Origin of the sequence: Chitinophaga sp. W3I9 (assembly GCF_050434025.1) — a bacterium.
Lineage (GTDB): Bacteria > Bacteroidota > Bacteroidia > Chitinophagales > Chitinophagaceae > Chitinophaga.
The window spans coordinates 7,461,228-7,691,913 of the sequence record NZ_JBNPWC010000001.1 but is presented as its reverse complement, the minus strand read 5'-3'; the positions used below and the strand labels follow the sequence as shown (position 1 = coordinate 7,691,913).

Genomic DNA, 230,686 nt, shown 5'->3' with positions numbered 1-230,686 from the left:
ACCGGTCAGGTATACTTTTGACTCAGTAGTAGTTTTGGTAGCAATATTTATTTGCGCCATCGCACCAATACCTACACCGATCCAATTGTTGAGGTTATACCGGAAATGTAACGGCACCAGTTGCAGCGACTGCCGCGTGGTGGTGGTGAGTTCATTCCTGCCCCTGATCAGGTACACCTGGCCGTTTACGGTGGTATCCCGTTTATCGCGTATGATGGTTGTTCCGGAAGATTCCTTTTCCAGCAGGCCGGCAAAGGCTTCCACCTGGAAGTAAGGACGGTCGGGTGCAAAAGGCGCCAATACGGCGCCGAGTTGTAGCGGCCCTTTCAGCGTATAGTCGCCGCTGTTAGGAGAAAACGTATAACCGGCAATAATCCCGGGAGAAAATCCTTTGATAAACCTGGCAGTGGCGCGGTTGGTATAAATGGGCTCGTTTTTATCAAAGATGATGGCCGCGCTGCTGCTGAAAGGAATCTTTTTGGGTTTCTTTTTGAACAGGATGGAATACCGCACAAATCCTTTGGTGGAATCAGGATCGGTAACACCTTCCTGCTGGAGGCCGGGGAGATAAATATTTCTGAAAACAAAATAGATGCTGTCTTTTGTCCGCACGGTATCCATACAGCTTTGCGACTGATAGGCGGAGTCGCAGGCGATGCAAGCAGGGCTTACTTCTTTTAGCTGTATAGTTTCTGTATTCAGTTGCCGTGGCACGGCGATGCCGATGGCCACTCTTTTTGCGGGCCCTTTGCCGGTATTCTGAAATTGAATTTTATAGGTCAGTTCTTTTTTCTTTCCCATAAAACGATAGTTGATCCGGTGTTTCCGCAGTTGCAGCCGGTTGGGGTCGTGGGAATTTACCACGGCCATTTCCAGCTCATATACTTCCGGTTGCGCCAACGCGTTGTCGGGCACCATCATGGCGGTCATGGTAACGGTTGCATTGGTGTCCTGCACCATTTCCGGCAGCGTGTGCATGTTGAGGAAAAGGAATTGTTCTGCGGTTTTGCCGGCATTGCTGAAGTGCAATACGGTATGACTGCTATATGCGCCCTGCATGGCCTGTAACATGGCTTTGGCAGCGGCGTTGTTCACTGCGGGTAAGCCGGCATGGGGGCCACGGGCCAGTGCTACGTCGGGTTCAATACCGGGCGTTTCCAGTTGAGCCAGCAAGGATTGCAGGGAGCTGCTGTCTTCCCCGTGGTAGCTTCTTTTTTCTGTAAGATCAAATGCCGCATGCCCAAACTGTTTCTCGTTATAAAACAGCAGGATGGTGCCGCTGCCCGCATCGCCGGCCATATTCCGGTAGCCAATAAGCGCCATGAAGTCCTCGCCAGGTTTGGGGTTCCGGTTTATCTTCATCTCTATATTCCCATTTCCGTGAAAGAAACGGGAAGCCCAGGCGCTGTTCTTTACAGGCTTCTTCACCTTTATGGGCCTGGGTTTGGTGGGCGGCGCCTTACCATCGTCGTAGTTATTGGTGGCGTATAGGCGTACCTGGTAGGTGCCGGTATCTTTGTAGTGCAGTTCCGGCGTTGGACTAAAACTGAAGGTGCCATCTCCCAGTTCCCAGAAATATGTATAGAAAGATGCGGGGGCGCCGGCTATCTGGCGCAGTGGGCGCAGCTTTGCAACGAGGTGCATACTGTCGTCGGTACCTTGTACTTCAATTTCCGGAGGAAGGGTATCCTGCGGAAATGATGGAGGTACAGGGGATTGCGCCATCACAACGCTTTGAAAGAAAAGTAATAGTGCTGCCAGGAGAGCTGTAGGTTGCATATAACATAAATATAAATAAATATTATATAAAAGCAGCAATAAGCCAACCGGGGGATTGACTTATTGCCTTCAGATTTGGAGTACTTGTAAACGGATAACAGGCCGGTTATTTGGAATTCATGCTGTTAATTAACGACAACAACGTAGCGGCATCCACAGCCTGCAGATCAAAGCTTACGGTGGAATAGTTATCGCTGCCTGCCGGTGTGCCGATGGTAACTGTTTTCTGTTCTGCATACAGCTGGCCATTTACGGCGCTGATAGCGAGGAAGGTGCCTTCCAGTCCTACGGGGATAGAGGTCTGGTAGCTATGGAAGCCTTCTTTACCAGCGGGAGGCGTCATAATAACGTTGTAGAATTTTACCAGTGTATTATAGTTTTTGGGTTTGAAGAACAGCATGCTGGGTTGTTCGCCGCCGTAGCTGCTGCCTGTTTCATTGTTAAAGTGATTAGTGAAATAAGCCATCACCGTGGTTTTGGGATTAGGCATATTAGCCAGTCCATCGCAGTTAACCCATCGGATAAGGCTGTCGAGCCGGAAGTTCATGGAGCCATTGGATGAATTGAACAGTGCATAACTGCTCTGGATCTGGTTCCATAACACGCCCCTCGAAATAGTGTGCTCGGTGGTAATGGTCACGGGCTGGTTGATGTAGTTAAAGCCGTGCTGGGTAACAGATACGGTGGTGTCGCCGTTCCACATCGGCACTTCTTTCATGCCATTCAGTACGTTATCTGCCGGTCTGGCGGGTACCTGTACCATGATGCCTTTGCCGGTATCATTCTTCGGTCGCAGGCCAAGGTCCTGATTGTTCTGGACGGCTCTCACAAAAAATTCTCCAAATGATACCAGCATCTTCCCATCGGCAGTAACAGTGGCTTTGTCCGACAGGATCATACTGCTCACATCCCTGATCTCTTTGATACTGATATCTACTGCGCCCGTAACAGGTGCCCCGCCGGCAGTAATAAAAACGTTGGGAGGAATATTGAATTTTGTTCCCTGGCTGGTAGTGATAACGCCGCCCGCTGCTGCATTTATGCTGAAGTGTTCAAATGGTCGGGCGTGACCGTCCAGGAATTCGGCCAGCATTTTAGCGTCCTGGCCTTTTTCCGGGCCGGGTATTTCCTGGCTGTTATTCTTTTTACAGGAAGAAATAGCCAGTGCGGCAGCTACCAGGCAGGTGATCGACGTTAAGGTAATCGCTTTCATAAAAGATATTTTTGTTGAGTAATGTTTTTGCTTGTTTGATAGTAGATCAACAGCCCTTTTATTTTGTTACCCCCTTTCCGGAATATTTTTTTAGAAAGATGTACTTTTAGTCAGCGCATGTTCCTGTCAACCCATGCGAATCACTTCCAGATGAGTATTCACCCCGACCAGCGATACCTTGAAGGTCTGCTCCAGAACGATACGTTGCTGGTGCAGGAGATTTATCAGCGTTTTGCGGGAAAGATCAAACACCATATCCTGCAACATCAGGGTACGGAAGATGATGCTGCCGATATTTTCCAGGAGTCCATTATAGATGTATACCACCAGGCAAAGTACAAACAGCTGCAGCTTACCTGTCCCTTTGAACCGTTCTTTTTATTGATCTGTAAAAGGAAATGGCTGAATGAACTAAAAAAAAGAGGCCGTCAGCCGGTAACAAAAAGACTGGATGATTTATATGATGTGGGAGAAGATGTATTTGCCGCGGCCGAACAGGTGGTAAAAGAGGAAGCCCGGATAGGCATCTACCTGGAACAGTTTGAACGGTTGGGGGAGAAGTGCCGGGAAATTCTCCGGCAATCGCTGACCGGTGAAGCCCAGGAAAAAATTGCAGCGGCCATGGGGGTTTCCTATGGTTATCTGCGGAAGAAAAAATCGGAGTGCATGGCTACATTGTTATCCTATATTCAGGCTCAGAAAATTTAGTGTATGGCTGCTTATAACCAGGAAGATATTATCCGTTACGTAGAAGGCGACATGCAGCCGGAAGAACTGCTGCAATTTGAAGCGGCCCTCCGGGAAGATGCTGCTTTGTCCGCATCGGTACAGCAATACCGCGAGGTCATTGCTGCCTTGTCGGACCGCTTAAAGCCTGATCCGGGGCTTCAGCAGTTGAAAACCACCCTGGAGGCACAACGCGCTGAACATTTCCGGCGTACAGGGAAAGTGGTGGGCTTTAAAAAGTACCTGGTCACAATCGGTATGGCCGCAGCGGTGCTGGGCGGGATCTTCTTATTCCGCTTTTATTCCCGCGATACCGGTTACATGGATACCTATGGCAATATTGAAATGCAGGTAGCCGCGGAGCGGGGAAATAGTGAGGATACACTGTTACAGTCAGCTGCATTATATTTTAACGAGAAGGCCTACACGAAGGTGATCCCTTTACTGGACAGCTATCTCAAAACAGATAGTAGCAGTCAAACCGCCCTTTATTACCGGGGAATAGCCCTTATCCAAACGGGTGCGGTGCAAACAGGTATGAAAGACCTGGTGAAAGTATACGAAGGGGAATCAGTATTTAAATATGATGCTGTGTTTTATATTGCCCTGTATCACGCACAGGCGCAGCATAAAAAAGAGGCACTGACCTGGTTAAATAAAATCCCGGCCGATGCCTCTGCTGCAGCGAAAGCTGCTGCGCTGGAGAAAGAATTGAAATAACGCGGATTTTGTCTTTCTCGCTGATTATACTGATTAGTTTGATTTTTACTTTTGGATTTTATAAAGGATTAAGGGAGATAGAAGCGGATATATTCGCTCTTATCTCCCTTAATTATTAAATCAGAAAAAATCCAAAAGTAAAAATCAAACTAATCAGTATAATCAGCGTAATCAGCGAGAAAGACAAAATTCGCGTATGATCAGTATTTATCGTCATTGATCTCCAGCCAGTAACCATCCGGGTCACGGAGGTAGATCTGCTGTACGCCATCCACTCTTTTGTTGATAGCACCGGCTTTGCCTGGCCAGTCTTCAAAAGGAATCTGGTGCTTTTTCAATACTTCCACGAAAGCCTGCATATCAGGCACGCTGAAGCAAAGGTGCGTGTTTTTGTCGTGCGCAGTGGCTTTGGCTGCGCCGGAAATAACGTGTACATGGCTGTTCTCACCCACTTTGAACCAGCTGTGTCTTCCATCTTTAAAGGGCTCTTCCATTGGTTCCAGCCCAATAATATCCCAGTAAAATTCCGTGCTTATTTTCAGATCTACTACGTACAACGCCATGTGGTTCAGCGATGGATACTTCTTTGCTTGTCCGCTCATGTGAATAGAAATACCGGTAAGCGCCAGAAAGAGGAGGCCGCCGGATAATAAAAACTTTTTCATACAAACAAGATAATGAGCACAAATGAAAAGTGCAAGAGCGGATGTTGTCTTTCTCGCTGATTACGCTGATTTACTTTTTTTGATTTTTTAAAAGATTTTGGGAGATATCAGCGATATACCCGCTGATATCTCCCAAAATCTTTTAAAATCCAAATAAAATCCAAAAGTAGAAATCAAATTAATCAGTAAAATCAGCGTAATCCTGAGAAAGACAACATCCGCTTAATTCGCTGCTTTGAATGCCACCGATTCAATAACCACGTCCAGTTTTTTCAGTGCAGGCATATCGGAGCGGAGTATTTTGTCGCCGGTGACCTGGTCGTATTGCTTGGGATCGCCGGTGTTATTGGCTTTCAGTATAACGATCACGCTTTTGCCTTCCAGGGCGCCGCCGTTCCAGCTGGATACCATTCCGCCGTTGGTCCATTCAAATGCGTTCAGCTTAAAGGGGCGGCCATTTACCTTGATGAGTTTATCCAATGGGTCGCCGGCTTTGATGCCGTAAGGCGATTTCCATTTGGAGGGGTAGTGCGAAAAGGTAAGGATGTTGCCATTTTCGCCGTCAAACTGTACTTCCAGTTCATTGTCGGTATCAGGATAGATCAGGTAAGCCTCGCCTTCTTTTTCGCCGGAGAGGTTGATGGCATCATGCTGGGTAACGTTATTGACGCCGTACATTTCCACCAGTTGTTCCGGGGTGCGTACCTGGAACAGGGGGCGTACTTCCCAGTTACGTGTATCCGCTGCCGGTGCAGAGGTGGTAGCTTCCGCATTACCAGTTGCCGTGGTGGCGGTGCTTTCATTGCCGCTGCTGGTGCTGGCCGGGGCGGTGGCTGCTGCCTGGTTGGCTGCTGCCACTTCCGCAATGGTAGCAGGTGGCTTTTTACCGGTTACCGGGCCTGTATAGGTGGCCAGGAAATCCGTTTTATCTTCCATGAGCGCTTTCACTTCGCCCTTATATTTGTTGGCGGTGTAGGTGGCAATGGGGAATACGCTGTTGGTTTGAAGTCCCATACTGCGCAGGTTGGTAATAAACCGTTGCCGGTTACAGTCGCTGTACTGGTAAAGGTATTTCAGCGCGGCATCGAAAGCTACCGGGTCTTTTTTCAGGTCAAAAACAGTAGAGTCGATATCCAGGCCGGCATTACCACTGCGGGTGAGCTGTTCAGCGATGTACCCGGTGATGGAATCATGCGGCAGCTGGTAGTGAGCGGCCACCCGGGCGGAGAAATCGTCTACGATATTTTGACTGAGTTTCGTTTGCGCGGTGAGTGTCACCGGAACGAGAAGGGCAACCAATATGAAAAACCTTTTCATGTGAGCTGTATTGAGAATCTTTAAAACTAACAACGTTAACTGGTTTGAGATCACTAATTTATGTAATCTTTGCCACAGCAGTTACCATTACCGCAATAATAGCGGGAATTAGTAAAACGTATGGATACTGAAATATAGTATTTTTAGAGGCAGGGGACGCCAAAGAAATGCCGTTACGGCGCGTTTATGGTGGAGATGGTACACTGTCGCGGGTTTTAATAAACGCCCCGTAATGCTTTTTTATATCCGCATAGATGTCGTAATCGGAAGCGTTTTTAATAAATGAATATTCCGGGCGGTAGTACCGCATAAAAAGCTGGAGGCTGTCGCCATCGAGCCGGGTCACTTTATTCACCATCGAGGGGGTGTATACACTGTTTACATACATCTCCTGTTCTTTATCCAGCAACATATGTTTGAAGGCGATCTTCTTTTTATTCTTCTTAAACTGCGTAACCCGGTATAGTTTGTTGATATCAACGGCGGTGATCTTGTAAACTTCGAACCATTTGGGCCGGCGGAAGGTCATCTCTCTGCTGTATTCTTCCCGGAAGGCAGCAGAATCTTTAAAAAAATTATACCGGACAATATTCACTGTTTTCAGTTGTACCGGTGGTTTCGTGGTGGTATCGGCAGTTTTGGCCTGTGCAAAACTGCGGGTCGCGGCAAAGCATAATATAATTATCCAGGTGGTTACTACGGGCTTCATCGGCAGTTAAAATACTTTCTTCTGTTGAAAGAAAAAATTAAATAAACATATCTTCGGCACAGAAAATATTCTGATGAAGTATCAACCGCTTTTATTGAAATGCTTGTTGCTGGCATTGCTGATTGGTTTCCTGGCGTCGTGTGATCAAAGCAAAAAACAAAAGTTCAGCGTGGAAGATGTACCGGATCCCAAAAAATCCGGTGGGGGGTATGTAAGTAATCCCGACCAGCTGATTTCAGCAGCTGCCGTGAATGAGCTGAATGAAAAGTTATCCACTCTGGATAACGCTGGTAAGGCGCAGGTGGCGGTGGTCATACTGCACAGTATCGGCGACAATGAAACGCGCGACTTTGCCCATAAACTGTTTAATTACTGGAAAATAGGAGATAAGGAAAAAAATAACGGGCTGCTGATCCTGATGGTGGAAGATGCCCGTAAACTGGAATTTGAAACGGGGTATGGCCTTGAGGCAGATATGCCGGATATTATCTGTTTTCGTATCCAGCAGGAATATATGATCCCGCGCATCAAAGAGCACAACTATGATGCAGCCTTTACGGACGGTATTAAGTCAGTGGCCTCCCTGTTTGATAACGGCAACTATGCATACAATATGCTGCCGGATCTGCCCCGGGCTGATTCCTCCCTGATGGCTGCCGATACCATAGTTATTGCCGGAGATGAGGCCACCATGCCGGCCACCGTGCCGGCGACAGATGGCGACGTAATAGACGTAGCTCCCCAATCATTTGCCAGTACAGATCAGGCCACCAATTCCGCTTCCAATGACTATACCGGCGATTTCTCGTTTACTGCCATTATCTTCTGGTTATTCGCCTCGGCGGCAATGATGCATGTTTTCTTCGGGAAAAAAGCAAAGCGGAGGGACGATGATCCGGATGCGGAGCCATTGGCCATAACGGCTGTTCCCAATGAATTCCTGCGTCCACGCTGGATTGGCCTGATCATTATTCACGCTATCGCTTTCTATACCATTTTTTATATCGCTACAAAGCGGCACACAGATGTAGGCTTTCTGAAAGTATTCCTGGTCTACTACCTGGTGTGGCTGGTGTTTATGCATGCAGCGGTGTTGCTGATCATGCTCCGTTCTGCAGTGATGCTGAGAAATGATGACCGCCACCTGAAATGGCTGCGGTTGGAGGTATTGAGGAGGGATCTGCGGATTGCCGGTTACGTGTTCCCACTGCCCTATTTATGGCTGTATATGATGTGGCTGAAGTCCCGGCTCAATCATCTGCGGAACGATGTGTATGATTGCCCGCAATGCACACATGCGATGCATAAACTGGATGAAGCAGATGATAACACCTACCTGGAAAAGGGGCAGGTGGTGGAGGAAGAACTGGATTCGGTTGACTATGACGTATGGCGCTGCGATACCTGCAATACCCAAACAGTACTGAATTACACGAATATGCGCTCCGCGCTGGCAGATTGCCCATCTTGCAAACATAAAACCTATAAGTGTAAGAAAACGGTGACGAAAAAGCGCGCAACCACTTCCTCCGAAGGGTGGGGTATCAAGGAATATGCCTGTGCATTTTGTGCTTATGCACATGACTACCAGTTTGTTATTCCAAAGATATCCAAATCATCATCATCTTCTTCTTCCGGAAGCTCTTCGTCATCGTCCTCTTCTTCCAGCTGGGGTGGCGGGTCTTCGGGCGGTGGCGGAGCAAGCAGCAGCTGGTAAATCCTTTCTCCCGGAATAAAAAAGAGCCGGTGTAAAACCGGCTCTCCTGTTAAACTGAATAACTATGTTGTTTTAATTATCGGCATTCATTTTACCAACCACTTTATATCCTGCGATAGAATTATCGCTGTTCAGAACTGACTGGTAATACATGCCGTCTGGTGATAAGTAATACTGCTGACCATTGATGTTCACGGAGCGGCTGTTATCCGGCAGCTGTGAAACCATATCTGTACCACTGTTGCCTGCGCCGTTATCGGGATTGTTATTTCCCTGGTCATCATTAATGGTCACTGTTTTATCGCCTATTTTACCATTTTTGCCAACTACTACATAACGTCTGCCGTTATCCGTCATGGACTCCTGGTAATAGGTGCCATTCAGTTCGTAATAGGTATTTCCGTCTACCTGTATTTCTTCTGCGCCTTCCGGCAGGTCCGGTACTGCTGCGCCGACGGGAGCTTCCACTACTTTATAGCCTTTGGTATCGCCGGTCGACTGGTAATAGGTTCCTCCGTAATAGTACATTGGACCAAAGGAGGCGCCCAGGGAGAAGTAACCGAAAGGCAGTGAGGAAACATATAATCCCAATGGCGGGAAGAACGGATTGTAGTAAGGTCTGTACCAGGGACGTCCGTAATATATGCGTCCGCGGTAAACCGGGCCACGATAACCGTGATAATAGCCTCTGTTTACCGGGGCCACTACCCGTGGAGAATACATGCGGGGGGACGCGTATACCCTGCCGCTACCGCCTGACCGGAATCCTCCGCCACCGCCATGATAACCTCCACCGCGGCCACCGCCCTGACCTGAGCTAACACGTTGCGCATAGGCGTTGCTTACTGTAAATGTGCCCAACAGGCCAACCAGCACAAACAGTATATAAAGTCTGTTTTTCATTTTTTTTAACATTTGGTAATCGTCTCTTCAGTTCTCTTTCGCTGTCATTTATTAGACGGTAAAGGGGGCTTGAAGTTTAACTGCAATACCATATAATGCAAAAATGCGGCCGGTTTGCTGAAATGCGGCTGTTTACTGGGTGCTGGTAGTATTAATAGCCGCCATAAAGCGTTTGGCGAGATTTCCTATCTCCGCTGATTTTACCACCTGGTTTATCCACTGGGCAGGCAGCTGGTCAAACCCGTAGTGGAGGCCCGCCGCCGCACCGGCCACTGCGCCGGTGGTATCTGTATCTCCTCCCAGGTTTACAGCAGTGAGCACGCAGCTTTGGTAATCCTGCGTAGTGAGCAGGCACCAGAGGGCGCTTTCCAGGGTATGTATTACGTAACCGGAGCTAAGGATCTGTTGTTCAGGGATAGCGGCTATATTTTGCTGTAATACACGCTCATAAAGCTTTATTTCCGCCGGGTTAAAGGGCTGGGTGCCCAGGTAGGCGTTTACACTCCGCTGCATCTGCAAATAAGCCTCCCGGAGATCTTTCAGGGAAAGCAGCGCCCGGAGAAATTCCACGTAGATAAAACAGCCCAGTACCGAGCGGAAATGCTGGTGCGTAATGCCAGACACTTCCCGGATAACCTGGTAACGCGTATGGATATCATTTTCGTTGGTGAGGAACAGGGCAAGCGGCATCATGCGCATTAAAGATCCGTTGCCGTTTTCAAATTCCTCAAATCCACCGCTTACCAGGGGCGACGTGCCGGTACTTACCCTCAGCAGCGCCCGGCGGGTAGTATGACCAATATCAAATACCTCGTTATGCGCGCCCCAGTAACCTTCCGATGACCAGCGCACAAACGACTGCGCCATGTTTTGAAGGTTGTAACCGGTTATCAGGCTTTCCGCTGTGCAGAAAGTGAGGGAGGAATCATCTGAAAATGTGCCGGGAGGCTGATTCCAGCATCCATATCCCGTGAGGGTGGTAATGGGATTTTCTGAGAGATAACTACGCGTTTTGAATTCTACCGGTACGCCCAATGCATCGCCGATAGCGATACCGTAAAAAGCGCCTGTAATTTCTTGTTGCATGGGATAGAATAACTAACGTTAAGGTACATATGAAATTATAGCAATGAATATACGGTTGATTTGTTAATTCTGACCATCAGAATATGATATTTATACAACAAATTTTTTGATCTCCGGTATTCATTTTATTCAGCATTTTTTTGTTCCATTCAGGATTGTTCATTGTAATAATGGCTGCAAAACCTGTTTTCCGGGAATGGTAACTCCCTACCTTTGCTTTATCACGATGAACATATCGCTGAAAAGAATTACCGAAAATCTGTTTTTTAGCTTGTCTGGAGCATTTATATAACCTTGTTGTCACAGTTAACCCGGTTACAATACAAAGGTTATTCAACCATTATTAGCAGCGCCAAATAGCTGGCTATTCCTTGTATTTATTTATTGAAAACGAAAATTAACCCACATGCAATCTTTTTTGTTCAACCGGCATTTTCAAACATGCACATTTCTTGGACATTACCACTATCAGTTATTTTTTTTTGTGTTGAATTAGCAGAACAGCTGTTGCTTTCGGTACGCCAGGTCCTGATCAGGGTTCAGGAAGATCAGGCATAGGAAAATGGTGATGTATTACCGGCATTGATATGCGGTAACTGGTCAGACCTGGTTTTACCGGATAGCTGTCACGGGAGCGGCATGTACACTTGCAGCTAAAAGTATTCATTGTTTGTTCCCGGCTACAGTTAACCAATCAAATCCTATTCACATGGGGTGATAGTACATACAAGAACGGACCGTTTTTCCAGGCAGTCCGGTTTTTTTAACATTGAGATGAACATTTAGTTGAAGTCTTTGCGACGCATGTTAAACGGGGCCGCTTATTCAGGTAGTCCCCTGTTTTTCAATCCCATAAAAATTTTATATGAAAAGATTATTGGAGTGCAACATACACGATGGAAGCTTTATGCCCTGGACCGTTTTTCTAAACGGTCCCCATTACCGGAATCACCAATATGAAGGCGCATACCCTGCATATTGTTTAAATATAAAGCCATACGTTAAACCGATCAGTGTAGAAACGAGATCATTTATGCTGCGATTGATTCGGAAAACCGGGGGACTGTTTTTCCAGGCGGTCCCCATCTTTGAAAACCAGGCTGGCAACAGTCTTCCTGATACAACGCTTTTTCATAGGTTCAATTTGATTTGGGAAAGGAAGGGACCATCTTTCCAGATGGTCCTGATTTCTTCCTCCGGATCATCCTGACGAAATTCATTCAACAATGGATCGGACATACTAAAAAACAGGGGCTGTTTTTCCAGGCGGCCCCATCTCCTGACCAACACATGGTAACGCAGCGGCAGTGCCGCGCTTACTGCAACATAGCTCATTTTTGAGGTGGACGTAAATTGATATCGGGGCTGTTTATCAAAACAGCCCACTATTTTAAACCGGATTTATGTGAAAAATGAAAGTTTTGGTGATAACTTCGTTACCTGCACTTTCACAGAAAGCGCTTGTTGAAAACATCGTAAACCCGGAAACGCATGCAATATCACCTCCTCGGAAAATCAGGCCTCGCCGTCAGTGAAATCGGATTCGGCTGCATGTCGCTCGGAAATGATGATGCCGCTAACGCAAGCCTTCTTCATCACGCCTGCGACCAGGGAATCAATTTCTTTGATACCGCCGACCTCTATGAACACGGGCAAAATGAAATCACCATAGGCAAAGCACTGCAGGACAGAAGATCATCTGTAATCATCGCCACCAAAGTAGGGAACCAGTGGAAAGAAGATGGCAGCGGATGGGACTGGAATCCCCGCAAAGCATACATCATGGCGGCTGTAGAAGCAAGTTTACAACGGCTGAAAACAGATTATATCGACCTGTATCAGCTACATGGCGGCACTATTGCCGATCCCATAGATGAAACAATTGAGGCCTTTGAAACCCTGCAACAGCAAGGGAAAATAAGGTATTATGGCATCTCTTCCATCCGCCCCAATGTGATCCGCGAGTATGTACAGCGGTCGGGTATGGTAAGTGTAATGATGCAATACAGCCTGCTGGACCGGCGTCCGGAAGAAACGGCGTTCCCTTTATTGCTGGAAAACAACATCGGTGTGCTGGCAAGGGGAAGTGTGGCAAAAGGCCTGCTGGTAAATAAACCCGCGGCGCCTTACCTCAACTATACTGCGGAAGAAGTGAGCGCTGCCGCCGCTGCGGTAAAAACGTTCAGCACAGCTTCCCGGGATGCTGCGCAAACGGCGCTGCGGTTTGTATTGCAGCAGCCGGCGGTTTCCAGCGCTGTGGTAGGCATACGCACCACCGCACAACTGGAAGATGCACTGCGCGCTGTGAAATCCGCAGCACTGCTGCCGGATGAAATAAAAAAACTGCAACAGGCAGTAACCATAAACACGTATGATCAGCACCGGTAGCAATTTGCGCTGCTCCCTGCCTTCATGCTGCTTACATTATATTGTACCCCATCTAAGCCGCTGTTATGCAAAAACTGAAAGTAGGAATGTTATTGTTTCCTGAGTTAACCGTCCTCGATTTTACAGGACCTTACGATGTATTTGTGAAGGCGCCCTGTTTTGAAGTGATCGTTATCGGGGAAACCACTGGTATTATCCAGGCAGAAGGCGGCTTGTTGCTGCAGCCACAGGTAGCGCTGGCGGATTGTCCGCAACTGGATATTATTTTTGTTCCCGGTGGGAGAGGAATCAATGGGTTACTCACCAACGCCGTAGTGCTGAAGTTTCTGCAGGATCAGGCGGTAAAGGCAAAGTATATCACATCTGTTTGTACAGGTGCATTGGTGCTGGCCGCAGCAGGATTGCTCGATGGATTCAAGGCTACTACTCACTGGCGTTCGCTGGAATTGTTACGGATGTTCGGTGTGGAAACGGTAGAAGAAAGAGTAGTGAGAGACCGGAGCCGCATTACCGGCGGGGGCGTAACCGCAGGCATCGATTTCGGATTGGTGCTGACAGCACTTATAGCCGGAGATGAAGTGGCTAAAATTATACAGCTGCAACTGGAATATAATCCCGCGCCGCCATTCAGGGCAGGATCGCCACATACCGCGGGATTGCCGGTGCTGCAAAAAGCGAAAGAACTCAGCGCGCAGATGCTGGATGCCAGGAAGAAAATTATCCGGCAACTACTGCTGGATCGCGCTCCCTCCTCAGCAGGGCCCTCCTGATGCTACGTACTTCGCGCAGGCTGATCATCCGGTTTTGTTCAGGATCCCATACCTTCAGCCGGAAACAGGCGCACACATCCCGGAAGCCCAGGCTGGTGGTTTTAACAGACTGCATGGCAGGTATCTTTTGCATTACTTCCGGTAAACGGTAAAAGGGAATACGTGCATTCAGGTGATGAATATGATGATAGCCAATATTGCCGGTAAACCATTTCATTACAGGATTCATTACCATATAGCTGGAAGACAACAGTGCGGCCTTATCATAACACCATTCCTTGTTTACATTGAACGTAACGCCCGGAAAATTATGCTGCGCATAAAAAAGATAGGCGCCCAGTCCGCATGCAATGGTAAACGGAATCAAGATAAACAACAACCAGCTTTGCCAGCCCAGGAAGTAAATCACAGCCGCGCTACCACCGATATGAATGATCAGCGCCAGTAAAGAATCCAGGTGTTTACGCGGACTGCTTAAAAAAGACTGTACACACATGCCGATCATAAACATCGACAGGTAACCGGCTGCAATTGTTATCGGGTGGCGGCTGAACAGGTAAGTTCTCCTCTCTGCCGGTGTTATGGATTCAAATTTCTTACGGGTAATAATAGGGTAGGAGCCAATGCTGGCGCTGAACAACTTCGAATTATGTTTATGGTGGTAATCGTGCGAACGCTTCCAGATACTGGAAGGCGCCAGCACATATACCCCGAAAGTAACCATGATTGCTTCCGCTAACCAGGATTTATGCAGAATAGCATGATGCTGATGATCATGATAAATAACAAACATCCTTACGATCAGTAATCCGGAAAGAATACTGGCCATTATTTTAAGTACCAGGTCAGGCAATACCAGGGTGCCTGTTAAGGCCAGCATCAACAGTAGTAATGTTGATATTGTATAGAGCCAGCTTTTGGCTCTCTCTTCGCGCGCATATGGCTTGGTAGCCAGTATCAGTTGTTTCCCTTCCAGCATAATTGTCGTAGGATGATCTATCTTAAGTTGTTGTTTGTAAAATGATTAAATAACGGCAGGGCGTTTGTGTTTCCACCTTTTGTGCGACCAAAGCCACGTTGCTGGCTGGGAAACAATATCCTCCTCCAGTTTACGGGTATGTGCGGAGGTAATGGCGCCGTCTTTTTCTTCAGCCGGCGTGGCGGTCAGTAATTCAGCCGACACGGTGTAGTAGCCTCTCTTTTCGCGTTGCACGGTTACATACACTACCGGGTAATTCATTTTCTGTGCTATTTTTTCAGTGCCCTTGAAAACAGGCGTATCCTGGTGAAGGAAGTTGAGCCATTGCGCTGTTTTCGGCTGTGGGGCCTGGTCAGCAATAAAAGCAGTGGCATTTACTTCTCCACGGTTTTGCACCATGTCGCGGAAGGTGTCCTGCATGGCAATCAGCTTGGTGCCAAAGCGGGTACGCATGCGGTACATGAGACCGTTAAAATGTTTGTTGGCCAGTGGGTGATAGATAACATAAAGCTGCTGGCGGCACAGTATGCTAAACGTATTTCCTGCCCATTCCCAGTTTCCTTTGTGCCCCATTACAAGTACCGCACTTTTTTTCTCTGCTTCGAGCTGGTTAAAAAGCTCCACTGTAGCCGGTGTAAAGCTGCAGTGTTTCACCATCGCTGTTTTGCTGATGGTAAGCGTTTTAAACGTTTCCAGGAAAAGATCACAGAGGTAATGATAGAAATCTTTGCATATACGTTGGATCTCTGCGTCACTCTTTTCTGGAAAAGAATTCCGCAAATTCTGAAGAACCACCTTTTTACGGTAGCCCATCACGTAATATAACAACACATATACTGCGTCAGAAACCAGGTAAAGCACACGGAATGGCAGTAGCGATAACGCGTAGATCAGTGGTAACAGTAAGTAGTAGGCAATAGCAGACAATGTGGCACAGGTTTTTGATACTTCGAAAAGTATTATTGAAAATGTAAATGTATACCTTAAAGAACACTTTTCATAGTATCCGTAAAAAAAACGATGCATTGGTTCATTTAGTATCTTTATCAGGTAGTGTTGTCTAAACTTTAACAGTTCCAGATGAAGACCATAGCCCGATTTGCGAGATACGGCTGCCTGCTGGCAGCGATTGGCGGCCTTTCTTATTGCGCCCGTAACCCATATGCCGCCACCAATAAGGTTTACCGGCAGGAAGCTAAAACCTACGCGAAGGTGTTGCGTGAGCAGCCCGGAGCGCTGAATGGCGCCGGCGGCGCAGAAGCCCCCTCCTGGGTAGGCACGGTGAACTTCAATATGAGGAAACCCAGTCTTGTTATCATACATCATACCGCTCAGAATTCATGTGAACAAACACTGAAAACGTTTACCCTGCAAAGAACCCAGGTAAGCGCCCATTATGTGATATGCCGTAATGGAGCCATCCATCATATGCTGAACGATTATCTCCGCGCCTGGCACGGAGGCGTCGCCAAATGGGGCAACCTCACGGATATCAATTCTTCTTCCATCGGTATAGAGCTGGACAACAACGGCAAGGAACCTTTCGATTCCGCCCAGATCCGCAGCCTGTTAGTGTTACTGGACACCCTTCAGCACCGCTACAATATCCCCGCAGCCAACTTCATCGGCCATGGCGACATCGCCCCCGGCAGAAAAGTAGACCCCAGCGCCTGGTTCCCCTGGCATCAACTGGCCGATAAAGGCTTTGGTCTCTGGTATAAAGACACCAGCAATACCATCGTGCCCCAAACATTCGACCCGTTGCTCTCGCTTCGCATCATCGGGTACGATGTGAAAGACTCCACCCGCCGCCATCATGGCCTTTAAACGCCACTTTATACCGGAAGACAGCCTCCCGGGTCTTGATGACGCCGGCCGGAAAATAATGTTCAACCTGCAGCAGCAATACCAGTGATCTGTTAGAAAGACACCCAACTTTACTTTTACCCCTATGTTTCTGCAAAGATTATTTTGTGGAGTGGGATAAATATCATATTTTAATAATGAGTTAAAAAGAGATATAAACCAAAATCAGCAATCAAGAGACCCATTTTCCCGGACTTGTTATTATACCTAATCTCCATGTTATACTAATCTTTCTTGTTATGAAACGTTCTTTTAAATTCCCGTTACTGCTGGCAGCAGCCAGCATCGCATTGCTGTGCTGGCCCCGTGAACAGGCCACCGCACAAACAGACCATCCCGCAAAAGATTCTTCCTGCCTGGTGAAAACAGATGTCAGCTACGATTTTGCAGATAATATGCACAAAAAAGTAAACGACATCATAGAAGATAAACTTGCCGGTGGTATCGAAGAAAGCGGCAGGGTCACCTGGGAAAATTCTCCCGACGCCCCGGAATATTACCAGGTAGTACTGCGCAAAACAAAGGTGACCATCAAATATAAAGGCACCATTTGCGAAGACAGGATGATCTGGCAGAATATTGAAGACTGTAAGTCTGAGCTCAAAAAGCTGCTCGGGGCGAAGTAAATGACATTTTCAAAAGAATTTACCGGGAAATGCCTTCCCGGTAAATTCCCGCGAAGCTGGTTACCTGTAAACCAAATGCAGGATTACCCAAAACTGGTGTAAGCCAAAACAGGACTATCTCACCTGTGTTATAAACCGGCCTCAGGAAGAGATAGTGTATTGGGAGTGCATGGGGAGTGCATTAATAGTGCATTAATAGTGCATGAGGAGTGCATGGGAAGTGTATAGATAGTCCATAGCATACGCATATTTCAGGCATGGCTGAAGCATCCGTGAAGTAACACTGGCATTATCTCCATGTATCCGTTACCTGCTCATTTCAGTGATAAACTCTCTGACCGGAATCGCCCCGCGGTTACCGCCATCCCATACGCACAATGCCCGCCCAACAGCTCTTCCCTGCTAAATATTTAGCAGCATCCTCCCGCTGTTTTCACAGCCCATATAGTCTATAAATTTTGTAGATTAGTAATTGTACCTTACTTTTGCCCCCGATATCACCAACTGATTATACACCAAAAAATAAATGCCAAAATCTGAACGGTGTAACCATATCCGCAAAGATCTGAGTCAACTTATAAATCAAGTACAAAGCATGAATTACGTAAAAAGGCTGTTATGCCTGCTGCCCGGTTTACTGTGGCTGCAGCAGAGCATTGCCCAGGAAATCAGGGTAAACGGGGTAGTCACATCCCGTTCGGATGCACAGAACATACCCGGCGCAATTGTTCAGGTGAAGGGAACCGGTCGCGGTACACAAACCGATCCGGACGGAAAGTATTCGATCAGTGCGCAGGTGAATGATACGCTGCAATTTTCCTCACTAGGCTTTGAAACAACGTTTGCCGTTGTAGGAAACAATAAAGTGATCAACATCTCCCTGGAAAACAGTAACAGGAAACTGGAAGAAGTAGTAGTGACCGCCCTGGGCATTTCCCGCGAAAAGAAATCACTCGGCTACGCTGTGCAGGAATTAAAATCAAAAGACATTTCTGAAGCAAAGGAAACCAACCTGGTAAACGCATTGTCCGGAAAGATAGCAGGCGTACAGGTTACCAACAGCCAGGGTAACCTCGGCTCTTCCCGCATCGTGATTCGTGGCGAAACCTCCATTGCAGGTTATAACCAGCCACTGTTTGTACTGGATGGCGTGCCGGTAGACAACAGCCAGCTCGGTATTGGCACAGGCCGCGATTTTGCCAATGCCATTTCGGATATCAACCCTGATGACATTGCCTCCATCAGCGTTCTGAAAGGCCCCAATGCGGCGGCATTGTACGGATCGCGCGCTTCCAGCGGCGTAATCGTCATCAAAACAAAAACAGGAAAAGATACCAAAGGAGGCATGGGCGTGACCGTAAATTCCGGCGCCACCTTTGAAAAACTCCTCATCCTGCCCGACTTTCAGAACTCCTACGGACAAGGTACCGGCGGACAATTCTCCTATAAAGACGGTAAAGGCGGCGGCATTAACGACGGCGTTGATGAAAGCTGGGGGCCGAAAATGGACGGACGCCTCATCCCGCAGTTCTTCTCCAATGGCGAAGCAGTACCGTTTGTAGCACATCCCGATAACGTAAGAGATTTCTATGTTACCGGGTATACATTGAATAACGGTTTATCTGTAGGCGGCACCAACGAAAAACTGGATTACCGGTTCTCTTATAACAATACCAAACAAGGCGGCATTTTACCAAATACCGGTATTACCCGTAATACCTTCACCGCCAGTAATACTTTCCGTATTACACCAAAACTCACCCTCAGTACCTATGCCAATTACGTGCGCAGCGCTGCCGATAATCTTCCCGGTGTAGATGGCCGGCGCGGTAACAGCGTTACCCTCCAGTTCATCTGGTTTGGCCGCCAGGTAGATGTGAGCAAACTGAAAAACTACAAAAATGCAGATGGTACCGATTACAACTGGAACCACAGTTACTACAGCAACCCTTACTGGATCCAGAACGAGAATACAGTAGGCATGCTGCGCAACCGTTTCCTCGGTAACGCCCGTCTGTCGTACCAGATCCAGGATTGGCTCACCGCCAGCTTCCGCATTGGTACCGACTACTACCAGGACAGACGCAAATATAAAATTGCTTACTACACCAATGGTACGCCATTCGGTTCTTATACAGAAGATGCCTACGCAGTTAGCGAAACCAATGGCGAGTTTACATTAAACGCCAAGAAAAAACTAAACAGCGATTTTGATATCGATGTGTTGGCCGGCGCCAACCTCCGCTCTAATCAGCTGGAACAAAACTACCAGCAGGCGCCACGCCTGGCAGTGAAAGATGTATACACACTGAACAACTCCCGCGATCCGCTCGTCTCTACCAGCCTGCTCAACAGGCAGAAAGTGTACAGCGGATTCGCAGCAGCGCAGGTAGGTTACCGCAATTATGCGTTCGTGAATTTAACCGCGCGTAACGACTGGTCATCCACACTCCCAAGAGGCAGCAACTCTTATTTTTATCCTTCTGTAAATGCCAGCCTGGTGCTGTCTGAAGCGCTGCATATCCAGGGCGAGGCACTCTCCCTGCTGAAACTGCGCGGCGGATGGGCACAGGTAGGAAAGGACACCGATCCTTACCAGGAAATCAATACCTATCCATTCAACCAGCCGTTTGGCTCACTGCCGTTACTCACCGTGTCGGATAAGTACCTGAATAAAGACCTGAAACCGGAAATCACCACTTCAACAGAAGTAGGGGTGGAAGCCGGATTTATCGATAACCGCGTACGGCTGGATGTTACGTACTACAGCTCCCACAGCCGCAACCAGATCCTGCTGGCGGATGTGAGCTCAACTACCGGCTATCTGAAGAAACTGCTCAATACAGGCGAACTCAGTAACCATGGTGTGGAAGTAATGCTGGGACTAACGCCCATCACTACACGCTCCGGGTTTCGCTGGGATGCGAACATCAATTATGCCCGTAATGTGAGTAAAGTAATAGAACTGGATGCAGATGGATATCTCACCAACTATGTACTCGGCAGCTCCGGTAATATCCAGGTACTTGCCAGCAAAGGCCAGCGCTATGGCGCTCTTTATGGCACTGCCTATAAAAGAGACAGCGAGAACAGGATCCTGGTTAATGCAGATGGTACCCCGGCTGTAGATCCGAGTAAAAAAATATTAGGCTACTACACACCAAAATGGACAGGTAGCATCAACAATAATTTCTCCTTCAAAGGGTTTAACCTGAGCTTCCTGATAGACACCAAACAAGGCGGTTCCATCTGGTCCGGTACCAATGCCACCGGTATGAGTACCGGTGTACTGGCAGCAACCATGCCAGGTCGCGACCAGGAACATGGCGGGTTGCCTTACTATAATGATGGCTCTAAAAATGTTCAGCTGCCGGATCATAACGCCACCGCACCTGGCGGCTTTACCGTGAAACACGACGGGATCATCTTCGACGGCTACACAGCAGACGGTAAGAAGAATACCGCTATCCTGCCCGCACAAAACTATTACAAGGCCGTATACAGCAGCAACCTGAATGAAAGCGCTGTATATGACGCGTCCTTTGTTAAACTGCGTGAAATAAAAGTAGGATATACTTTACCGGTTTCCCTGGTGAAGAAATGGGGACTACAGGCGGTGAATGTGGCGCTGGTAGGACGGAATCTCGGGTACCTGCACAAGAACACACCGAACATAGATCCCGAAACAGCCTTTAATACCGGTAACGGGCAGGGACTGGAAACGCTGCAGATACCTACTACCCGCAGCTTTGGCTTTAACCTGAATGTTTCATTTTAATGATTGATTGATTATGAAAAAGTTGTTGATACCTTTTTGCTTAATATTCGCTGCTGCATGGCTGGCTGGTTGCCAGAAAGACCTGGAGCGCACCAACATAAATCCGAACGAACCTACCGTTGTACAGCCCGACTACCTGCTGAGCAACGGCATTAAATCCAACGTGGATACCTACTGGGGCAGTGATGCCACCATGGAAACATCCCTGCTGTACATCCAGTACTGGGCTAAGATCCAGTATCCCGACCCGGATCGTTATATCCCCGCATCTACCAATATCCAAACGGTGTGGAACAATTTTTATGCACAGGGAATCGCTGATTTTACCAAGCTGGCAGAGTTGGGCGACACGTTGCACAATCCTAATTATAAAGCAGTAGGCATTATCATGCGTTCCTGGATCTTCCAGGTGTTGACGGACCTGTACGGGGATATTCCTTACACACAGGCAGGCAATATCGATAAGTACCTTACACCGGTGTACGACAGTCAGCGCGTAGTATACAGGGGGCTTCTGGCTGAACTGAAAAATGCTGCGAACACTATTTCCCCATCAGACAATCCTATCCTCGGCGACTCTTTACTGGCCGGGAATATGAATGGCTGGAAAAAATTTGCCAACGGGCTGCGTTCGCGCATTGCCTTACGCCTGGCCGATCGTGATCCTGCTGCCGCTAAAGCGGTGTTCGCAGAACTGGCGGCAGAAGGCAACTTTTTCCTCACCGCCGGCGACCGTGAAGTGAAACTGAATTACCTTACTTCTCCCAACCAGAACCCGGTTGGTAAAAACAGGGAAACGAGAAACGATTACCGCATCAGTAAAACAGTGGTCGATAAACTGAAAGCACTGAACGACCCACGGTTAAGCATATACGCAGCACTGCCAGCTGATACCAATGCATATATCGGCGTTACCAATGGATTGTCTGCCGACTCGGCCTCACGGTTGGGTTTCAGCAGGACTTCCGATGTGGGAGCCGCTTTTACCGCTACACAGGCGCCTGCCTATGTGTTTACCTATGCAGAGCAATTGTTTATCCTGGCAGAAGCAGCGCAGCGTAACCTGATCAGCGGCAACGCCGCCGATTTGTATGCACAGGCTATCCGCGCATCCTTCAAACAGTACGGTATTACCGGCGGTCAGGTAGACGCTTACCTCGCACAACCGGCCGTAGCGTACGACGCCAGTAATTTTAAGAAATCAATAGGAGAGCAGAAGTGGCTGGCCTTATTCAGTGAAGGCCTGGAGGCTTTTGCAGAATGGAGGAGACTGGATTATCCACAGTTGAAGCCCGCTTATACCGGCGCGCTGCAGGGTAAAATGCCGCTGCGTTTAACGTATCCTTCAAGTGAGCAGGCGTTGAACGGCGCCAACTACAAAGCAGCTGTTGCCCGCCAGGGTGCGGATCTGCTGACGACGAAGGTTTGGTTTGACATGTACTAAAAGAAGTAAAAAAAAGGACGGATTTACAGTAAGTTGTTACCTGCAAATCCGTCCTTTTTTTATTTTTTATTATTCGCGCGGTAGCGCATGATTTCTATACCTGCTTCTATCACCGGTCCGATCCCGTGAAAATCGTTCAGTTCTGTAGGACGGTTATAGTAAAAAGACAGGTCCGCCGACGTGTTTGTGCCGATGCACACATCTTTCAGTTGTCCATCTTCCTGAATTTTCTCCTTTACCAATCCTTCCCAACCCCTTTCTGCTATGGAGATATAGCGTTTATCGAGCCAGCCTTCATTTACCCCGCGTGCAATGGAATATACAAACATCGCGGTGCAGGAAGTTTCTGTATAGGAATCGGTACGGTCCAGTACCTGGTGAAACAGGCCGCTGGCCGACTGATATTTTGCAACGCCCAGGATTTGACGGGTAACATCTGCAATTACTTCATTCCTGCCGGGGTGATTGGCGGGCAGGTCGTTCAGCAGCTGTACTTTTGCCAGCATGATCCAGCCGTTGGCACGGCCCCAGTGAGCAACGCCCTGTCTTTTCAGATCTTCGTAATAATAGTGCACATACAATTCATTCCGTTCATCCCAGAGGTAATGCGAAAAATGTTTTACCTGGGCTACGGCATCATCAAAATAAGCGTTGTTGCCGGTGAGCTTACCCATACGTGCGAGGAAGGGAACGCTCATGTACAGGTCATCTCCCCAGAGCGTCCACTTATAAGGCGTTGGCCGGCATAAGGTGCCGTCTGCCAGCCTTTCCTGTACCTTGCTGATATGGTTGGCTGCTTTATCGATATAGGCCCTGTAATCGCTTCTTTTTACTTTTTGGTAGACGTCTAACAGGCTGGCCCCCATGGCGCCGCAGTCATCCAGCACGCGGGTGTTGATTAGCTGGTTGAACGGAAAACTTTTGTACTTCACACCTTTTTTGCTGAGCGCTTCAAAATAGGCGTAGTTGTCGAACGCAAAGGCTACATGCCGCTGCGCGAAGGCAGTATATTTTTCGTCTTTCAGGTAATTGCCGAGGTCCGTCATAGCGATATTCAATACACCGTTTGGATAATGCCATTCGCTCAGGTGGTCGGATATCCTGGCTGTTGTGCCGGCTGGTATTTCCTTGCTGGTGTTCCAGGTTTGGTTGTTATCATCTTTAAACTGGAAGGCTGCGTGTGCCACAGCATAGTCGGCTACTTTTTTTACAACTGCTGCGTCGGCGGAATTATCCTGCGACAGCGCGGCTAACGGGAGGGTTATGCCCAGGAGTAAGACAAGGGTTTGCTTTTTCATATGTGGAAATTGTATGTACAATATAGCCCGCATTTATCATTATTGCAAACGATTGCATAAAAATAACTTGGTTCTTAATATAATTTATTTTAATTATGTGTTTCAAAGTAACCAGTTTAAATTTTATCGGGATCATGCGGAATATACGGCATCGGCTGAACGAAGAAAGAAAGCGCGTGTTCAGTATCGTCATATTGCTGTCGTTAACAGCCTGTCAGCAGCACAAAACAGAAGAAATGGACATTGCCGTAGCGGCGCCTTCGGAAAACATCCGGCCACTTACGGAAGAGGAAGACTCCCTGCAGGAAATCCGGCGGAACATTGCCTGGGAGCAGATAGAGGTTTTCCTCTTTGCCAAAGCGCTCATCAATAACAAAGTGCCGTTATTTACCAGCAGGCAGCGCCTGGAAGCAGCCATAGGTGCGGCCGACAGCATCATCTCTGCAAATGGGGAAGATATCTGCGGGTCGCAGTTTGCGGAGGATTTTGATTTTTTCTATAAAGATGGATCTACTTTTGAACACTGTAAAGATTCACTGGCCTGTGAAGAATTTGTTTTTACAGATAGTAACTCACTTACTTCCGGTAAAATTACACTTACCCGCAATACTACCTGGGAAGAAGTAAAACAGTTGTATCCCAATGCAGTATTGCAGGCGGAAAACGAAGGTAAAAGAGATATGATCATCCTGCGCGATTCCTACAGCAAAGACAGCGAAAGCAGTGTGCAGTTATATTTTGAAGATGGCCGCCTGGTGAGGATCGTTAATTTTATTCCTTGTTGAGTTACATCACGGGTGTTTTGCCTCCGTCTACAGCAGTACTGGTACCCGTAATGTAGGCAGCCGCAGGCGATGCCAGGAACGCTGCCAGCGCCGCTATTTCATGGGCTTCTCCAAAGCGCTGCATGGGGATTTCTTTCAGCCATTCTGCTTCTATTACTTCCGGAGATACATTGCGGGCAGCAGCGCTGCTCTTAAACAATCCTTCCAGCCGAGCGGTGGAAGTGGAGCCGGGTAATACATTGTTCACCGTAATGCCATGCGGCGCCAGTTCTGTAGCAAGGGTTTTTGACCACGCCGCCACTGCCCAGCGGGTAGTATTGGACACGCCTAAATTTTTTATAGGTGTTTTTACAGAAGTGGAAATGATATTGATGATCCGGCCGAAACCCGCGCTGATCATGCCAGGCACAAATATTTGCGCCAACGCCTGGTTGCACAGCAGGTGTTGTGAAAAGGCTGCGGTAAAAGCGGCCGCACTGGCTTCTAAAATAGGACCATCCGCCGGACCGCCGGTGTTGTTAATCAGTATATGCACCGGACCACGTGCAGCAACTTTTTCTGCTGCTGCCGTTACCTGCGCCACATCTGAAAAATCGGCGATGGCATAACTATGTTGTTGCCCGCCGGAGGTACTCAGTGTTGGCAGTACCGTTTTCAACCTGTCTTCATTCCTGGCCAATAAAATACACGTAGCGCCTAATAAAGCCAGTTCCTTTGCGGTGGCCAGTCCTATTCCCTGTGAGCTACCGCACACCAGCGCTGTTCTTCCTTTGAGTGAGAGATCCATCCGTGATAATTTTATGTACAATTTAGCGAAAATGTCTGACGCGTATAAAAGCGAAGGGAAGGCCATGCGACCTTCCCTTTGCTTTTATAATTCAGTAAGATAATATGGTTATACGCGGACGTAGAGCTTCTTTTTGTCGAGAATAAATCCTACCAGCCAGCAGGTGAGCATGAATGCCAGTGAAAACAGCAGCGATCCGAATTTGCCCGGCGACAATGGCTGGAAGATGGTGTCGTTGATCCATTTGTAGAGCGACACGCCATTGACCATAAAGAAATAGAACAGGATGGCCATTACTTCCGACAGCAGGTAGAGGAACAACGGATTTTTACCGAACACGGTAAAGAAGCCGGTGCCTTTAGTGAAGCCGAGGATATCTATCACAAAAATGAGGAGTGATAACAGCAACAGGTCGATTCCGATGGTGAGCAATACATAGGAGCTGGTCCACAATTTTTTATTGATAGGGAATACCGTGTTCCAGGCATATGCCAGCAGCAGGAATAATACGCCGGCGCCCACCATGCGGAGCAGGCCGGGTTTTGTTCTGCCCTGTTGCTGTACAAACAGGCCGGTGTAATAACCTGCCACCACGTTTACTACAGCCGGAATGGTGCTGAGGATGCCTTCCGGATCAAAGGCAATGCCTTCGCCATGATACATGTGGTTATCTCCTAAAATAAGTTTATCGAGCAGGATGCCGGCATTGCCACCCATGCTGTATTGTTCGCCGGGAGTACCGAAGTACCACATAACGGCCCAGTATCCCAGGAGGAATATGGCACTCACAGCCCATACCACTTTTTTAGAGCAGTAGTGGATCAGGAGGGAGGCAATACAGTAGCACAAGGCGATACGTTGCAGCACGCCCAGTATACGGGTATGACTAAATGGCTTGAATTGAAGTCCGTTATCGGTATGGTCTACAAACGGGAACCAGTACATCAGGTACCCGAGGAGGAAAATGATCAGGGTGCGTTTGAAAATTTTTCCCAGCACCGCTGAATTTCCCAGTTGAACATATTTCTTCATGCTGAAGCTCATGGCATTGCCCACAGCAAAAAGAAAAGAAGGAAATACCATATCGGTGGGGGTCCAGCCATGCCAGGCAGCATGGTCAAGTGGCCAGTAAGTCCCACCAGTGCCGCCTGTGTTCACTATGATCATGAAACAAACGGTCAGCCCGCGGAATACGTCCAGCGGTAAAAAGCGTTGAGAGCTTTGTGTCATTTCCCTTTAATTGTATTGGTTGATAAGATGGTAAGGATAGAAAAAGCGTTGAGCTGCCTACAATATATACATCTAATTTTCAAAATCCAAATATGAATTCGTTCCGGGAAAACAAATTGAGACATATCGGCTAACGTGAGACACGTATAATCACTATTTTGGTGACTCCACTAAAAAAGTTACGTTATGAATTACAGATTTATTGCGTTGTGCGTGGCCGTGCTTGTTCAGATGAGCTGTAAGCAGCCCGAAAAAGGTTTGTGGTCAAAGGAAAGGGCCAATACCTGGTATGCAGGTAAAGACTGGATCAGGGGAAGTGATTTCATTCCCAGTACGGCTATCAACCAGCTGGAAATGTGGCAGGCCGCTACTTTTGATACTGCTACCATTAACCGGGAACTGGGTTATGCAGAAGGAATAGGCATGAACACCATGCGGGTGTACCTGCATCACGTGCCCTGGGTGGTTGACTCAGCGGGGTTTAAGCAAAGGATCAATACCTACCTCGATATTGCTGACAGGCATCATATCTCTACCTTGTTCGTATTCTTCGACGATTGCTGGGACAGTACCTACCAGGCGGGGCCGCAGCGGGCGCCAAGGCCAGGCATCCATAATTCCGGCTGGGTGCAGGATCCGGGATTAGCCATTCATCAACGTCCTGCGCTGGTGGATACGTTGGAGAGATATGTGAAAGATATCCTGACTTCCTTCTCTGATGATAAACGTATCCAATTATGGGACCTGTATAATGAACCCGGTAACTCCGGCCATGGCAACAGGAGTTTGCCCCTGCTGGAAAAAGTATTTGCCTGGGGCAGGGAAGTAAATCCTTCGCAGCCTTTGTCCGCGGGGATATGGGACTGGAAGCTGAAGGACCTCTCCAACTTCCAGGAAACACATTCCGATGTAATTACCTACCATAACTACTCTCCACCGGAAGAGCATCAGCGGGATATTGATACCCTGCGCCGCCTGGGAAGGCCGCTTATTTGTACCGAATATATGGCCCGTACGCGCAGCAGCCGTTTTGATAATATTATGCCGTTGCTGAAAAAAGAAAATATCGGCGCCATTAACTGGGGACTGGTAGCGGGTAAAACCAATACCAAATATGCCTGGAGTACGCCTATGCCGGATGGTGGCGAGCCGCCTACCTGGTTTCATGATATTTTCCGGCCGGATGGCACGCCTTACAGCGAAGAAGAAGTGAAAGTGATCCGTGGGCTAACCGGTAAGTAATGGTGGTTGCCGGTTTCCCGATACAGGCAGCCGGCAGCTATGCTATTTTGAAAACCCTCTCCCCAGTACTTCATGTACTTCGTGTATCACCACAAAGGCCTCCGGGTCGGTTTCGTGCACCAGTGATTTAAGGCGCATCAGCTCCTGTTTGCCGATCACTACATACAACACCTCTTTAGGCGCGCCGGTATAGGCGCCATGGCCGTGCAATACGGTGGCGCCGCGTTTCATTTCGCCGGTGATCTTAGCCGCAATAGCTTCGGTGCGTGCGGAGATAATGGTGATGGCGCGTTTGGTGTTAAGACCGTCCACGATATAATCTACTGTTCTGGCGCCAATGTATACGGCAATAAAAGTGTACATGGTTTTTTCTATGCCTATAATAAAGGAAGAAGCCATGATCACCACGACGTCAAAAATGAGCATGGCGTTACCCAGTGTCCAGCCGAAATACTTATTAAATAACCGGGCTACAATAGCTGATCCGCCGGTGGTGCCGCCGGAAAGGAATACCAGTCCGATGCCTATACCTACCAGCAACCCTGCGAAGATAGCCGCCAACAAAGGATTGGTGGTAACCGGGGCGAGTTTGTTTTCCGTGAGATACAGGAACAACGAGCAAAACAGGATGCCAAGTATGGTATATACCATGCTCCTTTTATCCAGGAGCCGGTAACCGGTTACAATCAGGATGGCATTGATGATGAAGTTGGTAATGCCCGGCGACCATCCCCAATAGTAGTAAGTTACAATGGTAATACCGATGACGCCTCCCTCAGATAATTTGTTGGGAATGGCCAGGTAGTTAATGCCTGCTGCAAAGATGAAGGCACCTGCTATAATGAGTAATATGTTTTTCACATGCTCTTTCATGCCGCAAAAATACGCTTTTGTCGCACTTGGATACTGGCCCGCTTCTCCAGCCACGAACAAAAAATCACAAAAAAAATTGTGCAATTATTTGGAATTAATAAAACTCGATGTATATTTGTCTACCAAATCAGTAGACTAATAAAATCTACCACCACAGGGAAGTATCAGGCAAACGCTTCCGGCATCCTTTGACCACCAGCAAGGTGTTGCTGCCATCATTTATTGAAAATGTGTAAATAAAAATACACTATGAAAAGGCACACGCTAACTAGTGGAATGCGTTACCACACGCAAAATACCGTGGTAAATATCACCTGTCCCCGTTACATTCAAATAGCAGGCTGTTATTGCAGCCGCTGTTGAAAGAAAATCTTGCGTTCTGTAAGCTGTAAATAGAATGCCTGGTCAGGCTTGCGGGAAAGGTGGGCTGCAAATTTATTGGTGGTAAATTTATCAGCAACGTACCTCCCCGCATCCTCCTGGCATTTATCAACTGAAATCTTAAACCAGTCTCTCTCATTTTATTTAACATGAAAACAAACATCAACTGTTCAGTCCTGATGCCGTTACCCGGCAGCCCGGCAATAACAGCTGTATATGATAGTATAACGTATACGGATACACGATTTTAATAGTGTATTGGTAACGGAATAGAATTGGGTTACTATCCATTGAAATTAAACGATCAACTTCAGTTCAAAAGGGGCGTTGTCTCAAACAATACTGGTGGGTTTTGTCGGCAACTGCCCCAGGGACTGAAGCATTATCGGATCATTTAGGACTGCTTCCAAACCAACTGTTATAAAGATATTATCCGGAAGCAGCCGGGCAAAATACGTGATAACGTATAAGCCTATACTTTTTTCGGAAAGCCTAATTAAAATGAAGGAACCACTTGTTTTCAGGTAAGGTCCCCAGTGCCAGCAAGTCCCGACACGTGTCGGGACTTCTATTTTAATACTACCTGTATCTTACGCTATTATATATACCCCGCCCCGTTACCCATCTCCCTGAAAATATATTTTCAAAAACCTTATGGAAAATATTTTACTGCAACATCTAATTAGAAACATATTTACCATGGACTCAGCTAAAATCCCGGGGAATGATTTCCTCGACATTCTCTTCTATGGAAGGAACAAAGATTATGGGGCCTATGAATTACGCAGTCGTTACGACAGGCGTGTTCGCAACGCAGTAATGGGCACCGCTTCTATTATGCTGGTAATGATCGGCGGCTACGTGTTGAACAACACGCTGATGGCCGCAGAAAATGTACACCGGCCTGTATTGGCAGAGAAAAAAATTGAATTACAGGCATTGGAAATGCCACCGGAACCCCCGGTTACCATTCCTCCACCCCCGGTAACCTCCGCACCGCCGCCATTGGCTGCTTCTATCAGGGTAACTACACCGGTGATTGTTAACACAGATGTTCCGCCGGATGAAATGCCTCCGAAAAATGCCGATATGGACGGCCAGGTTATAGGATTTAAAACTACGGAAGGAGTAGAAGGAGGGATGGACATTGACCTGGGTGCAAGTGGCAACGGCGGCGGTTCCGGTGTAGTAAAGGCTCCTCCGGCGGCCAATCCAGATGTTCCAGTTGCATTCGTGGAAATCATGCCTGAATTTCCCGGCGGTGAAGCTGCATTAGCGAAATACCTGGGTAACAATATCCGGTATCCGCACATCGCCCAGGAGAATGAAATACAAGGTACCGTATTTATCCAGTTCGTGGTAAACCGCGACGGCACTATTTCACAGGTGAAAACAGTAGGCGCAGCGAAAGGCGGGGGCCTGGAAGAAGAAGCGGTCCGTGTGATCAGTAAAATGCCCAAGTGGAAACCCGGCAAACAGAATGGACAGTATGTGGCGGTATATTTTAACCTCCCGGTCAGCTTCCGGTTAAGCGGCAACTAGTTTCACCTTTCCTCATTTTTTTCAATAAACACTTTATTAATAACCCGGAAAAGTGCTGTCATCGTTTGACGGCGTGACTTCCTATATTATTATCTCTTTAATTCTTACAATTCCTGTTTATCCGGCTTACATCCATTTAACCTGCGCATTCTGATTCCTGATACCAATCCCGGCCCGCATATAGCGGCCGGGATTGCCTTTTAATCCTCTCGCTTCTTATTAGATAATATTCAAACATTATCACTTTATATCAAACAAAAATCAAAAATCTAAGAAATTAACATAATAATTATTAATTTAACAGCCGCTTAGTCTTCTTCTTTAGCACTATAAACGGATAATTAGTATGGAAGCGCCGGTAAATAATTCGCTGCAACAGTTCAAAAACCTCGTTGGGACCAAGTTTCAGCTGTATAATAGCCTCTTCACCTCTTTGCCTTTCCACCGGGTGGAAAAGACAGGCATCTTCCTGTCCCTGTTCCTGCTTCATTGTGAAGAAGGATACGCCAAAGGCAACAGCCCCCAGGAAATAATGGACTCCTTCTTTTCCCAGTATACCACCTATACGGAAGAAAAACAGCGGACGGACCTCTTGTTCCGCTTTGTGCAATACGCTGAAAGACAGGTAGTACTGTTTGATGCACTGGAAGATGCTGCGTTCCGGAATATCCGCGACCTCCAGGGCGCCGGTACCCTGCGCCACCTGCAGTCGGAAGTGATCCAGGAACAAGCCCAGGATAAACTCAGGGATAAACTGAAGGATTTTTCGGTGAGACTGGTGCTGACGGCGCATCCGACACAATTTTACCCCAGCGAGGTGCTGGGCATTATCAACGACCTGTCGAAAGCCCTCATCGACGAAAACACCAGCCAGGTAAATATGTACCTGCAACAGCTGGGAAAAACACCGTTCTTCAAAAAAGAAAAACCCACCCCGTATGATGAAGCCATCAGCCTGGTGTGGTTCCTCGAAAATATATTTTACCAGTCGGCCGGCCGCATCCTGTCGTCTATCCGGGCGCAGTTCCCGGGCGCCATCAGCAGCGATAACTCCGTGATCCGCATGGGCTTCTGGCCCGGTGGCGACCGTGACGGGAACCCGTTTGTGAAAGCGCCTACCACCGTGGAAGTAGCTGCCGCCCTGCGCGCGTCTATCATGAAATGTTACTTCCGGGAAGTACGCAACCTGCGCCGCCGCCTTACCTTTAAAGGCGTGGAAAATGTAGTAGCCGCACTGGAATCAAAATTATCCCGCAACCTCTTTATTCCCGGGCATAAAGCGGATATCAGCCGCCAGGAAATACTGGACACGTTGTCGGATATACGAAATACCATTATCGCTGATCTGAACGGGCTGTTTGTACATCTCGTAGATAACCTGATCAGCAAAGTGGAAATATTCGGGTTGTTCTTTGCTTCCCTGGATATCCGCCAGGACAGCTCCATTCATGAAGCCGTACTGGAAGCCGTAGCTGCCAGAACAACCGCGCTGCCGGATAATTATACTTCCCTGGGAGATAAAGAAAAGATCAGCCTGTTACTGAATATAAAAGAAGCCGCAGATCCTAAAGCGCTGGAAAATCCCCTGCACCAGGATACGCTCGAAACCATTGCTGCCATTAAGGAAATACAGGCTGCCAATGGAGAAGAAGGCTGCAACCGTTATATTATCAGTCACAGTACCAGTGTACTCAACGTAATGGAAGTATACGGGCTATTCCTGCTGAGCGGTTGGAAAAAAGAAGAGATGACGGTAGATATTGTGCCGCTGTTTGAAACCATCGATGACCTGCGCCATGCAGGACAGGTGATGAAAGAGCTGTATGAAAACGCCGACTACCGCGAGCATCTGCGTCGTCGCCAGTGCAAACAAACGATTATGCTCGGCTTCTCGGATGGCACCAAAGATGGTGGCTATCTCATGGCCAACTGGAGCATCTATAAAGCCAAAGAAGAACTCACTACTATCTCCAAAGAATACGGTATCAACGTAGTGTTCTTTGACGGCAGGGGAGGTCCTCCGGCCCGTGGCGGTGGAAAAACGCACCAGTTCTATGCTTCAATGGGCAGGAACATTGCCAATAAAGAAATACAGCAAACCATTCAGGGGCAAACCATCAGCTCCAATTTCGGCACCGTGGATGCAGCACAGTTCAATATGGAACAGCTGATACATGCCGGCATCAGCAATGAGCTGTTTTCTTCCCGGGAAGTAACGCTGAGTAAATCAGAAGAAGATTTGCTGCAGCTACTGGCGGACGAAGGATATAAATCTTACAATACATTAAAAACACATCCTCATTTCCTGGCTTATCTCGATCACGCCAGCCCGCTGCGTTACTATGCGGAGGCGAATATCGGCAGCCGTCCCAGCAAACGTAATGCTTCTGCTAAACTCAATCTTAATGACTTGAGAGCAGTGCCTTATGTAGGTGCCTGGAGCCAGCTGAAACAGAATGTGCCCGGCTATTACGGCGTGGGCAGTGCGCTGGAACAGCTGGAAAAGCAAGGTAAATGGGAAGAGGTCCAGGCATTATATGTGCACTCCCTGTTTTTCAGGACCCTGCTCGATAACTGTGTAATGGCGATGAAGAAGAGTTACTTCCCGCTCACTGCTTACCTGGCCAAGCATCCGCAATACGGCGAAGTATGGCAGATGATCTATAATGAATTTGAGCTGACGAAGAAATACCTGCTGTTACTCACCAATGAATCCGAACTGATGGCCGGCAGCCCGATCGATCTGCTGTCTATCCAAATGCGGGAAAGAATTGTGCTGCCTTTGCTTACTACCCAGCAGTATGCGCTTACGCGCATCCGGGAGCTGGACGCACATCCCGACAACGGACATGGCAGGGAAACCTACGAAAAGCTCATCATGCGTTGCTCTTTTGGTATTATCAATGCTGGCAGAAACTCAGCCTAAAAATTATTCATCATCCGGTTACGGAGTTATGTGGAAATAGTGGCGGTGAACAACATCAGCGGCTGTCTCCATATAACTCCGTAATTCGTAATTTGTATTTCGTAATTCTTCCCTACTTTTACACCTCCTTAAGTAACTTCTCTATATATGGCAAACAGCTTATATGACTTTGGAATGATCGGTCTCGGCGTGATGGGTAGAAACCTGTTACTCAACATGGCAGATCATGGCTTTTCCGTTATCGGCTTTGATAAAGACGCTGCCAAGAACAGCGCACTGGAAGCAGCCGCTACCCCCGGTACTACCGTTAAAGGTGTTGCAGAGCTGGCCACTATGGTACAGTTGCTGGAACGTCCCCGCAAATTAATGATGTTGGTACCCGCCGGTCAACCGGTAGATGACGTGATAGCATCCCTGTTGCCGCTGCTGGAGCAGGGCGACGTAGTAATAGATGGTGGCAACTCCCACTATACGGACACTTTACGCCGTGTGAAACAACTCCGCGAAAAGGGTATCCATTTTATGGGTATCGGCGTTTCCGGTGGTGAGCAGGGCGCGCGTAGCGGTCCAAGCATTATGCCCGGTGGCGACCTCGACGCCTATGCAAAGGTACAACCCATGCTGGAGGCGATTTCCGCCAAAGTAAAAGGGACGCCTTGTGTGGCTTACCTGGGTAAAGAAGGCGCCGGCCATTATGTGAAAATGGTACACAATGGTATTGAATATGCCATCATGCAACTGATCAGTGAAAGCTATACCCTGTTGCAAAAGGGCGCTGGCCTTAGCAATGATCAATTGCACGAAGTATTCAAAAGCTGGAACCAGGGCGCTTTACAATCATTCCTGGTAGAAATTACCGCGGATATCTTCCTGCAGAACGACGATAAATCTGACAAACGCCTGGTAGACGTGATCTCCGATAAGGCTGGCTCCAAGGGAACCGGTAAATGGACTTCACAGGATGCAATGGAATTGCCGGTGGCCGTTCCGGTTATTGATACCGCCGTGGCGATGCGTACCCTTTCCGGTTACAAAGAGCAGCGCCTGGAAGCTGAAGCGATCTATAAAGCACCTGAAAATACCATTCATGCCGACGCTGAAATGTGGATCAAACAGGTACACGATGCCCTCTACTTTGCCACCATCCTGAGCTATGCACAGGGATTGGCTATGCTGAGAGAAGCTTCCGGTGATCTGAAAATGGAGATCCCGTTACCGGAAGTGGTGAAAGTATGGAGAGGTGGTTGTATCATCCGTTCTTCCCTGCTGGAAATATTTACACAAGCTTACCAGAAAAATGCTGACCTGGCCAACATCCTGTTGGATGAAGGCGTAGCGTATCTCGTACAATCGGTAGAAAGCAACACCCGCAGCGTAATTGCGCAGGCCGCCTCCGCAGGTATTCCTGTAGGCGGATTCATGTCTGCTTTGTCTTATTTCGATGCGTTCCGTACCGGCCGTATGGCTACCAACCTGATTCAGGCACAGCGCGACTATTTCGGCGCGCACACCTACCAGCGTATTGATATGCCAGGTACTTTCCACACAGAGTGGCAGCAACACTAAAAAATGTTCATCTTTAATTAAACATATGCAGATCCATAAACGCCCGCCTGCATCCATCCTGTTCATATTCGGAGGCAGTGGCGATTTAAACTACCGGAAACTAACGCCTGCGTTATATAATCTCTTTTTAGATGAGTGGATGCCTGAGCAATTTGCCATTGCAGGCTTAGGCCGCAGCCCATACAGCAACGAAGACTATAACAAACACCTGCTGGAAGGGATCAGTAAGTTTTCCCGTCGGAAGGGCGAGCAGAATGGTCACTGGAAAGATTTCAGTAATCATGTTACTTACCTGCAGATGGATGCAGAAGATCCTGCATCTTACAGCAAGATCACCGATTTTGTAACGCAGAAGGAAGAAGAGTGGGGCGTACATCCTACCGTTATCTTTTACCTGGCCGTAGCGCCACAGCTGGTGCCGAACATAGCCACCCGTTTGGGTGAGCTGAATCTTTGCTCCGATAAACACTGCACCCGCATTGTAGTAGAAAAACCATTCGGGCATGACCTGCAAAGCGCGCATGAACTGAATGAACTGCTGGCAAAGAAATTTACAGAAGAGCAGATCTATCGTATCGATCACTATCTCGGTAAAGAAACCATTCAGAATATCCTGGCTTTCCGCTTCGCAAACGCATTGTTTGAACCGGTGTGGAACCGCAATTACATCGACAATATCCAGATCACTGCTGCTGAAAGCGTGGGACTGGAAGGTCGTGGCGGTTACTACGAAAGGGCAGGCGCATTGCGCGATATGGTGCAGAACCATATCCTGCAGATCATGTGTATCCTGGCCATGGAAGCGCCGGTATCTTTTGATGCCAATGAAGTGCGAAACAAGAAGGTGGATGTACTCAACGCGATCCGCCGTATCACACCGGGTAAAGTGCATGAACATGCCGTACGCGGACAGTATTCTGCCGGCTGGATGAAAGGCAACAAAGTAGCCGGCTACCGCGAGGAAAAAGGTGTGGATCCCAAATCTAATATTGATACTTATGCAGCCGTTAAATTTTATATCGACAACTGGCGCTGGCAGGGCGTTCCGATCTATGTGCGGACCGGTAAATATCTCCACCAGAAAGCTACCAATATCATCATCACCTTTAAGGAAGCACCTCCTTATTCCTTCCCGATAGAAGCTGCGCAAACATGGCGCCCTAACAGGCTCACCATCAGCATTCAACCGGAAATGGATATACGGATCCGCTTCCAGGCAAAACGTCCCGGTCAAACCATGACGCTGGACCCGGTAGACATGACCTTTAACTACGATGCTGCCAATGGCGAGCATGCACCGGAAGCATATGAAACGCTGCTGCTGGATGTAATGGAAGGAGATGCTACCCTGTTCATGCGCGGCGACCAGGTAGATGCCGCCTGGAAAGTGATCATGCCCATCCTGGAAACATGGGAAAACCGCACGCCGCAGGACTTCCCGAACTATGCACCCGATTCATGGGGCCCCGATGATGCAGATGCACTCGTTGCCCGCGACGGTCATACCTGGATTAATTTACCTACTAAATAATAATTACGGACCATTTGTGAAAATGGTCCGTAACTTTTTTGTCTTATGGAACTACATATCGCAAAAGATCCTGCCCAGCTGAGTGAAAATGTAGCTGCATGGATCAGCAACTACATACTGGAAGTATTGCAAACACAGGAACGGTTTACATTTGTACTGTCCGGCGGTAATACGCCAAAGCAGCTATACAGCCTGCTGGCGAAAGCTCCTTACAACATGGTGATACCCTGGGAGAAAATACATTTTTTCTGGGGAGATGAAAGAGATGTGCCTTTTGAAGATGAACGCAATAATGCCCGCATGGCATTTGAATCATTACTGGATAAAGTAAGTGTAAACCCCGATAATATCCATGTAATGCGTACCGATATCGGCCCGGAAGAATCGGCTGCCGAATATGAAAAGATCCTGAAATCGTATTTCGGAAAAGATGATACCACGTTCGACCTGGTGCTGCTGGGCATGGGAGACGATGGACACACGCTGTCGCTGTTCCCCGGATTACCCATTGTGCACGAAAAGAAAGCCTGGGTAAAATCATTTTTCCTGGAAGCACAGGACATGTACCGTATTACCTTAACTGCACCGGTGGTGAATAAGGCTGCCTGTGTATTGTTTCTCACCACCGGCGCCAATAAAGCCATTACGCTGAAAAGTGTGATTGAAGGCACTTTCGATGCGGAGAAATATCCTTCCCAGCTCATCAGGCCGGAAGAAGGCGAGCTGCATTGGTTTGTGGACGAAGCCGCTGCCGGCGCAATGGAAATTTAACAAAACATAAAGCAATTGCGGTAAAGGCCCGGGCGGATTAAGAGATCCCTCCGGGCCTTCTGCTTTCTGCTTTCAGCTATTTTCTGTAGCTTGTGTATTGTAACAACGATGAGATTATGTTTGATAAGCCCATATTCGACGCACACCTGCATATCATTGATCACCGGTTCCCTTTGCAGCCAAACGAAGGCTTTTTGCCGTCGGAATTTTCAGTAGCCGACTACCAGCAACAGGTAGCGCCGCTGAACGTAGGTGGCGGCGCAGTGGTTTCCGGCTCTTTCCAGGGATTTGATCAGGGATACCTGCTGGAAGCATTGAAACAGCTGGGCCCCGGTTATGTAGGCGTAACGCAGATACCTGCCGGTACCAGCGACGAAGAAATTATAGCCCTGCATGAAGCGGGTGTACGCGCCGTAAGATTTAATGTGCAGCGCGGTGGTTCTGAGAGTGTGAAACACCTCGAACGGCTGGCATTACGTGTGTATGAACTCGTGAAATGGCATGTGGAGCTGTATGTGGATTCCCGGCAACTGCCCGGATTATCCACTACGTTGCATAAACTGCCTGCCGTGGTTATTGATCACCTGGGTTTATCAAAAGCCGGGTTCAAATATTTATTGCCATTGGTAGAAAAAGGAGCGAGGGTAAAAGCAACGGGTTTCAGTCGTTGTGATTTTGATGTGTTAACCGCCATGCGCCAGATTACAGCTATTAATGCCAGTGCTTTATTATTCGGCACCGATTTGCCTTCTACACGGGCGCCACGGCCATTTGCCGCCTCCGATCTGCAACTGATCCTCCAGAATTTCCCGGCAGATATTGCCGCTAAAATATGCAGGGAAAACGCCCTCGCACTTTACCAGCCGCGGATTTTGTCTGGCTCAGGATTATGATGATGTTGGGGATTATATTTTTAAAAATATTTTGAGAGATAAAAAGATTCCGGCTTTTATTCCACAGGGAATAAAAGCTGGAATCTTTTTATACTATATCCACGTATCAATTCCCACGGTTTCCATTTCTTTTTTCAGATGTTCGGGCATTAGTCCGTTTAACAATGTACCCGGAGCTGCACTTGGATATATGTCTTCAAAAGTTTTTACCTGGTTCATAAATACCCGGCGGAAAATATGCCGCCTGGTAATATGATGCGGATCTTTTAAACCTGCTGCCCCAGCGAGTTCTATGGCGCTTTCAATGGTATCGCGGTGATAGTTGGCTACGCGGTGTTTCTTGTCGTCTACCACCAGGCCGGCAGATAACCATTTGTCCTGTGTAGCCACGCCGGTAGGGCATTTATTGGTGTTGCATACCAACGCCTGAATACATCCAAGCGCCATCATCATGGCACGGGCACTGTTGCAGGTATCGGCGCCCAGGGCCATGGCCCGCAGCATGTGATAGCCGGTGAGTATTTTGCCGGAGGCAATGATCTTCATATGATGACGGATATTGAATCCGGTAAGGGTATCGTGTACGAAGGAAAGTCCATCCATCAGCGGCATGCCCACCGAGTTGGAAAATTCCGGTGGCGCGGCACCTGTACCGCCTTCACCACCATCTACAGTAATGAAATCGGGATAGATATCGGTTTCTATCATGGCCTTGCAGATGGCGTAGAATTCCCGTTGCTGGCCGATGCACAGTTTGAATCCAACCGGTTTACCCTTGCTGAGATCACGCAGGCGCTGGATAAACAGCATCATTTCGCGCGGACTGTTAAATGCTTTATGGTAAGGGGGAGAAAATACGGTGGTATGTGGTTTCACGTGACGGATGGCTGCAATTTCGGGCGTGTTTTTAGCAGCCGGTAATATACCACCATGGCCCGGTTTGGCGCCCTGCGAAATTTTCAGTTCTATCATTTTGACTTGTGACAGTGCACTTTTTTCTGCAAACAAACTATCGGAGAAATTGCCGTCATCGTCGCGGCAACCGAAATAGCCGGTACCTATTTGCCATATGATATCGCCACCTTGTTTGAGATGTGCTTCGCTGATACCTCCTTCGCCGGTGTTATGCGCAAAGTTCCCTATTTTGGCGCCGCCATTTAAAGCCTGTACAGCGTTGTTACTGAGCGACCCATAGCTCATGGCGCTTACATTGAGGATGCTGCCGGAATAAGGCTGTTTACAGTCTTTCCCGCCAAAGATTACACGCGGGTCCTTCTCCAGGTGATCAAAATTTTGCGGCTGAATAGAATGGGCCATCCATTCATATCCTTCCGCGTATACATTAAACTGGGTACCAAATGGCTGGGAGTCCAGTTCCCGCTTGGCGCGCTGGTAAATAGTAGAGCGGTCTACCCGGTTAATCGGGCTGCCATCAATATCGCTTTCCACAAAATACTGGTAAATTTTTGGCCGTAATGCCTCCATCCAGTAACGCATCCGCCCCACTACCGGGTAATTGCGGATGATGGCGTGTTTGGTTTGCAACAAGTCAAGGACACCCATCACAATAATGGGCAATACCAGCACCAGTAACCAGAAAACCCACGGGAAAAATAAACCCAAAACAACGATAACACCTAAACTAACACCTGAAAATCCAATAAATGCTTTGACCATAGACTGTAATTTTTGATTTTTTGATGCTCCTAACCACAGGAGATTGCCGAATACTTCCTTAGCTATTGTTCTTATAAATCTACTTAACGTATAGCAGATAAATTTGTTAAATCTTCGCGAAGGTTGTCTTTCTCAGGATTACGCTGATTATATTGATTTTGGGGATTTGTTTTTTTGATTTTATAAAGGATTTTGGGAGACAGCAGAGGAGATATGCGTTTTAGGATTTAATTTTCTTATATTTTTTAAAAAAGGTAAGGAACGACAAAAGCAAAATATCCGCTGCTGTCTTCCCAAATCTTTTTAAAATCAAAAACAAAATCAAAAAAAACAAAATCCCCAAAATCAATATAATCAGCGTAATCCTGAGAAAGACAACCTTCGCTAAAATCCGCGCAGTTTTTAAATTTATTTATTATCTTTCAAAATAAGCCAATCTTCAATCAATCCACCAAATGAAAAGATACATTCATCCTGGTAAGTTGGTAGCAACTTTCCTGTTCTTATTTAGTACTGTAGCAGATGTCCGGGCGCAACAAGCCACGCCCTATGATGCTGCCCGGCTGAAAACCAGCTGGGAAGTGGTAGAAAACCATTACCAGGGCCGCGACAATTTCCAGTCGGCCTTCACCTTTGTGAATACGGCCGGTAAGCCGTTTCCTGCCAAAGGATGGCAGTTGTATTTCAATTTTATCAGGATGGTTGCTCCCGGGGAATTACCGGGGCATGTGAAAGTGGAGCATATTAACGGTGACCTGTACCGGTTTACACCGGCGGATGGTTTTACCGGTATCGCTCCCGGCGACTCCCTGAAACTCGCTATTACCGGCGATGCCTGGGCGGTGAATTTTACAGATGCACCTACCGGGTTGTACCTGGTATGGGACGAACAGCCGGAAAAAGGCTTCTCAATCAAGGATTATAGTATCCGCCCTTCTACTACCGCAAAGCAATTGATGCGTTATCCCGGTGATAAAACTGCCGTAGTAACGCCAACGGATATATTTAAACAGAATGCTGCAGTAAAGGATATTCCCGTATCACAGCTGCCGCTGGTGTTCCCTACGCCGAAGTCTTACACTGCCACCGGTAAAGGTCTGGTGCTGGATGCATTCCCGGAAGTAAAAGCCGATCCGCAGTTGTCTGCCAGCGCGGCAATGCTGGATGCAGAGTTGCTAACGTTGCTGGGTAAACGAAAAAAAGGAACGGCAGTTATCAGCCTGGTTTATGACACTGCTGTCACCGCTCCGGAAGGTTACCGTTTGAAAGTGGCGCCGGAAGGAATTACCATTACTGCCGGCACTGAAGCAGGCGCCTTCTATGCTATCCAATCTTTAAAAACACTGGTTCCGCCAACGGCGTTTGCCGGCAATCAGAAAACCATTACCATACCGGGTGTGGAGGTTACAGATGAGCCACGCTTTGGTTACCGCGCTTTTATGATAGATGTGGCCCGTAACTTTCATAACAAGCGCGATATGCTACGCATCATCGACCTGATGGCGCTGTATAAATTAAACGTGTTGCACTTTCATTTCAGCGATGATGAAGGCTGGCGCCTGGAAATCCCTTCCCTGCCGGAACTTACTTCCGTAGGCGCTAAGCGCGGCCATAGCAGCGACTGGAAAAATATGCTGCCGCCGTCTTATGGCTCCGGTCCGGATACCACCAACACTGCAGGTAGTGGTTATTTCTCACGCAACGATTTTATAGAAATCCTCCGCTATGCAACGGCAAGGCATATACGTGTTTTGCCTGAAATAGAAAGCCCCGGCCATGCCCGCGCTGCGGTGAAAGCAATGGAATCCCGCTACTACCGCCTGAAAGCGGCTGGTCGTGATAAGGAAGCCAATGAATACCTGCTGACCGATTTGCAGGATAAATCTGAATACCACTCTGTTCAGTATTGGAACGACAACGTGATGAACGTAGCGCTGCCTTCTACTTACCACTTCCTCGATAAAGTGGTGGAAGAAATCCAGTCGATGTATAAAGAAGCCGGCGCTCCGCTGGAATCAGTGCATATGGGCGGCGATGAAGTGCCAGGCGGCGTATTTGAAAAATCGCCTGCCTGTATCGCGTTGATGCAGCAGGATAAATCACTGAAAGATGTAAATGATCTCTGGTATTATTACTACCGCAAGGTGAATGACCTGCTGAAGGCCCGTAGCTTATCTGTAGCAGGATGGGAGGAAGCCGGGATGCGTAAAACAACGGTCGGTGGCGAATCACAGAGCATCCCTAATCCCGATTTTGTAAACGATCATTTCCAGCTGAATGTATGGAACAACGTGATCGGCGGCGGACAGGAAGATTTATCCTATCGCCTGGCAAATGCCGGGTATAAAGTCATCCTGTCTGGTGTAAGCAATTTTTATTTTGATATGGCTTACATGAAATCTTTTGATGAACCCGGATTTTACTGGGGTGGATTTGTAGACGTGGATAAGCCGTTTTATTTTATTCCGTTCGACTACTACAAGAACTCAAAAGTAGATGGCAGGGGCAACCCGGTTACACCGGAGTTGTTTGTAGGTAAGGACCGGTTAACAGGTTTTGGTGCTTCCAATATCCCAGGTATCCAGGGATTGCTGTGGAGTGAAACGGTAACCAGCTCTGACCGTATGGAATATATGATGTTGCCAAAACTACTTGGGCTTGCAGAACGTGCGTGGGCGCAGGATCCGGAGTGGGCTACCGAAAAGGATTCCGCTAAAGCCGATGCATTGTATGCACAGGCATGGAGTGTATTCAGCAATGTAATGGGTAAGCGTGAAATGCCGCGCCTGGATTATTATGAAGGGGGCTTCAACTGGCGTATCCCAACCGCAGGAGCGAAAGTGGAAAATGGCGTGCTGAGCACAAACATCCAGATGCCAGGTTTAGTGATCCGGTATACTACTAACGGCGACGAGCCTACGTTGAAGAGCCCGGTGTATACTACTCCTGTGGCAGCAGGCGGTAAAACGGTGAAGCTGAAAGTATTCAGCCCTAAAGGCCGCAGCAGCAGGACCACCACCGTAAAAGTGCCGGTAGCCGATACGCAGATGAAGAATAATAAATTATAATTTTCCGGAAGAAAGAAAGACGGTGAGCAACGGGATCTTCCTGTTGCTCACCGTTTTCATTTACGGGTTATTGTCCGGAAATCATCTTTCAAAAAAGATAAAAAAATATTCCTTATCCCCGTGAGAGCAGTTAAATCCGCTGCATTTACCCTTCATCCATTTTCTTGCTTCTCCTTTTGCAATTTTTGTATTTTGTTCGTTAAACCCATATCAACCTGATGTTTCGCATTATTCCACTTATTATTAGCTGTTGTATTGTTGGATTCTCTGTGTGTGCACAAAAGAAAAATGATGCTTATCAATTGCAGATCCGCAAAGCGGTGTCGCCTGTTAAGATAGATGGTGTAGCAGATGAAGCAGCGTGGCTGGAGGCGGATATTGCCACCGGTTTTCACATGGTGCTGCCAATGGATACCAGTGCAGCCCGGTTGCGTACAGATGTGCGGATGACCTACGACGACAAGAACCTTTACCTCATAGTAGAGAACTACACGACAGGCGACGGGCCTTATATGGTGGAATCATTGAGACGCGATTTTGCTTTTCTGAAGAATGATAACTTCCTTTTATTCATGGACCCGTTTGATGATCAGACCAACGGCTTTTCATTCGGCGCCAATGCAGCCGGTGCGCAATGGGACGGTTTGATGTATGATGGCGGAAAGGTGGACCTGAGCTGGGATAATAAGTGGACATCGGTAGTAAAGAACTACCCGGATAAATGGGTTTTTGAAGCAGCGATACCGTTTAAAACCATCCGGTATAAAAAAGGAATTACCCGGTGGGGTATTAACTTCAGTAGGAACGATCTGAAAACAACAGAGAAATCGGCATGGGCGCCGGTGCCACGGCAGTTTCCCACTGCTTCGCTGGCGTATACAGGCAACCTGGTATGGGATGCTGCTCCACCTGCTGCGGGCGCAAATGTGTCGCTGATTCCTTACCTGCTGGGAGGCATGTTAAAGGATTATGATAAGGCTACTCCCACCAAATACCGGCGGGATGCAGGTTTAGATGCCAAAGTAGCGGTTACTTCCTCGCTGAACCTCGACCTCACAGTGAACCCGGATTTCTCGCAGGTAGATGTGGATAAACAGGTGACCAACCTGGATCGTTTTGAATTGTTTTACCCGGAGAAGCGGCAGTTCTTTCTCGAAAACGGAGACCAGTTTTCAAATTTTGGGTATTCCACGATCCGTCCTTTTTTCTCGAGGCGTATTGGTCTTGGTGGCGTGCCAATCCGTTTTGGCGCCAGGCTGAGTGGCAAACTGAATAAAGACTGGCGCTTAGGAGTAATGAATATGCAAACCGGGAAGCAGGAGGAAACCGGGTTGCCGGCCCAAAACTTTACGGTGGCGGCTTTACAGCGCCGGGTGTTTTCCCGCTCCAACCTGGGTTTTATTTTTATCAATAAGGAGTCGGTAAACTATGATCCGGCTAAAGTAACGGATAAGCCAATTTACAACCGGTATAACCGGAACATGGGGCTGGAGTATAACCTGGCTTCCTCCAACAATTTCTGGACGGGAAAGGCCATGTTGCTGAAGTCGTATACGCCCAATAAAACCGGTCATGATGTGGCGCATGCCGCTAATCTGCAGTATACCAGCAAGCAATGGAACATTGGGTGGCAGCATGAGTATGTGGGACGTAATTACAATGCGGAGGTGGGATATGTGCCCCGCCAAGGATATATAAAAGTGGCGCCGCAGGTTACCCGCCTGTTCTTTCCCTTATCGGGTGCGGTGTTGAGTCATGGGCCACAGGTAACCAGTACCTGGTTTTTTGACGAAGCGCATATGCGCCGTACTGATAACGAAACCATGCTAAACTATGGCATTGTGTTCCGGAAGCGAAACACGCTCAATATCTGGGCGTCCAACACTTATATCAAACTGCTGCAGCCTTTTGACCCTACCAATACCGGTAAAGATAGCCTGGTGAACGGGAGTCAGCATAACTGGAATACTGTGGGCGCTGATTACGTGTCAAAGCCACAGAGTTTGTTTACCTATTCGTTATCGGCCCGCTATGGAGGTTATTATGCAGATGGCAGCCGGTTAATGACCAATACGGAACTGGGATATCGTTTCCAGCCGTATGTGAGCATTGCATTAAGCGCTAACTATAACCATATCAACCTGCCAAAGCCCTGGGGCAATAATTCTTTCTGGCTGGTAGGCCCGCGGTTGGATGTAACAATGACAAACACCCTTTTCTTTACCGGGTTTATGCAATACAATGGCCAGCAGAAGAATATGAACCTGAATACCCGCTTCCAATGGCGCTACCGGCCTGCATCCGATCTTTTTATAGTGTATACCGACAATTATCTCCCGGAGCCATTTTATGTGAGAAACCGTGCTTTGGTGCTGAAGCTGGTGTATTGGTTTAATCTCTAAAAATCCGTTTTCGTATTAACAGTTAAGATTCGATTAACACTTTACCGTTTTATACCCGTTATCATTGCACCACAAGTTTGGCGTAATAGAACGGGTATGCCCGTTAAGATATATATAAAATTTTCATTTACTATCGTTGTGAATATTATCTCCCTGTAGTTTTTACTACGGGGATTTTCACCATTTAAAATCTAATTATGAACCGTCCTCCTATGATGATGCAGCTGCTGCGTATCAGCTGTATTTTTTTGATGCTGGCAGGAACAGCTGCAGCACAACAATCCGCCGCGGTGATTACGGGCAGGGTAGTGGACCATCCTGTGCAAAAGGTGTCGTTATCTTACTGGTATGATCCGGGAATTTCCCCGGCAGTTACGCAGGATACTTTGCTAAAATCTGATTCTTTTTATTTCCGTATATCCGTTCCGGCAGGAAGGGTAATATTTTTTTATGCAGATGCGGGTAGTGGATATAATTTTTATGGGATGATCCGCGGCGGGGATAGCCTGCAGATGGTGATGCAGGGCGACAGCATCCGGTTTGGCGGCAGTAGTGCAGTGTTGAACAGGGCTGTTTATACTGCTAAGCGGGAGCAGTCTGTAGTGCAGCTTCCTGTATTGCCTGATGCGTTCCGGCTGGCAGCGGCATGGCGGCAGCGGTTGCAGGCGGCAGGCAAGGTACTGGCGGTTTACCGCGACAGCATAAGTGCTGCCACGTGGGCGCTGGTAAGATCGCATGTATTAGCGGAAGCCGCATCGGGGCTGGTGAGTACTGTGTGGAAAGTGGCCGCAGCACCGGATAGTACGCTGGAAGAAAGACAAGTGCTTTTTTATAAGGATAATATACTGCCTGCATTACCGCAGATTATTCCTTCAGATACAACGGTGACGTCTATACGTTATTTGAATTATCTGTTGCAAAAAGCGGAAGCAGATTATTTTATTCAGCATCGTTATGAATGTAATAACAGGGCGATCTATGAATGGCTTAAAACGCATTACAGTGGCCGGTTACGCGACAGGTTGCTGGCGCATTCGCTGATGTTGGGTTTTGCTGCCGGCAATTCGCCGGAAGAACAGGAATGGTGTGTGCGTGACTACCTGGAGCTGGTGCAGGATGACGCATGTAAGCAGGCCATCGCAAAGCTTTACGGTCGCTCGAGGAAGGGTATTAGCAGAGGTGTGACGGCACCGGTATTCAGTTTTCCCGATGCGCAGGGAAACCTGGTGAGCCTACGGCAATTCAGCGGAAAGGTAGTATTGCTGCATTTCTACAGTGGGAAAGATCCGCTGCTGCCTGCACTTACAGAAATAAAAAATTGCTTTGATGATAGCGTTACGTTTGTGAACATCTGCTGCGATGGCAATGCTGTAAGGGGTTTGCCGGGATGGATATGGCAGCTGGATGAACAGCACCGCGACGTACTTACGCAATACAACATCAGTAAATATCCTTCGTTTATCATTGTTGGAAAGAATGGAAAAGTATATGCTATAAAGCCTCCGGATCCCGCAGTAGACCGCGGTACAGCGCTTACCAACATTATCTATGAAGCATTATTGCAGTGAGTTTTTTTCAGGGTAATAGCCAATAAAACCAAGGTAGCAACGTTTAGTAAAAGTACGCAGCTTATCCGCATCAGCGCCATTGTTCCGCAGCTAAAATTTCGAAAACCCATTTAAACCAGATTGTTAATATTTACGTTTAAATATATATATGATAATGCTGGTTTAATAAAGACACAAATCGTATATTCAGTAAATAACCGTTAAGACCCCTCTATGCCACATGCCAAAGCGTTATTTTGACAGACTACAGACCATTGATTACCTCATTAGGATCAAAGGGACCGGTAAGCCCGCTCAGTTAGCCAAGCGGCTTCGTATTTCCGAAAGAACACTCTATGAATTCCTCAAAATGATGAAGGAGTTAGGTGCTCCCATTGAGTACGACCGGTACAAAGAAAGTTACTTCTACTCAGAAAAAGGCGGCTTCAACGTCAGGTTCTCAAAAAACCTGATCGCCGTGAGTACGATGTTTCTTTTATGCTTCCTTATTTGGTGAACATGGTCCGCGCACTGACCAGTTAACCGGCCTCCCTGTTAGCTCTCCCTGCGCCCGCGCTGCCCTTTCAGGGCCTTAGATCTGTTGCACAGCTGTAAGGCAGCTGTTCCAGGATCTTTTATGTAATCTTCCTTAACTGGTGGACAGGGAAAGTATTGTCTTTCTGGACAGTAGCTTGATCTGTCCACCTTCTTTTTCCAAAATCCTTAACATTCGATTAACTGTTGCTACCCGGAATAGCTTCAATTTTACGACTGAAATTATTGTCAGCTTTTTAATGAGAATTTACTGTGAAGAATAGTTTTTTCATAACGCGGTTTAGATTAGATTTTAGATTATACGCGGGTTTCTGTTCAGTCACCTGCCCTACTTAAATCCTCTCTTTCCGTGGCAACTGACTGGAGTAAATTTACGTACCCATATTTGAACAAATCAGCTCTATGGTACTAAACTGTATTATTTTGGGTAATAACCCGGAGGGATTTGAAGAGCTGGAGAATTATTTGTCTGCTATTCCCTATGTTTACCTGGCTGGCAGAAGCCAAACGATGGCGGAAGCACGTTTTTGGCTGGAAACACAAACCATTCATGTACTGATAGCAGGAGAATATGATGATCCGCTTTCCCTTCCAATGACCATAACAGGCATATTGCCCGTTTTAATGATGACGTATAACGATACGCCACCCGGAGGATTCGATTTCCTCCCGGCAGCACTCCTGCAACTGCCCTTTACTGCCGAAACGTTAAATAATGTGTTCTCTAAAATTTATAAGACCATAGAAATGGACGCAATTACCAGCCCCACCAAATATTCAGCGGATTATTTCACGCTGAAAACACAGCACAGTTTTGAGAAAGTATTTTATGATGATCTGCAATATGTAGAAGTAATGGATGATCATATCATGCTTCATCTCCGCGATCAGAAAATGGTGACCACCGAAAAACTCGACTGGATCATTTCACAGCTGCCGGCAAACGCTTTTATGCGGGTACATCACTGGTTCGTGATAGGATTCCGCCATATAACAGCACTGGCAGACGATCATGTAATGATTGGGGACGCCAGGATTACCTTGACAAAAGAAGTAAGAAAGGAACTGGCTAAAAGATACCAGCTGCCTATGGAGTAGCGCCTGTATGCAGCGCCGCCAGTATCTTACCCGCCACGCCGCCCGCATCTTCATCATAAGCATGCCCGCCGGGCAGGATCATTTTTTCATACCGGACATTCAGGGCTGACAGGTTGAAGTCTTTTTCCTCTGCACCAAATACCAATAGCAAAGGTTTGTTGGTAATTTTGTTGATCTCCCCAGGAACACTCATTCCCTTATTGCCGGATCTGCCCAGCATATCAGAAAGATGCACTTCGAGATCGGTATAAAGAGACGGCGACAAAAATACCAGGTGCTTTACTTGTGCCGCCGCTTCCGGTGGTAAACCGGTGTAAATGAACGGCAGCACATCTGCCCCCAGCGAATATCCGACCAGCACTACCCCGTGGTTCCCGCCCCACTGCGACTGATAATACGTAATCAATGATGCTATATCCTTTGCCGCCTGCTGTGGCGATTTTTTACTCCAGAAATATTTTAATGCATTCAATGCTACTACCGGGTAGTTCTGCTGATGAAATGATTCAATTACATTTGCGGAAAATTTCTTCATGCCACCGTCACCGGTTATATACACAATCAATGGTGCAGTATTGCCTGCGGGAGGCGCTTTAATAACCACCGGCAGGTTATTAATCCCGCTTTGTGCGTTTGACGGAAACGTTGTGAAAAAAAGACAAAAGCTGAGCAGCATGGCTGCATGGAATAACTTACTCATATACCAGATTAACGCCTCCTGTAAAACAAAATCCGTTCCGCTATTGTTCGCCGGCCTCAGGGCTGCATTACTTTACTGAGGGCAGAAGGTAATTGTATCAAATCGAAATCATGTCCATATACCAGGTATTTGTTAGTCCATTCGGTGGCATATTTTTCTTTAAACTCACGCAACCCCTGGTAGTGACGGAAAAACCGCAGCTTCTCGTATGCATACTTCACCATTTTTTCCGCAGTATTTTCCGGTTGGATAATGCCGGACATCGGTACCATTCCCAGGTTCAGGTAGTGCAGCTCTTTTTGCTGCGCATCCTGGATCAGTGCAATGATCAGCGCATCCATCACTCCGCCCGGCGCGTCGGCACGTTTGCGGATCAGGTCATAAGTGCATTCCCCGGGGGCATAGTCAGGAATAATATTGAGGAACGCCGCTACTTTCCCTTCTGCATCGGTTACGGTAATGATATCCTGGTTACGGATCACGTCTTCATCAAATAAGCCCTGCGAAAAAGTGAGTTCCTTTACTTCATACTGGTGAAGCCATTCATCGCTCACCGCTTTTAAATCCTGCAGCATAGCAGTCGTTTGAGGCGCGGCATGGAAGGTAGTTACATAACCTTTATTGGCGAGGCTGTTCAAACCGTTACGCAGTGATTTTTTGTCTTTGCCGCTCAGCGTGAAGTCCCTGATATCCATAATCGCTTCCTGGCCTATCAGCATTTTTTTCTTTTTAAGATGACTGAAATAGTAGGTACTATCTTCATCCACCCGGTAGAAAGCAGGCCGGAGGCCCATCTTACGGCATTGTTGTTCAAATTCTTCCAAAACCAGCAGCTTATTATCTTCGCTGCACACCGGTTCTTCCAGTACAATAGCAAAGCTGCCCGCTACCCGGTAAGCGATAAAGCCTTCATATTGCTCAGACATAAACAACAGTTTGTCCTGGCCTATTTTGAAATAATCCATCGGGGAGTCGCCGTACTGGCTCAGGTAAAACCGTGCTTTCTCCAGGCTGGTATTCGTTTGCTGGGTAACATGCAGGTAAGGCCGTATAATAGTATAAAACAGGAAGGCCCATGCACTTACGCCTAATACACGGATCGCCGACATAAACTCTTTCCCGAACCGGGTAACGGGTTGCAGTCCGTCATCTTCCAGCAACATAAAACAATGGAAAGCATGGCGGATAGATTGCTGCCAGGTAAAATCGATCCCGAAATGTCTTACATCTAAAAAATAAAAACCAACGGTACCAAAAATGAGGACGACAAACAGTGTAGCCAATGCCGTTACCACGCCGATATTTACCAGCTGGGGATTACTTTTTACCCGGTATTGCCGCGAAGTGATAAGTAATATCACACTGGTAACCAGCGCCAGTGAAGCTTCTTCATAATCCAGCGCCTTTCCGATATGACCAAATACCGACAACAGAGAAACTGCCAGCGCCACAATCCACGCGCTGCGCAGGCCCCGGAACAAAAAGGTGGCCGTTACCAGCAACACCAGGCCCAGGAACACCACCAGTAAGTTAGTAGCGTGAATAGACGTTCCGGGAATATAAGCCCGCAGCAAATGAATACGGTTAGCCAGGGGAGGAGTAAGCACCGAAAAGATGTTCACCATACCCAACAGGAAGATCAGGATAGGTGGGAGTAGTCGTAATACCAATTCCCTGCCTTTCAGGGCAAAGGCGATCATGCCCGCAACCAACGGCAGCCAGAACTCAAACAGCCGGAATAATAAAGTGATTTCCAGTGCCTCCAGTGTACTGAATCCATAATTGCTGAGGATATAAGCTAGCGATAGTTCGATGGCGCCCAATCCGCGGAGAAAAGGGGAAATAATTAAGAAAATAGTGGCTACAATATAGCCTACGCAGGCGGCTTCCAGCGACGGGGTAACACCCACTGCCAGCATGCTCAGGTAAAGATGTCCTATGCCCGCTATTTCTATCAGCGCCGAGGCGAGTACCGTATTCATGAAAGAGGGTACCGACAATTGAAAGGTAAATATTTCATCTGCCTGCCGGGCTGCTCCCGGAAAGTATTTCACCAGCCACTGGTAGGCTTTGCCTTTCAATTGCATGGAACGTACCAGCCATACTACGCCGAGCAGCAGCACACAAATGGCGATGAGTCCCCACAAAGCATCTTTCATGGTGGCTGCATGAAACATCGCATAAGCAACAACCGGAATACCCACCAGGAAAACAGACAGGATGCCTACAAATCCATAGATGCCGGAGGCCTGGTGGATTTGTTGCTTATGCAAGCCGGTGCGGCGTAAGCTCTGTGGCAGATAGGCCAGTGAACTGATACCGCCTGCGGGAAGAAATACGGATAAAAGATTGCGCTTCAGGAATAATTCGGTACTCCGGCCTGCATCCAGTTTGGCGCCTACCGCTCGGAAACTGAATACATACATGCCTGCCTGTAATAAAATATAGGCGATAGTTACTACTACTCCCAGCACCACCCAACCTCTCTGGGCCTTTTCAATAGCAGGGATCAGGGAGTATAATTCATGACGCTGTGACCGGAAGAAATAAATGGCCAGTAATATGAATAACACGGCCAGTAGCTCTTTGAGGTGGAGCTTACGTAAAAACGCTGCAGTAAAAAATTTCTTTTTCAAAGGTTCGTGGGTTTCGTTAGGTCTGTTGTTCGCAATGACCACAAAGGTATACCAACTTTTAAACGAATCTTTTAGGCTACGGGGAGTTTAAGGCTATTTTAATCTGCCAGGTGTTGGGGTTGTTGCAGGATATAAAGCAACTCCCGGCTGTTTTGCCGGGAGTTGCGGTTGTATGAATTGTTGAGTGTTGTTTTAGTGTTCCTCCAGGTTATAGGGAACCACCAGTACGGGAATGCGGGAATGGCGGATTATATATTCCGCATTGCTGCCCAGCAGCATATGATCCAGGCCGGTCCGGCCATGAGTGCCTACCACCAGCATAGTGGCATTGCTGTCATGTGCCTGTACCAGGGTTTCATTTTTAGGGTTGCCGGTACCTACTACAATGCTGATGTTCTGCTTATCCGGGTAATTTTGTTTGTAAGCTTCCAGTCTTTCCTCCACTTCACGGATACGGGCCGGAATATCGTCGGTAAACACGGGTCCGCCTTCCGGCAGGCCGATGCCAATGCCTATTTCTACCACGGAAAAGAGGGTAACGGAAGCATTCATTTTATCGGCCAGTTCGAGGCCGGTCCTGATCAGGCTTTCTGAAAAGCTGCTCAGGTCTACTGCGATCATGATGTCTGACATATGCAGGTGGATTAATTTGTGAATATTTATTCATTTATCATTATGCTTTCAGGGCATCCCAGCATAGGTCGAACGTACTGTTGATCCGGCTTCTGTTAAGGGTAATGCTGCTGTAATGCGTTTGTTTTACCAGTTCATTCATAGCGCCCATCATAAAGGTGAGCAAAAGTCCAATATCTGTTTGCTTGATAAGTTGTTCTTTCTGGCCTCTTTCCATCAATGCGTAGAAGGGGGCCGACAGCTGTTGCGCTTTTTCCCGCGTGCCGGCCGTAATAAAAGGGGAGTGATAGCATTGCTCCATGAAAATCACTTCTTCAAAGTGCTGCAGCTTATAGCGCAGGATATTCAGCCATATATTTTTGAACCCTGGTTTGAAAGGTAACTGCGGGTTATAGCCTTTAAAAGATACCTGTACCGAGTTTTCCCGGCAGGCAGCAAATAAGGCGTTAATCAGTTCATCTTTCCCTTTGAAGTAAACATACAGGGTGCCGGTGGCAATGCCGGCTTCCCTGGAGATGTCGCCCATGGTAATGCCGGACAATCCCTTTTTAGCCACCAGCTTGAGGGCCGACTGGAAAATCTGGGCTACTTTTTTATCATCTTTCAGTTTCACATTACAAAGATAAGCGAATAAATATTCATTTTCAAGATCAAAAAAGCCTCCGCAGTGGAAACCGCAGAGGCGCTGTAGCTAGATGATGATTAAATCAAAAACCCATTGATCGTCAGACCGGTGGGTGATTGTTTAACACTGGAAAAATCCCCGTCGGCCTGAAAAGGCCAACAGGTACTGCTGAGATATTTGTTAGTTGTATGCATTTCAGTTATCAGACTGAACATAACGATAAAACAATATTAGCCGGACTGGGTGTGCAGAGCGTTAATTAAACCTAAACAAGAATTGAAATAACGGGGAGAAAGGGCAAAAAAGAAACCCTTGCTGATGACCACAGCAAGGGTTTAAAAAAAACATTCACATGGCACCTGCGGCATCGCGTCAGATGCTGATAACACATTTATAGCCTGCTATTAAGCTAAATAAGATGATTGCTGAATTTGGAAAGTTACCAATTTGCTTAGTGGATTGTAACTTGTCGAACCCGAAATTAGATATTACTATCCGGAATAATCGTTAACAGTTGGTTAATGACGCGAAGCGCCGCCTCCCTCCGCTGATTGTAGCATTTTCCCTTTCCCTGATACCATTTTCCACGCATTTGCATATACCGCAGGATATGTATATTTTTTACGGATTGTACTACTAAACTTAGCTATATGTTCCACCGGATTCCAACGTTATTACTATTCCTGTGCCTGCTCACTTCGCTAAAAGGGAATGCCCAGGACATGCCGGATATGTGGAACAAAGGTGCCGTAGCCAATAAGCTCCATCCCGGGCTGAAATGGTTCAGCGAAGCCAAGTTCGGGCTGTTCATTCACTGGGGACTTTATTCTAAACTCGGTGGCCGCTGGAACGACAGCAGCTACTACGGCAGCGGCGAATGGATCATGAACCGCGCAAAAGCCCCGGCTGCTGAATATGCCAAAGTAGCACAAACATTCAACCCCACCGGGTTTAACGCAGAAGAATGGGCAGAAACAGCCCGACAGTCGGGGATTAAGTATATGGTGATCACCGCCAAACACCACGAAGGCTTCAGCATGTACGATTCCAAAGTAACTGACTTTGATATCGTTGACGCTTCTCCCTATAAAAAAGATCCGATGAAGGCGCTCTCCGACGCCTGCCGCACAAAAGGCATACACTTCGGATTTTACTACTCCCAGTTCCTCGACTGGCACGAACCTAATGGCGGCGGAAATAACTGGGATTTTAAAAATAAAGAGAAAGATTACCAGCAATACTACCGCACCAAATCAATCCCGCAGCTGAAGGAACTATTAACCAACTACGGTCCGCTGGGCCTCGTTTGGTTTGATATGCCCGGCGGCTTAACCGCAGCACAAACCAAACAGATGATCGACAGTCTCCGGCTACTGCAGCCAGGCTGCCTGTTCAGCAGCCGCGTAGGACATGATCTTGGCGACTACCGGGATTTTGGCGATTCTGAAATACCCCCGGTTCCCATCCCGGGCGCCTGGGAATCTATTTATACCCACAACGACTCCTGGGGCTATATCCGTCACGATCTGAATTTTAAATCACCTACGGAAATCATCCGGCTCCTGGGAAATGTAGCCTCCAAAGGAGGAAACCTGATGCTGAATGTTGGTCCCGACGGCAATGGCCAATGGCCTGCCTATTCCATAGCATACCTGAAAGCCACCGGTAAATGGCTGCAAACCTATGGAGAAAGCATTTATGGCACCATCTGGGGACTGATCCCGGCACAGCCCTGGGGCGTAACCACTAGTAAACCAGGAAAGTTATTCCTGCATATCTGGCAAATGCCAGCCAACAGGCAGTTACGAGTACCCGGACTCACAGCAAAAATTAAATCGGTAAAAATCCTGGGTACTAAAGACCAGCTTGCTTGGAAACAGCTGCCGGAAGAAACCGTTATCCAGCTGCCGGCAATATTGCCGGATACCCGAAGTACCGTGATTGAAGTGGTGTATACCGGGCAGCAAACAGATTTATCACAGCTGCGCACACAAACCGTGAGCAGCGAATATGCGCAGGCGGAAATACCCGCTGTATGGGCCGTTTTCAACGGCGCCGCCAAAAGCAAACTCTTTACGTATTCCCATTACTTCGGCGACTGGAAACATGATAACTGCATCACCGGTATGGTAACTCCCGACGATGCGATTGTATTTCCACTGGCAGTACAGGACGCAGGCGACTATAAAATTATACTGGATTACGCCTGCGAACCGGGAAGCGCATCGCAGCAGGGACTGGTAACCCTTGGCGGGCAACAACTGCCCTTCCTCACACTGGTAACCGGCAGCTACGACAGCCACAAACCCATGAACTTTATTCAACACGCAGTTGGCATTATACATATTGATAAGGCGGGCAAACAAAACCTGACAGTGAAACCGGTTTCCGGAAATAAAAATGAATTATGCTGGTTACGGAAAGTGATCCTGCAGCCAGTGAAATAATAATTTATCAGAGAACAAGAACATGAAAAGAACACACCTCCTGTTTGGACTGGTTACCAGTCTTTATTCCGGTATAGCGATCGCACAGGTGAAAGCCCCTGCGCCCGACTGGCTCATCAGCCACCAGTCGTATACCGCCACGGTAACGGAAAAGGAAAAGGGAATTACACTCAGCAATGGTTTGCTGAGCCGGAGTTTTCGTATAGCCCCTAACGTAATCTGCACCGATTACCGTAACCTGGTCAGCGGTGAACAGCTGCTGCGTGCTATTAAGCCCGAAGCCAGGCTTACTATTAACGGGCACGACTATATGATTGGCGGCGCCTGGGGCCAAAAGCAACAGGCATATCTGCTTCCTGCGTGGCTGGATAACCTGAAAGCCGGGTCAACAGATTTTATTTACAGTGGCCACCAGGTAACCGCCACCTCTCCCTATTTAAAATGGCAGGCAAAAGGCTGGTGCAGCAATCCAAAGCAGCCCTCCGGCAAAGAGCTTACCTTCTCGTATGAGGCGCAGGCGCCTGAACTGAAAGGCATCAGCGTTAAAGTGCACTACGATATTTTTGACGGGATCCCGCTCCTCTCGAAATGGCTGGAAATAACCAACAAGAGCGGACAACCCATAAAGCTGCAACAGGTAGTGAATGAAATACTGGCAACGCCGGAAGAGGAATCTGCAGTAGTAGGCAGCGTGAATAAAATGCAGGTACCGCACGGAATTTATATCGAAAGTAATTACGCTTTCAATAATGCCATGAAGGCAAATCTCAGCGATCAGACCACCCACTGGAAAGCCGACAGCACCTACACTTCCCAGGTAAACTACGACCTGCAAACGCCCTGCGTACTGGAAGTATACCCAAGTGTGCCGGTAGGCATCACCTTAGCCGCCGGTGAACATTTTGAATCGATCCGTACCTACGAACTGTTGTTTGACGGATACGACCGCGAAAGAAATGGGTTGGCTAAGAGAAGATTTTACCGCACCATCGCACCGTGGACCACCGAAAATCCTATTTTCATGCACCTGGTAAGTACCGACCCCGTGAAAGTAAAAGCGATCATTGACCAATGCGCCGCAACCGGCTATGAAGGCGTGATCCTCAGCTTTGGCAGTGGTTTGAATATGGAAGATACAGGCGCTGCCAACATCGCTAAATTCAAAGCGCTGGCGGATTATGCACATAGTAAAAAGGTGCTGCTGGGCGGTTACTCCCTGTTTTCGAGCAGGCGTATCAGTGAGGAAGATGATGTGATTAACCCGGCAACCGGTAAAACAGGCGGTGCATTTTTTGGGAATGCTCCCTGTATGGGCAGCAAATGGGGCCTGAGTTATCTGCAGAAGATTAAAAGTTTTATCAGCGCTACCGGCTTCGATATTTTTGAAAATGATGGGCCTTACCCCGGAGATGTTTGCGCCTCCACAACACATCCCGGCCACACCGGGCTGGAAGATTCCCAGTGGAAGCAAATGCAGTTACAGAAAGGGCTTTATCACTGGCTCAACGAAAAAGGGGTGTATGTAAATGCCCCCGATTGGTACTTCCTGGATGGCACCAACAAAATAGCATTGGGCTACCGCGAAGTAAATTTTTCCCTGCCACGCGCAGAACAACTGATCCTGAACAGGCAGAATATTTTTGATGGCACCTGGGAGAAAACCCCTACCATGAGCTGGGGATTTGTACCGCTCAGCGAATACCAGGGCGGAGGCGCAGCAGCGACCCTGGAACCGCTGAAAGATCACCTGGACACCTACGACCAGCTGATGGCACAGTATTACGGCGCCGGAGTACAGGCCTGCTACCGTGGTCCGCGTTTATACGACACCGATAGCACCAAAGCAGTGGTAAAGAACATGGTCAACTGGTATAAAAAGTATCGCGACATTCTCAATACGGACATCATTCACCTGCGTAGGGCTGATGGCCGCGACTGGGACGGGATTATGCATATAAGCGCCCAATTGCCGCAAAAGGCCCTGGCGATGCTGTACAATCCAACACAACAGGCCATTACCCGTGAAGTGGCGCTGCCTCTGTATTACAGCGGGCTTACACAAAGCGTGCGTATCCGGGAAAAAGAAGGACCGCTAAAAACGTATACCCTTGACCGTAGTTACCGCGCTCATGTGAAAGTAACCATCCCCGCAAATGGCTACACCTGGCTGGTAGCCGAGTAACCTTGTATCAAACCGAATGTATAATTTATTAGTTATGAAGAAACTATCACTTTGTATTCTCACTTTCCTGGTATTCCTGTCGGCAGTTAACGCACAGGAAAAGAAAATATTCAACGAAACAGATGCACAGAAAGAACAACGGCTGTCCTGGTGGGTGAACGACCGCTTCGGCATGTTTATTCACTGGGGACTGTATTCCATGCCTTCCCGGCACGAATGGGTAAAAAGTAATGAGCATATTACCGACAGTGCCTACCAGAAATATTTCGACCTCTATAACCCGGACCTCTACAATCCACGCGAATGGGCGCGGCAGGCGAAAGCGGCAGGTATGAAGTATGCAGTGATCACCACCAAGCACCATGAAGGCTTCTGTTTATTTGATTCTAAATACACCGATTACAAAGCGCCTAACACGGCAGCTAAAAGGGATCTGATCAAGGAATGGGTAGACGCTTTCCGGGCAGAAGGATTAAAAGTAGGGTTTTATTATTCGCTGATCGACTGGCATCATCCGGATTATACCATCGACCGTGTGCACCCGCAGCGTCCTTCCGATCCGAAGGATTATGAGCAGCTGAATAAGGGCCGCGATATGGAAAAATACCGTACTTACCTGAAGAACCAGGTAAAGGAACTTATGACCAACTACGGTAAAATTGACATCCTCTGGACCGACTTTTCTTTTCCGGGAGAGCATGGGAAAGATCATAACGACTGGAATTCGCTGGATCTTATTAAAATGATCCGCAAGCTGCAACCAGGCATTATCATCAACGACCGCCTGGACCTTGGGGAATATGAAGACGGCGGCGATTTTGCCACACCGGAGCAATACAAAGTATCCGAATGGCCTACCCGTAATGGCAAGCGCATTCATTGGGAAACCTGCCAGACTTTTTCCGGTTCATGGGGATATTACCGTGATGAAACTTCCTGGAAAGATAACAAGCAGTTACTGGTGTTGCTGATTGAATCGGTGAGTAAGGGCGGTAACCTGATGCTAAACGTAGGACCTACCTCCCGCGGTACTTTTGATGCCCGCGCACAGGACAGGCTGAAAGGAATGGGTGAGTGGATGCAGGTGAATGGCCGTTCCATTTACGGCTGCACCGAAGCACCAGCGGAGTTCAAGCGCCCTGATAACAGTTTGCTGACTTACAATCCAACCACCAAACGTTTGTATGTGCATTTGCTCGACTACCCATTACAACGTTTCGAACTGCCGGGCATGAAAGGCAAAGTAAAATACGCTCAGCTACTAAACGATGGCTCCGAAGTGAAAATGCGTGGCACCGACAAAGGCGACCTTGCCCTGGAACTGCCGGTGCGCAAACCTGACGTGGAGATCCCGGTGATAGAACTGATTTTGCAATGAGCGGGTTTTGTCTTGAGCGCTGATTACGCTGATTATAATGATTTAGGGGATTGACCTTTGGGATTTTATTATGATTAGGGGAGATAGAAGCGATTTGATCTTTTGAGATTTTTATTGTTATTTTTGTTATGATTAAGGGAGATATAGGCGGATTTATTCGCTTATATCTCCCTTAATCTTTAATACATCTTATGATAACAAATCGCTTATATATTCTCTAATCTTATAAAAATCCAAAAGGTCAAATCGCTTCTATCTCCCCTAATCATAATAAAATCCCAAAGGTCAATCCCCTAAATCATTATAATCAGCGTAATCAGCGCTCAAGACAAAACTCGCTAAGACAAATTTTTCTAGGAAATCCGCGGAAGATGTATATTTTTATACTCACCATTATTTATTGTTAAACGTCCCGGATGAAAAGAGCTTTTTTTTGCCTGAGCACATTCATATTGGCGGCTGTATCATTCAGCTTTAGGGAACTGCCGCCGGTGGCAAAAAAGCCGAATATTGTGATCATCTTCATGGATGACATGGGTTATGGTGACCTTGAATGTTTTGCCGGTACTCCCTGGCACACTCCCAATATCAACCGTATGGCCGCTCAGGGCATGCGTTTCACTTATTTTTATGCAGCGCAGGCAGTTTGTTCTGCATCAAGGGCAGGATTGCTGACCGGCTGTTATCCTAACAGGGTAGGCATTAATGGCGCTTTGTCGCCGGCATCGCCTATTGCGCTGGACACCGCCGAACAAACCATTGCATCTGTTTTAAAAGCACGGGGTTACCGCACCGGGATGGTAGGTAAGTGGCACCTGGGAAGCAGGGAACCATGGTTGCCTTTACAGCATGGTTTTGATGAGTACCTCGGACTGCCTTATTCCAATGATATGTGGCCGGTACATTATGATGGAAAGCCTTATTCCGATACCTCTGCGCATCCGCGGAGAAAGTATCCGCCACTGCCGCTGATAGAAGGTAATAAGCCACTCAGATATATTAAAACACTGGAAGATCAGTCGCAACTCACTACGCTTTATACAGAAAGGGCCTGCCGTTTTATAAAGAATAACCGGCAGCAACCATTTTTTCTTTACCTGGCGCACAGTATGCCACATGTACCTATTGCGGTGTCAGAGAAGTATAAAGGAAAAAGTAAGGATGGACTTTTTGGAGATGTGATAGCAGAAATAGATTGGTCTGTTGGCCAGGTATTAAAGACGTTGGAGGAGAATGGTTTGTCTGATAACACCCTGGTGATTTTTACCAGCGATAATGGTCCCTGGTTATCTTATGGTAACCATGCCGGAAATACCGGCGGCCTGCGCGAAGGTAAAGGTACTTCCTGGGAAGGTGGCACGAGGGTACCGTGTATCATGCGCTGGCCGGGGAAGATTCCTGCCGGTACTGTTTGCAACAAAATGGCTGCTACCATTGATCTGCTTCCTACAGTGGCCAATTTATGCGGGGCTGCATTGCCAGTCCGGAAAATTGACGGAGTGGATATGAAGTCATTATTATTTAATGAGCCGGAAGCAAACCCGCGGGATGAGCTGGCCGTATATTACCAGGTGAATAGTTTGGAGGCCATCAGGAAAGGGCCGTGGAAACTGATGCTCCCGCATAGAAGCAGAACGTATAAATTAAACCTGCCGGGATATGATGGTTTTCCCGGTGCGCAGCCGGAAGTAGACGTCCCTATGGCATTGTATGACATGCGGCGTGATCCGGGTGAAACATTGGATGTGCAGCAGCAGTTTCCGGAGGTGGTGAAATCCCTGCAGGCGATAGCAGAAAAGTACCGGTCGACGCTTGGCGACGACCTTACCGGGGCGAAGGGAACTGAGCGGAGACCCGCAGGAAAAGTACAACCATAATATATATACCAAAGTATAATTTGTTTTAAATGATAGAAGTCCTGACTTTTAAGTAGTTGATTAGTAAGTAATTGTATCCAGGTTAATCCTTTAATAAACTGTCAGATACCACGTTATATTTTCATTTTATTGCTAATATAAAATGAATTGTATATTAATATTTATTGAAAAACCATATATGTATCCGATTGACTACTGCATGTAATTGTTTCAAATTTGCGACGGGTATGGGAACCGTGTGATTCTTTCCATTTATAATTTATCAACCATACCAGCTTCCGGAAAACCTGCAGTTATTAATGGAATATTTCATATGAATATACATAACCCAAAAGGAATATTATGAAAAAAGTGCGGCCTATTAATTCTGCTAACCTGGGAGGAACGCGTGTTTTAGAGGTTTCAGGATTGCACAGCGAATCGTCGGAAACGTTACAACAATTAGCAAAAGATATCTGCAACCTGGTTTTTATGGATATAGAGATACCCGGATTGACCGCAATAGAAGCCGCCAGCATAGTAAAAGCAGCTTACCCTGATATAAATGTGCTATTGCTTACCCTGAACGAAACGGAACAGGGATTAATACAGGTGCCGGCAGCAACTGAAGCGTTTAAAATCGATCATGTACCCCCGGTCTCCCTGACAGAGTTTATTTCTCAGATATATGAGACGGCTTTGCAGTCGAACTTAGTGGCGGTTAACAAAGTACTGGCCTTTTTCCGCAAGGAGAAACAGGTTTATCAGGACCCCTACGGATTATCGCCGCGGGAGAAGGAGATTTTACGTTGCCTGGTAAATGGCGACACCTATAAGCAGATAGCAGAAGGGTGCCATATCAGTGTGGGAACGGTCCGTTCCCATATCATGAATATTTATCGCAAGCTCGATGTAAAATCCCGCTCCAACGCTATTGTAAAGGCAATGAAAGAACACCTGGTCTGATGCCATAGCGTTTAGCCCCAGAAACCCTGTGCCTTTACCTGTTTGCCTTGCTGACGTAATAATTTGCGTACCTGTACAACATCTGTTGATTACCTGCCACATAATAAGTTGTATTTGCCACCGGGAAATCATAATGGTATAACCATTCATGTAAATCGGTGAAATAATGACCGTTATTGGAAAGCGGCTGTACCGGCATTTGTAATATCTGCCGGGTAAGCGGATCTTCCAATTGCAGGAAGCAATGAAATTGTTGTTGGTTGGTTTTACGCAGGTATAAAGAATGAAAGTGCCCTGCAGCGCTGGCGTCACCTATGCACACCAGGTGTTGCATGCCGGAGGGCTGATGCTGACTACCACCGGGCCCGGCATAATTTACTTCATCACCCGGCTGCAGTTCCAGCGCCCAGGAGCTGCCAGCTCCCTCATGTCCGCAATCCACTATAAGGGTGGCGGTTTGTGCAGCAGTGTCCCAGCATGCAACGGTGTAATCGCGATACGCATATGGAGCCACCTCACATTTGAGATGCTGGGTGCTGCGTTCTGGCAGGGCCTGCGACAGTTGCAAATCTATCTCTAATAAAAAATTTCCTATACGTGCTACGCTTATTACGTGCGCAGTTTTCCCTATGCGCGACATCAGTAAACTGGTCGCCCTTTCTTTAATTGAAGGCATTTATTAAATGTGTTTGATGATTAAAACGCGCCGGCTTGCGGCGGGTAAGTTGCAGAATAAAGGGGCTGATATTACCAGAGCCTGGCGGAGAACGGCTGCAGTGCCTCTTTAAGGGTTACTCTTTATTTTCAGATGCTTAATATCGTTCGTAAAAATTACTAGTGGTTTCATAACTCAAAAATTGTTTCAGCAAAACTACCGGACCCACACTTCTCTGTTATTATACTATTCCGGGTTATAGTTATACTTTTCCCGGCTTGAGATCCGGAAGGCCACCGGCGTTTGACCGGTATGCTGTTTGAAAAAACGGTTGAAATAAGTGACCTCATTGAATTGCAGGTACCAGGCTATTTCCTTGATGCCATGCGTGGAATGCAGCAACATCCGCTTGGCTTCCAGTATACGTCTGGCAGCCAGCAACGCGGAAGCCGTTTGCCCTGTTTCCTGTTTTACTACCTCGTTTAAATGGTCTGTGGTAACATACAGCGCCCGTGCGTATTCTCCGGCGCTGTTCCAGCTCAGCAGGTGTTGCTCCATCAGTTCCCGGTAACGGTTTAATAATGTTGATTGTAAAGGAGAGCTTTGGGTGTTTTCCGGAAGATACCGCATAAACTGCGTCAGCAATACTGCCAGGTAATGTTGCAATACCTGCTCCTGCAGCGCCTTACGCGTATTGAATTCCCGCAGCATCTGTGTACACAAATGCCATATTTCCTGGTAAGCAGCGTTGTCGGGTGTTACCGGATGCTCCACACATAAAGGCAAAGCAGCAAAGCCAACAGGTAAAAAATCACGCGTGAAGGAGATCAGGTACACATCCTGCACCTGTTCTCCATCCATCGACAGATGCACCTGCCACGGTGTTAATAAAAACATGCTCTCCGGCGGCATGTCTATCAGCCTGAAATCTACCATGTGCCGGCTTCGCTGCCTGCCTGTTATCACCAATGTGTAAAACTCGTGCCGGTGGGCCGCTGTTAAATCAGCATTGGGGTGGTGGGCCGGTTCCCCGGCCTGTTTATGATGAACATCTATCATCAACCCCGGAACAACCAGAAGCTCTTCCAGCCGGTATGATGCAATGATGGATTGTTTTCCTTTTTTCATAACAACATCCTCACTTTATTACCAGACGATCGAACAAAACATTTATTGTATAATTTTCTTTTTTTGCTTTTGCAAGACAGGAACCTTCCACGGTCACCACATCTGATAACCGGTTTCTCCCTCTTTTTTACACTGCCTTAAAAAGATACCTGAAATGGGTAAAATTGCATACATTTATTTGCAACCGATTGCATAGTTTCGGATTATATTAGCAAAGCATAGTTTTTAAAATACCCGTAGAAGTAGTGAAAACACCGGTTAAGGTCGACTAAAGATATTTTGCAAACGTTTGCTGAAAGAGATGAATTCCATGATGAAAGAACGAATGTCAGGTAACTGATATACATTCCCCTTTCTAAAAAAAGAAAGCCTGCAGCAGACATTTCTTTAAAACAGATTCGCCAAAAAAATTAAAAGCAAATGTTAATCAGAGGAATGGCCACCTGCCTTGCCATCATAGCCGGATCAGAATTACTATGGAGGCCCAGGCTGGTATGAACGATGGTAAGGTAGTGGCAATCGTAAGCAAGGGAATGGAAACAGGCATGACTCAACTTGAAAAATAATATATTGATGATAAAGTATCTGTTAGCAGCTTCGCTGATGTTATTGGCCGGAAACACCGGCGCCGCAACACCTGCAGATTCCCTGTTAAAACTCTGGTACCGGCAACCGGCCAAACAATGGGTAGAGGCACTCCCTGTAGGAAACGGCCGCATGGGTGCCATGATCTTTGGCGGCGTACAGCAGGAAGAACTGCAACTCAATGAAGGTTATCTCTGGTCCGGCGTTCCACGTGATGGCAATAACCCGGCCGCCAAAGAACTGCTGCCCGTCATCCGCCAGCTGCTGGCAGAAGAAAAATATATGGAAGCAGATCAGGTGGCCCGCAAAATGATGGGTACCTACAGCGCCCGCTATCTCACACTGGGAAGTCTTTTTATAAACAACGATATACCACAGGAGGCCATACAATATAAACGTGAACTGAACCTGAACAACGGGGTAGCACGCGTTAGTTATACAGCTAACGGTGTCGACTATACGAGGGAAGTGTTTTGCAGTTATCCGAAGCAATTGCTGGTAATACGCTATACGGCCAGTAAAGCCGGGCAGCTTAGCTTCAGCACCCGTTTTGCCAACCCGATGCCGCATACGAACAGCGTGGTTAACCCGCATTACCTGGTCATGAAGGGCAGATGCCCCGAATATGTGGCGGCAAGAGCTTATGAGCCAAAACAGATTGTTTATGGCAATAAAGGAATCAATTATGAAGTACATCTTGATGCGCGCGTAAACGAAGGACAGGTAAATACAGATACTGCCGGCATACACATTTCCGGCGCAACGGAAGCAGTACTCCTGGTATCTGTTGGCACTAGTTTTAAAGATGGATTACCCAACGGGAAAGATCCGCATGCGGCAGCTGTGGCGCCTCTACAGAAAGCAGGCAATTATCTGCAATTACTGACTGGTCACATAAACGACTATACGTCGTTGTTCAGCCGGGTATCGCTCAACCTCGGAAGCGACACTTCCGCATTACTGCCAACAGATGAAAGGCTGAAAGTATATACGCTCGCCGGTGGCAACCGCGATCCGCAATTAACCACGCTGCTGTATCAATACGGCCGCTACCTGATGATATCCGGATCCCGTAAAGGCGGTCCGGCTATGAATCTGCAGGGACTGTGGAATAAGGAAATGCAACCGCCCTGGGGCTCCAACTATACTATCAATATTAATACGGAAATGAATTACTGGCCGTCTGAAACCGCCAACTTATCGGATTGCGGTGCGCCTTTATTTGAATTTATTGGCCAGCTGGCGCAACACGGGCGTGTAACCGCCGCCATAAATTATGGCGCAAAAGGATGGACGGCGCATCATAACTCGGATATATGGGGTATGACCAACCCGGCCGGTGGTATTGATTTTTCCGATCCCAGCGGTAACCCCAAATGGGCAATATGGCCAATGGGCGGAGCCTGGCTAAGCCGCCACCTGTGGGAACACTACCAGTTTACCGGCGATAAGAAAATGCTGCAACAGGTATATCCCGATCTGAAAGGCGCTGCATTATTTATGCTCGACTGGCTGGTGAAAAATAAAGAGGGACAATGGATAACAAGCCCTTCTACCACGCCGGAGAATAACTTTATGGTAAACGGCAAGCGGGAAGGTTCTGTGAGCATTGCTACCACCATGGATCTTTCCATTATTCACGACCTGTTTAATAATACGATCCGGGCAGCAGTAGTGTTGCAACAGGATGCAGCCCTGGTAGCCCGTATCAAACAAACCATGAAGGAAATGTACCCTTTCCATACCGGTCAGTATGGACAATTGCAGGAGTGGTACAAAGACTGGGACGATCCAAAAGATGCTCACCGCCACGTATCCCACCTGTATGGCTTATTCCCGGGCAATTTTATTTCGCCCCGCAGAGATACCGTACTATCGGCGGCGGCTACACGCAGTTTGCTGCTGCGGGGGGATGGCGGAACCGGCTGGTCTAAATCATGGAAGATAAACTGGTGGGCACGCCTGGAAGATGGCAATCACGCGTATACCATGTTGAATAAGCAGTTATTCCTGGCCGGCGGTCAAGCAGTGAGCGTAGCCGACAACAGCGGCGGGTCTTATCCCAACCTGTTTGATGCGCATCCTCCGTTCCAGATCGACGGCAATTTCGGGGTAACTTCCGGGATTACGGAAATGCTGCTGCAAAGTCATGATGGCGCACTGTACCTGCTCCCCGCATTGCCCGATGCGTGGCCTTCCGGCAGTGTGAAAGGATTAAAAGCAAGAGGTGGTTTTGAAGTAGATATGGAATGGAAAAATGGGCAGCTCACGCATGCCGTTATCCGTTCAGCATTGGGTGGTAACTGCCGTATTCGTACGCGCGTTGCCGTTAAAGTGAACGGACAACCGGTAAAGGTGGCGGTTGGTAACAACATAAATCCATTCTACCAGTTGCAGATCCAGGGGAACACTATTGTAAAAGACGCAACGAAATTACCAGTGTTGCAGTTGGAAAAAGTTTTTGAGTATGATTTTTCAACTGCACCTGGTAAAATTTATGATATCTTATGAACTATCGCAGGCGCATATTAAGTATAGCCTTTAGCGTTATAACAGCAGTAACTGTTGCGCAGGTGAAAGGCGATGATGATGGCATCCTGAGCCAGCAGGCCGCAGCGCGCGACAGCATAACAGTCAACGGCGCGCTGAATGGCTGGTGGAAGGCATCCATGAAAAACCACGATGCCCGCATTGCCTGGTGGCGGGATGCTAAATTCGGATGCTTTATCCACTGGGGCGTTTATTCTACCGCCGGCGGCGAATGGAATGGAAAGAAGGTGGAGGGCTACGCCGAGCACCTGATGCGGAAGGAGAAGATAAGCCGGCAGGAATATGCGGATAAGCTCATTCAACCATTTAACCCGGTAAATTTTGATGCCGACGCGTGGGTACGTATGATTAAAGCGGCGGGCATGAAATACCTGGTCATCACCGCCAAGCATCATGATGGCGTGGCCATGTATCCCACTGCTATCGGCAACTATCACATTCAGCAGGATCCTTTGGCGGCATTGTCGGTCGCCTGTAAGAAATATGGTATCCGGTTCGGCTTTTATTACTCCCATGCCTTCGACTGGGAGCATCCCGATGCACCGGGTAACGACTGGGATTATAAAAATCCGGGGGGAGATAAGAACCTGTATGGTGGTGTCACCTGGTATAATGCACATCCGGAATTACTGCCTAAGGCGGTGAGGTATGTGAATGAAAAAGCAATCCCGCAAATATTAGAGTTGTTGAAAAGATATCATCCGGATATTCTTTGGTTTGATACGCCGCATAAGCTACCGCTCAGTGAAAACATCCGTATACTGCAGGCGATCCGGGCGGCAGATAACAAGGTAGTAGTGAATGGCAGGCTGGCACGCGCTCCCGGCGTTTCTTTCGGCGATTACGTGAACACGGCCGACCGGCCCGCGGAGTTTTACCCGGTAACCGGCGATTGGGAAGCCATTCCCACCACCAACGAGTCGTACGGATATTCGAAGTACGACAGCAGTCATAAGCCGCCGGGCTTTTTTATCCGGCTGCTGGCCAAAGCGGCCGGCAAATGCGGCAACCTGCTCATGAACATCGGCCCGGAAGGCGACGGCAGCATTGACCCGCGTGATACGGTAATACTGCATACCATTGGAGCGTGGATGCAACAATACGGCGAAAGTATTTACGGCACTACTGCAAGTCCGCTACCAGTGCAACCCTGGGGTGAAAGCACGCGGAAGGGCAACAAGTTATACCTGCACGTTTTTAACTGGCAATCTACTTTATATGTAGGCGGACTGAAAAGCAATATCCGCAAGGCTTATCTTTTGGGCGACAAAAGTAAAAAGCCGCTGCAGTTAAAGCGGCAGCAGTCCAAAGACTGGCTGATTGCATTGCCCGCACATGCGCCCGATAGCATTAACAGCGTTATTGTACTGGAAACAGACCAGCTTAAAACAGATAACGTGAGAGTATTGGATACTTATAACATTACGAATGTGCTCAGGGCGTTTGATGCCACCCTGCATGGCAGCGGCTGGCAGTACAGTGACGGAAAGAAGAATAATTATGACGTACATAACTGGAAAGACACTGCGCAGTACATCAGCTGGAAGGTGCGTACCGTACACGATGCGGCGTACAGCCTTAGTATTAAGTATGGTGCAGATGCCGGTGGCAGTTTCATACTGCGTATAGGCGATAATGTTATAAAGGAAACTGTGCAGCCGGTTAAAACAACCGTAAAGTCACTGAAAGATATTTATCTGCCGGCAGGCGAATATGACATAACAATTAAGGCAAACGGGATAACGGGAAAAGAATTGATGAAACTATTTGAACTCACGATGCAACCAAAATAATATCCACGATGAAAAAAAATAGTTGGCTTTTAACTGCCGGTTTACTGTGGTGTGCCCTCACCGCCATGGCAGGAACCCCCGCAGCATTTGTACAGGCGCTGAAAGGCAGTGCAGCTGTAGTGTATGCTGCCAATGGCAGTATAGCGCCGGATTATATTAAAGTAGTCCGCAACTGGAAAAATGATCACTGTGAAATACGTATAGTCAACACCGGTAGTACCGCGGTGCGATTGAAGGAAGTGATTACCGGTGCGGCAGGTAAGATATTGTTGCCCACCACGCCCTTTTATGCGGAGGGTTTCCAGATGCTGACGCAAACAGCCGGTACGCTTGCTCATCCTGAAACATTAGGGAATTATACGGATGCCGGGCATTATAAAATTCCGCAACCGGAGGGTTACCTGGCAGTATACAACCTGCTGCGTTTGTACCCTGCGCATGAGGAACAGATATTATTGGGATATACTTCCAGCAGGCGTTTTGTGGGCAAGTTTTATATTTCTGCGGATACCATCAAAACAGTAACCGACCTGGAGAACCTGGAACTTGCTCCCGGAGCTGATTTTAAGCTGGAGGAATTAATGGTGATCACGGGTAAGGATGGCAACGCCTTGCTGGACCGTTTCGCCGGCAGGATCCAGGAGCATCACCCACGGCTTGAGTTTAAGCAGCCACCTACCGGGTGGTGCTCTTGGTATTGTTTCGGTCCGAAGGTAACCGCACAGAATATTTACGGTAACCTTGATTACATAAAAAGTAACATTCCGGCGCTAAAATATATACAGGTAGACGACGGTTATCAGCCGCATATGGGCGACTGGCTGGAGTCGGGTAATTCTTTTGGCGGTAATGTGCAACAGGTGCTGAAAGCCATCCGGGAAAAAGGCTTTGAGCCGGCTATTTGGGTAGCGCCGTTTATTTGCGACAGCAACTCCACTATTTATAAAAATCATAAGGACTGGCTGGTGAAAGACGCATCTGGTGCACCTTTGCGCAGCGACCTGGTTACGTTTGGCGGCTGGCGGATGAAGCCCTGGTTTGTGCTGGATGGCACAAACCCTGCTGTGCAGCAACACCTGGAGCAACTATTCCGGACCATGCGCAACGACTGGGGCGTTACTTATTTTAAACTGGATGCTAATTTCTGGGGCGCTATTCATGGCGGCAAATTTTATGATGCTAAAGCTACAAGGGTAGAAGCATACCGGCGTGGCATGGAAGCCATTCTCAAAGGCAGCAGGGATGCTTTTATACTTGGCTGTAATCATCCGCTGTGGCCATCATTAGGATTGGTGCATGGCAGCCGGAGCTCAATGGATATTAAACGCACCTGGCCGGTATTTGAGCGTTCCGGTCGTGAAAACCTTTACCGTGCCTGGCAAAATGGCCGTTTATGGTGGAACGATCCTGATTGCCTGGTACTCACCGGCAACATGCCTGACAACGAATTTAATTTCCATGCAGCTTTGCTGTACGCTACCGGTGGTATGTTACTAAGTGGCGATGACTTAACGAAGATATCACGGGAACGGCTCAACGTTTTGAAGAAGGCATTGCCTCCCACCGCAAAGGCAGCAGCTTTTGAAGGCACTGATTTTGAAATAGGAAGGGTTACTACCGCGGCAGGCAAACAGGTGATTTTGCTCAACTGGCAGTCATCTTCAAAAAAAATAACGGTGAAACTTGATCAGCCATACCAAATATCAGATTACTGGACAGGCGTTGGTTTAGGTTTACACACCGGTTCTTTTGTGATGGAGCTGGCAGGACATGACGGCCGGGTATTACTATTAACACCAAAAAAATAATTCCATGCGTACGTTCCTGGCAGCTTTATTCATCGGTATTTCCTGCATAATGCAGGCGCAATCACCCTATCAGCAGCAGCTGCTTAAAGATACACGGGTGGCGGTGATCAAACGGGCCGCATGGGCCATGCAGCAGCCACCACAAACGATTACCGCCTTCCGTTGCGACCGCAGCGCCGGCGGCATACATGACTTTTATTCAGAAGGGGATTACTGGTGGCCCGATCCGGCAAATCCAAACGGAGCTTATATCCAGCGGGATGGCCAAAGCAACCCGGAAAACTTTGTAGCGCACCGGCTGGCCATGATCCGTTTCAGCCGGGTGATGGGCGCACTGGCGGCAGGATATATTGCCACCAAAGACAACACTTATCTGCAACAGGCATTGCTGCATGCGAAGGCCTGGTTTGAAACAGCGGCTACCCGGATGAATCCTTCGCTGCTGTATGCGCAGGCCATCAAAGGAAAGGTAACCGGCAGGGGTATCGGCATTATTGATACGATCCATTTGATGGAAGTGGTGCAGGCTTTAAGTGTTATGGAGAAAGCCGGCGCCATTCCGCCGGCGGATCTTACAGCGTTTAAAAGCTGGTTCAGTGAATACCTGCAATGGCTGACCACACATCCTTATGGGAAGGATGAAATGAATGCTGCCAATAATCACGGCACGTGCTGGGTGATGCAGGTAGCCGCTTTTGCGCGTTTTGTGGATAATAAAGAGCTGTTGGAATTTTGCAGCAATCGTTATAAAACGGTATTGCTGCCTCGCCAGATGGCTGCTGACGGCAGTTTTCCACTGGAATTGAAACGTACTAAACCTTACGGCTACTCGCTGTTTAACCTGGATGCCATGAGCACCATCTGCCAGTTGCTGAGTATGCCGGATAATGACCTGTGGCGCTTTACAGCAGACAGCAGTAAAAATATGGAGAGAGGAATCGCCTTCCTTTATCCATATGTAAATAACAAAAACAGCTGGCCTTATGCACATGATGTGATGTACTGGAACAGCTGGCCGGTGGCGCAGCCCTTCCTCATTTTCGGTGCGGCTGCTTTTCAGCGGCCGGAATACTACCAGCTATGGCTGTCGCTTAACCAGGATCCGGAGGAGGAAGAAGTGCTTAGAAACCTTCCCGTGAGGAATCCTCTGATCTGGTTATGAGCGCTTTAGAATTTACAATTATTTAAGATTCAGATGTTTTATTTTCTTAATATAAATCCTTAACTTTAGGAGACTATACACTATGTTTAAACTTTAGAGAAATGAGTTGGATGGATGACTTGTATGTTATTTACCAGAAACTGGATGCCACCGGTTGTGAAGAGGTAAAACATGACATTTTAAAAGCCCAGATTGATGGCTGTAACCGCGGAGAGATTTATTTCCTGGTATTACAACAACTGGTACAGATCAAAACAGGTAAGGCGCCTGTTTATGAGTTAATTAAGGGAGAAGTAGAAAATATTATCCACTACAGTAAGGGACAATACCTGAGTTAATTATTTTAATTCTTCTATCAGTTTCTGCACTTTGAGGTAATTCGGCGCGCCGGATGGGATTTTTAATAACCATTCGAGGCATTGCTGCTTACGTCCTTCCCGCAGGTAGCTCAACGCCATATAAAAGGCTGCTTCGTACCGGAGTTCGCTGCTGTTGTTAAAAACAGTAGTGAGGTCCTGTCGTGCGCTTTCCATCTGGTTTTGGTCGATCAGGGCTACGCCGCGGTAATAGCGGGCGTATAGGTTGCCCGGGTTGGCTGCCAGTGCTTTATTCAATAGCAATACAGCCTCGTTGAAATGGCCGCGATTGAACTGTTCGATCGCTTCTTCCGGAAGCCGCAGGCTGTCGATATCCGGAATCTGCATTTCAGTGGAAGCGAATTGCCGGTAGATATTTTTTCTCCAGGGGCTTACATACAGCAGGATAGCCAGTCCTGCTGCTATCAATGCAGTAAGGATTACATAATTGCGGATGGGTATGGGCGAACTGTCTTTCAGCGTGTACCAGGCGTTGCGGTGGGTAAACAGCAAATGTTGCAACTCATCCCGGTTGGCGTCGTTACAGATTTTCTGGCCCAGCAGTTGCCGGACAGCATCAAAGCGCTTTACCTGTTGTGTAAGCAGGGTGTCGGTTTGAAGTCGTTCGGAGAAAGCTTTGCGCTCTGCCTCACTCATTTGCCCGCTGAGGAAACGGTCTGTTTCCAGCAGGTCTTTTTCTGAAAGGCTGTTGGCTTTTAGTTTTATGTCGATATCCCTGAACAGGCTGCGGAAACAATCGGCTCGTCTGCCAGGCAGTTCACTAATAGGGATGTTGGTTTCTGCGGCAATATCTTCCTGGAGGCAGCCATCTGTGAGTGACCAGCGGAGTAATTCTTTGCAGTCGTCCGAGAGGGCGAGGTAATAGTGATAGGCGAGTCTTCTTTTTTCTCCTTCTTTCAGCACATCTTCCACATCCTGGATATCGTCTCTGCTCATGGTAGAGAGCTCCTCTGCTTCCAGGCCGGGAATCCGTTGCCCTCTTCTTTCCAGTTCCTGTTCCCAGATACGCTTGCACAGCAGTTGCAGAAAGGGCTCAAAGTCGGAGACTTTCAGCGGGTGACGGCGGGCGAAGTAATAAATGTCCATCAGGGCCTCTTCAAAAATATGCGCCGCATCTTTTACGTGACCGCTCTTTTGCAGGATGAACCGCTTTTCTTTGGAAGCAAAGCGCTGATAAATATTTTCAATTACTGCTGGTGTATGGTGAAGCAATCCCTCAATATATTCCTGGTCGTTATTTATTAATTGTTCAGGTGACATACATATCGTTTTTGCCGGTTCCTCTGTGCTAAAAATATTAAACCTTGCGGAAGTGACCTAATTATTTATTCTGTCTGTACAAATGTAATGCCTGCGCGATGGAACTTGCAGGGAAGTTAAGTATCTTGCCAAACATACCAGCTATAGCCACGTGCATTCCAATCACTATGTATCAACCGGAACAGGATATCGATGATCTGATATCAAGATATATACATGCTCCACAGGATCCGTTTTTACAGGAACAGGTGGCGGGTTTATGCCGCGAAGGACCTGAGCAGGCTGCTTACGTGGAAAGCCGCTTAACCGCCTGGCTTGCAGAGGGGATACCTGTTCCCCATGATGTGGAAAGCGCGGTTCCGTCATCTTCACCCGCTTTATCCAAACGCTCCCCGGTACGCGCCTTTAACCGTAAATGGCTGGTGGCTGCTGCGGTGATGCTGCTCGTCACAGCGGTGATTGTTTACTATTGCCGGCCGGCTCCGGCTAAGCAATTGGAGTACGTTAACAATACAGGCCATACCGATAGCCTGTTGCTGGCCCCGGGCTGTACCGTGATTGCCGGCAACGGCGCGTCGTTCAGCTATGCTAAAGGGCTTGATGTAACGCCGGAATTACGCATGCTTGCCGGCGATGCCTGGTTTGATGTGGCATTGCCAACCCGCACCCGGATGCAGCTGGATGAGCATACTGATCTGTATACGCTGAAGGCCGTATTTGCAGTGCATAAAACCAATAACCTCTTCAAAGTGCTGGTAATAAAGGGAAAGGTAACCCTGGTGCAGGATCAGGGCAAAAAAGTATACCTCACCGCAAATATGCTGGCAAAGCGGGAACAGCATCAGCCGTTGCAGTTCAAAACAGTTAAAAGCCAGTCGCTGCTCGCCTGGAAAACAGGCCGCCTGAAGTTCCGGAATATTCCCCTGGAAGAAATCATTGATGCGGTGAACAGCTACTTCCACCTTGATATACGGGTGCCGCCATCCGCAGCAGGCGTGTATAAACGCAGCCTGACTGTTGACTTTGAAAATAAATCTGCAGAAGAAACGCTGGAATTACTGCAAAAGATGTTAAAGGTACCTTTGGTGAAAGACAGTGCCAACCGGTATTACATAACGTTGAAATAAAGAATGGTCAGCTCAGGTTTAAGCCTGCTGTTAATTGTTTAAGGATCGTTTTCAGCTGTGTAAAAGCTTCTTCGCCTATAATACCGGCGTACAGGTCCTGTACTTCATCTACCGCTTCGTAGGCGTTGATCATAAACTCTTTCCCTTTCTCTGTCAGGAAAATAATGCTGGCGCGGTTGTCGGTATCGTGTTTGCGGGTACCGATGTAGTTATCTGCTTCCAGGTTCTTTACCACCTTGCTCATGGCTTGTTTACTGATGCGCGCTTTCCTGGCGAGGTCGTTGTTAATGGTGCCCTGCGCATCGATGTGTACCAGGAGTACCATATCGCCCAGTTTAAAGTTCTTGTATCCGCGCTCCAGTAGTTTTTGTGTAATACGCAGGTCTATATCTTTTTTGAACAAATTGATCAGGCGGGCGAGGCTGTCAGGTCTTTTGGCCAGGCATGCCTCATATCTCGCATCTATAGTTGCGCTCATCATATTGTAGGTTTGGTAAAAGTGTACAGTTGATAAAATCTTGTCCTGATGCAATGCTACAAAAAAGCAGTGATTTTTTGCGCGCTGCTTTTAAAATTTGTGGTTAGCCCGTGCTAAAAAAAGTAAGACCCACCGGTAAGGGGGGTCTTTAATATATTTTCAGAGTAGTGTTATTTGTACACGTAATCAGCCATTACGGTATATGTTCAAATACGCTTTCTGCCCTGGTGTAGCATCTCAGTCCGACGATGGTATTGCTTATCCCCACCTTTACTCTTTGTGCAGACCTGATGCTGGTAGACGTCAGTCAATCAGAGCCTAAAGCCCCCGCGATACCCATTTCCAGTCCACGCAGTTCTGCCAGTCCGCGTAAACGGCCGATAGCGCTGTATCCCGGATTTGTTTTCTTGTGCAGGTCATCCAGCATCTGGTGGCCATGATCCGGGCGCATAGGAATGGAAACATTGCGGCGTTTCATGGTGAGCAGGATGTTCTTTACTACGGCGAACATGTCTACGTCGCCTTCCAGGTGGTTGGCTTCGTGGAAGTTGCCCAATGCATCCCGTTGTGTGCTGCGCAGGTGGATGAAGTGGATATGATCGCCCAGGCGTTCTATCATGCCGGGAAGATCGTTGTCGGCCCTTACGCCATAGGAGCCGGTGCAAAAGCACAGCCCATTGGAGGCATATGGCGCCGCAATGAGCAGTTCGCGGGCATCCTGTTCGGTGCTTACCACCCGCGGCAGTCCCAAAATCGGGAACGGAGGATCATCCGGGTGGATAGCCAGTTTAATACCGGCTTCTTCTGCAACAGGCGCTATTTGCTGAAGGAAATAGAACAGGTGCAGTTTCAGCTGGGTGGCATCAATGCCTTTATATTTATCCAATGCGGCCTGGAACTGTTGCAGCGTAAAGCTTTCTTCAGATCCGGGTAATCCGGCAATAATATTTTTTTGCAGCAGCTCTTTGTCGGCCGCAGTCATGCTGTCGAAATGCTCCTTTGCACGGGCTATCTCTTCCTCGCTGTAATCTTTCTCTGCATCTGGTCTTTGCAACATGAACAGGTCGAATGCCATGAACGCCGCTTTTTCAAAGCGCAGCGCTTTGGAACCATCTTCTACGGTATACGCCAGATCGGTGCGGGTCCAGTCGAGTACTGGCATGAAGTTGTACGTAACAGTACGTATACCGCATGCTGCCAGGTTCCGCAAGCTTTGCTGGTAGTTGTGGATATAATCCTTAAAACGGCCGCTTTGCGTTTTGATATCTTCATGTACCGGCACGCTCTCCACAACAGACCAGGTAAGCCCTGCTGCTTCTATGATGGCTTTCCGCTTTTGTATCTCCTCCTTCGTCCATACCACTCCATTAGGCACATGGTGCAATGCGGTTACAATTCCGGTAGCTCCTGCCTGTTTAATATCAGACAAGCTAACCGGATCATTGGGTCCGTACCACCGCCATGTCTGTTCCATTCTCAGCATAATGCAAATACGTTTAGTAAATCCAGAATTTCTAGTTCCAAACCCCAAAAATATAATCTATCCACACATATACAAACTTTGATTTCAAATTTTAGGGCCGTCTGCGGCGATCAGGATGATCATGAGATCCATCACATTTGTTTGGGTAGGGCCTGTAATCATTAACCCGCCTGCTTTTGAGAAGAAATGCCATGCATCGTTCTGTTGTAAAAAACTATTTGGATCGAGCTGCATTTTTACCGCATTTTTTATCGTTGATGCGTCTACGATAGCTCCTGCAGCATTGGTAGGACCATCACTGCCATCGGTGCCGCCGCTCAGGAAAGTAAGCGATGGATAACCGGCAAGGGCAATGCCCGCTGCCAGCGCAAGTTGCTGATTTCTGCCACCAAGGCCATTCCCGGTTACTTCCACGGTAGTTTCCCCGCCAGCCAGTAAACAGGCTGGTAAAGGACCATCGTACCGGAGTGCCGTTTGTACCAGGTCGGCAGCTACAGCGTGCACTTCTCCCGTTATAGTATCAGATAACAATACCGGGTGATAACCCAGCTGCCGGGCCTTTGCAGCCGCCGCTTCCAATGCCACACGGTTGGTACCGGTGAGATAGTTGTGTGTATGCAGCAGGGATGGATCGCCTGGCTTGGGTGTTTCACGTATCCTGCCAGCGAGGCCGTCTTCAATATGTTGAAGGAGGAACGCGGATATTTTTTCCGGGAGATGATATTTGCGGAGTACATTCATGGTATCCGCAAAGGTAGACGGGTCGGCCACTGTAGGCCCTGACCCTATCACGCTGAGATCATCGCCCACCACATCGCTAAGAACAAGGGTGCATAACGTAGCCGGATATATGCTTTTTGCCAGTTGACCACCTTTGATACCGGAAAGATGTTTTCTTACGGTGTTCATTTCGCGGATGTCGGCGCCACTTTTCAGTAATGCTTCAAACAATTGTTGTACTTCAGGTAAACTGCTGCCTGCCGGTACATCTGCCAGCAGTGCGGAGGCGCCGCCTGAAAGTAAAAAGATAACCAGGTCCTGCGGCTGCACCTTAGCAGCCATATCCAGCAGTTTAACGGAAGCGGCTACACTCTGTTCATCGGGCACCGGGTGACCGGCCTCCATAAGCTCCACCTGCTGTAACGGTAACGCATGCCCGTACTTTGTAACCACCATTCCCTTTACCGGGAAATGCGCAGCGAGTATGTTTTCCAGCTCCTGTGCCATCGCGGCGGCAGCTTTGCCTGCCCCCAGTATCCAAACAGCCGCATGCTCCGGGAGGACGTAGCTATCTCCCGAAATATTAATAACGCGGGTGGCAGGTATTACCTGTACATTTTTCCTGATCAGCTGCTGCGGATGCACTGCCGCAACGCCCTGCAGGAAAATATCTTTTATATCGGCAGTAGTGTTGTTCATGTTTTCGCGGCATAAAAAAAGCAGTGAGACTACTCACTGCCAATATCTTTCAAGTTAAGAAATTTATTGCGGTTGGGTGGAGTCTTTAGCTTCCTTCTTTTGCCGCTTTTTTTCCATTTTTTGTTCCAGGTGTTCTTTTTTAGTCATTTCCCAATCATTCCACTTTTTATACTGCGCGGGCGTAAATACGGTTTTGAAACGCTGGCTGCGCTCCGTATCCAGGGCTTTAAACTGTGTCATGCGCTCCTTTTTGGAGAGGGAAGGATTGTTTTTCACTGCATCCATCCGGCGCACAATATCCTGATTGATTACCAGGATCTTTTTTTCCTGGTCTTTGTTCAGATTTACTTTATGGGAGATTTTGTCCGTGATTTTATCGGCTCTTCCTTCCGCTGTCCAGCGGCCTTTTGCATTGGCACTATCTTTTACCTGGGCACTGGTAGTAAAGGTAGTTGCTGCAAAAAAAACGGTGAGCAACATCCATGTATAAACAGAAATAAACTTCATAGTCAGCAAGTATTATACGAATTTAAACAAACTTAAGCGGTAAACCCTTTTCAAATTATCCCTTTTTCGTGTGAATCCAAAATCCACTTACCACTCATAAAAAATATGCCGTTTTATTTAGTCCCGCCTTAATGATTTATTACATTTAGCGGATCAACTGAATCTGAACCGAAAAAATAAAAGATTTACATGAAAAGAGCTTTTGAGAAACCCGGAACAGCCCTGCTGTTGCGGTGTATTACCTATGCTATGAAGCGGCACCGCGGTAAACTGCTGTTACTGGCCCTGCTGGCAACCGGCCAGGCAGTCAGCGCACAGGAAACCTATCCGGTCAACGGGATCGCCGATCCCCGCGAAGGGTGCTTTGCTTTTACACATGCCACCATTGTAAAAGACCCGCAAACCACCCTGAACAATGCCACACTGGTGATCCGCGACGGGAAAATAGTGTCTGCCGGCGTATCGGCTGCCATCCCCAAAGATGCAGTGATCGTGGATTGTAAAGGGAAATATATCTATCCTTCCTTTGTGGATATCTTCAGCAATTATGGTTTGTCGGAGCCTAAACGGGGCGGTTCCGCATGGAATGCACCTCCTCAGTTCCTGTCTAACACCAAAGGGGCCTATGGCTGGAACCAGGCCATCAGAAGCGAAGTAAATGCCGTGGATCTTTTTTCTGCAGATGATGAAAAGGCAACGCCCCTGCGGGAAGCCGGATTTGGCGCCGTGCTTACCCAACAGCCCGATGGCATCGCCCGTGGTACCGCTGCACTGGTAACCCTGGCCACCGCAAAAGAAAACAAAGTCATTATCCGGGAGAAAGCCGCTGCGGCCTATTCTTTTGATAAAGGCACCTCTACGCAAAATTATCCTAACTCCCTCATGGGTTGCATCGCCCTCCTGCGACAAACGTTCCTGGATGCCCAGTGGTATAAATCCCAGCCTGCCAGGGAAGGAGTCAATCTCAGCCTGGAAGCCTGGAACGCCAGTCAGCAGCTGCCTCAGCTGTTTGAAGTGACCGATAAATGGGATGCGCTCCGCGCAGATAAGATAGGAGACGAGTTCGGGGTACAGTATATTATTAAAGCCGGTGGCAATGAATACCAGCGTATCAGTGAAATGGCCGCCACCAAAGCCACGTTCGCATTGCCGCTGAACTTCCCGGGCGCCATCGATATGGAGGATCCCGCAGATGCACGCTATGTATCACTGGCCGAAATGAAACACTGGGAAATGGCGCCTACGGAGCCTGCTGCTTTTGAGAAAGCAAATATTCCCTTCTGTTTAACTGCTGCCGACCTGAAAGATGTAAAGCAATTTCTGGCCAACGTGCGGAAAGCCATCAGCTATGGCCTCAGCGAACAGAAAGCCCTGGAAGCCCTGACCAAAACCCCGGCCACACTTATAAAGGCTTATGATAAAGTGGGCAGCCTGGAACCAGGTAAACTGGCCAATTTCCTCATTACCTCCGGTCCCGTTTTCAACGAAAAAACCATCCTGTACCAGAACTGGGTACAAGGTAACCGTTATACCATCAAGGCCGACGGCTGGAATGATATACGCGGCATCTATACCGTAAACCTTATCCCCGGCGGCAGCTACTCCGTGGAAGTAAGAGGTACCGCTGTTGCACCGTTACTGTCTGTGTTGCAGAAAGATACGCTTCCCGGCCGTATCGATGTAAACGGCAAACTGGTATCCCTGTCGCTGACACTGGCAAAGAACAGTAAAAGCAATGTACGTCTTAGCGGTATCATCGGCGATAACAGCTGGACCGGCACCGGCGCCGATACCAGTGGAAATCTTGTAAAATGGAATGCTGTATTTGTAAAGGCCGCCCCGGAAAAAGCAGATTCCGTAAAGAAAGAAACACCTTTGGTCATTGGGCCACTGTATTATCCGTTGAATGGATATGGCTGGGAGAAGTTACCATCGCAGCAGGACCTGCTTATCAAAAATGCTACTGTTTGGACCAGCGAAAAAGAAGGGAAACTGGAAAATACAGATGTTTTGATCCGCAACGGCAAAATTGCACAGGTGGGTAAAAACCTGGCTGCCGGCAATGCCCGCGTAATTGATGGTACCGGCAAACACCTGAGTGCCGGCATCATCGACGAACACTCGCATATTGCCATCAGTAAGGGAGTGAACGAATCGTCGCAGTCGGTTACTTCTGAAGTAAGGATCGCAGATGTACTCAACCCCGATGATGTGAATATCTACCGTCAGCTGAGCGGCGGCGTAACCGCTTCTCATTTATTGCATGGCAGTGCCAACGCCATCGGCGGGCAGTCGCAGCTGATTAAACTCCGTTGGGGGCAAAATGCAGAAGCACTGAAAGTGACCAACTGGGATCCTTTCATCAAATTTGCATTGGGAGAGAACGTGAAGCAATCCAACTGGGGCGACCGTAATACCGTACGTTTCCCGCAAACAAGAATGGGCGTAGAGCAAATTTATACAGATGCATTTACACGTGCGCTCGACTATGAAAAACAAGGCGCCGGCAAGCGCCGCGACCTGGAACTGGACGCCCTTGTGGAAATATTACATCAGAAGCGTTTTATTACCTGTCACTCCTATGTGCAGAGCGAAATCAATATGCTGATGCACGTAGCAGATAGTTTTCACTTCAAAGTGAATACGTTCACACATATCCTGGAAGGATATAAAGTAGCCGATAAAATGAAAGCACATGGCGCGGGGGCAGGCACCTTCGCCGATTGGTGGGCTTATAAAATGGAAGTACAGGACGCCATTCCTTACAACGCTGCCATCATGCAGGGCGCCGGAGTGCTTACCGCTATTAACTCCGATGATGCGGAAATGGCGCGCCGCCTGAACCAGGAAGCCGCCAAGAGCATCAAATACGGTGGTATGACGGAAGAAGAAGCCATTAAGCTGGTGACTATCAACCCCGCTAAACTGCTGCATGTAGACAATCACATGGGAAGCATCAAAGTCGGTAAAGATGCCGATGTGGTACTGTGGAGCGATAATCCGCTAAGCATTTATGCCAAAGCCGAAAAGACGATCGTGGATGGTATCGTGGAATTTGACCGCGACAGCGATCTGCAGCTGCGTAAGCGCATTGCAACGGAGCGTAACCGGCTTACCCAGTTACTGCTGGCGGAAAAGAAAAAAGGTACGCCTACCCGCAAAGCATCGCTGACGCCGGAAGAAATCTACCACTGCGAGGATTTGCAGGGCGGACATCAGCAAGCTATTGGTTATTGATCTGTTAGAAATTTTTAAGCACCGCTAAATGCTACAAGCGATGAAAAGACAATTAATTTTATTAAGCCTTACCCTGGGAATGTATACTGCCCGGGCACAGGAAACGATATCTCCGGCAAGCCCGCAAAACAAGCCTGTATACCTTACCAATGCCACTATTCACGTAGGCAACGGACAGGTGATTGAAAACGGTACCATTGCATTCAGCCATGGAAAAATTACTGCAGTAGGTAATAACATTCCCGCTGCCGGCAGCGATGCCACGGTACTGGATATGAAAGGACAGCATGTATATCCTGGTATCATTGCGCCCGAATCCAACCTGGGGCTGGTGGAATTTGAGAGTGTGCGCGCCACCATCGATGTGCGTGAAGTAGGAGAAATAAACCCCTCCGTACGCTCCATCATTGCGTATAATGCCGATTCCAAAGTAATCAACACCCTACGTTCCAATGGCATCCTGCTGGCTCAGGTAACACCGGAAGGAGGTATTGTCAGCGGTGTTTCTTCTGTAGTACAGCTGGATGCCTGGAACTGGGAAGATGCCGCTTACAAAACGGATAATGCCCTGCACTTTTTTATGCCACCGCTGGCGCCGCTGGGCGGAGGTCGTGGGGCTGTTCCCAATGAACGGCTGAAAGCAGCCCTGGAACAAATAGAAACGGTAAGAACATTTTTCCGCGAGGCAAAGGCTTATCAGCAGGAAGGCAAACACATCGCTACCAATCTGAAGTTTGAGTCGATGCGCAAGCTGTTTAACCGGGAGCAGAAACTGTTTATCCACTGCGACCTGGTAAAGGAAATGCTGGTAGCGATCGACTTTGCCAAAGAGTTCCAGCTCGATGTGGTGATTGTTGGCGGGGCTGATTCCTGGCTCATTGCAGATATCCTGAAACAAAATAATATCCCGGTAGTGCTGGCACAGCCGCATGCTTTGCCGGTGATGCAGGACGACGATGTGGATCAGCCTTACAAAACCGCTGCACAACTGCAGAAAGCCGGGGTGCTGTTTTGCCTGAGCAACGAAGGCTTCTGGCAGCAGCGTAACCTGGGTTTTGAAGCAGGTACTGCCAGCACCTATGGTTTAACAAAAGAAGAAGCACTGTCGGCGATTACGCTCAATGCAGCTAAAATCCTGGGCATCGATAAAACTACCGGCTCACTGGAAGCCGGCAAGGATGCGAATATTGCCATAAGTACCGGCGATATCCTGGATATGAAGTCGAGCGTGATTACGCGGGCATTCATCCAGGGAAGGGAAATAAACCTGGATAATAAACAGAAGCAGTTATATGAGAAATATGAAAAGAAGTATGGGTTGAAATAGTAGCAGATGTTTTTTTGAAAGAAGAAGAGGGAAGAGAAAGCGGACAATTGCTTTTTCTTCCCTCTTCTTTTTAAATATTTCTTACCAGGTATAACCGGAGAATTACACCGCCTTTACCAGGAAATAGCTTTTACCTTTCTGCAATAAAATATATTTATCTCTCAGCAATGAAGATGTGTTTACAATCATATCAATGCCGGGCACTTTTATCTTATTTACACTTACGCCCCCGCCCTGCACTGTTTTACGGGCTTCGCTTTTGCTGGGGAAAATGCCTGTTTCAGCAAGCAGGCTTACAATATCCTTACCGGCTTCCAGGTCGGCTCTTGGTACTTCGTATTGCGGAACACCATCCATCACTTCTATCAGATCGGATTCAGAAAGGGACACCAGTAATTCGGCAGTGTTTTTATTATACAGGATAGACGCCGCTTCTACCGCGAAATTATAGTTTTCTTCCCCGTGAATAAATACGGTTACTTCTTTAGCAAGACGTTTCTGTAACAACCGCTGTCCCGGATCTTTTCTGTGTTCTTCTATCAAAGCGTCTACTTCAGGTTGTTCCAGGAAAGTGAATATTTTGATATAGCTTTCTGCATCCACATCGGTTGTTCTGAGCCAGAACTGGTAGAATGCGTAGGGAGAAGTACGTTTAGGATCAAGCCATACGGTGCCTTGCTCGGTTTTACCGAATTTGGTGCCATCTGCTTTTTTGATCAGGGGACAGGTAAATGCAAAAGCTTCCCCCCGTGCCTTACGGCGGATCAATTCTGTACCGGTAACAATATTACCCCACTGATCTGAGCCTCCCATCTGCAATTTGCAGTTTTTGGCAGTATACAAATGATAGAAATCGTAACCCTGTATCAGCTGATAGGTAAATTCAGTGAATGACATCCCGTTGTCGCCTTCGATTCTTTTCTTAACGGAATCTTTGGCCATCATATAGTTAACGGTAATGTGCTTGCCGGTATCGCGAATAAAATCGAGAAAGGAAATATGTTGGAACCAGTCGAAGTTATTCACCATTTCAGCTGCATTGGGTTTGGCAGCATTGAAGTCGAGGAAGCGTTCCAGCTGGGCTTTGATACCGGCTACATTATTTTCTGCAGGGTATCCAGGTCCAGCATTTTCCGTTCTTCCGCTTTAAAGGAGGGGTCGCCTACCATTCCGGTAGCGCCGCCCACCAGCGCCAGGGGCTTATGTCCTGCCTTTTGCAGATGCACCAGTAACAGGATGGGTACCAGGCTGCCGATGTGTAACGACTCTGCTGTAGGATCAAAACCAATATAAGCAGTGGTCATTTCTTTATTCAGTTGCTCTTCCGTGCCAGGCATCATATCCTGTAGCATACCCCGCCAGCGCAGCTCTTCTATCAGATTCATGATTTTAATAACAATTTTTGCAAACCTACATAAAATTCGCAGGATTCGCCCATTTTAAGGATTCCGGGCTGGTATAACAAATATCGGTGTAAATTTATAAAGAAGACCTGCTGTTTGCACCTGCCGCCGGTCTGAGATTTCTTACCCCCAAATAAAATATTATGAAAAAAGCACTCTTTCTTTTATTGGCGCTGATATTTACGGTACCGGCACTGTCGCAGGATTGCAAAGGATACTATTACCTGCTCAACAATGCGGAAATTGAGATGACCATCCTGGATGCGAAAGGCGTGGCCAGTGGCAAAACTATTTACAAAATCACGAACGTGCACAAAGATGAGACTGGAACGGTGTCTGATTTTACCAATACCTTTTATGACAAAAGTAATAAGGAGGTAACTTCCGGTACCGGGCATTTTAAATGCAGCGGAAACGGGGTAGCCATTGATATGAAGATGAGCGTTCCTGTAATGCCGCAGATGAAAGACATGAAGATGGAAGGCAAAACCAATGCTTCTTTTCTGGATTATCCATCCGGAATGCACGCCGGACAAGACTTACCGGGTGGCACCTTTGAAATGAACGGTAATGTGAAAGGCATGGAAATGGGGATCAGTTATGTAATCAGCAACCGGAAAGTATTGGGAAAAGAAAAAGTAACTACACCGGCAGGCAGCTGGGATTGTTTCAAAATAGCTTATGATATTAATTTCCAGATGAAAATGATGGGGCAGGGAATTCCGATGAAATTCAGTGCTATCGAATGGTTTGCCCCTGATTTCGGACCGGTGAAAACTTCTTCCAGTAAGGATGGGAAGGACATGGGAGGAACTATGATCACGGCGCTGAAGAAATAAAAATGCTTTAACGCGAAGGTTGTCTTTACCAGGATTACGCTGATTTTACTGATAGCGAAGGTTGTCTTGGAACCCTGATTACGCTGATTTTGCTGATTAGCTCTTTGTGATTTTGGAGGGATTTTTGAAGATTAATACACCGGTCAGATGCTAATTCCTGTCTTAAATACTGCTCACCCATTTTTACCAGTATGTAAGAACGCCGTTTCATTTATACGGTAGTGTTCGCATAAACGTCCTGTATCTTTTCCTCTGTAAAGCCCTGTGGTAAAAGGTCCTGGCATTAAGTCCACGTCACCTCCACGTCACTTCCGGGTTATCTGCATGTATTAAGCATATGCTAAGTATCTGCTGGGTATCAATGAAGTATCCCCGAGTCAATCCTCAAGCAATCCCCGTCATATATCTCCCCAATCATTTTAAAATCCAAAAAAATAAAATCAGCGTAATCAACATAATCAGCGTAATCTTGAGAAAGACAACCTCCGCTCTGGTTATATATTTTTCAGGCATTGGGCCAAACTATCTCTCCAATAGGGAATAGTAATGCCAAAAGTGCTTTTAATTTTTTCCTTGTTTAATACGCTGTAGGCCGGGCGTTTAGCGGCCGTTTTATACTTGTCGGAAGTAACCGGGTATATGGCGGTTGTAGCGTTCGTCATTTCTTTAATGGTTACTGCAAAATCGAACCAACTGGTTACCCCTTCGTTGCTGTAATGATATACGCCGCCGATGGCTGCATCCGGATTGGCTGATTTATACTGTAAGATGTCCAGGATTGCTTTAGCCAGGTCGCCTGCGTAAGTAGGGGTGCCGGTTTGATCAAAAACAACATTCAGTTCCTGTTTTTCCTGCATCAGTTGTTTCATTCTTTTAACGAAGTTAACTGCGAATTCGGAGTAGAGCCAGGAAGTACGGAGTATAATGGTGTCGGGATTATAACCAGCAGCCGCCGCTTCCCCACGCACTTTAGAGGCGCCGTAAATGCTTTCAGGATCAGTATCGTCGTTTTCTGTGTAAGGTACATTCTGTTTTCCGCTGAATACATAGTCCGTGGAGATATGCAGCAGCTGGGCATTATATTGGGCGCATATTTCCGCCAGGCTCAGTACCGCCTGGAAATTCAGGAGGAATGCCTTGTCTTCATCTTCTTCAGCTTTATCTACTGCTGTATAGGCAGCGCAGTTAATACAGGCATCGATCTGTTGGGCAGCAAAATAAGCGGCCAGGGCATCCGCGTCCGTGATATCAAGGTCCTGGTAGTCGGTATATAACAGGTTGAATTGCGGATAATCGCCTGCTACTTTTTGCAGGGCTTGTCCTAGTTGTCCGTTTCCGCCGGTAACAAGAATATTCTTCATGGCAAATGATCAGCTGTTAAAAATAAAATTATGTTGAATATCTGCAAGCGTGGGCAGGATCAGGTCTTTGTCTGAAACTACCGCGTCATCCAGGTTGATACCCCAGTCGATGCCCAGGGCGGGGTCATTATAGATGATGCCGCCTTCACTGCCTTTATGGTAAAAGTTGTCGCATTTATACATTACTTCTGCCGTTTCACTGATCACTGCGTAACCATGCGCAAATCCTTTAGGCACCAGTAGTTGCAGTTTATTGCTGGCGCTTAACTCAATTGCAAAAGATTTACCGTAAGTGGGGGAGCCTTTGCGGATGTCTACCACCGCATCTATGATGCTTCCTTCCAGTACCCTTACCAGTTTTGTTTGTGCATAAGGCTCCAACTGGTAGTGCAGTCCACGGAGCACACCATAGGTGGAACGTGCCTGGTTGTCCTGTACGAATTTATACTCAATACCTTCTGCACTGAAGGTGTTGGCGTTATAGCTTTCGAAAAAGTAACCACGGTGATCGCCAAAAACTTTTGGCTCGTAAATTAACAGGTCAGGTATTCCGGTTTGTTGAAAAGGCATGTGTAATAACTAAAAGCTGTGAGCGGTTAGCTTATAAAAGCCAACCGCCGGCAGCTATCTTTTTTGATATTGTTCGTTATAATATTGCTGGTAGTTTCCGCTGGTAACATTGTTGAGCCAGGTTTCATTCTCCAGGTACCAGTCGACCGTCTTTTCCAGGCCTTCTTCAAATTGGAGAGAGGGTTCCCAGCCCAGTTCTTTATTGAGCTTGGTAGCGTCAATAGCATAGCGGAGATCATGCCCGGCCCTGTCCTTTACAAAAGTAATCAGCTGTGCAGAGGCGCCTTCCGGCCGCCCCAGCTTCTTATCCATGATTTTACATAATAATTGAATCAGGTCAATATTTTTCCATTCGTTGAATCCGCCTACATTATAGGTTTCTCCCACTTTCCCATGATGGAAAATAGTGTCAATTGCGCGGGCATGGTCATTTACGTATAACCAGTCGCGTATATTTTCCCCTTTTCCGTAAACGGGTACCGGTTTATTGTTTTTGATATTGTGAATAGCCAGCGGTATCAGCTTTTCAGGGAAATGATGAGAACCGTAGTTATTGGAACAATTGGATATAACAGCAGGTAAGTGATAAGTATGATAATAGGCCATTACAAAATGATCCGAACTTGCTTTTGAAGCGGAGTAAGGAGAACGCGGATCGTAGGCGGTAGTTTCAAGAAAAAAACCTTCCTGTCCCAGTGATCCATACACTTCGTCCGTGGATACATGATAGAAAAGTTTCCCGTTCATGTTATCTTTCCAGTGTTTCCGTGCATTGTTCAGCAATACTGCAGTACCTAACACATTTGTTTTGATAAACGCCAGCGGATCCATAATGGAGCGGTCTACATGACTTTCCGCAGCCAGGTGGATCACACCATCGAACTGATACCTGGTGAAAAGGTCATCAACAAAAGATTCTTCCGTGATATCACCTTTCTCAAAAATGTAATTTGGTTTATCTTTTACATCTGTCAGGTTTTCCAGATTACCGGCGTAGGTAAGAGCATCAAGATTTACGATCTGGTAGTCGGGATATTTATTGACAAATAGCCTTACCACATGTGAACCGATGAATCCCGCACCACCGGTAATTAATAGTTTTCGCTTCATTCCGGAGAAAAGTTTATTTTAATAAGGCTTCTTTAAAATATTCATATGTGATCCTTAATCCTTCCTGTCTGCCTACTTTTGGTTCCCAACCTAACAGTGTACGTGCTTTGGTAATATCGGGCTGACGTTGTTTCGGATCGTCTTTTGGTAACGGATGGTAAACAATCTTTTGTTTTGAACCTGTTAATGCAATGATCTCTTCAGCAAACTGGTTCAATGTGATTTCCTGTGGATTGCCGATGTTAACAGGCAGGTGGTAGTCGCTTAATAATAAACGATAGATACCTTCCACGAGGTCATCTACATAACAAAAGGAACGGGTCTGGCTGCCGTCGCCAAATACGGTGAGATCCTGACCATTCAGCGCCTGGCTCATGAATGCGGGCAGTGCACGGCCGTCATTGAGTCGCATACGCGGACCGTAAGTGTTGAAGATACGGATGATACGGGTGTCTACACCATGGAAATTATGATAAGCCATGGTAATAGACTCCAGGAATCTTTTGGCTTCATCATATACTCCCCTGGGACCTACGGGATTTACATTACCCCAGTATTCTTCCGGTTGCGGATGTACGTTTGGATCACCATATACTTCAGAAGTGGAAGCTACGAGGATACGCGCCTTTTTTTCCTTTGCCAGTCCCAGCAGGTTATGCGTTCCCAATGATCCTACTTTCAGCGTCTGGATAGGCATCTTGAGGTAATCAATGGGGCTGGCGGGGGAAGCAAAGTTCAGTATATAATCCAGTTTTCCCGGAACATGCACAAACTTGGTAACATCGTGGTGATAGTATTCAAATTCCGGTAACGGAAAAAGATGTTCTATATTTTTGATATTGCCGGTAAGGAGGTTGTCCATGCCAATTACATGAAAACCCTCTTTTATAAAACGATCACAAAGGTGGGAGCCAAGAAATCCAGCTGCACCGGCAATAAGTATTTTTTTCTTTTCCATGTTGTTGTTATAAGTAATTACAATGTTGCTGGTATACGTCCTACACTTTCGTAATGGTAACCGAGTTCTTTCATGCGGGAGACTTCGAAAAGATTTCTGCCGTCAAAAATAGCCTGATTTTTAAGACTGGCCGAAATTTTATGGAAGTCAGGAGTCCTGAATACGCTCCATTCTGTAGCAATAATCAGCGCATCTGCGTTTTCCAGGCAAGTGTATTGATGTTCGGCGTAGATGATTTTATCTCCCACTACCTGTTTTACATTTGCCATAGCTTCCGGATCAAAAACACTTACAGTGGCGCCTTCTGCCAGCAATGCTTCAATAATGTACAATGCCGGTGCTTCCCTGATGTCATCTGTATTTGGTTTGAAGGCAAGTCCCCAGAGCGCAAAATGCTTGCCCTTCAGATCGTTTTTAAAGAAACTTTTTATTTTCGGAAGAAGAAACAGCTTCTGATTTTCATTTACATCCATTACGGCATTCAGTATCTTAAATTCGTACTGTGCATCCTGTGATGACTTTACCAATGCCTGTACATCCTTGGGGAAACAGCTGCCGCCGTATCCGATACCCGGGAAAAGGAAGCGTTTACCGATACGGTCATCACTACCAATACCCTTGCGCACCATATCTACATCAGCGCCGAGTCTTTCACATAATACCGCAATTTCATTCATGAAGGAAATCTTTGTGGCCAGGAAGGAATTGGCAGCATACTTGGTGAGTTCTGCCGATTTTTCATCCATGAAAAGAATAGGATTTCCTTGTCTCACAAAAGGAGCATACAATTCTCCCATTACTTTGCGTGCCCTTTCAGACATAGTGCCAATCACCACCCTGTCTGGTTTCATGAAGTCGTCTACTGCCACCCCCTCACGTAAAAATTCCGGGTTGGAAACTACATCAAATGGGGTTTTACAATTTTTCGCGATGGCAGCGATTACTTTTTCTGCGGTACCCACAGGTACGGTGCTTTTGTCTACGATAACTTTGTAGTCAGTCATGATTTTACCCAGGTGCTCTGCTACATTCAGCACAAAGGAAAGATCTGCAGCTCCGTCTGCTCCCGGAGGGGTAGGCAATGCAAGGAAAATTACTTCAGCATCTTTAATGCCCTCTTCCAAACTAGTGGTAAAGAACAAACGTTCCTCTTTGAGGTTGCGCTCAAATAATTTTTCCAGGCCAGGTTCATAAATAGTAATTTGACCTGACGAAAGCTTTTTTACTTTGTTGGCATCAATGTCTACACAAGTGACATCATTTCCTGTTTCGGCAAAACAAGTCCCGGTTACAAGACCTACATAACCAGTTCCTACTACTGTAATTTTCATGCGGGGTGATTATTTTAAAAATGATTTAACGGATTGGATAATGTGCTCCAATTGATCGGGATCCATTTCAGTGTGTATTGGCAAGGAAATCACCTTTGTGGTGAGACTATCGGTTACGGGAAGATCAAAGGCCGCGCCACCAAAATGCTCGAACATTTTCTGGCGGTGGGCAGGAACAGGATAATATATCATTGCAGGTACCTCTTTTTCTGCCAGGTATTTCTGCAGCTCATTTCTGTCAGCGCCATTTAACTGCAGTGTATACTGATGAAATACATGGTAGCTGTACGGAGCGCGATAAGGTGTTGTTATTTGTGGCATATCTGCAAATGCAGCATCATATGCGTCTGCCACCTTACGGCGTGCAGTAATATATTGATCCAGTAATGGCAGTTTAATACGCAATACGGCTGCCTGTACAGAATCGAGACGGGAGTTGCAGCCTACGACATCATGATAATAGCGGGCAGATTGGCCATGATTGGCGACCATGCGAATCTTCGCCGCCAGTTCATCATCATTTGTAAAAATGGCGCCACCATCTCCATAACAACCCAGATTTTTTGAAGGGAAGAAAGAAGTGCAGCCAATATGACCAATAGCACCGGCTTTTTTCTTTGTGCCGTCGCTAAAAGTATAATCGGCGCCAATAGCCTGGGCATTATCTTCAATCACGTACAGTTTATGTTTTGCCGCCAGCGCCATCAACGGTTCCATATCCGTTACATGACCGTATAAATGTACCGGCACGATGGCTTTGGTTCTGGGGGTAATTGCTTTTTCTATGGCAGCTACATCCACGCAGTAGGTTTGAGGATCTACATCCACAAAAACGGGTTTCAGTTGTAACAGGGCGATTACCTCCGCGGTGGCTATAAAGGTGAATGAGGGAGTTATTACCTCATCGCCTGGTTCCAGTCCGAGCGCCATCATGGCAATTTGAAGCGCGTCTGTACCATTTGCACAGGGAATCACATGCTTTACGTCCAGGTATGACTGCAATTCAGTGCTAAACTTCTGAACCGCGCCACCATTAATAAAAGCGGAACTATCCAGCACTTCGCCGATGGCTGCATCTACCTGTGATTTAATCTTCGTATACTGGCGTTTCAAGTCTACCATCTGAATAGGAACCATATGATCGTATATTTTTATTTTGTTTAAAGTGTGCAAATTTACAAATTTTGGGATTGGCTGGGGATTATCTTTGCATTCAGCTGAAAATTAAGTAAAAGTACGCAGGCGAATGATAGCAACAGGAATTTATAATGCAGGGCTTCAATTGTATAAAGCGGGAGTTCACCTGGCCGCATTGGCAGGCAAAACCAAAGCCCGGCGCTGGCTGGAAGGCCGGCAGAACTGGCAATCGCGTATGCGGAAGGACGGAATCGGCTCTCGTCCGGTAGTATGGATCCATGCTGCCTCCCTGGGGGAATTTGAGCAGGGGAGGCCGGTACTGGAGGCAATCCGCGCTGCCTGGCCCTCATATGAAATTTTGTTAACATTTTTTTCGCCTTCGGGGTATGAGGTCCGGAAAGACTATAAAGGCGCGGACCATGTTTATTACCTGCCCCTGGATACCCGCAGCAACGCCCGGGATTTTATAGATATTGTTCAGCCCGCCCTGGCTATCTTCATAAAATATGAATTCTGGTATCATTACCTGACTACCCTCCATCAAAGGAATATCCCGACCCTGCTGGTATCTGGCATTTTCCGGCCCGATCAGGTATTTTTTAAGGGATATGGCAACATGTTCCGCGGCCTCCTGCGCCACCTGACACATATTTTTGTACAGAATGAGGCATCCCTTCAATTACTTCGCGGAATTGAGTTGCAAAATAGCAGCATCAGCGGGGACACACGGTTCGACCGGGTGGCCGCCCTGCTCAATGAATGCCGGGAATTGCCTGAAATTTCCGTTTTTGCCGGCGAAAAGCGATTAGTCGTAGCCGGTAGTACCTGGCCATCCGATGAAAAAATCCTGGGCGACTGGTGGAAAGAAAAGGAAGAAACAGACGTAAAGCTGGTCCTTGCACCCCATGAAATTGATGATCACCATATCCAGTCGATACTGGCTTTGTTTCCGGATGCGCAGCGCTTCTCTGAACTAAAGCAAGGAAATAACAGGCAGGGGGATGTATTGATCATAGATAATATCGGCATGCTCACTACGCTCTATCGTTATGCTGCTATCACTTATGTAGGAGGGGGCTTTGGCAAGGACGGCATACATAATATACTGGAGCCGGCCGTTTACAGCAAGCCGGTGATCATAGGACCGGAATTCGGGAAATACTTCGAAGCAGTGGAGCTGGTGGCCGCGGGTGGCGCATTGGTAGTACATAATTACAGAAACCTCCACACCTGTATGGAGATGCTCCTGGCCGACAAGGTAGCCTGTGCTGAAGTAGCCGCCATCGCTGGAAATTATGTAGCCGCCAATACCGGAGCTACCCAAAAGGTGTTAGATTATATTCAGGAGAAACGCTTTTTGAGCAACGAATAGAAGTGCTGCACCAGGTGATGGTCGTCTTCCCATCCCTGTATAATTTTTATTTCACGCTGGATCCAGTAATCCGCTTCCTGGAGATTACTACATTCATTGATGGTTTTGATAGAACGTTCGTACAGGTCGCGGTCGCCCCGGAACAGCTCCTGAATGAACTGGTATTTTTCATTGATACCAATGGCCTGCCGCAGATCATTAATAGGCATCTCACCAAGTTTCTGTGCTACTTCTACCTGTTGTTGCCGCAAACGGTCGTTTAGTGAAGTACCGTTGCTGCCGGCAAGTTCGTTGAGATCTTTTCGGAGTTCGCCGTTGTTGGCCACCGGCGGCGTGTTTTTTACAGGTTGTATATCGTCGAACAGGGTAGCAGCCTGCGCGGGTTTTGTTTTTTCAACAGGAGATTGATTAATTGCCAGGGTGGGAATGGGTTGGGCAGTGACAACCGGTTCCGGTTTGGGGGGTACCAGGTCGGCCGCCGGAGGCACAGCCGCTATCGGCGTTTCCATTGGCGTGGCTTTAGGCATTTCCACAGGTTTGGTAGCTGAAGGTTCTTCTGTCCTGGAGGCGCGGCCATTAATATCTTCAGTAAGTATTACCGTATTACGGGTAGGCGTATCATTTAGCCTGGCTGCGCGGGTATTGATATCTTCAGGCTCAGCGGTGGCAATTGGCGTTTCCGCCGGTTTATTTGAAGGTAATGTTGTAGTTTGCGGCGCAGTTGCTGCCGGCGCCGGTACCGTTATCGGTTGTTGCGCAGGCATGATCACCGCGATATTTCCCTGTGTAGATTGCACCTGTTGCTGATGCAGCTTGTTACGCGCATGCAACACCTCTGCCTGGAGCAATTGCGCGTAGTACGAAATTGCAGAAAGCTCAGCCCCGGAATTTTTTAATTCCTGTAGTTTTTCAATTAATGCATTAATTTTTTCCATGCCTTAATTGTTAACGGGTTAGTGATAGAATTATTTTATTTTCATAAAATTAGAATATTTTAATTAATTAATAATCAAATTAGTATAATATGTTTATTGAACCTTCTCTTGCAGGAGGGCGGAGGGGCTGGATCGAGGTAATTTGCGGCTCTATGTTTTCGGGGAAAACCGAAGAACTGATCCGCCGGCTCAAACGGGTACGTATCGCCAATTTAAAGGTAGAAATATTCGGGCCTGCCATAGACACCCGGTTTGATGAAAGAAGCCTTACGTCGCATGACGACAATAAAATTATTTCCACACCAATAGAAAATTCCCAGCAAATCCTGTTGCTGGCCCAGGAAGTAGATGTGGTAGGTATTGATGAAGCGCAGTTTTTTGATGATGAGTTACCCAATGTATGTGATCAGCTGGCGCTTCGTGGGGTGCGTGTAATCGTTGCCGGGCTGGATATGGATTTCACAGGCAAGCCATTTGGTCAGATGCCCTTCCTGCTGGCAAAAGCAGATTATATTACCAAGTTGCACGCCATCTGTGTGAAGTGCGGTCATATTGCCAATTACTCTTACCGTAAATCGGCATCAAAAGAAACATTGTTGCTGGGAGAGAAGGATCTGTATGAACCGAGATGCAGGCATTGCTATTACGAAAATGTATGATAAAGTAAAAAGGAAGGTCAGCGACCTTCCTTTTTACTTTATGCCTGTTGTTTCACTTTAAAGGTAAATTTCTTCTGGGTCAGATAGCTGAAAGTTACTACCAGCACAGTGGTACAGATCTTACCTACGGTGGCATACAAGTGCAGGTGGTCCACAAATATCTTCATTAATAAATAGTTCAGTACAATACAGATGCCTACCAGCATGAAGTAACGGAGCAATTGTACGCGTCCGCGTAAATTGGATTCAGAGAACACTACATATTTGCTGAGCAGGAAACCGGTAGGAAAGGTGACCGCCATTGACATAAAGAGGGCAGCGATATGCGCGCTCATGCTAACCGGCCCCAGGTGAACCATTTGCTGGTGCAGTATAAAATTATAACATACATAATACAGGCATATATCCAATACGGTATTGCCCCCGCCACATGCTAAGTAGCGGAAGGTTTGCCAGGGCATCACCTTCGAAAAGGGCTGGTAAAAGAACTGAAGGATCTGTAATATGATGTTACGTAACATAATTAAAATTGGCGCAAAGTTATGCGTTTTCGGGTTTTCAGGAAACACTTTAACGAAAGTTAACAACTGTTTTGGCTTATCTTAACATATTCCTTTTTTTCCAGGCCGATTCACGTGGATGATTGCTGATAGCCGCTTCCTGTAAATTTATATTGTTTTGCTGCCATACGTATGCAGCCAGGATTGCCGCCAGTTTATTGAGGTCTGCTTCGTCTGTAAGCAGCGACTGTGGCGTAAAATATTTATTGATAAAGTTGGTGTCAAAATCTCCTTCAATGAAGGCAGGCTGCTGCAGTGCCCATTTACCGAAAGGCAGGGTGGTTTTAATCCCTTTTACCTGGTATTCTTCAATGGCGCGGATCAGGCGAAGCCGGGCTTCTTCCCGGTTGCTGCCCCAGGCGATGAGCTTGGCAATCATCGGATCGTAGTAAATGGGAATATCCATGCCTTGTTCATATCCGTCATCTACCCGCACGCCATAACCCTGCGGACGGATATAGGTTTCCAGCTTACCGGTGTCCGGCAGAAAGTTATTGCCCGGATCTTCAGCGCAGATACGCAGTTCAATGGCATGGCCGTTTATTTTCAGGCTTTCCTGGGTGAAAGATAATTTTTCTCCCCGGGCCACCTTAATCTGTTCTTTTACGAGGTCGAGACCGGTGATCAGTTCCGTAACCGGATGCTCCACCTGCAGGCGGGTATTCATTTCCAGGAAGTAGAAGTTCAACTGGTCATCTACCAGGAATTCCACGGTGCCGGCGCCATAATAGTTGCAGGCTTTGGCCACATCTACGGCACACTGGCCCATAGCGGCGCGGATGGCCGGTGTGAGGCAGGACGACGGCGCCTCTTCAATCAGCTTCTGGTGGCGTCTTTGAATAGAACACTCCCTTTCAAATAAATATACACAGTTACCGTGGCGGTCGCCCAATACCTGTATTTCTATATGCCGTGGCGAACCCACATACTTTTCTATAAATACGGCGTCGTCACCAAAGGCGCTGAGGGCTTCGCTTTTAGCCATCCTGATCTGCTCATCCAGTTCTTCCGGGGCATTAACCACCCTCATTCCTTTACCACCACCACCGGCGGAAGCTTTGATCAGGATAGGAAAGCCTGTTTTCTTTACCACTTCCCTGGCCTCCTCCACACTGCGTAAAGGCGTTTCTGTGCCCGGAACCATGGGGACGCCGAATTTCTGCGCCGCCTGTTTGGCAGCCAGCTTACTGCCCATTACCTCAATGGAAGCGGCAGACGGACCAATGAAAGTAATACCGGCATCCGTTACCTGCTGTGCAAAACGGGCATTTTCACTTAAAAAACCATATCCCGGGTGAATGCCATCCGCTCCTTTTTCTTTAGCCACGGCAATTATTTTTTCGCCCAGCAGGTAAGATTGATTGGAAGGTGCGGGACCAATGCAAACGGCTTCATCTGCATATTGTACAAAGGGCATGGATCGATCCGCTTCGGAATATACCGCCACTGTTTTTATACCCATTTCATGTGCAGAACGCATAATGCGTAATGCAATCTCTCCCCGATTGGCAACCAGAATTTTCTTCATCAGCAGTTTGCTTTTAACAAGGCCCCTTTGCTATGGGGATGTCATTTTTTAATGAGGGGCTAAATATACTTAAAAATGGGTAACGGCTGAAAGCTAATTGTGAATAACTATCTTTGCGCCTGATCATGAAAAAAAGCAATCCCATACATCAGACATTTACCCTCGTGAAAAAGGATCTTACGCTGGAATTACGCCAGCAGTATGCTTTTTATGGGGTACTGCTCTATATTGTGTCTACTGTTTTTGTCATCAACCTGATGATGGGACGACCGGACGACAAAGTATGGAATGCCCTTTTCTGGGTGATACAGCTGTTTGTGGCAGTAAATGCCGTCGCTAAAAGTTTTATGCAGGAAAGCAGGGGACGGCTCCTGTATTTCTATTCCCTGGTGAATCCGCGCTGTTTTATTGCGGCCAAGCTGATCTACAATGTGATCTTAATGACCCTCATGAGCATTATTGCTTTGGTTTGCAGCATTGCGTTCCTGGGCAATCCCATTATCAACCCCATTTATTTTGTGGGCATGGTACTCCTGGGCGGTACCAGTATCTCCCTGCTATTTACCATGCTGGCGGCTATTGCCGCCCAGGCCAATCACAATGCAGCACTGATGGCCGTGATGGGTTTCCCCCTGATTATGCCGGTGTTGATGCTGCTGGCCAACATCTCTTTATCTGCCTTTGTAACCGTATATCAGCCGGAACTGCCTAAAATGTTCCTGTTGCTCGGGGGAATGGATATACTGGTTATTGCCCTGACAATGATCCTTTTCCCATTTTTGTGGAAAGACTGATATTAGAAATATCAAACAAAAAGCTCACTTCTGTAAAGGATATTTAACGGGGAATTACTGCCGTTGGATAAACTTAAAATCCCCGAAAATCTTTGTGATTAGGTTTAAAACGTGTAGGTTTGCCCCCGAATATAGCTATTAAAAAATGGCCAGACATTGGTGGAAAGCATTAGCGATACTGCTTCTTTTATATGTAATTATCGCCGGGTTCACTGTTAAAATACCTATAATAGGAACCAACGGACAATCATCCCGCGGATTGTTCTTTCACGTACCGATGTGGATATGTATGTATACCATGTACACCATATCTATTATCAACTCGCTGCTTTATCTGTCGAAATACGATTTAAAGAAAGATGTGATTGCCTCCAGCGCTGCAGGAGTGGGTACTTTCTTCGGCGTATTGGGCTTCGCAACAGGTACGCTTTGGGCTACCTATACCTGGGGCGGCACGCTTACAGACGATCCCAAACAGATGTGCACCGCCATCGCCATTCTTATCTATATGGCTTACCTGGTGCTGCGCATGAGCATACACGACCTCGACAAACGGGCACGGATATCCGCAGTTTTCAACATTTTTGCGTTTGCATTGCTGATACCCTTAACCTATATCATTCCCCGCATGGTGGACTCCCTGCATCCGGGAAGCGCTACCACACCAGGCTTTGCGTCAAAAGATACCGATGGCTCCATGAAACTGGTGTTGTATCCCGCCTTTATTGGCTGGACCCTGCTGAGTGTGTGGATATTCACATTGGTAGTACGTTACAGGAAATTACAGCTTAAAAATATTTTTAAATGATCAATAGAGCGTTTTCATTTTGCCTGACCCTGGCCTTGCTATTCATTTCGGTACTGGCAAATGCACAACAGCAGAATACAGAGAAAGGAGCGGTCAACGAATTCTTCCGCAGCAACGATAAAATTTATGTCATTGTTGGTGTTTTAGTGATCATCTTCCTGGGAATCGTGTTATTTCTTATCAATCTGGACAGAAAGATCGGTAAGCTGGAAGAAAAAGATAAAAATCAGTAACCCGAAAATTTAAAATCTAATCGTTATACCAAAACAATAATTTATGTCGCAAGATCAGCATTATAGCTTCTTCCAGAGTGTGGAGAAAAGCTTCGACAAAGCAGCTGCATTCACTAAATGGGACAAAGGTATCCTGGAGCAGATCAAGGCCTGCAACGCCGTTTACCAGATTAAATTCCCGGTGAGAATAGGCGATTCTGTACAGGTGATTGAAGCTTACCGCGTACAACATTCACATCATAAACTTCCCTGCAAAGGTGGTATCCGCTTCAGCGATGAAGTAAACCAGGACGAAGTAATGGCCCTGGCATCCCTGATGACCTACAAATGCGCCATTGTGAACGTGCCGTTTGGTGGTGCCAAAGGTGGTTTGAAAATCAACCCCCGCAACTATACGCCCTTTCAGCTGGAAGCGATTACCCGTCGTTATACCGCGGAACTGGTAAAGAAAAACTTTATCGGACCAGGTACAGATGTTCCTGCTCCTGATTACGGTACCGGCGAAAGGGAAATGAGCTGGATCCTGGATACTTACATGAGCCTGCGCCCGGGAGAAATTGACGGCTACGGTTGCGTTACCGGTAAACCTGTATCACAGGGCGGTGTGCGCGGTCGTACAGAAGCAACCGGTTTAGGTGTGTTCTACGGTTTACGCGAACTGTGTAACATCAAGGAAGACATGGACCGCCTTGGTCTTACCACCGGCATCGAAGGAAAAAGAGTGATTGTACAGGGAATGGGTAACGTGGGGTACCACGCTGCTAAATACTTCCATGAAGCAGGCGCCAAAGTAATCTGCCTGATCGAGTGGGATGGCGCCATCTATAACGAACAGGGTATGAATCCTGATGAAGTACTGATGCACAAAAAAGCCACCGGTTCTATCGTAAACTTCGCCGGCGCTACCAACCTCAATAAAAATACAGATGGCCTGGAACTGGATTGTGAAATCCTGATCCCTGCTGCCCTGGAAAATGTAATTGATAAACACAACGCTCCCAACGTTAAAGCAAAGATCATCGGTGAAGCTGCCAATGGTCCTTTAACACCGGAAGCGGATGAAATCCTGAATAAGAAAGGCGTGATCGTGGTGCCGGATATGTTCCTGAACGCCGGCGGTGTAACCGTTTCTTATTTCGAATGGCTGAAAAACCTCAGCCACGTGCGTTACGGCCGTTTGGGCAAACGCTTCGATGAAAATATGAACATTCATATCCTGCAAACCATCGAAGAGCTGACCGGCAAAACTGTTTCTGATAAAGAAAGAAAGTTCATTGCCCATGGTGCGGATGAAGTAGACCTGGTATATTCCGGCCTGGAAGAAACCATGCACGCTGCACTCCACGAAGTACGCGACGTAATGATGGCAAACCCGCAGATCCATGATATGCGTACAGCCGCTTACGTAGTAGCCATTAACAAAGTAGGTGCGGCTTACGAGCAACTGGGCATTTTCCCTTGATGAGCGCGGAGCGCGCCTTTGGCGCGGAAATTGTCTTGGAGCGCTGATTTTACTGATTAGCTTGATTTTTACTTTTAGGTTTTTTTTTGATAAATATTTTGGGGAGATAAAAGCGAATATATCCGCTTATATCTCCCCAAATCTTTTAAAATCCAAAATGATCAAATCAAGCTAATCAGTAAAATCAGCGTAATCAGCGCTCCAAGACAATTTCCGCGCCGAAGGCGCGCTAAGCAAACCCCGGCAACTCGCGCAGGAACCGCCATTTATTTTCGGCCGCCACGTAATTGCCGCAGAAGGTGTTCAGGCCGTTGGTGATCACCAGGTAGGTGGCGGGAATTACCATGTTATAGCGGATCACCTGCTGCATGGTGTGCTCGGTGAGCGGTACATTCATTTCTTTGCATTCCACCAGCATCCAGGGTTGTGTTGCACGGTTGTAGATCACGATGTCGAATCGCTTCTTCATCTCTCCCAGAAAAATTTCCTTTTCAATACCTATCAGGGATGCCGGGTAATTCAGCACTTTCACCAGGTAGTTCAAGAAATTTTGCCGTACCCACTCTTCCGGTGTGAGTACCACATATTTTTTACGGAAGCGGTCAAAGATGAGTTCTTTGCTGCCTTCTTTCATAATTTTGAAATCGGGTGGAGGGAAGCTGATCGCGATCAAGATATAACTGATTTAATACCGTTGCGAAGATACTTACATTAGGATAATATTGAGGTTAGCGAACAAAACCTTATATTTGCTTGTCAAAAAGCTATGAAGACAAAAGACGAAATTGTAGCTAACTGGCTGCCCCGCTACACGGGTGAGAAACTGGATCAATTTGGCTCCCACATCCTCCTCACCAACTTCAGTAATTATGTAACAATGTTTGCCGAATGGAACAACGTGGAAATCGTTGGCGTTGGCCGGCCTATGCAATGCGCTACGGCAGGTGATATTACCATTATCAACTTTGGTATGGGAAGTCCGGGTGCTGCTACCGTAATGGACCTGTTATCTGCCATCTCCCCGAAAGCAGTATTATTCCTCGGAAAATGCGGCGGATTAAAAAAGAAGAATAACATCGGCGACCTGATACTGCCTATCGCCGCTATCCGCGGGGAAGGTACCAGCAACGATTATTTCCCCCCGGAAGTACCCGCACTGCCTGCATTTGCTTTGCAAAAAGCCATTTCCACCACGATCCGTGATTCCGGTTACGATTACTGGACAGGCACCTGCTATACCACCAACAGACGTGTATGGGAGCATGATGCCGCATTTAAACAATACCTGGAAAAGATAAGAGCAATGGCAGTGGATATGGAAACAGCCACCATCTTTTCTGTTGGTTTCTTTAACAAGATCCCTACCGGTGCTTTATTGCTGGTATCTGATCAGCCGATGGTGCCGGAAGGCGTAAAAACGGAAGAAAGCGACAAAAAGGTGACCACTAAATTTGTGGAACGCCATCTTAAAGTAGGCATCGACTCCTTACAGAAGCTGATTGAAAGTCACCAGACCGTGAAGCACCTGCGTTTTTAGAATTGTTGTATCTTCCGGGTATGCTTTCCACGCGGGTAGAGATACAGGACCTGGAGGTAACATTCAGGTCCGGACAAACAACAACAACAGCTGTTAATCAGATTTCCCTTTCCATAGGAAAGGGTGAAATTGTAGGCGTAGTAGGAGAATCCGGTTCCGGAAAATCCGTTACTGCCCTTTCGCTCATGCGACTCATTGATATGCCTGGTACCATCTCCGGTGGAAAGATCCTTTACCAGGCTGCGGATGAAACAGCAGTAAACCTGCTGCAGTTGCCCGATGCTACCATGCGTAGCTACCGCGGCAACGAAATTGCCATGATTTTTCAGGAACCCATGACGGCGCTGAATCCGCTGCATACCTGCGGAGAGCAGGTGGCGGAAGCTATCCGGTTGCATACCGGCATAAGCCGCAAGGCCGCCCGCGAGGAAGTGATCGCCCTCTTCCAAAAGGTAAAACTCCCTGATCCTGCGGCGATTACGGACCGTTATCCCCATGAAATTTCCGGCGGACAAAAACAACGGGTTATGATTGCGATGGCCATCTCCTGCTATCCCCGCCTGCTCATCGCCGATGAGCCCACTACAGCGCTGGATGTTACCGTGCAAAAAGCTATACTGGAACTACTCCGGGAACTGCAACAGCAGATGGAGATGAGCGTTATTTTTATTACCCATGATTTAGGCGTGGTAGCTGAAATAGCGGAAAGGGTAGTGGTGATGTATAAAGGGAATATTGTGGAAGAAGGAACTGTGAAAGAGGTGTTCCTGCATCCGCAACACCCTTACACAAAGGGACTGCTGGCTTGCCGGCCCCCGCTGGATAAACGTTTGGTGAGATTGCCCGTGATCCGGGATTTTATGGAGACGGACTCACGGGGACAGATACACGAAAAAGCAGGCGCCATCCGGGATGTGATGCAGTCGCTGGTAATCCCCGACGCAGCGCTGCGGCAGCGGGAGCAACAGCTGGCAGCCGCGCCACCTCTGCTGGAGGTGCATCAGCTGAAAACGTGGTTTCCCGTGAAAAGGAGTATCACGGGTAAAGTACTGCAATGGGCCAAAGCCGTGGACGATGTGAGCTTCCGGGTAATCACCGGTGAAACGCTTGGGTTAGTAGGCGAGTCTGGTTGTGGTAAAACCACTTTGGGCCGGTCGCTGCTAAGACTTGCAGAACCAACCGCAGGAAGTATTATTTATAAAGGACAGGATATACGAAGTTTGTCGGCCACCGGGATGCGTGCGCTGCGGAAGGATATGCAATTGATTTTCCAGGACCCATACGCATCGTTGAATCCCCGGAAAACCATTGGGGCCGCTATCCTGGAGCCTATGAAAGTGCATGGTTTGTATGGCACGGAGCGGCAGCAGAAAGCAAAAGTGGAGGAATTATTGGAGAAGGTGAATCTGCTGCCTGAGCATTTTAACCGTTATCCGCATGAGTTTTCCGGCGGGCAACGGCAACGGATTGTGATAGCGCGTGCCCTGGCGGTGGAACCCTCTTTTATCATCTGTGATGAATCGGTAGCAGCGCTGGATGTAAGTGTGCAGGCGCAGGTGCTGAACCTGCTGATCCGTTTACGGGAAGAGCTGGGCTTTACGTGTATTTTTATTTCACACGATCTTTCCGTGGTAAGGTTTATCAGCGACCGGATGATGGTGATGCAGAAAGGAAAGATTGTGGAACAGGGAGCAGCCGACAGGGTGTATAACCATCCGGAAAACCCGTATACTCAACAACTGATAGCAGCCATTCCTAAAGGAATATAATATATAATTATCTGATTATTATACATTATATATCATTTTTTGATGATGTAGATAATAATTGATAACTTTGCACCTCTAAAATTTATTCATACCGTAATATGAAACTATCACAGTTCAAATTCGATCTTCCTTTAAATCTGATCGCCCAGCACCCTACCAAGACAAGAGATGAATCACGTTTAATGGTGGTACATCGTAATACCGGCAAAATTGAGCACAAAGTATTCAAGGATATCCTCGGTTATTTCAACGACAAGGATGTAATGATTGTGAACAATACGAAGGTATTTCCGGCAAGGTTATATGGCCGTAAAGAAAAAACAGGAGCAAAAATTGAAGTATTCCTGCTGCGTGAGCTGAACAAGCAAAACCGTCTGTGGGATGTAATTGTTGACCCGGCGCGTAAAATCCGTGTAGGCAACAAGTTGTATTTTGGCGACGACGAGACGTTGGTAGCAGAGGTAATTGATAACACTACTTCAAGAGGCCGTACCATCCGTTTTTTATTCGAAGGTAATGATGAAGAGTTCAAACAGGTGCTTGATCAGCTGGGAGAAACGCCATTGCCTAAGTATATCAAACGCAAACCGGAAGACGAAGATAAAGAGCGTTATCAGACCGTGTATGCCAAGTACGAAGGCGCTGTAGCTGCACCTACTGCAGGTTTGCACTTCAGTCGTGAGTTGATCAAACGTTTGGAAATTAAAGGTGTTAAGTTTGCAGAAGTAACGCTGCACACAGGTTTAGGTACTTTCCGCCCTATTGAAGTGGAAGACCTGAGCAAACACAAAATGGATGCGGAGTATTTTCATATTGAAGAACACGCAGTGAAAGTGGTAAACAAAGCGAAAGAAGAAAACCGCAAGATCTGCGCTATTGGTACTACCTCTGTACGTGCCGTAGAATCTTCCGTAACTGCGCAAAACCATCTGAAAGCAGCAGAAGGATGGACGAATACGTTCATTCATCCGCCATATGATTTTGCCATTCCAAATTCATTGGTAACGAACTTCCACCTGCCTAAAACCAGCCTGCTCATCATGACCTGCGCCTTTGCAGGATATGACCTGGTCATGGAGGCTTACCAGCAGGCGATTAAAGAGAAATACCGTTTCTTCAGCTATGGCGATGCCATGCTGATCGTTTAATTACAAAGCACTTTTCGGGGATTTTCTTATTCAGCCAACTGGATAAGAAAATCCCCGATCTTTTTTTATGGAATATAAAAAAGTGGCTATCATAGTTGCCGGCGGGTCCGGTACCCGGATGCAGAGCGCTGTTCCCAAACAGTTCCTGGAACTGTCCGGTAAACCTGTATTGTACCACACTATTGCCGCTTTTGCGGCCGCCTTTCAGGATATGGAAATTGTGCTGGTGCTTCCTGAAGCTCATTTTACTTTCGCCAACCACATCCTGCAGGCTTTTGATAAACTGCCGGACATCACCATTATAAAAGGAGGAAATACCCGCTTTCATTCTGTACAGAATGGATTGCAGCAGGTAAAACACCCGTCGGTGGTATTTGTACACGATGGGGTGCGCCCGCTGGTATCCACTACGTTGATCCGTGCCTGTTATGAAGCCGCACTTATCCATGGTAGCGCTATCCCGGTGATTGATATGAAAGACAGTATCCGGGAGATATCAGGCGGCAGCAATGCTGCTGTGGACCGCGATCGTTTCAGGATTATCCAGACGCCGCAAACATTTCTTTCGGAGTTGATCCTGCCTGCCTTTGAACTGCCCTATGATCCGTTGTTTACGGATGAAGCCACCGTAGTGGAACGGCTGGGGTATCCTGTGCATCTGCTGCCGGGAGAAGAGTCCAATATTAAAATTACGAAACCGCTTGATCTTGCTATTGCAGAAGTGTTGCTGAAAGAGCGCAGCTAAAGTGCCTGTTATAGGAGATAACGTTACCTGCCGGTAAAGCCTGCTGCTTTTGCAGTATTGGCAAAAACGACGAATGCAGTAACCCGGCGATTGGTAAGCGTATCACTGCTGGCATAATTACCTGCGCCGGGTTACCAGCATAACTATTTAGCGGAGGCCGTTTCAGACAGGCCTTTATTTATTTTTGCGAGGATCTGGTGGGCTACATCCATTGCCTGCAGGCCGTCGATCGCATTTACGGCAACCGGTTTATTTTGCAGGATGCTGTCGCGGAACATTTCCAGTTCCATACGGATGGCATTGGATTGTTTTATTTCCGGGTTATCGATGGCGATTGTTTTTCTGCCGCTGTTGGTTTCAATATCCAGGGTAAACAAGCCTTCGTCTTCCGGTGTTTTGAGTTTGATGATCTCTGTTTTTTTATCGAGGAAATCGATGCCGATGTAAGCATCTTTCTGGAAGAGGCGCATTTTGCGCATCTTTTTCAGGGAGATACGGCTGGAAGTGAGATTGGCTACGCAGCCATTATGGAATTCGATGCGTACGTTGGCGATATCCGGGGTGTCGCTCATAACAGCAACTCCGCTGGCGGAGATGCGGCTCACGGTAGATTTCACGATGCTCAGCACGATGTCGATGTCGTGGATCATCAGGTCGAGGATAACGCTTACGTCTGTACCGCGGGGATTGAATTCTGCGAGGCGGTGTACTTCAATGAACATGGGTTTGAGATCATATCCCCGGAGTGCGAGGTAAGCGGGATTGAATCTTTCCACGTGGCCTACCTGGAATTTTATATTCGCTTCTTCCACCAGTTTAACCAGTGTTTTGGCTTCGTCCATGGTGTTGGTCATGGGTTTTTCCACGAATATGTGTTTGCCGTTGCGGATGGCCAGTTCGCATAATTTGAAGTGCAGGGTGGTTGGCGCCACAATATCAATGGCGTCTACCGACTGTATCAGTTCTTCCGCGGTTGTATACCGCTGAATATTATATTGCTCGGAGATGCTGGCTGCATTTGCATTGTTGGGATCATAGAAGCCTACCACTTCTACGTCTTTCATAGTGGCCAGTTGAGAGAGGTGTATCTTACCTAAATGTCCTACGCCGAAGAGTCCTATTTTGAGCATATGGAAAATGAATAAATATGTGCGAAAGTAAAACACATTTCGGGATTTATATCATCCCTTCTTCCGCGAGGCTGTAATACCCGGTTTCGGATACAATGATATGATCCATTACCTGGATATCGAAGAGCATTCCCATATCTTTTATGCGGCTGGTAATCCGGAGATCGGCCTGGCTGGGGCGGAGGCTGCCGGAAGGATGGTTATGGCAGAGTAATAACTTGGTGGCGCCTGTATCCAGTGCTTCCCGGAAAATAATGCGGGGATCCACGACAGTGCTGGTGATGCCGCCGGTACTGAGGTGGCGGTAATGAAGCACTTTGTTCGCGTGGCTGAGGAACAGGACATGGAAGGTTTCATAGGGCTGGTCTGCAAGCATGGGCTTGAAAAACATGGCTGCATCCGATCCGTTGTTGATCACTGTTTTTTTATGGATGGTGCCGGCTTGCCGCCTGCGGGCCAGCTCCATAGCGGCCAATATGGTAACAGCCTTGGCATAACCCACTCCCCGGATTTTTTGCAGCTTTTTTACGTTTATTTTTCCCAGTTCGGAGAGGTTGTTATTGGCCAGGCGGAGGATTTCCTTTGCCAGCTCAAGGGCGGATTTACTTTTATGACCTGTATGCAACAGGATTGCCAGTAACTCTGCATCGCTTAGCGCAGTGGGGCCTATATTGATCAGTTTTTCTCTTGGCTTTTCATTATCCGGCCATTTATGAATAGCCAGGTGGGGAGCCGGGTTAACATCAACAAACATGACTTATTCCATTTATCCAAATATACAAATCTATCATGACACACCTGTTCTTCCACCACATTTTTCTTTTCCTTTTACCAGTGGATCGTTATAAAATCGTTATATTCGGTACCGATCGTTATAGGAATTTTTCGGGACCTATTATCTCTTAAAACGTTATGATAATGTGATAATTATAGCTGGTTTTTAACAGCTATATAATTTGTATTTCAAAAAAAATCAGGCGGGTACTCCCAAAAAATCCTAGTTTTGCAACCTCTTTTCCACTAGTATCTAGTATGCAACCTTCAGTAAAAATTTTCACAGGCAACAGTAATCCGGCCTTGGCCGAGAAAATTGCCAAGAAATATGGCAAGGGTCTTAATGGCGGTCTTGGCAAAGTAAAGATTCAGAAATTCAGCGATGGGGAAATCCAGCCTGTTTTCCTGGAAAGTATCCGGGGTGACTATGTTTTCCTGATTCAGGGAACCAGTGCGCCTTCAGACAACCTGCTGGAGCTGCTGTTGATGATTGATGCTGCCAAGCGGGCTTCCGCCGGCTATATCACCGCAGTAATTCCTTATTTCGGATACGCCCGCCAGGACAGAAAAGATAAGCCCCGCGTGGCTATCGGCTCTAAACTGGTGGCCAATCTGCTTACTTCGGCAGGGGCTAACAGGGTGATAACCATGGACTTGCATGCACCTCAGATCCAGGGGTTCTTTGATATCCCGGTAGATCATCTTGATAGTTCAGCTATTTTTATTCCTTATATAGAGAATTTAAAGCTGGAAAATCTTACCTTTGCGTCCCCTGACGTAGGAAGTACCAATAGGGTACGTGAAGTAGCGTCTTACTTTAATGCTGAAATGGTTATTTGCGACAAACATCGTAAACGAGCCAATGAAATAGCATCAATGGTAGTGATAGGAGATGTGACAAACAGGGACATTGTGCTCATTGATGATATCTGCGATACTGCAGGCACACTTTCAAAAGCCGCCAACCTGTTAATGGAAAAAGGCGCCCGGAGTGTACGTGCTTTTTGTACCCATCCCGTTTTCAGCGGAAATGCGTACGAAAATATCGAAAAATCAGTACTGCAGGAGATAGTGGTATGTGATACCATTCCTATCAAACCACAGGGAGCGGGTTCCAAGATCAAGGTGATATCTGTTGCAGAGCTTTTTGCGGTAGCCATCCGTAACATGCACGAAAACAAATCAATTACCAGCCTGTTTATTCACAGTCACCGCCGGGGAGATTGATAACATAGTATTTTAATAATCAATATAAATTGTCTAAACAATGAACACAATAACCATCGAAGGACAACTCAGGAGCGAATTCGGCAAAAAAGCCACCCGCCAGATCCGTTCTGAGGAACAAGTGCCTTGCGTTATTTACGGGGGTGCAGAAACTGTTAATTTTTCAGCTCCTGCCAAAGCATTCAAAACACTGGTTTACACTGCAGCTTTCCAGATTGCAGAAATTAAACTGGGTGCTAAAACTTACAGATGCGTATTGAAAGATATGCAGTTTGATGTAGTTACTGACGCACTTGCTCACATCGATTTCATGGAACTGGTAGAAGACAAACAGGTTGCTGTTACCATTCCAATTAAACTGGTTGGTTCTTCTGCAGGTGTTAAAGCCGGCGGTAAACTGGTTAGCAAACTGAAAGCGCTGAAAGTAAAAGCTTTGCCTAAGCACCTGGTTGAAAATATCGAAGTTAACATCGATAACCTGGAACTGAACGCGAACATCCGTGTAGAAGACGTGAAAATTGAAGGTGTTGAAATCACCAACTCTCCGCGTATTCCAATCGCTTCTGTGGTAATGACCCGTCAGCTGCGTCAGGAAGAAGCAACTGCTGAAAAAGATGCTAAAAAGAAATAATCTTTTAGATATATTTTTCCAAAAAGCCTCTCTACTTTTAGAGGGGCTTTTTAATTTTGGAAATCTCCAGGTACGAAAACGACCCGTATGAAATACTTAATAGCAGGATTAGGCAATATCGGCGAGGAATACCGGCATACCCGTCATAATATAGGTTTTGATGTGGTAGATGATTTTGTTGCCAGGCATAAAGCCTCCTTCCGGAACGACCGGCTCGCTGATGTGGCGGAATGTAAATGGAAAGGGAAAACGTTTATTGTTATTAAGCCCACCACTTACATGAACCTGAGCGGTAAGGCTATCAAATACTGGCTGGATAAGGAAAAGATACCCGTGGAAAACCTGCTTGTGATCCTCGACGACCTGGCCCTTCCGCTGGATGTGCTCCGCTTACGCCCCGGCGGCAGTGATGCCGGGCATAACGGCCTGAAAAGTATCCAGGAATCCCTGGGTACCAACCAGTATCCCCGCCTGCGTTTCGGGGTAGGTAATAATTATCCCAAGGGCCGCCAGGTGGAATTTGTACTCAGTAAATGGAAAAATACAGAAGAACGGATTGTAGAAGAGAAAATATGGAAATGTTCGGATATCATTGAAAGTTTTGCCAGTATCGGCATTGCCCGTACTATGAACGACAGTAATAAACTGACCTTCCCGTCTGTGAAATAAATTTGTTCATCTGGTTCCTATCTGCTTTTTTTATACTTTAAAACAAACGCATTATGAAAATTATTTGCGTAGGCAGGAATTATGCCGACCATGCCAGGGAGTTGAAGAATGAAGTGCCCACAGAACCGGTGTTATTTATGAAACCAAAGAATGCGTTGCTGCAAAACGGGCACCCGTTCTATTACCCGGAATTTACTACCAACCTGCACTACGAATGCGAACTGGTACTCAGGGTGAGCAAAAACGGTAAACATATCCAGGAAAAATTTGCAGATAAGTACTACGATCATATCTCCGTAGGTATCGATTTTACCGCCCGGGATCTGCAGGATAAGCAAAAAGCGAAAGGATTACCCTGGGAAATAGCCAAAGCTTTCGATAACTCCGCAGTGGTGGGTAATTTCATCCCCATTACCCCGGAAATGGATAAAAAAGATATCAATTTCTGCCTGTATAAAAACAAGGCATTGGCGCAATCCGGTAATACACAGGATCTTTTGTTCTCCTTCGATTTCCTGGTAGCCTATATTTCCCGCTTCTTTACCCTGAACATAGGCGACCTCATTTTTACAGGCACCCCCGCCGGCGTAGGACCAACGGAAATCGGAGACGACTTCGAGGCATTTATTGAAAACGACAGCCTGCTGGAGTTTTCTGTTAAATAAGGACCAGCGCGAATTTTGTCTTTCTCGCTGATTACGCTGATTTTACTGATTTTACCTTTGGATTTTATAAAGGATTATGGGAGATAGAAGCGGATATATTCGCTCTTATCTCCCATAATCCTTTATAAAATCCAAAAAGTAAAAATCCAGCTAATCAGTAAAATCAGCGTAATCAGCGAGAAAGACAAAATTCGCGGCGATTCTACGGAATATTTGCATAAATCGTGTCCAGGATCCGGGTTAACTCGGCATAATCCGTTTCTGTCAGCGTTTTCCAGCCAATTTTACGCATATCGTATACCAGCGACTTTACATCTTTATATTTTTCCACTCCGTCCGGGGTGAGCTGTAAATATACCTTCCGGCGATCGTATACATCGGCTTCCCTTTTTACCAACCCTTTTTTTACCAGCAGCTCAATGATGCGGGAAATGGTGGTAATATCCTTTGAGGTATTACGGGCCAGCTCGTTGTGGGTAGTTTTTTTGTGTTTATACAGGTTCTCAATCAGCAACCACTGATCCACTGTAATGTCCTTCTGTTGGGCATCAAACGTTTTTTGCCAATAGTTGCGCAATTTTTTGAGCGTAGCATCCAACTTAAAAAAAGAGGGATTACTGACGAAAGTATCAGGCATATTAATTAATTTGCATTAGCAACTGTTGCTATGGCAACTATTGTTTTTAAATTACCATCATCACCAAAACAGTCTTACTGTGTTTAAAGATAACACAAGCGTTTCAACTTTAAAAACGCCGGCCTCCAACAGGGGTAGTAACGCCGGCGAACGGGCCGAGTTATTAACAGCCTGGCGATTGATGTGTGAAGCCGGCAGTATGGCCGCCATTTATGAGGCAAACCGGCAAATCTGCAAATATGTGCATTCTACTTCCCGCGGACATGAAGCCATACAAATAGCCACCGGACTGCAATTGCGGCCATGGGACTTTGTAAGCCCCTATTACCGGGATGAGAGCATGTTGCTCGCCATCGGTTTTACCCCTTATGAACTAATGCTCCAATTGCTGGCGAAAGGAGAAGACCCTTTTTCCGCCGGAAGATCTTATTACAGTCACCCTAACAACAGAGCGGCCGGTAAACCGCAGATACCCCACCAGAGCAGCGCCACCGGTATGCAGGTGATCCCTACCACCGGCATGGCGCAGGGACTTAAATACCTGGAACAAATACATTCTCCCCTGCTGAAAACAGGGCCGGATGGGGAATTGCCCGTAGTGATCTGTTCTCTCGGAGATGGCAGCGTAACGGAAGGAGAGGTGAGCGAAGCCCTGCAATTTGCCGTTCTGAAACAGCTGCCGGTAATTTACCTGGTACAAGACAACGATTGGGGTATCTCCGCCACGGCGGCAGAAGTAAGAACAATGGATGCATATGAATATGCTGCCGGGTTTAAAGGCCTGGAACGCATGCGGGTAGACGGCAGCGACTTCACCGCCAGCTATGCTGCGATGGAAACCGCTATCAGTTATGTAAGACAAGAACGACGGCCCATACTGGTACAGGCAAATGTACCCCTGCTGGGACATCATACTTCCGGCGTGCGAAAAGAATGGTACCGCTCCGCGGAAGACCTGGAAAAGCATGCAGCCAATGATCCGGTTCCTAAAATGAGAGCGTTGCTGTTGAAACACGGCATTACTCCGGAGGAGCTGGACAAAATTGAGCAGACTGCCGCGGCCGATATAAAGGCAGGATTTGACAAGGCTGTACAGGCCCCGGGACCATTGCCGGAAACGGTGCAGGAGCACGTATTTGCGCCTGCTGCGGTAACAGCCGAAAGTGGTACCCGCACACCAGCCGGTAAGACCAAAGTAGTAATGGTAGATGCAGCCCTTCACGCTGTGGAAGAGATTATGCAGCAGTATCCGGAAGCTATTTTATTTGGGCAGGATGTAGGCGTAAGGTTGGGAGGCGTGTTCCGCGAAGCGGCCACCCTGGGCGAAAAATTCGGACCACACCGCGTATATAACACCGCGATACAGGAAGCGTACATTATTGGCGCTACTGCAGGTCTATCTGCCGTAGGCGTAAAACCCATTGTGGAAGTACAGTTTGCCGATTATATCTACCCTGGATTCAATCAACTGGTTACAGAAATATCAAAGTCGTGTTACCTGAGCAATGGTAAATTTCCCGTACAAACCCTTATCCGCGTTCCGGTGGGCGCCTATGGCGGTGGCGGTCCTTATCATTCCGGCAGTGTGGAATCCACACTGTTAAGCGTTAAGGGAATCAAAGTGGTGTATCCCTCCAATGCTGCCGATATGAAAGGACTGATGAAAGCTGCATTCCTGGATCCCAACCCGGTAGTGATGCTGGAGCATAAAGGACTGTATTGGAGCAAAGTACCCGGTACACTCGATGCCATGACCATAGAACCTGCAGCTGATTACCTGCTGCCGTTAGGGAAGGGAAATATAATACAACGCGCACATCCAAAAGATACTGCCCAGGGCAATACGCTTTGCATAATTACTTACGGAATGGGCGTTTACTGGGCCAAAGCTGCTGCCAAGGCCTATCCTGGCCAGGTAACCATAGTGGACCTGCGCACCCTTTTCCCATTGGATGAAGAACTGGTATTTGACATGGTGAAGCAACATGGGAAATGCCTGATCCTTACAGAAGAACAACTCAATAATTCTTTTGCACAGGCATTGGCAGGACGCATTCAGCAAACATGCTTCCGGTTCCTCGATGCTCCTGTATTTACGGTGGGGGCGCTGGATTTGCCGGCAGTGCCGCTTAACACCGGCCTGGAAGCAGCCATGTTGCCTACGCCTGCAAAAGTAGCAGCTGCTATCAGCGAACTGCTGGCTTATTGACCATCACGATACTAAATTGAAAACGGCCATCTCAATTAAGAGACGGCCGTTTTGGGTTTTCCGCATCCAGGTTAAAGTCGTTTACTACTTTACCCAACCAGTTTATCAGTAACCAGGGTTTTGAACCAGGTTAGGATTAATACTTGTTTGTTTGAAAGGAATCGGGAACAACTTGTACTTATCAGCAGATGGCTGATGATCCCACCAGGTGGCGGTGGTAAATTTGCCAAAGCGGATCAGATCCGAACGGCGTTTACCTTCAAAGATGAACTCACGGCCTCTTTCAGCAAGCAGTTCATTCATGGTGAGCGTAGTAGGGGTATAAGCCTCTGCTGCCCAGTCTTCCGCTTTGAAAGCACGCTTTTTACAGGTGTTGATAAGATCTACTGCATCCTGTGTTGCGATGCCGTTATTTTTTCTCATCAGTGCTTCCGCCTTGTTGAAATAAATTTCTGTCAAACGGTATAATACAAAGTCGTTGCCCCAGTAGTTAGGATCGTTTTGTGTGCCGGGAACATATTTCGCGAAACGTGCGCCGCTGTTCTCTTCACCCTGCGTCATGCCACCGGCGCCGCTTTCTCCTTCTGTGTTTCTGCGGATTTCTTTCACAAATACAAGCGGTTTTCCATTGTATTCCTCTGTGCCGAGTACCAAACTGTCTGCAACGCTGGTGCGTAGTGCCGGATCTTTTTTCTGTGGTCCGATCAGCATCCACTTTTGCTTGCGGAGGTCATTGTCTTTATACGCATCATAAGCAGTAGGAACTACAACGATACTGTTGTTTCCATCTACGTCGGCGTTGTAGACCTGGCGTTGACGGTAGTGCCAGAAATCACCTTGCCATCCGAAGCGGGAGTTACCGGCTCTCAGGTCATAGGCGAGCTGGAACAGGTCTTCGGGGGAGGTATTGTTGTTGTTGGCAAAAGCGCGGAAAATATCCGGTTCAAGTGCGGGCACAGCGCCGCTCAGGGAGCCGCCGTTGCCTGCAATGATCTTATTGCAATAGTTAATACAGTCGTCCCAGCGTGGGGTGCCTGTCCATTCCTGTGCGTTGAGATAGAGTTCTACCAGCATCGCATAGCCGCCCGCTTTGGTGGCGCGGCCTACCATGTCTGCGGATAATGGTTTCAGCAGTTCCACATTTTCTTTCAGTTCTTTTTCAACGAACTCAAATACTTCTTTGCGGGTTTTGGTAGCCGGAGATGCCGGTGTACCTACTTCTGTTACGATGGGAATGTTACCATAGAGGTCCATCAGTTTCAGGTAATGCCAGGCGCGCACCACTTTTGTTTCTGCAATAAAGGAGGCTTTGTCTTCATTGGTCATACCAATTTTAGTGAAGTCCATAGCCGCCAGATCTACCAGTGTATTGTTACAGAAGCCCATTCCCCAGTACATCAGTCTCCACGGATTCCAGGCATTGTCTTCATTAGCAATCCAGGTATGGTTATGCAGGCGGATCCAGTTACCGCCATCATAACCGTGTTTGCCTTTCTGCGGCCATGCCAGCTGATCGGCGGAAAGCTCCTGCAGGCGCCAGTAGCCGGTTTGACCGGTAGGGGCGGCCCATGCGCCGGCATGCGTAAACGGACGCAGTACGGCAGACAGTACTTCTTCTTTATTATGATAAAAATTATCTGAAATAATTTCGCTGTATGGTTTTTCATCGAGCTTGGTACAGGCGCTCAATCCGAGGGCCAGCAAGGCTGCGCTGATATATGCTTTATTTTTTTTCATACGTTACAATTTTGCTGCTTTTAAAATCCAAGGTTCAATCCGATAGTGTAGGAGCGGGTGCGTGGATAAAATCCTCTTCCATCTATACCGGAATCCAGCGCAGTATCCTGCAGTTCGGGATCAAGACCGCTGTATTTTGTGATGGTAGCGATATTACGGCCGCTCGCATACACGCGCAGGTTGCGGATATATTTGGTTTTCAGTTTGAAATTATAACCGAGGGTGATGTTATCCAGTTTCACGAAATCGCCTTTTTCCAGGTAGTAGTCAGAGAACTGTGGATCGTCATTCAGCTTATCATTTTTACCGATAGCAGATGATAACATGTTATTCGGTTTCCATTTTTTATTACCGAAGTACATATCCTGCAGGTTCAGGATATCGAAACCGAATTTGCCGCGGAAGAGGATACTCAGGTCAAAGTTCTTGTAACGGAAAGTATTGTTCCAGGAAGCCATGTACTTGGGAATACCATTTCCGATCACTGTTTTATCGTCCGGATTGATTTCAGAAGTAGTGGCTTTACTGCCATCTTTTTTATAGAACTGCCATTTGCCGTCGTCAGTAAGACCTGCGTAGCGGTAGCCATAGAAAGTGCCGAGCGGACCGCCTTCTACTACGCGGATGGCCTGGCCAAGATTACCCGGAGATGGGAGATCTCCATAAAACTGTTCAGTGGCTTTATAAATCTGGTTGGAGAATGACACCATTTTATTCCGCTGGGAGTTGAAGGCGAGATCACTGTTCCAGGAAAAATCTTTGCTTCTTACCGGTACCGCATTGATCACTACTTCCACCCCGTTGTTGGAGATCTCCCCTACGTTGGTGAAGATATTATCCAGGATATTGGAGGGCAGCTGTGCCGTGTAGTTGAATAACAGGTCTTCTGTTCTACGGCTGTATACATCAACGGAACCGCCGATTCTGTTTTTCAGCAGGGAGAAATCAAGACCCACGTTGAACTCTTTCTTCTTTTCCCATCTCAGGTCCGGGTTTGGATTTTTATTGGGGCCATAAGTCTGGATCCATTTACCATACTGGAGGTAAGCGCCCCCTGTTCCCAATGTGATCAGGGATTGGTAGTTAGGAATACCCTGGTTACCGGTAACGCCATAGCCGGCGCGCAGTTTCAGGTGGTTGATAACAGTGAGGTCCTGCATGAAGGCTTCTTTTGAAATCACCCATCCGGCGGATACTGCAGGGAAGTTACCCCATTTGTAGTTGGCACCGAAGCGGGAAGAACCTTCATGGCGCAGGATAGCCTGCAACATGTATTTCTGTTTGTAGTTATAGTTTATCCTGCCGAAGAATGCAATGAGGGTGTTGTCTACCTTGTTGCTGCTCTGTGTAGGGCGTGGCAGTTTGGGATCATTTAAGGCGTTACCTGCAGAGATGTTCCAGTCTTCAAACGCATCGGTGAGGAAGCCGTTGTTATCCATGGCATACTTTTCCAGGGTGCTGTACTGATAGCTGTAGCCGCCGAGCACATTGAATGTATGGTCTGAATTGATTGTCTTTGTATAGTCTACCGTAGCTTCAAAAGTTTTATCCATAGCGGCGGAATTGGCTTTATACGCATAACCGCCACCCTGGAAGTCCTGGATGGAAGAGCGGGAAGCCTTCATTTTATACTGGCGGTCAGTATACTCATCGCGGACAATAGCGCCGAAGGCAGAAAATTTCAAATCCTGAATAGGCTCCAGCGTTATACGTGCATCTCCTGAATAGGTTTTCTGATCCCTTTCGTATAATTCCTGCTGTAAGCGGGCCAGTGGATTGTAGTTATTGAAACCGTTTGTTTCAACATATTTACCATCAGGTCCAAAAATCGGCGCAGTAGGATTCCGTTGTACTGCCTGCTCAAAATCGGCGCCCGGGTTGCCGGCTTTGTTATCACCGTCACCGCTGTTTCCACCGTTTAAGTTGGCTTTACTGAAATTGCCTGCCAGGTTGAACTGCATGGTGAGCATGCCCTGTAAGCCGGTCTGGTTTACATTCACCCTTCCGCCGTATTGGTTACGGCCGTTTTCGAGGGCAATACCATTGGCATCGTTGTAATAAAGGGATGCGCGGTAGTTGCTGTTTGCAGTACCACCGGAGGCTGCGAAGTTGTGGTAATGACTAAGATTGTTTTTGTCGAGCAGGAGATCATACATATCCACATCGGCGCCCTGGTCATTGGTAGCGCCGGCCACTTTTACATATTCTGCTGCGCTGAGTATGCTGGGTCTTTTGGCCACAGCTTCGCGTTGCAGGTAGGTAGAGTAAGTATACTGCGGATCACCTGCTTTACCTTTTTTAGTAGTGATGAGGATTACCCCGTTGTTACCGCGGGTACCATAAATAGCTGCTGCGGAACCGTCTTTCAAAACGTCGAAAGTAGCGATATCATCCTGTTGCAGCAGGTCGAGGTTGCCTCCGGGAATACCATCCACAACGATCAGCGGCTTCATATCACCGGATATGGAGCTGATACCCCTGATCTGTATAGAAGCGCCGCTGTTGGGGTTATTCCCCTGGGTCCTGGTAACGGATAAGCCGGCTACTTTACCCTGGATCAGATCCATTGGAGAGCGGGAGCCGCCCTGGTTGAAGTTTTCCGCCTTTACGGTAGCTACTGAAGTGGTTACTTCATTTCTTTTTTGGGTACCGTAACCCACTACCACTACGTCTTGCAGCGACTTTACGGAAGCTGCCAGTTTTACATTCATGGCAGTAGCTGATGCCGGTACTTCCTGGGGGAGGTAACCAACAAAAGTAAATATCAGCACGGCATTTTCCGGTGCCTGCAGGGTAAAGGTACCATCGGGTTTGGTGATGGTTCCGCTGCTGGTTCCTTTTATCTGAACAGATACACCGGGAATTGCGGTGTTGTCATTGGCATCCGTTACTTTTCCGGATACGGTTTTGCCTTGTGAAAAGGCAAACAGCGAGAAGAGCATCAGTACCATACTGGCAAAGCAGGTCCGTGCCCAAAACGTGGATCGTTTGTGCATATACGTTAATTGAAGTTGGTTAATAAAGAAAAGCCCGGGTTGCTTATTAGGAAAAACGATTTAGCAATAAGCCTACAGGCTGATTTTTAAAATTTTTCAGATACTGGTTTAATCATTTAAATAGTGAAAAATATCTCCTGAATGAAGATGCTGCCTGGTTTCCGGTCAGGCATGCAATGGTTCCCATTATATTCGCATAAGCAAAATGTACGATCCTTACAGTACTGTTTTAGTCAGTAGTATATCGATTTAGCAAACAATAAGAATAACAAGTTCAGTTAGCTTTTTTACCTGGAATATATTTTAATTACTATGTTTTTTTCGTTCATACGCGGTGTGTAATGCATAGATTTCCCGGCGCCAATCATAGTCTCCGTTAAAAAATCGATTTAGCAATAGGTTCCAAAAAAAAGATCCATGTGAATCTTTTATTAAATAACAAGTCAAATAACGCAGCACTTTTTCTCTTGCCCGGAATAAAAGTAGTATTTATTTGTATTAAATGAAATCATTTTTAACATTTTTTTTTGAGATCCGGGTCAAACGGAGGGATATACCGGATCAATCACCGGCTGTACATATCGCTGATTTCTTTCAGGATTTCATAAACGGCCTGCTGATTACCTTCGTTATAGCGTCGGGCCCAGAAAGAAACCAGCCAAACGGTCATCCGGTGTGCACCCAGGTCGTTGTTATTCAGTGAAGGATCTACGCGAATCATGCTACTTAACACCTGTCTTACCTCTCCAATGAAATTTTCTGAGGGGCCATGATCAGTACTGATAGCCATCTTAATATAGAATTTTTCCAGCTGTGCCGTTACGTTTTCATTTGCCTGGAGTGCGCTATAAGTGAGTAATAATTTTTCCACATAATAACGTGCCGGGGAACGTTGGTAAGTATTATACGGCAGCATTTCGTATAACAGGTTTTTATAACTGGCGAAGGATGCACGCAGCCGGGCCTCATCGCGGCCAGTCCAGGCAAGTTGCCGGATAGCGGGCTCTAACCCGTGATTTTTCGTATAGGCGGTTGTGTTATACGGATCTTCCGATTCTCCTTCATAATACAGCGGTTGTACATATGAATGCCACATCAGTGCGAGATCAAAAGTTTGCTTTTTTTTCACCACATGGCTGTCCAGTTGCAGCTGTTCATGCAGCAGATAGGCAGTGGCATCACGGAGCTGGGAAACGCTGAGCGGAAATTCTGCAGCGGTCTTCATTTCATAGGTAACGCTGTCTACCGCCACTGCGGCCTGTACTGTCGCTTCATCCAGCGCAACAGCGGCAGCTGCTCCGGCTTTGTCATTTGACAAATATTCCGGCTGGCTGCTTTTACGCACAGTTCGCACTGTAATAAAAATAACCACCATTGCTGCAATACATACAATAGTAGCAGTATAGGTCTTGTTTCCCATATGGATAAAAAGGTTAACTATCAACAAATATATTATAATATGGCGCAAAAAAAAGTGATTAGCAGGAATACTGTTAATCACTTCAGGAGATGTATTATAAGGGATTGGAGGATAGATATAATATTTGATGTCCTGTTCAAGCACATGTCCACAGGTGACAATGTAAATGTACCGCCGCAGCAATTGCTGTGGAAGACGATTCAGGAAAAGTATTTATAGATTCCGGAAAAAGAGGGAGGGGAGTAACAGGGAGACTAACCGGCCTCCCTGTAAAAGAAAGTATTAGATATCGCCGGAAACGGGACTGTTGCCTGCTTTCGCGGCCTGGCTATCGCGGGTATTTTTCTGTACCGTGATAGCGCCGAAAACGCTCAGCAAAAATGCAAATGCGTAAAATCCTTTTTCGCTTGGTGCAAGGGTGGCATTCCATAATCCGATAGTAAGCAACAGGATGGTAAGCAACATGGACACCCAGCTGAGACCATAATAAATGTCGGTTACGGGAACACCTTCAATCCTGTCGCGCACGCACTTCTGGACAGATACCGCTGCGAACAGGCCGTACATTAAAACGGTGAAGTAATATCCTTTTTCATTCAGTTGCATAGTGGATGCATTCCACAGGCCGATGATGAAGCCCAGGATACCTGCAAATACCGCTACCCAGGAGGCGGCAATAAATGCCATTGATGGTTTTTGTTTCATTGAGTAATAAAATTTGTTTAGGGATTGGGTTGATGGCTAACAAAAACTGCTTTCAGGTATTGATGGCCTGTTGTAATAATACTATTTATTTTCGATCTGTTGCGGTATAAAAAAAGTCCTGCACTTTCAGTACAGGACTTTTACTTTTTGTAGCGAGGAGCGGATTCGAACCACTGACCTTCGGGTTATGAGCCCGACGAGCTACCTCTGCTCTACCTCGCATTGTGGAGTGCAAATGTAGGTAAATAATTTAAACCACAAAATTTAAATGTTGTTTTTTATGAGCACAGCCGCATGTTCCAGGGCAATGAGGTTTTTGCGTGGAAAAACAGATCCGGTGTAATGTAGTGCCGTAGCGCGTTTGATGGAATTGGTCTGGCGCTTCTTTTTTATTTTCTGTGAGATGAAAAATATTTTTGATAGAAGAGATGACTAATAGTTTGATATGAATAAACTGCCAGCCATCTCTTCTTTCTAAAAAAAATTATATCCTGCTTCTTCGTAATCTTAATAAAGTATTTACGAGCGTATCAATATCCGCACAACTGTTGTAGAATGCCAGTGATGGCCTCACGGTGCTTTCCACGCCAAACCTGCGAAGGATGGGCTGTGCGCAATGATGGCCGGATCTTACTGCAATTCCTTCCTGGTTGAGCGCCGCACCCACCTGTTCAGTTGTGAAATCTTTAAATACAAAAGACAACACGCTTGTTTTATCGGGAGCGGTGCCTATCAGGCGCAAACCAGGTACCTCTTTCAATAACTGTGTGGCATATACGAGCAAGTAATGTTCATACTGGTATATAACATCAATGCCTATATGATTTACGTAATCAATTGCAGCGCCTAGTCCTACGGCGTCGGCTATGTTACCGGTACCGGCTTCAAAGCGCCCGGGGGCGGCGTGGTATTGGGTGTGTTCAAAGGTTACATCTTTGATCATATTACCGCCACCCTGCCAGGGTTGTGTTTCATTCAGCAATGCCTCTTTGCCGTACAATACGCCGATGCCGGTGGGGCCAAAAACTTTGTGCCCGGAAAATACGTACCAGTCGCAATTAAGCCGCTGTACATCAGCGCGCATATGCGATACCGCCTGGGCGCCGTCTACCAGTACTTTAGCGCCTGCCTGGTGGGCGAGTTCCACTATTTGTTGGGCCGGTGTAACGGTGCCGAGTGCATTGGACACCTGTGTAAAAGACACCAGCTTTGTTTTAGCGCCAAGCAGTTTCTGGTATTCAGAAAGTATGATCTGCCCGTCGTCATCCACAGGAATTACTTTTATCAGCAATCCTTTTTTGGCAACCAGTTGTTGCCACGGTACAATGTTGGCATGATGCTCCAGGTGGCTCAGAATAATTTCATCGCCTGCCTGCAGGAATTGTTCGCCCCAGCTTTTGGCGACGAGGTTAATGGCTTCCGTGGCGCCGCGAACAAATACGATTTCATTCACGGAGGCAGCATTCAGAAAAGCCCTTACCTTTTCGCGGGCGCCTTCATAAGCATCTGTGGCGCGTGCTGCCAGTTCATGAGCGGCGCGGTGAATATTTGAATTTTCATGTTCATAAAAATAGCTGATCCGTTCAATGACACTCCGCGGCTTCTGCGTGGTAGCGGCATTATCCAGCCATATCAGCCGGCGGCCGTTCACCTGTTCCTGCAATATGGGGAAGTCCGCCCTCACCCGGTTGATATCCAGCGGAGGTTGGGTAGCGCCGGTGATACCTGCTGTTTTTTCCGGTAAGAAATAGTAGGAGGTGCCTGCGGAAGGCAGCTGCGATGTATAGGTCGATGACGGTATACTTTTCAGCGCCCGTTGCAGTTCCTGTTCAAAAGAAGGATCATACGCCGTTGTTGGATGCGTGAGCGCAGCTGGTGAAATACCGCTGCCTGCCACAGAAGCAGGAATGCCGCCGTTACCGGAAAAGTGGGGATCCGGTAAACTGGTGGGCGCCTGCGTAACATCCGTTACGCTTCCCTGTTGCAGTAACGGGTCCTGGATGGGGGCAGCAGATGCGTAGCCTGCGGAGGGCGCATCATTACCGGATTGCAGGGAGGAAAACAACTGGTTGGCCAGTTTTTCCAATGCGGCAATATCCGGTAATCCATCGGGTTGTAAATTATTTGTATTCATGGTACTTGCCTATTTCTACATCATCCAATACAGCAATGGCATCGTCTACCAATACTGCCAGTGAACAGTAAAGGGATACGAGATAGGAAGCAATGGCCTGATGGTTAATGCCCATGAAGCGCACAGATAACCCGGGCGACTGTTCTCCCGGTAAGTTAGGCTGGTACAAGCCAACTACTCCCTGCCTGCTTTCGCCGGTGCGTAAAAGAATGATCTTGGATTTACCGTTTTCGATGGGCACTTTATCGGATGGTATCAGCGGAATGCCGCGCCAGGTAATAAATTGAGAGCCGAAAAGGGAAACGGTGGGAGGAGGCACACCCCGTCTGGTGCATTCCCGGCCAAAGGCGGCAATGGTGAGCGGATGCAGTAAAAAGAAACCGGGCTCCTTCCATACTTTCGTGATGAGTTCATCCAGGTCGTCCGGAGTAGGCGCGCCGGTGCGTGTTTTAATACGCTGAGAGGCTATTACGCTGTTCAGCAAACCATATTCCTTGTTGTTAATCAGTTCGCTTTCCTGCCTTTCCTTAATGGTTTCGATGATCAGCCGCAACTGTTCGCTGATCTGGTTGTAAGGTTTGCTGTAGAGGTCCGACACGCGGGTATGTACATCCAGCACCGTATTCACTGCACTGAGATTGTACTCACGTGGGTTATCAATGTAATCCACAAAAGTTTGCGGCAGTTCGCGTTCATCCCTTCCGGAACAATCCACGGTTACATTGCTTTCATCTTTTACTTTGTTAAGCCTGTATACGCCCGATTCTACCGGGATCCAGCTCATTAATCGCGTGAGCCAGCGGGGGGTAATGGTAGACATTTGCGGGACCGTACGGGTGGCAATGGCAAGCTGTCTTGCGGCGACGTCGCCTAGTGCGGTCTGAACTTTCTGTTGAGTTTCATCAGCCATGTGGGGATCAGTTTTTGAATTTTAAATAATTGTGGTGTCATTGGCCGGAAGCAAAAATGTGTGGTGGCTCATTTTCACTCCCGCCGGTGGGTGTAATAGCAGTTAAATTAAGCCTTTTTGTTTAATTATCGGCGCACATTTTTAATCTGTGGGCGGGGCAGGTAGGCGCCTGCGCGGAGAGGTGTTGCCCGTAGAAATATTATTTATATTTTTACGACAAATGTGGGTCGGCATTTACCGGCCTGGAAACAAAGCCATGGCGGTAATAGGGAACAGTGAGGGCTACGGTGGCAGTATGATAAATGGAGTGGCAGGTGCATGCCTGCCACTCCATGGTATTACAGGTCTGAATAGTCTGTTGGTCTCAGGAACAGGATATCTGATTTAGATACATTGTGACTGTATTCTTCCAGCGCCGACAGGGCTTTCCATTTCGGATCTGCACTAAATGCCTTCCAGTGTTCATCGCGGTCTTCCTTATTGTTGAAAGTGGTCATGTACATCAGGTTGGGCATGCGTGAACCGGAAATGACAGTGGCATAAAACACCGCATTAAAGTTGAGGTTTTTGAAAATGCCGATTTCGTCGCCGGTATTGAACATCTTTACTTTATTGACGTGGTATTTCTCGGAAGGGCTTTCATAACTGCGTAGTTCGTATACCCGCTCACTTTTGGGAGCTTTCAATGAGGGAGCCTCCAGTACGGGCATCCCGGGAAACGCCTGTAACAGGATGGATTCTATCCTGGTAAAAGGAACGTTGTTCCAGGCTGCATCCGTATAGTCTTTCCCGTTAGCCTGGAAGGCCTTGTCGGCCTGCAGGGTTTTATCCAGGTTGGTGAACTGTTCGAGCGACTGGAATGGGATCAATACATAGATCCGGATTTCGGCCGTATCGGCAGTAACCGGTTTAAACACGCCGGCCTGTTTGATGCCTGCATGGTGTAATGCCGGGAGAAATGCTTTTTCCAGGTAATTATCTACCAGTGTTTCCTGCGTTTTTGTTTTCAGGTGGTAGATTTTGATCTGATAAAATTGTCGTTCTTTGGCAGTGAGTGTAGCTGAACAAAACATCATGAGTGCCATTAAGAGGGTGGAATATCTTTTCATAAAAAATTAATTGTATACCTGACAAAATACAGCAATTGAGGCAGGAATTATAGTATTGCCGGGATTGTGTTATTTTTCGATCTTAAAAGAATAATTATGTCTGAGCCGGTAATGTTGATAGACCAGCCTAATAACAGGGGAACTTTATATGCCGTAGTGGAGCAGGATGACAGAGTGGCTTATTTTTACCTGTATCCATCGGAATTGCTGACCACAAAGTATTCGCCGCGACCGTGCTGGTTGCGTAACCTGCAGCCGGCGCCCGCAACGAAAGATGTTGCGGCCATGAAAGAAGGCATGGCGCCTATGTTGGAAGCAGCCTACTGCAACCACCCGGAAGGCCGTGAACCGCTGGAAAAAGAGCGTATAACAATTGTATGGACGGAAGGAGAGGGAGATGGAGCAGCGGTATTATATGATAATGAAATACTGGGTGTAATACCCGGTTGGAGTTTGTATAATGACGAACACGCGGTAGCCTATGCTGCGGATTGTACCGGCGCCGGCGAAAACGACCGGCTGATGCCACTGGGCAAACGGGGCGCCAACGCCATGTATGAGCGCGTAGACCAGGCCATTGCCTTCTGGAAAGACTGGGAAGGCGAAACCAGCCAGGCATGGAGCATTTTACAGGACCGGTATCTGAAAGCCTATGAAGCGGAGTTTGGTCCCATTCAGAAGTACTACGCCATCGACGGCGGACAATGGCCCCCGATGGCATTAGGTAAATTTGAGAAAGATGAGGTCGTATACCTGCTTACCCTGGGGGTGAGTATCCGCCCGATGCCGTGGGTAGAGCTGCTGTACAGCGACCGGGCACCCGGGTTTCGCCGGATGGAACTGGCGATGGCAGTGAGCAGTAAAGATTTTACGGATAAAGAGATCATGGCCATGGCCGGCCTGATGTCTGACATGGCCGACAGGCCCTGGAAACAGGTTACCTGGCTGGGAGAAGGCCATACGGTAAGCTCCGGTGAACTCCCGGCGCCTTTCGAAAGCGTAGTGGTATCGTCCGCCTTATATAATGGCCCCGCCATCGGGTTGCCGGAGGTATATGGCGATAAGGTGAACTTGTACTGGCTGGCCCCCATCACCAAACTGGAAAGGGAATATGCGCACTCCCGGCCTAATGCAGGCTACGACCTGCTGGAGAAAATGATCCATCATAACCTGAACCACATTGTTACCCGCAGGCCCGAATTGCCCGCTGATAAATAAGAATACCTCTGTTACAGGAAAAGGTCTGCCACAAAGCAGACCTTTCTCTTTACTGGTGGCCGGTTTAAGAAATTTTTAAAAGAAAGTTGAAATAATCTGTAACGAAGTGATTCCATCGCCTACTAATTCTGAAAAGAAAATCAAAAAGCACATGAAAAATATCTTCAGGAATATCGCAGCAGCTACATTGGTAATCACAGGCTTATTTGCAGGTAAAGCGGTTGCACAGCAGCCAACCAGCCAGGACAAATCATTATTGTGGGAAGTCAGCGGTAACGGGTTATCGAAGCCCTCTTATTTGTATGGCACCATCCACATGATTTGTGAAAATGATTTTAAAGTAACCGAAAAAACAAAGCAGGCATTAAGTAAATCGGCGCAACTGGTGATTGAAGCTAATATCCTCGACCCCAATATTAATACCATTATGGCTAAAGCCATGGCGTCTGATGTGCCGTTGAGCAAGAAATTATCTCCTGCCGACTACCACGACGTGGATTCTATCCTGAAAAGTAAATGTGGCGTGCCTTTGGCGCCGTTTGAAAACTATCAGCTGGTCGCTACTATCTCCCTGCTGGCCATGAAATCATTTCCCTGCCAGGAATTAAAATCTTACGAAACTACTTTTATACAAACAATGCAGGCGGATAAAAAGCATGTCGATTACCTGGAAGGATTGGAAGAGCAGGTGGGATACCTGCTGAAATCTTATACCGATAAACAAATTGTTGAACAGGTAAAGGCTTTCGACAGCAGCAGTATAAACATGAACAAACTGGTGGCAGCCTATAAAGCAGAAGAGCTGAGTACTATGTACAACCTGATGACTACCCCGGACCAGATGGATGAAAATGCCATTCACTGGATGCTGGAAGTGCGGAACAAAAACTGGGTTGATAAAATGCCCGGAATGATGCAGCAGGAAAGCACTTTCTTTGCAGTGGGCGGCGCCCATCTCGCAGGCCCTATCGGATTGATTAAATTATTAAGAGAGAAAGGATATACGGTTACACCTATTTTGAACTAAAGATATCACCGATTGAAAAACAAGGAAAAAGAATTTCTTGAACTGGTTGAAGCCCACAAAGGAATTATTCATAAGATTTCCAGGATGTATATGGATGCTGAAGATGATCAGCAGGATCTGACACAGGAAATCATCTACCAGCTATGGAAATCTTACGACTCCTTTCAGCACCAAAGCCGCTTCTCCACCTGGATGTACAGGGTTGCGCTGAATACCGCACTGGTATTCTTCAAAAAAGAAAGAAGAAAAATGGTTGTTACAGACACCATGCCGGAACACATGGCCATGGAAGAAAATATAACAGCTACAAAAGAACTGCAACTGGCACACTTTTACAGGGCGGTACAGAAACTGGAAAGACTGGAAAAGGCATTGGTTTTTCTTCACCTGGAAAATTATTCCCACAAAGAGATCGGTGAAAACCTGGGTATCTCCGAAGGAAATGCCAGAATTAAGCTCAGCAGGGCAAAAGACAAATTAAAAGAACTGATTAAAAAACAAGGTTATGAATTTTGATGATATAAAATCTGCATGGAACAACGATAATGAAAGCGGCAATGTAGTGGTTCCTTCCAGTGTAGACCAGTTAAAAACCTTACAACTGCCGGTGGAAAAACTACGTAAAGCGATGCAAATGGAATTTTTTGTACAGCTTTTCAGCCTGGTACTGATAGCGTTTACACCTAAAATTTTTCCACTCGATCCGGTGATGGTGGTGCCTTTTTATGCGGTGTACCTGGTGGTGATAGCCATCTCTGTTCAATATTATTATAAGTTTAATACTTTTTATAAGAGTCTTGGTACAAATACCCTCAGCTCAAAAGATAATCTATATGCTTTGTATTACGAGGCCAGGCTGAATATTGAAATGTATAAAGCTTACACCTATACATTGCTTCCTTTTGCATTGATCATTGGCGTTATGTACATGGTGAGCCATAAAAGCAGCGAGATGACCAGTTTGCTGGAAAAGGCTGCTGATCACCGGGGAATCGCGCTGGGTTTAGCTGCAGCTTTTGTTTTGCTGGTATTACTGATTACCGCCTTAACGGAAATATGGATTAAACAAAGTTATGGGAAGTACCTGAAGCAGATAGGGCAGGTGCTGGAACAGTTTAAAGAAAATGCGTAGATAAGAATAAAAATAAAGCGCGGGTCGACATCATTTGTCGACCCGCGCTTTATTTTAAAGTAAGTATTACTTCTGGTAGCTGCCCACCAGTTTTATGAGTTTATCAGGTGCATTGGAAATAATGCCGTCTACTCCCCAGGAGATGAGTTTTTTTAATTCGCTTTCGTCATCTACGGTCCAGGGAATCACCGCCACTTTTTTATCGTGTGCTTCTTTTACCAGGGTCGGCGTTACCAACAGGTAGTTTGGGCTATAGATGGTGGGCGTGAATCCCAGCTTCTCAAGGTTGTCGCTGAAGCTGTCTTTGTTACCTATCAGCAAAGCGGTTTTCTGACCGGGATGGGTTTTATGCAATTCCTGGAGTGTGCGGATGTCGAACGACTGGATAATAACGCGGTCCGTAATTTTTTTCCTGTTGATGACTTCCATTACGCGGGCTACAAATTCCGCTGGTCCGGGATTATAGATGCCATCGCCATCGGGAGCGCTTTTGGTTTCCATGTTGTAAAACACTGGTTTGAGGTGATGTGTTTTTACATACGTTTCCACACTATCTATCAGGTCTGTTAGCAGTGGCCGGTGAACCATCATTTTTTCCTGTTGCGGAAAGCGGGGATGTGGTTTTGTACCTGCGTCATATTTCCGGATGCTGTCGTAAGACATTTTATACAACGCGAGGCTTTTTTCTTCGGCTTTGGAGATATCCGAGCCATCAGGCTTACGCATAAATTCTGCCGACATATACGCATCGTGCGATACGACTACCTGTTGATCTGCTGTAATGATGCAGTCGAGCTCCAGTGTTCTGGCGCCTAATTTTACGGCGTTGATCATAGCGGGAATGGTATTCTCCGGCATCAGGGCCATTCCCCCGCGATGTGCCTGTATATCTATCGGTTGTTGTGCGATTGCGCTACTGGTAAACAGGCTACCCAGGACAGCTAAAAATAAAGTACGGTTCATCATTGCAAAGTGAATATAAATGGTTTACCGGCAATGTTATTTTATTGTTGCTTCACGATCCTTGCGGCCCACCCGCCGCCAACGTTCATTACTACCGGTACTTTCGAGTTTTTATCTACCGTTATCTGTTCCATTTTATAGTCTTGTGCGTTCCTGTCGGCGTTGATACCATCTTTCCAGACATGCATGGTATAGGTACCTTCTGGCAGGAAAGAACAATCCAGTGTTAAGGTGCGTGGTGTGAAGTTTGTCATACCGCCTACATACCAATCGCCGTTAGCGGCCTTGCGCGCGGTAAGGATATAGTTGCCAACGCTGGCCTGCAGGGCAATAGTGGTATCCCATACGCTGGGAACCGCCTCCAGGAACTGCATACATTCCGGTTCTTTGTAATAGTGCGTGGGATTATCTGCCAGCATTTGCAGCGGACTTTCATATACCACGTACATTGCCAGTTGATGGCAACGGGTACCGATGCTCATTGGGTTGCTGAAATGAGGAGCCCAGTCTCTTTTTTGTGCATTCAGCATAGCGCCGGGTGTATAGTCCGCCGGTCCTGCTGCCATACGGATAAAGGGAAAGGTAACGTTATGATCCGGTGCAATGGATTTGCTTTGATCGCCTTTGCTTTGCTCCAGTCCATACACGCCTTCAAAGGAAATTACGTTGGGGTATGTACGTTGGAGCCCCGCGGGTTTATGCGCGCCATGGAAGTCTACCAGCATTTTATGTGCAGCAGCGGCTTTGGCCACCCTTTCATAAAAGTTCACCATTGGCTGGTCATCGCGCTGCATGAAGTCGACCTTAATCCCTTTGATATTCCATTTGGCAAAGAGTTCCATTGCGGCGTCCAGCTGTTGATCCAGTGCCAGCCACGTCGTCCACAGGATGATGCCTACATTTTTGGAAGCCGCGTAGCGCGATAATTCTTCCATATTTATGTCGGGCACTGTTTTCAGCAGGTTGCGGGTATCGCTCCAGCCTTCGTCCAGTACTACATATTCCAGTTTGTATTTAGCGGCAAAGTCGATGTAATATTTATAAGTGTCGGTGTTGATACCCGCCCGGAAATCCACCTGGTAAATATTATTATCGTTCCACCAGTCCCAGATGGCCTTGCCGGGCTTCACCCAGCTGTAGTCGCCCGCAGCCGGCTCCGCGAGTTGATAAGGAAGTTCATTTACCAGCAGGTCTTTATCTTCCGGTGCTATCATCACCATGCGCCAGGGCAATTGGGAAGCGCCTTCTTTTTTGGCGATAAAATGCTCCCTGGTTTCTACTTCTTCATCGCGGTCGGAGGTTACTTTTTTCTTTATCGGGTAGTGGGGAAATACGGCCTCCAGTGTGTTGCTGCCATTTCCCTGAAGCCACATTCCTGCGTGATTAAGGAGACCGGTTTCGGTGATCAGTAATTTGGCGCCGTTTACGCTGAACAGTGCAGGCAGGCTGGCCAGGCTTTTCGGGCCGCGGATACTATCTATGGTCAGTTTTTTATAGAGGCGTTCGTTATGGGAGAAGAACCCGCTTTCAACCGGGTACCAGGCGCTGTCTTTCGCCTGGAGGGCGAAGCCGGCCTGCTCGTTCACCACCTGCCAGGCGCCTTTGTTATTAATGAGCCATCGCCATGCAATACCATTGTTGTAGGCGCGCCATTGCAGGGAGGTGCGGTTTTTAAAATTGAGCTGCAACTGATCGTAGCGATCTTCAATGAAGGTACTTTTCTGCTTTACTACCGGGCGAAGCGTTTGTGTTACCGACGACGTTTTAGTGCCGGCAACTTTCCAGTTACCATCACGGCTAACAGAGGTAGCCACGCCGATAGTGGCCGGCTGCAACAATACCTGGCCATTGTAGGATAAGGAATACTGTATACTATCCCTTACGGTTATACGTATATTTATTTTACCGTCGGGCGAACGCAATGTATATTCCTGTGCCGCTGCTGCTATGCTTCCTGTAATGGCTATCCAGGCAAGCATCCATCCTTTCAGATTCATTATTTCCGTTTTAAGTTGTAAAATGAAGTTCCTCCGCTCGGAGAAGCGGGGGTTAAATTAATCGTTATTTTATAAACTTTACATGATAAATTACGGGCCGCATTATGAAAGCTGCGTTCAATAATAGCACTGATTGCTGGCCTGCTAGATAAGTTAATATTTCATCGCGGGCCGTTATATACATTTGAAGTTGTAAACATTAGGTATCCTGCTTATTATTTAACGGCAGAGCTCTTTTATTTTATCGCATCAACGGCGTTATTTTTTTGTTGGCGTATGATTGAAATTGTGGCACTTGTTGTATATTAGTTGCTGACTGTAACCATGTCAATCTCCTGTTGTGTGTTTTAACCCGTTAATGGCAACAGCAGATATTAATTCCAATTTTTTGAAGTAGTTACCCGATATCATTTCTATGGTGATAAAAAGGTATAACCATATTTAAAACCGTAAAAGCTGCGAAATGTCATTGTATACGCACACCTCATTCACTATTGGTGATCATCATTTTACTTCTTTTCATTCCCTTGTCCTGCATCAGACTATACGCGGTCATCATAGCTTTGAGATCATGATCGGGTACGACTGGCTTACCAAACTCGGAAAAGGATTGTTTAATGCCGGTAAGGAGTTCCTGGGAAAAGAAATTTCTATCTCTGTAAAACCTGTTGAATCAAATGCCGTATACAAACCTTTAAATTTTAATGGTATTGTGAGTGGTATCAGCATGGGAAAGGAGACCGATGGTACGCACGGATTTTGCGTGATCAAAGGACATAGTGTAACTATCCTGCTGGAAGATGATGAACATATTGCCTGTTATGAGCAGAAAACATTGTCGGCCATTGTGAATGAAGCCCTGAAGGGATGCGGGCCTTACGCCAAATCGCCCGCCGTAGATCCGGCACATACCGATGCGCTGAAATATATTGTACAATATAAAGAAACCACCTATGAGTTTATAGACAGGCTCGCCGCCCGTTTCGGGGAATGGTTTTTTTATGATGGAGAGAAGGTGGTGTTTGGAAATTACCGTCCGCAGAAGACAACGCTTACACACCAGGTAGACCTGATCGGGTTTAACCTCGATCTTACCGTGAAGTCCAACAATAGCCGCTTCTATGGCTATGATTACCGGCAAAACCAGGCGGTAAGCAACGATACCCTGTCGGTGCCCGCAGGTAACACCGACGTATATACGAGCCACCTGAAAGAAGTAAGTGAACGGCTGTATAAAAAAACGTCGCAGTATAAACTGAACCAATCGTTTGGTACCGCAGCAAAATCGCAACTGGATAAATATACGCAGGTACAAAAGAAGGGAAGGCTTTCGCAAATGGCCGTCCTGAAAGGTACCAGCCAGCAGAGCGCATTACGTATCGGGGATATCATTACCGTTAATGAATCGGTACTTTCCAATGAGCACCATGGCGAGTTTGTAGTAACGCAACTCGCGCACTACTGCACAGAAAACGGATTATATAAAAATACCTTTGAAGCCATACCCGCCGCAGCAGCCATGCCGGAGGTAGACCTGTACCGCACGCCGGTATGTGAAGCGCAAAGCGCTGTGGTGACCGATAATAATGACCCCAAAGGACTGGGCCGTGTACGGGTAAAATTTCAATGGCAGCAACAAGGAACTACGCCCTGGCTACGATTGGTATCCCCGCATGGAGGTACTGAGAAAGGGTTCTATTTTATACCTGAAAACGGGGAGGAAGTATGGGTAGATTTTGAAGGAGGTAATCCTGAAGTGCCAGTCGTACTTGGCACCGTGTATAACGGAAACGCGAAAACGGGCTTCGGTGACGCGCAAAATAACCTGAAGGTCATTAAAACCCGCAGCGGGCATATCATCCGCCTGGATGATACCGACGGCGCAGAAAGCATCACCATCACCGATAAATCCGGTAACATCGTTACAATGGATACCAGTGCCCAAAGTATTAACATCGCCGCGATGGAAAACATCACTATCAATGCTAAAAATATCAGCTTTACAGCAAAAGAAAATATACAGGTAAGCGCCGGTAAAAACCTGTCGCAAACTGCGGTGAAGGACTTTAGCCTGCTTGCTGCCAATATCAAAGAGGTGGCGGATGATACACTCCAGCGCACTGCTAAAAATATTGAGAAGACCGCCGAGAAAGTGAGTATGAACAGTACCAAAGAAAATATTGAAATGCACAGCGCCAAGCAGATCGTGAATAAAAGCGGCGACAAGGCGAAAATGTTTTAACCCCACAACCAGGTACAGATGGGAAATATGATCTCAGTAGCAAAAACAATTGTTGAAAGCTCCGAGCTGTCAACTACCTATGCCACCAATGGCGATATCAGCTTGAATGCCGCCAGCCAGGTAAAACTGCGCAGCACAGAGAAAATTATTTATGACAAGTATAAGGCGCCGCCAGCAAAAGAGAAGGAACTGAAAAAGTTCCTGGTACACTTCAGGCGGCCGGCGGGTTACAAAGGGGAATATGGGTTCGACTGGCTCCGGGACGAATATATCTATCCCCTTATTTACATTGAACGCGATAATAATAACCAGCCGTGTAACAGCACAGTACCACTGGTTAGCGACGTAGCCGCCGCAAAAAGCGAATACCTGAAAGACGTAAAGAACCCGGTGAAGCCATACGGTGTTGACTATTACCCCGCCTGGTTGTCACTTTTTCCTTATACTACTTCACAACAGTTTAAATACGGTTCTTCCATGAATAAAGATGGCGCCCGGCTGGACCTTGAACTGGAAGAGATAGAGGAAGTAGTCAGCGATGGTACCGAGATTATCTTCGAATCAAAAAATCCTAACCTGAAAATAACCCCGCAGAAAATAAATATCGCTGCATTAATGGGAAGCGGCCAGCAAACGCGCTTCCGGCCAGGCGGCGTAAAAGTTAAGTACTATACGTTGAAAGGCGCCGTGAATGTAGTAAATGCCAATGCTCCGCTGCAACAGCATGAAGAAATAAAAGTGTTTGCAAAACTGGGCAATAAGAAGGAAGAAGTGGGCAAGCTGATGGTGTATAATAATCACGTCATTCCCAAAATGGAGCTGATACTGGTGAAGGTAGGCACACAGGCAAACAGTCTTCCTGCTATTGATCAGCAAATGGTAAAGGACATAGAGTACCAGTTTAAAAGAGGTTCATATAACCAGGCGCTCATCCGCGCCGAAATTAAAACCGACACCATTTTTGAAACCGGCGTACTCCCTTTAACCGACCATGACGTTACCAGCTATTGGAATAATGTTCTTGGCGGAGCAGCAGCCTTCAATGAGCAACAGTTCCTGGAGGAAGTGATGAAGCTGTATGAAAAATACGGGCAGCACAAACCCAATGGCGGCCGCATTAACGCCGATGCCAACAAACGCACCTATATATTCCTCACGGATTTACCCGCCGATTTTAACGGCATCGCTGCTGCCGCCGACGGAGACGTTATAAAGGAATTTGTATGGGGAAATGCCTTCGTTGTATTTCTGAAAGGGCTCAATCAACGGCGTACCCTGTTGCATGAAGCGGGGCATTCGCTGGGCTTGCAGCATACTTTCAGTGCCGGGCAGCCTATGGCCGGACTAAAACCGCCGCCCTATACTTTTTACCAGGGCCATACCGACAACATCATGGATTATACCTGGCAAACAAACGGTAATCTGAATCCACACAATGCTAAAGATAATATGCGGTCCTTTTTTAAGTTCCAGTGGGACATCATGAGACAGGACCGGAGTTTAATTTTAAATTACTAGTATGCGCGGCAGTTTGATTACGCTTTTATTGATGCTAATGGTAATGGATATACTACCGGCACAAACAAAACCCGGAACCGGTGCAGTAGCCTGGGTACACTTCGGTGTTTTTTCCACCGGCATCCGGGTGAAATACCGCGTTACGCCTGAAGTACTGGAGCGATACTGGCTGGATACCACTGGCGTAAAAATAGATTCGTCCGTGCAAACATTATCCTCCGGTCAATGGCAGCGAAGCCGTTTTGTGCTGGATTCCATCCCATCACTGTTGTTAACCGCCGGTACTACTACTCATAGCTGGGGTTGCCTGTATTGCGGAGAGCAGCCGGTGGTAATAGTGGAAGTTGGGTTTAAAGATAAAAGGCCGCCTATGTCGTACCAGATAGATGCCGACACCGGCCGCATCCCGGCAGCTATCAGGCATTACGTGGGAAACCTAAAAAAAGAGGTATCGCAACTGATTACTGAAGGGAATAAAAAAAAGTAGCCATACCGATATGAGTAATCGTTCTTTCCGGTTTAACCCGGTACATCTCAGCAGAACTTACGGCGTAACCTATATTATTCAATCGGCCGGCAGGGAACAAGCGATCAGTTATGAGATAACGGTAAGCTGCTCCAAAAGATTACCCGGTAATATGTTCCTGTTTGAAATCAATAAAGGGCAGGTATACATTAACGATCAGGCGCCGGAAAAAATGATTGATAAGCTCGCGGAGCAATGTGGGAAAGTATTGTATCCCTTGCAGATAAAGGTGAACGAAGCCGGGCAATTTACCGGCATCGCCAACCAGTTACAAATTGCTGCTGCCTGGGCTGCCGCCAAACCGGGCATTCAACAGTATTATACCGGCGATATTACAGACGAAATAATAGCATATATGGACCTGGCAGTAAGCAGCGAAGCACATATTTACCGGTCGTTGTGCCGCGATTGGTTTATGGCCCTTTATTTTGCCGACCTGTATCAGCCAGGCAGCGATATCATGAAACGCCAGCTTACTGCGGCATTGCCGGTAATGCCTTATACCGCGCCCGTGCTGTTTAACGTTACGCAGCAACCCATACAGCACAATACCGCCAGCGGCAGTTTGGTGCTCCAGCAGAAAGGTAGTTGCAGTGACCCGCGTAGTGCGGAAGACATTTCCGCGGAAAAAGAAATTCCCTTGTCCCGGCAGTTACACGGTATTCACACACCCGCAAAAGGGCAGGTGGATATCACTTATAAATTATACCAGACAGATTATTCGATCAATGCCATCACAGGAGAATGCAGTTTGCAGCTTGTACCTGGCCAGGATAAAAAAGTAACATTTACGATCTATCATTTGCGGGAAAAAGATAAAACGCAGGCGCCGGCAATGTCAGTGCTGTTGCCGGAAAAGGAGTTATCGGGGAAGAAGAAAAGTATTTTTTCCTTCTTTTTCAACCGCAGGGAAAATTAAAAAGATATGAGCGAAAAACATCTGGTTTGTCAGGGCGCCGTTTGTAAGTGCCAGTTTGGTACAGCCCCCGATAAACTGAAAGTGAAGAGTCAGCAGGTGCATTATATCAACGACAAAGACGGTGCAGAGAAACCGTTGGGGAATACCAAAGATATTGGTCAGCCTTTTGAAGCCAATACCTTTGGTAGTTGCAGTAAAAAGAATAATACTCCCTGTACGCCGTCAGTTACGGCCTGGAGCGGTTTTTATGATAAAGTGGTATTACCGGGAGATGCTTATATTTTGCTGGAAGATAGTAAGGCGACCTGCGCCACCGGTGGAAAAGATTGTATCGCTATCACCTTTCACGGGCAAACAGCCGATATGACAAAAAAGGATGCGGAGAAAGCTGACAAGGAAGTACAAACACACCTGAATCCCATGATGGATGTACAGAAAGTAGAAGAAGATTTATTTCTGATCCGGTTTCCACAGGGACAGCCGTTTTAAAAATAGTTGCCATGTCTGATAATAAAAAGCTGGTAGTCACCATCCCGGCAGCGAAAGGATCGGTAGATGTAAAAACTTCTACCGCCGTATTAAACGAGGCCGGAACAGTGCGGGCAGAAATGAAACGCATTACCACGATGGTGGAAAAACTGCCGGTGCCTGCCAAGATCAGCGTTCCCATGAAAATGCCGGAAGGTGATAAAACCCCTTACCGCTGGATCTGGTCGATGTTGCGCACACTTACATTTAAGAAAACGGATGTGAACGAAGCACTGAACGGGCCGGTGGTGCATCCCAATTTCCCGAAGATAGTGGAAGGTGGCGGACTTGGTTGGCTGGAGCCTTTTCTCGACGGACATGAACCTACCAATTCAGCGGCGCATGGCTACTTTATTGCTGCGCGCGGGAAGCCGGCGATTATGTCCGCCGAGTGGCGGGAGTTTACACCCAATAATGACGGTAAAATTATCACCGGCAGCACTAAAAAATTCAGGGAAAGTGTGCAGCTTCATATTTACACCCGCGCCCTGTACGGGCAGGAACTACGGATTTTCCTGATGGATAATGATACCGCTACAGCAGATGATGATCTGCCGCCATGGGAGCGGGTTGCTGGAGAAGCACAGAAGGAGCCGGGGAAAGAAACCCCTGATGATGCCATCAAATATTTCACCCGGCAGGTGAAAATAATGCCCATGCTGTCGGATGAAACCAGTCGTGGGGAAACGTTGCAGACAAGTGATTTTGTAATAAAAGATAAGTCAGGGAAAGAGATGAAGGTGGCCGCCGGCTCCATCACCTACCAGAACTTCGTGCAAAAAATAGTGATAGACGTTTTCCTGGATGACCTCTGGAAGCCCGGTGCAGGCGAAGTACTGGAAATATATCCCATCGTAAAAACACGCGATGGCAAGCTCTCTAAAACATTGTCGAAGTGCTTCCTTAATGTAAAGGAAGATCCCAAAGTAAAAGAATCTCCCCTGATGTATGGCGGTAATAAGCCGGTGCTGGCAGGAGATATTCCTACCAATACGCGCAAGTTCCAGCCTTGTAAGTATGGCATGATCACCGTGGAAGACAAAGACGGCACACAAACCATCTTTGATGAAAATGTACTGGACTTTCAGCCACCGGAAAACCTCACCTATAACATAGTGGCAGGAAGCGAAACCGCGAAGAAAACCATCAAACTCAGCGTGCAAAGCCTGGTGACGCATGAAGATGAATGTACAGCGTCGCCGAAGCATAAGGACCATGTAATAGACCTGAGCAGCTTTGGCGCCAAAGGATATAAGAAAGAAGACGTGAAGGCCGGTGTGAAACGGGAAAAAGAAAAAGAGAGTGCCGCCAAGGGGAAATTTGAAATAAAGGCCAATAACTATAAGTTTAAAAGAGATACCAACGCTTCTTTTTCCGGTGTGATAAAGGTATCGGATGAAGAACTGGAATTTGATGCGCAGTACAAGTATAATTTCTTTGATGAAAACAATCATGTGCTTTTTGAGCGGATCCTGGGCTATTTGTGGATTCCTGCGGCACAAGCCGACCATTTCCCGGTAACTATACAAACCTGTCGCTGGAAACATATTATCGACTTTGCGGTGTATCCCGATATAAAGTGGACAGCAGCCCTGGCGTTTAACATGGACAAAGCCGATTTTGATGCGCTGAAAACCAAATTCGCGGAAGCAAATAATGGTAAAGGAATAAAGAATGCTTTGCAGCGGTTTACCATGAACCGGCTGGAAGGCGTGGAAAAGATCGGGGAGGCTGCGAAAGGCCGCTGGAGCAAGCCCACACCTACGCTGGACCGCCACAATGAAGAGTTAGGTACTGAATTGGGTGAAATGTTTGCACTGCCAAAAGATAAAAAGGCGGCGCCAACCCCGGTGAAATCGAAAGGTAAGTTTGCAGAGCTGGTGGAGCTGCTGAAAGAATTCGATTTCTCCATCAAGGTGGAATGGAATAATGATACCGAGAGCGTGGATCCTATTGAGGATATGATTGCCAAATATTACAATGTACTGAAGGCCGGATGGAACCTGGTAAAGGAGTTCAGGAATATTATTCATGGCAACCATACCAATAAAGCGGATACTTCCGGCGACGACGGGAAAGATCCCGACGAGTTTATCAATAAAAACAAAGGGAACCCCGATAAAAATATCCAGGGGCTTATTCAGCGGATGCAGCGCAAGCCATTTGATTATGAGCTGCAGTTTCCAAAGCTGGGGCTGGCTGCTTCGTGGTACTATGAAACCATGCCGCCACAAAAAGGCGACAGCAAGTTGTGGGGCGCGGGCAAAACTGTGCTGGTAAAGCTGGATGCCAAACCGTTGGTAGGGATCGACCTGAAGTGGGATTTCCTGGAACTGCTTTGCCGCCGGCACCCCATTGCCTATGCCATCTTAAAGGCCGTAGACGCGTTGCTGTACATATGTGCGGACGACGACAGTAAAGTGGATATCAGTGTAACCCTCTCCGGTAAAATAGACCTGGAAGCCACCTTTAAACACAACACGGTGGGAGGGAATGTATTCACCCGGACAGCCGGTGCATCAGAAAAGAAGGAAGACCTGATAAAGGGAGGGGCAGCAGTGTCAGTGAAGCTGGAATGTAAACTGTATCTGAGTAAAACGGCCACCGCATTCAAGGTAAAAGTAGTAGTGGCGCTGGGAATAGGACTGGAAGGAAGTTCCGGCCTGGGATTGCAGGCCAGGATTGGTTCTGATGACGCGGGATTATTTGTAGGATTTGATTTGATTTTTGAAGGCATAAAAATTGAAGGGTATGTGGAGGCAAAGGTGAACGTAGGGGAAAAAACAAAAGAGGTAAAGAAGAAGAAAGGCGCCCCGGAGAAACCGGCCGAGTACAATAAACTGGTAGAAGCCAATCCCAAAGCGTCTTTTGAAATCGGTATCGATGAGAAAAAGATCTCTTTGAAAAAAATATACTTAACAAAAAAAGAATCGGACGGATGAGCAAACCAGCAATCATCATCTCATTAATTTTACTGATCGGCCTGCATAGCTGCGGGCAGGGAACAAATGCAAAAAAAGAAAGCATGAATCAGGGCATAAAGGAAAAATATCTGAACAGTTATAAACTGGTAAAAAAATACGACTATAATCCGCGTTTTATCCTGGATTTTAACAGCTACAATTGTACCTATGAAATACTGGTTAACGATATGCCCGCCTATTCGGACTTTGGCGGCGGGAACCAGGGCGGTGCTGTATGGCCAATATCTCCCAATATCCTGAAAAGCGGTAAGCAAACCATTACTATCAGGGTATTCCCAAAAGTAGATGACGATGATAAAATGGAACCGTTTTTACCGGCAAAAAACTGCGGCCTGGAAGTAAAGGTGCTGTATGGCGATGAAGAAAAAGAAAAGCCTAAAGAATACAAACAACTCTTTTATTATAAAATGCCGGAGATAAAACTTGATAATGTACCCTACCTCGAATTTAAAGGCACCTTTGAGGCTTCTACCCCTTACCAGCTGAAGGGATGGAGCCAGAGCCAGGATCTGCGGAAAGAAGATAAAACGCAGCTCACAAAAGAAGTGCTGGCCTTTTACAACCAGTACCGCAAACTGATGGCAGATGGTAACATGAATGCCGTGGCGGAGCTGATCTACAACCGGGAACTGGAAACAGAACAGGCTTATTTTCAGAACAAGCCTGCTGATGCAGCAGAAACCTGGAACCGGTTTGACCAGATCAAGGCTTATCACCTGGAGATGCTGCCATTGGAGCATTATGAACTGCGCTTTTTTGGCGACGGCAGGGTAGTGGGATTGATCCGCACGGATGATGAACTGAGGGGAGAATCGGCCCTGGCTGGCATTACCGACAATAAGTATAAGATATATAACCTGTTACTGCATAAGCCCGCAGGGAGTGACCAGTTGCAGGTAATCCGGTGATATAACAGATTTATGAAGGAAAGGGAACAGCATATCACTATGTTGTTCCCTTTTTATTTTACCATATATTTTAAAATCAACATCTTTTTATTAACTTTTCACTCAAACATCTGAACGTTATGAACCTGCGATTACCCGCCATTATTGGTATTATTGGATGGACCGTTGTTTCCTGCGGAGAAGCAAAGGCACCGGAAGCCGCTACAGCGTTATCTTTAATAGGTACCTGGAAATTAGCATACAGTAAGATGATTAAGAACGGAGATACCACTGATACGTATCCCGTAAAAGGTCAGGAGATGATCAAAATGTTTAATGGCAGTCATTTTGCTTTTTTCAAGCATGATGTTTCGAAAGGAAGCGACAGCAGCACTGCTGTTTTCGATTCCGGTGCAGGTACTTATGAGTTAACAGGCGATAAATACGAGGGAGCACTTGCAGTATTGCAGCTACCGCCCCTGGGAAGACATGCATTTCACTTTCACACTTAGCTTACAGCATGATACGCTGATTCAGCGGGGTATAGAAAAGATTGATAGCCTCAACGTTAACCAGGAAATCCTGGAAGCGTATATCCGTGTACGTTAAGTTATTTTACCATGAGCAGCAATATTCCCTTTCAAGCTATCGATTGGTCATTAATTCCGAAAACAGTCCACCCGGGAGAAAACGGTACCGCGTGGTGGCAAACATTGCAGTTCCCCGGGCTCCGGATAAGAATGGTGGAGTATTCTCCCGGTTATCTGGCTGATCATTGGTGCAGAAAAGGGCATATTGTACATTGCCTGCAAGGTGCTTTTGTAAGCGAGTTGCAGAGTGGTGAAAACTTTGAATTATCTGAAGGCATGAGTTATGTGGTGACAGATGATCTGAGTAGTCACCGTTCAGTTTCAACAACTGGTGTTAAACTCCTGATCATAGACGGTGATTTTCTGAAGTTATCCGTATAATTCCTCTCTTATTTCTCTTCTTCTTTCCGGCCGGTTAATCCGTCCTTCCGGGTGCTATTGCTACGCCCGTTAAGCCCTCCCTCACACCTCACCCATGGAAATTACATTGTGCTTTTAACTAATGTTTGTTTTTCCTTGCCAGGCAGCCATGGTATTGAATCTTACCACTTCTAAAACATTCGTGCTTAACAATGGATTAACCAGTCGGGATGTTTTATAACGTTACTTTTATTCCAGATTTAGAAAAAAGGAATGCAAAATAAACCACTTTTAACCACCGTAGTAAACCATTAAAAAGCTTGATTTTCTAACACCTGTATTGTCAATAAAAGTCGAAATATTTTTCCTAAACCAGTCTCTCAAAAAGGAAATGAGAATGCAACATAACAACCAAGATGCCGTCCTGCTGGAACTGCTTAAAGATGGTAGTACCGAAGCATTTACAATTGTGTACAAAAAATATAGCCGCATCCTGCTACTGCTGGCTATAGATATGCTAAAGGACGAAGAAAAAGCAAAAGATGTTCTCCAGGAATTTTTTCTGGACTTCTGGCAGAAGAAATTGTTCCTGAAGATTGATGCTAATTACCAGAACCGGGACAGTTCCTGTATTATGAAAAGTTATCTGTATGCCAGCATACGGAACCGCTGTCTCAACAAAATTACGCGGGAAAGGAAATTTTCCTGTGTTATTCCGGATGAAGCTTTTGTACCGAGCGATCCGTTGGAAAGCGAAGAAATTTACTGCCAGGTGAATATCGCACTGAAGAAAAAAGTACCGCCTAAATCCTCTACGGCTTTCCGTTTAAGACACTATGATCAGAAAAGCCATAAAGAAATAGCGGAAGAGATGAACACCAGCATTCAAACGGTGAAAAACCAGATTGGTACTGCTGTAAAGATTTTACGCGGTTATTTTACACCTGCCCACCTGTAATCCGGGAAACCTTACTTTAAACAATTTGACGGTTGTTGCCCACCGCCCTTCAATGGGTAGTGGCAGGGATTTGCTTTATATGGTCATCCTGGTGGACCTTTTTGAGTCCGCCAGGGATCTAATGGCTTTTGAAGAATGATAAGCGTGGCTATCCTTGGTGGTGGCGTATTTTGCGTTGATGCACCCCGCCAGCCAACCGGTTGCCGCTGTGCATAAATAATTATTTCCCGATTGCGTAAATCGTTTTCCCGATACAATAGATAATTTGGCCTTTTCTCAATGCACCTTTGCATCGTAAAACGATAAGACCAACATGACAAGGGCATACCTGTTTCTAACATTTTTTCTACTTCCATTTACCTTAATATACGCCGGCGTGCCGGACGAAGGAGCCAACAATACCATTCAGGGCATTATTACCACATCAGACGGTCACCCGGCTACCAACGTAACCGTTATCCTGAAAGGCATTTCAAAAGGAATGATCACCAACCAGAGCGGCGAATTCCTCTTCAAAAATATTCCGGACGGCAACTACGAGCTGGAAGTATCTATGATCGGATTTGAAACCATCAGGAGAACCGTTGCTGTAGTAAACGGCAAAAGTGTACTCCTGCAAATAGAACTGAAAACATCTTCCCAAAACCTCGAAGAAGTGGTAGTAGCCACCGGGGGAAACCGCTTTGCCAAAAAGGAAAGCGAAGATGTATCCAAACTGCCGTTAAGAAACCTCGAAAATCCACAGGTTTACAGCGTTGTAGGGAAGGAACTGATGAAAGAGCAACTGATAACAGATTATAACAGCGCCTTCAAAAATATACCGGGAGCAGGTATCCCCATCGTATACAACCAGGGAAGAAGCTCCGCCACTTCAAGAGGCTTCACCACCGCCAACCTGGTACGTAACGGCGTAGGCAGTTTTGTATATACTAATGTAGACCCGGCTAACCTGGAACGCATAGAAGTGATCAAAGGCCCCTCCGCCACACTATTTGGCAGCACCCTCTCTTCTTTTGGCGGCCTATTTAACCGGGTTACCAAAAAGCCATTCGACAGCTTCAAAGGAGAAGTATCTTACTCCGGCGGCAGCTGGGACCTGAACCGTCTCACACTGGATATCAATACCCCGGTAAATGAAGAGAAAACTGCGCTGTTCCGCTTCAATGGCGCTATCCACAGTGAACGCAGTTTCCAGGACGCCGGTTTCAGCAAAAACTATTTGCTCGCGCCTAGCTTTTCCTATAAAGTAAACGACCGGCTCACCATTTTGCTGGATGTGGAAATGAGCGGCTACAAAGCTACCTCCCCGATGAGAGTAGCCCCCTACACCAAAGGGAAAGCACGCAGCGTAGAAGAACTGGGTATGCCCTACAAACTCTCCTATGCCAACAATACCATGAGCTATAACAGTCAGCAGCTGAATGTTTTTGGACAGATCAAATATAAACTGTCCGGCAACTGGACCTCGCAAACCGTATTTTCCCGTACCCGCTCCAGCTCCGACGGATTCACCACGCAGCTGAATATATTAAGCGACAGCACGCTCCGGCAGGCAGTTACCTCGCAAACCTACCCTTACTATGGTACAGATATCCAGCAAAACTTTATAGGCGATTTCCGTATCGGTAAAATGCGTAACCGGTTGGTGATAGGCGTAGATTTTTATAGCCTGCGCGCCTCCCGGAATGATACTATCGTGAATATGCCGGCCATTAATTACAGAACTCCCGGCGATGCGTACTACAATTTCAATAAGGATAACGTAACACCGCTGTTTGCAAAACTTAAATTCCTGGCGTTCGACAGTAACCGTGAAAACACTTACAGCGCTTATTTCTCAGACGTTATTAATATCACAGAGCAGCTGCTGGTGATGGCAAGCTTAAGGCTGGATAATTATCACAATCTCGGCGCCTATTATCCCAGTAAAGATCTTACAGTAGGTAATTACACGCAAACGGCCCTATCACCCAAATTCGGGGTGGTATACCAGGTAATTAAAGACCGGTTTTCCCTGTTTGCCAACTACATGAACGGATTCCAGAACCAGTCAGGTACCGATTACAATGGCAACACTTTTAAACCACAACAGGCCAACCAGATAGAAGGAGGTATTAAAGCAGATCTTTTCAATGAGAAATTAAACGCCACGCTCAGCTACTACGATATTTCTGTTACTAACTCCGTATACGATGATACCGCTCACAGCGGATTTTCTCTCCAGGATGGAACCCAGCTCAGCAAAGGCTTTGAAGCCGAAGTAATTGCCAACCCGGTTCCCGGGTTAAATATCATTGCGGGCTATGCTTATAATGAAAGTAAAATGGATAAGGCGGATGCCAAATTCCAGGGACTGCGGCCATCTTCAGCGGGGCCAGCCACCACGGCCAACCTGTGGGTGAGCTACCGCCTGGTGCGGGGCACTGCGAAAGGACTTGGTTTCGCTTTTGGAGGCAACTACGGCAGCCAATCGTTTCAAACCAACACCAATGCCTTCGCATTTACCATACCTTCCTATACCGTGTTGGATGCATCCCTGTTTTACGACAAACCCGTTTACCGGATAGGCCTGAAAGTAGATAATATTACCAACGAAAAATATTGGTCGAACCGCCTGGCAGCACAAAACCCCACAAGGGTAACCGCTAACCTCACCATTAAGTTTTAAGCAACAACTGCAGGAGAGGTGGTCTCTCCTGCAGTTGCCGGAAGAAAGCGCCCCGGTATCATGATAATTACCACCAGCAATCACCCGCTCCCCAATGTTAAGTATATATTTCCTGTAACTTTTCCTTGTTCCCCCCGTTTAACAGGTAACCTTGTTTCGAAGAAAACACTGTAGAATTTCATCCCCTAAATAAATATCAATGAAACTGCCAAAATCATTACTCGGCGCCATCCTGATCGGTATCACCGTTCAAACAACCAGTTCCTGTAACAAGGATAAACCGGTTAAACCAAAAGAAAAGAAAGAAGAAGTGAAAAAGCCATATGGTGAAAATGGTTGTCCTGGCTGCGGAATGGGCTGATTCTCTCGTTACACTTAAACTTAATTCCAAAAGGTGCCGGAAATTTTATCAGCAGCCGCCTGCAACCTGGACGCCAACATACTGGCCGCATGTCTTCCGCTAATGGAAGAGTCACGACTGGAAGCCATTGAATGGTCGTTCGATGCCTTGTTTAAAGTGCAACAGATCCCATCCTGGTTTCTTGAATTGCTGACTGCCTACAGCAATGAGCAACGACTCATTGGGCATGGCGTATTCTTTTCCCTTTTTTCCGGAAAGTGGCGCCAGGAACAGGCCGATTGGCTGAAACAATTGAAAAAGGTCAGGGAGGAATTCCGGTTTGATCACGTGACGGAACATTTTGGCTTCATGACAGGCAGAGACTTTCATCACGGCGCTCCGCTGAATATTCCCTATACGAAAACCACACTCGACATTGGGAAAGACAGATTGAAGCGGATCTATGAAGCATGTGAATGCCCGGTAGGACTGGAGAACCTGGCCTTTTCCTATTCCCTGGATGAGGTAAAACGTCAAGGCGCCTTTTTGGAACAGCTCCTCGAACCTGTAAATGGTTTTATCATCCTCGATCTGCATAATCTCTATTGCCAGATCCACAATTTTAATATTCCATTCGAAGATATAATTACCCGCTACCCGTTAGACAAAGTACGGGAAATACATATTTCCGGTGGCAGCTGGGAGGACGCTCCCAATAGCCCGGTGAAGAGAATCAGGAGGGATACACATGATGATGCCGTTCCGGCAGAAGTATTTCATTTACTGGAAAACACGATAACCCGTTGTCCCCATCTTAAATATGTTGTACTCGAACAACTTGGAAATGCCCTTACCACCAGTGAAAGCAGGATTACTTTTTACAATGATTTTGGAAAGATGGAAAGTATTGTGAAGAAGAAAAGCACACCCGGTATATCATCTTACCATCCCTTTTTACCATCATCCCCGGTAATTACAGGTAACATCATTGAAGATGAAGTGCTGTACCATCAGCAGCTGGAACTTTCTGCTATACTGGAATCAGCAGCCTCCTGCCAGGAGGCTATTCACTCGCTCTCCCGCTCTTCCCTTGCACATACCGCCTGGCAAATTGAAAGCTGGGAACCTTATATGATAGATACCGCCATACAGATTGCACAAAAATGGAAGAAATAGCCGCTGTGCCCCCGTTCACAATTGAACAATAAATTGTACTGAAACTGAACAAAGTGCTTAATTTCATGTGTATAATTTATTGTTATTAAGAGGATTGAGAACTGGTATATTCTTTCCTGCGATGCGAATGGTCAAAGATTTTAAACTTCATGTTTAGCAACTATTTTAAAATAGCGTGGCGGAATCTGATCCGGAATAGAGCCTTCTCGGTTATTAATATCCTTGGGCTCACCATAGGTTTAACCTGCAGCCTGCTGATATTATTATGGGTTTGGGATGAACGCAGCGTAGATAATTTCCATGAGCAGGGTAACCGGCTTTACCTCGTATATGAACGCCAGTTTGTAGATAAAGAGGTATTTGCAGGTTATAAAACACCAGGTATGCTGGCTAACGAAATGAAGCGCACCATTCCGGAAATTGAGTACGCGTCAAATTTTTCGTGGATAGATGATAGCCCCGACCGGCTTACGTTTGAGAATAACAGTAAAATAATAAAGTTTGATGCCTGTTATGCAGATACCGACTATTTTAAAATGATGAGCTATCCCTTACTACAGGGTAATCCGGCTACTGCACTCAGTACACCCGGAAGCCTGTGTGTATCGGAAAAAATGGCCAAAGCGTTTTTTGGAAGCGCCGATGTTGCCTTAGGAAAAACACTTCGCTATGACAACCGGAAAGACCTGACAATAACCGGCGTGTTCAAAGACCTGCCGGAAAATGTTTCCGCAAAGTTTGATTGTCTCATTGACTGGTCCACCTTCCTGCAGGAAAACAGCTGGGCAAAAGACTGGGGCAATGTGGGGCCTAATACAATCGTTCTCCTGCGCAAAGATGCCAATCCCCAACAGGTGGCGGCAAAGATTAAACAATTACTGGCCAGGTATAATAATACCAGCCATCACCGCGTGGAGCTGGAGTTACAACGTTATGGCGACAGCTATCTGAATGCAAATTTTAAAGCGGGCTATTTATCGGGAGGCAGGATAGAGTATGTAAGACTATTCAGCATAGTGGCTGTTTTCATTTTATTGATTGCCTGCGTCAATTTCATGAACCTTACTACTGCCCGATCTGCAAAGCGCGCCAAAGAAATTGGTATCCGTAAAGTGGCCGGCGCAGCGAGGTCTGTGCTGGTTCGGCAGTTTCTGAGTGAGGCCATGCTGATCACCGGGTTGTCGGTGTTACTGGCGTTGGCGCTTGTTTATGTGCTGTTGCCTGTTTTCAACCAGCTTACCAGTAAGCAGATCGTCTTTCCTGCCTCAAATATTTATTTCTGGTGCAGCCTGGCAGGTTTAACGATCGTCACCGGGCTTGCCGCCGGCAGCTATCCTGCCATTTTTCTGTCTTCTTTCCGCCCTCTAACAGTTTTAAAAGGAACGCTGAGATTCGGCAATAGCAACATTAGTTTACGGAAAGGACTGGTGGTATTCCAGTTTACACTTTCTATTATTTTCATTACAGGAACAATCGTTGTTTCGAGGCAGGTAAATTATATACAGCAAGCCAATCTTGGTTATAACAGGGAGAATCTGGTCTATTTGCCGGTAGAAGGCGACCTGGCAGCAAAGTACCAGGTGTTTAAGCAGGAAGCATTGAATGCACCGGGTATTAAGATGGTATCGCGGATGGGAGAGTCACCTACTTCAATAGGAAGCAGTACCTGGGGGATTGATTGGGAAGGCAAAACGCCCGGCGACAACCAGATGTTTACACAAACTGCGACAGGATATGATTTCGTAAAAACACTCGATTTAAAAATAATCGCAGGAAGAGATCTTTCCAAAGATTTTGCATCAGATTCTGCAGGCTACCTGGTGAATGAAACCGCATTAAGAATAATAGGTTACAAAGATCCAATTGGCAAGCCATTGAACGTATGGGGGAAGCAGGGCACCATAGTAGGTGTGTTAAAAGACTTTCATTTTTCGTCTTTACATGAACCTATTCATCCTTTGATTGTGCGGAACGGCGAAACAAGTGATTATGGAAATATCCTGATCCGCACGGAAGCAGGAAAAACAAAGGAAGCACTGGCCAGCCTGGAAAAGATCTGTAAAACATTAAATCCTAAGTTTCCATTTACTTTTACTTTCTCCGATGATGCTTATCAGAAAATATATAACAGTGAAGCAGTAGTAAATAAATTATCCGCGGTTTTTTCATTCCTCGCCATATTTATATCCTGCCTCGGATTGCTGGGACTGGCCATGTTTACCGCCGAACAACGGACAAAGGAAATTGGTATCAGGAAAGTATTAGGCGCCGGTATGGTTTCCCTGTTCACCTTATTATCAAAGGAGTTTATTGTACTTGTGATAATAGCATTCTTTATTGCATCGCCATTAGCCTGGTGGGCAATGAACAGCTGGTTGCAGAATTTTGTCTATAAAATCGAAATGGAATGGTGGATGTTTGCGCTCGCCGTTTTATTGATCATTGGTATTGCTTTGCTGACGATCAGCTATCAAACCCTGAAGGCAATATTAATAAACCCGGTAAGGAGCTTAAAGACTGAGTAATAAATAAGGGAGAAGCAAATACTTTATCACTGCCAGTAAGGCAGCATCACGGGCATTTGCATAATCTTCTACGCTTTTGCCTGGATAGGGAAATTAACAGTAAAAGTACTACCCTTATTAACTGCAGAAGAAACAGTGATCTTTATTCCGTGATAATGGGCAATAGTGCTGGCAATAGAAAGTCCCAGTCCATAACCTTCAAGTTCTGTTCTGGCCACTTTTTTAAAGCGGTTAAAGATGACGCCGATTTCCTGATCGCTGATGCCGATGCCGGTATCATTGATAATAAGCTGGTACACTTCACCGGGAAGCAGCTGGCCGCTCACAGTTATTTGTCCCTGTTGTACATTGTATTTTATGGCATTGTTGAGCAGGTTATATACCAGCTGGAATATCAGATCATGATTGAGGTGATGAAGCACCGTTTCCCGGGAAAGATTCATGTTAAACCGTAACTGTTTTTCTTCCAAACGGTGTTCCAGTTCTTCCATTACCTCTGTTACCAACAGGTACGGGGATACGCTGTCAGTTTTTGGGAACTGGTCATTTTCAATACGGGAGATGAGTAGTAATGAATGGACAATTTTTTTCAGCCGGTTCAATGTCTTCATCATGCCTATAATTTTCCTTTGCAATTCCTCGTCCGGCGAGTCTTCCGCTATCAGGTTCTCCAATTTATTTTGAAGAATGGTGATAGGCGTCATCAGTTCGTGGGATGCATTGGACGTGAACTCGCGTTCTTTTTCAAAGGCCTCGTTGATTTTGCCCATCAGTTCAATGAGGGAATCATCAAGATACCTGAAGTCGGTGGTAGATGTTTTGATGGAAGGAACATGATCTTTAAAAGGAAATTTCCTGTTAACGAGCCTGGTACTGATAATAACGCCGAGCGGGCGTAATAGAAGCCGGGTGAAAATAAGATCCGCAAGAGTGGTGAGCACTATCAGGCCAAACAACACATACAGGGCTACTTTTTGCAAAGGGCGGTTATACTGGCTGATGGTGGCTGTTTTCTTTCCAACTTCCAGCATATACCGGTTGTGTTGGTAAGTGAAAATATGACTTAATACGCGGTAGGTAAGGGTATCGCCCTCCACTACACGTTGCAGGGTGGCGATGGTGTCGGGGAAGTTAGAGTTACCGGCGGGTTCCATCGAAATATATTCTTCCTTCAGCATGGTGTAGCTGCCATAGTTTTCTTCGCCCTGGAGATAAGCGTCGATGCCGTTTTTCCATATTACGCTCAGCACTTTTTTCTTTTGCTCTTTCAGGTAGTTGTCGTTATACCTGAAAGCAATATCCTCTACCAGGAAAGGCAGCAGCAGTACGAACAGGACGGCGATCGCCATTTTCGACAATGTAATGAAAAGAGTAAGTTTAGTAAAAAGTTTCACGCTCAGAGCTTTATTTTATAACCCACATGTCTGAGGGTTTGCAGCCATTCCACGGAGGCAAAGGCCGATAATTTTTTCCGGATATTTTTAATATGCACATCAATATAATTGGAATCATAATCGTCGTCCGAAAAGTTCCCCCAGATATGTTCACTCAGCTGCATCCTGGTGAGTGGCCTGTTTTTATGCAGCAGCATATAGCTGAGCAGATCAAATTCCCTTCTCGACAAAGAAATCTCCTGGTCTTCAAAAAACACGCTTCTCTGATGCAGATCTATGTCAAAATCTCCCAGTGCTATCTTACTATCCGTTAGTCCGAATTTCCTCCTGGAAATAGCCTGCATCCTGGCCTGAAGTTCAGGGAGGGAAAAGGGTTTTGGAAGATAGTCATCAGCCCCCATATGGAGGCCTTTAATACGATCTTCCAACTGCCCGCGTGCGGTGAGAATAATGTAAGAAGCTTCCGGGCAGTTTTTTCTTGCCTCCTGCAATAGTAGCAGACCGTCTTTATCCGGTAGTCCCAGGTCCAGCAGGATAAAGTCGTATTGATTTTCTTCCATTTTCTCCAGGCCCTGCCTGGCCGTATAAGCCAGATCGCAGCAGTACGTTTTCTCAAGATAGGCCTGCATTTCTGCGGCCATCGCCTTTTCATCTTCTATGATCAGTACTTTCATCGGACTAAAACTGGTAATAGAAACTGCAGTTAAAGAAAGAATTGGCATCTCCGGCGCCGCTGAGGGCCTTATCGCTTAATACAGACAGCTGGTAGGCCAGTTCTATCATGTAGTGCGCCCTGTTATAAGCCAGTGGCACTCTCAAACTATAAGACAACAGATCGAATTTCGTGGCTTCTTTTGTAATTGTTTCCGATGTGCCCGGGATACCTGATAAGACAGGTAAGGGCAAACCCAATAATTGTTTCTCCTGTACGTAAGTCTGGTAAAAATGCTGCGTTCCACCTACTGCTTCTACCGAAGGCGTTAGGGTGATAAGGTCTTTTCCTTTGAAAATACTGCCCAGCTGAATCGCTTTTTCGGTACTCAGTGTTACAAATACATCCTGCTGTTTTCCAAAGGCATAATCTACGTTCACGCCGGTGGTCATCCAATAGTGGTATTTCAGGCTGGCAGCGGCATTATCCGTATTGGCCGCCTGCAGGAAGGGGGAGTTCGAAGGAAAGAACGTGTGACTGTAGCTAAGATCTGCAGCCAGTTTTTTCCCTATCTTAAATGCGATGCCTGCTCCCGCGCTGGTGGCCGAAACGGCTGATCCGGAATCGTTCAGTAAACGGTAGCCCACTCCTGAAAAATAAATCCCGGAACGGAATTGCAATGTGGCGCTGGCCGCCATATAAGGCATGGTGGCTGCGGCTGTCTGACCATAGTAATTGGCATTATTGGAATATAACGCGCCCAGTGTCAGTGTAACTTTCTTGTTGCTGGCTTGTGTGCTGTCGGCCTGCGTGCGCCCTGTATCTGTTTGCGCCTGCGCACTGCTGTGGCATAGCCAGAAAACTGGCAAAATCAATGCATATCTCATGTCATCATCTTTAACCCGGTCAAAATATTTTTCCCGGAACGATCTTAGGCTTAATGATTCTGATGGGCTTTATGGGCAATGGAGAAGGAACGGCCATCGGTTTGATCAGGCGCCTCGATTTTGGTACTTCCTTTATCTCCGGTAAACGTTCCTGCAATGTTGTCACAGGTTTTTCGACCGGTTTGCCGGCAGCAGTTTTCACTGGCTGCAATGTGTCGGCCAAAGGTGCATATCCGTAACAGGCACGCGGTTTTAGCAACAACAGTGCCGGAACAATAACGAGCGTAGATAAAAGGAATTTGATCATTGCTATAAAAATAACAGATTTTTGCCGCTATCCTCCGGCAAAAATCTGTTTTTCTGTTGAAATTACAGGATGCCTGATAATACTCCTCCTGCGATATGTGTATTAATGCGGATAGGCGCTGCCTGTATTTTCATGGTTTGGTTTACAGCAGCATTAAGATGTGAGACCGCTTTAACGCTGCTGGTGGCCGTATTTTCAAGTTTGGTCCCCGCGGTTTGCAGCGTACTGTTTACCGTATTTTGGACGCTTGCGCTGGTGCTGGCGGCGGTGGCTGTCGCCGTGTTTAATTGACTGTTAACGGTTTGCACGGCCTGTTCTGCACCGTTGGACTGTGCATGAATGGTAGCCGTGTTACTGGCGCCCACACCGGCGTTCCCGGTAGCTGCATTGGCATTGGTTTGACTGTTTGCGCTTACTTTTACATCGGTTTTTACTGAGGTTTGCTGGGCAAAGGCAGCGCCTGAGAATAAAAGTGCGATAGCCATTAATCCTTTTGCTTTCATGATCCTGGTTTTTAGGTTGTTCAATATTGTATGTCGAAACAAAGCTAATACCGCAAGATGAAGCGAAAATGAAGAAACGTTGAATGTGATTTTATATGGATGAGTCTGATATATAAAAGAGCATATTATCAAGGAACATCGACTGCATGCTTTAGTTTCAAAGCACTCAATTCTTCTTTTGAAAGAGGGATAGCTTCCAGCTGTGATCTGCACGCGGCTGTGCGATTGGGTTCATTGAGGGATCCGGCCAGTTCAATGCGTATCATCAATGCCCCCGCAATATCCGTATTGGCTTCATTTCCAGGCCGGGCTAATGCAACATCCAATGTTTTCGCAGCCGCCATATCATCATTTTTGTAGTCGCGGAACCTGGTGGCAACGGCAATAGATTTTTGCAGTGGGCTTTGATCTTTGTTATCCGCATTCTGCCACACTTCTTCATCTTTCTCCCCAAAACTAACAAAGATGATGGAGTTGCCGGAAACATCTGTTAACGTAAATCGTGTTGCATCTGGTTTCATTCTCGAAATTCTTGGGATGCCGGTATTAGGCACCCTTCCCAGCGATGCTTTTAGTTTCTTAGTAAACTCCAGGTATACCGCCCTGGCATCGGTAACTGCCACAAGACAACCACCGTAATAATTAACAGCAGCATCCATGCCTTTAACACGGGCGAAATGTAATTCATACCCACCCCGTTCAAGGATGCCATACTGGTAAGGACGTGTCAGTTTATAGGTAATACGGTATCCCAGTTCCTCCCAAAATGCCAGGGTTTCTTCAATGGAGGTGCAGGGGAGTATGGGAGTTGTTATCCACTCTTTCTTAGTTTGTTGTTTGTTCATAGTGGGTGTTATTTTTATCCGCCAAATCTAAATGCTTTCTCAAAGCATCTCCTGTCATATACTTTTTTGTATGTAACCGGCATAGCGAAAAATGCCCATCATTTCTTTGTTACCGGATTCTGTACAAAAATGGTAAATTGTATTACGAAAGGAAACGTATTATTAAAACAGGTATGAGTAAAGGGAGAAATAAAGAATTTGTTAATCCAACCGGCCTAAGCCAGATCAGCAGTATATTTCTTGCAATTGTGAGAATCGTGTTGGGTATATATTTGCTATATACTGATCCTTTATCATTCAGATTCAGATATCTCCTTATAATTCTATTCCTTATTTCAGTTTCAAGACATCTGCTTTTCTATTTCAGTAAACCCAAGCCCGATAATATATATAATTTCCTGCTTGACCTGGTCACGCCATGCCTCTATGGATTTATCCTGTTTCATATCTTATCCATATATCAATCAGCATTTTTATCACTTGCAGTCAGCATTTTTTTACCCGCTATCATTTATTGTTTTTTATTTGGCGGTGATCCTGTTCCGGTAATGAGTAAAGGAATTTTTTTTAGTGGGTTGCTTTGTTATGTATTGACTTTCCTCCTCGCGGTAAATTATACGTTCGATACTTCGACTCCTTCAGTTGAGAAGTATTTTTTAGCAAACAAGTACTATACAACCGCGGCATACGAATACGGGACCGAAGGGGGAAATAATTATTACTTTGATCTTATCCATGTAGACAGTATTTCTTCACACGCTCAATGGGTTGAAGTAAACCAAAAAACCTACGGTCAGTATCGTAGTAGCCAGAAGTATAAAAGGATGAAATTTGGAGAGGAAGAATTTATGATATTGGGTAGAAAGGAAACGCCATTCGCTAAGCGGCAGTATTATTTTTTATTGCAGGAAGTGAATGGTCCTTTTGAGGCTAAGCATATGGAGGAATCAGAATACTCCCGGTTTGAAGAAGGAGATACTTTTCATATTGAGGAACATAAAGGTTTTTTGGGGATAGGATGGGTAACTTACCGGTGATGATTTTTTTAGATAGTTGCCTGTTAAATGAAAAAGCCGCAGAGACTTTGTATACATATGGAATTTCGCGAAATGCTTCAAATAGTAGTGTCTATTTCTTTTACTTATTTTCCATGTTTTGCTGCATGAAAATTATTATCTGTAAAGTTACGTACATTTGAGAGTCATGCCTTATTTTATGTAGAAAAAAAGCATATATGATACTTAGAAAAGCGACAATTGAAGATTGGAAAATTCTCCTTGATTGGAGAAATGATATTGAAACAAGGAAAAACTCTCATAAAATAGAAATCATCGAAGAAGAGAATCATAAGAAATGATTAAGTTCCATTTTGGCGGCCGAAAATAGACAGTTATTTATTGCCATTGATAATGAATTACCAGTTGGCACTGTTCGGGCAGATTTCGACGATCAGTTTAATGCTTATGAACTATCCTGGTCAATTTCGCCGGAGGTGCGCGGAAAGGGTGTTGGGAAAGAAATGGTTAAGCTATTGACAGATAAATTAAATACAAGAATAAGGGCTGAAATAAAAAGTGGAAATATAGCTTCCATAAAGATTGCTGAATACGTAGGATTAACATTCAAGGAAGAAGATAATGGTATTTTACATTATACAAACTACTGAAAATTTGCTTTTCCTTCATATTTTAAAAAGGAACTAGTTGGGTTTAATTATAATATCCCCTCGTTAGACAGCTATCTCCCTCATCTATGAATACAAATCATTCAAGTCTCCTCAGACAGGTATAGATTAGAAAGTCCCATAGAACTCGCATTCTATGGGACTTTCTAATCTTTCGTATTCCGCTTTTTTTCTATTCTCAATTGCAGCTATTATTATTTATCGTCGTCTCCGTCCACATATAGTTTCGTCCCAAACATTTTGTTATTCGTAGTGGGAAAACCAGACATATCGAACCCGCTGTGTGATGCTTTGCTAACTTCCAGCAATTTGGGAATTACAATGCGCGCACTGAAGGACAATGCTACTTAACGCCGCTGGGATACGCCTGTGGTGCTGTTGTTGGGCCGTGTACTACCAATTTCCCACCTGGCAATATATTCATCCGGTCTATGAAGACGACCCGCTTATCACCCGTTTCCGATGTGCGGCCATGGTATACACAGAACATTTCTTTACTATCAGGTGAATACGTGATGCTATTATGACCAGTGCCTGTTACCACGCCACCTTGCTCAACGTTCTTTTGGAGCACTGGGTTGCTAGCTGCTTTTTTAAAAGGTCCTAAAGGACTTTTAGATGTAGCATAGCCCACCGCATAATTTTTGCCGCCGAAGTAATTGGCGGAATACATCATGTAATAGGTATTTCCTTTTTTGAAGATGGACGAACCTTCGGTCCAACGGCGATTCACTTCTTTTGATGTAACCGAGCGGCTTTCCCATTCAGCCTGTTTATCTTTCGTGCTGACCGGCGGGCGCAATAGCAACACCGGTTCACCAATTACGCCACTGAGATCTGGTTTTAATTCTACCCCATATACCCAGCTTTCTTCGATCTCATTGAACCAGCCTTTGTTTTTGGCCCAGGCAGCTATTTCACTCTGTACCGGATGTTTGTAGCAACAACGGGAATAATAGAGGTACACTTTTCCACTTGCTTCGAATAGCACATTTGCATCGATGATGGGGTAACCTGGGTCAAAAATGGGCTTGTTGTTTACATCGATAAATGGCCCGGTTGGTTTATCGGCCACTGCAACGCCAATGCGAAAGTTTTCGAGTTCCCTGGTTGGATTGTCTTTCCATTGAGCACTGTAAAACATGTAGTACTTCCCATTTATAGCATATACTTCCGGCGCCCAGTAAGCACCCTCCCAGGCGGCTTTTGGATCGCTCCAGCCATTTTTGTTATCGTGAAAATACACCTGGCCTTCGTTTTTCCAATTAACCAGATCGGTAGAAGAATAGGCCGCGAAGCCCTTCCTGGCGCCGCCGGTCCCATACATATAATATTTGTCGCCTTTCACATGTAATACATAAGGGTCAGCCAAATCAACAGCCAGGGGATTGTTATACGTCAATTGCTGTGCGTTCAGGGAAATAGCCGCTACTATTAAAAATGAGATCAGCATGATTTTTTTCATGTTCCAATATATTAATTTTCTGTGAATGGACATATGCCGTTCTGTTGGAGAATTTTGCGATGAGTTCGGGTAAACCTGATTAAAGGTTATTCCTTGAACAAAAAGCGTCTGCATGAGTTAAGTCTGCTATTTGAAGCACTCAAACAGAGAGTGCGATTGATGGGCAATGTTGTAAACACACAAAATTATCTTCTGAAATAAAAGCTGATAATTTACACATACGTATGTTTTAGAGAAGTTTGTTGAAAGGAGTAAAAACGCAAATAATGTGTTAAATTAAATAGCTCCGGAGTATGTTTGTGGCTATTATGGATATCTTAGTTAGAAATCCCTCATTATGTCAAAAGCATCCATCTTGACGTTATCAGGACTAATAATTTTATTCTGCTCCTGTAAAAAGAAAGATTCTCTGGCCGGTATTGACAAGAATGCGTTATTTGCGTCTCCCACGGCCTCAGAGTTAAAGGCAATAGAAATAGATTGGAATAAAAGGGATCTGACACCAACTAATATTAATATTGAGCAAACACATGCGATTAACAGCCAACTCGATTACAAATTAATTTCCTTTTATGCCTCGGGTTACAAACAATATGCAGCCATACTCCTTCCGGTTACCACGACACCTTTGCCCATCTGGTTTTATGTGGCCGGTTTTTCACTAAACGATCCTGTGAGCTATCAAAAGATAAAAACGTCTAAACTGAATGCCATATATGTCATTCCTGCCTTAAAAGGACAGTCTTTGAATATTACAATCAATGATACCACATACAAAAGCCCTGTTTCAATGGGAACAAGGAATGACGCTTTTGATGGTGCTGCAGACGACATAATCAGCACGTTAAACGCAGTGGCTACAATATTTAAAGTAGACACGTCAAAGGTTATGGTACAAGGTGGCAGTAGAGGAGGAACGGTGGCTTTGTTAGTGGCAGAACGGGATAAGCGCGTAAAATTATCAGTAGGTGTCGCCTTTGCTTCAGACCTACTCGCATTAACAGCCTCACATCGAAATGATCAGACTTACAGATTTCAATTTCTTGATGCGTTGTTAAATGGTTCTATTTCTCTAACTGAGGCCAGAAAGAAGATGATCGCAAGTTCACCTATTTATTTTTGCAAGCATCTTCATAAAACGCAAATCCATTTTGGCGACAAAGATGATATTACACCATTAACTCAAGGGCAGATGCTTTTTAACGCTATGAAAGACCTCGGAAAAGAGGATAGCATTGAATTTTATATTTATAAAGGTAAAAGCCACCAGGACATTGGTGACAATAACCCTGAAATGCAAGAGCGGATTAGAAAGTTCTTAACTTTTTTATAAAGAGGAGGAATTTAAATTAAGAACTTATCGGGTTTATATAAAAAAGCTTTCAGGTTATTTACCTGAAAGCTTTTTATCTGTAGCGAGATCGGGAGTTGAACCCGAGACCTTTGGGTTATGAATCCAACGCTCTAACCACCTGAGCTACCTCGCCTTATTCTCCATCCGGATCGCTATAACTACTATCAGTAGCGCCTGCTGCGCCAAAACGGGAGTGCAAAGATAACGGCTTAAAAATGAAAATTCAAAATGAATCCAACGTTTTTTTAGAACTTTTTTTAAAGGGGATCGCCCGGAGCAGGCTTGTCCCATCTTTTCAACAACGACTCATCCACCGACCGGATATGCAAATCCCGCTGTGGATAAGGGATTTCAATACCGGCCTGATTAAGGGCGGTGTAAATAAACGACATCACCTCATTTTGAAGCCTGCCTGCATTATCAAGGTCGCCTACCCAGAAGTAGACCTTGAAATTCACCGCGTTATCTCCGAAGTCGGTCAGCTGTATAAAAGGAGCGGGAGCAGTAAGCACATCTTTACGATCGGTAAAGGCGGAGTTGATAATAGCGGTCACCTGGTCAATATTACTTCCATAGCCAACGCCCAGCGCAATTGTTATGCGTTTATTCCGGTTGCTCCGGGTCCAGTTGATCAGTTGTTGGGATATGAGGTCGCCGTTGGGAACAATTACTTCTGAACCGTCGAAGGCATTGATCTTGCTGGAGCGGATGCCTATTTCTTTTACAACGCCGGAACGGGGTCCCAGTTCTATCACATCACCAACTTCTATGGGCTTTTCAAAGGCGAGGATAATACCGGATACCAGGTTGTTCACGATGTTCTGCAAACCAAAACCGATACCAACGCCGAGGGCGCCTATTACAATGGTGATTTTATCCATGGGAATACCGGAGGCGGCAAATGCCAGCAACACGCCGCCGGCAAGCACTGCCAGGCGGAGTAACAACAGGGCGGAACCGAATTTCGTTTTCTTATTGGGATTGGCACTTTGACCGGTGTTACCAAACATATATGCAATCAGCTGCGAAGCCACAGTAGCCACCCATATTACCAGGATAAAAATGATGACGCTGCTGAAAGTAAAATCCGAATTGCCGAGCTTATGTTTGGAGGAGAGGATATCGGTAATAACCTCGTAAATAATATCATACAAATAAACACTGCGCGATAAAATTACCAGCCAGCCTACAAAGCCCAGGATCGTGAGGAATGTTCTTAGTTTTTTCTGTACTTCCTGGTAGTCCATAAAAGAAATGAAGGTGCTGGAATCTTTATTGGCCTCTACCTGGAGATAAACGGCTTCCATCAGTATTTTTACCAGCGTAAATAAACTCAACGCCATCACTGTGCTCACAACAGCGGTAGATCCCATGATTTTGGCAGTGCCTACCCGCGCAAAAATTACCATGATCAGGGAAAAGGCGCTGATCATCATAAATAATATCAGTACCGGCCGGGTAAATTTCGGTTGTGCAAAAGTGGTAAGCGACGATTCTTTCAGCAGCCGGTTGCCCAGCAGTAGCGAAAGAATGGCGCCTATCAATAATCCCCATTGTTCGGTATAGGTAACCTCTATCAGCAGGTTATTCAGACTGTAAATAAACAGCAGGCCGGCCAGTAATAACCAGCTTTTGAATAAGGTTTTAGGAAGATGTGTGCGAAAGATAAAGGTCAGCGCTATCACATTTAAACCCCAGGTGATTTCCGTAAAAAGAATGGGATAACGTACAGAAAGTACGGAGGATAAAGTGGCAATCAGTACTACCGTACAGGCCACCGGGTTGCGGTACAGGTATCGCGCGTGTTGGAGAATGGTTTCCCCTTCCTGTTCAGGATGATTGTGCCGGATGCGTTTAATATTGTTGTGTACCCACCAGGAAAATAATATGGCCAATAGTAACCACACAAAGAATATAGGCCATTGGATAGAAAAAAAGATGTCGAGCACTTTCGTGCTTTTATGCAAAGAGTTTTTCAGTACCGGGAAAAATTCAAGCGGGTTAATACTGTCGCGGTGCGGCTTCCACAGGTAGCGGTAATCCCGTACAAACATGTTGGAGGCGTATTGTTGCAACCGGTAGTCCATGTCCTCGTAAAGATTGGAGGCTTCAATATACCGGTTCGCCACCTGGTTTTGCAGCAGCCCTATCTTAATAAGACTGGCCTTATTCGCGCTGTCTACGGAACGGAATTTAAGCACGAGGTTGGTCACCTGGCCCAGGTAAAAACCATACAGTTCATCTTCGGAAGGGATGTTCCGCATAGCGGTATCTCCCCGGATAAGACGGATGGTGTCGTTAATGTTTTTCAGTTTCTCGTAATAGGAAAAAAGGGCGCCCTGCCACGATGTGAGCTTTCGTTGCACCTGCTCCAGCATTACTTTGTTGGTATATATGTCGTTGATATTGGGTGTGCGACCCAAACTGGCAATATTGTACCTGATCAGCGCGAGGGAAGTATCTGTGAGCGGCAGGCCGGCAGTGATCCTCGAGGTGTCAAACCCACGGCGGAGGGAACTCATAAGGTCGTTCAGCGTCAAAGTGTAGCTCTCAATGCGGTTGATCAGGATAGATACAGACGTGTCCGACTTTCTTACCCGGTTGGTATCTTTCGATAACGCCTGGATATTCTTGCTGATGGTAGCACTGTCAACAGCTACCAGGTGAATGGTATCGGTTTTGGGCTTACGCTTACGGCTTTGTGCATCGGCGTTGTAGCTCCCGGTCATCACTACCAGCAGTATCAGCAGCTGAAAAAAATATCTGTAATTGAGGTGAATCCTGGTAAACATATGAAGCTGTAAAATTGAATGATCTCTAGGAGGAACATTTTTAATGCCTAAATGTTCCTGAATTTAAAACTTTTAACTCTCCCGGCCGTTAAGTTTTCTGGAATCGGCTGCTTTATTTGTCCGGTATCCGATTCCTCAGTATTTTGTATAGGATTGGCAGACCAATGAAAACTAGCTTATGAACAGAGAAATGCTTGTTACCTCATTAAGAAAGGATCTCGAACCCTGGGATATCATCGTGATCGGGGGAGGGGCTACTGGTCTTGGTGCCGCCCTGGAAGCGGTAACACGGGGTTACAGAACCTTGCTGCTGGAACAGGTGGATTTCGCAAAATCCACTTCCAGTAAAAGCACGAAGCTGGTACACGGAGGCGTACGTTATCTCGCACAGGGCGATGTGTCGCTGGTAAGGGAAGCCAGTGTGGAACGTGGATTGCTGGCTGCCAATGCTCCACACCTGGTACGTAACCTGGCTTTCGTTATTCCTACTTTTAATTTCTGGGAGAACCTGAAATATACAGTTGGCCTCAAAATGTACGATTGGTTGGCAGGCCGGCTCAGTTTGGGGAAGTCCGTACATATTTCGAGATCTGCTACCCTGGAGCGGTTGTCTACCCTGAAGCAGGACCGGCTTGCTGGTGGCGTGCTGTATCACGACGGGCAGTTTGATGATTCGCGTCTGGCCATTAACCTGGTGCAGTCCATTTCAGATAATGGCGGTACGGTGCTGAACTATATGCGTGTTACCGGTTTGCGAAAAGACGGCTTTGGGAAAATCAGCGGACTAACGGTAAAGGATACCCTGGGCGGGGGAGAGGAAATATATCTTAACACCCGCGCAGTCATCAATGCTACCGGTGTGTTTGCAGATGATGTACTGGAAATGGATAACCCGGCTGCGCCAAAATCTATTGCGGCAAGTCAGGGAGTACACCTGGTACTCGACAGCGAATTTCTACCCGGGCATAACGCCCTGATGATCCCGTCTACCAGCGATGGAAGGGTACTGTTTATTGTGCCCTGGCACAATAAAGTAGTGATGGGTACTACCGATACCCCGGTGAATCATATCAGCCTGGAACCCCGCGCACTGGAGGAGGAAATTGCCTTCATACTCCGTACCGCCGGTCAGTATTTGTCAAAGGCGCCGCAACGCTCGGATGTCCGCAGCGTGTGGGCCGGTCTTCGCCCGCTTGCCGCCGCCAAAGCAGAGGGACATAAAACAAAGGAAATCTCCCGCAGCCATAAAATAATCGTGTCTGCGTCAAATCTTATTACAATAATCGGTGGTAAATGGACTACTTACCGCAGGATGGCGGAAGACGTCATACATAAACTGGAAGTGGTGCTGAAGTGGAAGGAAACATCCTCCGTTACCCATCACCTGAAAATACATGGCGCTACTGATAAGGTGAACTGGGAAGATCCGTGGTATTTCTATGGCAGTGATGTATTGCACCTGCACCAGATGGTCGCGCGTCAGCCGGATCTGCAGGAGGTGCTGAGCGGGGAATATCATATCATTAAAGCGCAGGTGGTATGGGCTGTGAGAGAGGAAATGGCCCGCAATATTGAAGATTTTCTGGCCCGCCGCACGCGTTTGTTGTTCCTCGATGCAAAGGAAGCGCTGCGTATAGCCCCTGCCGTAGCCCGGATTATGGCGGAAGAATTACATAAAGATGAACATTGGGTAGCTACGCAGATCAGCAGCTTTGCAGCCGAAGTAAACGGGTATCTGTTGAAATAATTTATAGGAAGATGGGGATCAACAGGTCCCCATCTTCCTATAAAATTACATCCATTTGAACTTCTCATTAAAAGGTTTCACTCTTCTTCCCGGTTGCACAGGCTCATCTGTGTAGCCCATATAAAAGAAGCCCAGTACCAGGTCTTCTTCTCCCAAACCAAAATATTCCTGCATGGCAGGATGGTAGGTCATCCCGCCGGAACCCCAGTAGGCAGCAATACCCAGGGCAGTAGCGCCCAGCCAGATATTTTCCACCGCGCAGGATACCGCAGCAATTTCTTCCAGCGCCGGGATCTTCGGATTGTTCCCGCGTTTCATGCAAATCGCCAGTACATGCGATGCCAGGTTGCCCTGTGTTTTCAGTTTGTCGTAGTTACCTGGAATATATTTATCAGCCGGGGTAAACTGTTTGTACATATCCGCATGATCTGCACAAAACTGCTGTACCTTATCGCCGCTGTATACCACAAAGTACCAGGGTTCTGTATATCCGTGTGTGGGAGCCCAATCTGCCAGCTGCAACAGCTGTTGTACCGTTTCATCTGCAATCTTCCGGCCGTTCATGCTGGTGGGTTTCACCGTGCGGCGTGCTATAATCGCCTGCTCCACTGCAGTGGAGGTGGTTGCTTCATCCATAGTCTGTTGTTTTTATTTTCCTGTTTCCAGTCGTGCCTTCATATCGGCTGGTAGTTTTGCTACTTTATGTGCTTTGTAATCAAAGCATATCATACCGGTTTTAGCTTCTGCAATGGTAATCGTTTGTCCGTTACGGTTAGTGGTGATGCGATAAAACAATTCAAAGCCCAGGGCACTAAATTCACCCGCCGCAATGGCGATGTCAAATATATCTCCGTAAAATCCTTCGCCTTTGTATGCAATGGCTACATCTGCCATAATAAAACCATCGCCGGCCTCATGATCCAGTTCTTTATAGCCGAGGCTGTTGAGGAACTGTATCCTGGCTTCATGAATAATAGACAGGATGGCGTCATTGCCTACGTGGTTGCCATAGTTAATATCCCGTATCCTTACGGGAATTTGTACGCTGAACGGGAATGTTGCAGGTAAATCTATCTTGACTCTTGCCATATTTATTTTTTAGGGAGATGCTAAACGTTTGCTGTTTGTTTCAGGAAGGCCACAAATTTCTCAAAGGCGCGGGCCCGGTGACTATACTTGTTCTTTTCCGTGAGATCCATTTCTGCAAAGGCGCGTGTTTCACCTTCCGGAACAAAAATCGGATCATAGCCAAATCCCTTTTCCCCTTTCACAGCGGTGGTGATATGACCTTTACTCATTCCCTCAAACTGGTGTTCCTTACCATCCAGTATCAGGGAAATAACGGTGCGGAACTGCGCACTGCGGTCGCTTTGGCCTTCCAGTTCCCGTAATACTTTAGCGATGTTGTCGGCGGCCTCTTTCTGTTCCCCGGCGTAGCGGGCAGATAAAACGCCCGGCGCACCGTTGAGCGCCGCTATTTCCAGGCCGGTGTCTTCAGCGAAACAGTTTTCCCCGGTCATCCGGTGAATGGTGGCCGATTTTTCAGTAGCATTGGCTTCAAGCGTATCATGTGGCTCCGGAATGTCTATATCAATACCGGCTTCCAGCAGGGTAACGATCTCAAACTGGTTTCCCAGTAACGACCGGAACTCTTTTACTTTGTTTGGGTTATTGGTGGCGAATATCAATTTCATATGATTGGAAAAGAAGTTTAAATGCCTAATAATTGTTTTAACCCGGCCCATAGCCTGGCCTTCAGTACTTTATCGCTGCCTATCAGGGATAGTTCATCGGAAAACAACAAGGTGGTACCGTTTACAGTTACCAGCTGATAAGGTGGTATATCATTTAATCCAAGTTGTTCCGGTGCAATCCCAAATACAACGCTCCGTTCTATCTTCACTGCCGCCTGCCAGTCGGGAAATGTGAGGGAAGGGTAGTGGATTACGTTAATCAGTGATACATCCTGCATCCCCAGTTTACAGGCATTTAATATATTAGTAAGGAGGTTGAATAATTCTTCATTTAAATACGCTTCGTTTTCGTTTTGTATGAAGAGCGCAATGTTTTTTTGATTTTCTCCTAAATATTTGACTTTGGGCGTCACTTTTTCTACGGCCTCAGCCGGCATGCTTTTCCCGGGAATGATTGGCTGGGTAAAGATTTTAGCCAGAAAGTACGGGTCAAGTTGGGTTTGCTCAAGCGACATGTTTATTATCGTTTAGTTTAATATGAAAACCCCCTCTGGGGAAAAATCAGTTTATTTGCACTGCCGGTTCCACCAGGGCTCCGGTGGCACAGCGATTAAAATGTAAAAATATTGAGATAAAATTGATTAACCATGATGGTAGATAAATCAACAGTTAAGGAAGAGGCACTTCAGAAGATTAAAGTCACCAAAACTACGCACAGCAGGCTCAGTGAGGTTGATTTCAACAACCTGGCATTTGGTAAAATGTACGCCGACCATATGCTGGTGGCCGATTTTGATGGTAAAGAATGGAAAAATGCGGAGATACTGCCCTTCCAGAACCTGTCTGTAAGTCCTTCCAATGCTGCCTGGCATTACGGGCAGGCCATTTTTGAAGGCATCAAAGCTTATAAAGATCCCGAAGGTCATCCCATGATCTTCAGGCCATATGATAACTATAAACGTTTTAATACCTCTGCAGAAAGAATGGGCATGCCCCAGGTACCCGAGTGGTTGTTTGTAGGCGGATTGGATTTACTGATAGACCTGGACCGCAATTGGGTTCCCACCGGTGAAGGCTGTTCCCTTTACCTGCGTCCTTTTATGATTGCGGCAGATGAATTTATCGGCGTCCGCCCATCTGATACCTATAAGTTTGCTATCATCAACTCGCCTTCAGGTCCTTATTTTAATAAGCCCATCAAATTATTGGTGCAGGATAAATATGTACGCGCCTTCCCCGGCGGCGTTGGTTACGCCAAAGCTGCAGGCAATTATGGCGGTACCATGTACCCCACCATGCAGGCAAGGAAACAAGGCTACGACCAAATCCTCTGGGTGGATGGCTACGAACATAAATACCTGCAGGAATGCGGTACCATGAACGTTTTTGCCATTATCGGCAATACCGCTATCACACCCGACCTTACCCAGGGCACCATCCTGGAAGGCGTTACCCGCGCCAGCGTAATGGATGTGCTGGCAGATATGGGACTTAAAATTGAAGAAAGGCCTATCTCTATTGATGAGGTGGTAACTGCCTATAATAATGGCACCCTCCGCGAAGTATTTGGTACCGGCACCGCCTCCAGCGTGGCTTATGTAGAACAGCTTGATTACCTGGATACGAAGATCAAACTGGATACTACCAAAAATGAAGTAGGGGCGGAAGTAATCCAGCGGCTCGATGATATCCGCACCGGCCGCACCACCGATATCCGGCATTGGAATTACATAATAGACAAGAAATAAGCGTTTTATATATTATTATAGAGATAAGAATAGGGCTGATAAAAAGGCCCTATTTTTTTATGGTAGTTTCTAACGGATATCATACCTTTGCAATCCGGTTTTTGGTAATCCTGAGCTGCTACCAGAATAATAAGACCTTTCCCTGTTTACCCAGGAGATCATTCCGGCAAAAATATTTTCGAAACAATTTTGTTATTCACACATATAGTTTTACCTTTGCCGTCCCAAAATCCCTTTGTGGGGAATTTGGATGTCATTGTAAACCGACATAAAAAAACTAGGTAAAGAATGCCTACTATACAACAATTAGTAAGAAAAGGAAGAGAAATTATCCGGGCTAAGTCTAAGTCCAGGGCATTAGATAGCTGCCCTCAGCGTCGTGGCGTTTGTACTCGTGTGTACACTACCACGCCTAAGAAACCGAACTCCGCTCTGCGTAAAGTAGCGAAAGTGCGTTTAACCAACAAAGTTGAGGTGATTGCCTATATCCCTGGTGAAGGTCACAACTTGCAGGAGCACTCCATCGTACTGATCCGTGGTGGAAGGGTAAAAGATTTACCAGGTGTTCGTTACCACATCGTTCGCGGTTCCCTGGATACTGCAGGTGTGAAAGACAGAAAGCAGAGCCGTTCCAAATATGGTACTAAAAAGGAAAAGGCTAAAAAATAATAATTATAAATAGTCGTAATTTTCAATAAATGAGAAAGCAAGCTGCAAAGAAATTGCCTCTGGCTCCGGATCCTCGGTTCAATGACAAGCTGGTAACCCGCTTTGTTAATAACGTAATGGAACAAGGAAAAAAGAGCATTGCCTATAAAATTTTCTACGATGCTGTGGATAAGGTAAGCACGATGACCGGTGAAAACGGTTACGAGGTTTGGAGAAAAGCATTGGCCAACGTTACTCCGGGTGTAGAAGTTAGAAGCCGCCGTATCGGTGGTGCTACCTTCCAGATTCCTGCGGAAGTTCGTCCTGACAGAAAGATATCCCTGAGCATCAAATGGTTAGTACGCTTCGCCGGCGAAAGAAACGGTAAAAGCATGGCTGACAAGCTCGCGAATGAAATCGTAGCAGCAAGCAAAGGTGAAGGCGCAGCGTTCAAGAAGAAAGAAGATACTCACCGTATGGCAGAAGCGAACAAAGCTTTCTCTCACTTCAGAATCTAGTTATAGCCCTCACAGGCAACTCAATATATTTGGCAAACAGTTCCTTTTGGAGCTGTTTGCCTTTTTGTGTTGATAAAGGAAAGATAACCTCCGCTTCCATCTCCCTTAATCCAAAAAAATCCAAAAAGTAAAAATCAAATTAATCAGTATAATCAGCGTAATCAGCGGGAAAGACAAAATCCGCGAAAGACAATTTAAGTGGCGAAGGCCACAAACAAAAAGGCGGGCATCCGCAGATGCCCGCCTTTCGCTATTTCGGAATCACTTATTTTACACTCACCAACACATTGATCTTGCCTTCTGCACCGCTGAACTCCTGCAGCGCCTTGCCAAGTACCTGACCCGGCTTTACTTTATCAATATCCGCCTTCATCGCATAACCAGCCCTGCTGGAAGTAACCAGCAGATCGCCACGGCGGATAGCACCATTTTCATTGCAAACTTTAGTAGGTATTACGCCTATCACACCCATTGGTACTTCTTCGTCTAAATTCGCATCAATATCCTTTTCAGTTAACAACAAACCTGGTTTAGTGGCAAATACCCCCGCTACCAGCGTAGAATAGGGTTCGGATGATTTTTCCACCATCCGGTCTGTATGAGTGGAGATCACCAGTACATCCCCGGTTTCATAGGCATTGCGTTCGCCTGATACTGCAAATGATTCCGCCACATCGGCGCCTGATGCCTGGGTACCTCCGTTAAAGAATCCCCTTCCTGCTTTATTAATACGGGCTACATTGACACTCGCACTCTGAAATACCGCAATGTTTCCGGATGGTCCGGTATGATTAACGAGCATATTATTGCCGGTACCCACATTGGTAATGTGTACCACCGGTTGGCTGTTGGCGGCATTAAAGTTGGCAAACCTGCCGGCTTTACCCGTTCCGAAGTTGGGTACAAAGCCGGAAATGGCATTCCCGCTTCCATCGCAGGAAGCCTCAACACCATCTCCATTGCCACCGGCATTGGCAGTTACACCATTCCCGCTGCCTTCTGAAAGCGCCAAAACAGCAGGCGCATTTCCCGCAGGGTTTGAGGCATAAAACAACCCCGCAAATCCGCCGGTACCAGAGGCTAATCCATAAACGCCTGCGGTACCAAAATTAGAAAATATGGAGTTTACTTCTCCTTTAACAGCCGGAGAAGTACCTGTTGTCCGGTCTACCTTGAAGTTACCTGCAATACCGTTACCCACCGTTTGAACGGTAATAACATCACTGGTATTATCTTCATTAAAGATATTAAACCTGCCCGCCCTGCCGGTAGCAAAAGTGGGTACCCAGGCATACAGGGCGTTACCGGCGCCATCTATATTTGTTTCCACACCATTACCGTCTTTACCGGCATTGGCGGTAATGGCATTACCATTACCATCTGTTAAAGCTATCAGCGATGCACCATTACCCGCGGGGTTAGAAGCGTAGAACAAGCCGGCACGTCCACCGGTGCCGGAGGAAACTCCAAATACCCCGGCTGCGCCGAAGTTGCCAAAAATAGTATTTACCTCAGCCCGTACAGCAGCCCCCACACTGTTGGTGTTATCCACCAGGAAGGAAGCAGCATTACCCTGCGTATTATCCGGTATATTACCATTACCATTGGTTTCCACTTCGAGGATATTTCCGGTAGTATTGGTGGCATTGAAGTTTTCAAAACGTCCGGCCCTTCCGGTACTGTTATTCAATCCCACCTGGCCCAATACACCTATGCCGGTACCACTTGTATTGGTAGCTATAAATCCTCTTACACCATAGCCACCGCCATCGTTCCGGCCTACCACTGAGCCGGCAATATCGCTGGTAGTACGTCCTACCACTGCTTCGCCTCCGCCATTGTTATCACCTACCACACCGGCAGACGTTTGAGCACTGGTGATACCGTGAATCGCAAATCCGGCGCCGGTGCTGCTTCGTACCCCGGCTCCATTGCCGCTTGAAGTAACATTTACCACCGTACCATTTCCCACAGTACTGGCAACCAGTGCATTGTTGTTATTAGCGTTGTTAAAAATTGAAATGCTCGCCGGAATACCATTGTTACTGGTAGCAGTCAGCCCGGTACCGGTATTGCTGTTGGCATATACGCCGGTTCCGTTGGCAGAGGCATTACCATATACGCCAAGCCCGTTTGGTGTAACACCATACACGCCCCAACCGGATCCGTTCTGCGATCCCCAAACTCCAACCCCTAAACCACCGGTACCATTATTGATACCTCGCACACCGCTGGAAAATCCACCTGGGGAAGCAGAGGAAACAATGCCCCTGACAGCCGCAATGCTGCTGGTCGTGGTATTGTTAACCCCTTCCAGCGATGTGCCGTCACCGTCATTGGTAATGCTGAAAAGTGTGGCCGCATTATTTTCTGTAGCCACAAAAGGCAGCGTAAGACCTCCTCCCGGAGGCGCAGCTGCCATCCATTGTGCTCCATCAAACTTAAGGATTTGACCTGCTGCCGGCGCTATATTGCTCACTGGTTTACCCTGTAAGGCTTGTACAACCGGATTGGGATAAGTGCCGGAAAGATCTCCGCCGGCAGGGCCATTAGGAGGCAAGGTGGTAGGGATCACACCCGGCGCAATTTTCGCCAGCGTCACCTTTCCATTCCCGATAAGTGGATTGGGATAGGTACCTGAAAGATCACCACCTGCAGCTACGCCGTTAATATCACCGGCCGGACCCTGCGGACCTACAGGACCTGCAGGGCCTATCGGGCCAACTGGTCCAGGTGCGCCGGGTATGCCCTGAATACCTTGCGGACCAGCTACACCAGGATCACCTTGCGGTCCGACCGGACCAGCAGGTCCAATCGGCCCAACCGGACCGGCCACGCCCGGATCACCTTTCGCTCCCTGTGGTCCGGCAGCACCGGCTGGTCCAACAGGTCCAATCGGTCCAACTGGTCCGGCCACACCCGGATCACCTTTCGCTCCCTGTGGTCCGGTAGCCCCGGCTGGTCCTATTGGGCCCACCGGACCCGCTACACCCGGATCACCTTTAGCGCCGGCAGGTCCCACTGGACCCACTGGTCCTATCGGTCCTACGGGGCCAGCTGCGCCAGGATCGCCCTTAGGCCCGGCCGGTCCTGTTGCCCCGGCTGGTCCGGCCGGGCCAGGTGTGCCATTGGCTGCAAATAACGCATACGGTACGCTCATTAACTGGGAAGTGCCCAGTTCACTGAAGTTGCCGCCGTTTATAGATACTTCTACTTTTAAATATTGATTGGCATTCGCCCAGGGAACACCGCTGTACGTGCCTGTTAAGGGAGTTCCTTTACCTATCTGCAAAGTGAACAATCCCACTGTATTGGTGGTGGTGCTATGCGTTTCCTGGTATTGTACAGGTCCTGCTGCAGAACCTCCCAAAATAGAAAAACGCACCGTTAAGGATTGGTTGCTGAGTACTGTACCATTTGTATTGCGGGCTATCGCCTGGTAGTTGGTGCCGGTTAATCCGCTTTGTGCCCGTACAATATGAAATGATACCATCAACAGCAGGAAGATCAGGTAACATATCTTTTTCATAATAATCATTTTTGTATTGGTTTACGATGCGCTTAATTCTTTTTAGGTGTAGATGATGCCCCGCCGTCCTGGTTAGGTATGGGAACAATTTGTTTACCAGCCTGGTTATCCGGTCGCGGTACAGCAGCGCTGTCAGACGGCAGCGGCCTGGTTGAGGTTTTAGACGTACGTAACTGGGCCGTGGATTTATTGGCCTGCGGCTGGTAGTTGGTAAAAAGGCGGGCTTTCGTGCCTTTTGAGGCTGCCCCACGGTCGGCTGCCGGGAAAGCAGATCTTTGGTTCAGATCAGCGAGGTCTTTCTGAAAAGTAGGAAATAACGCGTCTCTTACCTTTCCGGTAGTGCCGCCGGTATTTTCCTGTTTAACAGATGCCTGTGCCAGAACGCAGGGAGTAAATCCCGCAAACAAAAGAAATGCAAGTATGATCAGTGATTTCATATTATTGGGTGTTATAAATTCGCTTTTCATGTTGGATATTTTAGTAGATGAATTACGGTTGTTGAATGGCTTCATCCCGCGTTCCGCCAATGTTATAAACCAGCGAGAACTTCAGGGTCCTTTTCTGAATCAGGCTTTCTCCGGTAGGAAGCTGATAGGCGATATCCAGCGCAAGATTTGATACGCGTACGCCCAGCCCCGCAGAAAAATGCTGCCGGTAGCCTTTATTAGGATGTTCATAAAAATACCCAGCACGTACAAAAAATGCCTGTCTGTAAGCATATTCAATACCGGAGCCAATGGTGAATTCCCTTAATTCTTCATGGAAGCCGCCGGGGGCATCGCCGAAGGAAGAAAACATCGCATCTACTATACCGCGGTCAGGATCTTTTCCTTTCAGGATCTGGCTCGTTTCCATCCCGTTGGAATCGAGGGCATACAGCGGAGGCGTAGGTACCATTAGTTTGTTGATGTCTACCGAAAGGGTAAATTCGTGTTCGTGGGTATGCACAAACGTATAGCCGCCACCGATACGGAGGTTCATCGGCAGAAAACTTTTCCGGTTGTTATCGTCTGAGTATTGCAGCTTTGTTCCGATGTTGGTAATACTTACGCCAAAGCAGTAGCGGTTACCGAAATCCAGTTTATCCACACTGTTCTGGTAATAATAGGCGATGTCGCCGGCCACTGCTGATGCGGGTTTCTGCTGAATATTATTGTAGGAACCTTGTCCCAGCTGGCTGCGTACATACCGGATGCTGAGTGCCAGTGATGTATGGTTTCCCAGCTTCCTGGCATAGGCGCCATCTATCGCAAATTCTTTGGGATTATAGTCCTGGAGTACCGTGCCGTTATCATCCCGGAACGTAACGGAGCCATAGTTGAAGTACTTCATGGAAAGTCCTACGCCTTCCGATCCGTTCCATGTTTTATAGCCGGATACATAAGCCATATTTGACTTATTATTATTCAGTTCCCACATCCAGGGGGAGTAGTTGGCGCTCACGCCCCAGTCGCCCGCAAACACTATTTTTGCAGCGTTTGAAAACAGGGAGTTGGCGTCGGGCGATAAGCCGATAGCTGCATCCCCGGTGCCGCTGCTCCTGGCGTCGGGGTTTACCAGCAGGAAGCTGGCGCCGATATTCGGAGGCTTCTGGGTTGCTTTTTGTGCCGACAGCCGCATACTGGTTGTCAGTATACCTGCAAGAAGTACAATTGTATAACCGTATTTCATGGTGTCATCTGTTAAAGGGTGATTGTGTAGTGTTATTGCACAATGAGTTTCTCGAAGAATACATTCCCGCTTACGTTCAGCATCACGGTGTAAATACCTGCGGCAAAATGGTTCACAGGCAATACCACCGTGCTTTTACCCGGACCCATTTCCAGGAATTGGTGATGTATCACCTGACCGGCGGGGTTAATCAGTTCGATCGTTACACTGACTTTCGACAGCAGGTCAAATACAATCCTGGTATTGGTAATAGCAGGATTGGGGAACAGTATGTAGCTCTTTACCGGGTTTACGCCGGGTGTCAGCTTTGAAAAATCTTCAGGTTGCTGGAATCCCTGCGTGAGTAACACCCTGCCATCTGTAACAGGTAAAATAATGGGCTCTCCTACGGTATACTGGAACTGGATGTTCTGGATTACGGCAGAACCACCTGTGACGGCAACTACCTGTCGTTTAAGCGCTACCTGGGCGGAGGACGAAATACAGGCACACATCAGCAGCAACAGTGCTGGAGTGCATCTGAGTACAATTGTTCTCATATTATGTATGGTTATAAGTAAATAAGTGTTCGGGAACCGCTACAGCGCCGGGACAGGAAGGGGTACAATAGTAAATAAGGTATCAGCCTGTTATACAAGCGCGTTGAGTAACTTTTATTTCATGTTGTTTTTCATTTTTAGGGAAATCGATTTCAGTTCTACTTTTGGACTATTTCACTAGCATTCTTCTTCAGTGGGTATATCCTTTTTATAACTTACTACGAATATGACAGAATTATGGCACCCGGAAAATGCTAATTTAATGTTTGGTTGAATTTCATATACAAGTGGTCGCTACCATCTAAAAACTGGTTTTCGGGGAACTATTTATCGTTATTAAATTTAATGTGAATAACGCCCGCGCTTGTTAAAAAGAAATAACAATTTGGAAAAGAAGGTCATTTTATTTATTGTCAAAAATAAGTTACCTTTGCCCCCCAAATTGCATTATTTAGTCACTTTAATATTATGGCAGACTTAAAATTTCAAAGGAACTTTGGTATTGCGGCGCACATCGATGCGGGTAAAACCACTACCACAGAACGTATCCTGTATTATACAGGTAAATCCCACAAAATTGGAGAAGTGCACGAGGGTGCTGCTACAATGGACTGGATGGCACAGGAGCAGGAGAGAGGTATTACCATCACATCTGCGGCAACCACTTGTTTCTGGAATTTTCCAACCTTACAAGGTAAAGCCTTACCTGATACCAAACAATATAAATTCAATATCATCGATACCCCGGGTCACGTGGACTTTACCGTAGAGGTAGAACGTTCCCTCCGTGTACTGGATGGTCTGGTGGCATTGTTCTGCGCTGTATCCGGTGTTGAACCTCAGTCTGAAACCGTTTGGCGCCAGGCTAACCGCTACCGTGTACCGCGTATCGGTTTCGTTAATAAAATGGACCGTTCCGGCGCAGATTTCCTGAACGTGGTTAAACAGGTTAAAGAAATGCTGGGTGCTAACCCTGTACCTTTAACATTGCCAATCGGAGCTGAAGACAGCTTCAAAGGTGTGGTAGATCTGATTACCATGAAAGGTATTATCTGGGACGAAGAAGGTAAAGGTGCTACTTACCAGGAAATTCCTATTCCGGAAGACATGGTAGCTGAAGCAGAAGAGTGGAGAGCTAAACTCGTGGAAGCAGTTGCTGAATACGATGACAAACTGATGGAGAAATTCTTCGAAGATCCGAATTCAATTTCTGAAGACGAGATCCACGAAGCTATCCGTAAAGCTACGATCGATATCGCTATCATCCCGATGATGTGCGGTTCCTCTTTCAAAAACAAAGGCGTTCAGAAAATGCTGGATGCGGTTTGCCGTTACCTGCCTTCTCCAATGGACGTTGAAGCGGTTAAAGGTACCAACCCTGACACCGGTGAAGAAGTTGAACGTAAACCAGATGCTAAAGCTCCGCTGTCTGCACTGGCTTTCAAAATCGCAACCGATCCTTTCGTAGGTCGTCTGGCGTTCTTCCGGGTTTATTCCGGTCACCTGGATGCGGGTTCTTATGTACTCAATACCCGTACCGGCAAAAACGAACGTATCAGCCGTATCATGCAGATGCACGCTAACAAGCAGAACCCGATCGATTTCATCGAAGCTGGTGATATCGGTGCTGCTGTTGGTTTTAAAGATATCAAAACCGGTGATACCCTGTGTGATGAAAAATCACCGATTATCCTGGAATCAATGACTTTCCCTGAACCGGTTATCCACATCGCTATCGAGCCTAAAACTCAGGCAGACGTTGATAAAATGGGTCTGGCTATCTCCAAACTGGTAGAAGAAGATCCTACCCTGAGAGCTAAAACTGACGAAGAAACCGGTCAGACTATCCTCTCCGGTATGGGTGAGCTTCACCTCGAAATCATCGTTGACCGTATGCGTCGCGAATTCAAGGTAGAAGTTAACCAGGGTGCGCCGCAAGTTGCTTACAAAGAAGCACTGACTACCAAAGTTGAACACCGTGAGGTATTCAAGAAACAAACCGGTGGTCGTGGTAAGTTCGCAGATATCCAGATCGAAATCGGACCTGCAGACGCAGAATGGCTGAAAGAAAACGAAGGTAAATCCTTCCAGTTCATCAATGATATCTTTGGTGGTTCCATCCCTAAAGAATTCATCCCTGCAGTTCAGAAAGGTTTCGAACAATCCCTCAATCAGGGTGTACTCGCTAACTTCCCGCTGGTGAACCTCAGAGTTCGTCTGTTCGACGGATCTTACCACCAGGTGGATTCTGATGCGATGTCATTTGAATTGTGCGCTAAATCCGCTTTCCGCGAAGCTGCCCGCAAAGCTAAACCAGTATTGCTGGAGCCAATCATGAAAGTAGAAGTACTTACCCCGGATCAATACATGGGTGATGTTACAGGTGACCTGAACCGTCGTCGTGGTATGCTGGAAGGTATGGACTCCAAAAATGGTGTTCAGGTAATCAAAGCTAAAGTGCCACTGAGCGAAATGTTCGGTTACGTAACTCAGCTGCGTTCCCTGTCTTCCGGCCGCGCAAGCTCTATCATGGAATTCTCCCACTATGCTCCTGCTCCGAATAACGTAGCGGAAGAAGTGGTAGCTAAAGTGAAAGGCAAAGTAAACGCTTAATCATAGTTTCTTTTATACCGGAAAGGTTGTTCTGCCAAAGCGGAACAACCTTTCTGCTTTTATAGCACTAACTGACATGAACATGCTATTGCCATGACAAGAATATTCGATATTTTACAATAACAATAACCTACAACTGCAATTTACTTTTTGCTAACTGCCAGGGTCCTGTTTTACAGGACCTTTTTTATTATTTAAACCCCGGTGATAGGGGGAGGTTTCTCTTTCGACGTCATAGGTATAGCATATAAACCATCTCAACCGGTATTATTTACTGATAGCCTTTGAATTATGTCATTAGAGTTATTACAAGCACCTCCTACAACTGTGGTACATACGTCGGGGGAAATGGTTACGTTAACTCCCGGTCTGGACTTGATTCTGCCCTGCTGGAACCCGTCGGGCCCCTGGGTGGAATCACTTATCAGGCATTACCACGAAATAACAACCCTGATGGGAACCGCACCCGTTCAGCTCATCCTGGTGAACGACGGCTCTGTAAAAAACTTTACCCGGCAGCATATCAGCTGGCTAGAGGCAGCTATCCCGGACATCATTATCGTCAGCTATTCCCGTAACCGCGGTAAAGGATACGCGGTGAGGGAAGGCGTGAAGCGCTCACAACACACTTTTCAGGTGTATACGGACCTCGATTTCCCCTTTGGCGTATCGGCGGTAAAAGAAGCCTACGATCGTCTAATGCAGGGCCTGGATGTGGTAGCCGGGGAAAGGGGAGAAGCCTACCTCCGTGAGTTACCCCGCAAACGCCGTATAATTACCCGCATCAGCCGCCTGTTGAACCGGGTAGTGCTGGACCTCAAAGTAGAAGACGCACAGGCCGGTTTAAAGGGCTTTAATGCCTATGGAAAGAATATCCTGCTCTCCACCCGCATCAATGGCTTCCTGTACGACAGCGAATTTTTATACCACGCAGGCAAACGTTCCCATCTCAAAATTGGCGCAGTCGCAGTATCTTGCCGGCCAGGCATCCAGTTTTCATCTTTCAGGGTGAAACTTTTAATGAAAGAAATGATGAATTATTGCAGGATTGTTTTCGGCTCATCGGCTGCTTAAATTTTTATGGAACAAAGAAACAGGATACTGATTAGTGTGGACGTGGAGGAATTTGATATCCCCGAAGAATTCGGCCAGCAGGTAACCCTCCAGGAGAAACTGGAAGTTTCCAGGAGCGGGTTGCAGGCCACACTGGCTTTATTTGACAAATACAATGTACGCGCTACGTTTTTCGTTACCGCTTATTGGGCACAACATTATCCTGAACTGATCAGGCAAATGGCCGTAAAGCATGAAATAGCCTCTCATGCCTATTATCATAGCTCTTTTACAGAAGCGGACCTGGAAAGTTCCCGCCTGGCTCTGCAGGAAATCAGCAGTCAGCCGGTACAGGGGTTTCGCATGCCGCGCCTCCGTAAAGTAAATATGCAGGCGCTGAAAGCCGCCGGCTACCTGTATGATGCCTCGGTAAACCCCACCTGGCTTCCCGGAAGATACAATAACCGGCATCTGCCGAGAACCGTGTTCAAAGACCAGGATACCTGGATCATTCCATCTTCCGTATCTCCTTTTCTCAGGTATCCCCTGTTCTGGCTGAGCGTAAAAAATATGCCCCTGTGGGTAACCCGGCATTTCAGTAAAAGAATTTTGAAGAAGGACTCCTACCTTTCTTTTTACTTCCATCCCTGGGAGCTGAGCGACATCAATGCGTATAAATTACCTGGCTATATCAGGCGTGTATCCGGGAAAAGAATGCAGCAAAAGATGGATTTATTCCTTGATTTCCTGCAACAAAACGGAACTTTCTGCACACACGCCGATCTGCTGAAAGGCATGTCCTGACTGGCTACGGCTGGATGATCTCCCTTTTCTTTTCTATTGATTCAGGTTTTTATACAACAACATTTAAGTTCTGGATGTTATAGTAATAATGAATCGAATAAGTATAATATCTGAAGGGATCTGATAAGGTATTTTTTTAGATTTTTTTTGAAAGATGCGCACATATTAGACTCATTTTCAGTAGTTTTGTGATACAATACGTATTGTTAACTGTGATGATGTTTGTTTGACGAGGTAAGACTATTCCCCATTATCCCCTGCCTTTATTTTTTTACGGCTGATCAGCAGCTTAGTTGCAAACGGAAAGCGTTTGCGTGCTAATTTCTTATTCATTCAACATGTAAATTGTTAAAACTAAAAATCAGACTATGAAAAGAATTCGTCTCTTAACCCTTGCACTTGCGGCTGTATTGTTTGGTTCTGCTGCTAACGCCCAGATTCAGAAAGGAAATATTATGGTAGGTGGTACCTTGGGTAACCTGGGTTTAAATTTCCAGAAAGAAAGCACCCAGTTTAGTATGGATCTCACACCAAAAGCGGCCTGGTTTATCAGGGATGGTCTTGCATTGGGAGGCTACGTAAACTTTGGTTTGACAACTGACAACCCGGGTACCAATACAAACTACGGCGTAGGTGCACTTGCCCGTTATTTTGTGGAGGATAAAAATGTAAGGAAACTGGAATTCTCCAAACGTACCCGTTTCTTCGTGGAAGGAAACGTTGGTTTTGCAGGTACCAATGTTGCCAACGGGGCTTCAACTAACGGTCTTAATATAGGTGTAGGCCCTGGCATTTCCTATTTTATTACCCCTAATATTGGTTTGGAAGGATTGCTGAAATACGATCTCACAGTAGGTTTTGGCAGCTCTACTACTTCAAACAGACTGAATCTGGGTGTAGGTTTCCAGATCTATCTGCCTTCAGCAAAGGCGAAACAGATTTACAGGGAAGAAACAGGAAAATAATTTAGTATATAATACAATTCAACAGCAGCGGCGGCAATGATTATTGCCGCCGCTGCTGTTATAAGGAGTCCTGTCTTTTAAGGGCGCTGAATAAAATGAACAGCAGAAGCAGGAATGAATTAACTGAACGGAGGCTTTTAAGCCGGAACCATTTATTTTAGTAGTTGTCTGTGAAGACGCAGACAGGGGGGGAAGCTGAAAACCCGGAACAGAGTAAGCATTACATCCATAAAACTCCGGATATGGTAAACTCTATTCTCCTGGCAGTGCTGAAGTTCCTGGCAACCGTTGCTGGCGCACTGTAAATTTTACACCTTGTTACACAAGGATATTAATTAATGGAAATTGCCGAAAATCACAAGTAAGAGTAGGCACAAATGAAAACAACACCTTATGATCCTTGATGCTTTAAACACATTTCTAACAGGATTGCTGGCGCTGCTGGTGTCTGCGCTTGGCGGCATTTAACCTGTATTGTTAGTTAGCACTAACCCCGGCTGAGGTTGTAACATATGAAAGTACCTGCATATGGTTCCGTAATGTAAATACAATGCTTATTACCGGTGAATCACGAATCGCGCTTCAGACAGGAAGCTGATTTAACAACTTCTGAACAAAAAGCCCCGGTATGTTTTGCCGGGGCTTTTTCTTTTAATGTAAATGAGCCATGGAGGCCTATTGAACAGTATAATATCAGGACGCCGAACTGAACAAAATGAACGAGCGGAATTCTGTGAATAGCCGTTAATTTCGGCAGGCACTAAAACAAGAAGTGTACATGGGATTGCCGAAAACCAAATAAAGAGAGTAGGTGTCACCCGTAGTAAAAACTATCTTATGGCTTTACTGAATCAACTGCTGGCAACGCTGGTTGCCCTGCTGAAATCTCTGCTGGGTGGCCTGTAATAAGGACTCCTTTCGGTAAGGGATTGTTCCGTACTTAAATGATACTATTTCCCTTACAACATCATCCGGAGGCTGTTCAATACCAGAACAGCCTCTTTTTTTTGTTGGCAGTATCCGCGTAACATGGCTATGGTGGCTCAATGAACAAATAATTGCGATTGGATTGGAATGAATAAAATGAACGGCCGGATATTGAATGAGAGCTTTTAATTTAGACATGTTAACTGAATAACAACTGGGCATCGCCGAAAACCAGGTAATAGAGTAGGCAGTATCTTATAAAAACCTTTTTCCATGGATTTACTGAATCAACTGCTGGCATTAATCTTAGGATTAGTTAAGTCATTATTAGGTGGTTTACCACTCTAATCATTGTTGGGTCGATTGACCAACAAGTCATCAAACCATTTCAATTATTCAGAAAGGGTTGTTCCAGGTAAGCGGGAACAGCCCTTTCTCTTTTGGGTTATTGCCATCTGGCAGGGATGGCTCCGCTTCCTCCTGAGGTAAGGATTTATGGAACCTGTTAGCCGCGCTGCTGGTATTTTTGATCCTTACACCGGGGAAGTTGCGTTCCAGGATAGCGGTTACCTTACTGATATTTCTCCCATGCCTCAAACCTGCGTATACCCTGGACTATCTATGCAGTATGAATACTGTTAGCATGGACTCCTGATGCACTCCTCATGCACTCTTGATGCACTCTTAATGCACTAAGCATGCACTCCCCATGCACTATTCCGTCCTGACAGGGCTATACAGGGGAAAGAAATAATCCTGATATCGCTTTACGCTCCCCGGCTCCCCGTTCCCGGATACTGTTGAGAGGTATCCGTTCCGTTTTCCATCTCCCGGGAAAAAAATTGTAAAGAAATTCTCCTTTTTTTGGTTTTGAAATATGTTTTCCTATATTTGTCAAAACGGGGCATGTGAAGTTACCTTAAGGCTTAACATACACACAATGAATGGTTTCTGAAGCCGTCATCCCCGGTAACAGCAATTTTACCGCACCTCTTTCGCCGCCGGAGCCAGCCCCTTGCCCGGTTTCTTTTATTTTTTCCTGAGATTTATTTGCCAAATAGAAAAAACGGGTTACCTTTGCCCTCCCAAATTGTATTGGGAAAAAACAAGAAGAAGTTCATTGCATATGTCTCAGAGAATAAGAATCAAGCTGAAGTCCTACGATCATAACCTGGTAGACAAGTCTGCTGAGAAGATCGTTAAAACCGTGCGTAACACGGGTGCCGTGGTAACAGGTCCAATTCCTTTACCTACCGAGAAGAAAATATTTACAGTATTACGTTCTCCGCACGTAAATAAGAAAGCGCGCGAGCAGTTCCAACTGTGTACACACAAACGTTTACTGGATATTTACACGTCTTCTTCCAGAACTGTAGACGCGCTGAGCAAGCTCGATCTGCCTTCCGGAGTGGAAGTTGAAATTAAAGCATAGGACAACAGCAAGGCGGGCGAAAGGCCGGCCTTTTATTGATTTATGGTTATCATGTTGATTACCAGCAGGATAGCAATTTTAACAAGCAAACATAGGTCGCGCCTTCTGGGCGGCCGCCCAATAAATGTATTTAAACCGCCCATCCTGGGGATAGCACGAAATCCCCCAGGCGCTGGGTAAAATCATATAAAAAATGAAAGGTATTATTGGCAAAAAGATTGGTATGACCAGTATCTTCGAGTCTAATGGTAAGCAAACTGCTGTTACCATTATCGAAGCGGGTCCCAACGTTGTAACTCAGGTAAAAACCCTGGAGTCAGATGGTTACAATGCAATTCAGGTTTCTTTCGGTGAGAAGAAAGAAAAACACACCACTAAAGCAGAAAGCAGTCACTTCGCGAAAGCAAGCACCTCTCCCAAACGTTTTGTAAAAGAACTCCGCAACCCGGACGTACAGAAAGCCCTCGGTGAATCTATCACCTGCGAAATCTTCGCAGAAGGTGAAACAATTGACGTTGTAGGCACTTCCAAAGGTAAAGGTTTCCAGGGTGTTGTAAAACGCCACGGATTCAGTGGTGTGGGTGAAGCTACCCACGGTCAGCACGATAGAAGCAGGGCTCCTGGTTCTGTTGGTGGATCCTCTTATCCTTCCCGCGTTTTCAAGGGTATGCGTATGGCCGGCCAGACAGGTAACGAAAGAGTGAAAGTGAAAGGTCTGAAGATCGTGAAAATATTCCCTGAAAAGAATTATATCCTGGTAAGTGGTTCCGTTCCCGGCCACATTGGTTCAATCGTTTTAATCCAGAAGTAACATGCAAATCGATATTTTAAATATAGAAGGTAAGAAAACCGGAAGGACTATTGATCTTCCTGAGGAGATCTTTGGTGTTGAGCCTAACAACCACGTAATCTACCTGGCTGTTAAGCAATACCTGGCTGCTCAGCGTCAGGGTACCCACAAGGTAAAAACCAGAGCTGAAGTACAAGGTGCTTCCCGCAAACTGCACAAACAGAAAGGTACCGGTGGCGCCCGTAAAGGTAACATCCGTAACCCATTGTATAAAGGTGGTGGTACCATCTTCGGACCAAAACCGCACGGTTGGGGTTTCAAACTGAACAGAAAAGTGAAAGATCTCGCAAAGATCTCCGCCCTGTCAGTAAAAGCTAAAGAAAACAGCATCATCATTGTTGAAGATCTGCAGCTCGAAACACCAAAAACCAAACAATTCGTTGGCTTCCTGAAGAATCTGAACATCAATGTTGAAGGCAGAAAGACTATGTTCATCACGCCTGAATACAATGACAATGTTTACCTGTCTTTAAGAAACATTCCTACTGTAGACGGTACTGTACTGAGCGACGTAAACACTTACGACATCATGAACAGCAATTATATCGTGTTCACAGAAAGCGCTGCAAAGATCTTCACTGAAGAGCCTGCAGAAGCGGAAGCATAGGATGTCAAAACCAATTAAATAACAGCTTGCGGCTAACGCCAACAGCTTAATGCTATAAAGAAGATGAAACTTTCTGACGTTTTAATCAAACCGGTGGTATCCGAAAAGGTTAACAAAGCAACCGAAAAATTCAACCGCTACTACTTCATTGTTGACAAAAAAGCCAACAAACTGGAGATCAAGAAAGCAGTAGAAGAATTTTACGGCGTAACCGTAGCAGAAGTAAATACTGCTGTAATGCCAGGTAAAGCAAAATTCCGCTTTACTAAAGCCGGTTTCATCGCAGGTAAAAAACCGTCTTACAAAAAGGCGATCATTACCGTTGCAAGTGGTGAAACTATAGATCTGTATGCTAACATGTAGTGCCGTTCCGGCCTGAACAGCCGGGATGTGGATGTATATACAGATCACTATTTATATTTAATAACAACATTTAACTTTTTAGGAAGTAATGGCACTGAAGAAGTTCAAACCAATGACGGCCGGTACCCGCTGGAAAATAGGCAACGCTTACGCTGAGCTGACATCGGATACCCCTGAGAAAAGCCTGCTGGAGCCCATCAAAAGGACCGGCGGTAGAAATGCGCAGGGAAGAATGTCCATGCGCTACATAGGTGGTGGTCACAAGAAACAATACCGTGTAATTGATTTCAAACGTGATAAAGAGAATGTACCTGCTACAGTTAAAACGATCGAATATGATCCTAACCGTAGCGCATTCATCGCACTGGTAAACTATGCTGACGGTGAAAAACGTTATATCATTGCTCCACAGGGCTTACAGGTTGGTGGTACCGTTATAAGCGGCTCCGATGTAGCTCCTGAAGTAGGTAACGCTTTACCACTGAAGAATATGCCACTGGGTACTGTTGTGCACAACATCGAGCTGCAGCCTGGTAAAGGTGGTGCAATCGCAAGAAGCGCCGGCGCTTACGCACAGCTGTCCAACAAGGAAGAAAAATATGCCGTACTGAAAATGCCTTCCGGCGAGCTCCGCAAAGTATTAAATACTTGTAAAGCTACCGTAGGTACTGTTTCTAACTCCGACCACGCACTGCAATCCATCGGTAAAGCAGGTGCTAACCGTTGGAGAGGTATCCGCCCCCGCAACCGTGGTGTGGCTATGAACCCTGTGGATCACCCAATGGGTGGTGGTGAAGGTAAATCTTCCGGAGGCCATCCAAGATCAAGAACTGGTAAATATGCGAAAGGTCTGAAAACCAGAAAACCGCATAAGAGTTCTGATAAGCTGATCATTAGCAGAAAAAACGGTAAAAAATTATAGTATTTCTGAATCAGGGCTCCGGTAGCAATACCGGATCCCGGGTTTGAAAAATCATAAATCAGTAAGACATGGCTCGTTCCATAAAAAAAGGTCCTTACGTAGACCTGAAATTAGAAACAAAAGTTGAAAAGATGAATACCGGTACCAAGCGTTCTGTTATCAAGACCTGGAGCCGTCGTTCTACTATCACTCCTGATTTCGTTGGTCACACTTTCGCTGTTCATAATGGCAACAAATTTATTCCTGTTTATGTAACGGAATTTATGGTTGGTCATAAACTGGGCGAATTTGCACCTACACGTAACTTCAGAGGACACGTAAACAAGAAAATGTAAATTATAGTCTGAGGTTTGAGGTTTGAAGTATTCGTTTCAAACCGGAACATCAAACACCAGACGTCAGACATTAAATAATAAAAGAAATTAATAACAATGGAAGCAGTAGCTAAGCTGAATAATAATCCTACATCTCCCCGCAAAATGCGTTTGCTCGCGGACTTAATCCGTGGTCTGGATGTGGAAAAGGCTTTGAATATTTTGAAATTCCATCCGAAACACCCAAGCGTACCTTTAGAGAAGTTGCTGATATCCGCTATCGCCAACTGGAAAGTGAAGAACGAAGGTGCAAGGGTAGAAGATGCTAACCTGATCGTAAAAACCGTTTTTGTTGATGGCGGCCGCACCCTGAAAAGAATGCGCCCGGCTCCACAGGGAAGGGGTTACCGTATCCGCAAGAGAAGTAACCACGTAACGATCGTAGTGGACGGTAAAGCACAGTAATTCAGTGCAAACCGGAAACAAAATAGAAACAAAACTATTAAACTAATAGACAAATAACCAGAACATGGGTCAGAAAACAAATCCTATTGGTAACAGGTTAGGTATCATCAGAGGATGGGACTCTAATTGGTATGGCAGCAAAAAAGACTTTGCTGTTAAACTGATCGAAGATAACAAGATCAGAACTTATCTGAATGCCCGTATCAACAAAGGTGGCATCTCAAGAGTTGTGATCGAAAGAACTTTAGGTAAGTTAATCATCACTGTTCATACTTCTAAGCCTGGTATCATCATTGGTAAAGGCGGTAACGAAGTTGATCGCATCAAGGAAGAGCTGAAGAAGCTGACAGGCAAAGAAGATGTACAGATCAACATCCTGGAGATCCGTCGTCCCGAAATGGATGCTAACATCGTTGCTGAAACAATCGCAAAACAGATTGAAAGCCGTATCAACTACAAACGTGCTATCAAAATGGCGATTGCTACCGCTCTGAGAATGGGTGCTGAAGGTATCAAGGTTAAAATCAGTGGCCGTTTAGGTGGTGCTGAAATTGCCCGCTCCGAAGAAATGAAACAAGGTCGCGTGCCTTTACATACTTTCCGTATGGACATCGATTACGCTTCCCTGTTCGCTTTAACCGTTTATGGTAAAATCGGTATCAAAGTATGGATCTGTAAAGGTGAAGTACTGGGTAAACGCGATCTGAACCCGAACGTTTTAACCGGTAAAGAAGGTGATAACCGTGGTACTGGTCATGGCGGCGAAAGAAGAGAACATCACGGTGAACGCAGAGATAACCGCGGTGGTGGCGAAAGAAGAGGCGGTGGAGAACACCGTGGCGGTGGCCGCAGATAGTATCTGGCGGTTAAGCAGACATTAACAATTACTATTAACATTAACAACATAGACGATGTTACAGCCAAAAAGAACGAAACACAGGAAGATGCACAAAGGCCGCATCAAAGGGAACGCTAAAAGAGGCGCTACCCTCTCCTTTGGTACTTTCGGTCTTAAAGCATTAGAACCTAAGTGGATCACCGACAGGCAGATCGAAGCTGCACGTGTTGCGCTGACAAGGCACATGAAACGTGAAGGTAACGTATGGATCCGCATATTCCCTGACAAACCTATCACTGCTAAGCCTTTGGAAGTGAGGATGGGTAAAGGTAAAGGTGCTCCTGACCATTGGGCAGCAGTTGTAAAGCCAGGTAGAATTTTATTTGAAGCTGATGGCGTTTCCTTACAGGTAGCAAAAGAAGCAATGGAACTCGCAGCACAGAAACTGCCCATTAAAGTAAAATTTGTAACCAGCCGCGACTTCGTAGCTTAATTACAGGTACACAATAACTAAAAATCCGGTAACACTGCCCCGGCAGCTAACCGAATCAAACTCAATACAATGGCAAAAGAAAAGCTGGAACTGAAAGGCCTGAGCGAACAAGATCTGAAAGAGAAAATCTCTGCAGAAGAACTCCGCTTGAAAAAAATGACCTTTGGTCACGCAATTACGCCAATCGAAAATCCAATGAGCATCCGCGCCGTAAGACGCGATATCGCTCGGATGAATACCGAACTGCGTAAAAGACAACTGGGCTTCTGATTCTTCAGTCCCGGTGATACCGGGACTGCTGACATAGCATTAGTATAATACAATTTATGACCTCCTCACGGAGGGTTAAATACTTTCAACAATGACGACCGAAAGAAAATTAAGAAAAACCAGGATTGGTGTGGTTGCCAGCAACAAAATGGATAAAACCATTACCGTTAAGGTGGAGCGTAAGGTAAAGCACCCGATCTATGGTAAATTCGTGAAAAAAACTACCAAGTTCATGGCGCACGACGATAAAAACGAGTGCAGCATCGGCGATACCGTGAAAATCGCGGAAACACGCCCTCTGAGCAAGAACAAATGCTGGAGACTGGTAGAAGTAATCGCTAAAGTAAAATAATTATTTATTTGTTTCAAGCTGCTGCCGGCAACCCCGGTGCCAGCCGCTGACTAAACAATATCAAATCTCATTTCGATGATACAACAAGAATCAAGACTGAGTGTAGCTGATAACAGCGGTGCCAAAGAAGTATTGTGCATCCGCGTATTAGGTAACTCCGGTCAGGACTACGCTGGCGTAGGCGATAAAATTGTAGTAACCGTTAAGGACGCAATGCCAGGTGGCGGTGTGAAGAAAGGTATGGTGACCAAAGCTGTAATCGTAAGAACTAAGAACAAATTACGTCGTAAAGATGGTTCTTATATCCGTTTCGATGATAACGCGGTTGTACTGCTCAATAACTCAGACGAACCTCGCGGTACCCGTATTTTCGGTCCGGTTGCACGTGAGCTGAGAGACAAGGGTTATATGAAAATTATCTCCCTCGCTCCTGAGGTATTATAAAGATATAGCGGTACAGGGATTTTGGAATTTTTATGATTTTTATCAAAAAAAGCCAAAATCCCGAAATCCGAAAATATTTCTTATCTTTGCAGCCCGTTTGCAAAACGAGAAAAAACATTAATCAAGCGAAACTATTGTTTCGCTTGGCGTTTATAAATAAATCAAAGTAATGAAAACTAGATTTAAGCCTAAATTTAACATTAAGAAAGGCGACCTGGTTGCGGTAATTGCCGGTGATGACAAGGATAGAACCAAAGCGCGTAAAGTGCTGGAAGTGAATCCTGAGAAAGCCCGCATTCTTGTAGAAGGCGTTAACATTATTACCAAGCACACGAAGCCAACTGCCCAGAATACCAAAGGTGGTATTGTTAAGCAGGAAGCTCCTATCGCCATCTCTAATGTAATGCTGTGGGATGCTAAAACTGGTAAACCTACCAGGGTTAACAGGCAGAGAGAAAACGGTAAATTAATTCGTATCGCTAAAAAATCAGGGGAGGAAATTAAATAATGTCAAACACAAAATATACTCCGAGACTGCAGACTAAATACCACGAGGAAGTTAAATCTGCACTGATGAAGAAATTCAACTACAAAAGTGTTATGCAGGTTCCTCGCCTGGTAAAAATTTGCCTGAACCAGGGTATCAATGGTGCAGTAGGTGATAAGAAACTGGTAGACATCGCAGTAGACGAAATGACCCGCATCGCTGGTCAGAAAGCTATCGCTACCATGTCTAAAAAGGATATCTCCAACTTCAAACTCAGAAAGAACATGCCTATCGGTGCACGTGTAACTTTACGCAGCACTAATATGTACGACTTCCTGGATCGTTTGATCGCTGTATCCCTCCCACGTGTACGTGACTTCAAAGGTGTGAACGAAAAAGCTTTTGACGGTCGTGGTAACTACACTATGGGTATCACCGAACAAATCATCTTCCCTGAAATCGATATCGATAAAGTAACGAAAATGTCCGGTATGGATATCACCTTCGTTACCACTGCAAACACCAACGAAGAAGCTTACGAGCTCCTGAAGGAAATGGGTATGCCGTTCAAGGGTATGAAAAAAGATAATCAGTAAATCGAAACGATAATATAATTATGGCAAAAGAATCCGTAAAAGCCAGACAAAGGAAAAGAGAAGCTATGGTAGCTAAGTTCGCAGAAAAACGCGCTGCCCTGAAAGCTGCCGGTGACTACGCTGCACTGGATCAACTTCCAAAAAATGCTTCCCCTGTTCGTCTGCACAACAGATGCCAGCTGACCGGTCGTCCTAAAGGATACATGCGTCACTTCGGCCTCTGCAGGAACATGTTCCGTGACCTGGCTCTCGCAGGTAAAATCCCTGGCGTTAGAAAAGCCAGCTGGTAATTCAAGGTGTTTATCTTCCGGCCTACCGGAGGTGTAAATCCCGAAAAAGTTATTTGATTCCCATCTTATTACGATTGGATATCGCATTGTAAACATTTATCAAACTATTACAACAATGGTTACTGATCCAATAGCAGACTTCCTGACACGTATCCGGAACGCGCAAATGGCCACCCACAGGATTGTGGAAATTCCGGCTTCCAAGCTGAAAAAACGCATTACAGAAATTCTGTACGACAAAGGTTATATCCTGAAGTACAAATTTGAAGAAGATACTAAACAAGGCGTAATCAAAATCGCTTTGAAGTACGATCCGATCTCTAAAGAACCCGCTATCAAGGAATTACAACGCATCAGCCGCCCAGGTCTGCGTCAGTACGCTAAACCAGAAGAGTTTAAGCGCGTGAAGAACGGTTTAGGCGTAGCGATTATCTCTACTTCCAAAGGTGTAATGACCGATAAGGAAGCAAAAGCTCAAAATGTAGGTGGCGAAGTAGTTTGCTTCATCTATTAATATATTGAATGACTGGTTGTTACCCAATCAGTCATTCACTTAAGTTATCTGACAATTAAGCTCTCTATACGGCGCTGAACACGGATAACCGGTACATCAATATCAAACAACTTTAAATTAAAGTTATGTCTCGTATAGGTAAAAGTCCTATCAAATTGGCTAGCGGAGTTACAGTTACTGTTTCCCCTTCCAATGAAGTAACCGTAAAAGGCCCTAAAGGTGAACTGAAAAAGAACATCGACAGGGAAATGAAGATTGAGGTGAAGGACGGCGTTTTAACAGTAATCCGCCCAACTGAACAGATCCGTCATAAAGCACTCCACGGTTTATACCGCGCTTTACTGGCTAACATGGTTCAGGGTGTTACTGAAGGATTCAAAAAACAACTGGAACTGGTGGGTGTTGGTTATAAAGCAGCAAACAACGGTCAGTTACTGGATCTCGCTTTAGGTTACTCTCACAATATCGTTTTCGAAATTCCGAAAGAACTGAAGGTAGCTACCCTGACTGAAAAAGGTCAGAACCCTAAGATCATGCTGGAAGGTATCGATAATCAATTGCTGGGTCAGGTAGCCGCTAAGATCCGCGGTCTGCGTAAACCAGAACCATACAAAGGTAAAGGTGTTCGCTACAGCGATGAAGTGGTACGTAAGAAAGCTGGTAAATCAGCCGGTAAGTAAAATATTTAATTGGCTAATCAGCTACTATAGCTGGTTAGCTGATTTTAACAGATACCCCGGCAGCATCGGGGTAATAAAATAAAACTCAAAATGAGCACAAAAGTTAACAGGAGACAGAAAATCCGCTACCGCATCCGTAAGAAAATTTCCGGTACTGCACAGCAACCAAGATTATCTGTATTTCGCAGCAACAGCGATATCTATGTGCAGTTGATCGACGATACCAATGGCACTACCCTGGCTTCCGCTTCTTCCCGTGATAAGGATATCAAAGCACAGGCAGGTAACAAAAGCGAAAAATCTGTACTGGTAGGTAAAGCGCTGGCTGTTAAGGCACTGGCACTGGGTCTCACCACCTGCGTTTTCGACAGAAGTGGTTATTTATATCATGGCCGCGTGAAAAGCGTAGCTGACGGAGCAAGAGAAGGCGGTCTTCAGTTTTAATCACGAAGTCCGAATCTTATAATTCTGAACAAGTAATTCTTATAAAATAAAATGGCAAAGAATTCATTCAATAAAGTAAAGGCTGGTGATCTGGAGCTGAAAGAAAAAGTAGTGGCGATCAACCGTGTTACTAAAACCACTAAAGGCGGTCGTACATTCAGTTTCTCCGCACTGGTAGTTGTAGGTAACGAAAACGGTGTTGTTGGTCACGGTCTTGGTAAAGCCAAAGAAGTACAGCAGGCTATCACCAAAGGTATAGACGATGCTAAGAAGAACCTGATCAAGGTTCCTGTTATGCACGGTACCATTCCTCACGATCAGTTTGCTAAAGAAGGCGCCGCCAAAGTGTTGATCAAACCAGCCGCTCACGGTACCGGTGTGATCGCAGGAGGTTCCATGCGTGCAGTACTGGAAAGCGTTGGTGTAACCGACGTACTTGCTAAATCTCTGGGTTCCGCTAATCCACACAACGTGGTAAAAGCTACCTTCAAAGCTTTAGGCATGTTACGCGAACCAATCAGCATCGCCAAAACAAGAGGCGTTTCCCTGAAGAAAGTTTTCAACGGTTGATTTATACCCGCTGAAAAGCTGGGTACCTCCGGAAAATTTTGAAAATAATTCATTAACAATTAAATTACTCCGCTTTTAGCGGATAGGGGTTTATGGCAAAGATTAAGATCACTCAAGTGAAAAGTGGTATAGACCGTCCGGAAAGGCAGAAACTGACCTTGAAGGCACTGGGCCTGACTAAAATGCACGCTACTGTTGAAGTAGAAGCAACTCCTCAGATCCTGGGTATGGTCCGTAAAGTTAATCACCTTGTAACGGTAGAAACAGTTAACGCTTAATTAAGTAACACTGCTGTGGGATTGTCTGTTGATAATCTTACCTTTACATTTGTGACTTTACCATTTTTATTTTAGAATAAAAGCGAGCGGTTAATTTCCGCGCAAGTAAAAACAATTAATTATGAATCTGCATTCATTACAGCCTGCACAAGGCGCTGTACATAAAGAAAAACGTCTTGGACGTGGTGAGGCTTCCGGTAAAGGTGGTACCTCTACAAAAGGTAACAAAGGTATCCAGCAACGTGCTGGTTACGCGAGCAAAAGAGGCTTCGAAGGTGGCCAGATGCCAATCCAACGCCGTATGCCAAAACGCGGTTTCAAAAATAATAACCGTGAAGAATACAAAATCTTCAACCTGGGTCAGCTGGATCAATTAGTTGAGAAATATGGCCTCCAGGAGTTTAATCTGGAAACCTTGTTCATGAACGGTCTGATTAACAGAACAGCTAAAGTTAAGATTCTCGCTACCGGCGAACTCAAAACAAAGGTGACTGTTAAAGTTAACGCTATCAGCGAAAAAGCTAAACAGGCCATCGAAACAGCAGGTGGATCAGTAGAACTGGTATAAGACTTTACGACTGAGGAGACGCCTACGGAGTAGTGCGTCTTTTCATATTTAATAGCGCTATTAAACCTTTATCTTCCTGTGAAGAAATTTATCGAAACGATTAAGAATATCTGGAGTATTGAGGATTTGCGTAACCGCATCCTGACCACCCTGCTCCTGGTCCTCATCTACCGCGTAGGATCCTATATCGCTTTGCCCGGCATTGATGCAAATGCGCTCACCGACTTTGAGAAAAATTCTAATCAGGGTATCCTGGGTTTGGTTAACATGTTTGCCGGCGGATCGTTTTCAAGGGCCTCCATATTTGCATTGGGTATTATGCCCTACATCTCTGCGTCCATTGCCATCCAGTTATTAACTATAGCTGTTCCGCAATTCCAGAAAATGCAGAAAGAAGGTGAAAGCGGCCGCAAAAAAATTAACCAGTTCACCCGTTACCTCACAGTTATCGTAACAGGTTTCCAGGCGAGTGCTTACGTTGCTTATCTGCGTAATCAGTCAGGTGGCGCTATTATTGCCGAATATGGCACCTTTTTCTTCTGGCTCTCTACTACCGTTTTACTTACTGCAGGTACCCTGTTTGTAATGTGGCTCGGTGAAAAGATCACAGACAAAGGAATTGGTAACGGTACCTCCATCATCATCATGATGGGTATCCTTGCCCGTTTGCCACAGGCTTTAGTCGCAGAATTTTCCAGTAAAGTTGCAGGTGAAGCGGGTGGACCGATCCTGTTCCTCATTGAAATTGCCATCTTTATCTTAATCACCGTGGGCCTCATCCTGCTCGTTCAGGGTACCAGGAAAATACCGGTGAATTACGCTAAACGTATCGTAGGTAACAAACAATATGGTGGTGTACGCCAGTTCATTCCCCTGAAAGTGAATGCTGCCGGTGTAATGCCTATCATCTTCGCCCAGGCGATCATGTTCATCCCTGCAACTGCCATAGGCTTTGCCACTTCCTCAGAAAGTGCGTCCGGCTTTATCCGCATCTTCAGTGATCACACGAACGGCTGGTACAACCTCATTTACGCGGTGCTCGTTATTGTATTCACCTACTTCTATACTGCGCTCATTTTCAATCCAACCCAAATGGCGGATGAAATGAAACGTAATAACGGATTCATCCCGGGTATCAAACCAGGTAAAGCAACCGCTGATTACATCGGTGCGGTAATGGACCGTATCACTTTGCCCGGCGCATTTTTCCTGGCAATAGTGGGTATCATGCCCGGCCTGGCTGCCGCCTTTAAAGTGAACAGCAACTTTGCTACTTTCTTCGGAGGTACATCCCTGCTGATCATGGTGGGAGTTATCCTGGATACACTGCAACAAATTGAAAGCCAGCTCCTGATGCGCCATTACGATGGACTGATGAGCACCGGCCGTATCAAAGGCAGAACTGCCCCGGCTAACGCATAAGTAATTGAACACAAAAGTGTTACAAGAACAATAAAATAGCCACAGAAGCTTTCCCGCTTTGGTGGCTATATTATTTTTGAATAAAGAACAGTTAGTCCTTAGCTTCAGTTAAAAGCATACGCAGAAAGCTGATGCTGATCACTAACAGCGACAGAAACAAGGATGTTATGATTCACTATAAGACGAAGGAAGAAATAGAGTTGATACGTAAAAGTGCCCTGATTCTCAGTGCAGCCCTGGCAGAAGTAGCCAGGACCCTGAAACCGGGGATGACTACACTGGACGTGGATGCTGTGGCTGATAAGTTTATCGTTGAAAATGGTGGAACACCTTCCTTCAAAAATTACAAAGGTTTCCCGAATGCCTGCTGCATCTCAGTAAATGAAGAAGTAGTACACGGTATTCCAAATAAATATGTGCTGAAAGACGGTGATATCCTCACCGTGGATGTAGGGGTTTACATGAACGGATACCATTCCGACAGCGCCTACACCTTTGCCATTGGTAATGTACCCGAAAACGTACTCCGCCTGATGACTGCCACCAAAGCTTCCCTGTACAAAGGCATCGAAAAAGCGATTGTTGGCAACAGGATAGGTGATATCTCTTATGCAATACAGGAATATACCGAAAAAGAGCGCGGTTACGGCGTAGTAAGGGAACTGGTAGGGCATGGCCTCGGCCGGAACCTGCATGAGGACCCTCAGGTGCCTAATTATGGTAAAAGAGGTAGTGGTCCGGTGATGAAGGAAGGACTGGTGATAGCCATCGAGCCTATGATCAATCTCCGCTCGAAAGACGTGGAGTACCTGGAAGACGGCTGGACAGTAGCTACCCGCGACGGAAGCCCGTCTGTTCACTTTGAACATACGGTGGCTGTTGGAAAAGGGAAGGCGGATGTGTTATCTACCTATGTGGATATAGAAAAAGAAGAGAAAAACAACCCCGAATTAAATTCAAATTACTAGTATAGGATTTTGGATTTATCTAATATAGCAGGGGTTTTGAGGGTAAAAAGGACAGGTTTTGGTAAAAAAACTGGCAATATTAATAATAATCAGGGGAAATTTTTCTATTTCAAAAGATAAATGCTATCTTTGCAGTCCTAAAAATTTTTATGGCAAAACAGGCACTCATTAAACAGGATGGAATTATATTAGAAGCCTTGTCGAACGCTATGTTCCGTGTAAAATTGGAAAACGGGCATGAGATCCTGGCCACCATTTCTGGAAAAATGAGAATGCACTACATCCGCATTCTGCCAGGAGATAAGGTTGGCGTGGAGATGAGCCCATACGATTTGTCAAGAGGCCGTATAATTTTCAGATACAAATAAGTGGGAACAGCGTAGAGGGGATTGGAATAATAATTTAACAAATATCATAACCTTTTATAAAGTATTAATCATGAAGGTAAGAGCTGCAATCAAAAAAAGAAGTGCGGATTGTAAAATAGTTCGTAGAAAAGGTGTTTTGTTGGTGATCAACAAAAAGAATCCTCGTTTTAAACAACGCCAGGGTTAATCGGTTCCCCTAACGGAATTTGATTTTTTAATCAGAATCATAAAATCTAAAATAGAAATATGGCACGTATAGCCGGTATAGATCTTCCTAAAAATAAAAGAGGAGAAATTGGCCTCACCTATATCTTTGGTATAGGCCGTTCTACCGCCCAATATATCCTGAACAAGGCGGAAATTGATGTAAACAAAAAAGTGCGTGATTGGAATGATGATGATCAAGCTGCCATCCGTAACATTATCAACGGTGAGTTTAAGGTAGAAGGTCAGCTGCGTTCCGAAGTGCAAATGAATATCAAGCGTCTGCTGGATATCGCTTGTTACCGCGGTTTGCGTCACAGGAAAGGCTTACCGGTAAGAGGTCAGCGTACACGTACCAACAGCCGTACCCGTAAAGGTAAACGTAAGACAGTGGCTGGTAAGAAAAAAGCAACTAAGAAATAATAAATAAAATCCCAGGTTGAAATCCCAAATCCGAATCTGAGGGGTTTCAATGACGGTGAGTCGTGTAATTTGGGATGCGGAATTTCATATTTGGAATTTAAATCATTATGGCAAAAGCAAATAATACAAAAACTGCTGCTAATAAAAAGAGAGTAGTAAAGGTAGATAACTACGGAGATGTTCATATCTCTGCTAGCTTTAACAACATCATCGTGAGCATCACCAACAAGCATGGTCAGGTTATATCCTGGTCTTCTGCTGGTAAAATGGGCTTCAGAGGTTCTAAGAAGAACACTCCGTATGCTGCTCAGCTGGCTGCACAGGATGCTGCTAAAGTTGCAATGGACTCAGGTCTGAAAAGAGCAGATGTATTTGTAAAAGGCCCTGGAGCTGGTCGTGAAAGTGCTATCCGCGCTATCGCTAACTCCGGTATCGAAGTGAACATGATTAAAGACGTTACGCCTTTACCACACAACGGTTGCCGCCCTCCTAAGAAGAGAAGAGTATAGTAATATATATTTACAGCATCCAGATACCAGATTTCATTAGAAGTTTGGTATCTGGACGTTGTAATATTATTAAATAAATGGATGCATGATCAGGTTTTCAGATTTTTTGAAGAGCATGCATCATTAACTAAAAAATCTAAAGTATATTTAAAACATGGCAAGGTACACAGGTCCCAAAACCAAAATTTCCAGAATTTTTGGTGAGCCCATTCTCGGTAATGGCAAGTATTTAAGTAAGAACAGTAACCCTCCGGGTCAGCATGGTGCTAACCGTAAACGCAAACAATTAGGCGAATACGCACTCCAGCTGAGAGAAAAACAAAAAGCTAAATACACTTACGGTTTGCTGGAACGTCAGTTCCGTAACCTGTTTGATGAAGCTACCCGCAGAAAAGGTGTTGCCGGTGAAGTATTGATCAAACTGCTCGAAGCCCGTCTGGATAACACCGTTTTCCGTCTTGGTATCGCTCCTTCACGTCCTGCTGCCCGTCAGCTGGTTTCTCACAAGCACGTTACTGTTAACGGTATTGTTGTTAACACTCCTTCTTTCCAACTGAAACCAGGAGACGTTATCAGCCTGAAAAACAAAACTGCAAACAATTCTGCACTGACCAGCGTTATCCGTGGAAAAAATCCTAAGTTCAGCTGGCTGGATTGGAACGAGAAAGAAATGAAAGGTGTATTCATTGCTTATCCTGAGAGAGAGAGCGTTCCTGAAAATATCAAGGAACAACTGATCGTAGAATTGTACTCTAAGTAATAAATAATTAGTCCGTGGCCAAAGGTCACGGACTAACCTCATATTTAACAAATAAATCTATCATATCAATGGCAATTTTAAATTTCCAGAAACCTGATAAGATCGTATTGCAGAAGTCTACCGACTTTGAAGCTCAATTCGAATTCCGTCCATTAGAACCAGGTTATGCTGTGACTGTCGGTAATGCGTTACGTCGCGTACTGTTGTCTTCTTTGGAGGGCTATGCCATTGTGGGTATTAAAATTGAAGGAGCCGATCACGAGTTCGCTACACTGAAAGGTGTTACTGAAGACGTTACTGAAATCATCCTGAACCTGAAACAGGTTCGTTTCAAGAGGATTTCAGAGAGTGATGTAACGAACGAAAAGATCACACTGTCCATTAAGGGTAAAACAGAGTTCCGCGCTGATATGATTGAAAAAGCCACCAGTGCTTTCCAGATCATGAATCCGGAGCTGTTAATCTGCACCCTGGATCCTTCTGCCAAGCTGGATATCGAACTGACTATCGGTAAAGGCCGTGGTTATGTTCCGGCTGAGGAAAATAAACCCAAGGATGCAGTATTCGGCTACATCGCGATCGACTCTATCTTTACGCCTATCAAAAACGTAAAGTACAGCATAGAAAATACCCGTGTGGAGCAGAAAACTGACTATGAGAAGCTCGTTATGGAGGTGATCACCGACGGTACTATCCACCCGGAAGAAGCAGTGAAACAAGCTTCCCGTATCCTCATTCAGCACCTGATGATCATCACTGATGAAAACATCAGCTTTGATACCAAAGACACTGAAAAAGAAGATGTGGTGGACGAACAAACACTGCAACTGCGTAAGATACTGAAAACACCACTCGAAGATCTCGATCTGAGCGTACGTGCATTCAACTGTCTGAAAGCAGCTAAAATCAATTCCCTCAGCGAACTGGTACAATACGAACAGGAAGAACTGATGAAGTTCAGAAACTTCGGCCAGAAATCACTCAGCGAAATTGAACAGGTATTGGGCGAAAGAGGTCTGCACTTCGGTATGGATCTGTCTAAACTGAAACTCGAAGAAGAATAGTATTTATCTGTTAAGCCAAAGCCGTTGCATCCGTAATAGCTTTGGCTTAACTACTTTATAATTAACAAGTACCTTGCAATTCCTGACACGGTGTAAGGGTTAAAACAAATAATGTCATGCGTCACGGAGTTAAATTAAACAAATTAAGCAGAACTGCTTCCCACCGTAAAGCCCTGATGTCCAATCTGGCTTGCGAACTGATCAGCCACAAACGTATCACCACTACACTGGCAAAGGCGAAAGCCCTCCGCGTGTATGTTGAGCCGCTGCTGACAAGAGGCAAAACCGATTCTACCCACAACCGTAGAATTGTGTTCAGCTACCTGCAGGATAAAGAAGCTATCAAGGAACTGTTCAGCACGATCAGTGAGAAAATAGCTACCCGTCCTGGTGGTTACACCCGTATCATTAAACTGGGTAAACGTGTGGGCGATAACGCAGAAGTTGCGCTGATTGAACTGGTAGACTTCAACGAAATCTACGGTAAATCAGAAGAAAAAGCTGCTGCTAAGAAAACCCGTCGTGCCGGTGGTGCTAAGAAGAAAGCAGAAGAAGCAACTGAAACTAAAGCTGCTGATACTGCAACAGAAGAAAAATCTGCTGAGTAATCTTATATCAAACGATACGAAAAAGGACAAAGCCTGGCTTTGTCCTTTTTTTATGCACTAATAAATACATATATTTCGTAATATTACAGCGGTTTTAATGAGTATCCCTATGAAATACCTGCATTGTGATAGTTGTGGTCATCCCAACCCACTCAAATCTGAATACCTTACTTTTTGCGATGCGTGCGGAAAAAAGCTGCCACAAAGCTTCGCCGAATGGCGAAAGCTTCATCCAATGGCCACATTCCCGGAATATACCCAGGCAGTAGGCATCTCACTGAGAGAGAAAAAAACGACCGGCCCGCTATATTGGATTAAAAACCAGCTGCAATCCGCCAGTAAAAGGAAAATAGTCATCTTTTTTTCACTCGTTTTCCTGCTGGTAGCTATTACCGGCACGCTGTTCGGTAAAAGAGCCGTGTTTACCCTTCTGTATCCCAAGGTACCACTGGCCAGTTTGTACAGCACCTGGCACACTGTTACTATAGGCCGTCAGGCACTGGAAATCAGTACTCCGGTAAAATTATGGGTACACGACCAGCCGCTGGAAGGGGAAGAAGCTAAAGTGATTGAATACGCGAAAACCTATACTAATGAAGATGGGGGAGGTATCCGCATCGCGGTAAATATGTTCAGTTATATCAGCAGCGTAGCTAACAGCCTGGAAGATGCTGTGGCCGCCTCCCATAACAGCATGCAACTGAAGGAAACCGCTACGGATATCGACTGTAAATCAATACCCGTACTCATTTCCGGAATGCAGGGGGTGCTGGAAGAAGGGAATTATCTGTATAAAGGCGGCATCCGCCTGGCATTTTGTAACCTGGTAATGATCAAAGGAAGCAACCGCTGGCAAATCCAGATTAATTACCGCGACGATGACCCTATTGGCCGCCAGGTGGCACAGCGCGTGCTTAAATCTGTAAAAATTAAGTAACATCTTTTCTTTCTGGTAAAAAAAATCTGTATTTAACTGTTGCATTTCATACCTTTGCACGGTTTTTTATCCGAACCTTCAGGGCAATTTTTGTACCCTTGAAGGTTTTTTTTAAAATATAAAACAAGACAGATACCAGAAATGCCTCAGACAAGAACCATCCAACCTGCCATACTGCTGTTAGAAGACGGTACGGTTTTTCAGGGAAAAGCTTTTGGGAAAATTGGCACAGCCGCCGGTGAATTAGCTTTCAATACCGGTATGACGGGTTACCAGGAAGTGTTTACGGACCCTTCTTATAAAGGACAGGTACTTATAATGAACAACTGCTACATCGGGAACTACGGCACCAAAAAGGACGACGTAGAGAGCAGCAGTGTGAAGATCAATGGTTTGATCGCAAAAAATATTGCGTACAACTATTCCAGGAAAATGGCCGATGGGTCACTGGATACGTTCCTGACCGATAATAACCTGGTAGCCATTTATGACGTAGATACCCGCGCGCTGGTTTCCCACATCCGCAGCAAAGGTGCTATGAACTGCATTATCTCTTCTGCTATCCTGGACCTGGATCAACTGAAAGTTGAACTGGCAAAGGTGCCTTCAATGGAAGGCCTGGCCCTCTGCAAAGAAGTGACCACTCCGGAAGCTTACCATGTAGGCGACCCGGCTGCGGAGATCCGTATTGCAGTGCTCGACAACGGCGTGAAAAGAAATATGCTGAAATGCCTGTCTGATAAAGGCGCTTACCTGCAGGTATTCCCAACCGACACTACTTTTGAGGTTTGCGAGGAATTTAAACCGCATGCCTACTTTATTTCCAACGGTCCCGGTGATCCGGCTCCGCTGACTTACGCAGTAGATACGGTGAAAAAGATCCTGGCTGCAGAAAGACCTATGTTTGGTATCTGCCTCGGGCACCAGTTGCTGGCGCTCGCTAATGATATCCCAACTTACAAGATGCACCATGGTCACCGCGGTTTAAACCACCCGGTAAAGAACCTGAAAACTGGTTTGTGCGAAATCACTACCCAGAACCACGGCTTTGCGGTAGACGCGAAAGCAGTAGCGGCCAGTGAAAATGTGGAAGTTACCCATGTAAACCTCAATGATCACTCCGTAGAAGGCATCCGTATCAAAAATAAACCTGCCTTCAGCGTGCAGTATCACCCGGAATCCACTCCTGGTCCGTTTGATAGCCGTTACCTGTTTGATGATTTCTTTGAGATGATCAAAGCGAATAAGGCATAACTAAAGGAATTATATACGGCAGCCATGCTGCCTGGAAATGAAGACGGTCCCGAGGAATCGGGACCGTTGCATTTTAAAATTCCACGTTATGAAAACAAACGGATATTACCATTGCTGAAAGCGCCGGTAGCTCCGCCCGTTTTATTACATAACAATATTATCGAAAAAAGGTAAACAGGAGGGGGAATATTTTCAGAATATTTTGTTTGTTCTGTTGGATTCCGCCGTCAGTGGTGGGAAAAGGTAAGGTTAGGACAAAAAAATACGGCTCTGTGATCAGAGCCGTTTGCCTTTATAAATTCCACGTTATGAAAAACTGATACAAAAATACGATATTTTGCTAAAACGTTTTAGTTAATCTTTGAGTTTTACAGAAGACTGATAAATCTCCTTGTTTTAATAATTCAAAGGTCGGACCAAATAAACGTTATAAGAAATAATGCAGGTTAAATTTTTCTTAAACAAGTTTAGATTTTGCAGTCCATCGTATCTGTAAATATTTTTATAATTAGATAAATTTTGTCGTTGTTGTTATTTCTACATCAAATATACGAAACAAAATATCAAAATTCCAAGCATTGAGTGTTAAATAATTGCTTTTTTCTTTAAAAATATATATATAGAATTTATTGTAATGTATTTAATGGCTCTCATGTCGGATTTTATACCTGGTTTTGACATAAAAATTATTTGGCAATTTTCCCGGGATATACCTCCAATGCCTTTTCCAGGCAGACCATTGCATGACTAATGTCTGTTGTATTTAATACATAAGCCAGCCGCACTTCATTTTTTCCTAACCCAGGGGTCGCATAAAAGCCGGTTGCGGGTGACATCATAACCGTTTGGCCCTCGTAAGAGAAGGATTCCAGGATCCATTGGCAGAATTTATCTGAATCATCAATGGGCAGCCTGGCCATTGCATAGAAGGCGCCACCCGGATTCGGACAAAATACGCCCGGGATCTCATTCAGCATCTTTACCAGGATGTCCCGGCGGCTTAAATATTCCGCTTTGATACCGTCAAAATAATCAGCAGGCAGATCCACAGCGGCTTCACCAGCGATTTGTGCAAAGGTAGGAGGGCTCAGGCGGGCCTGGGCAAACTTCATTACAGCGTCCAGCACAGGTTGATTCCTGGTTACAAAAGCACCGATACGGCCTCCGCAGGCACTGTATCTTTTAGAAATAGTATCCAGCAGGATCACATTATTTTCCATGCCTTCCAGGTTCATAGCGGAAAAATGCGCTCCTGTATAACAAAACTCCCGGTAAGCCTCATCAGAGAAGAGGAACAGGTTGTATTTCAGGCAAAGCTGTTTCAACACCTCCATCTCTTCCCTGCTGTAAAGATAACCGGTGGGGTTATTGGGATTACAGATCATGATAGCTTTGGTGCGCGGAGTAATCGCCTTTTCAAAATCGGCCATTGCCGGCAAAGCAAAGCCGGTTTCGATGCTGGCCGTTATGGTTTTGATCTTTATTTCCGCTTCTACGGCAAAACCGTTGTAGTTAGCGTAAAAAGGTTCCGGAACAATTACTTCATCTCCCGGATCCAGGCAGGCCATGAAGGCAAATATGATCGCCTCTGAACCGCCGGTGGTAACAATGATCTGGTTGTGGTTCACAGCAATGTTAAACCGGTCGTAATAAGTGACCAGCTTACGGCGGTAACTTTCGAAACCTGCGCTGTGGCTGTATTCCAGGATCTTGAATTCTGAATGGCGAACCGCATCCAGTACGGGTTTTGGTGTTTCGATGTCTGGTTGCCCGATGTTCAGGTGGTATACTTTCACCCCTTTTTTCTTGGCTGCTTCGGCGAATGGTACAAGCTTTCTAATGGGAGAAGATGGCATTTGCTCACCTCTCTGGCTAATGGTAGGCATAAAATTGTTTTGACTTTTGCATTGCAAAGATAGGGGATACGATGGGCAACAAAAAAACCTTACAGCATGTGCTGTAAGGTCTTAGTATGTTTTAAAGTGTGGAGTTACTTGTTGTTGGAACCAACTGTACCTGTTAAGTGCAGTTCCTTGTCCTGATCCACGCCTCTGAACTTTACCCAGATGGTTTTATTCTGCTGACCTAAACCGTTTGCACTGTAGCTCGCGGTTACTTTACCCTTTTTACCAGGTAAAATAGGTTCCTGCGTCCACTTAGGCGTAGTACAGCCGCAGCTAGCGCGGGCAGCTTCAATCAACACCGGTTCTTTGGAAATGTTAGTGAATTCGAAATCAACAGTAACTGGCTTGTTTAATTCAGTTTTACCAAAATCAACAGTTTCTTTGGCAAATTTTACTTTTGTATCTGCCGGATTCTGTGCTGGAGCGGTCTGGGCCCACAGCGCTGTAGTCAACAGCATGCTCGCAAACAGGGATAAGATAAATTTTTTCATTTTCATATGATGGTTTTAAAGCGACCGGTTAAAAAATATTGATATCTTTCTTGGTTAGAACAAATTTACAGCCAAAAAGCATTATAAACCTTACAATTTATTAAAATCTTATTAAAAAAAATCAGATTATTTTAAATGAAAGATTCACAGCATTTTTCAACTGTATAATTAACCTTACTTTTGTACTTTAACCATGAGGCATGATAGAAAATAACGAACTAGCTATGAATTTAGAAAGCCGGTTATCATTCGAAGAGTTCCGCAAGGAAGTGCTTAATGATTACAGGTTGGCCTGCGAAAGCAGGGAAGTTAGTCTGCTGGCCCGTAAGGAAGTGCTTACAGGCAAGGCAAAGTTTGGCATTTTTGGAGATGGAAAAGAAGTGGCGCAGATAGCAATGTCAAAATACTTTCAGCCAGGGGACTTCCGTTCCGGTTATTACCGCGACCAAACTGTTGCATTTGCCACTGGTATCGCCACTCCCGAACAATTCTTTTCGCAGTTATATGCAGATCCCGACCTGGAAAATGATCCTTTTTCAGGCGGCAGGCAGATGAACTCCCATTATGCCACTCCTAATCTTGATCAGGATGGCAACTGGCTCAATCTGACGCAGATGAAAAACTCTGCTGCCGACATGGCGCCTACCGCCGGGCAAATGCCCCGCGCACTGGGCCTTGCCTATGCCTCAAAAATGTTTCGTGAGGTGGAAGCCTTGCATCAATATAAAAATCTTTCCAACAACGGTAACGAGATCTGTTTCGCTACTATCGGTGACGCCTCTACGTCGGAAGGCCATTTCTGGGAAACCATGAATGCCGCCGGTGTTTTACAGGTGCCACTGGCCGTATTTGTATGGGACGATGGCTATGGTATTTCCGTACCCCGTAAATATCAGACTACCAAAGGGTCTATCAGCGCCGCACTGGCAGGCTTCCGCAAAACGGAAGAATCCAATGGCTTTGACATATATAATGTAAAAGGCTGGGATTATGCCGGCATGTGTGAAGTGTTCGAAGCGGCTATCCGCAAGATCCGCGAAACACACATCCCTGCACTGTTTCATGTGGAAGAAATCACCCAGCCACAGGGGCACTCTACCAGTGGTTCGCACGAACGGTATAAAAGCAAGGAACGTCTTTCCTGGGAACGGGAGTTCGACTGTAACGTAAAAATGCGTTCCTGGATCATTGAAAATGCTTTGTGCGAGGAAGAAACCCTGCGCGCCGTTGAAGCAGAAGCAAAAGTAAAAGCACAGCACGCCCGGAAAGCTGCCTGGGAAAAATATATATCACCGATCAAGGAACAGGTACAGTCGTTTACCGCACTGGCCGCACCGGTAGCTGCTATTGCAGGCGCCGATGCAAACATGATAAACACCTTCATCCGCGACCTGCAGAATAACCGCGAGCCGCTCCGCCGTGATATTCTGAAGGCCAGCGCCATGATCCTCCTGAAACACCGGCACCTGAAATCAGATGCCGCCGTACAGGCATTGCAGCAATATTATGATACCTACCTGGCCGGGGAAAAAGAAGTGTACAATACACTGCTTCACGCCACCGGCGTAAACTCTGCCCTGAATGTACCGGTAGTTCCGGCCGCATACGAAGCAGACAGCATCACCGTAAACGGGTACGAAATACTGAATAAATATTTTGATCAGCTGTTTACCAACAACGACCGCGTATTTGCTTTCGGGGAAGATGTAGGAAAGATTGGCGACGTAAACCAGGGCTTTGCCGGATTACAGCAGAAACATGGTAAAGTACGTATAGCCGATACCGGTATCCGGGAGTTGACTATCATGGGGCAGGGAATAGGACTGGCATTGCGCGGCCTGCGCCCCATTGCTGAAATCCAGTACCTCGACTATCTCCTCTACGGCCTGCAGCCACTCAGCGATGATGTGGCCTCCCTGCAATACCGCACCAAAGGAATTATGCATTGCCCGCTGATAGTACGTACCCGCGGCCATCGCCTGGAAGGCATCTGGCACAGCGGATCTCCAATGGGCATGATCATCAATTCCCTGCGCGGCATGCACGTATGCGTACCACGTAATATGGTACAGGCAGCAGGCATGTATAACACACTGTTACAGGCCAACGAACCGGCCCTGGTGATAGAATCTTTAAACGGCTACCGTCTGAAAGAAAAATTACCGGCCAACCTGGAAACGTATACCGTACCCCTGGGCATCCCGGAAATACTGCATGAAGGAACAGACGTAACGATTGTTACGTATGGTTCTATGACGCGTATCGTGGAAGAAGCAATGGTGACGCTGGCGGAAACAGGCATCTCCTGTGAGCTGATCGATGTGCAGACTTTACTGCCCTTCGACATCCATCACAGTATTGTGGAATCATTGCAGAAAACCAACCGCATTCTCTTTATAGATGAAGACGTACCCGGTGGCGGAACTGCTTATATGTTCCAGCAGGTAATTGAAAAACAAGGCGGCTACCGCTGGCTGGATGTATCGCCACGCACCATGAGTGCGCAAGCCCATCGCCCGGCGTATGGCTCCGACGGGGATTATTTCTCCAAGCCCAATACAGAAGATGTAGTAAAAGTAATTATGGAGATGATGCAGGAATAGTTGCATTTCAAAATCATACAAAAGCCGGTTGCCTTAACAGGAGCCGGCTTTGCCTTTAATTGGCGAAGCCACTATAACAGCATCAATCTGCTGATATGGTGGCTTCTTACATTAAGCAGTTTGCAGGCTTAGCAGTATTGGCTTATTATGGCGCAGCAAAGGTCCGGGATATTTTGAATGTATAAAGTGTTTACAGGTGAGTTAATGATTATTTCATGTATGATGTATCTTGTCGGCAAAACGAAGACCATGAAAAACATCGTAGTACTCGACGGGCATACGTTAAACCCCGGCGACCTCGACTGGAGCGGGTTACAGGCATTGGGCAACGTTATATTGTATGACCGTACACCCGAACATGAAGTGGCTGCCAGGTCAAAGGATGCACATATCATATTAACCAATAAGGCTATTGTAAGCGGGGAAACCATCCGGCAGCTGGAACACCTGGAATATATAGGCGTGACGGCTACGGGATTCAACATAGTGGATACGCATGCAGCAAGAAGCCGGCATATCCCGGTAACGAATGTACCTGCCTACAGCACGGCATCTGTTGCGCAGCTGACTTTTGCGTTGATCCTTGAATTATGTCATCATACCGGTTTGCATGCTGTAAGTGTGCGGGCAGGGGAGTGGAGCAGCAGCATCGATTTCAGTTACTGGAAAACGCCGCTCACGGAGCTGGCGGGCAATACGTTGGGCATAGTAGGTCTCGGGCAGATAGGGCAGGCGGTGGCCCGTATTGCGTTGGCATTTGGGATGAAGGTGATTGCGCACCATAAACATCCTGACCGGGACGCGATGCCCGGTGTTACTTTTGTGGACCAGGCTACCTGCTTCCGGGAGGCGGATATTATCTCGTTGCATTGCCCGCTGAATGCTGCCAATAAAGAGTTTGTAAATGCCGCCCTGCTGCGTACCATGAAAAAGAACGCCTTCCTCGTAAATACCAGTCGTGGCCCGTTGATCTGTGAAGCCGATCTGGCGGATGCCCTGGAGAAAGGAATTATTGCCGGTGCCGCGCTGGATGTATTATCTGCAGAGCCGCCGCCTGCGGGAAATCCACTGATCACTGCGCCTAATACCATTATTACACCACATATTGCCTGGGCTACCCAGGCGGCCCGGAAACGACTCATGTATACATCGGTGGAAAACGTAAAGGCCTTCCTCGAAGGAAATCCTAAAAATATTATCAATTAGGATTACCCGTTAAGCGAATAAACAGGTTATTAGTAAGTAGCATGCAAACAGAAAATAATAGGCTTTGGGGTATACCGCGTAACTGAATGGTTGAAATGAATGATGCCTTCAGAAGTGAATGGGATGGATGGCCAGGGTTATGATTATGTTATTTATTTTTGGATAAAGGTACCTGCTACACTTATTTAAAAGGTACGCATACAACTAAAATCTATTTATTCGCTTAAAACCAACGTTACATGCAATCAAGCATTCTTTTGGTAGAGGACGATGTATTTTTTGCCAAAGTGGTAAAAAGACACCTGGAACGCGCCGGTTACAACGTAAACTTCTGTGAAAACGGCCAGGAAGGTTGGGAAAAATTCCAGAAACATGTGTTTGACCTGTGCATACTGGATGTGGTGATGCCTAAAAAAGATGGTTTCGCCCTTGCAGGAGATATCCGGTCAATGGATGAAAACATTCCCATCATTTTTACTTCATCCCGTTATATGGAACAGGACAGGCTGCAGGGATTTGAAGCAGGCGCGGATGACTATATCACCAAGCCCTTCAATATGCAGGAAATGATCTGTCGCGTGGAAGTATACCTGAAACGCAGCCGCCTGCTGAAAAGTGAGCGCCGCGTGGTATATACTATCAGTAACCTGATCTTCGATTATTCCCAATATCATATCCGGCATAAAGATGCCGACTCCCATGTTCGTATGGCCCCAAAAGAAGCGGAGTTGCTTCGCTTTCTGTGCGAAAATTCTAACAAAAAACTGAAGAAAGATGATATCCTGTCTGTTATCTGGGGACAGGAAGACTTCTTCGCTTCACGTGTGATGGACGTTTATCTGACCCGTCTTCGTAAACACATTGCGCAGGACCCTGCCGTAAAACTCGAAACCTACCACGGCAAGGGACTCATGTTCATCGCTGATGACCTGGGGCGCACACACACCATCGCTAAAGTTTAGCTGTTTTTTGGTTCTGGAAAGTTAACCGTATCCAATGGAAAACGTCCACCGTAATGGCGGACGTTTCCTTTTTTATATGTATTAATATCCTATTTCAGATTGTGGAAAACCTGCTGCACATCTTCATCCTGCTCCAAACGGTCTACCAGTTCCAGCACTTCTTTTGCCTGCTCGTCATTCAGCTCCACGGTAGTGGTTGGAATACGTTTCAGCTCGGAGCTGATCACTTCCAGTCCTTTTTCTTCCAGCGCTTTGGCCATGTTGCCAAACTCGGTGAATGCAGCACGGATAATGATGTTACCCTCACTATCTTCTCCCACTTCTTCCAAACCAAAATCAATCAGTTCCAGTTCCAGCTCTTCCAGGTCCTGGCCGGCATTCTTTATTTTGAATTCGCCTACGCGGTTAAATAAAAATCCAACAGAGCCACTGTTGCCTAAGCTGCCGCCACCTTTGGTAAAGTGCATACGCAGGTTGGCTACGGTGCGGGTAGTATTATCGGTAGCGGTATCAATCATCACTGCCACGCCATGGGGAGCATAGCCTTCATACACCACTTCTTCATAATCAGTTTTGTCTTTACCCATAGCACGCTTGATAGCTGCGTCTACACGGTCTTTAGGCATGTTAACACTCTTCGCATTGAGAATACAGCGACGAAGTGCGGGGTTATTATCCGGATCAGGACCAGAGGCCTTCACGGCAATGGCTATTTCCTTACCTATTCTTGAAAATGCTTTCGCCATCTTATCCCAGCGGGCAAACATGGTCGATTTTCTTACTTCAAATATTCTTCCCATTGGAGTGGTATATATTTATTATGACTTTTAAAAACAGAACGCAAAAATAAGGATTTTCAGGTACCAGAATAGCGGATTCCCCTGATTTTAACTAAAGCGGAGAACAAAACAAGGGTAACCCCCTTTGTTCTGTTCTCCGCTTCGTATGATATCCGGAAATGTTAATCTCCGTAAACTATTCCAGCATTTTACGGGCCTTACTGTGTTTTACACTATAGCCGAAGTAAACCACAAAGCCAATAGCCAGCCACACAAATAAACGCGCCCAGTTTTCAATACCCAAGCTGATGATCATAGTAAGACAGAAAGCCGCTCCCAGCAAGGGAACAAATGGCACCCACGGCGTTTTAAAGGCGCGTGGCAGTTCCGGGTTGGTTTTGCGCATTACAATAATACCAATACACACCAGCACAAAGGCAAACAGGGTACCGATACTGGTCATATCACCCACCACATTATCCGGAATGAACGCAGCAAACAGGGATACAAAAACAAAGAACATCCACTGTGAGCGGTAAGGTGTACGGTATTTTGGATGCAGTTTCGCAAATACGGCCGGTACCAGTCCATCGTTACTCATAGAGTAAAATACCCTTGTCTGACCCAGTAACATCACCAGGATAACGGAGGAAAATCCCGCCAGGATGGCCACGGTGATGAAAGTCGACAACCAGGAATAACCAGGCATATAAGTATCAATCGCATAAGCTACAGAAGCTTCACCACCTGCTTTCAGGAAGTCGGTGAACGGTGCAATACCTGTGAGCACAAAAGAAAACAGGATATATAATAAGGTACAAACAGCCAGCGATACAAGAATACCGATCGGCATATTCTTTTTAGGGTTCTTGGTTTCCTGTGCAGCAGTAGATACCGCATCAAAACCAATGAAAGCAAAGAATACCACCCCGGCCCCCCTGAGCACCCCGGCCCAGCCATGATTCCAGAAGTTGGAATAATCCACGATTTGGCCATTGTGCATTTTTACGGTGCCGGCATCTCCAGGAATGGTAAATGGCGTATGGTTGGCAGGATTGATAAATTTCCATCCCAGGAAGATGAATAACATCACGATGGCTACTTTAGTGATAACAATGATGTTATTCACAATGGCAGAACCCTGTGTTCCCCTGATGAGCAGCAAAGTGAGCGCCAGCAGGATAAACAGCGATGGAACGTTCATGATACCCTGTACACCGGCATCAGAAGTTTCAAAAGGACTGTGACACCACTGGTACGGTATCGTGACATGAAAGACATTGGTAAGCAGCTTATTGAGATACTGCGACCAGCCAATAGCTACGGTAGCCGCTCCCAGCGCATATTCCAGCACAAGATCCCATCCAATGATCCAGGCAATAAATTCTCCCAGTGTGGCATAGGAATAGGTGTAGGCGCTTCCCGCAATAGGGATCATGGACGCAAATTCTGCGTAGCATAAACCAGCCAGCGCACAACCTATAGCAGCAATAATAAAGGAAATGGTGACAGCAGGTCCGGCATGTTGACCGGCAGCAGCAGCTGTTCTTACAAAGAGGCCGGCGCCAATAATAGCGCCAATACCTAATGCTATAAGAGAACCTGCACCAAGCGTCCTTTTCAGACCCTTTTCAGATTCTCCAGCTTCGGCCAATAAAACAGACAGTTGTTTTTTAGCAAAGAGTTTGCTCATACGCAGTCGTATTGTGGTTGATGTTTTAAGGTAGTTTAGTTGTTGTTGTATTTCTGTTGATCGCCAAATATAATATCTAAAATCAAAAACAGATAGTTTTATTTTACCTGCCAAAGCGCATGTTTAGCTGCTTAACCTTATTTTTGGGAAATTTTCCGGTTACAACTTTTAATTATTACAAGATAAATTCTGGCTAGCATGAAGAAATCATCGAATCTGCTTACTTTATATATATTCATTGCTATGGTAATCGGAATAGGCACTGGTTATGGTGTTTTCCTTACCTATGGCAATGCTCCTGTTACAACAGGGGCCAAGGATACCCCGCAGATCTTCGCTGATAACATCTCCATTCTTACCGATATCTTCCTTCGTCTTGTTAAAATGATCATTGCCCCGCTGGTATTTTCCACCCTCGTGGTGGGAGTGGCCAAGCTGGGCGACATAAAAGCTGTTGGCCGCATCGGCGGAAAAACAATGCTGTGGTTTATCAGTGCAACCTTTGTATCATTGTTTCTCGGCTTGGTATTGGTTAACCTGCTGAAACCAGGATTATCACTGGCATTGCCACTGCCTGATGAACATGCCTCTTCCGGCATCGCCAAGGCAGATATGACCCTGAAAGGATTTTTCCGCCACGTAGTGCCGGATAGCGTAGTGGATGCAATGGCCCATAATGAAATACTGCAGATCGTGGTATTTGCCATTTTCTTTGGTGTAGCGGCGGCAGCCATAGGTGAAAAAGCCAACCCGGTAGTGAAGCTGCTGGACAGCGTTGCCCATATCATGCTGAAAGTAACGGGTTTTGTAATGAACTTCGCCCCTTTCGCAGTATTTGGCGCTATGGCCGGTATCATTGCGCTGAAAGGCCCCATTGTACTGGTAACTTATGGTAAGTTTATTTTGCAGTTCTATTTTGGGCTGCTCTGTTTGTGGGTGGTTATTTCCCTGGTAGGAAGCCTGATCCTGGGCAAACGGGTATTCAAGCTCCTGGGAATGATTAAAGACCCGCTGCTACTGGCTTTTGGTACCGCCAGCAGTGAGGCGGCCTATCCGCGTACAATGGAAGAGCTGGAGAAGTTTGGTTGCGACAGCCGCATTGTTAGCTTTGTATTACCCCTGGGCTATTCCTTTAACCTGGATGGCTCCATGATGTATATGACCTTTGCCAGTTTATTTATTGCCCAGGCTTATGGTATGCACCTGAGCATCGACCAGCAGATTACCATGTTGCTGGTATTAATGATTACCAGTAAAGGCATTGCGGGCGTACCCCGTGCTTCCCTGGTGGTGATTGCAGGCACGCTGTCAATGTTCAAGATCCCCGAAGCCGGCCTTATACTGCTGCTGGGCGTGGATCATTTGCTGGACATGGGCCGTTCTGCCACAAATGTTATCGGAAACGCGATGGCTACCGCCGTTGTTTCCAAATGGGAAAATAAGCTTACGCCGCCAACAGAAGATGCTGCCAAAGCCTAACTTAACAAATGCGTAACAGTTTATTGATTATTTTACCACTTCAGAAATAGAAATAGCGTATTAGCATGGACCAGATTATTGAGTTTTTTAAACACCTCATTAATCCCTCGTGGATTATTGAACATGGTGGCCTTTACCTGTTACTGGGAATTATTTTTGCAGAAACAGGTCTTTTCATTGGATTCTTTTTGCCAGGGGATTCCCTGCTCTTCGTAGCGGGTATCTACAGCGAAGACCTTTGCCGCAGCTTCTTTGATCTTCCATTTGTGGTGATTATGTTCCTGATTGCCACCGCCGGTGTGCTAGGAAATATGGTTGGCTTCTGGTTTGGTAAAAAATCCGGACCTATTTTATTTAAGAAGAAGGATACTTTCTTTTTCAGGAAGAAGCACCTGCACCAGGCCCATGAGTTTTTTGTAAAGTATGGCGGCGGCGCTATCTTCTTTGCCCGCTTCCTGCCTATCATCCGTACCTTTGCGCCTATAGTGGCGGGTATTGTGGGTATGGATGGTAAGAAATTCATGTTCTTTAATATAATCGGCTCCTTTGCATGGGTATTTTCCATGATGCTGGCGGGTCACTACCTGGATAAAGCCTTCCCCAACCTGAAAGATCACCTGGAACTGATCATCCTGGTCATAGTGGTGATCACTACTTTACCAGTACTTATTAAAGTAGTATTTGGTAAGGTAAAACAACAGCCGGCGCACACACCTGCTGAAACAGAAAAAACTGATTCTCCAATATAATTTTTTATATCTTTAAAAGGGCCTTTAAATGAGGCCCTTTTTTTTATTCCCGTTATTATCGTCAACCAAATTAAGAAATGAAAGCCGACAACCGTCCCGTCTCCATTTTCAACATTGCCGTTATAGTGGCATCACTGGGCTATTTCGTAGATATTTATGATCTCCTGCTGTTTACAATTGTAAGGGTTCCGAGTTTGAAATCACTGGGGCTGCCTGATAGTGAAATTGATGCCGGCGCCGGTATGCTGCTTATTAATATCCAGATGGTAGGATTGCTCATCGGGGGTATTTTCTGGGGTATTATCGGAGATAAAAAGGGGAGGCTGAGCGTTTTGTTCGGTTCTATCCTCATTTATTCTGTTGCCAATATTGCCAATGGTTTTGTTCAGGGGATCAACGGGTATGTGCTGTGGCGCTTTGTAGCCGGCTTCGGGCTGGCGGGAGAGCTGGGCGCCGGTATCACACTGGTATCGGAAATACTGCCAAAAGAGAAGCGGGGCTATGGTACCATGATTGTGGCTACTGTAGGGGTTTCCGGTGCAGTGGCTGCCAATCTGATTGCCAAGCTGGTAGGCGACTGGCGGATCTGTTATTTCATAGGAGGCGGTTTAGGACTGGCACTGCTGGTCCTGCGGGTTAGCGTAATGGAATCCCATTTATTTAATGCGGTGAAAAGTTCATCCGCTTCCAGGGGAAGTTTTATGGCCTTGTTTACTAACCGCGAGCGGTTTATCAAATACCTGAAATGTATGCTGCTGGGTACTCCTACCTGGTTTGTGGTAGGGATTCTCATCGCTTTTTCCAACAAGTTTGCCACTATGATGAACGTAAAAGGCGCCATCAGCCCCGGCGACGCGATAGCGTTTTGTTATGCGGGGCTGGTAGTAGGTGATTTCGCCTCCGGTTTGATCAGCCAGCTATGGAGAAGCCGCCGGAAAGTGATGTTATTGTTCCTCGTTTTCACCGGGATAATGGTAACTGTATATTTAAACCTGCATGGCGTAGAAACATGGGTGTTCTATACCGTATGTTGTATACTCGGTTTCAGTGTGGGCTTCTGGGCAATTTTTGTAACGATCGCAGCTGAAAGCTTTGGTACCAATCTGCGGGCTACCGTGGCTACTACTGTTCCTAATTTTGCGAGGGGAATGCTACCGTTGATCTCTATATTATTTATACAAGTACAGAAATATTTTACTTTCCTTCAAAGCGGGGCTATTGTAGCAGTGGTATGTATTGGCGTTGCGTTGATTACAGCCTGGAAGGTGGAAGAAACATTTGGCAAAGATCTTAACTACCTGGAAGAGATTTAATTAATGATAGCTATCCAGCATTTTATCCAGTAACTTATTCAGCTGGATAACCTCTTTTTCGTTTAATGACTGAAGTGTGTTATCCAGTAGCCTGATTTCCGTATCGATTTCTTTCAGCAGTTGCAGGCCCTTATCGTTGATACGTACGTCTACTGCGCGCCTGTCCATTTCACTGTTCTTACGTTCTACCAGGTCTGCTTTGCGGAGCCTTTCCACCAGGCGCGATACGTCGCTCATTTTATCGAGCATTCTTTCCTTTAAGATGTTGATGCTGGCAGCCTGTGGATGCTGACCGCGAAGGATCCGCAGTATATTAAACTGCTGCATGGTGATTCCATAACGTTTAAAAAATTGCTGGTGACGGGACGTTATCCAGTTCCCGATGAAAATCAGGCTTATCAGGCCGCGCTGATTTTCGTTTTCAAATGTTTTCTGCGTAATCAGTTTTTCCAGGTTAGACATACATTCAGAGTTAAACCAAATTTTATGAAACTAATTAGAACTGCTTCATTTAGACGGCTTTAGCCAATACAGGATCGGGGTAAAATTACGAATAAATGTGGATTTATAGTCAGGATCGCCTTCGGCGATTTTAAATTGTCTTGGAACGCTGATTACGCTGATTATGCTGATTTTGAGGATTGGATAACGTGGTGATTTTATAAAGATTAAGGGAGATATATGCGGGCATATTCGCTTATATCTCCCTTAATCTTTATAAAATCAAACAGGATCAAATCTGAATAATCAGTATAATCAGCGTAATCCTGGGAAAGACAAAATCCGTATTACGCTGTAGCGGATTGCATTTTGTCCAGTACGTCCATTACTTCTTTAACGTGTTGTGCAGAGGTATTCAGTAATTCTTTTTCGGCAGGATTGAGCTGTAGTTCGATGATCTTTTCGATGCCGTTCTTACCCAATACTACGGGTACACCCAGGTAAATATCTTTCAGTCCGTATTCGCCGGTAAGCCATGCGCAAACGGGGAAAATGCGTTTTTCATCTTTTACAATGGCTTCCACCATTTGTGCAGCGGCGGCGCCGGGTGCGTACCATGCAGAAGTACCGAGCAGGTTTACAATTTCACCACCGCCTACTTTTGTGCGTTGGATAATAGCATCCAGCTTTTCAGTGGCTACCAGTTCAGTTACCGGGATACCGCCAACGGTGGTATAACGGGGCAAAGGAACCATTGTATCGCCATGGCCACCCATCAGGATCGCCTGGATGTCTTTGGGTGAGCAACCTATTTCATCAGCCAGGAAAGCGCGGTAACGGGCGGTATCCAGGATGCCTGCCATACCAAATACCTTGCTGCTGTTTTTCTTTGCAGTGAGATAGCTGCAATAGGTCATTACATCCAGCGGGTTGCTTACAATGATAATGATAGCATCCGGGGAATGTTTTGTAATATTTTCGGTAACCGATTTCACAATATTGGCATTGGTAGAAATCAGGTCGTCCCTGCTCATACCGGGTTTACGGGGAAGTCCGGAAGTAATTACCACTACATCGCTGTTCGCGGTTTTGGTGTAATCGTTGGTTACCCCTGTAATTTTGGTGCTGTAATAATCAATGGGAGCCTGCTGCCATGTGTCCAGCGCCTTACCTTCAGCCGTTCCTTCTTTAATATCCAATAAAACCACCTCCTGCAGAAAATCTTTGTGGGCCAGTACATTGGCACACGTTGCGCCTACATTCCCGGCTCCTACTACTGTAACTTTCATTTTGTCTTTAGCTTTAAAAGTGAAGAATGAATGTGATTGAACAAATGTAAGGATTCGGCCTTACAATAATCCGCTGGCGGCTACATTTTCACAAAGCATTATTTGTTGAGATAAAGCAGCAGGGAATCGAGCTTTACTGTTCCCTCAAAACCTTTTACAAACTGTTGTTTCTTATTATATATATACAAACCAGGGAAATAATGGAGGTCATAGAAGTACATGATCTGCCGGGAAGGTTCACTCGCCATAATGATGTTGGGATAGTTCTGGATCTTATAATGATCGTAATATTCCTTCATTTGTTCCACTTTGAAGGGAGTGACCATCACGATCTGTGTTTTTTTGAACTTGTCAATATTTTTCAGCATTTCCTCAGTGAGGTGTTTGCAGTGGTCACAGTCAACACTGAATACAAAGAGCATGGTCTTCTCATTTTTCTTCAGGTCATTTTTGGTGATAGTGTGGCCATCAACAAGGCTCAACGGAAAAGCGGGGATGATCGGGTATTGTAAATAAGGTGCTTTGGTGCTGGAATTAGCAGGCGTTTGGGCCATCAAAAACACAGGTAAACAGCTTAAAATAACGAAAAACACGTAGCGCATACTTATAAAAGTTTCTTGATTTGAGTTTAAAATTACCGGATAAATGTCATTATTTGAATAAAAAAGCCGAAAATTGAGCCGAAAAGGGACTAATCTCTCTAATTTTGGGAATTAGTTGCTTGTTCATATGCGAAAATTTTTACTTTTGCAATCCGTATAAATTTTTAACTTAAAATCAGTAACCTATTTATGGCTACCACCGCAGATATCAGAACAGGATTAATTATCAAGCTGGATAACAGCTTGTATTCTGTTGTAGAGTTTGGTCAGAACAAAACCGCCCGTGCAGCCGCAAAGGTTTGGGCTAAATTGAAGGGCGTTGACAATAGCCGTTCCATTGAGCACACTTGGAACTCAGGTGATACTATCTTTCCAATCCGTATTGAGAAGAAACCTTTTCAGTATTTATATAAAGATGATACCGGCTACAATTTCATGGACAATGAAACATTTGAGCAGATCGCTATGCCGGAAACAGCAATCGATGCACCTCAGTTTCTGAAAGAAGGACAGGAAGTAAGTGTACAGATCAATACAGAAACTGAACAGTACATGGCTGTTGAACTGCCTGATAAAATTGTAGTACTGGTTACTTATTCTGAACCCGGTGTGAAAGGTGATACGGCTACCCGTACCCTGAAACCAGCTACCGTTGAAACCGGTGCCACTGTGATGGTTCCACTGTTTGTAGACGAAGGAGAACTGATCCGTGTAAACACCAAAAATGGTGAGTACATCGAAAGAGTAAAAGCATAAATAAATCATTTCTGAAATACTGGTTTTCAGAGAAAAGCAACTTTGTTTCAGAAAGATATGTCTGAAACAAAGTTGCTGAATGCGTGAAAAAGTATTTGTCATATTCTATATATTTCTAAACCAAAAACTGTCTACATGGACTTTAAACAGATTCAGGAACTGGTAAAAATGATCAACAAATCAAATATCAGTGAACTGAGCATTGAACAGGACAAGTTTAAGATTACAATAAAGCAGAAGGATAATGAAGTTCAGCAGGTAATCACTGTTCCTGCAACCATGGCACCCGTTCAGGCAGTAGCCGCTGTAACTCCTGCAGCAGCTCCGGCCACCGCAGCATCAGCCGCTGCACCTGCTGCCCCTGCCAAAGCAGATAACCTGGTAACCATCAAATCTCCCATGATTGGTACCTTCTACCGCAGCGCCGGTCCGGATAAAGCACCATTCGTAAATGTTGGTGACGAAGTAACTTCCGGTAAAGTGGTGTGCATCATCGAAGCAATGAAGTTATTCAACGAAATAGAGAGTGAAGTAAGTGGGAAAATTGTGAAAGTACTGGTAGATGACGCTTCTCCGGTAGAATACGATCAACCTTTATTTTTAGTTGAACCATAATAATAGCCTTTACCCGTTAGCCTTTAGCTTTCAGACTTGCCAAATGGCAGTGCGCTGATGGCTAAAGGCTATCAGCTAAAAGCTAACAGCTATTATTAAACTTATAAGGAAAACAATGTTCAAAAAAATATTGATTGCCAACCGTGGTGAAATTGCCCTTCGGATTATCCGTACCTGTAAGGAAATGGGTATTAAAACGGTGGCGGTTTATTCAACAGCGGATAAAGACAGTCTGCATGTGAAATTTGCCGATGAAGCAGTATGCATCGGCAAGCCACAAAGCTCAGAGTCTTATCTGAATATCCCTCACCTGATGGCGGCTGCAGAAATCACCAATGCAGATGCGATCCACCCCGGATACGGCTTCCTGGCAGAAAATGCCCGTTTCGCTGAAATCTGTGGTGAACATGGTATCAAATTTATCGGCCCCACGCCGGAAATGATCCGGAAAATGGGGGATAAGATGACTGCCAAAGAAACCATGATTGCGGCCGGCGTACCGGTTATTCCAGGTTCTGAAGGTTTGCTCCAGAGCGTGGAAGAGGCGAAAGTCATCGCTAAAAACATGGGACTCCCCGTAATCATCAAAGCTACCGCCGGTGGCGGTGGCAAAGGCATGCGTGTGGTATGGGAAGAAAGCGAGCTGGAAACAGCCTACAACATGGCTAAAAATGAAGCCCGTGCCTCCTTCAGTAACGACGGTATCTACATGGAGAAATTCGTGGAAGAACCCCGCCATATTGAAATCCAGGTTGCGGGTGATCAATACGGTAAAGTATGTCACCTCAGTGAAAGGGATTGCTCTATCCAGCGTCGTCACCAGAAGCTGGTAGAAGAATCACCTTCTCCGTTTATGACGCCTGAGCTGCGTGAGAAAATGGGGGATGCTGCTATCAGGGCGGCCAGCGCTATCAATTACGAAAGCGTGGGTACCATTGAATTCCTGGTAGACAAGCACCGCAACTTCTACTTCATGGAAATGAACACACGTATCCAGGTAGAACACGGGGTTACAGAAGAAGTGATCAACTTCGACCTGGTAAAAGAGCAGATCAAAATTGCTGCGGGGATTCCTATCTCCGGAAAAAATTATACGCCACAGATGCACGCCATCGAGTGCCGTATCAATGCGGAAGATCCTTACAACGATTTCCGCCCATCTCCCGGTAAAATTACTACCCTGCATATCCCCGGTGGTCATGGTGTGAGAGTGGATTCACACATCTATGCCGGTTATGTAATTCCGCCTTACTATGATTCCATGGTAGCGAAAATTATCACGATGGCGCAAACCCGTGAAGAAGCAATTAACACAATGGAACGAGCCCTGAGTGAGTTTGTAATTGAAGGGGTGAAAACAACGATTCCTTTCCACCAGCAGCTGATGCGCGATGAAAACTTCCGTAAAGGTAACTTTACCACGAAGTTTACAGAAACGTTTAAGCTGGTATAACGGTAACGGATATACTATTTGGAAAAGTCCTCCTGGTTTGACCAGGGGGACTTTTTCGTTTGTTGTTAATTATATTTAATCTCCAGTTTTTTGAAGTTGAAATTCAGGAATTGGAACTCCTGATGTGTTTCTTTTGCAGTGATGCTGACCGGCAGGCCGTAGTTATTGTACTGATCTGCCACAAAGGGATTGTTAACACTGTAGTCCCTGTCGTTGAACATCCATATTTTATGAAGCTGATGCGGGTTTAATTTATCATCGTAAATGGGGTACACATCAATGGGAGGAGAGGTTTGTCCCTGCCAGAAGTTAACCGTGGAAATCTTATATGCATTGCCGGCGGCATTGTAATGATAGTAAACGGTGGTTATGCCGTAATATTCTTCCGGAAATTGTTTCCTGACGGATTTTACAATCCTGTCCTTATTGTCATAGCTGAAATACTCCACTGCGGTATTATACCCGGAGGTGACTGTCATGGTACTACGATCATAGATCCCAATAGTAAATGTGCTGTCGGTGGTCACTCTGCCTTTGTTATCAGTGATGTATTTGTGGGCTATTTCAAAAAAGGGGAGGTCATCTGAATAGGCGCCGATAATACATTTGAGCGTGTGTTTGTTATCATATCCTATCAGGAACTGCGGATAACCGGTTGTCACCTGTGTGGCAATCAGGCTAACCGGGTTTCCTTTATTGTTGTAAGAGATCCGGACAGAATCCAGCAGGTCATCGTACCCGTGAATACCTTTCAATTGCACGATCCTGTAGTGGTTGGGGCCAGGAATGATTACCGGTGGTTTGAGGCAGCTTTGGAGCAGTAAAGGGATGGCAATAGCCATGACGCAAAGCGTTTGTAAAAGTTTGTCTTTTCATTTTGGGTAACTTGTTTTTAAATAATTCTGATTAAATAAACGTGGTGCGTACGGTACAGGAAAATCTAAATGTTATATGGGGTATTGGTATATAGGTATAATATGAAGATAAGGATAATCTGAGGTTAAACCAATACTTGCTCAGGTGGATCTCAAAACAAAGCCCCGGATGAAAATCCGGGGCTAATCATACACCAAAACAATCTTACGGTTTTATCGCAAGAAAAGCAGCTCTCTGTATTTAGGCAGCGCCCATTTTTTGTCGTCCACCAGGAACTCCAGTTTGTCGGAGTGGTAGCGGATAACATCAAAGTACGGCTTAATCTTTTCACAGTAGTCAATCGCTTTCTGACGGCTGTCGGTAAGCTTATTAGTTACCTTACGCGCCTCGATCATAGCCTGTACATTTTCACTAATAACATTAATATGTTCAGCTATTTTAGCAGCAATTTGTTTTTGAGCTTTTACTGATTCGTCGCCCAGGCCAATTCCTTTCAGACCGTTGATATTGACTACCAGGTCGTTCAGGTAGCTGATAGCAGACGGGAGGATGGTGTTGGTAGCGAGATCGCCGATTACACGGGCTTCGATCTGCACTTTCTTCACATAATCTTCCAGCAGAATTTCATGGCGTGCGTGCAGTTCTTTTTCGTTGTAAACGCCGGTATCAGCATAAAGTTTGGTTGCTTTAGGAGTGATCATTGCATCCAGAGCTTTAGGAGTGGTTTTTACGTTTGGTAAACCTCTTCTTTCAGCTTCTTTCTCCCATTCTTCGCTGTATCCGTCGCCTTCGAACAGTATCTTTTCCGAATCTACAATATATTTACGAAGAGTTTGCATGATCGCAATCTCTTTTTTCTCACCTTTTTCGATCAGTGAATCTACTTCCGCTTTAAAGTCAACCAGGGTTTTAGCCATGATAGTATTCAGAACGGTCATTGCAGAAGCACAGTTGGCAGAAGAACCTACCGCGCGGAATTCAAACTTGTTGCCGGTGAAAGCAAAAGGAGAAGTACGGTTACGGTCAGTGTTATCCAGCAACAGTTCAGGAATATGACGGTGCAGATCCAGTTTCAGGATAGCTTCGTCCTGTTCGTCGAACTTGTTGTTTACACGGTTTTTAACTTCCTGCAGTACATCAAACAGGTATTTACCGGTAAATACGGAGATGATGGCAGGAGGTGCTTCGTTAGCGCCCAGACGGAAGTCGTTGCTTGGAGAAGCAATAGCAGCTCTCATCAGGTCAGCGTAGTCATGCACCGCTTTAATAGTGTTCACAAAGAAAGTGAGGAACATCAGGTTGGTCTTCGGAGTTTTACCGGGAGCCAGCAGGTTTACACCAGTATCGGTGGACATGCTCCAGTTGTTGTGTTTACCGGAACCGTTGATGCCTGCAAAAGGTTTCTCGTGCAGTAACACTTTCAGTTTGTGACGTTTTGCCACTTTATTCATTACATCCATCAGCAGGGAGTTGTGATCCACTGCGATGTTTACTTCTTCAAATATAGGAGCGCACTCGAACTGTGAAGGAGCAACTTCATTATGACGCGTTCTTAAAGGAATACCCAGTTTGTAGGATTCTACTTCGAAATCGCGCATGTAAGCGTAAGCACGCTCAGGAATAGCACCGAAGTAGTGATCTTCCAGCTGCTGACCTTTGGAAGGAGCATGACCAACAACAGTGCGGCCAGTCATGATCAGATCAGGACGGGCGTTCGCCATTGTTTCGTCTACCAGGAAGTATTCCTGTTCCCAACCCAGGGTACCGGTTACTTTGGTAACGTTTTTATCGAAATAGTTACATACGTCTACTGCAGCTTTGTCCATTGCAGCCAGTGCTTTCAGCAGTGGTGCTTTGTAGTCCAGGGATTCGCCGGTGTAGGCAACAAAGATCGTAGGTATGCAGAGTGTTTTACCATAACCCTGCTCAAGGATAAATGCAGGAGAGGAAGGATCCCAGGCAGTGTAGCCGCGGGCTTCGAAGGTAGCTCTCAAACCACCGTTAGGGAAACTGGAAGCATCTGGTTCCTGTTGTACCAGTGCATCACCATCAAAGGTTTCCAGTGCAGTGCCATCACCTTTCAAAGTGAAAAATGAATCATGTTTTTCTGCGGTAGTGCCGGTCAATGGCTGAAACCAGTGTGTGTAATGAGTCACACCTTTTTTCATCGCCCATGCTTTCATGCCTGAAGCGATCTGCTCGGACATTTTACGTTCCAGCTTGGTGCCATTTTTAACAGAGTTCATCAGGCTTTTATAAGCCTCATCGCTCAGATATTCCCGAACAACTTTACCAGAGAAAACATTGCTGCCAAATACATCGGTAATTTTACCGTCATGTTCGGTGAGAGTGGAGTCTACGCCAGCTAATCCTTCCAGCGCTTTGAAACGTAACGATTGCATGCTGTAAATTATTTTACACAAAAGAACGCATCCATCGCTATAAATGCAAATAAATTGTTCATTTTAACTGAAAAATTACATTTAGGGCTTTAAAAGGGGTATTTTTTTATCATTTCATTAAATATTTGGAGCAGATAGACTTTAAATCTGATGAATTTAAAAATAAATAATATGATACCTGCCTGCAAAAAAACTGCAGAAAAGCCACCACAGGGTACTCTTGGCATTTGCAGGAAAATCATGTACTTTTGCGACTTCTTTTAAATATCTCGTTTTTTATACTTAAATACATGCAAACCACCGTAGAAATTGCTGAACAGCTAGGACTTACCGCTGACGAGTTTGAACGAATTAAATCTATTTTAGGCCGTACCCCCAATTTTACCGAGTTAAGTATGTACTCAGTAATGTGGAGTGAGCACTGCTCTTACAAAAACTCAATCGTTTGGCTGAAGTCTCTGCCCCGCGAAGGCGACAGGCTCCTGGTTAAAGCAGGAGAAGAAAATGCCGGTCTGGTAGATATAGGTGATGGCTACGCGGTGGTATTTAAAATAGAATCGCATAACCACCCCTCCGCTATCGAACCCTTCCAGGGCGCCGCTACCGGCGTTGGTGGCATTCACCGCGATATCTTTACAATGGGTGCACGTCCCATTGCCGCACTGAACTCCCTTCGCTTTGGTAATATTAATGATAAGAAAACACAACACCTGGTAAAAGGTATTGTACATGGTATAGGTCACTACGGTAACTGCTTCGGCGTTCCTACCGTAGGCGGCGAAACTTATTTTGAAGAATGCTACGGTACCAACCCGCTCGTAAACGCATTCAGCGCAGGTATCGTAAAAGTAGGTCAAACTGTTTCCGCTACTTCATACGGTGAAGGAAATCCTGTTTTCATTGTTGGCTCTGCTACCGGTAAAGACGGTATCGGAGGAGCTTCCTTTGCTTCTGCCAATATCACGGAAGACAGCGTGGAAGATTTGCCTGCCGTTCAGGTAGGAGATCCTTTCCAGGAAAAGAAACTGCTGGAAGCCTGCCTGGAAATCATCAAAACCAATGCTATTATTGGTATGCAGGATATGGGTGCTGCCGGTATCACCTGCTCCACTGCAGAAATGAGCGCAAAAGGCGAACATGGTATGAACATCTGGTTAGATAAAGTACCTACCCGCCAGAAAGATATGAAAGCATGGGAAATGCTGCTGAGCGAAAGCCAGGAGCGCATGCTGATAGTAGTGAAGAAAGGAGAAGAAAAACCAGTGCTGGATATCTTCGAAAAATGGGACCTGCACTGCGTTCAGATCGGTGAAGTTACCAAAGATAAAAACCTGAAGTTCTATATGAACGGCGAACTGGAAGCAGATGTTCCTGCGGAAAGTATGGTACTAGGCGGCGGCGCTCCCCAATATCACCGCGCTTACACAGAACCAGCCTACTTCGCTAAAGTAAAAGCATTCGATATTCAGAATATCCCTGATACAGAACATCCGCGTTTTGTAGCAGAAAGAATGGTTGCATTACCAAACATCGCTTCCAAACGCTGGATCTACAACCAGTACGACAGCATGGTGGGTACTGCAAACGCCACCACCAACGCACCAAGCGATGCTGCTATCGTATTGGTAAAACCAACGAAGAAAGCATTGGCAATGACTACCGACTGTAACGGCCGTTACGTATTTGCCGATCCTCATAAAGGCGGACAGATAGCGGTGGCAGAAGCTGCACGTAACATCGTTTGCTCCGGTGGCGAACCAGTTGCTATCACCAACTGCCTCAACTTCGGTAACCCCTACGATCCGGAAGTGTACTACCAGTTTGTACACGCCGTACAAGGTATGGGTGAAGCCTGCCGTAAATTCAATACACCCGTTACCGGTGGTAACGTGAGCTTCTATAACCAGTCACCCGACGGTCCGGTTTATCCTACACCAACCATCGGTATGGTGGGTATCCTCGACACGCTCGATCAGCGTATCACCCTTAACTTCAAGGAAGAAGGCGACCTGGTATACCTGGTAGGCCGCAGCCGCAACGATATCAACAGCTCTGAATACCTGCACAAGATCATTGGTATAGAATACAGCCCTGCACCGCATTTCAATCTCGATGAAGAACTGCACCTGCAACAGGCAATCACCAAACTGAACAAAGCAAAACTGATCCAGTCTGCACACGATGTAAGCGACGGCGGTTTATTTGTTACCCTGCTCGAAAGCGCTATGCCATCCGGCCTGGGCTTTGAACTGGCGCTCAACAACAAATTCCGTAAAGATGCTTACCTCTTCGGTGAAAGCCAGAGCCGTGTAGTGGTAACCGTTAAGCCGGCAGATAAAGAGAAGTTCGAAGCGCTGTTACACGGTTTGGTAGATGCGTCAGATAACTCTGTACGCTACGAAAAACTAGGTGTTGTAACCGGTGAATCCATTAAAGTAAATGGGGATGACTGGGGCAATGTAAGTACCTGGAAAAAAACATATGATACCGCCATTGAAGAGCATCTGAAGAAATAATCTTCCGCTTTTCAACAACATAAAAAAGGGTTCGCATAGCTTTTATGCGAACCCTTTTTATTTCGGTGAATTATCAGAAACTGTATTTGAATCCCAGGTTAAATCTAGCGCCACTTCCTTTGATATAGGAATCGGTACGCACCCTTCCTTGTGAGGTAACAGGATAGTAGTCGGCATTCAGCAGGTTATCCACACCCAGGCGGATAGATGCAGCCTGGCTGAAACGGTAGCCGGTATATAAGTTCACCAGGTAGAAATCCCCCACAGGACCATTGCCCAGGTCGTACTGACCGGTAGTGGCGTTTACGTCAAAGCGTTTGCGCACGCCGGAATAAATGTAGTACACCCCAAGATCCCACTGCTTCAGCGGGGAATAGTTCACGTTGAATGTCATTTTATCGGGTGAAATGCGGGTGGTGGGCAAATAGGTTTTAGTGCCGTTCACCTCTTTCTTTCCTTCTACATGAGAATAGGCACCGCTGGCATACAGGTTGGGCAGGAACTGGTAGCCGGCAGTAAATTCAAAGCCCTGTACCCTTTCAGGAGCGCGCTCCGGCACTGCTACACCGTTTACATCTTTCAGGCTGGTACCAAGATCGGAGGTGCTGATAAAATACGAACCGGATGCATTGAACTTCCCGATGTTACTGTTAAAGCCAGCTTCATAGTTGTTGGTGATAATGGCTTCAGTTTCAATGGTATTAATACTGGTGGCGCCATTGCTGACTGCTTTTGCCAGTCGCAGTGTGCGGCCCAGGTCGTACAGCGAGAAGCTCTGTGAATAACTCACAAAAGGATTGAACACCGGGAACTTCGTATACCGTAAGCCTGCGTTGAATACCAGCGCTTCGTAAGGAAGTTCGCCGCCTTTTACAAATACGCCGCCGGCATAGTTACCAAATTTGATAGTTGTATAATCCGGGATGTCCAGGGAAATATTTTCATACCGTACGCCTGCCTTCACCAGGAAATCTTTGAAGACTACCGTTTTCAGCTGTGCGTAGGGCGCATAGTTTTTCATATTCATCTCCGGCACAAACGGACGGCCGTCGGTGAGTGGCTGGGATGTTTTATCATTAAGGACATCCACACCCCAGGTAACATCTCCGGATAAATTGGGATGGAAATTGAAAACGGTGTTGAAGTTCAGCCGCGCGCCCATTTTTTTGGAAGCAATGGCAGAATTGCCCGGAGGCGCATAAAAATCGGACCATTCAAATACCGTGTAGAAGTCTTGATAGTAAAGGTTTACATTCAGTGAGGTGTTGCGGAAAATATTTTTATTGGTATAATTCACGTAAGCATTGTGATTATAGGGGGTGCCTTGTTTATCACCGGGATTGGTGCCCACTACGCCAATGATCGGGCTTTTGCCAAATTCGCCGCCTTCATCCACGTAGGTACTGTTCTGCATGGTGCGGTAATAGTTGTACATCACTTCGATGCGGTTATTGGCATTGATATCGTATCCCAGTTTTGCAAACAGGTTTACGTTTTCATTCTGGCTGAGCGACTGGAAAGGGGCGATTACTTCACCGTTTGCATCTTTGTTCACACCTGTTTGTTCATAGGTACCGCTTACCACGTAATCAAATTTATTGAGTTTGCCGGAGAAGTTCTGGGAGATGCGGCCGCCGAGGCTGTTGGCGCCATTGGTAAGGGAACCGGCGGTGCTGATATCGGTGCTTCCGCTGAAACGTTTGTCCGGGTTGGCTTTGATGGTAATGAAGTTAATGATACCGCCGTCGGCGCCATTGCCATAAATAGCAGTGGAGCCTTTGATCACCTCCACTCTTTCAATAACGGACACGTCTATACTGCGCATATCTTTATCGCCGTTGCGCAGCGGGGTGGATTGCGGGATGCCATCGATCATGATGAGCATGCCGCGGCCGCGCAGGGTTTGTCCTTTGTTGGTGGAAGTATTGGTGCCCAGTGTAAGTCCGGGTACATTCATGCTGAGCAGCTGGTTAATATCGGTGGTGATCGCGCTTTGTTCCCTTAATTTTTTTCCGGAGATGATGGTAATGGAAGATGTCACGGTGCCCAATGTTTCTTTATTACGGCTGGCGGTTACCACTATTTCATTCAGACCTACATCAGATGGTTGAATGATACTATCAGTTGTGGGCACGGGGGCACCCTGTATTTGCTGTGCTGCTGCCTGCATGGTGGCTGCAATGACTATTAATGCTGCTACTAAAGCCTTCTTCATTTTCTGTTTCCGTGTATTTTGATAATAAATTTTCTGCGGTACCAGATCAGGAATCCTGATACGGATAACACGCCGGGGGTTAGGGCAAGCAGTGAATAAATGATTTTCAGGAAGATGCCACCGTAGTTGCCGAAGTGGAGGGGAGCGATAGAGGCATTGAACTTATCGCTGAAAGAGGCGTTGCGGAAGTCCACCTTTTTTTTAACGGCGCCTTGTTCATCGATGGATACCGACGAAGCGTATTCTCCGAAGAATGCGGATTCATGGGCATGACCGAGTATCCGTACCGGGTCGCCTGCTTTTTTAGGAGGGCGGAGACCGGTGGCCCGGAAGCCGGGGATAGTAGCCGCAGCTTTGATGAGCAGGGGTTCATATTCACCGGGAAAAGGAACAGCCGTATATCCTGCCTTGGTGTTTTTCCGCGCGTCAATTACTTTCAGTTCCATCATGAAGCCGGTAAAAGAGATGAGGAGGTTGAAAAGCAGCGCCCACACGCCGACGATGCGGTGCAGGTTGCGCCAGCGCCGGGTGCGGTTATGCCATTCCAGCGGCTGCCGGAAGGTGAGTACTTTGCCCAGTGAATGCCGGTATACAAACAGGCCGGTGAGAACAGATAAAAACAGTCCTATTCCTGTAATTAAGACGATTACAGCCCCTGTTTTGCCACTTAGCAGGGTGAAGTGCAGATACATGACGTAGCCTGTAAAATGGTCTGTATTGGCGTATTGTTGTAATATTTTGCCGGTATAGGGGTTCAGGAAGATGTATACTTTGTGATCTGCTGAATATTCGGCCCGCAGCACGGTACTTTCGCCGGGCGCCTGCGGGAGTCTTACAAAAAACAGGTAGGGATTTCCGGGAAGCGCCTGGCGGGCGTCTTTCATTTGTTCCTGCAATGTTCTGGGAACTGCCTGTGGCGGAACGTGATAGGCATGGGCATACACTGCATGATCTATTTCATCGCTGAATACCAGCATGCTGCCGGTAATGCTCACCAATAGCAGCATAGCACCGGCTATCAGCCCGGTAATTCTGTGCAGGCGGAAAAATTGCTTGCTCCATTGAATGTTGAACACCTGTCTTTTATCAGTTTGACTTAAAAAATTATACCCGGCGTTAACGAAAGTGCTATAGACACTTTTGCCGCCTCACCTCGTCACCGCCATAATGGTTAAAAGGTTGAGTATGTATTGCTTCCGCCGCGAAGTTACCGCGGGATGCGGGAAACCGTTTACGCAAAGGGGAAAATTATTGATCGGATGGGAAAAAAATGGCTGCATTAACATCCTGGTGATTTATTGTTGCAGTTGAAATCTTTAACAAGCCATTAACAAAATCCAACGTATGTGTTATATTTTTTTGGTAAAATCTGAGCTATTTTTGATAAGCATCAATGAATAAAAAGACCGAATTAGAATAAAAGAACTCTTATAAAATACTTGGAATCACTTGGTTATTCCAATTTCTATGAAAACCAGTTGTTCTCTACCATGTCCTGATGAAATCTAATGAAAAATTACACCTAGTGAAAGAACGATTTGAAGTAAAGGGCTGATTAAAATCAGCCCTTTTTGTTTTTCCCGGTTATTTTGCCGTACCTTCTTTTGCCATAACCCCTCTGGCCTTTTCCCATTTTAAATAGAAAAGCCTTCCTGGAAAGCAGGAAGGCTTTTAATATGATAGCGTGTGTCAGTTATACCATTGGGATCTCTGCCACCTCGTACACTTTCTCGTCCAGTTTTGCTTTGGTTTCGCTGAATGCCTTGAGGGTAAGTTCAATATCCTCATCGCTGTGCGCAGCAGTTGGGATCAGGCGGTAAATGATCTGTCCTTTTGGAATAACAGGGTATACCACGATAGAACAGAAGATGTTATAATTCTCGCGCAGATCCAGGCACATAGCAGTCGCCTCGGGGATATCGCCCTGCAGGTAGATAGGTGTTACCGGGGAATTGGTTCTGCCAATATTGAACCCACGTTCTTTCAGGCCACTCTGCAGTTTATTCACATTCTCCCACAGTTTAGCCTTCATTTCCGGATGCTGACGCATCAACTGCACACGTTTCAGGTGGCCGATAACGATCGGTAAAGGAATGGATTTCGCGAAGATCTGGGAGCGCATGTTATAGCGCAGGTAATTGATGATCTGTTTTTCGCCGCTGATGAAAGCGCCGATAGAAGCACCGGACTTTGCAAAAGTATTGAACAGCAGGTCGATCTTATCCTGAACGCCTTGTTCTTCACCGGTACCGGCGCCGGTTTTACCCATTGTTCCAAAGCCATGGGCATCATCAACCAGCAGGCGGAACTCATATTTATCTTTAAATGCAGCAATTTCCTTCAGTTTACCCTGGTCGCCGGCCATGCCAAACACGCCTTCTGTAACCACGAGTATACCACCACCCTGGGTTTTAGCCAGTTCAGTAGCACGTTTCATCTGCTTGTCGAAATCTTCCATATCGTTATGCTTGAACACATAACGTTTGCCGGGGTGCAGGCGTAAACCATCCAGGATACTGGCGTGGCACTCTGCGTCATATACAATTACATCCCTGCGGCCTACTACTGCATCAATGGCACTCATGATGCCCTGGTAACCGTAGTTCAGTAAGGTAGTTGCTTCTTTGCCCATGTAGTCAGACAGCTCATTCTCCAGCTGCTCATGGTAGTTGGTATTTCCGCTCATCATACGCGCTCCCATTGGAGAGGCCATTCCATAGTCTGCGGCAGCTTTGGCGTCGGTAGCGCGCACCTCCGGGTGGTTGGCCAAACCCAGATAGTTGTTCAGGCTCCAGACAATCTTTTCATTACCCCGGAAGTTCATACGGGGGCCTATTTCTCCTTCCAGTTTAGGAAAGGCAAAATAGCCGTGGGCTCTGTCTGAATGTTCCCCGATAGGGCCCAGATGTTTCAGCAGTTTCTCGAAAATATCCATACGATATATTATGTAATGGTTAATTCATTCCATTTAAAATGGACACAAAGGTATTAAAATATTACTTTTTGTAAACTTGGTTTACATTTGGCACCAGCTATTTTATGCCGTTATTGATGCCAGATAACCATCTATCTTGTTGTATTACAGTGACTTTTAAATTATTACAATCTAATGAAATTTACACAATTCCTGGCAGTCGCATTCCTGTTATCTGCCACGGCCGGCAAAGCGCAAAACGCTCCTTCAAAGCCGCTTCATCGTCTTCCTGCGGCTAAGAACACCAGTATCGCTGCCCGCCCCAAACTCGTTGTAGGCCTGGTGGTAGACCAGATGCGGTGGGATTACCTGTACCGCTACGCCGGCAGGTATGGCGCCGGTGGTTTTAAGCGCTTGCTGCAGGAAGGCTTCTCCTGTGAAAATACGCTGATCAATTACACCCCCACCATCACGGCCTGTGGTCATACCTGTATCTATACAGGATCTGTACCGGCTATCCACGGTATTATCGGCAACACCTGGTACAGCCCGGAACTGGGTCGTACGATGTATTGTGCGGAAGATACCACGGTAACCACCGTCGGCAGCTCCTCCGCCGCCGGTAAAATGAGCCCCCGGAATATGCTGGTAACCACTATCGGCGACGAATTGAAGTTATCCAATAATTTCCAGAGTAAGGTGATAGGTGTTGCTATTAAAGACAGGGGTGCTATTCTTCCTGCCGGGCACAGTGCCAACGCAGCTTTCTGGTATGATGCCAGCACAGGTAACTGGGTAAGCAGCACCTATTACATGAATGAATTGCCTGCATGGGCGCAGGAATTCAACCAGCAGAAATTTCCGCAGCAATATCTCAGCAAACCGTGGACTACCCTGTATCCAGCATCTACCTACACCCTTAGTACAGCCGATGAGAAACCTTTCGAAGGAAAGTATAAAAATGCCGGTAACACCTCCTTCCCGCACAACCTGTCGGAGATCGCCAATACTGCTATTTCCGCATCGCCTTACGGTAATACCATGACCCTGGAATTTGCCAAAAAAGCAATGGAAGCATATGGCCTGGGAAAAGGCCCGGTAACGGATTTGCTGGCCGTCAGTCTTTCTTCTCCTGATTATGTAGGCCATCAGTTCGGCCCCAACTCAGTGGAAGCTGAAGATACCTACCTGCGCCTGGACCAGGATCTGGCCGCGTTCTTCACCTATCTCGATGCGAAAGTGGGCAAGGGGCAGTACCTGTTCTTTATCACAGCCGATCATGGCGTTGCCCATGTACCCGGTTTTATGGCGGAAAACAAACTGCCGGGCGGCACATGGGACGACAAAGCAGCAGTAGCTACCCTGAACGACCAGGTATCAGCCAAATTTGGGGTGAAAAATGCGGTGAAAGCCACCGATAACTACCAGCTCTGGCTGAACCACGACGCTATTGAGCAGGCAGGTAAAAGTGAAGCCGACATCCGCCAGTTTATGATCCGGGAGTTGCTTAAATCACCCGCGGTCGCCAAAGCCTTTTCTATAGATAATCTCATGGGCACCACCTTGCCGGAACCCATGCGCACGATGCTGTCCAATGGCTTTAACACCAAAAGGAGCGGTGATATACAGGTGGTATTAACGCCTGGTTATATCGATGGTACCAATGTGGGCACCACGCACGGGTTATGGTATCCTTATGATGCGCATATCCCGCTGGTGTGGATGGGCTGGGGTGTTCGCCCGGGTAAAACCAACCGTACTGTTGGTATGACGGATATTACGCCTACCCTGGCTGCCTTATTGCATATCCAGATGCCCAGCGGCAATGTAGGTCAGGTAATACAGGAG

At 46.4% G+C, this 230,686-nt stretch carries 204 protein-coding genes and 2 tRNA genes (2 of these 206 only partly in view); 123 read left to right on the top strand and 83 right to left on the bottom strand.

What is annotated here, in order from left to right:
* A protein-coding gene (locus QFZ51_RS31285; RefSeq protein ID WP_429051494.1) for a DUF7619 domain-containing protein crosses the window boundary here: on the bottom strand, positions 1 to 1,779 show its 5' portion. The gene continues 207 nt to the left of window position 1, outside the view; only the first 1,779 of its 1,986 coding nucleotides appear in the window; it begins with the start codon at positions 1,777 to 1,779; its stop codon lies beyond the left edge, outside the window.
* Positions 1,780 to 1,885: 106 nt separating this feature from the next.
* The gene (locus tag QFZ51_RS31280) at positions 1,886 to 2,992 is read right to left on the bottom strand and encodes a hypothetical protein (RefSeq protein WP_429051492.1); all 1,107 of its coding nucleotides are present in this window, start codon (positions 2,990 to 2,992) and stop codon (positions 1,886 to 1,888) included.
* A gap of 117 nt (positions 2,993 to 3,109) precedes the next feature.
* On the opposite strand from QFZ51_RS31280, the gene QFZ51_RS31275 reads away from it, so the two are divergent.
* Positions 3,110 to 3,700 carry an RNA polymerase sigma factor gene (locus tag QFZ51_RS31275; RefSeq protein ID WP_429051491.1) on the top strand — a complete coding sequence of 197 codons (591 nt, stop codon included), beginning with the start codon at positions 3,110 to 3,112 and terminating at the stop codon, positions 3,698 to 3,700.
* A gap of 3 nt (positions 3,701 to 3,703) precedes the next feature.
* Positions 3,704 to 4,438: an anti-sigma factor family protein gene (locus tag QFZ51_RS31270; protein WP_429051489.1), complete on the top strand. Its 735-nt coding sequence runs from the start codon at positions 3,704 to 3,706 to the stop codon at positions 4,436 to 4,438.
* 200 nt (positions 4,439 to 4,638) lie between these two features.
* On the opposite strand, the gene QFZ51_RS31265 is transcribed toward QFZ51_RS31270, so the two are convergent.
* The 3 genes from QFZ51_RS31265 to QFZ51_RS31255 form a co-directional block, all read right to left on the bottom strand.
* Positions 4,639 to 5,103, bottom strand: a complete 465-nt coding sequence (locus QFZ51_RS31265; protein WP_429051488.1) for a VOC family protein — start codon at positions 5,101 to 5,103, stop codon at positions 4,639 to 4,641.
* 222 nt (positions 5,104 to 5,325) lie between these two features.
* Entirely contained in the window at positions 5,326 to 6,420 is a 1,095-nt protein-coding gene (locus tag QFZ51_RS31260; protein WP_429051487.1) for a hypothetical protein, read from the bottom strand.
* A 184-nt stretch (positions 6,421 to 6,604) separates the two neighbouring features.
* A complete protein-coding gene (locus QFZ51_RS31255; RefSeq protein ID WP_429051486.1) occupies positions 6,605 to 7,129 on the bottom strand; it encodes a hypothetical protein in 525 nt (174 codons plus the stop codon).
* A 73-nt stretch (positions 7,130 to 7,202) separates the two neighbouring features.
* Here QFZ51_RS31255 and QFZ51_RS31250 point away from each other — a divergent pair, with 73 nt between their 5' ends.
* On the top strand, positions 7,203 to 8,846 hold the full coding sequence (locus tag QFZ51_RS31250) for a TPM domain-containing protein (RefSeq protein WP_429051484.1): 1,644 nt from the start codon (positions 7,203 to 7,205) through the stop codon (positions 8,844 to 8,846).
* Between the two features lie 72 nt (positions 8,847 to 8,918).
* On the opposite strand, the gene QFZ51_RS31245 is transcribed toward QFZ51_RS31250, so the two are convergent.
* The 3 genes from QFZ51_RS31245 to QFZ51_RS31235 all read right to left on the bottom strand — a co-directional run bounded on the left by QFZ51_RS31245 (position 8,919) and on the right by QFZ51_RS31235 (position 12,170).
* On the bottom strand, positions 8,919 to 9,749 hold the full coding sequence (locus QFZ51_RS31245) for a DUF6515 family protein (RefSeq protein WP_429051482.1): 831 nt from the start codon (positions 9,747 to 9,749) through the stop codon (positions 8,919 to 8,921).
* A 132-nt stretch (positions 9,750 to 9,881) separates the two neighbouring features.
* Positions 9,882 to 10,835, bottom strand: coding sequence for an ADP-ribosylglycohydrolase family protein (locus QFZ51_RS31240; protein ID WP_429051481.1), 954 nt, complete (start codon positions 10,833 to 10,835; stop codon positions 9,882 to 9,884).
* A gap of 1,131 nt (positions 10,836 to 11,966) precedes the next feature.
* A complete protein-coding gene (locus QFZ51_RS31235; RefSeq protein WP_370912602.1) occupies positions 11,967 to 12,170 on the bottom strand; it encodes a hypothetical protein in 204 nt (67 codons plus the stop codon).
* Between the two features lie 156 nt (positions 12,171 to 12,326).
* Here QFZ51_RS31235 and QFZ51_RS31230 point away from each other — a divergent pair, with 156 nt between their 5' ends.
* Positions 12,327 to 13,223 carry an aldo/keto reductase gene (locus QFZ51_RS31230; protein WP_429051480.1) on the top strand — a complete coding sequence of 299 codons (897 nt, stop codon included), beginning with the start codon at positions 12,327 to 12,329 and terminating at the stop codon, positions 13,221 to 13,223.
* 65 nt (positions 13,224 to 13,288) lie between these two features.
* Positions 13,289 to 13,993 (top strand): DJ-1/PfpI family protein, encoded by a 705-nt coding sequence (locus QFZ51_RS31225; RefSeq protein ID WP_429051478.1) that lies wholly within the window; start codon positions 13,289 to 13,291, stop codon positions 13,991 to 13,993.
* Here the strand turns inward: QFZ51_RS31225 and QFZ51_RS31220 are convergent.
* Both QFZ51_RS31220 and QFZ51_RS31215 read right to left on the bottom strand, forming a co-directional pair.
* Positions 13,941 to 14,972, bottom strand: coding sequence for a fatty acid desaturase family protein (locus tag QFZ51_RS31220; RefSeq protein WP_429051477.1), 1,032 nt, complete (start codon positions 14,970 to 14,972; stop codon positions 13,941 to 13,943). The two genes, QFZ51_RS31225 and QFZ51_RS31220, sit on opposite strands and share 53 nt — an antisense overlap.
* A gap of 45 nt (positions 14,973 to 15,017) precedes the next feature.
* The gene (locus tag QFZ51_RS31215; protein ID WP_370912598.1) at positions 15,018 to 15,899 is read right to left on the bottom strand and encodes a lysophospholipid acyltransferase family protein; all 882 of its coding nucleotides are present in this window, start codon (positions 15,897 to 15,899) and stop codon (positions 15,018 to 15,020) included.
* Positions 15,900 to 16,052: 153 nt separating this feature from the next.
* Between QFZ51_RS31215 and QFZ51_RS31210 the strand changes: the two genes are divergently transcribed.
* The 4 genes from QFZ51_RS31210 to QFZ51_RS31195 all read left to right on the top strand — a co-directional run bounded on the left by QFZ51_RS31210 (position 16,053) and on the right by QFZ51_RS31195 (position 22,686).
* Positions 16,053 to 16,799, top strand: a complete 747-nt coding sequence (locus tag QFZ51_RS31210) for an N-acetylmuramoyl-L-alanine amidase (RefSeq protein ID WP_429051474.1) — start codon at positions 16,053 to 16,055, stop codon at positions 16,797 to 16,799.
* Between the two features lie 278 nt (positions 16,800 to 17,077).
* Positions 17,078 to 17,464, top strand: a complete 387-nt coding sequence (locus tag QFZ51_RS31205; RefSeq protein WP_429051473.1) for a hypothetical protein — start codon at positions 17,078 to 17,080, stop codon at positions 17,462 to 17,464.
* Between the two features lie 595 nt (positions 17,465 to 18,059).
* Positions 18,060 to 21,242 (top strand): SusC/RagA family TonB-linked outer membrane protein, encoded by a 3,183-nt coding sequence (locus QFZ51_RS31200; RefSeq protein ID WP_429051471.1) that lies wholly within the window; start codon positions 18,060 to 18,062, stop codon positions 21,240 to 21,242.
* A 13-nt stretch (positions 21,243 to 21,255) separates the two neighbouring features.
* The gene (locus QFZ51_RS31195) at positions 21,256 to 22,686 is read left to right on the top strand and encodes a SusD/RagB family nutrient-binding outer membrane lipoprotein (RefSeq protein WP_429051469.1); all 1,431 of its coding nucleotides are present in this window, start codon (positions 21,256 to 21,258) and stop codon (positions 22,684 to 22,686) included.
* A gap of 59 nt (positions 22,687 to 22,745) precedes the next feature.
* Here the strand turns inward: QFZ51_RS31195 and QFZ51_RS31190 are convergent, their stop codons facing one another.
* Positions 22,746 to 23,984, bottom strand: a complete 1,239-nt coding sequence (locus tag QFZ51_RS31190; RefSeq protein ID WP_429051467.1) for a glycoside hydrolase family 88/105 protein — start codon at positions 23,982 to 23,984, stop codon at positions 22,746 to 22,748.
* 134 nt (positions 23,985 to 24,118) lie between these two features.
* On the opposite strand from QFZ51_RS31190, the gene QFZ51_RS31185 reads away from it, so the two are divergent.
* Entirely contained in the window at positions 24,119 to 24,769 is a 651-nt protein-coding gene (locus QFZ51_RS31185) for a hypothetical protein (protein ID WP_429051465.1), read from the top strand.
* Position 24,770: 1 nt separating this feature from the next.
* On the opposite strand, the gene QFZ51_RS31180 is transcribed toward QFZ51_RS31185, so the two are convergent.
* Positions 24,771 to 25,556: an SDR family oxidoreductase gene (locus QFZ51_RS31180; protein ID WP_429051463.1), complete on the bottom strand. Its 786-nt coding sequence runs from the start codon at positions 25,554 to 25,556 to the stop codon at positions 24,771 to 24,773.
* Positions 25,557 to 25,664: 108 nt separating this feature from the next.
* Positions 25,665 to 26,786 carry an acyltransferase family protein gene (locus QFZ51_RS31175; RefSeq protein WP_429051461.1) on the bottom strand — a complete coding sequence of 374 codons (1,122 nt, stop codon included), beginning with the start codon at positions 26,784 to 26,786 and terminating at the stop codon, positions 25,665 to 25,667.
* Positions 26,787 to 26,972: 186 nt separating this feature from the next.
* Here QFZ51_RS31175 and QFZ51_RS31170 point away from each other — a divergent pair, with 186 nt between their 5' ends.
* Positions 26,973 to 28,028: a 1,4-beta-xylanase gene (locus tag QFZ51_RS31170; protein WP_429051459.1), complete on the top strand. Its 1,056-nt coding sequence runs from the start codon at positions 26,973 to 26,975 to the stop codon at positions 28,026 to 28,028.
* A 42-nt stretch (positions 28,029 to 28,070) separates the two neighbouring features.
* On the opposite strand, the gene QFZ51_RS31165 is transcribed toward QFZ51_RS31170, so the two are convergent.
* Entirely contained in the window at positions 28,071 to 28,901 is an 831-nt protein-coding gene (locus tag QFZ51_RS31165) for a YitT family protein (RefSeq protein WP_429051457.1), read from the bottom strand.
* Positions 28,902 to 29,981: 1,080 nt separating this feature from the next.
* On the opposite strand from QFZ51_RS31165, the gene QFZ51_RS31160 reads away from it, so the two are divergent.
* From QFZ51_RS31160 to QFZ51_RS31135, 6 genes are all read left to right on the top strand, one after another.
* A complete protein-coding gene (locus QFZ51_RS31160) occupies positions 29,982 to 30,824 on the top strand; it encodes an energy transducer TonB (RefSeq protein WP_429051455.1) in 843 nt (280 codons plus the stop codon).
* Positions 30,825 to 31,170: 346 nt separating this feature from the next.
* The gene (locus QFZ51_RS31155) at positions 31,171 to 33,750 is read left to right on the top strand and encodes a phosphoenolpyruvate carboxylase (RefSeq protein ID WP_429051453.1); all 2,580 of its coding nucleotides are present in this window, start codon (positions 31,171 to 31,173) and stop codon (positions 33,748 to 33,750) included.
* A 147-nt stretch (positions 33,751 to 33,897) separates the two neighbouring features.
* The gene (gene gndA / locus QFZ51_RS31150) at positions 33,898 to 35,316 is read left to right on the top strand and encodes an NADP-dependent phosphogluconate dehydrogenase (protein ID WP_429051451.1); all 1,419 of its coding nucleotides are present in this window, start codon (positions 33,898 to 33,900) and stop codon (positions 35,314 to 35,316) included.
* Positions 35,317 to 35,341: 25 nt separating this feature from the next.
* Positions 35,342 to 36,847 (top strand): glucose-6-phosphate dehydrogenase, encoded by a 1,506-nt coding sequence (gene zwf / locus QFZ51_RS31145; protein ID WP_429051449.1) that lies wholly within the window; start codon positions 35,342 to 35,344, stop codon positions 36,845 to 36,847.
* Positions 36,848 to 36,892: 45 nt separating this feature from the next.
* On the top strand, positions 36,893 to 37,618 hold the full coding sequence (gene pgl / locus QFZ51_RS31140) for a 6-phosphogluconolactonase (protein WP_429051447.1): 726 nt from the start codon (positions 36,893 to 36,895) through the stop codon (positions 37,616 to 37,618).
* Between the two features lie 116 nt (positions 37,619 to 37,734).
* Positions 37,735 to 38,511, top strand: coding sequence for an amidohydrolase family protein (locus QFZ51_RS31135; RefSeq protein WP_429051445.1), 777 nt, complete (start codon positions 37,735 to 37,737; stop codon positions 38,509 to 38,511).
* Between the two features lie 93 nt (positions 38,512 to 38,604).
* Here the strand turns inward: QFZ51_RS31135 and QFZ51_RS31130 are convergent, their stop codons facing one another.
* On the bottom strand, positions 38,605 to 40,188 hold the full coding sequence (locus tag QFZ51_RS31130) for an FMN-binding glutamate synthase family protein (RefSeq protein ID WP_429051443.1): 1,584 nt from the start codon (positions 40,186 to 40,188) through the stop codon (positions 38,605 to 38,607).
* A gap of 455 nt (positions 40,189 to 40,643) precedes the next feature.
* Between QFZ51_RS31130 and QFZ51_RS31125 the strand changes: the two genes are divergently transcribed.
* The 4 genes from QFZ51_RS31125 (at position 40,644) to QFZ51_RS31110 (ending at position 48,858) form a co-directional block, all read left to right on the top strand.
* A complete protein-coding gene (locus tag QFZ51_RS31125; RefSeq protein WP_429051441.1) occupies positions 40,644 to 43,256 on the top strand; it encodes a family 20 glycosylhydrolase in 2,613 nt (870 codons plus the stop codon).
* 218 nt (positions 43,257 to 43,474) lie between these two features.
* Positions 43,475 to 45,658: a DUF5916 domain-containing protein gene (locus QFZ51_RS31120; RefSeq protein ID WP_429051439.1), complete on the top strand. Its 2,184-nt coding sequence runs from the start codon at positions 43,475 to 43,477 to the stop codon at positions 45,656 to 45,658.
* A gap of 197 nt (positions 45,659 to 45,855) precedes the next feature.
* Complete coding sequence (locus QFZ51_RS31115; RefSeq protein WP_429051438.1) at positions 45,856 to 47,226, top strand: TlpA family protein disulfide reductase; 1,371 nt, start codon at positions 45,856 to 45,858, stop codon at positions 47,224 to 47,226.
* 936 nt (positions 47,227 to 48,162) lie between these two features.
* Positions 48,163 to 48,858 (top strand): LytR/AlgR family response regulator transcription factor, encoded by a 696-nt coding sequence (locus QFZ51_RS31110; RefSeq protein WP_429051436.1) that lies wholly within the window; start codon positions 48,163 to 48,165, stop codon positions 48,856 to 48,858.
* On the opposite strand, the gene QFZ51_RS31105 is transcribed toward QFZ51_RS31110, so the two are convergent.
* From QFZ51_RS31105 to QFZ51_RS31090, 4 genes are all read right to left on the bottom strand, one after another.
* The gene (locus QFZ51_RS31105; protein WP_429051434.1) at positions 48,848 to 49,558 is read right to left on the bottom strand and encodes an AcvB/VirJ family lysyl-phosphatidylglycerol hydrolase; all 711 of its coding nucleotides are present in this window, start codon (positions 49,556 to 49,558) and stop codon (positions 48,848 to 48,850) included. The two genes, QFZ51_RS31110 and QFZ51_RS31105, sit on opposite strands and share 11 nt — an antisense overlap.
* A gap of 56 nt (positions 49,559 to 49,614) precedes the next feature.
* Positions 49,615 to 52,194, bottom strand: coding sequence for a phosphatidylglycerol lysyltransferase domain-containing protein (locus tag QFZ51_RS31100; RefSeq protein WP_429051432.1), 2,580 nt, complete (start codon positions 52,192 to 52,194; stop codon positions 49,615 to 49,617).
* 192 nt (positions 52,195 to 52,386) lie between these two features.
* Entirely contained in the window at positions 52,387 to 52,827 is a 441-nt protein-coding gene (locus tag QFZ51_RS31095) for a universal stress protein (protein WP_429051430.1), read from the bottom strand.
* Between the two features lie 40 nt (positions 52,828 to 52,867).
* A complete protein-coding gene (locus QFZ51_RS31090) occupies positions 52,868 to 53,440 on the bottom strand; it encodes a TetR/AcrR family transcriptional regulator (protein ID WP_370912572.1) in 573 nt (190 codons plus the stop codon).
* A gap of 662 nt (positions 53,441 to 54,102) precedes the next feature.
* On the opposite strand from QFZ51_RS31090, the gene QFZ51_RS31085 reads away from it, so the two are divergent.
* From QFZ51_RS31085 to QFZ51_RS31065, 5 genes are all read left to right on the top strand, one after another.
* A complete protein-coding gene (locus QFZ51_RS31085; RefSeq protein WP_429051428.1) occupies positions 54,103 to 55,899 on the top strand; it encodes an alpha-L-fucosidase in 1,797 nt (598 codons plus the stop codon).
* A gap of 22 nt (positions 55,900 to 55,921) precedes the next feature.
* Entirely contained in the window at positions 55,922 to 58,081 is a 2,160-nt protein-coding gene (locus QFZ51_RS31080) for an alpha-galactosidase (protein ID WP_429051426.1), read from the top strand.
* Positions 58,082 to 58,115: 34 nt separating this feature from the next.
* Positions 58,116 to 59,459: an alpha-L-fucosidase gene (locus QFZ51_RS31075; RefSeq protein WP_429051424.1), complete on the top strand. Its 1,344-nt coding sequence runs from the start codon at positions 58,116 to 58,118 to the stop codon at positions 59,457 to 59,459.
* Between the two features lie 416 nt (positions 59,460 to 59,875).
* Positions 59,876 to 61,336 carry a sulfatase family protein gene (locus QFZ51_RS31070; RefSeq protein ID WP_429051423.1) on the top strand — a complete coding sequence of 487 codons (1,461 nt, stop codon included), beginning with the start codon at positions 59,876 to 59,878 and terminating at the stop codon, positions 61,334 to 61,336.
* A gap of 342 nt (positions 61,337 to 61,678) precedes the next feature.
* Positions 61,679 to 62,281 carry a DNA-binding response regulator gene (locus tag QFZ51_RS31065; RefSeq protein WP_429051421.1) on the top strand — a complete coding sequence of 201 codons (603 nt, stop codon included), beginning with the start codon at positions 61,679 to 61,681 and terminating at the stop codon, positions 62,279 to 62,281.
* A gap of 34 nt (positions 62,282 to 62,315) precedes the next feature.
* Here QFZ51_RS31065 and QFZ51_RS31060 read toward each other — a convergent pair whose 3' ends face one another.
* Together QFZ51_RS31060 and QFZ51_RS31055 are read right to left on the bottom strand one after the other, a co-directional pair.
* A complete protein-coding gene (locus QFZ51_RS31060) occupies positions 62,316 to 62,957 on the bottom strand; it encodes a siderophore-interacting protein (RefSeq protein ID WP_429051419.1) in 642 nt (213 codons plus the stop codon).
* Positions 62,958 to 63,182: 225 nt separating this feature from the next.
* Positions 63,183 to 64,064 carry a helix-turn-helix domain-containing protein gene (locus QFZ51_RS31055; RefSeq protein ID WP_429051417.1) on the bottom strand — a complete coding sequence of 294 codons (882 nt, stop codon included), beginning with the start codon at positions 64,062 to 64,064 and terminating at the stop codon, positions 63,183 to 63,185.
* A gap of 573 nt (positions 64,065 to 64,637) precedes the next feature.
* Here QFZ51_RS31055 and QFZ51_RS31050 point away from each other — a divergent pair.
* The 5 genes from QFZ51_RS31050 (at position 64,638) to QFZ51_RS31030 (ending at position 72,300) form a co-directional block, all read left to right on the top strand.
* Positions 64,638 to 67,160 (top strand): glycoside hydrolase family 95 protein, encoded by a 2,523-nt coding sequence (locus QFZ51_RS31050; RefSeq protein ID WP_429051416.1) that lies wholly within the window; start codon positions 64,638 to 64,640, stop codon positions 67,158 to 67,160.
* On the top strand, positions 67,157 to 68,992 hold the full coding sequence (locus QFZ51_RS31045; RefSeq protein ID WP_429051414.1) for an alpha-L-fucosidase: 1,836 nt from the start codon (positions 67,157 to 67,159) through the stop codon (positions 68,990 to 68,992). The genes QFZ51_RS31050 and QFZ51_RS31045 overlap by 4 nt, the downstream gene beginning before the upstream one ends.
* Positions 68,993 to 69,000: 8 nt before the next feature.
* On the top strand, positions 69,001 to 70,800 hold the full coding sequence (locus QFZ51_RS31040) for a glycoside hydrolase family 36 protein (protein ID WP_429051412.1): 1,800 nt from the start codon (positions 69,001 to 69,003) through the stop codon (positions 70,798 to 70,800).
* 4 nt (positions 70,801 to 70,804) lie between these two features.
* Entirely contained in the window at positions 70,805 to 71,962 is a 1,158-nt protein-coding gene (locus QFZ51_RS31035) for an alginate lyase family protein (RefSeq protein ID WP_429051410.1), read from the top strand.
* Positions 71,963 to 72,063: 101 nt separating this feature from the next.
* Positions 72,064 to 72,300 carry a hypothetical protein gene (locus tag QFZ51_RS31030; RefSeq protein WP_079470877.1) on the top strand — a complete coding sequence of 79 codons (237 nt, stop codon included), beginning with the start codon at positions 72,064 to 72,066 and terminating at the stop codon, positions 72,298 to 72,300.
* On the opposite strand, the gene QFZ51_RS31025 is transcribed toward QFZ51_RS31030, so the two are convergent.
* Entirely contained in the window at positions 72,301 to 73,599 is a 1,299-nt protein-coding gene (locus QFZ51_RS31025) for a tetratricopeptide repeat protein (protein ID WP_429051409.1), read from the bottom strand.
* 167 nt (positions 73,600 to 73,766) lie between these two features.
* Between QFZ51_RS31025 and QFZ51_RS31020 the strand changes: the two genes are divergently transcribed.
* A complete protein-coding gene (locus QFZ51_RS31020; RefSeq protein WP_429051407.1) occupies positions 73,767 to 74,726 on the top strand; it encodes a FecR family protein in 960 nt (319 codons plus the stop codon).
* Positions 74,727 to 74,733: 7 nt separating this feature from the next.
* Here the strand turns inward: QFZ51_RS31020 and QFZ51_RS31015 are convergent, their stop codons facing one another.
* From QFZ51_RS31015 to QFZ51_RS31000, 4 genes are all read right to left on the bottom strand, one after another.
* Positions 74,734 to 75,207 (bottom strand): MarR family winged helix-turn-helix transcriptional regulator, encoded by a 474-nt coding sequence (locus tag QFZ51_RS31015; RefSeq protein WP_133256173.1) that lies wholly within the window; start codon positions 75,205 to 75,207, stop codon positions 74,734 to 74,736.
* A gap of 304 nt (positions 75,208 to 75,511) precedes the next feature.
* Positions 75,512 to 76,687, bottom strand: a complete 1,176-nt coding sequence (gene uxuA, locus QFZ51_RS31010; RefSeq protein ID WP_429051406.1) for a mannonate dehydratase — start codon at positions 76,685 to 76,687, stop codon at positions 75,512 to 75,514.
* An 84-nt stretch (positions 76,688 to 76,771) separates the two neighbouring features.
* Positions 76,772 to 78,106, bottom strand: coding sequence for a glycerate kinase type-2 family protein (locus QFZ51_RS31005; protein ID WP_429051404.1), 1,335 nt, complete (start codon positions 78,104 to 78,106; stop codon positions 76,772 to 76,774).
* A 63-nt stretch (positions 78,107 to 78,169) separates the two neighbouring features.
* On the bottom strand, positions 78,170 to 78,613 hold the full coding sequence (locus tag QFZ51_RS31000; RefSeq protein ID WP_429051402.1) for a hypothetical protein: 444 nt from the start codon (positions 78,611 to 78,613) through the stop codon (positions 78,170 to 78,172).
* 189 nt (positions 78,614 to 78,802) lie between these two features.
* Between QFZ51_RS31000 and QFZ51_RS30995 the strand changes: the two genes are divergently transcribed.
* Positions 78,803 to 81,850: an amidohydrolase family protein gene (locus QFZ51_RS30995; RefSeq protein WP_429051400.1), complete on the top strand. Its 3,048-nt coding sequence runs from the start codon at positions 78,803 to 78,805 to the stop codon at positions 81,848 to 81,850.
* 40 nt (positions 81,851 to 81,890) lie between these two features.
* Positions 81,891 to 83,177, top strand: coding sequence for an amidohydrolase family protein (locus QFZ51_RS30990; protein ID WP_429051398.1), 1,287 nt, complete (start codon positions 81,891 to 81,893; stop codon positions 83,175 to 83,177).
* A gap of 102 nt (positions 83,178 to 83,279) precedes the next feature.
* Here the strand turns inward: QFZ51_RS30990 and tyrS are convergent, their stop codons facing one another.
* The gene (gene tyrS / locus QFZ51_RS30985; RefSeq protein ID WP_429051613.1) at positions 83,280 to 84,254 is read right to left on the bottom strand and encodes a tyrosine--tRNA ligase; all 975 of its coding nucleotides are present in this window, start codon (positions 84,252 to 84,254) and stop codon (positions 83,280 to 83,282) included.
* A gap of 17 nt (positions 84,255 to 84,271) precedes the next feature.
* Complete coding sequence (locus tag QFZ51_RS30980) at positions 84,272 to 84,562, bottom strand: hypothetical protein (RefSeq protein WP_429051396.1); 291 nt, start codon at positions 84,560 to 84,562, stop codon at positions 84,272 to 84,274.
* A 161-nt stretch (positions 84,563 to 84,723) separates the two neighbouring features.
* On the opposite strand from QFZ51_RS30980, the gene QFZ51_RS30975 reads away from it, so the two are divergent.
* Positions 84,724 to 85,419: a hypothetical protein gene (locus tag QFZ51_RS30975; protein WP_429051394.1), complete on the top strand. Its 696-nt coding sequence runs from the start codon at positions 84,724 to 84,726 to the stop codon at positions 85,417 to 85,419.
* A gap of 494 nt (positions 85,420 to 85,913) precedes the next feature.
* Here QFZ51_RS30975 and rfbD read toward each other — a convergent pair whose 3' ends face one another.
* From rfbD to QFZ51_RS30945, 6 genes are read right to left on the bottom strand one after another with little or no spacing between them, the layout of a single operon-like run.
* Positions 85,914 to 86,780 carry a dTDP-4-dehydrorhamnose reductase gene (rfbD, locus tag QFZ51_RS30970; protein ID WP_429051393.1) on the bottom strand — a complete coding sequence of 289 codons (867 nt, stop codon included), beginning with the start codon at positions 86,778 to 86,780 and terminating at the stop codon, positions 85,914 to 85,916.
* Between the two features lie 9 nt (positions 86,781 to 86,789).
* Complete coding sequence (gene rfbC / locus QFZ51_RS30965; protein WP_429051391.1) at positions 86,790 to 87,350, bottom strand: dTDP-4-dehydrorhamnose 3,5-epimerase; 561 nt, start codon at positions 87,348 to 87,350, stop codon at positions 86,790 to 86,792.
* A gap of 54 nt (positions 87,351 to 87,404) precedes the next feature.
* Positions 87,405 to 88,460 (bottom strand): dTDP-glucose 4,6-dehydratase, encoded by a 1,056-nt coding sequence (gene rfbB, locus QFZ51_RS30960; protein WP_429051388.1) that lies wholly within the window; start codon positions 88,458 to 88,460, stop codon positions 87,405 to 87,407.
* Positions 88,461 to 88,473: 13 nt separating this feature from the next.
* Positions 88,474 to 89,418 carry a UDP-glucuronic acid decarboxylase family protein gene (locus tag QFZ51_RS30955; protein ID WP_370912548.1) on the bottom strand — a complete coding sequence of 315 codons (945 nt, stop codon included), beginning with the start codon at positions 89,416 to 89,418 and terminating at the stop codon, positions 88,474 to 88,476.
* 17 nt (positions 89,419 to 89,435) lie between these two features.
* Positions 89,436 to 90,749: a UDP-glucose dehydrogenase family protein gene (locus QFZ51_RS30950; RefSeq protein WP_429051384.1), complete on the bottom strand. Its 1,314-nt coding sequence runs from the start codon at positions 90,747 to 90,749 to the stop codon at positions 89,436 to 89,438.
* 9 nt (positions 90,750 to 90,758) lie between these two features.
* Positions 90,759 to 91,886 carry a DegT/DnrJ/EryC1/StrS family aminotransferase gene (locus QFZ51_RS30945; RefSeq protein ID WP_429051381.1) on the bottom strand — a complete coding sequence of 376 codons (1,128 nt, stop codon included), beginning with the start codon at positions 91,884 to 91,886 and terminating at the stop codon, positions 90,759 to 90,761.
* Between the two features lie 109 nt (positions 91,887 to 91,995).
* Here QFZ51_RS30945 and QFZ51_RS30940 point away from each other — a divergent pair, with 109 nt between their 5' ends.
* Positions 91,996 to 93,258 (top strand): 3-deoxy-D-manno-octulosonic acid transferase, encoded by a 1,263-nt coding sequence (locus tag QFZ51_RS30940; protein ID WP_429051379.1) that lies wholly within the window; start codon positions 91,996 to 91,998, stop codon positions 93,256 to 93,258.
* On the opposite strand, the gene QFZ51_RS30935 is transcribed toward QFZ51_RS30940, so the two are convergent.
* Entirely contained in the window at positions 93,228 to 94,193 is a 966-nt protein-coding gene (locus tag QFZ51_RS30935; protein ID WP_429051376.1) for a hypothetical protein, read from the bottom strand. The genes QFZ51_RS30940 and QFZ51_RS30935 overlap by 31 nt on opposite strands.
* An 89-nt stretch (positions 94,194 to 94,282) precedes the next feature.
* Between QFZ51_RS30935 and QFZ51_RS30930 the strand changes: the two genes are divergently transcribed.
* A complete protein-coding gene (locus tag QFZ51_RS30930; RefSeq protein WP_370912543.1) occupies positions 94,283 to 94,852 on the top strand; it encodes a thymidine kinase in 570 nt (189 codons plus the stop codon).
* 38 nt (positions 94,853 to 94,890) lie between these two features.
* Here QFZ51_RS30930 and QFZ51_RS30925 read toward each other — a convergent pair whose 3' ends face one another.
* A complete protein-coding gene (locus QFZ51_RS30925; RefSeq protein ID WP_429051374.1) occupies positions 94,891 to 95,373 on the bottom strand; it encodes a GtrA family protein in 483 nt (160 codons plus the stop codon).
* A gap of 76 nt (positions 95,374 to 95,449) precedes the next feature.
* Positions 95,450 to 96,940 carry an acetyl-CoA carboxylase biotin carboxylase subunit gene (accC, locus tag QFZ51_RS30920; RefSeq protein WP_429051371.1) on the bottom strand — a complete coding sequence of 497 codons (1,491 nt, stop codon included), beginning with the start codon at positions 96,938 to 96,940 and terminating at the stop codon, positions 95,450 to 95,452.
* A gap of 125 nt (positions 96,941 to 97,065) precedes the next feature.
* Between accC (QFZ51_RS30920) and QFZ51_RS30915 the strand changes: the two genes are divergently transcribed.
* The 4 genes from QFZ51_RS30915 (at position 97,066) to QFZ51_RS30900 (ending at position 100,237) form a co-directional block, all read left to right on the top strand.
* The gene (locus tag QFZ51_RS30915; protein WP_429051369.1) at positions 97,066 to 97,734 is read left to right on the top strand and encodes a heme exporter protein CcmB; all 669 of its coding nucleotides are present in this window, start codon (positions 97,066 to 97,068) and stop codon (positions 97,732 to 97,734) included.
* A 145-nt stretch (positions 97,735 to 97,879) separates the two neighbouring features.
* Positions 97,880 to 98,542, top strand: a complete 663-nt coding sequence (gene ccsA / locus QFZ51_RS30910) for a cytochrome c biogenesis protein CcsA (RefSeq protein ID WP_370912539.1) — start codon at positions 97,880 to 97,882, stop codon at positions 98,540 to 98,542.
* Positions 98,539 to 98,775, top strand: a complete 237-nt coding sequence (locus QFZ51_RS30905) for a CcmD family protein (protein ID WP_370912538.1) — start codon at positions 98,539 to 98,541, stop codon at positions 98,773 to 98,775. The genes ccsA and QFZ51_RS30905 overlap by 4 nt, the downstream gene beginning before the upstream one ends.
* 43 nt (positions 98,776 to 98,818) lie before the next feature.
* On the top strand, positions 98,819 to 100,237 hold the full coding sequence (locus QFZ51_RS30900) for a Glu/Leu/Phe/Val family dehydrogenase (RefSeq protein WP_079470855.1): 1,419 nt from the start codon (positions 98,819 to 98,821) through the stop codon (positions 100,235 to 100,237).
* A 229-nt stretch (positions 100,238 to 100,466) separates the two neighbouring features.
* Here QFZ51_RS30900 and QFZ51_RS30895 read toward each other — a convergent pair whose 3' ends face one another.
* Positions 100,467 to 100,910 carry a type I restriction enzyme HsdR N-terminal domain-containing protein gene (locus QFZ51_RS30895; protein ID WP_370912537.1) on the bottom strand — a complete coding sequence of 148 codons (444 nt, stop codon included), beginning with the start codon at positions 100,908 to 100,910 and terminating at the stop codon, positions 100,467 to 100,469.
* Between the two features lie 93 nt (positions 100,911 to 101,003).
* On the opposite strand from QFZ51_RS30895, the gene QFZ51_RS30890 reads away from it, so the two are divergent.
* The 4 genes from QFZ51_RS30890 (at position 101,004) to QFZ51_RS30875 (ending at position 105,436) form a co-directional block, all read left to right on the top strand.
* The gene (locus QFZ51_RS30890; protein ID WP_370912536.1) at positions 101,004 to 101,774 is read left to right on the top strand and encodes an AMP nucleosidase; all 771 of its coding nucleotides are present in this window, start codon (positions 101,004 to 101,006) and stop codon (positions 101,772 to 101,774) included.
* Positions 101,775 to 101,794: 20 nt separating this feature from the next.
* On the top strand, positions 101,795 to 103,543 hold the full coding sequence (locus QFZ51_RS30885; protein ID WP_429051363.1) for an ABC transporter ATP-binding protein: 1,749 nt from the start codon (positions 101,795 to 101,797) through the stop codon (positions 103,541 to 103,543).
* Positions 103,544 to 103,641: 98 nt separating this feature from the next.
* Complete coding sequence (queA, locus tag QFZ51_RS30880; RefSeq protein WP_370912534.1) at positions 103,642 to 104,691, top strand: tRNA preQ1(34) S-adenosylmethionine ribosyltransferase-isomerase QueA; 1,050 nt, start codon at positions 103,642 to 103,644, stop codon at positions 104,689 to 104,691.
* Between the two features lie 67 nt (positions 104,692 to 104,758).
* The gene (locus QFZ51_RS30875) at positions 104,759 to 105,436 is read left to right on the top strand and encodes a 2-C-methyl-D-erythritol 4-phosphate cytidylyltransferase (protein WP_429051361.1); all 678 of its coding nucleotides are present in this window, start codon (positions 104,759 to 104,761) and stop codon (positions 105,434 to 105,436) included.
* A 143-nt stretch (positions 105,437 to 105,579) separates the two neighbouring features.
* Here QFZ51_RS30875 and QFZ51_RS30870 read toward each other — a convergent pair whose 3' ends face one another.
* Both QFZ51_RS30870 and radC read right to left on the bottom strand, forming a co-directional pair.
* Positions 105,580 to 106,566, bottom strand: coding sequence for a Gfo/Idh/MocA family protein (locus tag QFZ51_RS30870; protein WP_429051360.1), 987 nt, complete (start codon positions 106,564 to 106,566; stop codon positions 105,580 to 105,582).
* Between the two features lie 46 nt (positions 106,567 to 106,612).
* Entirely contained in the window at positions 106,613 to 107,320 is a 708-nt protein-coding gene (radC, locus tag QFZ51_RS30865; RefSeq protein ID WP_429051358.1) for a RadC family protein, read from the bottom strand.
* Positions 107,321 to 107,598: 278 nt separating this feature from the next.
* On the opposite strand from radC, the gene QFZ51_RS30860 reads away from it, so the two are divergent.
* From QFZ51_RS30860 to QFZ51_RS30845, 4 genes are all read left to right on the top strand, one after another.
* Entirely contained in the window at positions 107,599 to 108,567 is a 969-nt protein-coding gene (locus tag QFZ51_RS30860; protein WP_079470848.1) for a ribose-phosphate pyrophosphokinase, read from the top strand.
* Between the two features lie 40 nt (positions 108,568 to 108,607).
* On the top strand, positions 108,608 to 109,198 hold the full coding sequence (locus tag QFZ51_RS30855; protein WP_370912530.1) for a 50S ribosomal protein L25: 591 nt from the start codon (positions 108,608 to 108,610) through the stop codon (positions 109,196 to 109,198).
* 87 nt (positions 109,199 to 109,285) lie between these two features.
* Entirely contained in the window at positions 109,286 to 109,867 is a 582-nt protein-coding gene (pth, locus tag QFZ51_RS30850; protein WP_370912529.1) for an aminoacyl-tRNA hydrolase, read from the top strand.
* A 53-nt stretch (positions 109,868 to 109,920) separates the two neighbouring features.
* Entirely contained in the window at positions 109,921 to 110,532 is a 612-nt protein-coding gene (locus tag QFZ51_RS30845; RefSeq protein ID WP_209863114.1) for a fumarylacetoacetate hydrolase family protein, read from the top strand.
* 202 nt (positions 110,533 to 110,734) lie between these two features.
* Here QFZ51_RS30845 and QFZ51_RS30840 read toward each other — a convergent pair whose 3' ends face one another.
* Positions 110,735 to 111,169, bottom strand: a complete 435-nt coding sequence (locus tag QFZ51_RS30840; protein ID WP_370912527.1) for a MarR family winged helix-turn-helix transcriptional regulator — start codon at positions 111,167 to 111,169, stop codon at positions 110,735 to 110,737.
* A 79-nt stretch (positions 111,170 to 111,248) separates the two neighbouring features.
* On the opposite strand from QFZ51_RS30840, the gene QFZ51_RS30835 reads away from it, so the two are divergent.
* Positions 111,249 to 113,378 carry an alpha-ketoacid dehydrogenase subunit alpha/beta gene (locus QFZ51_RS30835; RefSeq protein WP_429051354.1) on the top strand — a complete coding sequence of 710 codons (2,130 nt, stop codon included), beginning with the start codon at positions 111,249 to 111,251 and terminating at the stop codon, positions 113,376 to 113,378.
* Between the two features lie 105 nt (positions 113,379 to 113,483).
* On the opposite strand, the gene QFZ51_RS30830 is transcribed toward QFZ51_RS30835, so the two are convergent.
* From QFZ51_RS30830 to QFZ51_RS30790, 9 genes are all read right to left on the bottom strand, one after another.
* Complete coding sequence (locus tag QFZ51_RS30830) at positions 113,484 to 115,115, bottom strand: RagB/SusD family nutrient uptake outer membrane protein (protein WP_429051352.1); 1,632 nt, start codon at positions 115,113 to 115,115, stop codon at positions 113,484 to 113,486.
* A 20-nt stretch (positions 115,116 to 115,135) separates the two neighbouring features.
* A complete protein-coding gene (locus tag QFZ51_RS30825) occupies positions 115,136 to 118,111 on the bottom strand; it encodes a SusC/RagA family TonB-linked outer membrane protein (protein WP_429051350.1) in 2,976 nt (991 codons plus the stop codon).
* A gap of 565 nt (positions 118,112 to 118,676) precedes the next feature.
* Positions 118,677 to 119,531 carry a hypothetical protein gene (locus QFZ51_RS30820; RefSeq protein WP_429051348.1) on the bottom strand — a complete coding sequence of 285 codons (855 nt, stop codon included), beginning with the start codon at positions 119,529 to 119,531 and terminating at the stop codon, positions 118,677 to 118,679.
* Positions 119,532 to 119,813: 282 nt separating this feature from the next.
* Positions 119,814 to 120,236 (bottom strand): inner membrane protein YiaA, encoded by a 423-nt coding sequence (gene yiaA / locus QFZ51_RS30815; protein WP_429051345.1) that lies wholly within the window; start codon positions 120,234 to 120,236, stop codon positions 119,814 to 119,816.
* Between the two features lie 150 nt (positions 120,237 to 120,386).
* Positions 120,387 to 120,458 (bottom strand) — tRNA-Met (locus QFZ51_RS30810).
* A gap of 262 nt (positions 120,459 to 120,720) precedes the next feature.
* Positions 120,721 to 122,370 (bottom strand): family 2A encapsulin nanocompartment cargo protein cysteine desulfurase, encoded by a 1,650-nt coding sequence (locus QFZ51_RS30805; RefSeq protein ID WP_429051344.1) that lies wholly within the window; start codon positions 122,368 to 122,370, stop codon positions 120,721 to 120,723.
* The gene (locus tag QFZ51_RS30800) at positions 122,357 to 123,280 is read right to left on the bottom strand and encodes a family 2A encapsulin nanocompartment shell protein (RefSeq protein ID WP_429051343.1); all 924 of its coding nucleotides are present in this window, start codon (positions 123,278 to 123,280) and stop codon (positions 122,357 to 122,359) included. The genes QFZ51_RS30805 and QFZ51_RS30800 overlap by 14 nt, the downstream gene beginning before the upstream one ends.
* A 211-nt stretch (positions 123,281 to 123,491) precedes the next feature.
* Complete coding sequence (locus QFZ51_RS30795; RefSeq protein WP_429051342.1) at positions 123,492 to 123,614, bottom strand: hypothetical protein; 123 nt, start codon at positions 123,612 to 123,614, stop codon at positions 123,492 to 123,494.
* A gap of 4 nt (positions 123,615 to 123,618) precedes the next feature.
* The gene (locus QFZ51_RS30790) at positions 123,619 to 124,389 is read right to left on the bottom strand and encodes an NIPSNAP family protein (RefSeq protein ID WP_429051341.1); all 771 of its coding nucleotides are present in this window, start codon (positions 124,387 to 124,389) and stop codon (positions 123,619 to 123,621) included.
* 96 nt (positions 124,390 to 124,485) lie between these two features.
* Here QFZ51_RS30790 and QFZ51_RS30785 point away from each other — a divergent pair, with 96 nt between their 5' ends.
* The 4 genes from QFZ51_RS30785 (at position 124,486) to QFZ51_RS30770 (ending at position 127,766) form a co-directional block, all read left to right on the top strand.
* Positions 124,486 to 125,607 (top strand): suppressor of fused domain protein, encoded by a 1,122-nt coding sequence (locus QFZ51_RS30785; RefSeq protein WP_429051338.1) that lies wholly within the window; start codon positions 124,486 to 124,488, stop codon positions 125,605 to 125,607.
* A 151-nt stretch (positions 125,608 to 125,758) separates the two neighbouring features.
* On the top strand, positions 125,759 to 126,634 hold the full coding sequence (locus tag QFZ51_RS30780) for a TraB/GumN family protein (RefSeq protein ID WP_429051336.1): 876 nt from the start codon (positions 125,759 to 125,761) through the stop codon (positions 126,632 to 126,634).
* A 12-nt stretch (positions 126,635 to 126,646) separates the two neighbouring features.
* Positions 126,647 to 127,150: an RNA polymerase sigma factor gene (locus tag QFZ51_RS30775; RefSeq protein WP_429051334.1), complete on the top strand. Its 504-nt coding sequence runs from the start codon at positions 126,647 to 126,649 to the stop codon at positions 127,148 to 127,150.
* Positions 127,140 to 127,766, top strand: a complete 627-nt coding sequence (locus QFZ51_RS30770; RefSeq protein ID WP_429051332.1) for a hypothetical protein — start codon at positions 127,140 to 127,142, stop codon at positions 127,764 to 127,766. Before QFZ51_RS30775 ends, QFZ51_RS30770 begins: the two co-directional genes overlap by 11 nt.
* 66 nt (positions 127,767 to 127,832) lie before the next feature.
* Here the strand turns inward: QFZ51_RS30770 and QFZ51_RS30765 are convergent, their stop codons facing one another.
* Positions 127,833 to 128,732 (bottom strand): glycerophosphodiester phosphodiesterase family protein, encoded by a 900-nt coding sequence (locus QFZ51_RS30765; RefSeq protein WP_429051330.1) that lies wholly within the window; start codon positions 128,730 to 128,732, stop codon positions 127,833 to 127,835.
* 38 nt (positions 128,733 to 128,770) lie between these two features.
* A complete protein-coding gene (locus QFZ51_RS30760; RefSeq protein WP_429051327.1) occupies positions 128,771 to 130,726 on the bottom strand; it encodes a glycoside hydrolase family 97 protein in 1,956 nt (651 codons plus the stop codon).
* 463 nt (positions 130,727 to 131,189) lie between these two features.
* On the opposite strand from QFZ51_RS30760, the gene QFZ51_RS30755 reads away from it, so the two are divergent.
* The 14 genes from QFZ51_RS30755 to QFZ51_RS30690 all read left to right on the top strand — a co-directional run bounded on the left by QFZ51_RS30755 (position 131,190) and on the right by QFZ51_RS30690 (position 148,947).
* Positions 131,190 to 132,968, top strand: coding sequence for a type VI secretion system Vgr family protein (locus QFZ51_RS30755; protein ID WP_429051324.1), 1,779 nt, complete (start codon positions 131,190 to 131,192; stop codon positions 132,966 to 132,968).
* An 18-nt stretch (positions 132,969 to 132,986) separates the two neighbouring features.
* On the top strand, positions 132,987 to 134,486 hold the full coding sequence (locus tag QFZ51_RS30750) for a zinc-dependent metalloprotease (RefSeq protein WP_429051321.1): 1,500 nt from the start codon (positions 132,987 to 132,989) through the stop codon (positions 134,484 to 134,486).
* A gap of 1 nt (position 134,487) precedes the next feature.
* Positions 134,488 to 134,973 carry a hypothetical protein gene (locus QFZ51_RS30745; protein ID WP_429051319.1) on the top strand — a complete coding sequence of 162 codons (486 nt, stop codon included), beginning with the start codon at positions 134,488 to 134,490 and terminating at the stop codon, positions 134,971 to 134,973.
* 10 nt (positions 134,974 to 134,983) lie between these two features.
* Positions 134,984 to 135,931 carry a hypothetical protein gene (locus QFZ51_RS30740; RefSeq protein WP_429051317.1) on the top strand — a complete coding sequence of 316 codons (948 nt, stop codon included), beginning with the start codon at positions 134,984 to 134,986 and terminating at the stop codon, positions 135,929 to 135,931.
* A gap of 6 nt (positions 135,932 to 135,937) precedes the next feature.
* Positions 135,938 to 136,420: a DUF4280 domain-containing protein gene (locus QFZ51_RS30735; RefSeq protein WP_429051315.1), complete on the top strand. Its 483-nt coding sequence runs from the start codon at positions 135,938 to 135,940 to the stop codon at positions 136,418 to 136,420.
* Between the two features lie 11 nt (positions 136,421 to 136,431).
* Complete coding sequence (locus tag QFZ51_RS30730) at positions 136,432 to 139,401, top strand: hypothetical protein (protein ID WP_429051313.1); 2,970 nt, start codon at positions 136,432 to 136,434, stop codon at positions 139,399 to 139,401.
* Entirely contained in the window at positions 139,398 to 140,351 is a 954-nt protein-coding gene (locus QFZ51_RS30725; RefSeq protein ID WP_429051310.1) for a hypothetical protein, read from the top strand. The genes QFZ51_RS30730 and QFZ51_RS30725 overlap by 4 nt, the downstream gene beginning before the upstream one ends.
* A gap of 119 nt (positions 140,352 to 140,470) precedes the next feature.
* Positions 140,471 to 140,842 (top strand): lipocalin family protein, encoded by a 372-nt coding sequence (locus tag QFZ51_RS30720; protein ID WP_429051307.1) that lies wholly within the window; start codon positions 140,471 to 140,473, stop codon positions 140,840 to 140,842.
* Positions 140,843 to 140,950: 108 nt separating this feature from the next.
* Positions 140,951 to 141,301 carry a DHCW motif cupin fold protein gene (locus tag QFZ51_RS30715; RefSeq protein ID WP_429051304.1) on the top strand — a complete coding sequence of 117 codons (351 nt, stop codon included), beginning with the start codon at positions 140,951 to 140,953 and terminating at the stop codon, positions 141,299 to 141,301.
* A gap of 376 nt (positions 141,302 to 141,677) precedes the next feature.
* Entirely contained in the window at positions 141,678 to 142,238 is a 561-nt protein-coding gene (locus tag QFZ51_RS30710) for an RNA polymerase sigma factor (protein WP_429051302.1), read from the top strand.
* 313 nt (positions 142,239 to 142,551) lie between these two features.
* On the top strand, positions 142,552 to 144,906 hold the full coding sequence (locus QFZ51_RS30705) for a TonB-dependent siderophore receptor (RefSeq protein ID WP_429051300.1): 2,355 nt from the start codon (positions 142,552 to 142,554) through the stop codon (positions 144,904 to 144,906).
* 199 nt (positions 144,907 to 145,105) lie between these two features.
* On the top strand, positions 145,106 to 145,267 hold the full coding sequence (locus tag QFZ51_RS30700) for a chryseobasin-related MNIO class RiPP peptide (protein WP_429051298.1): 162 nt from the start codon (positions 145,106 to 145,108) through the stop codon (positions 145,265 to 145,267).
* 33 nt (positions 145,268 to 145,300) lie between these two features.
* Positions 145,301 to 146,422, top strand: a complete 1,122-nt coding sequence (locus tag QFZ51_RS30695) for a multinuclear nonheme iron-dependent oxidase (protein ID WP_429051296.1) — start codon at positions 145,301 to 145,303, stop codon at positions 146,420 to 146,422.
* A gap of 149 nt (positions 146,423 to 146,571) precedes the next feature.
* Positions 146,572 to 148,947 (top strand): ABC transporter permease, encoded by a 2,376-nt coding sequence (locus tag QFZ51_RS30690; protein ID WP_429051294.1) that lies wholly within the window; start codon positions 146,572 to 146,574, stop codon positions 148,945 to 148,947.
* A gap of 68 nt (positions 148,948 to 149,015) precedes the next feature.
* On the opposite strand, the gene QFZ51_RS30685 is transcribed toward QFZ51_RS30690, so the two are convergent.
* The 6 genes from QFZ51_RS30685 to QFZ51_RS30660 all read right to left on the bottom strand — a co-directional run bounded on the left by QFZ51_RS30685 (position 149,016) and on the right by QFZ51_RS30660 (position 153,535).
* Positions 149,016 to 150,341, bottom strand: a complete 1,326-nt coding sequence (locus tag QFZ51_RS30685) for a sensor histidine kinase (RefSeq protein WP_429051292.1) — start codon at positions 150,339 to 150,341, stop codon at positions 149,016 to 149,018.
* A 2-nt stretch (positions 150,342 to 150,343) separates the two neighbouring features.
* Entirely contained in the window at positions 150,344 to 151,015 is a 672-nt protein-coding gene (locus QFZ51_RS30680; protein WP_429051290.1) for a response regulator transcription factor, read from the bottom strand.
* A gap of 4 nt (positions 151,016 to 151,019) precedes the next feature.
* Positions 151,020 to 151,880, bottom strand: a complete 861-nt coding sequence (locus tag QFZ51_RS30675) for a hypothetical protein (protein WP_429051288.1) — start codon at positions 151,878 to 151,880, stop codon at positions 151,020 to 151,022.
* A gap of 19 nt (positions 151,881 to 151,899) precedes the next feature.
* The gene (locus QFZ51_RS30670; protein WP_429051286.1) at positions 151,900 to 152,187 is read right to left on the bottom strand and encodes a hypothetical protein; all 288 of its coding nucleotides are present in this window, start codon (positions 152,185 to 152,187) and stop codon (positions 151,900 to 151,902) included.
* Between the two features lie 62 nt (positions 152,188 to 152,249).
* Positions 152,250 to 152,690: a hypothetical protein gene (locus QFZ51_RS30665; protein ID WP_429051284.1), complete on the bottom strand. Its 441-nt coding sequence runs from the start codon at positions 152,688 to 152,690 to the stop codon at positions 152,250 to 152,252.
* Positions 152,691 to 152,818: 128 nt separating this feature from the next.
* Positions 152,819 to 153,535 (bottom strand): hypothetical protein, encoded by a 717-nt coding sequence (locus tag QFZ51_RS30660; RefSeq protein ID WP_429051282.1) that lies wholly within the window; start codon positions 153,533 to 153,535, stop codon positions 152,819 to 152,821.
* Positions 153,536 to 153,708: 173 nt separating this feature from the next.
* Here QFZ51_RS30660 and QFZ51_RS30655 point away from each other — a divergent pair, with 173 nt between their 5' ends.
* Both QFZ51_RS30655 and QFZ51_RS30650 read left to right on the top strand, forming a co-directional pair.
* The gene (locus QFZ51_RS30655; protein WP_429051280.1) at positions 153,709 to 154,572 is read left to right on the top strand and encodes a hypothetical protein; all 864 of its coding nucleotides are present in this window, start codon (positions 153,709 to 153,711) and stop codon (positions 154,570 to 154,572) included.
* A gap of 332 nt (positions 154,573 to 154,904) precedes the next feature.
* The gene (locus QFZ51_RS30650) at positions 154,905 to 155,201 is read left to right on the top strand and encodes a GNAT family N-acetyltransferase (protein WP_429051278.1); all 297 of its coding nucleotides are present in this window, start codon (positions 154,905 to 154,907) and stop codon (positions 155,199 to 155,201) included.
* Positions 155,202 to 155,562: 361 nt separating this feature from the next.
* Here QFZ51_RS30650 and QFZ51_RS30645 read toward each other — a convergent pair whose 3' ends face one another.
* Entirely contained in the window at positions 155,563 to 156,684 is a 1,122-nt protein-coding gene (locus tag QFZ51_RS30645; protein ID WP_429051276.1) for a glycoside hydrolase family 43 protein, read from the bottom strand.
* A gap of 337 nt (positions 156,685 to 157,021) precedes the next feature.
* Between QFZ51_RS30645 and QFZ51_RS30640 the strand changes: the two genes are divergently transcribed.
* Positions 157,022 to 158,017, top strand: coding sequence for an alpha/beta hydrolase family protein (locus QFZ51_RS30640; protein WP_429051274.1), 996 nt, complete (start codon positions 157,022 to 157,024; stop codon positions 158,015 to 158,017).
* Between the two features lie 80 nt (positions 158,018 to 158,097).
* Here QFZ51_RS30640 and QFZ51_RS30635 read toward each other — a convergent pair.
* Positions 158,098 to 158,171 (bottom strand) — tRNA-Met (locus QFZ51_RS30635).
* A 124-nt stretch (positions 158,172 to 158,295) separates the two neighbouring features.
* Positions 158,296 to 160,830, bottom strand: coding sequence for a mechanosensitive ion channel family protein (locus QFZ51_RS30630; protein ID WP_429051272.1), 2,535 nt, complete (start codon positions 160,828 to 160,830; stop codon positions 158,296 to 158,298).
* 178 nt (positions 160,831 to 161,008) lie between these two features.
* Here QFZ51_RS30630 and QFZ51_RS30625 point away from each other — a divergent pair, with 178 nt between their 5' ends.
* On the top strand, positions 161,009 to 162,577 hold the full coding sequence (locus QFZ51_RS30625) for a glycerol-3-phosphate dehydrogenase/oxidase (RefSeq protein WP_429051270.1): 1,569 nt from the start codon (positions 161,009 to 161,011) through the stop codon (positions 162,575 to 162,577).
* A gap of 45 nt (positions 162,578 to 162,622) precedes the next feature.
* Here QFZ51_RS30625 and QFZ51_RS30620 read toward each other — a convergent pair whose 3' ends face one another.
* The 4 genes from QFZ51_RS30620 to QFZ51_RS30605 are packed head-to-tail and all read right to left on the bottom strand — an operon-like array spanning position 162,623 to position 164,786.
* On the bottom strand, positions 162,623 to 163,213 hold the full coding sequence (locus tag QFZ51_RS30620) for a nitroreductase family protein (protein WP_429051268.1): 591 nt from the start codon (positions 163,211 to 163,213) through the stop codon (positions 162,623 to 162,625).
* Between the two features lie 12 nt (positions 163,214 to 163,225).
* Entirely contained in the window at positions 163,226 to 163,666 is a 441-nt protein-coding gene (locus QFZ51_RS30615; RefSeq protein WP_370912486.1) for an acyl-CoA thioesterase, read from the bottom strand.
* A gap of 20 nt (positions 163,667 to 163,686) precedes the next feature.
* On the bottom strand, positions 163,687 to 164,271 hold the full coding sequence (gene rdgB / locus QFZ51_RS30610; RefSeq protein WP_429051267.1) for an RdgB/HAM1 family non-canonical purine NTP pyrophosphatase: 585 nt from the start codon (positions 164,269 to 164,271) through the stop codon (positions 163,687 to 163,689).
* Between the two features lie 17 nt (positions 164,272 to 164,288).
* Positions 164,289 to 164,786 carry a hypothetical protein gene (locus QFZ51_RS30605; protein WP_370912484.1) on the bottom strand — a complete coding sequence of 166 codons (498 nt, stop codon included), beginning with the start codon at positions 164,784 to 164,786 and terminating at the stop codon, positions 164,289 to 164,291.
* A 132-nt stretch (positions 164,787 to 164,918) separates the two neighbouring features.
* Between QFZ51_RS30605 and QFZ51_RS30600 the strand changes: the two genes are divergently transcribed.
* The 3 genes from QFZ51_RS30600 (at position 164,919) to rpsG (ending at position 167,185) form a co-directional block, all read left to right on the top strand.
* Entirely contained in the window at positions 164,919 to 166,019 is a 1,101-nt protein-coding gene (locus QFZ51_RS30600) for a branched-chain amino acid aminotransferase (protein ID WP_429051265.1), read from the top strand.
* Between the two features lie 288 nt (positions 166,020 to 166,307).
* Positions 166,308 to 166,688 carry a 30S ribosomal protein S12 gene (gene rpsL / locus QFZ51_RS30595; RefSeq protein ID WP_012789278.1) on the top strand — a complete coding sequence of 127 codons (381 nt, stop codon included), beginning with the start codon at positions 166,308 to 166,310 and terminating at the stop codon, positions 166,686 to 166,688.
* A 29-nt stretch (positions 166,689 to 166,717) separates the two neighbouring features.
* Entirely contained in the window at positions 166,718 to 167,185 is a 468-nt protein-coding gene (gene rpsG, locus QFZ51_RS30590) for a 30S ribosomal protein S7 (RefSeq protein ID WP_079470783.1), read from the top strand.
* 265 nt (positions 167,186 to 167,450) lie between these two features.
* Here the strand turns inward: rpsG and QFZ51_RS30585 are convergent, their stop codons facing one another.
* From QFZ51_RS30585 to QFZ51_RS30570, 4 genes are read right to left on the bottom strand one after another with little or no spacing between them, the layout of a single operon-like run.
* Positions 167,451 to 170,714, bottom strand: coding sequence for a hypothetical protein (locus QFZ51_RS30585; RefSeq protein ID WP_429051264.1), 3,264 nt, complete (start codon positions 170,712 to 170,714; stop codon positions 167,451 to 167,453).
* Between the two features lie 32 nt (positions 170,715 to 170,746).
* Positions 170,747 to 171,181: a hypothetical protein gene (locus tag QFZ51_RS30580; protein WP_429051263.1), complete on the bottom strand. Its 435-nt coding sequence runs from the start codon at positions 171,179 to 171,181 to the stop codon at positions 170,747 to 170,749.
* 22 nt (positions 171,182 to 171,203) lie between these two features.
* Entirely contained in the window at positions 171,204 to 172,385 is a 1,182-nt protein-coding gene (gene porV / locus QFZ51_RS30575; RefSeq protein ID WP_429051261.1) for a type IX secretion system outer membrane channel protein PorV, read from the bottom strand.
* Positions 172,386 to 172,417: 32 nt separating this feature from the next.
* Positions 172,418 to 172,924, bottom strand: a complete 507-nt coding sequence (locus QFZ51_RS30570) for a T9SS type A sorting domain-containing protein (RefSeq protein WP_429051259.1) — start codon at positions 172,922 to 172,924, stop codon at positions 172,418 to 172,420.
* A gap of 468 nt (positions 172,925 to 173,392) precedes the next feature.
* On the opposite strand from QFZ51_RS30570, the gene fusA reads away from it, so the two are divergent.
* The 5 genes from fusA to QFZ51_RS30545 all read left to right on the top strand — a co-directional run bounded on the left by fusA (position 173,393) and on the right by QFZ51_RS30545 (position 178,664).
* On the top strand, positions 173,393 to 175,537 hold the full coding sequence (gene fusA / locus QFZ51_RS30565) for an elongation factor G (RefSeq protein WP_370912478.1): 2,145 nt from the start codon (positions 173,393 to 173,395) through the stop codon (positions 175,535 to 175,537).
* A 291-nt stretch (positions 175,538 to 175,828) separates the two neighbouring features.
* Complete coding sequence (locus QFZ51_RS30560) at positions 175,829 to 176,611, top strand: glycosyltransferase (protein WP_429051257.1); 783 nt, start codon at positions 175,829 to 175,831, stop codon at positions 176,609 to 176,611.
* A 6-nt stretch (positions 176,612 to 176,617) separates the two neighbouring features.
* The gene (locus QFZ51_RS30555; RefSeq protein WP_429051255.1) at positions 176,618 to 177,394 is read left to right on the top strand and encodes a polysaccharide deacetylase family protein; all 777 of its coding nucleotides are present in this window, start codon (positions 176,618 to 176,620) and stop codon (positions 177,392 to 177,394) included.
* 368 nt (positions 177,395 to 177,762) lie between these two features.
* Positions 177,763 to 178,359 carry a hypothetical protein gene (locus QFZ51_RS30550; RefSeq protein WP_370912475.1) on the top strand — a complete coding sequence of 199 codons (597 nt, stop codon included), beginning with the start codon at positions 177,763 to 177,765 and terminating at the stop codon, positions 178,357 to 178,359.
* A 170-nt stretch (positions 178,360 to 178,529) separates the two neighbouring features.
* Positions 178,530 to 178,664, top strand: coding sequence for a hypothetical protein (locus QFZ51_RS30545; RefSeq protein WP_429051253.1), 135 nt, complete (start codon positions 178,530 to 178,532; stop codon positions 178,662 to 178,664).
* A gap of 538 nt (positions 178,665 to 179,202) precedes the next feature.
* Here QFZ51_RS30545 and QFZ51_RS30540 read toward each other — a convergent pair.
* Together QFZ51_RS30540 and QFZ51_RS30535 are read right to left on the bottom strand one after the other, a co-directional pair.
* Positions 179,203 to 179,484: a hypothetical protein gene (locus tag QFZ51_RS30540; RefSeq protein WP_429051251.1), complete on the bottom strand. Its 282-nt coding sequence runs from the start codon at positions 179,482 to 179,484 to the stop codon at positions 179,203 to 179,205.
* A gap of 198 nt (positions 179,485 to 179,682) precedes the next feature.
* Positions 179,683 to 179,883: a hypothetical protein gene (locus tag QFZ51_RS30535; protein WP_429051250.1), complete on the bottom strand. Its 201-nt coding sequence runs from the start codon at positions 179,881 to 179,883 to the stop codon at positions 179,683 to 179,685.
* Positions 179,884 to 180,412: 529 nt separating this feature from the next.
* Here QFZ51_RS30535 and rpsJ point away from each other — a divergent pair.
* From rpsJ to carA, 32 genes are all read left to right on the top strand, one after another.
* Positions 180,413 to 180,718, top strand: coding sequence for a 30S ribosomal protein S10 (gene rpsJ, locus QFZ51_RS30530; RefSeq protein WP_012789286.1), 306 nt, complete (start codon positions 180,413 to 180,415; stop codon positions 180,716 to 180,718).
* A gap of 193 nt (positions 180,719 to 180,911) precedes the next feature.
* On the top strand, positions 180,912 to 181,529 hold the full coding sequence (rplC, locus tag QFZ51_RS30525) for a 50S ribosomal protein L3 (RefSeq protein WP_079470775.1): 618 nt from the start codon (positions 180,912 to 180,914) through the stop codon (positions 181,527 to 181,529).
* Between the two features lies 1 nt (position 181,530).
* Positions 181,531 to 182,175, top strand: coding sequence for a 50S ribosomal protein L4 (gene rplD, locus QFZ51_RS30520; RefSeq protein WP_370912473.1), 645 nt, complete (start codon positions 181,531 to 181,533; stop codon positions 182,173 to 182,175).
* 63 nt (positions 182,176 to 182,238) lie between these two features.
* Positions 182,239 to 182,538: a 50S ribosomal protein L23 gene (rplW, locus tag QFZ51_RS30515; RefSeq protein ID WP_079470773.1), complete on the top strand. Its 300-nt coding sequence runs from the start codon at positions 182,239 to 182,241 to the stop codon at positions 182,536 to 182,538.
* An 88-nt stretch (positions 182,539 to 182,626) separates the two neighbouring features.
* Complete coding sequence (rplB, locus tag QFZ51_RS30510; RefSeq protein WP_079470772.1) at positions 182,627 to 183,460, top strand: 50S ribosomal protein L2; 834 nt, start codon at positions 182,627 to 182,629, stop codon at positions 183,458 to 183,460.
* Between the two features lie 68 nt (positions 183,461 to 183,528).
* Complete coding sequence (rpsS, locus tag QFZ51_RS30505; RefSeq protein ID WP_079470771.1) at positions 183,529 to 183,795, top strand: 30S ribosomal protein S19; 267 nt, start codon at positions 183,529 to 183,531, stop codon at positions 183,793 to 183,795.
* Between the two features lie 96 nt (positions 183,796 to 183,891).
* Positions 183,892 to 184,239 carry a 50S ribosomal protein L22 gene (rplV, locus tag QFZ51_RS30500; protein ID WP_079470770.1) on the top strand — a complete coding sequence of 116 codons (348 nt, stop codon included), beginning with the start codon at positions 183,892 to 183,894 and terminating at the stop codon, positions 184,237 to 184,239.
* Between the two features lie 64 nt (positions 184,240 to 184,303).
* Positions 184,304 to 185,095 carry a 30S ribosomal protein S3 gene (gene rpsC / locus QFZ51_RS30495; protein ID WP_079470769.1) on the top strand — a complete coding sequence of 264 codons (792 nt, stop codon included), beginning with the start codon at positions 184,304 to 184,306 and terminating at the stop codon, positions 185,093 to 185,095.
* Positions 185,096 to 185,150: 55 nt separating this feature from the next.
* Positions 185,151 to 185,570, top strand: a complete 420-nt coding sequence (rplP, locus tag QFZ51_RS30490) for a 50S ribosomal protein L16 (protein WP_106527847.1) — start codon at positions 185,151 to 185,153, stop codon at positions 185,568 to 185,570.
* Between the two features lie 69 nt (positions 185,571 to 185,639).
* Positions 185,640 to 185,840, top strand: a complete 201-nt coding sequence (rpmC, locus tag QFZ51_RS30485) for a 50S ribosomal protein L29 (RefSeq protein WP_079470767.1) — start codon at positions 185,640 to 185,642, stop codon at positions 185,838 to 185,840.
* A 91-nt stretch (positions 185,841 to 185,931) separates the two neighbouring features.
* Positions 185,932 to 186,192 (top strand): 30S ribosomal protein S17, encoded by a 261-nt coding sequence (gene rpsQ / locus QFZ51_RS30480; RefSeq protein WP_079470766.1) that lies wholly within the window; start codon positions 185,932 to 185,934, stop codon positions 186,190 to 186,192.
* Between the two features lie 75 nt (positions 186,193 to 186,267).
* Positions 186,268 to 186,636 carry a 50S ribosomal protein L14 gene (gene rplN, locus QFZ51_RS30475; protein ID WP_079470765.1) on the top strand — a complete coding sequence of 123 codons (369 nt, stop codon included), beginning with the start codon at positions 186,268 to 186,270 and terminating at the stop codon, positions 186,634 to 186,636.
* A gap of 169 nt (positions 186,637 to 186,805) precedes the next feature.
* Positions 186,806 to 187,144: a 50S ribosomal protein L24 gene (gene rplX, locus QFZ51_RS30470; protein WP_370912472.1), complete on the top strand. Its 339-nt coding sequence runs from the start codon at positions 186,806 to 186,808 to the stop codon at positions 187,142 to 187,144.
* The gene (gene rplE, locus QFZ51_RS30465) at positions 187,144 to 187,719 is read left to right on the top strand and encodes a 50S ribosomal protein L5 (RefSeq protein WP_079470763.1); all 576 of its coding nucleotides are present in this window, start codon (positions 187,144 to 187,146) and stop codon (positions 187,717 to 187,719) included. The genes rplX and rplE overlap by 1 nt, the downstream gene beginning before the upstream one ends.
* A gap of 20 nt (positions 187,720 to 187,739) precedes the next feature.
* Entirely contained in the window at positions 187,740 to 188,009 is a 270-nt protein-coding gene (rpsN, locus tag QFZ51_RS30460; protein ID WP_079470762.1) for a 30S ribosomal protein S14, read from the top strand.
* Positions 188,010 to 188,124: 115 nt separating this feature from the next.
* Entirely contained in the window at positions 188,125 to 188,523 is a 399-nt protein-coding gene (gene rpsH, locus QFZ51_RS30455; protein ID WP_089903208.1) for a 30S ribosomal protein S8, read from the top strand.
* Between the two features lie 125 nt (positions 188,524 to 188,648).
* Positions 188,649 to 189,203, top strand: coding sequence for a 50S ribosomal protein L6 (rplF, locus tag QFZ51_RS30450; protein WP_079470760.1), 555 nt, complete (start codon positions 188,649 to 188,651; stop codon positions 189,201 to 189,203).
* Between the two features lie 90 nt (positions 189,204 to 189,293).
* Positions 189,294 to 189,647, top strand: coding sequence for a 50S ribosomal protein L18 (gene rplR, locus QFZ51_RS30445; RefSeq protein WP_370912470.1), 354 nt, complete (start codon positions 189,294 to 189,296; stop codon positions 189,645 to 189,647).
* Between the two features lie 51 nt (positions 189,648 to 189,698).
* Complete coding sequence (gene rpsE / locus QFZ51_RS30440) at positions 189,699 to 190,217, top strand: 30S ribosomal protein S5 (protein ID WP_079470758.1); 519 nt, start codon at positions 189,699 to 189,701, stop codon at positions 190,215 to 190,217.
* Positions 190,218 to 190,309: 92 nt separating this feature from the next.
* Positions 190,310 to 190,495, top strand: coding sequence for a 50S ribosomal protein L30 (gene rpmD, locus QFZ51_RS30435; RefSeq protein WP_079470757.1), 186 nt, complete (start codon positions 190,310 to 190,312; stop codon positions 190,493 to 190,495).
* A 121-nt stretch (positions 190,496 to 190,616) separates the two neighbouring features.
* Positions 190,617 to 191,063, top strand: coding sequence for a 50S ribosomal protein L15 (gene rplO, locus QFZ51_RS30430; protein ID WP_429051242.1), 447 nt, complete (start codon positions 190,617 to 190,619; stop codon positions 191,061 to 191,063).
* A gap of 78 nt (positions 191,064 to 191,141) precedes the next feature.
* The gene (secY, locus tag QFZ51_RS30425; RefSeq protein WP_079470755.1) at positions 191,142 to 192,485 is read left to right on the top strand and encodes a preprotein translocase subunit SecY; all 1,344 of its coding nucleotides are present in this window, start codon (positions 191,142 to 191,144) and stop codon (positions 192,483 to 192,485) included.
* A gap of 167 nt (positions 192,486 to 192,652) precedes the next feature.
* Positions 192,653 to 193,453, top strand: a complete 801-nt coding sequence (gene map / locus QFZ51_RS30420) for a type I methionyl aminopeptidase (RefSeq protein ID WP_370912468.1) — start codon at positions 192,653 to 192,655, stop codon at positions 193,451 to 193,453.
* A gap of 149 nt (positions 193,454 to 193,602) precedes the next feature.
* Positions 193,603 to 193,821, top strand: coding sequence for a translation initiation factor IF-1 (gene infA / locus QFZ51_RS30415; protein ID WP_012789309.1), 219 nt, complete (start codon positions 193,603 to 193,605; stop codon positions 193,819 to 193,821).
* A gap of 70 nt (positions 193,822 to 193,891) precedes the next feature.
* Complete coding sequence (gene rpmJ, locus QFZ51_RS30410) at positions 193,892 to 194,008, top strand: 50S ribosomal protein L36 (protein WP_073083232.1); 117 nt, start codon at positions 193,892 to 193,894, stop codon at positions 194,006 to 194,008.
* 59 nt (positions 194,009 to 194,067) lie between these two features.
* Positions 194,068 to 194,448, top strand: coding sequence for a 30S ribosomal protein S13 (rpsM, locus tag QFZ51_RS30405; RefSeq protein WP_089903187.1), 381 nt, complete (start codon positions 194,068 to 194,070; stop codon positions 194,446 to 194,448).
* Between the two features lie 107 nt (positions 194,449 to 194,555).
* Positions 194,556 to 194,957, top strand: coding sequence for a 30S ribosomal protein S11 (rpsK, locus tag QFZ51_RS30400; RefSeq protein WP_079470752.1), 402 nt, complete (start codon positions 194,556 to 194,558; stop codon positions 194,955 to 194,957).
* Positions 194,958 to 195,111: 154 nt separating this feature from the next.
* Positions 195,112 to 195,717 carry a 30S ribosomal protein S4 gene (gene rpsD, locus QFZ51_RS30395; protein WP_079470751.1) on the top strand — a complete coding sequence of 202 codons (606 nt, stop codon included), beginning with the start codon at positions 195,112 to 195,114 and terminating at the stop codon, positions 195,715 to 195,717.
* 68 nt (positions 195,718 to 195,785) lie between these two features.
* Positions 195,786 to 196,781: a DNA-directed RNA polymerase subunit alpha gene (locus QFZ51_RS30390; protein WP_079470750.1), complete on the top strand. Its 996-nt coding sequence runs from the start codon at positions 195,786 to 195,788 to the stop codon at positions 196,779 to 196,781.
* Between the two features lie 116 nt (positions 196,782 to 196,897).
* A complete protein-coding gene (gene rplQ, locus QFZ51_RS30385) occupies positions 196,898 to 197,389 on the top strand; it encodes a 50S ribosomal protein L17 (protein WP_079470749.1) in 492 nt (163 codons plus the stop codon).
* A gap of 109 nt (positions 197,390 to 197,498) precedes the next feature.
* Positions 197,499 to 198,326: a hypothetical protein gene (locus QFZ51_RS30380; RefSeq protein WP_429051236.1), complete on the top strand. Its 828-nt coding sequence runs from the start codon at positions 197,499 to 197,501 to the stop codon at positions 198,324 to 198,326.
* Positions 198,327 to 198,467: 141 nt separating this feature from the next.
* Positions 198,468 to 199,580 carry a glutamine-hydrolyzing carbamoyl-phosphate synthase small subunit gene (carA, locus tag QFZ51_RS30375; RefSeq protein WP_429051234.1) on the top strand — a complete coding sequence of 371 codons (1,113 nt, stop codon included), beginning with the start codon at positions 198,468 to 198,470 and terminating at the stop codon, positions 199,578 to 199,580.
* Between the two features lie 686 nt (positions 199,581 to 200,266).
* Here carA and QFZ51_RS30370 read toward each other — a convergent pair.
* Both QFZ51_RS30370 and QFZ51_RS30365 read right to left on the bottom strand, forming a co-directional pair.
* Positions 200,267 to 201,466, bottom strand: coding sequence for a pyridoxal phosphate-dependent aminotransferase (locus tag QFZ51_RS30370; RefSeq protein ID WP_429051233.1), 1,200 nt, complete (start codon positions 201,464 to 201,466; stop codon positions 200,267 to 200,269).
* Between the two features lie 104 nt (positions 201,467 to 201,570).
* Positions 201,571 to 201,981 (bottom strand): DUF1573 domain-containing protein, encoded by a 411-nt coding sequence (locus QFZ51_RS30365; RefSeq protein ID WP_370912464.1) that lies wholly within the window; start codon positions 201,979 to 201,981, stop codon positions 201,571 to 201,573.
* Between the two features lie 218 nt (positions 201,982 to 202,199).
* Here QFZ51_RS30365 and QFZ51_RS30360 point away from each other — a divergent pair, with 218 nt between their 5' ends.
* From QFZ51_RS30360 to QFZ51_RS30350, 3 genes are all read left to right on the top strand, one after another.
* Complete coding sequence (locus QFZ51_RS30360; protein ID WP_429051231.1) at positions 202,200 to 204,578, top strand: alpha-ketoacid dehydrogenase subunit alpha/beta; 2,379 nt, start codon at positions 202,200 to 202,202, stop codon at positions 204,576 to 204,578.
* Positions 204,579 to 204,827: 249 nt separating this feature from the next.
* Positions 204,828 to 205,784, top strand: coding sequence for a D-2-hydroxyacid dehydrogenase (locus QFZ51_RS30355; protein WP_429051230.1), 957 nt, complete (start codon positions 204,828 to 204,830; stop codon positions 205,782 to 205,784).
* A gap of 239 nt (positions 205,785 to 206,023) precedes the next feature.
* Complete coding sequence (locus tag QFZ51_RS30350; protein WP_429051228.1) at positions 206,024 to 206,746, top strand: response regulator transcription factor; 723 nt, start codon at positions 206,024 to 206,026, stop codon at positions 206,744 to 206,746.
* 89 nt (positions 206,747 to 206,835) lie between these two features.
* Here QFZ51_RS30350 and QFZ51_RS30345 read toward each other — a convergent pair whose 3' ends face one another.
* A complete protein-coding gene (locus QFZ51_RS30345; protein ID WP_370912460.1) occupies positions 206,836 to 207,546 on the bottom strand; it encodes a YebC/PmpR family DNA-binding transcriptional regulator in 711 nt (236 codons plus the stop codon).
* Between the two features lie 175 nt (positions 207,547 to 207,721).
* Positions 207,722 to 209,218, bottom strand: a complete 1,497-nt coding sequence (locus tag QFZ51_RS30340) for an amino acid permease (protein ID WP_429051226.1) — start codon at positions 209,216 to 209,218, stop codon at positions 207,722 to 207,724.
* 198 nt (positions 209,219 to 209,416) lie between these two features.
* On the opposite strand from QFZ51_RS30340, the gene QFZ51_RS30335 reads away from it, so the two are divergent.
* From QFZ51_RS30335 to QFZ51_RS30325, 3 genes are all read left to right on the top strand, one after another.
* Positions 209,417 to 210,697, top strand: a complete 1,281-nt coding sequence (locus QFZ51_RS30335; protein ID WP_429051225.1) for a dicarboxylate/amino acid:cation symporter — start codon at positions 209,417 to 209,419, stop codon at positions 210,695 to 210,697.
* A gap of 65 nt (positions 210,698 to 210,762) precedes the next feature.
* Complete coding sequence (locus tag QFZ51_RS30330) at positions 210,763 to 211,446, top strand: DedA family protein (protein ID WP_370912457.1); 684 nt, start codon at positions 210,763 to 210,765, stop codon at positions 211,444 to 211,446.
* A gap of 77 nt (positions 211,447 to 211,523) precedes the next feature.
* On the top strand, positions 211,524 to 212,759 hold the full coding sequence (locus QFZ51_RS30325; RefSeq protein ID WP_429051223.1) for an MFS transporter: 1,236 nt from the start codon (positions 211,524 to 211,526) through the stop codon (positions 212,757 to 212,759).
* Here QFZ51_RS30325 and QFZ51_RS30320 read toward each other — a convergent pair whose 3' ends face one another.
* From QFZ51_RS30320 to QFZ51_RS30310, 3 genes are all read right to left on the bottom strand, one after another.
* A complete protein-coding gene (locus tag QFZ51_RS30320) occupies positions 212,760 to 213,221 on the bottom strand; it encodes a MarR family winged helix-turn-helix transcriptional regulator (RefSeq protein WP_429051221.1) in 462 nt (153 codons plus the stop codon).
* Positions 213,222 to 213,547: 326 nt separating this feature from the next.
* Positions 213,548 to 214,489: a malate dehydrogenase gene (gene mdh, locus QFZ51_RS30315; RefSeq protein ID WP_370912454.1), complete on the bottom strand. Its 942-nt coding sequence runs from the start codon at positions 214,487 to 214,489 to the stop codon at positions 213,548 to 213,550.
* Positions 214,490 to 214,587: 98 nt separating this feature from the next.
* Entirely contained in the window at positions 214,588 to 215,091 is a 504-nt protein-coding gene (locus QFZ51_RS30310) for a peroxiredoxin family protein (RefSeq protein WP_429051220.1), read from the bottom strand.
* A gap of 189 nt (positions 215,092 to 215,280) precedes the next feature.
* On the opposite strand from QFZ51_RS30310, the gene efp reads away from it, so the two are divergent.
* The 3 genes from efp to accC (QFZ51_RS30295) all read left to right on the top strand — a co-directional run bounded on the left by efp (position 215,281) and on the right by accC (QFZ51_RS30295) (position 217,915).
* Positions 215,281 to 215,847, top strand: a complete 567-nt coding sequence (gene efp / locus QFZ51_RS30305) for an elongation factor P (protein ID WP_370912452.1) — start codon at positions 215,281 to 215,283, stop codon at positions 215,845 to 215,847.
* A gap of 135 nt (positions 215,848 to 215,982) precedes the next feature.
* Positions 215,983 to 216,462 (top strand): acetyl-CoA carboxylase biotin carboxyl carrier protein, encoded by a 480-nt coding sequence (gene accB / locus QFZ51_RS30300; RefSeq protein ID WP_429051217.1) that lies wholly within the window; start codon positions 215,983 to 215,985, stop codon positions 216,460 to 216,462.
* A gap of 115 nt (positions 216,463 to 216,577) precedes the next feature.
* Positions 216,578 to 217,915, top strand: coding sequence for an acetyl-CoA carboxylase biotin carboxylase subunit (gene accC, locus QFZ51_RS30295; RefSeq protein ID WP_370912450.1), 1,338 nt, complete (start codon positions 216,578 to 216,580; stop codon positions 217,913 to 217,915).
* Positions 217,916 to 217,980: 65 nt separating this feature from the next.
* Here accC (QFZ51_RS30295) and QFZ51_RS30290 read toward each other — a convergent pair whose 3' ends face one another.
* Both QFZ51_RS30290 and QFZ51_RS30285 read right to left on the bottom strand, forming a co-directional pair.
* Positions 217,981 to 218,757 (bottom strand): hypothetical protein, encoded by a 777-nt coding sequence (locus QFZ51_RS30290; RefSeq protein WP_429051215.1) that lies wholly within the window; start codon positions 218,755 to 218,757, stop codon positions 217,981 to 217,983.
* A 246-nt stretch (positions 218,758 to 219,003) separates the two neighbouring features.
* The gene (locus QFZ51_RS30285; RefSeq protein WP_429051213.1) at positions 219,004 to 221,193 is read right to left on the bottom strand and encodes a glutamine synthetase III; all 2,190 of its coding nucleotides are present in this window, start codon (positions 221,191 to 221,193) and stop codon (positions 219,004 to 219,006) included.
* Between the two features lie 290 nt (positions 221,194 to 221,483).
* On the opposite strand from QFZ51_RS30285, the gene purL reads away from it, so the two are divergent.
* Entirely contained in the window at positions 221,484 to 223,709 is a 2,226-nt protein-coding gene (gene purL, locus QFZ51_RS30280; RefSeq protein WP_429051212.1) for a phosphoribosylformylglycinamidine synthase subunit PurL, read from the top strand.
* A gap of 73 nt (positions 223,710 to 223,782) precedes the next feature.
* Here purL and QFZ51_RS30275 read toward each other — a convergent pair whose 3' ends face one another.
* The 3 genes from QFZ51_RS30275 to QFZ51_RS30265 form a co-directional block, all read right to left on the bottom strand.
* Positions 223,783 to 225,924 carry a TonB-dependent receptor gene (locus QFZ51_RS30275; protein WP_429051210.1) on the bottom strand — a complete coding sequence of 714 codons (2,142 nt, stop codon included), beginning with the start codon at positions 225,922 to 225,924 and terminating at the stop codon, positions 223,783 to 223,785.
* Positions 225,921 to 227,000, bottom strand: coding sequence for a PepSY-associated TM helix domain-containing protein (locus QFZ51_RS30270; RefSeq protein WP_429051208.1), 1,080 nt, complete (start codon positions 226,998 to 227,000; stop codon positions 225,921 to 225,923). Before QFZ51_RS30270 ends, QFZ51_RS30275 begins: the two co-directional genes overlap by 4 nt.
* A gap of 617 nt (positions 227,001 to 227,617) precedes the next feature.
* Positions 227,618 to 228,859 carry an aminotransferase class I/II-fold pyridoxal phosphate-dependent enzyme gene (locus QFZ51_RS30265; protein ID WP_429051206.1) on the bottom strand — a complete coding sequence of 414 codons (1,242 nt, stop codon included), beginning with the start codon at positions 228,857 to 228,859 and terminating at the stop codon, positions 227,618 to 227,620.
* 174 nt (positions 228,860 to 229,033) lie between these two features.
* On the opposite strand from QFZ51_RS30265, the gene pafA reads away from it, so the two are divergent.
* Positions 229,034 to 230,686: the 5' portion of an alkaline phosphatase PafA gene (pafA, locus tag QFZ51_RS30260; protein WP_429051205.1), read on the top strand. It continues 12 nt past the right edge of the window; 1,653 of the gene's 1,665 nt are visible here — the first part of the coding sequence; the start codon lies at positions 229,034 to 229,036; its stop codon lies beyond the right edge, outside the window.

Coding starts and splice junctions, on each gene's coding strand:
- QFZ51_RS31075 (WP_429051424.1), top strand. CDS start 58,116: ATGAAGAAACTATCACTTTGTATTCTCACTTTCCTGGTATTCCTGTCG.
- QFZ51_RS31130 (WP_429051443.1), bottom strand. CDS start 40,188: ATGGTCAAAGCATTTATTGGATTTTCAGGTGTTAGTTTAGGTGTTATC.
- QFZ51_RS30805 (WP_429051344.1), bottom strand. CDS start 122,370: ATGAATACAAATAATTTACAACCCGATGGATTACCGGATATTGCCGCA.
- rplD (WP_370912473.1), top strand. CDS start 181,531: ATGCAAATCGATATTTTAAATATAGAAGGTAAGAAAACCGGAAGGACT.
- QFZ51_RS30925 (WP_429051374.1), bottom strand. CDS start 95,373: ATGTTACGTAACATCATATTACAGATCCTTCAGTTCTTTTACCAGCCC.
- QFZ51_RS30885 (WP_429051363.1), top strand. CDS start 101,795: ATGCTTTCCACGCGGGTAGAGATACAGGACCTGGAGGTAACATTCAGG.
- pth (WP_370912529.1), top strand. CDS start 109,286: ATGAAATACTTAATAGCAGGATTAGGCAATATCGGCGAGGAATACCGG.
- QFZ51_RS30765 (WP_429051330.1), bottom strand. CDS start 128,732: ATGATGAACCGTACTTTATTTTTAGCTGTCCTGGGTAGCCTGTTTACC.
- QFZ51_RS31115 (WP_429051438.1), top strand. CDS start 45,856: ATGAACCGTCCTCCTATGATGATGCAGCTGCTGCGTATCAGCTGTATT.
- QFZ51_RS30540 (WP_429051251.1), bottom strand. CDS start 179,484: ATGTCTAAATTAAAAGCTCTCATTCAATATCCGGCCGTTCATTTTATT.
- rplP (WP_106527847.1), top strand. CDS start 185,151: ATGTTACAGCCAAAAAGAACGAAACACAGGAAGATGCACAAAGGCCGC.
- QFZ51_RS30980 (WP_429051396.1), bottom strand. CDS start 84,562: ATGAATCTGATAGAAGAGCTGCGCTGGCGGGGTATGCTACAGGATATG.
- rplW (WP_079470773.1), top strand. CDS start 182,239: ATGAAACTTTCTGACGTTTTAATCAAACCGGTGGTATCCGAAAAGGTT.
- QFZ51_RS31125 (WP_429051441.1), top strand. CDS start 40,644: ATGAAAAGATACATTCATCCTGGTAAGTTGGTAGCAACTTTCCTGTTC.
- QFZ51_RS30795 (WP_429051342.1), bottom strand. CDS start 123,614: ATGGAGTGGCAGGCATGCACCTGCCACTCCATTTATCATACTGCCACC.
- QFZ51_RS30340 (WP_429051226.1), bottom strand. CDS start 209,218: ATGAGCAAACTCTTTGCTAAAAAACAACTGTCTGTTTTATTGGCCGAA.
- rplB (WP_079470772.1), top strand. CDS start 182,627: ATGGCACTGAAGAAGTTCAAACCAATGACGGCCGGTACCCGCTGGAAA.
- QFZ51_RS31230 (WP_429051480.1), top strand. CDS start 12,327: ATGCAATATCACCTCCTCGGAAAATCAGGCCTCGCCGTCAGTGAAATC.
- QFZ51_RS30560 (WP_429051257.1), top strand. CDS start 175,829: ATGTCATTAGAGTTATTACAAGCACCTCCTACAACTGTGGTACATACG.
- rpsJ (WP_012789286.1), top strand. CDS start 180,413: ATGTCTCAGAGAATAAGAATCAAGCTGAAGTCCTACGATCATAACCTG.
- QFZ51_RS31240 (WP_429051481.1), bottom strand. CDS start 10,835: ATGCAACAAGAAATTACAGGCGCTTTTTACGGTATCGCTATCGGCGAT.
- QFZ51_RS30755 (WP_429051324.1), top strand. CDS start 131,190: ATGTCATTGTATACGCACACCTCATTCACTATTGGTGATCATCATTTT.
- QFZ51_RS30905 (WP_370912538.1), top strand. CDS start 98,539: ATGATCAATAGAGCGTTTTCATTTTGCCTGACCCTGGCCTTGCTATTC.
- zwf (WP_429051449.1), top strand. CDS start 35,342: ATGCAGATCCATAAACGCCCGCCTGCATCCATCCTGTTCATATTCGGA.
- QFZ51_RS30715 (WP_429051304.1), top strand. CDS start 140,951: ATGAGCAGCAATATTCCCTTTCAAGCTATCGATTGGTCATTAATTCCG.
- rpsE (WP_079470758.1), top strand. CDS start 189,699: ATGGCAAAGAATTCATTCAATAAAGTAAAGGCTGGTGATCTGGAGCTG.
- QFZ51_RS30675 (WP_429051288.1), bottom strand. CDS start 151,880: ATGAGATATGCATTGATTTTGCCAGTTTTCTGGCTATGCCACAGCAGT.
- QFZ51_RS30680 (WP_429051290.1), bottom strand. CDS start 151,015: ATGAAAGTACTGATCATAGAAGATGAAAAGGCGATGGCCGCAGAAATG.
- QFZ51_RS30550 (WP_370912475.1), top strand. CDS start 177,763: ATGAAAAGAATTCGTCTCTTAACCCTTGCACTTGCGGCTGTATTGTTT.
- QFZ51_RS30370 (WP_429051233.1), bottom strand. CDS start 201,466: ATGCCTACCATTAGCCAGAGAGGTGAGCAAATGCCATCTTCTCCCATT.
- QFZ51_RS30740 (WP_429051317.1), top strand. CDS start 134,984: ATGAGTAATCGTTCTTTCCGGTTTAACCCGGTACATCTCAGCAGAACT.
- QFZ51_RS30995 (WP_429051400.1), top strand. CDS start 78,803: ATGAAAAGAGCTTTTGAGAAACCCGGAACAGCCCTGCTGTTGCGGTGT.
- rplF (WP_079470760.1), top strand. CDS start 188,649: ATGTCTCGTATAGGTAAAAGTCCTATCAAATTGGCTAGCGGAGTTACA.
- infA (WP_012789309.1), top strand. CDS start 193,603: ATGGCAAAACAGGCACTCATTAAACAGGATGGAATTATATTAGAAGCC.
- rplQ (WP_079470749.1), top strand. CDS start 196,898: ATGCGTCACGGAGTTAAATTAAACAAATTAAGCAGAACTGCTTCCCAC.
- QFZ51_RS30840 (WP_370912527.1), bottom strand. CDS start 111,169: ATGCCTGATACTTTCGTCAGTAATCCCTCTTTTTTTAAGTTGGATGCT.
- QFZ51_RS31270 (WP_429051489.1), top strand. CDS start 3,704: ATGGCTGCTTATAACCAGGAAGATATTATCCGTTACGTAGAAGGCGAC.
- accC (WP_370912450.1), top strand. CDS start 216,578: ATGTTCAAAAAAATATTGATTGCCAACCGTGGTGAAATTGCCCTTCGG.
- rpsM (WP_089903187.1), top strand. CDS start 194,068: ATGGCACGTATAGCCGGTATAGATCTTCCTAAAAATAAAAGAGGAGAA.
- QFZ51_RS31260 (WP_429051487.1), bottom strand. CDS start 6,420: ATGAAAAGGTTTTTCATATTGGTTGCCCTTCTCGTTCCGGTGACACTC.
- gndA (WP_429051451.1), top strand. CDS start 33,898: ATGGCAAACAGCTTATATGACTTTGGAATGATCGGTCTCGGCGTGATG.
- QFZ51_RS30570 (WP_429051259.1), bottom strand. CDS start 172,924: ATGAGAACAATTGTACTCAGATGCACTCCAGCACTGTTGCTGCTGATG.
- QFZ51_RS31040 (WP_429051412.1), top strand. CDS start 69,001: ATGAAAAAAAATAGTTGGCTTTTAACTGCCGGTTTACTGTGGTGTGCC.
- QFZ51_RS30640 (WP_429051274.1), top strand. CDS start 157,022: ATGTCAAAAGCATCCATCTTGACGTTATCAGGACTAATAATTTTATTC.
- QFZ51_RS30955 (WP_370912548.1), bottom strand. CDS start 89,418: ATGGAAAAGAAAAAAATACTTATTGCCGGTGCAGCTGGATTTCTTGGC.
- QFZ51_RS30750 (WP_429051321.1), top strand. CDS start 132,987: ATGGGAAATATGATCTCAGTAGCAAAAACAATTGTTGAAAGCTCCGAG.
- QFZ51_RS30975 (WP_429051394.1), top strand. CDS start 84,724: ATGAAAAAAGCACTCTTTCTTTTATTGGCGCTGATATTTACGGTACCG.
- QFZ51_RS31105 (WP_429051434.1), bottom strand. CDS start 49,558: ATGAGTAAGTTATTCCATGCAGCCATGCTGCTCAGCTTTTGTCTTTTT.
- QFZ51_RS30585 (WP_429051264.1), bottom strand. CDS start 170,714: ATGAAAAAGATATGTTACCTGATCTTCCTGCTGTTGATGGTATCATTT.
- carA (WP_429051234.1), top strand. CDS start 198,468: ATGCCTCAGACAAGAACCATCCAACCTGCCATACTGCTGTTAGAAGAC.
- QFZ51_RS30940 (WP_429051379.1), top strand. CDS start 91,996: ATGATAGCAACAGGAATTTATAATGCAGGGCTTCAATTGTATAAAGCG.
- rpsK (WP_079470752.1), top strand. CDS start 194,556: ATGGCAAAAGCAAATAATACAAAAACTGCTGCTAATAAAAAGAGAGTA.
- QFZ51_RS30580 (WP_429051263.1), bottom strand. CDS start 171,181: ATGAAAAGCGAATTTATAACACCCAATAATATGAAATCACTGATCATA.
- rpsL (WP_012789278.1), top strand. CDS start 166,308: ATGCCTACTATACAACAATTAGTAAGAAAAGGAAGAGAAATTATCCGG.
- QFZ51_RS31255 (WP_429051486.1), bottom strand. CDS start 7,129: ATGAAGCCCGTAGTAACCACCTGGATAATTATATTATGCTTTGCCGCG.
- rplV (WP_079470770.1), top strand. CDS start 183,892: ATGGAAGCAGTAGCTAAGCTGAATAATAATCCTACATCTCCCCGCAAA.
- rplX (WP_370912472.1), top strand. CDS start 186,806: ATGAAAACTAGATTTAAGCCTAAATTTAACATTAAGAAAGGCGACCTG.
- QFZ51_RS31225 (WP_429051478.1), top strand. CDS start 13,289: ATGCAAAAACTGAAAGTAGGAATGTTATTGTTTCCTGAGTTAACCGTC.
- rpsG (WP_079470783.1), top strand. CDS start 166,718: ATGAGAAAGCAAGCTGCAAAGAAATTGCCTCTGGCTCCGGATCCTCGG.
- map (WP_370912468.1), top strand. CDS start 192,653: ATGATTCACTATAAGACGAAGGAAGAAATAGAGTTGATACGTAAAAGT.
- QFZ51_RS30665 (WP_429051284.1), bottom strand. CDS start 152,690: ATGAAAGCAAAAGGATTAATGGCTATCGCACTTTTATTCTCAGGCGCT.
- QFZ51_RS31035 (WP_429051410.1), top strand. CDS start 70,805: ATGCGTACGTTCCTGGCAGCTTTATTCATCGGTATTTCCTGCATAATG.
- QFZ51_RS30390 (WP_079470750.1), top strand. CDS start 195,786: ATGGCAATTTTAAATTTCCAGAAACCTGATAAGATCGTATTGCAGAAG.
- QFZ51_RS31120 (WP_429051439.1), top strand. CDS start 43,475: ATGTTTCGCATTATTCCACTTATTATTAGCTGTTGTATTGTTGGATTC.
- rpmJ (WP_073083232.1), top strand. CDS start 193,892: ATGAAGGTAAGAGCTGCAATCAAAAAAAGAAGTGCGGATTGTAAAATA.
- QFZ51_RS31005 (WP_429051404.1), bottom strand. CDS start 78,106: ATGAACAACACTACTGCCGATATAAAAGATATTTTCCTGCAGGGCGTT.
- QFZ51_RS31235 (WP_370912602.1), bottom strand. CDS start 12,170: ATGAGCTATGTTGCAGTAAGCGCGGCACTGCCGCTGCGTTACCATGTG.
- QFZ51_RS31265 (WP_429051488.1), bottom strand. CDS start 5,103: ATGAAAAAGTTTTTATTATCCGGCGGCCTCCTCTTTCTGGCGCTTACC.
- QFZ51_RS30990 (WP_429051398.1), top strand. CDS start 81,891: ATGAAAAGACAATTAATTTTATTAAGCCTTACCCTGGGAATGTATACT.
- QFZ51_RS31220 (WP_429051477.1), bottom strand. CDS start 14,972: ATGCTGGAAGGGAAACAACTGATACTGGCTACCAAGCCATATGCGCGC.
- QFZ51_RS31065 (WP_429051421.1), top strand. CDS start 61,679: ATGAAAAAAGTGCGGCCTATTAATTCTGCTAACCTGGGAGGAACGCGT.
- porV (WP_429051261.1), bottom strand. CDS start 172,385: ATGAAATACGGTTATACAATTGTACTTCTTGCAGGTATACTGACAACC.
- ccsA (WP_370912539.1), top strand. CDS start 97,880: ATGGCCAGACATTGGTGGAAAGCATTAGCGATACTGCTTCTTTTATAT.
- purL (WP_429051212.1), top strand. CDS start 221,484: ATGCAAACCACCGTAGAAATTGCTGAACAGCTAGGACTTACCGCTGAC.
- QFZ51_RS31250 (WP_429051484.1), top strand. CDS start 7,203: ATGAAGTATCAACCGCTTTTATTGAAATGCTTGTTGCTGGCATTGCTG.
- QFZ51_RS31110 (WP_429051436.1), top strand. CDS start 48,163: ATGGTACTAAACTGTATTATTTTGGGTAATAACCCGGAGGGATTTGAA.
- QFZ51_RS30345 (WP_370912460.1), bottom strand. CDS start 207,546: ATGGGAAGAATATTTGAAGTAAGAAAATCGACCATGTTTGCCCGCTGG.
- QFZ51_RS30630 (WP_429051272.1), bottom strand. CDS start 160,830: ATGTTTACCAGGATTCACCTCAATTACAGATATTTTTTTCAGCTGCTG.
- QFZ51_RS30700 (WP_429051298.1), top strand. CDS start 145,106: ATGAAACTGCCAAAATCATTACTCGGCGCCATCCTGATCGGTATCACC.
- QFZ51_RS31000 (WP_429051402.1), bottom strand. CDS start 78,613: ATGAAGTTTATTTCTGTTTATACATGGATGTTGCTCACCGTTTTTTTT.
- QFZ51_RS30625 (WP_429051270.1), top strand. CDS start 161,009: ATGAACAGAGAAATGCTTGTTACCTCATTAAGAAAGGATCTCGAACCC.
- QFZ51_RS30760 (WP_429051327.1), bottom strand. CDS start 130,726: ATGAATCTGAAAGGATGGATGCTTGCCTGGATAGCCATTACAGGAAGC.
- QFZ51_RS31135 (WP_429051445.1), top strand. CDS start 37,735: ATGTTTGATAAGCCCATATTCGACGCACACCTGCATATCATTGATCAC.
- QFZ51_RS31200 (WP_429051471.1), top strand. CDS start 18,060: ATGAATTACGTAAAAAGGCTGTTATGCCTGCTGCCCGGTTTACTGTGG.
- QFZ51_RS31050 (WP_429051416.1), top strand. CDS start 64,638: ATGATAAAGTATCTGTTAGCAGCTTCGCTGATGTTATTGGCCGGAAAC.
- QFZ51_RS31020 (WP_429051407.1), top strand. CDS start 73,767: ATGTATCAACCGGAACAGGATATCGATGATCTGATATCAAGATATATA.
- QFZ51_RS30600 (WP_429051265.1), top strand. CDS start 164,919: ATGATGGTAGATAAATCAACAGTTAAGGAAGAGGCACTTCAGAAGATT.
- QFZ51_RS31095 (WP_429051430.1), bottom strand. CDS start 52,827: ATGTCAGACATCATGATCGCAGTAGACCTGAGCAGCTTTTCAGAAAGC.
- QFZ51_RS31275 (WP_429051491.1), top strand. CDS start 3,110: ATGTTCCTGTCAACCCATGCGAATCACTTCCAGATGAGTATTCACCCC.
- QFZ51_RS30915 (WP_429051369.1), top strand. CDS start 97,066: ATGAAAAAAAGCAATCCCATACATCAGACATTTACCCTCGTGAAAAAG.
- radC (WP_429051358.1), bottom strand. CDS start 107,320: ATGTTTGTTGATGTTAACCCGGCTCCCCACCTGGCTATTCATAAATGG.
- rfbB (WP_429051388.1), bottom strand. CDS start 88,460: ATGAAGCGAAAACTATTAATTACCGGTGGTGCGGGATTCATCGGTTCA.
- efp (WP_370912452.1), top strand. CDS start 215,281: ATGGCTACCACCGCAGATATCAGAACAGGATTAATTATCAAGCTGGAT.
- QFZ51_RS31170 (WP_429051459.1), top strand. CDS start 26,973: ATGAATTACAGATTTATTGCGTTGTGCGTGGCCGTGCTTGTTCAGATG.
- rpsS (WP_079470771.1), top strand. CDS start 183,529: ATGGCTCGTTCCATAAAAAAAGGTCCTTACGTAGACCTGAAATTAGAA.
- mdh (WP_370912454.1), bottom strand. CDS start 214,489: ATGAAAGTTACAGTAGTAGGAGCCGGGAATGTAGGCGCAACGTGTGCC.
- QFZ51_RS30335 (WP_429051225.1), top strand. CDS start 209,417: ATGAAGAAATCATCGAATCTGCTTACTTTATATATATTCATTGCTATG.
- fusA (WP_370912478.1), top strand. CDS start 173,393: ATGGCAGACTTAAAATTTCAAAGGAACTTTGGTATTGCGGCGCACATC.
- QFZ51_RS31280 (WP_429051492.1), bottom strand. CDS start 2,992: ATGAAAGCGATTACCTTAACGTCGATCACCTGCCTGGTAGCTGCCGCA.
- rpsH (WP_089903208.1), top strand. CDS start 188,125: ATGGTTACTGATCCAATAGCAGACTTCCTGACACGTATCCGGAACGCG.
- QFZ51_RS30900 (WP_079470855.1), top strand. CDS start 98,819: ATGTCGCAAGATCAGCATTATAGCTTCTTCCAGAGTGTGGAGAAAAGC.
- QFZ51_RS30825 (WP_429051350.1), bottom strand. CDS start 118,111: ATGCACAAACGATCCACGTTTTGGGCACGGACCTGCTTTGCCAGTATG.
- QFZ51_RS30860 (WP_079470848.1), top strand. CDS start 107,599: ATGCAACCTTCAGTAAAAATTTTCACAGGCAACAGTAATCCGGCCTTG.
- pgl (WP_429051447.1), top strand. CDS start 36,893: ATGGAACTACATATCGCAAAAGATCCTGCCCAGCTGAGTGAAAATGTA.
- QFZ51_RS30745 (WP_429051319.1), top strand. CDS start 134,488: ATGCGCGGCAGTTTGATTACGCTTTTATTGATGCTAATGGTAATGGAT.
- QFZ51_RS30930 (WP_370912543.1), top strand. CDS start 94,283: ATGTTTATTGAACCTTCTCTTGCAGGAGGGCGGAGGGGCTGGATCGAG.
- rplR (WP_370912470.1), top strand. CDS start 189,294: ATGAGCACAAAAGTTAACAGGAGACAGAAAATCCGCTACCGCATCCGT.
- QFZ51_RS31185 (WP_429051465.1), top strand. CDS start 24,119: ATGCGGAATATACGGCATCGGCTGAACGAAGAAAGAAAGCGCGTGTTC.
- QFZ51_RS30330 (WP_370912457.1), top strand. CDS start 210,763: ATGGACCAGATTATTGAGTTTTTTAAACACCTCATTAATCCCTCGTGG.
- QFZ51_RS31155 (WP_429051453.1), top strand. CDS start 31,171: ATGGAAGCGCCGGTAAATAATTCGCTGCAACAGTTCAAAAACCTCGTT.
- QFZ51_RS30845 (WP_209863114.1), top strand. CDS start 109,921: ATGAAAATTATTTGCGTAGGCAGGAATTATGCCGACCATGCCAGGGAG.
- accB (WP_429051217.1), top strand. CDS start 215,983: ATGGACTTTAAACAGATTCAGGAACTGGTAAAAATGATCAACAAATCA.
- QFZ51_RS30890 (WP_370912536.1), top strand. CDS start 101,004: ATGAAGACAAAAGACGAAATTGTAGCTAACTGGCTGCCCCGCTACACG.
- QFZ51_RS30285 (WP_429051213.1), bottom strand. CDS start 221,193: ATGCAATCGTTACGTTTCAAAGCGCTGGAAGGATTAGCTGGCGTAGAC.
- QFZ51_RS30785 (WP_429051338.1), top strand. CDS start 124,486: ATGTCTGAGCCGGTAATGTTGATAGACCAGCCTAATAACAGGGGAACT.
- yiaA (WP_429051345.1), bottom strand. CDS start 120,236: ATGAAACAAAAACCATCAATGGCATTTATTGCCGCCTCCTGGGTAGCG.
- QFZ51_RS30830 (WP_429051352.1), bottom strand. CDS start 115,115: ATGAAAAAAAATAAAGCATATATCAGCGCAGCCTTGCTGGCCCTCGGA.
- rplN (WP_079470765.1), top strand. CDS start 186,268: ATGATACAACAAGAATCAAGACTGAGTGTAGCTGATAACAGCGGTGCC.
- rplE (WP_079470763.1), top strand. CDS start 187,144: ATGTCAAACACAAAATATACTCCGAGACTGCAGACTAAATACCACGAG.
- QFZ51_RS31030 (WP_079470877.1), top strand. CDS start 72,064: ATGAGTTGGATGGATGACTTGTATGTTATTTACCAGAAACTGGATGCC.
- QFZ51_RS30555 (WP_429051255.1), top strand. CDS start 176,618: ATGGAACAAAGAAACAGGATACTGATTAGTGTGGACGTGGAGGAATTT.
- QFZ51_RS30265 (WP_429051206.1), bottom strand. CDS start 228,859: ATGGATATTTTCGAGAAACTGCTGAAACATCTGGGCCCTATCGGGGAA.
- QFZ51_RS30350 (WP_429051228.1), top strand. CDS start 206,024: ATGCAATCAAGCATTCTTTTGGTAGAGGACGATGTATTTTTTGCCAAA.
- accC (WP_429051371.1), bottom strand. CDS start 96,940: ATGAAGAAAATTCTGGTTGCCAATCGGGGAGAGATTGCATTACGCATT.
- QFZ51_RS30380 (WP_429051236.1), top strand. CDS start 197,499: ATGAAATACCTGCATTGTGATAGTTGTGGTCATCCCAACCCACTCAAA.
- QFZ51_RS31245 (WP_429051482.1), bottom strand. CDS start 9,749: ATGAAAAACAGACTTTATATACTGTTTGTGCTGGTTGGCCTGTTGGGC.
- rplC (WP_079470775.1), top strand. CDS start 180,912: ATGAAAGGTATTATTGGCAAAAAGATTGGTATGACCAGTATCTTCGAG.
- rfbC (WP_429051391.1), bottom strand. CDS start 87,350: ATGCCTTTTCAACAAACCGGAATACCTGACCTGTTAATTTACGAGCCA.
- QFZ51_RS30870 (WP_429051360.1), bottom strand. CDS start 106,566: ATGCTCAAAATAGGACTCTTCGGCGTAGGACATTTAGGTAAGATACAC.
- rpmC (WP_079470767.1), top strand. CDS start 185,640: ATGGCAAAAGAAAAGCTGGAACTGAAAGGCCTGAGCGAACAAGATCTG.
- QFZ51_RS31080 (WP_429051426.1), top strand. CDS start 55,922: ATGAAAAGAACACACCTCCTGTTTGGACTGGTTACCAGTCTTTATTCC.
- QFZ51_RS30820 (WP_429051348.1), bottom strand. CDS start 119,531: ATGGGAAACAAGACCTATACTGCTACTATTGTATGTATTGCAGCAATG.
- uxuA (WP_429051406.1), bottom strand. CDS start 76,687: ATGCTGAGAATGGAACAGACATGGCGGTGGTACGGACCCAATGATCCG.
- QFZ51_RS30670 (WP_429051286.1), bottom strand. CDS start 152,187: ATGATCAAATTCCTTTTATCTACGCTCGTTATTGTTCCGGCACTGTTG.
- QFZ51_RS31195 (WP_429051469.1), top strand. CDS start 21,256: ATGAAAAAGTTGTTGATACCTTTTTGCTTAATATTCGCTGCTGCATGG.
- QFZ51_RS30710 (WP_429051302.1), top strand. CDS start 141,678: ATGCAACATAACAACCAAGATGCCGTCCTGCTGGAACTGCTTAAAGAT.
- QFZ51_RS30935 (WP_429051376.1), bottom strand. CDS start 94,193: ATGGAAAAAATTAATGCATTAATTGAAAAACTACAGGAATTAAAAAAT.
- QFZ51_RS31070 (WP_429051423.1), top strand. CDS start 59,876: ATGAAAAGAGCTTTTTTTTGCCTGAGCACATTCATATTGGCGGCTGTA.
- rpsC (WP_079470769.1), top strand. CDS start 184,304: ATGGGTCAGAAAACAAATCCTATTGGTAACAGGTTAGGTATCATCAGA.
- QFZ51_RS30720 (WP_429051307.1), top strand. CDS start 140,471: ATGAACCTGCGATTACCCGCCATTATTGGTATTATTGGATGGACCGTT.
- QFZ51_RS30320 (WP_429051221.1), bottom strand. CDS start 213,221: ATGTCTAACCTGGAAAAACTGATTACGCAGAAAACATTTGAAAACGAA.
- QFZ51_RS30690 (WP_429051294.1), top strand. CDS start 146,572: ATGTTTAGCAACTATTTTAAAATAGCGTGGCGGAATCTGATCCGGAAT.
- QFZ51_RS30620 (WP_429051268.1), bottom strand. CDS start 163,213: ATGGATGAAGCAACCACCTCCACTGCAGTGGAGCAGGCGATTATAGCA.
- rplO (WP_429051242.1), top strand. CDS start 190,617: ATGAATCTGCATTCATTACAGCCTGCACAAGGCGCTGTACATAAAGAA.
- QFZ51_RS31190 (WP_429051467.1), bottom strand. CDS start 23,984: ATGAAAAAGCAAACCCTTGTCTTACTCCTGGGCATAACCCTCCCGTTA.
- rpsN (WP_079470762.1), top strand. CDS start 187,740: ATGGCAAAAGAATCCGTAAAAGCCAGACAAAGGAAAAGAGAAGCTATG.
- rdgB (WP_429051267.1), bottom strand. CDS start 164,271: ATGAAATTGATATTCGCCACCAATAACCCAAACAAAGTAAAAGAGTTC.
- QFZ51_RS30855 (WP_370912530.1), top strand. CDS start 108,608: ATGAACACAATAACCATCGAAGGACAACTCAGGAGCGAATTCGGCAAA.
- QFZ51_RS30790 (WP_429051341.1), bottom strand. CDS start 124,389: ATGAAAAGATATTCCACCCTCTTAATGGCACTCATGATGTTTTGTTCA.
- QFZ51_RS30780 (WP_429051336.1), top strand. CDS start 125,759: ATGAAAAATATCTTCAGGAATATCGCAGCAGCTACATTGGTAATCACA.
- QFZ51_RS30770 (WP_429051332.1), top strand. CDS start 127,140: ATGAATTTTGATGATATAAAATCTGCATGGAACAACGATAATGAAAGC.
- QFZ51_RS30360 (WP_429051231.1), top strand. CDS start 202,200: ATGAATTTAGAAAGCCGGTTATCATTCGAAGAGTTCCGCAAGGAAGTG.
- QFZ51_RS31015 (WP_133256173.1), bottom strand. CDS start 75,207: ATGATGAGCGCAACTATAGATGCGAGATATGAGGCATGCCTGGCCAAA.
- QFZ51_RS30660 (WP_429051282.1), bottom strand. CDS start 153,535: ATGAACAAACAACAAACTAAGAAAGAGTGGATAACAACTCCCATACTC.
- QFZ51_RS31210 (WP_429051474.1), top strand. CDS start 16,053: ATGAAGACCATAGCCCGATTTGCGAGATACGGCTGCCTGCTGGCAGCG.
- QFZ51_RS30605 (WP_370912484.1), bottom strand. CDS start 164,786: ATGTCGCTTGAGCAAACCCAACTTGACCCGTACTTTCTGGCTAAAATC.
- QFZ51_RS30705 (WP_429051300.1), top strand. CDS start 142,552: ATGACAAGGGCATACCTGTTTCTAACATTTTTTCTACTTCCATTTACC.
- QFZ51_RS31160 (WP_429051455.1), top strand. CDS start 29,982: ATGGACTCAGCTAAAATCCCGGGGAATGATTTCCTCGACATTCTCTTC.
- QFZ51_RS30730 (WP_429051313.1), top strand. CDS start 136,432: ATGTCTGATAATAAAAAGCTGGTAGTCACCATCCCGGCAGCGAAAGGA.
- QFZ51_RS30645 (WP_429051276.1), bottom strand. CDS start 156,684: ATGAAAAAAATCATGCTGATCTCATTTTTAATAGTAGCGGCTATTTCC.
- QFZ51_RS31180 (WP_429051463.1), bottom strand. CDS start 25,556: ATGGATCTCTCACTCAAAGGAAGAACAGCGCTGGTGTGCGGTAGCTCA.
- QFZ51_RS30725 (WP_429051310.1), top strand. CDS start 139,398: ATGAGCAAACCAGCAATCATCATCTCATTAATTTTACTGATCGGCCTG.
- QFZ51_RS31165 (WP_429051457.1), bottom strand. CDS start 28,901: ATGAAAGAGCATGTGAAAAACATATTACTCATTATAGCAGGTGCCTTC.
- queA (WP_370912534.1), top strand. CDS start 103,642: ATGAAACTATCACAGTTCAAATTCGATCTTCCTTTAAATCTGATCGCC.
- QFZ51_RS30950 (WP_429051384.1), bottom strand. CDS start 90,749: ATGAAAATTACAGTAGTAGGAACTGGTTATGTAGGTCTTGTAACCGGG.
- rpsQ (WP_079470766.1), top strand. CDS start 185,932: ATGACGACCGAAAGAAAATTAAGAAAAACCAGGATTGGTGTGGTTGCC.
- QFZ51_RS30800 (WP_429051343.1), bottom strand. CDS start 123,280: ATGGCTGATGAAACTCAACAGAAAGTTCAGACCGCACTAGGCGACGTC.
- QFZ51_RS30365 (WP_370912464.1), bottom strand. CDS start 201,981: ATGAAAATGAAAAAATTTATCTTATCCCTGTTTGCGAGCATGCTGTTG.
- QFZ51_RS30735 (WP_429051315.1), top strand. CDS start 135,938: ATGAGCGAAAAACATCTGGTTTGTCAGGGCGCCGTTTGTAAGTGCCAG.
- QFZ51_RS31025 (WP_429051409.1), bottom strand. CDS start 73,599: ATGTCACCTGAACAATTAATAAATAACGACCAGGAATATATTGAGGGA.
- QFZ51_RS30290 (WP_429051215.1), bottom strand. CDS start 218,757: ATGGCTATTGCCATCCCTTTACTGCTCCAAAGCTGCCTCAAACCACCG.
- QFZ51_RS31055 (WP_429051417.1), bottom strand. CDS start 64,064: ATGAAAAAAGGAAAACAATCCATCATTGCATCATACCGGCTGGAAGAG.
- QFZ51_RS31175 (WP_429051461.1), bottom strand. CDS start 26,786: ATGACACAAAGCTCTCAACGCTTTTTACCGCTGGACGTATTCCGCGGG.
- QFZ51_RS30875 (WP_429051361.1), top strand. CDS start 104,759: ATGGAATATAAAAAAGTGGCTATCATAGTTGCCGGCGGGTCCGGTACC.
- rpmD (WP_079470757.1), top strand. CDS start 190,310: ATGGCAAAGATTAAGATCACTCAAGTGAAAAGTGGTATAGACCGTCCG.
- rpsD (WP_079470751.1), top strand. CDS start 195,112: ATGGCAAGGTACACAGGTCCCAAAACCAAAATTTCCAGAATTTTTGGT.
- QFZ51_RS31045 (WP_429051414.1), top strand. CDS start 67,157: ATGAACTATCGCAGGCGCATATTAAGTATAGCCTTTAGCGTTATAACA.
- QFZ51_RS30945 (WP_429051381.1), bottom strand. CDS start 91,886: ATGGTTCCTATTCAGATGGTAGACTTGAAACGCCAGTATACGAAGATT.
- QFZ51_RS31085 (WP_429051428.1), top strand. CDS start 54,103: ATGTTCCACCGGATTCCAACGTTATTACTATTCCTGTGCCTGCTCACT.
- QFZ51_RS30655 (WP_429051280.1), top strand. CDS start 153,709: ATGAGTAAAGGGAGAAATAAAGAATTTGTTAATCCAACCGGCCTAAGC.
- QFZ51_RS30355 (WP_429051230.1), top strand. CDS start 204,828: ATGAAAAACATCGTAGTACTCGACGGGCATACGTTAAACCCCGGCGAC.
- QFZ51_RS30275 (WP_429051210.1), bottom strand. CDS start 225,924: ATGAAGAAGGCTTTAGTAGCAGCATTAATAGTCATTGCAGCCACCATG.
- QFZ51_RS30310 (WP_429051220.1), bottom strand. CDS start 215,091: ATGCGCTACGTGTTTTTCGTTATTTTAAGCTGTTTACCTGTGTTTTTG.
- rfbD (WP_429051393.1), bottom strand. CDS start 86,780: ATGAAGAATATTCTTGTTACCGGCGGAAACGGACAACTAGGACAAGCC.
- QFZ51_RS30325 (WP_429051223.1), top strand. CDS start 211,524: ATGAAAGCCGACAACCGTCCCGTCTCCATTTTCAACATTGCCGTTATA.
- QFZ51_RS30615 (WP_370912486.1), bottom strand. CDS start 163,666: ATGGCAAGAGTCAAGATAGATTTACCTGCAACATTCCCGTTCAGCGTA.
- QFZ51_RS31060 (WP_429051419.1), bottom strand. CDS start 62,957: ATGCCTTCAATTAAAGAAAGGGCGACCAGTTTACTGATGTCGCGCATA.
- QFZ51_RS31205 (WP_429051473.1), top strand. CDS start 17,078: ATGAAACGTTCTTTTAAATTCCCGTTACTGCTGGCAGCAGCCAGCATC.